The sequence below is a fragment of the Oceanobacillus timonensis genome, from assembly GCF_900166635.1.
Classification (GTDB): domain Bacteria; phylum Bacillota; class Bacilli; order Bacillales; family Amphibacillaceae; genus Oceanobacillus; species Oceanobacillus timonensis.
This window is the reverse complement of the sequence record NZ_LT800497.1, coordinates 3,157,152-3,387,837: the sequence shown is the minus strand read 5'-3', so window position 1 is coordinate 3,387,837 and position 230,686 is coordinate 3,157,152. Positions and strand designations below refer to the sequence as shown.

Sequence of the window (230,686 nt, the reverse complement as noted above, 5' to 3'; positions counted from 1 at the left end):
TTTTGAGTGGATAAAGGAAGTGCTGCTAATACTACTGCAATCAGAATACCTGGATAATCGCCTATAAAATCTGAAAATGGGATAATACCGAATCCATTGGGACCAAAAATCAGCCCTAAAATCCCTGCCAGTATACTTGCTGGCATGAAGGAACGCTGCAATAATCGTATTTTTGCTCTTAAAACCACTGCTAACATGAGTAGCAAAGATATTAAACCGATATCTGTCACGATATTCCACACACTGAGTTCCATTTTATACCTCCCTTTTCACTTTATATATGAATAGCATAGCGAAAAACCATATATATAGATTTCAAAGGATAAAGAATTATTTTAGAAGATGCGTCAATTCTTTTACATGAGTTATATTCTCTAAATGAGCAATTTTGTTAATGATTTCTTCTCTATGCGCATAATCAATAAAATCTTTGGAACATAAATGAAATTTATTTATTAAATCTTCCCATGACAGTGGGTTTTCAGGGTCTCCTTTAATCAACTTCACTTCCTTGGTAAACACACTGTTATTTTTCATTTTAATCTTTACTCGAGCAGGTCTCTTGCTTGGAAACTCTTTTTCCAGGTCATCGACTGATACCATACGTATCTTTGTTGCAAGGTTACATATTATATCATTATTTAAATGCTTTTCAGATATATGATAAGGTTCCACAGTGCCATAATAAAGAGCGGTAGCAACAAGAAATGGAATACTATATTGTGCCGCTTCTGTTGTTTGCGGTTTCGTATGATGAAGCGTGGTTGCCTTTTGAAATGTTTCAATAATGATTTCATCGATTTCTTTCAAATCCGGATTGTATTCCTCTATAACTTGGATTGCTGCAGTTATTGGTGAGTGAGCCCATTTACACGCAGGGTATTGTTTGAAATAAGTATTTTTAATCTCGTATTTTTCTCCCAATGTTTCAAAGATGTTTTCGATATTACAGTTGTACAAATGCTTATCTATTAAAATATTATCAGGACCTGTAAATCCCTGCTCTGCTAAGGATGCACCCATAAGCGCTGTAACAGCTCCCCAACCGACACTTTCTTTTGTCATCGAACCGGCGGCAATAGATTTTCCACATTGTGCTGTCGGCCCGTAAACTTCGCCGATTGTTAATGCATTTTCTAAAGTTTTTCCTGTTAATCTTTTCATTTTTGCTATACCAGATGCGGAACCAAAAAGCGCCCAGCCGCCAGAACCATAAAACAGTTGTTCATGGTTGGAATTCATAACTATGCCACAGCGAATTCCAACTTCATAACCTGTCACCATAGCTGTAATCAAGTCTTTCCCTGTACTCTTTTTAGATAGCTCCATGACAGCTAATACTGGTGGAATAACCATGCAACCGGGATGACCGACTGGTTCTCGATGTCCGTCATCTATATCCATACAACTGGCCAACGTTGCATTAATAAATGTTGCAGCTAATGGAGAAACTGTTTTTTCACTCCCTATTATGGAACAGTATCCTTTGTCACCAAACCAGTCAGCAGATTGAAAAGCAATGGAAGCCGATTTACATTGGTATCCAGCATAGGTTGAAGCCAGGAAATCTAATAAACTTTTTTTGGCCTTCGTAATGACTTCTGATGATAAATGGTCATAGCTTTCATTCTCAATAAAAGGTAAAACTTTTGATAATGCCATTCTTTACCTCCGTTCGATTACTCTATTTAGTTCTTATATCAACGGTTACTTGGGGGTGATCCTCTTAACACATGGATGTTTGTAATAGGACAAACTCTATAAACATCAAAGAAACAAATAGGAAAATAACAGTCCGTTAGTGACCTGAGAGGATGTATTGTTGAACTGGCTAAGTGCTTGGAACGGGCTTTATTTTATCATGAAGTCTTTCAGTTATCTGCTGACTTACCATATCATTCGTATTCAGCGTTTGTTTATAAATAACCGTTCTTTGTACAGGAGCTTTTTAATCATATTGCAAAAGATGCCTTAATAATATACCTATTTCAGAAATCATTTCTATATGCTTTGGCCAGCCTGCAATACATTCTCTTTAAGATAACCAAGGTACGCTTTCTTCTAGATCCATTGCCGGGTATACACTCCATTTGAAATACTCTTGTTTAAATTGGAATTATGTGTAAATATAGAATAATATAAAAAACGGATTAAAGTAAATCATTTTTAAATAAAATGAATAAAAATAATCCTTTTGTATTTTTAACTCCGTTTCCTATGATATACTTTTCCATATACTCTAATGGAAAAGAGAAGGGTGACACGATGAATGACCAACAACAAGAAGTATTAAAGCGTATCTTACATGTTAAAGAAGATTTACCTAAAAGACAGAAACAATTATGTGATTATATGGTTGAACATTTTGAGGAACTTGAAATGTATACTCTATCTGAGCTATCAAAAGAAGCGAATGTGGGTGTATCAACAATCATGCGCGTTATGAAGGAAATTGGAGTTGAAAGCTATAAAGAGCTGAGAAAACAAATTCATGAAGAGGTGACTGCATCTCGGACAACCTGGTGGCATATGCAAAAATCTTTCGAGAATACAAAAGAGAGTCATGTGCTGACTGATGTATGGAAAGAAGTGAATGATTTAGTAGAGAAAACGATTACGAAATCGATGATGAGTGAATTCGACCGTGCAGTTGAATTAATGCTTCAATCGAAGAACATAAATATACTTGGCCTTCGTTCTTCCAAAGCTTCAGCAATTTATTTTGGCCACTTATTAGAAGAATTTTATCCAGATGTAACACAACTTAGTCATGAAAGTGATCTGATTTATGACCGCGTATTTCGACTTACCGAAAATGACGTCCTTATTCTCATCATAAATGCTCCATACACTAAATTAAGTGTAGAAATTGCGAAATTTTGCTATGATTGCCAAATCCCGATTATTTTAATTACGGATTATTTATCAGGACCGGCTGCATCTTATAGTTCTATTATTCTTCATACTAAAAGCAGTGAAAAGCAATATTCGATTATTCCAACAATAGCTATTTTAGAATCCCTTGTGATTGCATTCGGCCGTGAAAAGTCGGATACGTCTATATCGCAATTAGAAGCATTAGGGAATATGTTAAGCAAAAGTAACATCCATTATTTTTAACAACTATAGTATTTGTAACAAAATATTTCCAAATTAATTCGTTTTTACGAACAATAAAGCAAGAGAATTTTGTATATTTATCTGGTAATTTGTTTCTTATACGTGCAATAATAGAAGAATAAAAGAGAGGAGAATCATGAACGTAATATAGTAAGCCAAATCAAAGCAATGATTGCATAAAAGCAGGAAGCTTTTTTTCAAGTAAGTGTCGAATTGGAGAAACAGCAGAAATTAGTATTGAAAAGAAACAGTCTTTTCAATACACCGTTGATTTTTTGACAGCAAAGCTTTCCAGCAGAATATGGTGCGGGAAGCACTCCTGCAATAGGGAGCAATTGCTTTTGTGATTTACCGGAATTACTAGGAAAATAAAGTGTGGAAGCTAGGAGGAAGACAACATGTTGAAACAAATTCCAGAATATTTAAAGGATTGGCGACTCCATGGTCTCGTTCTTTTGATCGTACTGATTGCAGAATCAATTGGTCCGTTTTCATTTGAAGTTGGAGCCGGTATGATTCTTATTTTGCCGATGATTTATGCATTTATTTTAGGTGTTGCGACTGTATTTACCCCCGTAATTAAAGAAAAGCAATTTAAGCATTCGGAAACCTTGACAACGGCACTTATTGGCCTGCTTGTTGCAAAAGTAAGTCTGAATATCGGGCCGGCACTCAGTATGATTATTCAAGTAGGACCGGCGATTCTGCTGCAAGAAATTGGAAATTTAGGCACGGTTTTATTAGGCCTTCCACTTGCCCTTTTATTAGGCGTCAAACGGGAAGCGATTGGAATGACGTTCTCTATTGCCAGAGAGGGAAGTTTGGCTATTATCAATGATAAGTTTGGTTTTAATTCTCCGGAAACAAGAGGTGTCTTTTCAATCTACTTATTCGGTTCGATTTTTGGAGCTGTGTTTTTCGGATTAATGGCCAGTTTCTTGGCAACATTTACACCATTAAATCCGTTAGCGCTTGCGATGGCTTCCGGTGTTGGCAGCGCCAGTATGATGGCCGCATCAAGCGGTTCCTTATCAGCTGTTTACCCGGAGATGGCAGCAGAAATTCAATCTTTAGCTTCAGCCAGTATGATTTTATCTGTAGCCACAGGCTTCTTTGTCTCTATTTTTATTGCGCTTCCTTTGGCGGAAAAAATGTATAACTTACTCACCGGCAGAAAATCCAATAAAGCATTGGAAGCCAAAGAACAGACGGAAGAGCAAAAGGAGGCGAACCAATGAGTAAACAACTATTTCATACTATATTAGCATTAATTTTATCAGGAATTATCGTATTAATTGGCAATTGGATTGGCTATGAGGTCGTTCCTGCAGATGCATCAATGGGGATGCTGATTCTTATATTAATTACTGCTGTCGGGTTCGCGTTGAAAATGATTCTGCCATGGAAGTCTGTACCTGGAATTCTTTATGTTGCGGGAATCTCTATCATCGTTTCTCTGCCAATTACTCCGGGTTCTACACAAATTATTGAGTGGGCAAGTGCCATTGATATTCAAGCATTTACAACACCGCTTTTAGCATATGCCGCTATTGGTATTGGTAATTCCTTAGCTGATTTTACGAAATTAGGCTGGAAGAGTATTGTCATTGGGTCCATCGTATTCTTAGGAACATTTATAGGATCGGCGATTATTGCAGAGATTGTACTTCGACTCCAAGGGGTAATTTGATTCATATGTAATGGTATCAAATAAAAATAAAGGCTCATCACCAAAATCTATGGTTGACGATTAAATAATATCCTGCACGTAAGCCCAATTACATTCAACTAAAATACGGTTCTCATATACATCCCGGTTACGTGTGAAAAAATGCCGGCGCTGTATCGCTTTTATCTTATTGTGACGTCCTTCCACCACAGCGTTTGTAAAGCGCATCCGGTGATAGTTAATCACTTCTGTTTCCCAGTTTTTAATCGTTTGGAGACAGGATTCAACTGCTTTATGCTGGATACGATGTCCTTGTCGATACCATTGTTCCAGCATTTGTTTCGCTTGTTGTGCGTTTAAACTCAAATCATACCAGTCAATAAAAGCTTCTTTCCATTCATAGATGGCTTTTAATTGGTTATCATAGTTTAAAAGGGTTTGAACCGTTGTCTGGTCTTCTTTGGACAGAGCGTCGTAGCGTGTTTCCAGCAGCTGATGATGACGTTTCAGTTGTTTCCTTGCCTGTGTAGAAAGTTTTTGCTGCACCTCTTTTCGCACGGCATGCATTGCATCGGTCACATAACGATTGACATGAAATCGATCGGCAATCCGAATCGCTTGCGGGAAGGTTTCTTTGACAAATTTATGATACGTATAGCTTAAATCCATCACTACAGCGACAGGGTTTAATAGATGCATATAGGAAGATGTTTGTTGAAACGCTTGTAAGTCTTCCTGTTTCCGCCCAGAAATGATATCCAGCATGTTGCCGCCTTTTAAATCATGAATGCCTGTATTGTAGCTGTGTCCTTTCCGCACGGCAAAATCATCGATGCCAAGCACCAATTGATGACGCTGGACCGCATCTTGAATGCAGGTCATTTGGGTATACTTCCTTTCTGCTTGAAGTCCATTTTTAAAATACCTTTCCGCTGTGGAATAAGGGACGGATTGAGAAGCAGACATGGATTGTACCGTTACGCCTTGTCCTTGTTTCATCAACTGATGCTCAAAAGCTTTTGTATATCGCTTTTTCGGCGGAACAAAGGCATATTGCCAAACGAAATGGGCCTTACATTCCTGACATTCCATATTCACTGCTGGAATACAAAGCAGTGTTCGCCAGTTTGCCAATGGCAAATGGCGGACATGACGGTGGTATAATACACCATCCCGATGAACGTCATGGCTGCTGCAATAAGGACACGGTTGAACGTACTGTATCGGCTCAACAGATAGATAAACAACACCTGTTTTGTCATCAAATAATATATTTTTTACGTTTATTTCTGGAAGTTGAATCAATTTATTGATATAGTGAAATTGCACCGGTAACACCTCGCTATTTTGGTTGTTGGTACTTTCACTATAGCAGGGTTACGGGTGTTTTTTCATGTATTTGGATCTATTACCATATTTAACCTAATGTGTCACCCATAGATTTTGGTGTAGACCCAAAATAAATAGCACTTTTTCCAGTTAAATCAAACAAGATGCTTCATTCTTTAAAATATGAAAAATCCAAACATTATACATATTGCTTAGGTTTGCTATAAAATAGAAGATGAACCTATCGTAGAAAGGGATGAATACAAACGATGAGTGAAAATATTGTCAAAGAAGTAGAAGAGATTATTGAACAGAAGCGGGAAGCTTTTTTCCAAGTGAGCGATCAGATTTGGGAAACGCCTGAAATTCGTTATGAAGAAAAGCAATCCTTTCAGTGTTCGGCAGATTTCATGGAAGAACAGGGTTTTCAAGTCGAACGCGGCGTAGCAAATATTCCAACTGCTTTCACCGCAAGTTTTGGAAATGGCGGTCCAGTGATTGCCATTTTGGGGGAATATGATGCTTTACCAGGTCTAAGTCAAAAAGCTGGTGTCACAGAACACGACCCGGTAGAAACAAACGGTCCCGGACACGGATGCGGACATAATTTACTGGGTGTCGGTTCGATGTCTGCAGCTGTTGCTGTCAAAGAATACTTAGAGAAAAATAACTTGGAAGGCACCATCCGATATTATGGCTGTCCAGCAGAAGAAAGTGGATATGCCAAAACGTATATGGTGAAAGCAGGATTGTTTGATGATGTGGCTGCTTCTTTTTCTTGGCATCCGCACTATTCTAACAGCTTATTTCACGGACCATCTTTAGCGGTTATTCACTCTACCTTTACCTTTAAAGGGGTAAGTTCTCATGCAGCAGCTTCGCCGGAATTAGGGCGGAGTGCTCTAGATGCAGTGGAATTAATGAATGTCGGCGCCAACTTTCTGCGTGAGCATATGATTGATGAAGCACGTGTTCACTATGCTATTACGAATACTGGGGGAATGTCTCCGAATGTGGTGCAAAGAGACGCAGAAGTTTCTTATTTTGTACGGGCTCCACATGCAGAGCAAGCACGTGTTTTGTTTAAACGCCTGGTTAAAATTGCAGAAGGTGCGGCATTAATGACGGAAACGTCTATGGATTACCAAATCGAAGGTGCATGCTCTAACCTTGTTCAAAATGCGACATTGGATAAATTGCTTCATAAAAATATGAAAGCTTTAGAAAGCCCGCATTTTTCAGAAGAAGAACTGGAATTAAGCCGAAAATATTATCAAACACTAAATGAAGATGATGTTGCTTTTGCTGCGTCCCTTGTAGGAAAAGAAAAAGCGGAGGAACTTGCAGCGCGTCCATTAATTCATGAAGTATCTCCTTATCGGGAAGCTCCGGAATATGCAAAAGGCGCAGGTTCTACCGATGTTGGCGCAGTAAGCTGGGTAACTCCTACTGCACAGTTGACTGCAGCAACGTGGTCATTTGGCACGCCATTCCATACATGGCAGGTCGTATCCCAAGGGAAAACGTCTTATGCGAAAAAAGGCATGCTCTATGCAGGGAAAGCAATTGCCAGTACCGTTATAGATGTGTTGCAACATCCCGAAGTACTGGAGGATGCTGTAAAAGAGCTTCGTGACCGGGAAGCAGGTCCGGAAAATTATGTTTCATTGCTTCCAGAAAATCAAAATTTACCTTCTATGCTTCGTAAGTAGGCTGGCAAGAACTATTCAGTTGAAATAACACAAAGAATACGAAACATCAAATCAGTTAACATACGATACTCCCTTTATCTGCAGAGAAATACGAAAAATTCTCTGAGCCCGATAAAGGGAGCTATTTTATTCATAATACTTATCCAGCCGCTTGAATTTATTAACTACGAACTTGAAAATAATTGCTATCAAAATATAAGGAAAAAATGAATAAATATGTTTCCAACTATGCAATTCATATATCTGTAACCAAACTAAGAGCGGTTCCAGTATAAATGCAAAAACAAAGGCATTTATGGTTGAGGCAATCAAAAAGGATTTCCATGTATGAAAATACTGGTAGATAAGCATATAAATAATGGGCATTTGTACAGTATGTATTTCAGCAATCTGAGAGACAGGTAATAATGTATTAGGATAATGCCAAAGCAATAAGGAAACACCTATAGCGTCGCCGATAACTCCCACAGCTGTAACAAAAAAACCGTATGTAACAATCTCAAATATTCTCTTTTTATCTAAAAGAATAAACCATACAATAAAAATACCAACAGTTGTAACCAAAAGAATCCACCAACTGAAGGTAAATAAGTTCTCATGTAACCAGTATTCTGTTCTTACCTCTCTATACTGCTGTAATAATTCAACAATTTTATTCCAAGTAGATTCCATGAATGTCCTCTCCTTACTTGATATAAAGCAAAAGTAAAATGGTTAAACTCCTATTTTCATTACTTTACTTTTGCTACGCCTAATGCTAAATGTTCCCATAGAATATTTTCTACTAACGCAGCCATTGTTGTCTCACATTCAATAATAAGAATGACCTCCGGGTGTTTTCCTTTTAAAAGTCTTTTACGTTTCTTAAGAATTTTTTCTGTAAACAGCCTGATTGTGACTCCTATAACAAATCCCATAAGTGAAAAAATCAACCCCCAATAAATCGGTCCCCATGCTAACACAAAACCGATACTGGTTCCGAAGACAGAAAAAGCCGTAGCAAGTGCCACCCCTATATCAATCAGTGATGTACCATCAGAGTTATGTAAGCTATCAAACAATTTACGTTCTTCGCTTCGATTATCAAGAGGCACCGCATAAATGCTTGCTTTTGGAATTCCATTTTTTTCAAGGGTGGTAATGGCCATTTCTACATGAATATTATTTTCCAGCGTCGCGAAAATTTGCATTGTTATTCATTCACTTTCTCTCCCTTTAGAATTTGAAAATTGGGATCCTGGTAATTGTCTTTTAAAAACATCCGTTGTTCTCTTTCAAATAATTTATTATTTTCCACGGTATTCACATACGCATCATAAATCGAAAATCCGTAAATAGAAGGTAACATAAGCAAAAACTCTTCTCTTAAAACGGCGGTTGATTGACTGATGTCTCCTAAAACCAAAAGCGTGATGGCTTCAAGGAAATGTGACAAATACAAAAAGATAACCGTCCAGCTGATAACGAAGAGAGCCGTAACAAGTCTATGTATATAAAGCTGTCCCAAACCCGGCACAAAAGCTGACCAAAATACTGCCATCCTAGGGTTTCTTTTATCTAAGTAGTTGATTTCCATCGATCCGATACTAAATAGATTGAAGTGATGATCTTCACGCTCTGCCAGCATATAAACTTTGTTCATATCTATTGTTGTTCGGTGACTATCCCAAATACCAAAAAAATAGACGGGTAGATAGGCTAAAAGCCAACGAGAGTCCAACACATTTGTAGCCATATCAAACTTTCCTTGAAAGGAATAAATAATAGCTAAATTAATGTTGGCGTTCAAATTAATAAATACTTCCCAAATAAATAGGACAAATCCACGAAGGTATTTTGATAAAAGCAGGTGACCAAATCCTGGATAAGCCGCACTCCACCATGCGATGATCGAGGGGCTTCTTAAATGAAGTTGCGTAGTACCAAGAATGCTGACATGGGCTTTATAACGTCTGGCGGTATTATCGGTTACATGATTATCCATGGAAAGTCTCCTCTTTTTTTTATTTTTTAACAGTTTTTCCTTTTAGCTAATATTTCATACGGATTGTATAATGAATTAGGAAATTTATTGACAGGGCTTTCTCTAAATGAACCTGATTGTTGTATAATGAATTCTCCGTACCCATTAACATTATATATATCGAATCCAGCTATTTATAATTTTGATCTGATTGCTTCAATTTATTCACTACGAACTTGAACACAACTGCTATCAAAATGTAAGGTAGGACTGAATAGATATGTTTCCAATGATAGGTTTCATATATCTGTAACCATACTAAAGTCGGTTCCAGTATAAATGCGAAAATAAATGCATTTATAGTAACGGCAATAGAAAAGGATTTCCAGGATGGAAAATACTGATAGATAAGCATATAAATAACAGGCATCTGCACTCTATGTATTTCAACAATCAGAGGCGTAGGTAATAACGTAATTGGATAATTCCATAACAATAATGCAACACCAATGGCATCGGCCATTGTAGCTGTACCTGTTACAAAAAATCCATATAGCAGAATCTCAATAATCCTTTTTTTATCTAAAAGAAACAGCCAGACAATAAAAATACCAATTGTTGTCACAAAAAGAATCCACCAACTGGAGGTGAATAAGTTATCATTTAACCAATATTCCATTTTCATATCTCTATATTGCTTTGTCAGTTCAATGATGTTTTGCCAAGTAGGCTGCATAACCCGCACGCCCCTAATTTGGATTAACACACAAGGATTAATGATTGCTTAGACATTTATTTAAGCATATATATTGGGAGTCGGTTCTTATCAGAAAAGATAAAATGTTATTCAAATTATAGTAAAATGCATTGCTTGATCAATATCCCAAAGATATTTTTACGGTTCTCATTTCTTTTTCTGCCATAAGCTGTGCGGTAATACGAAAGGCAAAGTTGTTGAGCAGCACTTTTTTAAATTCTGTTGGGACCATCATCTTTACCGTTCTATGATAATTAAAATGTACGCTGCTAAAAAGAAGTGTACATTTCTGTTTTTTATCACGGTGAACCGTCCGTAAAACTCCCGCCTCAAAATAAAGCGTAAAAATAAATTTATTTAGGCGGGAGATAACGGACGTTAACTCCCAGAATCACTTAGGCTAACGCAGTGAGAGAAGAACAGCAGACTAAGTTCGCGACGTCCTGGGACTGGGACTGCGCTTACTCGTCCCATCGTAAAGAATTGTGCGTCGAAAACTCCCATTGAGGGAAGTTTCGTTTTATATAGGAATTACCAATTCTTATCCCTTTTTTGCTAACTTATCCCTGTTCTTTGCTTGCGGAGGTTCTTCCATCCAACCGTTACGAATCATGAGTTTGGCACTCTCTGAAGAGTATTTCATAATTTCAATAGTTAAACGCGAATAATCGGTGATAAGGTCTTTTCGGGCATCCATGCTCATGCTGCTCCCGTAATAACCGATACTAGTAGCAATGAGGCTTCCTGTAAAAAACATCATGAGTTTGTCTGAAAAAGGGGAAACCGTTGAATCTGTAATTCCTGCATCCGAGGTAGCAGAAACTGGAAGATCATCTTGATTGAGTTTGGAACTAAAAACCTCTACATGTTTCTCGGCAATTTCCTTTCCTTTAACCATATGTTTACGGACTTCCGGGTCACTTGCCACCTGACTAAAACCAATTAACAACGACTTTCCCAACAAATTCCGTTGGCTATTAGCGTAAAGGTTCGAGATTTCCAGAGCGGTCAGAGGGCGAGTATCTCCCATCCATTTCCCAAGGAAATTGTTATCAGTCACAAACGCGATACGATCTGGTGGCGTAATTTCAGGTGCACGGACAAATAATCCTTTTTTCAATAAAAGGCTATTGGCCTTTTTATGAAGGTCAACGGTTTCTGCCATACATCCGGAATAATAATCATGGATATCTGAGCGAACCGCTGTGCCAATAGCGACGCTATAAGCGTTCATTTCTAAAATACCCATCATTTGCAAGTAATGTAGCATAAAGCCATCTGTGTATAGTCTTGGAGCACTTAAATTAACGTCTGCTTCTGTAAATCCCTGAGGAACAGGCCAGTTTTCGCCAGTGAAGAATTTTGTCAGCTTAGGAACATGTGACTCAGATAATTCCAAAGCATGTTGAAGCAATGCAGAAATGTCCGGATCTTCGACAGTTTTTAAAAAGGATTTCAGCATACAAATTGAAGCTGTATCTTCTTGATAGGTTGTCCAAATCTGCGAAATTTCTGCTGATGATAAGGGGGCATTATGTGTCGATGTCATGATAGTTTCCTCCAAAAAATGTATTTTGTATATTTTTCCTGTTTTTCAAGAACATATTACTATCTTTCATTGAAGCGGATGTGTATGAAAAGATGCCTTAAAATGACACCTTTTGTACACCCAATTTTGATAGCAAGTACGGTCAGGATTACCATTATTTCTAAAATAAAACTGTCCTCAAGTTGTACAATTATCTAAACGTATTTTTAGACAGTTTCTTTGGCTTCATTACGCATATATATTTTTAATAAAATCCATCTGATAAGTCCACCAGCTGCTAAACCAATTGGTATGGACAGTAGAGGTAGCCATAGTGGACCAATTAAATGACCCGAAATAGCGAAACTGGGCGAAAAAATTAAAGCTACAGTCATAAAATAGGCAGAAAAGGCAATCGGCAGGTATGCAAAAGCTCTTTCTCCACCACCTGCATTTTTATAAGCATCCCAAATCGCATAGAAATATAAACAAGGATAAAACATTAACCATAAATAATTGGTTTGGGCGATTGATTCTTCAATTTTAAAATTAAAGCTCAACACAATGATGGTATTAAGATTGCCCATGACATTAATTAAGAATTCCAATCCAATAAACAGAATACCCTTTACATAATGGCGATGTAATAATTGAGCAAATCCAGGTAAAGCAATGCTCCAAAGTACTGCTTCGAGCTTTTTACTCTTTTGGGCTAACTTTGTCTCTGTTGATTGACCTACCACGATAATACTTTCCGGTCTGTTAATGTTGGAAGTTGTTTTATGAAGCAGCTGCTCAACTCTGTGAATAAGCCGGAACGATAATTACTTAAATCCTGCCTTGGATTCATTAGGGAAGAAACATCATGTCCTTTCATTTTAGAAACAGTAGCTAAATGCTTCATCAGCTGAGCTATCGTTGAGTTAGTACTCTCTGAGTTTATATATGATGCGTTAGCTGATAAATCATTTTCATATAAAGGAAACGAGAATATTTTTTGCATATTTTAACTCCTTTCTGACTTTATTCATTCTTTTATATCAAGTCTTTACCTCCATTTTGCTTACCATATTGGTCAGAGAAAAGCAGGATTATTTCATCCAATGGATATCATTTAAGTTTCGTCTCATATCAATGTTCTTTCCATGTCATTCAAGTAGTAAATGGAATTAGCTTTTTCCTTTGTTCTTCGCTAATAGCTCCCGATCTTTCGTACCAGGTGGCTGTTCAAGCCAATTATTATCAATCATGATATCTGCACCGCTTTTCGCAAGTTTGGCAACTTCCCCGGACAGACGTGCATAATTGACAGCTAAATCCGATCGCTGACTGGACGCTCCCGCTGTGACATAGTTGCCTACTCCAGCTGACATAAGCAAGGACATATGAAACATCATTAATTTATCGGAAAAAGTCTGTGTTGTAGAATCACTTACCGCTACATCTGGTAATTGTGGCGCACCAAGATTATTTTTCATTAATTTGTCCACGAAAATCTTAATATGCTTTTGTGAAATGTCTTTTCCCCTGATCATAAAATCCTGCACGACTTTGGAAGGGGAGGATTGGGCAAATGCCATACACAATTTTGACCCTATTTCATTTGTCTGGATGTTTGTATATAACTGCGCTATTTCAACGGCGTTTAATGGCCGTTTTTCACTTAATGGATTTAGACCATTATAATACTTTTTACTGTCTACATAATCCGATTCCTTAGGTGTCTCAATATGGGGGTGCCTCGCGCTTATTCCTTTTTCAAGACCAATCTGGACAGCATAATCATAAAGATCCGCTGTTTCCTTAAGTCCCTGTATGAAGTACTCCCGAATTTCCTTTTTGACACTCATCGCAACAGACCCACTGTAAGTGACCATCCCAATTCTTGCCATGTGCGTAATATAGGTTAAACAGAATACATCTGTAAAAAGATGGGGAGCATTCATGTTGACATCCTGATCTGTAAATCCGATTGGGGTTGCATAATTTTCTTCTTCAAAAATCTGATGAAGCTGCCCGATATGATTTTCGGATATGTTATAAGCATGCTGAACAACAGGTTTTATTTCAGAGTCCTCGATATGCTTTAGCATGAAACCTAAGATGCATAACGACATGGTATCGTTCAAATACCCTGACCATACAGAAGCAATCTCTGCCGATGTTAGATGAACTTTCTTTTCTGCCATTTTCAATTACTCCTTCCGATATGAAATATAGATTTAGATTCTGCAACTGCATGATATTTATACATAAGTTTGGTCTTATTGGGAAAAAGAAGAGGAGCAACTATTTTAGGATGTTGTTCAAAAGTCACTAATCTAATGTTTTTGATGGGATGAGTAACTTCTCAGGACGTTGCCATTTTAGCCGACTGTTTTTAATAAGCCGACCTTTTGAACACGTATTATTAGATGACTTGAGGGGATATAATTGGTTCGATCTTTATATCGTAAAAATATAAAAAAGAGTAAAGACATTAAAAAGAAGAAAGATGGAGAGGAAAATTTCTCTCTGGAAATTGGAACGAGCCTGACTGAAAATCTGGGGAATATAAAGAAGATGCTAGATAACCCGGATGATCTGGTTATGCGTAAATTCACCATTGGCGATGCAAATCATCGTACAGCGGTTGTCTATATTGATGGCTTAGTTGATAGCACCTACATCCATGATCATATTATGGAAGATATAAAAAATGTTGCAGAATTGCCTAATGACAAACAGGAACTTTTTGATGTGATTCATTGGGAAGTTATTACGGTAACAGACATTGAATTGGGACAGTCATTAGATGATGTGTCCAATGCAATCTTAAGCGGGAATACAGTTTTCTATCTAGATGGAATGGATCAAGTGCTTATCATGGACACGAAAGGCGGGGAAAATCGTGCCATTGAAGAACCACAGTCGGAAACATTAATTCGTGGTGCCAGGGATGGTTTTGTAGAGGATTTACGAGCCAATACGACTCTAATCCGGCGATATATCGCTGATCCGAATCTGCGTTTTAAAAATTATAAGGTTGGCAAACGTTCCAAAAAAGATCTTGTTGTCGTTTATATGGACGGAATTGTAAACCCTGACATGGTGGAAGAAGTAAACCGTAGATTGGATACCATTGATATCGATGAAGCACCGGAGAGCGGTTATATTGAGCAATGGATTGAGGATAGTTTTTTATCTCCTTTTCCACAGGTTTTAAATACGGAAAGACCGGATAAGGTTTCAGCAGCGGTTCTTCAAGGGAAAGTTGCCATCATGCTTGACCGTACGCCATTTGTATTAATCGTGCCGGCCACCTTTGGCAGTTCGCTGCATTCGCCCGAAGATTATTACTGGCGCTGGTCTCTTGCAACGTTGCTTCGATTGCTGCGTTATCTCGCAGCGTTTATTTCGGTGTTTTTGCCGTCTCTCTATATCGCATTGGTTTCCTATCATCCAGGGCTGATTCCATCCGATTTGGCATTTTCCATTGCGGCAAGTAGAGATGAAGTTCCGTTCCCTCCATTTGTAGAAGCATTATTGATGACCGTAACGATGGAATTATTACGGGAAGCGGGAATACGGCTGCCAAACGCGATTGGACAAACGATAGGAATTGTTGGAGGACTCGTTATCGGAGAGGCTGCGGTTTCAGCCGGGTTGGTCAGTCCAATTATGGTCATTGTCGTTGCGCTTAACGCCATTGCATCCTTTGCGCTGCCTTCTTATGCAGTTGCAATATCATTTCGAATTATGCAGTTTGGATTTATGCTTTCAGCTGCTATATTCGGACTTTATGGAATTATTCTCGGCTATATCATGATAAACGTCCATATTGTTAATTTAATGAGTTTTGGCGTTCCGTATTCGACGAATTTTGCACCGAACTTCAAGAGTGATTGGAAAGATCTTGTTTTACGCGCGCCGATTACTATGATAAAAAGACGTCCAGTATTTTTACAGACGAAAGATAGGCAGCTCATGAGTAAAAGAGAAGGAGAAAAACGGCAATGAAAAGGTTTAAATATGCAGATGAAAGAATCAGTGAAAAAGAAATCATGATTGCGATCCCATCCATTGTGATTGGGGTAGGAATTCTTTCGATGCCAAAAGAATTAGCCTCCGTTACGGTAGGATCTGATGGTTGGATTCCCTTACTTATTGTAGGATTATTTGCTACCCTTATAACTTGGGCAATAGCCAAATTCGCATCAGGCTTTCAAGGGCAAACATTCCTTACTTATGCATCCAACATCGTAACGAAACCAGTGGCAATTATTTTGACCAGTATGTTTGCTGTTCTCTCCATTTTTATAACTGCATATCAAATTCGTAAAATTAGTAATATATCGCAACAATATTTATTTGACCAAACGCCAATCGAAGTCATTGCAGTGACCTTTCTGCTGGTTGTTGTCTATGCTGTTTCCGGCTCAAGGGTCGCTTTGTTTCGAATCAATATGATGTTTATGCCGATTATTCTTTTTATCGCACTTACGCTTGTGGTATTTAATGTAGGCTGGCTTGACATAGGGAATTTAATGCCTGTATTTCAGACACCTCTTAATGGTTATGTGGAGGTGCTGAAAAATACAGGTGGAATCTCGTACCTTGGTTTTGGGATTTTATGGTTCTACCTTTCCTTGGTTGATAAACCCAAAAAAGCTCCAAAGGCAGCTGCAATTGGTATGTGCATCCCGATTGGCTTATATATGATTCTTTTTATCATGTGTATTAGCACGTTTGGTAATGCGGTTACTTCCAATTTACTTTATCCAGTCATAGAGCTGGCTAAAGTGGTGGAAATCCCTGGTGGATTTTTTGAACGGTTTGAATCTATTTTCTTTGTTATATGGATCATGGCTATTTTTATTACCGCAACGATGGCCATGGACATTGGTGTTTTGGCATTAAATTTGATTTTCAAAAAATCGGAGAAACTAAAGATTATTTTTATTCTTACTCCCATCATATATCTCGTTGGTATGTTTCCGCAAGATATTGTGGAAGTGGACTTTTTAGGATCCATAATGGGTTGGATGATGATTATTTTAAACATTACAGTTCTTATATTGTTGAGTGTGGTTGCTAAAATCAGAGGGGTGAAGCGCAATGAATAAAACATATCTATTCCTTCTATGTTGTCTTTGTTGTTTACTTTCCGGATGCTGGGATGAGGTTAATATTGAAGAGCGGGGGTTTGTGATCGGTACTGCTCTTGATTTGGCTGAGGAACAACAATCAGAAGGCAGCCCGTTGGTAACAATGACGAATCAGTTTGTGGTTCCTGCAGGGCTAGGTACTCCCAGTGAGGGGGGCAGTGGTAATGAAAAACCTTACAAAAACTTATCTCTCAGCGGGCATAGTTTATTTCAAATAACCCGAGAAATGGCACTCGTTCAAGGCAACTCCCCTTTTTACGAGCATTTAAAATTAATCGTGGTATCTGCAGACTTAGCGAGCGAACCATATTTGTTTGCCAATACAATGGACCTGCTTATCCGGGACCCCGAGATGCGGAGGGAGACAAAGGTAGTGATTTCCGAAGAAGACGCGGAAGATATTTTGGAAATTGAATCCGAAATGGAACCGCTCCCGGCTATGCAAATTGAACTTATTAATGAAAATATGGATAAATCAGGAGCGTTAATTGAGCCGATTCGAATAGGGGATTTGAATGAAAATATGTTAGAAAAAAATAATTATCTGATTCCAAGAGTCCGCTCGGTGGATGGTCGAATGATGTTTAACGGTACAGCTATCTTTCATGGGAAAAGTAATCGATTAATTGGTTTTATCAGCGGCCAGGATACGTTTAGTGTGAATTTAATAACAGGCGATTTAAAAGGGGGTTATGCTCAATTTGAAATCGACAACAACTTGATGGTTTATGAAATAAAGCGGGCAAAAAGTAGTATAAAAATAGACACGGATCAGGCAAATCATGTGACAATTGATGTGACGATTGATTTAGAGGGAAATATTGGGGAATCATTTGGCGGAAAATCCTTGTTAAATAAAGAATATATGGATGACCTAGATAAGAAGGTAAGTAAAAGTCTAGAAAAAAGGGTATCCGATATCATTAAAAAGGGACAAGAGGAAATTGGGGTAGACTTCTTTGGATTCAGTGAAATCATGCAGGAAAAGCATCACCAGGAATGGACAAAAATAAAAGATGATTGGGATGAAGGCGAAGAGTATTTCCAAAATGCAACAATAAATGTTACGGTAGATGCCACTATCCGGGGAATTGGCGTAACGAATCAATCAAAGGATTAGAAAGGGGTAATATATTATGTGGGAACAAATTACAGGAGCTTTACCGAATTATTTAATACTGTTATGTACGCTTTTATCCTTTGTGATTCCGTATGCTATCTATAAAATCAATCAACAATTGCATCAATACGGCGATCCGCCATGGAAACAGCAAAGATATGAAGAAAATGGGAAGAACAAGGAGACTTAAGGTTTGCGGGCTAAATAAGTTGACAGATTTCGTTTAAAAGTAAGACAGAACCAAGCTGGATATGATATCCGGAAGGAAAAGAGGTGTATAGAAGATGCTCGATATAATTATTCTTATTTTGCTTAGCCTGCTTTTAATAAGCTGTCTTTTGATTTTTACAATGAGGCGCCACTTGTTGAAGAAACTGGTAAATAAATATGGGAAGGTTTTGATGGAAGATGATTATCAAGAAAATGTACTTGAAATGCTAACAGGTTTTAGACATATGGGAATCCAAGACACCTTTGAAAATAACTTGCGAGCTGAATATGGGGATGTGCTAAATCGGCCGCTTGGTTCTTCAAAAACATGGCCGGACTTTGAAAAGCTGACCTTTATACCTGCTCAGGTAGCTACGTTTCCAGCGGAATATACCGAACAAGTAGATATGAAAATAACAATCGGCCCAAATGCGAAGAAACCAATGCAATTAGATATACCATTAATGATCAGCGGCATGGCTTACGGGGTTGCATTAAGCAAAGAAGTGAGATTAGCATTGGCAGATGCGGTAAACCAGGTTGGCACCGCGCTTAATTCCGGTGAGGGAGGTGTTCTGGATGAAGAAATTGATGGAACAGATAACTATATATTGCAATTTTCCAAGACAAGCTGGTCAAAGGAAGATGGGCTTATTAAGAAAGCGTCCATGATTGAAATCAAATTTGGACAGGGAGCATTAATGAGTGCGGGCGTAGTTATTCCGGCTGATGAACTGGAGGGCGAAATTAGGGAAGTTTTAAATTTAGATGACGGAGAAGATGCAATTATCCATAATCATTTCTTTGAGAATCAAACATTAGAGGACTTTAAAAAACTTGTTCAGGAATTAAAAGAGGTAACAGGAGGCGTTCCGATTGGTGCAAAGATTGCCGCGGGCGGGAAAATAGAAGAGGACATTGATGCTTTATTAGAAATCGAAGTAGACTATATTGCTGTCGATGGAGGGCAGGCAGCAACACACGGTGGTCCGCCGATATTGGCAGAGGACTTTGGGATTCCTACGATTCATGGATTGCACCGGGCACAGCAGCATTTGCAAAAAAAGAAGGCTAGGGAAGATGTCAGTCTGATTATTTCAGGCGGGCTGTTTACCCCGGGCCAGTTTCTTAAGGCTATCGCATTAGGAGCAGATGCTGTTTATTTAGGATCCGCTGCTTTATTTGCCATCTCTCATAAACAAGTTTTAAATGCGATTCCCTTCGAACCGCCTACTCAAATTGTCTGGTATGACGGCAAATATAAGGACGATTTCAATAGACAAGACGGGTCAGAATCATTAGTCAATTTTATCAATGCTTCTATAAAGGAAATGGAAGAAGGCATTCGAATGATGGGGAAAACAGCCTTGTCAGAAGTGACGAAGGATGACCTTGTTTCTTATGATGAAACCGTTGCCCATGATATGGAAGTTTCTTATAGTATTCATTCTTATAAAGAAGTTTCTAAAAAGAGTAAAGAAGAACCGATGATTGAGCTCTGAACAGACATGCTGGCAAAGAGAACCATTTAACGTATTTTTTCCAGTATTTTATTAGTTATGAACGGGGGAAACAAACATATAAACATGGAGAACTTTTGTAGTTAATTAAACGAAAGGAAGTCAAATAATGATGTTTTATTGGGCAGCTAAATGTGTAATCATACTGTTAATGATCTTTTCCTTTATTTTCTTTCCTCCTGTCATTTCCATAGCCAAAACAGGAAATGATCCGGAAAAACAGGCATTTTTGGATTTTGAAAAAGAGATCTTTGATTTAATCGAATCCAATGAAGAATTATTAAGTGAATTGGCTGGTGAAGCAGGGAATAAGGGAAGCTTCTATAATATTGATTTAAAAGCAGAGCAGAGGTTTGAAAAAATCTCATCAGATTTAATTGAGTTAAAAGTGTCCTCCGTACTGCCGGACGATATAAGGGCATCTTTAGAAGAAGTCAAAAGGAATTATTTATAGGTTTTAAAGCATTAGAAGAATCTATAAATTACTTATCGCAATATTTCACAAACGGTGATCTTTTTGTATACAATGAGTTCATAAATAAACGGGATGAAGGCTTTCTTTATATTGATGGTGGTTTAACCTCGTTAACTACAGTAAGATTAAGGCTATGCGATGGAATTCCAAGACCTACCTTCCAGTCATCATGGGCGATGATGAAAGCAAAAAATCAATATTATATTATTTATTGATATAAAATATTTAACAATAATTGAAAAAGAACACCGGGTAAAATGTGACCAGTTTTACTTGGAATCAGGTACCCAGCCATTTTATTGGAATTGTTTTTTCTAATCATAAACGCTTTCTTCCCGAGCATAATCAAATTGATTTTTTTACTTTAGAACCATTGAATACGCAATCGTCAAGTCCAGACCATATTATGATGTATACGTATATTTTTGTATTTGTCTTTTTGCCACAAAAACACCTTTTTAGATAACCATACCTAGAGGGATGAAAATTCACTGTCTTTTACAAACATCGTAGTTTTGATTTAAATACTTCATCTTTTAGAAACATCGTAGTTTTATTTTAATCATCAATTTCAAATTAATATGGCAGGAACGAAATCTTATAATAAGAAAGATTAATCAATCACATATAAATAAAAACTTTCTTGTTTTTAATATATAAATCGGCTATAATGAGCATACAGTATCCATGTAAAGGGAAAGATTATTTTCCCTTTGTTCCCTGGAGACGATTGGCTATCGCTTTCACAGTGCGATAGTCCTTTTTTTATATTTTTTATTTGACAAACGGATTTAATCAATGTCAAAAAGCAATCTAAAAAGAGATAGAAGTGAGTTTTGTATTAAATATTCAGAAAATTAATCATCTCCTCTATAAAAGATTTTGAAAGCATTTTTACTTCCTTAGAATCCCTTATATTCTGGAGTACAAGCCTTAGGTTGAATAGTCAATTTGCAAAAGTTATTCATTTTTTAAGATATGATTTCTATATCCGAAAATAGGAAAATCTTATCTGTTATTATTGTTTTAATATTTGGTGACACACCATTTTATAAAGGAAAAGTCGGGTTTCAAGTATATAGTTTTGTTTTTGATTAGGGAAAAATAAATAGTGAGGTAAGGTAAATTAACCTGTATGAAAATTTAAAAAGAGAACAAACCCAATTGAATTTAAATTAGAAATCTGTCCTCTCTTAAGTAGATAATTTAATTGTCAGTCTTATTCTGGTGTAAAGGCGGAGTAATCAACCACCCTTTTTCCTTATTAAGTTTAAGAACTTTTGCTCCAAATGTTGCTTTCTGTGTATGGATTTGTCCAAATATCATCGCAATATCTTCACGAATTGATTCACCCATTATCTTACTGCATGCAACTAACCCCCCAGCCGTTTGACTAGCCAGGGCAGCTGCTATTTCCATGTCTTGAACACGTGCTCCCACTGGAATATCTTCCAAGTTAGCTTTAGGACGTTCTGGCGGAGTTGGGGGTAAGCCAATTCCATTTTCTTTTAATAGCTCTTCAAGCTGTTTAACCTCTTGTTGCCCAGATTGTATAGCCTCGTCAAGTAATTTCTGCAGATCTTTATCACCTGCGTGGTTTAAATGAATTTGGTTACCGGCAACCAAACTTTTAGCAGTAGTCAGGAAGCTCCATACTGCAAAAACTTCTCCGTAATGCATCGGTTCATCTTTAGGGTTTCCGCTTAAAATTCCCATTGATATCCTCCCTATTAAGTTCATGTAAGATTATTCTTAGGTAGCATGTCCAACTTTTGAAGTATTATTTATCTTTTCGTTCTTTTTTACTTTTGATCATTTGTGCATCCATTTCCTTTGCAAATTCGGTTTGTAATCGGTTCCCATTTCCAAACCCTTTTTGATGATCATCCGAAAATCGATTTTGTATATAGACATGAATGAAAGGTTCCACACAGGTAATAAAGAAAGCAGCCGTTAAGGAAAGGAGAATTGTAGGCATACCTTCCGCGAGAAATAAATCTCCTAATAACCAAATTGAAACAAATGCTAGTCCGAAATCTGCAATGGTAGCTGTAATATTGCCAAATTTTCGTAATATAAATAAATCACCAATAAGGTAGGAAATACCTGTAACAAGTAAACTGATCCAGAACAAATTCATCAAGTTAGCATTATAAAGAATACCGAATAAGGAATAAACTACAACCGCAATAACAACAAATTTAATACCTAGTGCTTTTAAATGGTCCATAGAATCCCTCTTCTCTTACTTATTTATTATAGTATTTGCCAGTTTATCAAAAATATCATAATTATATTATGGTTTTGTCACGCTGTAACTATCCGTAGAACTTTTGCTTCGTCATATAAAGCGAATCCATCTCATCAATGGAATTGATTGGTAGGTGTCTATCCTGGCTTATCGGAAAGAATCCAGTAAAAAGCTGATAATAAGTTTCCTAATTAAAAAGAATCCTGTTGAACCCCGGAAGTAAGCGCTTTATAAAGGCATTTTTTAACAATCTCATAACAAGACAATCACTCGCCGGAACCATTCTTCTGAGTTTTTCACCTCATAAGTCTGATTGCTTTTGTTCTGCGTATTGTTAGGTATTTATCTATCTCAGGACAAACGTACATCCGTTCATAATTTGAAATTGTAATGATATATCCTTCATGACAGAAATGTCCCCTCATTATCCCTTCTGTAAAAACATCTATTTTTTTATGTTTATTAGTAAACGGAGCATTTGTTAACAGTCTTAAAAGTGTATGCAGCTTTTTTAGACCCCCTTATACGCTGGAAAGCAATTTTTCGAGGGAATGTCTCCGTTGCACTTATGCTCCCAATCTTCTTTTCATCAGTCCAAAAGACAATATATTAGCAATCGTAATCTTCAAAAATTATTGTGTCCTTTTATAAAAAAATCATTTATTATTTTAGAAAATCTATATTTTGTCATATGAAAAAGTGATATATTTAAGTTCTAATCTCTCCAGAATTAATGTAAAAATTATTTCAGTGTAGATTTAAAATAAAGTCGCGGCGTTTGTAAAAAAATGCGATGTTTAAAACAAAGTTGCGAATCTTCACCCCTTTGGATATGATTGTCTAAAGGGTGTTTTTGTGGCGAAAAGAAAAAGAACATCTAATGTAGATAAGTGGATTAAAGAAGGTCAGGGAATTTGTTCTAATATGTTTTAAGATAAGAAAGGAAAGAAAGATGATGGGTAGACAAAATGAACTTGTTCCAAAGTTTGTTCAACAAAAAGCGAAAAACTTGGGTTATGAGGGTGAAAAATGGTTACATAATTTAAAGGATATAATTCATGATTTGGAACAAAGATGGGACATACATATCAAAAAAACACTTGAAGGAGGATCGGAAGCTTTTGTGGCTGAAGTTACAACCCAAGATGGAGATAATGCCATTCTAAAGGTGATGATGCCTCAAATGGAAGGAAACTCAGTGATTGGGCAAGAAGTTGAAGCTTTACGGATTGCAAATGGGGATGGTTATGTACGTTTAATCAAAGAAGATATAAGCCAAAGAGCTATCTTATTGGAACGTTTAGGTCCACCTTTGCATCAACTGGGATACTCAACCCAAGAAGAAATAGAAATCATCTGTTCGTCGATTAAATATTCATGGAAGAACATACAACAACCACATCAATTACGATCGATTTATGATCTTATTGAATGGTTTAGAAATTTTATTCCAAAACTCTGGAAAGACCTTGGAAAGCCATGTTCAAAGGCACTCATCGATCAATCGCTCACCTTTTTAGAATCTCGATTAACCAATATAAACTTCACAACAGCTGTTTTAGTTCATGGTGATGCTCACCATGGAAATGTTCTTCAAGATTCAACTAAGCCTCAACCTTCATTTAAATTGATTGACCCTGACGGTTTAATAGGTGAACCATCCTATGACCTAGGCATTCTCATGCGTGAGTGGCTCGATGATTTAATAGAAGATCCTTTAGAAATTGGTCAAAAACGTTGTGCCTTGCTTAGGGAGTTAACTGGCGTAGACACACAAGGGATATGGGAATGGGGATACATTCAGTTGATCTCTACTGGTTTATTTTTAATCAAAAGTGGTCAGGAGCCATTCGGTTATAAAATGCTTAAGGTAGCAGAAGCTTGGAAGGAGAATAGCTCATAGTAGGTTTACTTATTCAAGAAAATTGCTCGGTTATTGAAAATCAATGCTGAAAAATGGTATTTTTATAAAAAACCGTATTTATTATAGAGGCTGGATTTATGGACAAGTATAATAGACATAAAAAAGAGACATGGATATTCATTGTTCAAAGGGTAAATTCCTGATAAAAAAGTATTAAATAAACGCACCATTATTGAATAAGTTTGGAGTGAAACATAATGGCAACTGTCGATAATATAATTCAAGACATAAAAGAAGAACTAGACGGACTGCCAGGTGTGGTAGGAATCGTGTTAGGTGGATCTCGGGCGAGAGGAACTCATAGTTCGGATTCTGATATAGATATTGGAATTTACTATGATGAATCAAAAGGTTTTAATACCAATGATATCGAAAAATCAGCATTAAATCTTAATGACGAAAAAAAAGAGCATTTAATCACTTCCTTAGGTGAATGGGGTGAATGGATAAATGGTGGGGGTTGGTTAGTTGTACAGGGTTACCATGTAGATCTTATTTTTCGTGATATTAAACGAGTCAGTAAAGTTATTGATGACTGTTTGTCAGGTCTAGTATCCATTCATTATCAAACAGGACACCCTCATGGTTACTTGAATGTCATGTACATGGGGGAATTAGCTATTTGCAATGTTTTATCTGACTCTGAAGACACATTAGGTGAATTAAAAAATAAAACGGAACCCTATCCCGAAAAAATTAAAGAAGCGATGGTTAAATACTTTTCTTTTGAAGCTTCTTTTTCCCTGATGTTTATGGAGAGCAATGCTAATAAAGATGATATTTCATATGTGATGGGCCATTGTTTTCGAAGTATTTCTTGCTTGAATCAAGTTATCTTTGCGAAAAACAAGGTGTACTGCATCAATGAAAAAAAGGCTGTAGCCATGATTCAAGATTTTCCGATAAAACCAATAAACTACAAAAAACGTATTGATGAAATTGTTTCTTTTCTCTCAACAGATAGCGATAAGACAAATAAAGCTGTAGAAAACTTAAAAGGGTTAATTTCTGAAACCGAAGCACTATAAATCTTCCGAAAACGGGCGCTATTGTGGAATATCAAAGGAAGAAAATGATCAAGCTTTTTTATAAAAATTGAACAATACTTCACAAAAAAAAGAATCCATTTTGATCGATCTTTTTTTTCAAAATGAATTCTTCTGTTTACGGTAATATAAGGATTTGTGAGGTATTTTAGATCGAACTTTATTTTAAAGCTACATTCAGCATGAAAGATAAAAGGCACTTATAAGCACTGTTGAATTTCGATGGATGACGTAATCATTGTTAACTAAGATCTAAGAATAAAACATGTGTCTTTAATTCCGGAGGTTGCACTTAAGATTGAAGATGGAATTAGTAATGATGAAACGTGGCTGGATAGAAGAACCGCTATAAGAAGTCAATCACTAAGAATTCGAAAAGAGTTGAAATTATCATTAAATTAATTCTGAATAGTAAAATGTAATGGTGCCGTGCTTTCCCATGCATTTCCTGCCTGAAGTAACAGTTTTTCGGAAAGAGGCTTTCCAATAAATTGCATACCGGATGGGAGGCCTTTGCTGTCCAAGCCCATTGGGACCGACAAACTTGGTGTACCGGTTAAATTAACAGGAACAGTAAAAGGCAAACATCTCCTTATAACTTCTAAATTTTGATCTACCCATTGTTCACTATATGCGGAGGTTATCATAGGAATTGTTGGGCCAAGCAATATATCGACATCCTTAAAGGCTTTCTGAAATCCTTCAACTATTTTTCTTCTTGCTTGTTGGGCTTGGATGTATTGTGGTGTGTTCGTTAATGTCCCGGCTAAAAAGAAGGTTCGTATGTCTGCAGAATAATCCTCTGCATGCGTTTGTAACCATTTGTGATGTAAAGCAGATGCTTCTCCAGTGACAGTTACATAACCTGTTACTGTTGACATGTCTAATTCAGGAATGACAATTTCTTTTATTTCAGCCCCTAAACTTCTAAGTGTTGCAATTGCCTGATGGAATAACTTCTCTACATCTGGGTTTAATCCCTCGAGATAATACGTAGGAATACCTATTTTTACTCCTTTAATTCCTTTATTTAGGTTTTCTGTATAATCGGGTATAGACACCTTAAGACTTACAGGGTCATTTGCGTCATACCCCGCCATATAATGAAGCATGAGGGCCAAATCTGAAATGGATCTTGCCATTGGCCCAGCTGTATCTAGTGACATTGCTGAGGGGAAAACACCATACGTACTAACAAGCCCATAGGTCGGCTTTAATCCGTAAACACCACACATTGCTGCGGGTAAGCGAATGGAGCCAAATGTATCTGTTCCAGTCGCAAGTGTTGCCAGCCCAGCTGCTAAGGAAGCAGTTCCGCCACCGCTTGACCCACCTGGCATGTACCGAATGTCCCATGGATTTCGTGTGTCACCAAAGAATGGATTGGTACCAGTTGAACCAGCGGCAAGTTCGTGTAGATTCTGTTTTCCTAGCATAATTCCTCCTGCACCTAACAATTTTTCTACCGTCGTTGCATTTTTACGAGGGGTAAAATCGGCAAAAAGTTTGGAACCAACTGTAGTTCGTATCCCTTCTGTGTAGTAATTATCCTTGATACCGATTGGAATTCCATGGAGCGGTCCGTTATATTCGCCACGCATAATATTTTCTTCCGCTTCTCTTGCTTGTTTTAAAGCGGAATCATGAAGCGGGGTAATATACGTTCTAAGTGTCAAATCAAATTTATCAATCCGATTTAAAATATTTTTTGTCAATTCTACGGGGGATAGTTGTCGTGATCTGATTAACGGACCAAGTTCTGTAGCAGTTAAGTAGGGTATATCTGTCATAGCAGCAACTCCTTATCAACAATTGTAATTGGTATTTCCATATTTAAATGTGGAAATGCATGAAATGAAGTTTGAGCCTGATACATGGTGTAACGTATTTGTTGAATATATGGAATGTCTGTCTCGTAGAACGGTAATCCCTGCAAATGAAGCCCCTGTCTTATAAAGTTTGCATCATCCATTTAAATTACCTCCCTCTATATACTTTAAATATCCTCCAAATGCTCTTGTTTTACCTTTTATGGACTCCTATACTATATGAAATCACTAAAAGAATGTGCTGGCGCAGCAATAATTTTTGTGATTTTCAAAACAAAAAAAGGATGCGTTTTAAGGCAGTTAATGTTTAGAAATCTTACATTGTAATAAAATGAAGTTCTAATTTAAAAGGAAAAACGTAAGTATAGAAATGGTATGTACATCTTAAACGTTTGAAAGGGTGATTATATGGATGAAAAATCATCAAGAAACCAAAAACCTGATAATAAAGATATCAAACAAGAGCAGTTAGATCAGTTTCGTGTACGAGATTCTGGGGAGCCAATGACAACACAGGAAGGAAAAAAAAGATCACAAGATCAGGACCAATTAAAAGCCGGCATACGTGGTCCTTCCTTACGTCAAGATTATGAGTTTTTGGAAAAAATGTCGCATTTTGTCCATGAAGAGATACCGGAAAGAGTGGTTCACGCGAGAGGTTACAGTGCTTATGGAGAGTTTGAATGTTATCAGTCCATGAAATATGTGACAAAAGCTGGTTTCTTACAAGAGGCAGGTAAAAAGACGCCTATAACGGTCCGTTTTTCTACAGTGCAAGGAGCTAAAGGGTCTTATGATACAGCGAGGGATCTGCGCTGTAAAGGTGTTAAGCTGTATACAGAAGAAGGAAATGTAGATTTAACAACGATTGCAATGCCTGTATTAATTAATCAAGACGCGATGAAGTTTCCAGATGCAATGCATGCGTACCAAGCGAAGCAAGCTGATGATATACCAACAGCTAGCGGAGCCCACGACCGTTTCTGGGATTATGTAGCTAATAACGATGAAGCACTTCATATGGTGCTGTGGATCATGTCTGATCGAGGCATTTTAAGAAGCTATCGGATGATGGAATCATGGTCTATTAATACGTATCTGTTTGTTAACGAACAAGATGTCGCAACCTTTGTAAGATATGTTTGGAAGCCTGTTCTTGGCGTCCACTCTCTGCTACAAGATGAAGCACTGAAAATAGGCGGACTCGACCCTGATTTCCACAGAAGGGATCTCAGGGAGGCCATTGATAATGGAGCTTATCCTGAATATGAGCTAGGCGTTCAATTAATCTCAATGGAGGATGAATTTAAATTTGACTTCGATGTTCTTGATCCTGCAAAGTTTTGGCCAGAAGAGCTTGTTCCTGTTCAAATGATCGGTAAGTTAACATTAAATAGAAATATCGATAATTACTTTACAGAGTCAGAACAAGTTGGATTTAATCCTGCAAATGTCGTTCCGGGAATTGATTTTTCTAATGATCCCGTTTTGCAGGGAAGATTAATGGCGTATCGAGATACACAACAACATCGACTTGGCAGTCCCAATTACGTTGAATTACCGATTAATCGGCCAATATGTCCGTTTCATAATAATCAGCGGCGAGGTGCTATGAGACAACGTATCGATGTTGACAAGGTAAACTATCATCAAAATTCTTTAGCAAATAATACGCCATACACAGTACCTCCAGAAGAAGGCGGCTATAAAGATTATCCTGGGAAAGTAGAAGGCTACAAAATAAGAGCCAGAAGCGAATCGTTCAAGGATTATTATTCGCAGCCCAGAATTTTTTGGAACAGTTTGACCCCTATTGAAAAGCAGCACACAATTGAGGGGCTCAGTTATCAAATTGGAAGTGTAGAAAGCGAATCTGTCCGACAGCAAATGGTTGATAAGCAGCTTGTTCATGTTGATAAAGAGATGGCGTCGATTGTTGCCGATAACATTGGTGTGAATCGCCCAAGCGGGTCCAATGTTTCTGTTTCTACAAGGTATCCTTCTCTCAGCCAATCCAATACACCTCGTTATGCATATACGCAAAAAGTAGGCGTACTGATTGGTGATGGCTTTGGTAATGAGGTAGCAAATACACTTAATATATTAAAGCAAGAAGGAGTTTTTGTTGAAATTATAAGTAAAAATCTTGGTACAGTCACCGGCGCTGATGGCACAAAAATTAAAGTTGACAAAACTTTTCTTACAACAAGTCCTTATCTTATTGACTCCCTTTATGTTGTAGGAGGTAGTTCCAAAAATCAAGCAAAATTCAATTCTGACGTTACAGAATACCTGCATGTAGCTTACAAACATTATAAACCAATTGGTGTTGCCTCTACCGGAGAATCTTATATTCAAGCATCAGAAGGAAATAATTTAGCTGGAGTCATTTTTGCTGCAAATAATCCAAACTTTGAGGAGGAATTTATCTCCGCCATTGCAGAGCAGCGTTTTTGGAATAGAACATAATAGTTGGAAAGAGCATTGTAAGAAGATGCTCTTTTTTATTTTTTAATGGAGTCAATCAAGTAATTATTTGGGCTTTCTGCTGCCGGACAAGGGCGAGGAAAGATTTTGGAAGCAGCATATCTTTCATTTACATTTATTACTAAGTGATTTCATGTCATAAAACTACGTATTCAATAAATTATTACAAGTAGAAAATAAAATAATGCTATGAAAAAATAACCCTCATTAGAGATTACTTTTAAGTAAAGAATACTCTGTTAGAGCTATTAGATTTATTAGATTTTGAGATAGATTTTGCTCTTCGTCCTTTTAACATTGCAGAAAATTAAAAAATGCTTTAGGAATAAATAAGATATGCAATGTAAACTTTTTTATTGATTATTTTAATATTACGTTGACCATTCCCCTGCACATCTAAAACAATATAAGTGTCCTCGTTTGTGTACACCATCTAAAAATCCGTCTTTGCAGTAAACCTCTTTATTGCATTTTACACAGTTGCCTATATATTCTTTCATTCTGATCCCTCAATTCTTTTAATCCGTTCATTCATTTTCGAACATGAAATCCACTACTTTCTTTACGTGGATGTCCAGGGTATTTAAAAGAGGAATATCAGACTCGTCTTCAGAAAAAAGCATTGGTAACTCCGTACAACCAAGAATCAGGCTATCAATCTGATACTGCTCCCTCATTTCATCTACAACTCGTTGAAAATCGTTTATCGTTTCAGGATTCACGATGCCGTTTTCTAATTCGTTTACAATTTTTTCGTGCAGGTATTCCTGTGTGTTTTCATCCGGAACGTAAATGTGTTTCCCATTTTCTTCAAATGGCGTTTTGAAAAAATCTTGTTCCATCGTAAGCTTTGTGCCAAGCAGACCGATATTTTGTACTTCTTTTTTTTTTAGCTTCTTCAACGGTTGCGTCTACGATACTTATCAACGGAACTTTTACCTATTTTTGTACTTCATCAAAAACAATATGGGGTGTATTTGCTGCAATAATGATACCATCTGCTCCCAATTGTTCAAGCTTACGTGCAGCGTTCCCCACATATGCAATTAAATCATCTAATCGCCATTCAGAAATGTATTGAAAAATATTATACATATTAATGTTGTTAATGTATAATTCCGGGAGCACCTGAAGCGTCCCTTTCTTTTCTTGAAACCGCTTAATAATGGATTGGTAATATTCAACCGTTGATTCTGGACCTAGACCACCAACAATACCAATTTGTTTCATAATATTCATCTCCCTACATGCGAACTTTTAATATTCAGAAACAGTTTCCATGTTTCTTAACTGAATTAACGTCCCGTAGTTTTATCTTTATAATATATTGATTTAGAGAAGAATTAATAAACTACAGGAAAGATGTACAAAGCATATTTTATTCCCCTTTATTTCTAACTTATGAAATGAATATAACATAATGCTAAATATGTCTCAATTCCTAAACCTTATAATCCTTATTTATATTATATGGATTAATAACTTAGTTAACAACGTAAAATAAAGTATAGAAATAAATAAACTTATCCAATATAGTATGCTCATATCCCCAATAACATTATATAACTCAATAAGACATTTATAAATCCCATGAATATTCCTTATGGATTTGAGCAAAATATATTAAGAATATAATGGAAAGGAGAGATAATATGACAAACCCTAAACCAGATGATCGTTCCGATAACGTGGAAAAGATAAAAAATACAATCGATCATACGCTACAAAATATGAATGAAGCAGAAGATTATTTGAAAGCTCATTCAAATGAATTAAACTCTGCAGACAAAGAAGATGTAGAAAATAAGAACAAAAGAAGAAGAGAAAGCATTGAAGGTTTGCGTTCAGAAATAAAAGATGAAGCAGCAAATTATAACGAATAATTTTTCTTGTTATAAGCTAATAAGATTGAATATAGACAATATGAGATAATCGATGAATCAAGGAGGCAGTCCATAAAAAACTGCCTCCTTGTGTATTATAGACAGGATTTTTATCACGGTGCTTACTAGCCGTAAAAAAACATCTCAGAATACAAGAAGGCAGGCGCAGACTTATCTAAATGGAGGAGAACGGATGCAAACGTTCTGATAAGTTTCGCTAATAGTCATTAGGGATAAAAGCATTCCTTATTAATGAAATTGCCACTTTATGTCCGTAACTATTCAAGTTTGTTACATTTAGAAAGTATTTTTTGTATCTGACTCTCTAGGCGCTGTCTGCCTATCATATTGCAGGCTGCAGCACCTATGTAGAGTTAACCAAAAACCATTGAATAGCTTCCATATAAGATTATCCTCTAATTAGAGGTTGGTTTTAGGTCTTTTATATTTTGCGATAAATAAATTAAAATATGTATGGAAATTATTTCTACTCATAAAAAATAAATTGAAGGGGTAAAAAATGAAAGATGATTTAAACTAAAATATATCAGTAAAAAAATATTTGGAGGTAATCATGAAAAAAATTCTTTTTTTAATAATGTCTACTGTTTTCCTTAGTGTTTTATCAGCATGCGGAATAGACAACAACAATGAGATGGATGAGCAACCAGAAGATATTAATTATGAACCTGATCGTAACAACAATGATAGAGGACCAGAGATGGATACTTACCTTCGTGATAAAAGGGAGTCTAATGAGACGAATATGCCTTATATTATAGAAGAAAAAGAACTAAATATTGACGAAAATTTCTGAAAAAAGGGTTATTAAGTAAATTACTTGATGTGTGGGAAGAAAAGGATTTTATTTATTATTTCGTAAGGTCTTTTAGAATAGGGTAAGTTTATGGTGAAATGCTGTTTAATGTGTCTATCTTCATGAAACAGATCAATTTATGAAATAAGTTACTAATTTGGTAACAAATATAATAACATTACTGCCGAAACTATTCTAGATTTTTATTGAAAATTTTCCTATGTTAACATACAAAAAAGGACGTTTTCCTTTTATAAGGATAAACGCCTGTTTTGTATTACCATTGTTATAATAATATTATGCCATCCTATTTCCTTTTTATTCACTTTTATTTAGACTTAAACACAAGTCAGAAAATTCAGTAAATAAAATAAGAAGATCCATAGTACAATCAGCAAAGTAAATAAGGATATATTGTAAACGAGCACATTATTTCTTCTAAAAAAGCAATATAATTTTCAAATTTCTCCGGCTTTACTGCTGTACTTCTCTGAAGAAATGTGCTAATTTTTGTTCAAATTCCTTCGGAGGTTTTTGAATGATTCTATCCCATGATTTTCAAATAAGTATAGAGGAATACGTCCAAAGAGGTAAAGAAAATGAATTTCCAGTATTGGATCAATGTCCAAATTGTCATTGTACGGGTGGAGGAAATGTTTATCGTCACGGTTTTTATTGGAGAAATGGAATCACAGAAGATGCCACATTACGTATTCCAATCTGCCGATTGAAATGTCTTTTGTGTGAAATGAGTTTTTCGATCCTGCCGGACTTTCTTCTTCCTTATTTTCAATACACTCTTCACACGATTTTAAAAAGGATAAGAGAAGTTCTGGAAAACAAAAAAGGAAATGGTCCCCGTCAATTATGTACATTCCATGTGCGACGTTTTTTAAAAGGGGTTCCTTGGATACATAGTTATTTCGTAGATGAGGAGAAGAGAAAAAATACAATGGAGAAAGGAAAAAAAGAGCCTCTAAACTATTTGAAAAGGATTATGCATATTGGCGAATCTTCCTTCTTACGAAGGAGCTGGAATCACTTATCGACCTACTTTATGGCGAATTAATCCAGCCGTATTTCAAAACCCAAAAAAATAATTACGATTCCACATACCTTTTGCGTTTTCAAAGGATGTCGTAAAAGATAGAATAAATTTATGGATGACCGGTCGTCCTTCTCATCAAAAAGGAGGAAGATTCCATGACAGAAAAAGAACGTGAACAAGTAGCTTTATTTCGATATGGCTTAATTGCGCCATTATTAAATGAACAGATCGATGCCAAGACTTATTTTGAACAGTTGGAAGGCAAGGTGCATTCGGTTCCTTATTATGGTAAGCGAACTGTGGCAGAAAAAACAATAAAGGAATGGCTGTATCACTATCGACAACGTGGATTCATCGCATTAAAGCCGAAGAAAAGAACAGATCGGGGGAATTCCAGGAGATTAACGCCGGAAGATCAGGATCAAATCCTGTATATAAGAAAAAAATTTCTCCATATGCCTGTGAGTGTTTTCTACGAACAGCTCATCAAACAAGGAGAAATCAACAAAAATAATATATCTTACTCTACTATAAACCGATTATTGAAAAAACACAACCTTGTTGGCAAAAAAATAAGTGCCATCCCGGAGCGAAAAAGGTTTGCACATGAACATGTTAACCATTTATGGCAGGCGGATTTGTCGCATGGTCCTTATATTTCGATAGATGGAAAAAAGAAAAAAACATTTTTGATTCTGTACATTGATGATTGTTCCCGATTGGTGCCATTTGGCCAATTCTTTACTTCGGAAAAATTTGATGGTGTTAGAGTAGTGACTAAGGAAGCACTGCTTCGAAGAGGGAAACCCAATCTCATTTATGCGGATAATGGAAAAATCTATCGTTCGGAAACCCTACAATATGCTTGTGCACAATTAGGGATTACGTTAATACACACACAACCGTATGATCCCCGTGCTAAAGGCAAGGTAGAAAGGATTTTTAAAACGATCCAAACCAGATTTTATCCTCTTCTGCAGGCCGACCCCGTTGACTCTTTGGAGGAATTGAATGAGCGATTCTGGCGCTGGTTAGAAGAGAAATACCATCGCCGGGTTCATGCTTCTTTAGAAGGAAAGACACCACATGAAGTGTATCAAAGTCAATTAGAAAACGTGCATTTCTTGGAGGATACATTGATTCTGGATACGGTTTTCTTGAAAAGAGAGCATCGAAAAGTAAAGGCAGACAGCACGATTACGCTAAACGGAAAGCTTTATGAGGTGCCTCCACGTTTTATCGGACAATCTATCGATGTCCGTTTTGATGAAAAAGGTATTTTTGTGTTCGAGGACGACCAAAAAGTAGCAGAGGCAGTCCCCGTATCAATGAAAGATAATGCCCACGCCAAACGTGTCCGGTCTCCATTTACCAAACGGGAAGAGCTGGAGGAGGATACCCATGTATAAAACATTCTATTCTTTGGCACAAACACCGTTTTCTAAAGATATACGTGCAGAAAATGCGTTTTTATCCACCGATTATCAAGGAGCACTTGGCGCTCTTGATTACTTGAAAGAAACAAAAGGGATGGGACTTCTCGTAGGTGAAGCCGGAACCGGCAAAACATTCACGTTGCGTTCTTTTAAAGAATCGCTCCATCCGTCTCTATATCATATCGTCTACTTCCCTCTTTCCACAGGAGGAGTGATGGACTTTTATCGCGGTTTAGCGTATGGACTTGGAGAAGAACCGAAATTCCGGAAAGTTGATTTATTTCGTCAAATTCAACAAGGAATGGAACAACTGAAACACGAACGAAAAGTGACGCCCGTTTTTATACTGGATGAAATGCACCTGGCGAAAGATTCGTTTCTTCAGGATTTAGCACTACTATTTAACTTTCAAATGGATTCAACGAACCCATTTATCTTAGTTTTATCTGGTCTTCCCTATCTCAAAACACGCTTATCGATAAACCACCATCGCCCCTTAGCGCAGCGACTGATTATGAAGTATGAGATGCAGCCTCTGGAGAAAGAGGAAATCGCAAAGTATATAGAGCATCATCTCAACTTAGCTGGTGCAAACATGCCTATTTTCACGGATACAGCAATAGAGGCTATTGGTTTGCGTTCTCAAGGCTGGCCGAGGGTCGTTAACACATTGACAGTGAATAGTCTTCTGTTTGGAGCCCAGTTAAAGAAAAATCAAATTGATGATGAAGTTGTACGCTTGGCTATCGAGGATAGTAGTTTATGATGACAAAAGGGATCTTGGTTTTTCATTATGATGATAGAGAATGGAGGCTATGGATTGGCCATGAAGCATATTGGTTAGATCAAGGATATACGTTTCATCTTCTTATTCAGCAGCAGTATTTTGAAGCATTTCTGGAGAAGGATACAGATTGGTTTATCACATTAGAGAAAGAAGTGAAAGTCGTGCTTCATCGAGAAGTAGTTTACAAAGTAAGTGTAGATTTAAATCAATATGCGAAAGTTGACGACCCGCTTTAGGGTCTTTTTTCTGGAGTATGGAGCTGAATTATTTTGAAAATAGTTGAGCACATTCCAGAATAGCTTGAAAATCGGAGCACATTATTTCAGATTTTATACCGAATTAATTTGAAAAATGGGAGCTAGGATAATGTGCTCGTTTACAATTATATCAAGGAAGATTATCACTTTATTTCTTCAGAAGGTTTATCAGATAAAATTAAGCTAACACAATTTGAAGTAGACTCATTTTATGGATTATATAATGATGAAAATAATATTGAGGACAAGATAAATTTTTATAAAGATTTATTACCAGCTGATTTAATTCCTATTGCAGGTTTACCAGGAGGAGATTTAGTTTGCATTGGAATACAAGATAACACACAAAATAAAATTTATATTTGGTTTCACGAAATGGATGGAGAGAATATATATTTAGCATCTGACTCTTTCAAAAGTTTTATAATGAACTTTAAAAGAATAAATGTCGAAGGAAATAAATTAGAAAATGTAAATTTAAATATGAGTAATAAGTTAAATGAATTTTTAACTAATGCATCTAAAAAAATGAAATAAACCTAAGTTACCGTGATGCCCTGACTTATGATAATATTAGATGCAAGAAGGATATATATGAAGCAAGGAGTCTACACACCTGAAATAAAAGCAGGACTATTAAATGCGATTAGAAAGAATAGAGAGTTATATCCTGAATTATTTAATAAGTAAGCGGGGTGGAGTATATGAATGTGAAATCAGAATTAAATAAAATCTACACAAATAGACTTTTGCAATCTAAAGAAGAAATAGACGCATTTGAAGAAGCATTAGGTAATCTCATCGGTTTAGAGGATCAATCAGTTATTACCGAATTATGTATGGGATTTGATGATGATACGGAACAATATGAAATAATGTTTGGATTAGTACATAGTATAGAGCATCTTTATAAAGAAAAAATTGAAGAGGGGTTATATTTAATTGCTATAGCTGTCCCAAGTGTTATTGATAGGGCAAGAGAATGGATGGAAGTTTTACATTACAGAATTTTAAATCATGGACAAGTAAGAAAAATATACGGTAGTGTGCTATCTAAGCTAGAAGACAATTCAAAAGAGATAATAATGAACTTATTAAGGGATATAAAAAATGAAGATCCAGATATGTTTAGCAATTCTGTAGATGAAGTATTAAAAGCAATATAATTAAAAAACCATCTTAAAGTGCTAAAGACCTTTAAACTGGCCCCTATAAAACAGACACGGATAAAGAAAACTTGGCGTTCGTTAAAGGGAGCCTTGAAAGCGTGTTTTGCTTTCTTAGAATCCCTTATGCTCTTGAGTGCAAGTCTTTCGGCGAATGCCTTAGTTGCACTTATACTTGGCACCTAAAAATTTTTACTACATTGAAATGCTTCTGCGTTAAAATTTTATACTTTCCTAACGTGTAAAAAACACCCTATCCTTTCTGTTTTATAGGGTTCTTTGTCGTATACTCATTTTATTATGATTATAAGCGGGAGTTGATTACATAGGCGTTCATTATTTTTAGGATGAACAGATAGAAGAACTAAGAAGGAATCCATATGTGGACAAGGTCTCCAACAAAGCAATCACATACTCTGAAGTCTTTAAGCAACATTTTATGGATGAACAGCATCGTGGAAAGTTTCCAACACAAATCTTTAAGGAAGCGGGCTTTGATACGAAGACATTGGGAAAACACAGAATTAATAATTTTTCTCGCAGAATCCGGAAAATGGCGGATAGAATAGAAGGTTTTACGGATTTGCGTGCACAACATTATATCATTCACAACAAAAAGTATTGGACTATTATATGAAGCTTCAACTAGGTACCATAATATCAGTAATACTAAAAGAAATCTACTACATCTTTATAAGGAAAATTAAACCCGTTTTATCCAGTGAATGAGACGACTAGAGAAGCATTTCAAAAAGTAGATTCTATTAGTTATTAGAAAATAATAGGAGAAGAAGCTTTAGGAGGAAAATAATATGAGTGTTTTGCCTAAGAGTTTAGATAAAGTTCTGGAGGAAGAAATATATATACGTGAGGATATTAATCAAGTACAGGATGCTTTAATAAGGCTAGATGTAAACGTATCAGAGACTTTTAAAAATTTTTATATTCAGTACGCAGGACCTTTTTGGGAAGAGTATGTACCATTTGAATTATTAGATATAGCAGAAGAAGAAAAAAATATGGAATCATACACACTCATTTCAAGAAATGAACATGGTTTTCCTAAGCAGTTTCTAGTTTTAAGCGAAATGTCAGCAAATGCTGTATTAGTGTTGGATACTGTAACAGATAAAGTTTATACAGTTAATTTTGAAGGTGGAGATGAACTACTTTTAAAAGGAGAGCTAGAGGAAACTTGGTCATCGTTTTTTGAATTCTTGAAAGCATATTTTAATTGTTAACTGTGGGTCAGTAAAAGATAATTCATAGATATTTAAAATATTGAATGGTAATATGAATTGAAGTGTATAAAATATTTCCATTTTTCAACCTGATATTAGTAGACTAACTGTGTCAGGTTGATTTTGTATGTATAGAAATTTTAAAAGTGAACAAAGGGTTTAATACTCTTTGTGAATAATTATCACACATAAATGAGTGGTGGTGGGCATGGTCAAGATAATATAGAATTTCTTAAAGAAAATGGTATGGAATATAATATTGAAAAAACTTATCCTAATGGGGTCAGGGTTGGTAATGTACCAGACCACAAGATTAAAGGGAAGCGAACAGGTACTGGTCAAGCATGGTTTCCTGAAAATTGGTCTAAAGAAGATATTGGGGAAGCTGGAGCATACGTAATGAATATGCCTGAACACAAGAATATTGCTGATGGTGTAGCAGTATTAGGTGATTACAATGGTGTTGGGATAAGCGTAATCAAAACAAAAGGAGAGATAGGAACGATTTTCCCAGATAGTATGTTACAACCGTAGTTATAAAGGGAGATGTTAACAATGTTTGAGTAGAAAGTTAGAGTAGTCTTAGGTGCACGAGCATTATTAGATGATAATGATCCGATAATTGAGCAAAAATGGGAAGGGCTAATTGTTTTACTTAGTGAAGATGAAAACTTGACTCTGAATATCATTGTGCCTAGATTAATTAAATAAGATGTGTGTTAGTGTCTTCAACCATGTACTCTGATATGCTTTAATCCAAAATGTTTTATGTATTTCACGTATTTTTATCAATAGTAATTGAGGTACATGCTCTTAAAAATTATCAAAAACCACATAACCAGCTTCATTTGCCTGGTAAATGTACGGTGAGTTCAGGCATTAAAAAAATAAGCCCTCACAATTTGTGGGGCTTTAACAATTAAATGTTCTGTTTTTCAATGTTATGAAAATCTGAAGTGTCGCATATGGACCAATTAATTATACCTGGACCAATCACAGGCTCAGAATAGATGATTTTCTTGTTTGAAACCTTTGCAAAGTATTCATTAGCCTCTTTTTGAGAATTAGCGACCACTGTATGGTGTACCCCATCTGTATAGATATCAAATGCTTCCATTTTCAATTCCTCCCAAGTTAAGAAACTTATTTTTCATTTTACAAAGCAGTATGGTCAATCTATCAGTATATTAAACAATCAAGAGAGACATTATTAAAAAAACTCCCGCAATGGTGAGAAATTACTTGAATATTTTTCTTATGATTTCCCAGCAGCACGGATAGTGGTACCCTTTTTGGCTCGTTCATCAACTATCCTTTTCTTTACAGCATCACCATCGTTCCATATTTTTAAAAGTTGATATATGCTTGATTTAAAGAGTTTGATGCTACATCGTAAAGGGAAAGTTAATTTATAGATAAGTAGTCAGGAGGCTAATCGATGGTAAACAGACAAGATATTTTTGATTATGTTAAAGAAAAATATGATGTTAGCCCGGATTATCCATGGAGGAAATTCTCAAACTTTGCTGCTTTAAGGCATAAGGATAATAAAAAATGGTTTGGCTTAATCATGGATATTACAGAAGATAAGTTAGGAATAAAAGGCGATAATCAAATTGATGTATTAAATGTGAAAGCCAGAAAAGAATTTATAGGTTCATTAAGAGAAAATGAGAATATCTTTCCTGCATATCACATGGATAAAAATAATTGGGTTAGTATTGTGTTGGATTATACAAAAGATGTAGATGATATCAGGGATTTAATTGCAGAAAGCTATGAATTGACAATTAAATAATGTCATCTCACCTTTGACAGCGAAAACCGCCAAAAACGCTGTGGATGTAACGTTTTTGGCGGTTTTAAATTGCTACAAAACAGCGTACTATTTTCTTTGTCAGTTTGTTTTAAATATTTGTTTTGAGCTACGATTTCAAAGCCGAATGCATCATGATATTTATTCACAGTGAAGGCTGTTGTATGTGTAAAGATAAAGTTTTATTATTAATGACTTTTCGTAAGCACTCATCCTAAGGCAACAATGAAATAGAAAGACATCTGATATTTAGAGATTATTTAAGGATTCATAAGGGAGAAGCAATTAAATATAACGTATTTAAAGAACAATTAGCACAGAAGTATCAAAATACAAATGAATATAGTAAGAAAAAAGAAGTTGTGTGAGACAACTGGAGCAAAGAGCTCTGGAATGGCATAAAAAAGAGAAAAGATAAATCAATGGATATTCGAGGGGGATTTTAACTAAGTACAGAACGCATAATTTTGTAAATAATACCCTGCTTGAAAATTTTGAAAGTAATATTTGTTTTTCTAGAATATATAGAATTCATTAAATACCCCTTTGCTAACAATGTCGTTAGCAGAGGGGATTATGTGTTAATAATGATTCAATAACTCGATGACTTGTGGAGAGCTTGATAAGATATTTTTGTTTTCTAAATTAATTCAAGTTCTCAACAGCGTAATCTGCCTCTTCCTGAGTAAATTTTTCTCCATACTCAGAAGTTAATTGATCCCTGATTGCTTCAGAAGACATGTCCATATCTTGATAACTTCTGGCTGATTCCAGTGCGTTCTCATTCCAATCTGCTTCTATGTTATCAATTGCGTACTGAGCTGCTTCTTCTGGGAATTGGTCGCCATAATCAGAAGTAAGCTGGTCAAAAATACCATCCTTAGACATATTCATTAAATCAGAATAGTTTTCTGCTGAATTTAATGCAGCTTTGTATTCGGAAGGAACATCATCATCTGTTTTGGTTTCTTCTTCATTTTCAGCAGCGTCCTCTTCAATATCATCTGAAGCATATGCTTCTTCTGGTTGTTTTGAATCTGTATTTTCTTCTTCAGTTGTACTATCATCATTTGAATCATTTTCATTAGCTGAATTGTTTTCGTTTTCTGTTTGAATGGATTCTGTCTCGTTATCTGCAGTAGTATCCTCATCTAGATTAGATCCAATTGCTCCTATAACTAAGACAACGATAATCCAAAACCACCATCTTTTAAAAATAGACTTTTTCTCTTTCTTTTCCACAGTAAACTGCCCTTTATTTAATAGAATATGACTATTTATATATTTAGGATAAATCATATTACATTAGAAAGTCTAGGTAAAATTTAGAAAAACCTAGAAATTATTTCTTCCATTAGAAATGAAAATAGAGTTCATATTTAGTTTATATTCAGTTTTTTTTACTAAGAAAGATTCAATATACTTATAAACTTTCCCGGTAAATCCAGACACAAACTGTTCAAAAAATCAATACAATTCAAAAAAGAAGTATGCTACACTATCAGTAAAGATAGTTACTTCTCCAAAAAGAGATGTAGCTATATATTTTAACACTATTTGTGAATAACTTCACAATATTATTTTTGTTACAATATGTGAAATGATTCACAATACCTCGGAGGGTTGTATTATGAAAAGAAAGCTTGTAATGATTGGAAATGGGATGGCTGGAGTCAGGTGTATAGAGGAAATTATAAAAAGAGATAAAGACACTTTTGATATTACAATTATAGGGGATGAACCTTATCCAAATTACAACCGGATCATGCTTTCACATGTTTTACAGGGAGAAACAGAGGCCGATGAGATTAAAATAAATGATTGGCCATGGTATGAAGAGAATGATATTACCTTGTTTACCGGTGAAAAAGTAACGGAAATGCAGCCGAAAGAGAAGGTAATTAAAACAGATAAAGATAGTGAGATTTCTTATGATGAATTAATTATCGCAACAGGTTCCAGTGCATTTATTTTACCAGTGCCGGGGAGCGAACTGGAAGGTGTCATCGGCTTTCGAAATATTCAGGATACTGAATATATGGTGGACGTATCCAAGCAATATAAGAAAGCAGTTGTTATCGGCGGAGGGCTCCTTGGCTTAGAAGCAGCCAGAGGATTAATGGATAGGGGAATGCAGGTGCAAGTTGTCCACTTGATGCCGTGGTTGATGGAACAGCAGTTAGATAACTCTGCAGCAAAGATGCTGAAGAAAGATTTGGAAGCGCAGGGAATGGAATTTTTAATGGAAAAAATGACAACGGAAATTTACGGAGAAGAACGTGTGGAAGGTATTACTTTTTCAGATGGTACTTCTACAGAATGTGATCTGGTTGTCATGGCGGTTGGAATCAGCCCGAATATAGGTTTAGCAAAACAGGCTGGTTTGGATGTTAATCGGGGAATCATTGTGAATGATCATATGCAGACTTCTGTTTCTTCTGTTTATGCAGTAGGTGAATGTACAGAACATAACGGGGTCACGTATGGACTGGTTGAACCACTTTATGAGCAGGCAGTTGAACTTGCAAAATATATAACGGGCGAGAAAGCAGCAGGGTACCGAGGCAGTATTTTATCTACGCAATTAAAGGTTGCGGGATGTGATCTATTTTCTGGAGGGAAAATGGAAGAAGATGAAAATACCGATGCGATTATTGTACAGGATCAGTTTGCTGGTGTGTATAAGAAAGTGCTTGTTTCTGATAACAAAGTGGTTGGTGTGGTCCTTTATGGGGATGCTTCAGATGGAACGCGGCTGTTCAGTATGCTGAAGAAGGAAACAGATATCAGTGAATTTACAAGTGCAGCGGTGCTGCAAAAAGCAGGAGAAGACGCCGTCGATGAGATGATTGCTGATATGAGTCCGGATGAGACAGTCTGCGGATGTAATGGGGTTACAAAAGGAACGATTGTTCAAGCTATCTTGGAACAGGATTTAAAATCATTTGAGGAAGTAAAGACGTGTACAAAGGCAGGTGCTTCTTGCGGGAAATGTAAGGGCGTTGTTGAAGGGATTTTATCTCATACATTGGGAGACAGCTTTGATCCGGCTGCGGTGAAAACAGGAATGTGTGGATGTACAACATTAACACGGGATGAAGTTGTTGCGGAGATAAAGGAGAAAGGTTTGCAATCGCCTCGAGAAGTACGTAATGTACTTGGATTTGCAAATGAAGAAGGCTGTCATGTCTGCCGGCCGGCTCTCAATTATTATATGCGAATGATCAGACCGGAAGAATACGAAGATGACAAAGCTTCCCGCTTCGTCAATGAACGAATGAACGGAAATATTCAAAATAACGGTACGTTCTCTGTGGTTCCACGGATGTATGGCGGTACTACAACAGGAGATGACTTGATCCGGCTTGGCGAAGTTGCGAATAAATATAATGTGCCTTTAGTAAAAATCACCGGTGCAAGCAGAGTTGGTTTATACGGGGTGAAAAAAGAAGATGTACCGCAAGTATGGGAAGATCTCGGTATGCGCTCCGGATATGCTTACTCTAAATCACTCCGAAATGTAAAATCTTGTGTCGGGGCGCAGTTTTGCCGCTTCGGAACCCAAGACTCTTTAGGACTGGGTATTCGCCTTGAGAAAGAATTGGAGATGGTGGATACACCGCATAAGATGAAAATGGGCGTATCAGGCTGTCCTCGTAACTGTGCAGAGGTACTAACGAAAGATTTTGGGGTTGTCTGTGTGGAGAATGGATTTCAGCTTTACTTTGGAGGAAATGGCGGTACAGAAGTCCGTGAATGTGATTCCTTTACAACGGTGAAGACGGAAGAAGAAGTCATTACAATGGCAACAGCTTATATGCAATATTATCGGGAAACAGGTATTTATAATGAGCGAACTGCACCGTGGGTTGACCGGATTGGTGCGGAGAATATCAAATTAGTGCTTTTAAATGAAAAACAGAATGCGGAATTGGTCGAACGTTTCCATCATGCAAAAAATACGTATGATGAAGCGTGGAGCAGCACGCTTAAAAGTTTAAAAGAAAAAGAAATGTATGAAATTGTGAAAAAGTGAATACTAACGTAATCATTCTTGCGATAAAGAGGAGGTTGTATCATGGAAGCAAATAAAGAAAAAATAAAAATCATCAAACTGGAAGATTTACCAAAGCAAATCGGGAAGGAAGTCCATGTAAACGGCGCATCGATTGCCCTTTTTCATCTAAGTAATGGAGAGGTACAGGCGATTGGAAGCAGATGCCCGCATGCAGGAGGTCCTTTAGCGGAAGGGATTGTTTCTGGGGAATTTGTTTTTTGTCCGCTGCATAATCGGAAAATTTCACTGGTTACCGGGGAAGTGCAAGAGCCGGATGATGGTTGTGTCACAACGTATGAAACAGAAGTTATTGACGGTTATGTACACATCGTGGTGTAGCTTATGGAAACGCAAAAAGGATTTATTTCATTTGTCGGTGCCGGTCCTGGAGATACAGGACTGGTAACAAAAAAAGGGATGCAGCGTATAAACGAGGCGGATGTCATTTTATATGACCGCCTCGCTAATCCAAGGCTCTTGCGTGATGCAAAAGATTCCTGCGTGTTTATCTATTGCGGGAAGCTGCCGGAAAGACATACGATGCGACAGGAGAAAATTAATCAGCTGCTTGTGCAGTATGCAAGGAAAGGCTATCATGTTGTCCGTTTAAAAGGAGGCGATCCTGCTGTGTTTGGCAGAGTCGGTGAAGAAGCGGAGGAACTTGCGGCGCATCATCTGACGTTTGAAATTATTCCAGGCATCACGTCCAGTATTGCAGCAGCAGCCTATGCCGGCATTCCTGTGACGCATCGGGATTACAGTACCAGTTTGACCCTTCGAACAGGGCATACTTGTCAAAGTAATGCTGCGTTGCATGAGGACGGACAGCTTCTGGGGGATACAGTTGCCTATTATATGGGCATGAAGAAAATGCTGACGAATTGCAAGGAATTAATCCGTCAGGGAAAGCCGGCTGATACAAAAGTGGCGATTATCCAATGGGGAACGTTAGGAAAACAAAAAGTAGTGGAGGGGACGTTGGAAACCATTCAAACCAGTATTGAAAAAGAGCATATCAAGAGTCCGGCGATGATGATTGTTGGTAATGTCGTAGGACTGAGAGAGAAACTTACCTGGTTTGATAACAAAACGTTCAGCGGAAGAAAGATTTTGATTGCCAATGCCACAGGAAATTCCTTTGCTTTGGAAGACTATTTTACAGAACGTGGAGCAGAAGCGTATTCCTTTCCCATTCTGAAACAAAATGTGCACACATTCACAAAGCAAGCGTTCCAAACCATAATGGCTGCAGGTCGTCTAATGTTTACGAACGCTGCCAGTGTAGATGTATTCTTTCGACAATGCAAACAAGCGCATTATGATATTCGTGATTTGCCGCGGAGTATCGCATATCAGACGGAAGAGGCAAGAAAAGCATTGGCTGCAAGAGGGATTGTGGCAGAACGTGCACAGGATAGTGATGCGCCTGCAATCGTGCTTGGATCACAAACAGATGCACGTCACGAGCAGGATTGCTATCCAACGCATGAATGGCTGGTGGATGAACGCTTTGATGACATTCATACACGAATGCTGTCTGAAGATGATTGGGAAACGGTTCTTTTTCCGAATAAAGCAGCTGTGGCAAGTTTTATCCAAGAGTTGCAGAAGCGTGATATGGAGCATTTATTGGATCTCCAATTTGCTTATATTGGAGAGAGTGTAAAGGAATATGCGATAGAGCAAGGATTCTGTCATGTTGATGAAGCGGTTCAAGCGGAATTGAAACGAATCAATTGGAGGGATGAACATGTTTGATGCCGTAGTCTATATTGGTCATGGAAGCCGTCGTGAAGAAGGGAATACACAGTTCAAGCGTTTTATAGCATCCGTGATGGAAGAAGTCGACGTGCCGACGCAGGAAATAGCATTTTTGGAATTAACCAATCCAACGATTGCGGAAACACTTGAAAAATTAATAGCGAAAGGAGCAAAACGGTTTTTAATTGTTCCAGTGCTTCTTTTTTCAGCACTGCATCATAAATTGGATATTCCGGAAGAGGTAGCCGCGGTGCAGAAGAAATATCCTTTTATATCGTTTAAAATGACAAATCCTTTTGGGACACATCCTTATATGGTGGACCTGGCAGTAAAACGGATTCAAGCAAAAAATCATGAGCCGGGAACAGCCATTTTGCTTGTCGGCCGAGGAAGCAGCCATATTGAACCGATTCAAGGGTTGCAACAGATTGGAAGAAAAATCGAACAAAGACTGGATATTCCTGTGTACACTGCTTTTCTCAAACTTGGAAAACCAAGTATGGAAGAAGCATTGGCATTTCTTCCCTATCGATATAAAAAAGTCTATGTGATGCCGTATTTGTTATTTACAGGTTTGCTGCTGGAAAAAATAAAACAGATGGTTTTCACTTCTAAGAATACATTTGCAATCTGTCAAAATTTAGAATTTGATCCGTTGATGAAAAAAACGTTGATCAAGCGAATGGAGGAAGCACGTGATGGAGAAGCTGTATCCGGTAATGGTAAACCTGGAACAAAAAAAGGTAGTGATCGTCGGAGGTGGGGAAATAGCTCTGCGTAAAGCAAAAGGACTGGCAGGTACAGGAGCTAAAATAACGGTTATTAGCCCGGGAATACGAGAGGAATTATTTAAGCTCCATGATGTGATATGGAAAAAGAAAAAATTTGAAGAAAAAGATTTAAAGGGAGCACATCTCATCTTTGCAGCTACAGATAACCAACTGGTGAATGCATTTGTTTGCCAATGTGCTGCGGATAATCAGTGGGTCAATGACACAAGCGAAAGCAAACGGTCTGATTTTATCACTCCGGCAGTGGTCAGACAGGAAGAATTCATCGTGGCCATTTCTACATCGGGTGCAAGTCCTGCACTTGCTAAGGCATTGAAAGAAGAGCTGGAAGAACGGTATGACAGCCGGATAGGAAATACGGTAGAAATGTATGCAAAAAGGAGGTACAAAAAATGATGGAGACCATAACCACTTTCAGTAATACGGCTGTTGCCAAGGTGAAACAATTGAATCAGAGTAAGAGTAAATACCTTATGCTGACCATGCTGGCAGGATTTTTTGTTGGACTTGGTATTATTTTGATTTTTACAATCGGTGGTATGCTTGGGCCGACTGGTTTTGCCGGCACATCGATTGTGATGGGCGTATCCTTTGGAATAGCGTTGAGTTTAGTTATTATGGCTGGATCGGATTTATTTACAGGAAATAATATGATTATGACGATTGGTTTGTTAACGAAACAGACAAAGATAGTCGATGTGCTGCGCATTTGGGTATTCAGTTATTTTGGAAACTTTGCAGGAGCGATTCTGGTTGCAGGTTTGTTTTTTTATTCAGGTTTGGCAACGGGAGGAACGGCTGATTTCATTATTTCTTCCGCAGGAGCAAAGATGAATGGACCTTTTATGGAGCTGTTTGTCCGCGGTATCCTATGTAATATTCTTGTCTGTCTGGCGGTCTGGTGTTCTGTGAAACTGAAAGATGAAACGGCAAAGCTTATCATGATTTTCTGGTGTTTATTTGCCTTTATCACTTCCGGATTCGAACATAGCGTGGCTAATATGACGTTGCTTTCCACTGCTTTAATGATTCCCCATCCGGAGACCATTTCGTTTGCAGGTATGGCAGCAAACTTGATTCCAGTATCACTAGGGAATATTGTCGGCGGAGCAGTTTTCATTGGGGCTGCTTATTGGTATGGTATTACAGAGAAAACATCAAATATGCAGTCATCTGTGGAAAAGAAATGGAAGAAAGAAGCATAGCTGAAGGGAAAAAGGTATGGGGCTGTTTTCAGGAAGTGTATGATATTTTTTGGCAGTTGAGAAATTTTCCTATATCTACGTTTCCGGCAGGAAGGAGGGAAGTGTTGTAGAATGTATGACAAAAATCAACAATCATTTCATGGAATAAAAGAACATAACCTATCCGTTGTTTAAAATAGGTTATGTTCTTTTATTGATTCAACGAAGCTTTTTTAATTGGAAAAAGAAGTGTATCCATTATTTCTAACATAGGAGATAAACGTCTCCGTCAACTGCTTTTTTTCATTATTTTTAGCAGTCATTCCTACAAATTGAAGTTCTCCATTAAATGGATAACCCATTGGAACCGCAGCAATGGATTTTGCCTGCAAATGCGGATCATTTCGCAGCATTAGATCAGAAACAATGCTAAAGCCTAATCCTTCAGATACGGAGCGAAATAAGACGCTTGGATTTTTCGTCGTAAATAATATATTTAGTGGACCCCGCTGTGCTTCAAATTTTTCAATATTTACGTTATAAAATTCCCGGTCAAATAAAATAAAAGGTGTATCCTGGATATCTTCTAAGCTTACAGATTCCTGAAATGCAAGTTTAGAATGAATGGGTACAATCGCTTTAAAGCTGCTGGATAAAAATAAGGAATAGACTTCCATATCAGAACTTGTTTCATGCTTATCCATTAAAGAAAATAGGCCGATATCTATTTCTTTTGTTTGTACAAGATGAAAAATCTCATTATTCTCCGCTTCCATAATTTGGACATCAATTTGCGGGTAATCTTTTCTAAAAAGTGAAAGAGCTTGCGGAATAACTGTCATAAATAAGGATGGCGTCGTGGCAATCTTTAATGTTCCTCGTAATGTTGCGGATAAGGAATTGACAGTTTGTCTTAATTTTGATTCGGATTCCAAGATTTCTAATATAAATGGAATAAGCTTGTTGCCATTTTCCGTCGGTAACGTACCGCTTCTTGACCGGGTAAACAGCTTATGTCCTAACTCATTTTCCAGATTTGCAATCGATTGGCTTAGAGCAGATTGACTGATATGAAGCGCCTCAGATGCATGTGTAATAGATTTATATTCTACGACAGCTTTAATATAATGTAATTGTTCAAAATTCAATATTACCACCCTTTGTATAAGTATAGCTAATGTAAACATCATTAATTCTAATTATACAGTAATATTACTGATGTGTATAATATATTTATACTGTTTTTAGAAAGGGCTGTTTATGATGTCAGAGAAACTCTGGACAAAGGATTTTATATCAATTACACTAGTGAATTTTCTTATGTATATTATTCACTATTCTCTTATTGCTACGATTACGGTATTTACCATAGAAGAGTACAAGGCAAGTGAAGGAATGGGCGGTTTAGCTGCCGGTATTTTTATTATCGGTATGTTGGTCGGACGTCTCTATTCCGGGAAGTATATTGATCAATGGCAACCGAAATATATTTTAATGATTGGGTTGATTGTTTCCATTGCAACGATATCGTTATATTTCACTATTCATAGCTTAGTGATTCTAATGATTGTGCGCTTTTTACATGGGATTGCATTTGGTATTTCATCTACCTCCACCGGAGCGATTGCTTCCAAAATTGTTCCTGAGCCTCGTAAGGGGGAAGGAATTGGCTATTATGCATTGAGTACAACGTTAGCATCTGCCATTGGACCATTTGCAGGTATTTTTATTAATCAGCACCTAGGATTTGAAATGAATTTTACTTTCTGTCTGGTGATTATTACATTGGCTTTTCTAATTGGATTGACTACGAAAAAAATCAAAATGGACTCTCTTTCAAAACAAGCGGATCAAAGGCAGCCTGGAGACGTAAAAGGACTGGATAAATACTTACAAAAAGAAGCATTACCAATTGCTTTAGTTGTGGTGTTTGTAGGGTTTGCCTTTGCAAGTGTCCTTTCATTTTTGACAGCTTATGCTCAAGAAATCAATCTTGTTTCAGCTGCAAGTTTCTTCTTTATGGTTTATGCAGTAAGTACGTTGGTGTCACGTCCCTTTACAGGGAAAATATTTGACCGTTTTGGAGAAAACAAAATCATGTATCCATCCTTTCTTTGTTTTGTTATTGGCTTGTTGTTATTAGCAATAACAACAAATAGTTTCATGCTTTTATTAGCAGCTGTTTTTATCGGTCTGGGATATGGAACAATCATACCAAGTTCCCAAGCTATTGCTGTTAAATCTGCTCCCAAGGAAAAAATTGGATTAGCAACATCTACTTTTTATATGTTTACAGACTTAGGAGCGGGCATTGCACCTACTTTGCTGGGTATGTTGATTCCCGTCTTAGGATATCGTAATCTTTATATAGCAATGGGTGTCTTAGTTGTTGGTATTAGCATCTTGTACTATTTTATGCACGGGAAAAAAGCAAACAGGGGGAGAACCGCAAACCAAGTAACAAACAACGAAGAAAGTCTGGTCAATTAAAAATAATAATTTTGGTGTGGAATCTTCATTTTTATAGACCTTTTCATCATTTAGAAAAAATGATGAGAAGGTCTTTTTAGATTATTGTTATATCAGAGACAACGATTCTCATTGAAATGGAAGACTTAAGATTGTTTCACATAGTGAGTCGAATATAATTTCTCCATATGCGGATTGCCGGTTTTGGAAAATCGTAATGTCTTTTTTGGGCCTTTTCCCCATGATTTATAGACTGTGAAAGAAGGTTTTAACTGCTGCTCTTTGCCATATTTTTTTAAGGTCTGCAGAAAATAATTCAATTTTCCCAAATTGAGAGAAATAACCTTTTCCAAATCGGGAATTCGTTTAAAACGCCAATCCTCTACTTGTTTCTTCGACAATTTATCCATTTTCATCAAAATATCAATTGGGCTGACATAACCTTTCTCGGTAAGTAGCTCCGTGGCGTGTTTGTATATATTTTTCTCTAGTTGTTCTTTGTTCATTTAAAATCTTCCTTATTGTATCTTTTTTGATTATATAATATGATTTTATCAAAACATTGTTCGAAATGGTGAGATTTTATATGATAATGTTATTGAAGTTTTAGTAAAGAGAAAGAACATGGTCTTTTTTACTAAAAAAACAGGCGTTGATAATAGAATAATTCAACTATAGATCCTGTTTCTATATCATTTCTCCCAATTGTGGCAATTCCATGGTAAATCTGCAACAACTCTTCTGTTCTCGAAACAAATTTGAAATGAGAATGTAAGTTTACAAAAGGGTTTTAAAAGGAATAATGTAGATAATAGCATGACCTATGTTTAAAAGTTATTAAAATAAATTTTATTTCGATGGAGGGTGTGTATCATGAAAGGAATTATTCTGGCTGGAGGAAGTGGAACACGTCTGTCTCCGAGTACGGATAGTATGAATAAGCACCTGCTGCCCGTTTATGATAAGCCGATGATTTATTATCCGCTATCTGTTTTGATGCTTGGCGGTATTAAAGAAGTGATGATTATTAGTACTCCGGAAGATATGGCTCGTTTTGAGGTTCTGTTAGGAGATGGATCTTCTTTAGGTATTCAAATTACCTATAAAGAACAGGCTGAGCCAAAAGGGATTCCGGAGGCATTTATTCTGGCGGAAGATTTTATTGGCAAAGATGATGTAACGCTGATTCTTGCGGATAATATTTTCTATGGTCAGGGCTTTACCACGTTATTGCGAAATGCCATTAAAAACCATAAACATGCAACAGTTTTCGGCTACCGGGTGAAAGATCCGGAACGTTTCGGAGTGGTTGAATTTGATCATCATCAAAAAGCGATTTCCATCGAAGAAAAGCCGGACGATCCGAAGTCCGATTTTGCGGTGACAGGTTTGTATATCTATGATTCCAGAGCAGTACAGATTGCTAAAAAGCTCAAACCTTCCGATCGTGGTGAATTAGAAATCACCGATTTGAATAAAGCCTATTTAAAATGGAACCAGCTGCATGTGGAACTTTTAGGCAGAGGTTTTGCCTGGATGGATACAGGAACACAGGAGTCCTTGTTTGATGCGGCAGAATTTATTAAAACAACACAGCAGCGTCAAGGGTTTAAAATTGCTTGCCTTGAAGAAATTGCTTTTTATTTAGGTTATATATCACGAGATGTACTGTATGAAAAAGGGAAATCGATGGAAAAAACCGATTATGGTCAATACTTAATGGAAATTGCCAATCGGAAACATAGCCAGCAATACTGGGATTCGATTGATCATCATCCGATGTTGGGACTGGTGGAAAATGAGTAAAGCTATTTTAATTACAGGGGGAGCCGGTTTTATCGGCTCGAATTTCATCCAATATTTTCAGAAGCAATATCCTGAACAGCAGTTGATTAATGTGGATAAGCTGACCTATGCTGGTTCTTTAAGCAATGTAACCGAAGTGGAACAACATAAGAATTATCATTTTATTCATGGTGATATTGCAGATATGAAAACAGTGACAGCGATATTTGCAGACTATGATATTGAAGGCGTCATTCATTTTGCGGCAGAGTCTCATGTAGATCGCTCTATTCAAGATGCCAGCCCATTTATTGATACAAATATCGTGGGTACGCTGAATCTTCTGCAGGCAGCAAGGTCTGATTGGGAGGAAAAAGGAGAGTTGTCTGAGCGCAGGTTTCATCACATTTCAACCGATGAAATCTATGGCTCTTTAGGTGAGTCTGGTAAGTTTACAGAAGAGACACCCTATGATCCAAGGAATCCGTACAGTGCATCGAAAGCCGGTGCAAACTTTTTAGTGAAAAGTTTTGGCCATACGTATGGGATGAATGTGATTATTTCTTCTTGTTCGAATAATTATGGTCCCCGGCAGCATGAAGAGAAATTGCTGCCGACGATTATCCGGCAGGCTTTGGCAAAAGAGAAGATACCTATTTACGGAGATGGGAAGAACATTCGTGATTGGCTGTTTGTCGAGGATCATTGTAAAGCCATTGATTTGATTTATCATCAGGGTAAAACGTTGGAGACTTATAACGTCGGTGGTAATAATGAACAAGAAAATATCCTTATTACGCATACCGTTTGCCGGCTACTGGATGAGCAGAGACCTGATTTACTGCAAACTTATGGATTGCAGCACTTTTCCGATTTGATTACGTTTGTGGAAGATCGGAAAGGGCATGATAAGCGATATGCTATTGATGCAAGTAAAATTCAAAACGAGCTGGGTTGGCAACCGGAAGTAGATTTAGAGAATGGGCTGAGAAAAACAGTGGAATGGTATTTGCAAAAATGGAAAACCAACGTCCCGACTTAATTTCTGTTGTCGTCCCGGTATATGGCTGCGAACGCTGCCTTGTCGAGCTCGCCAATCGCATTATTCAAACAATCCAGTCCATTCCTGCAGATTATGAAATCATTATGGTAAATGATGCGAGCCCGGATCATGCCTGGGGAGCAATACTTCAACTTCATCAGAAAGACAAAAAAATTAAGGGAATAAATCTTTCCCGTAATTTTGGTCAGCACCATGCTATCACTGCCGGGCTTGATTTTACAGCCGGGGATTGGGTGGTCGTGATGGATTGTGACCTGCAAGACCGCCCGGAAGAAATTGCCTCGCTGTATGAGCGGGCACAGGACGGGTATGATGTTGTCTTTGCACAGCGTGTGGAGAGGCAGGACAAAAATTTCAAGAAATGGTCATCTAAAGGTTTCTATAAGGTTTATGATTATTTTACCGGAAAGAAAACAGATGCATCTATTGCCAATTTTAGTATTTCCCGGAAAAAAGTTGTAGAAAGCTTCCGGAAACTACGGGAGCAAAACCGCTACTTTCCTTTTTTTATTCAATGGATGGGATACAAGCAGACAAAAATAGAAGTGCAACATGACGCCAGAAAAGAAGGAAAGTCATCTTATCAGCTGAAAAAGCTATTCGCTTTGGCAACAGATGCGATTGTGTCTCAATCGAATAAACCGTTGCGGCTTTCGATTGGGGTAGGTTTTCTGATGGCATTAGTGTCTTTGGTCTATGCACTATACTTGTTTTCCCGTTATTTCTTTTTGGATGAGACTGTTCAAGGCTGGACCAGTGTCATGGTGTCGATTTTCTTTATCGGCGGTTTATTATTTTTCCAATTAGGTATTATCGGTCTTTATCTCGGGAAGATTTTTAATGAAACAAAAAACAGGCCAATTTATTTAATTAAAGATATAAAAGGAACAATGTATGATGAGAGAGAGGAAGAAGATCATGAGTGAATATTTAAAGCCAACCCCTTGGGACAGCCGTAATTTTCCGCTTGAAACATTTCAATTAACCGAGTACAGTGAAGCGGCATTCGAAGCGACGGCAGGTGTTGAGGGGCATTTTACGGTGAAAGTAGACCCGCTTGCAGATAAAGCCTTGCTGCAAAAATACGGTTTTTATTATGCTGATACATTAATGGAACCGTATTGCTATCGTGATAAGTTTTTAGAAGCTGCAGCAGGAGATGTCACCTTTCATGAGAATTACGATGCGGACGACATATTAACAATTGCAGAAGAAGCATTTCAAGGTGGAAGGTATCACCGAGATTTTCAAGTTCCCAATGAATTAGCTGATTTACGTTATCGGAATTGGGTAAAGGACTTGATTGATCAGAAGTTGATTCTTGCTTATAAGCAGGATGGGCAGGTAAAAGGTTTCTTCGCTTATCAGGAAGAAAATGTGCTGCTTTTAGCGATGCATAAAGATATCCGCGGGCAAGGATTTGCCAGACCTTTTACAGCAGCTTGTGTGAAAGAACAGTTTGAACGAACTGGAAAAGAAGAGCTGATTACATCTATTTCCCCCAGCAACCCGGCATCATTGAATGTCTTTATCGGTTTAGGCTTCCGATTACGGGCGGGGAAGGATATTTATCATAAAGTAAATGGTTCCTTCTAGTCCTCGTGTAAAAATAGTTGGCTTTTAGATAATAGAAATAAAAACATATCAAGCGATGTTAGGGGGAGGAATTTTGGGTTATTTTTATATTGCCGGAACCGTCCTGTTTACAGTCTACGGACAATTAATTATTAAGTGGACAATGGATCGGCAAGGGGAACTGCCGGACGGCTTACTCGATAAATTTATGTTTCTGTTTCAGCTCGTCTGGAACCCTTGGATACTTTCCGGATTTATTGCGGCTTTTTTAGCGGCATTAAGCTGGATGGCAGCTATGACAAAATTTGATATCAGTTATGCTTATCCATTCATGAGTCTTTCTTTTATACTTGTTTTTATTATGTCGGTTCTTTTATTTGGAGAGCCAATCAGTACACAGAAAATCGTCGGCTTTGCTTTTGTCGTGATAGGTATTCTGATAATGAGGTGATACCATGATACCATTTAATATACCATGTTATATAGGAGAAGAAGATACAGCAATACGTGATGCTATCGAAAAAAAGAAATTATCAGGAAACGGTACTTACGGAGAAAAATGTATACAATGGCTGGAAGAAAAGATGCATGTCCAAAAAGCCATGCTTACCCCGTCTTGTACAGCAGCTCTGGAAATGGCAGCGCTGCTCACAGAGGTAGGAGAAGGAGATGAAGTGATTATGCCTTCTTACACCTTTGTTTCGACAGCAAATGCATTTGCCTTGCGGGGCGCGAAAATTGTCTTTGTCGATGTCGAACCGGAGACAATGAACGTTGACCCGGAACAAATTGCAGCAGCAATAACAGAAAAGACAAAAGTGGTTGTGGTTGTTCATTATGCTGGAGTTTCCTGTGATATGGACAGTATTATGGAGCTTGCTGAAAAACATCGTCTATGGGTTGTGGAAGATGCAGCGCAGGGATTAATGAGTTTTTATAAAGGCAAGGCCTTGGGAACAATTGGACATCTGGGAACAATCAGTTTCCATGAAACAAAAAATTATGTTTGCGGGGAAGGAGGGGCATTATATATTAATGATCCTTCTTTCGTCGAGCGTGCAGAAATGATTCAAGAAAAGGGGACAGACCGTTCTCAATTTATTCGCGGAGAAGTGGATAAGTACTCATGGAGAGATATTGGTTCATCGTATCTGCTCAGCGAACTGAATGCAGCTTATCTTTCTGTACAGCTGGAGCATGCGAAAGAAATAAATGAAAATCGTCTTGGAACGTGGGAGATGTATCAAGAGGGGCTGGCTCATCTTGCTGATGCAGGAGAAATAGAGCTTCCTTTTATCCCGGAAAATCGAGCGTTCAATGGACATATTTTCTTTATTAAAACGAGGAATTTGGAAGTTCGGGGACAGTTAATTCAATATTTAAAGCAGCGTGACATTGTAACGGCAACACATTATGTTCCACTGCATTCATCTGTCGCAGGTAAACAATGCGGCGTCTTCTCAGGGGAAGATAGATATACAACGATAGAAAGTGAACGTTTAGTACGACTACCACTTTACTATGGAATAAGTAAAGGGGATGTGGAATATGTCATTCAAAGCATTCAGCAATTTTATGCACAATAAATGGATATGGGTGGGCTGCCTGGTTTTGCTTGCTTACTTATCTCCTTATGTGATTTACGGTGAAGATGTACATATTAGAGTCCATGATAACATGGACTCTAATATTGTCTGGTATAAAGTACTCGCAGAAAGCGGGTCTATTTTTACGTTAACAGATGTGCCGTTGCCGTATGCGATTGACGGGCTGCCAAGAAGTGCTTTACCATCTGCGTTCGATGCGGCTCTTTGGCTGTATGTTTTATTTGAACCAATAACAGCTTATACCATCAGTCAGGCTATTATGCGGTTTGCAGCATTCTTTGGGATGTATTTATTATTAACTCGCTTTGTTGTAAAAAAAGAGACAACACCTTGGATAACGGTTGGTGTTTCTCTTGCTTTTGCCATGCTTCCTTACTGGCCGTCCGGTGTCCTTTCCATCGCTGGAATACCATTGGCGCTGTATGTTTTTTTAATGATTCGAAAATATAGAACAGAAGCACCGAAGCATACGTGGATACTGCTGTGTCTGATTCCATTTTTTGCAAACTTTGTCATCAGTTTTGTTTTCTTTATGGCGATCATTGGTTTACTGTGGTTGATTGACTGGATACGTACAAAAAAATGGAATGGTCCTTTTTTTGCAGCGATTGCCATTATGGCAGCCATCTTTGTGATGAAGGATTATTTATTGATTACATCGATGTTTTTTGATGATAGCTTTACTTCTCATCGGGAGGAACTGGAGTTAAGCGGTAATACCTTTGAACGGAGCTATGAATTAGCCTGGGAGAACTTTTTATATGGGCATACGCATGATGAAGCAGTGCAGGCTTATATTATTATTCCGGTTATTTTATTAGCTGTTTTGCTCGCTCTATTTAAAAACAGGCAACCAAAATGGTTGTTTAGTTTGTTTTTGATTAATTTAGCTTTATCCTTTTGGTATGCTTTCTGGTACTGGGAAGGCTGGCATCCGCTGAAAGAGAATATTTCTGTATTAAATACATTCAATTTTGCACGGATTCATTTTATGGATCCACCGATTTGGTATATAGCGTTCGCACTCGCTTTATTGATTCTTTGGCAATGGAGAAAAATCGGGAAAGTGCTTGTTGCTGTACTGATTCTTTGGCAAAGTCTGTTGCTATTCGGGCAGGCGGAAGAGTTCAAATACCGGGAAGTAAACACACCAACCTTTAAAGAGTTTTATTCAGAGGACTTGTTTACATCTATTCAAGAGTATATTGGTGAAGATCCAAGTGATTACCGCGTGGTCAGTATTGGATTACATCCGGCCATCGCTCAATTTAATGGTTTTTACACGTTGGATACGTATAACAATAGTTTTCCATTGGATTATAAGCATGATTTCCGTGAAGTCATTGCTGGTGAGTTAGATAAGAGCCCCAAATTACAAAACTATTTTGATACGTGGGGTGGAAGACTGTACATGTATGTTGCCGAACATGGAAAAAATTATATGTATACAAAGGACAAAAATGAACCAATTAAAGATTTGGCCATTGATACAGACGCTCTAAAGGACTTGGGAGGAGACTATATTTTATCAGCTGTCCCAATTGAAAATGCAGATGATATCGGTCTGACTCTGGAAGAAACCTTTACAGACCCGGATTCTCCTTGGGAAATTTATTTATATTCTGTTTTGTAATTGGAATGTAATATTACGACTGGATGCACTTGTGTGACAGGCTTTAAAGAGGAATTCCCCCTGTTAAGATACAAAAATGTAATATTTCTATAATCTCTTTGCAATCTGTAGATGTTACACTGCATTAGAAATTTATTTTGTGTTAAATTTATCCTATGATTCACAAAGCTGCATAATAGCTAAGGGACGAATGTCCTTTTACAGAGAGAGAGCTATGTAGTAGTGATGCAGGAACAGGGGGAATAGAATTGAAGAAATCATTTTTGCTAGCGATAGTAATGATAGTTGGTTTCATGAGTTCAAGTATTATACCAGTTCAAGCAGAAACTGCTGATGATCTTGAAGAAATTCGCGATCAGCGTTCAGACGTTAAAACAGAATTATCTGATTCTGAACAACAAGTTGCTTCCGTGTTAGAAGAGTTGGAGCAGTTAAAGAGTGAGATTGCAAGCAAAGAAAATGAATTAGAAGAGAAGCAGCAGGATATTGATGAGACAGATCAACAGATTGATGCTTTATTAGACGATATTGTTGTTTTAGAAGACGAAATGGAAGAGCTTGAAGAGAAGATAGAGGAACGTTTTGAGATATTACAAGATCGGATGGTAGCTGTGCAGCAATCCGGCGGAGACATCAATTATCTGGAAGTTCTCTTCGGTGCACAGAGCTTTGAAGACTTTATTTCACGCGCCAATGCAGTGAATAAAATAGCTGATTCCGATGCGAAATTAATTGAGCAGCAAGAAACGGACATCGCTTCTTTAGAAGACAAGCAGAAAGAAGAAACTGAGAAAATGAGTGCTTTGAATGATTTAAAAGATGATCAAAGCACAGCAAAAGAAAATATGGAAGTTGCACTTGCTGACAGCAATGCTCAAAAAGATGACCTGGAAACAAAGCAATCTGATTTAGAAGCGCTTGTAGAAGATCTGGAAATCACAGATTCACAATTAGCCTCTTTAGAAGCGGATACGCAAGCAGAATTGGCTGCTGCGGAAGAAAAAGCAAAAGAAGAGGAAGCAGCTAAGCTTGCAGCAGAGGAAGAAAAAGCTGCAGAAAAAGAAGAAGCAGAGAACGAGGAAGAAACGAAGATTCATCAGGAAAAAGAAACCAGTGTGGCATCTAAGACAATAACCAATGAACCGGAAGAAGAAGAGAAAGAAGAAAAAGAAGAAAAAGAAGAGGCTTCTGCCGAAAATAATACATCTGAGAAGAAAGAAGAACCTAAAGAAGAAACGAAAGATAACGATAAAGAAAAATCTTCTGAGCCAAAAGAACAATCAACCGAAAAAGAAGAAAAGAGCTCTAGTAAAGAAGAAGAAAGCTCTAATAAAGAAGAAAGTTCCGGAAAAACATTTACCGTTTCATCAACAGCTTATACAGCTGACTGTAGCGGATGTACCGGCCTTACAACAACTGGTTTTGATTTAAATAAAAACGCAGGTGCAAAAGTAATTGCGGTTGATTCAAGCGTTATTCCGCTTGGCAGTGTTGTAGAAGTAGAAGGCTATGGCGTAGCTGTAGCACGTGATACGGGCGGAGCAATTAACGGTAATAAAATTGATGTGTTTTATTCAGATGAATCGCAAGCACACAGTTGGGGAAGAAAAGACGTAAAAGTAACGATACTAAGATAATGAAAAGCATGTGTTCCGAATGTAGTTGGAACACATGCTTTTTTCTAAGATGAATGATTTTTGGCATGAAAAAAGTCTCAAAATGCAATTTTATCCATTTTGAGACTTTTTCTGTCTGGATTTTCTTGTTATGAAAAAGACATTTAGTTAATGACAATACTTTGAATAAAAGCAAAGTACCCCATGACAACAAAAACCAGAGAAGCCAGCCAAGAAAGAGCCGGATGTTTTTTTGTTTTAAATATATAGATACTGCCGGCGAGACAGGCAAGTGCTAAGGCAATAAAGAAGAAAACAGATCCTTCTAATGCTAAACCAATACGAACGCCATCCATGGTCCCGTTATAAAACATATTGAGTATGGGAGCGTAGCCGCTATGTTCGATTAGACTGTCCATATAAAGAGGTGGTGACTGCTCATTCATAATACCTGTCAGCAACAGGATAAATAGAATAATAAAGAACTCTACACGTATCCAAGGTCTTGCCTGGAAGCTTGCATCAGCCTGTAAACGCCGCTTCATCCAGATTCCATTAAAAATGGCATATACGAATAACGGAATGATAAATAATTGTTTTAAGAATAAACTTTGTCCATAAGAAACAAGTAAAGCTTCGTCATACTGTCTGAGATCAACGGTGAATTGTGCTAGTAAAATACCGCTGATGACAACAATAACAAAACAGGTTAGTGCAAAAGGGTGATACTTATTGATGAAACGCAGCCAATCTATATTTTTTGGTACAAACCAAGAGACCATTATCAATGTTCCAATCCAGGCACTTACTGTCAGCATATGCACACCGTGTATGAATACACCGAGAAATCCCTCAAAAGAACCGGCATGACTCGCCCAGCCAACACCAAATGCTGCAAAGCCGGTAAAAATCATTCCGACCCATGCTGTTTGTTTACTGCTTGAGTCTTTGACAGAGGCAATATAAACACTGAAAAGTATACAAATAATAAATAGAAATAACCACGCATTTCCAATTCGGAAGGATAATAAAACATCTTCAAATGCTGAGCCTAAGGAAGAGCGGCCAGCAATGTGGCTAATTAGCTGGATAAGAGGAACAAATGCAAACAAAGCAATCCCCCATACAGCTGCAAGCTGCAGATTGGAAGATATTTTAACCTTGATATGGGAAGTGGCAGGAAGCAATCGAATGAGAAAGCTCCCTGCTAAAAAGGCAAGACAAAGATATAAGAACGTTTCTGTAAAAATCGTTACAAAAAACATACATTATTTCTTCCTTTTGAGTAATACAATAGCAATGATAGCGACAATAGCGATAACCAGAACAGTAATCAGCAAGGTATTGGAGCTCGTATCATCTGCTGTTTCTTCCTGTACATCGCTTTCTTGGGCTGATTCACTTTCATTTGTCTGTTCATCGGTTGCATCTTCTCCATTTTCAGCAGCTTCCGTGTCTTCCTCTTCTTCCACTGCTGTTTCCTCTGCATCCACTTCAAATGAAATAGAATCTTCCATTGGATGACCATCTACGCCAATAATATCCCAGCTGAGGGTATATGTTCCATTTTCTAATGGCTCTGTGACATCCGCTGAAAATTCATCGTCATTGACGGTCTGATTGTCAAGCGCAATTTCTGTACCATCTTCAGCCTGCAACTCCATCACAGCACTATCTTCAATCACTGTTTCAAAATACAATGTTATATTGTCTAACGGCTCGGTGACCGTGGAACCTTCCTCTGGATCAGACGTATCGAGATGTGTATGAGCAAAGGCAGGGCTTGCACTGAATGCGAAAAGCAAGGCAGCGAATGCCAGTACTCCTGTAAATTTCTTCATCATTTTCCTCCTTTATCTAATGAATTCAGTATAATTTCTTCAGCCTTAAGCTTATAGGAGAATACTACTTGCGACAAGTTTCATGAAAATAAAAAAGTAACATTTCTTTGAACTATGAACAATTAATGACAATGGTTTTTCTGGGGAAAATAAAAGTATAGGATTTTTCTTTTGTATCCGTACCATTCGATATTCCACTAAAGGATAATGCTTAGAGTGTTCTAAGAAATCGAAATATGCGTCAGGACTTTCTTTAACGAATGTTCTGTTTTCTGGTAAACTGTATAATAGACTGATTTGGAGTCATATCCAATTTTGAAGGAGGCCATATAATGTGTAGTTTTCCCAATATAGAAGAAACAAAAACATTAATCAAAGATTTGGTGAACATACCAAGTCCAAGCGGCTATACAAAAGATGCGATTCAATTTATTGAAGAAAGACTATCAGCAAGTAACGTTCAAACCAAGCGAAATCGGAAAGGCGGTTTGATTGCAACGCTCCCAGGTAAAGATACTTCTAAACATCGTTTTTTGACAGCGCATGTAGACACATTAGGAGCCATTGTCAAAGAAATAAAAGCAGACGGCCGCCTGAAAATACAGGTTATCGGAGGGTTTCCGCTTAATTATGTGGAAGGAGAATACTGTACCATTCACACGGTAGGCGGAGAAAAAATTACCGGTACGATTTTAATGCATCAGACAGCTGTTCATGTGTATCGAAAATCCGGCGAATTACAAAGAGATACAGAAAATATGGAAGTACGAGTGGATGAAGTGGTAAAAAACGAAGAAGACACCCGTCAATTGGGTATTGAAGTTGGCGATTTTATTTCCTTTGACCCCCGAGTAGAAATAACAGAATCCGGCTTTATTAAATCACGTCATTTAGATGATAAAGCAAGTGCAGCTATCTTGATCAAAGTAATTGAAAAACTTGCTGCAGATCAGACGGAATTGCCATATACAACGCATTTTCTTTTTTCCAATAACGAAGAAATCGGTTATGGCGGCAACTCCAATATCCCGCCGGAAACCGTCGAATACTTAGCAGTGGATATGGGGGCAATCGGAGACGGACAAAGAACCGATGAATATACGGTATCCATTTGTGTAAAGGATGCTTCTGGTCCGTACCATTACGGTCTTCGCAATCATCTCACAGAAATTGCAAAAGCAAACGACATCGAATATAAATTAGATATTTATCCTTATTATCAATCGGATGCATCAGCAGCGATTCATTCCGGACACGATGTGGTTCATGGACTGATTGGGCCGGGGATTGATGCTTCCCATGCGTTTGAACGCACACATGAATTATCTCTGAAACATACGGAGAATTTGGTTTATCATTATGTGCAGTCGGAAATGGTTGAGGAATAATGGAGTAGAGAATAAGACTGGGTACCTTACCTGGTCTTATTTTTTTGCGTGAAAAATAGACCTCTCTAAATAAAAGCTGTACGATTCAAAATAAAAAATAAAAGTACGTAAATCCCTTTGTACATAAGGTTTCACCACGAATATAAGCTGATTATTTTTAAATAACAAGTTGACTTTATATCGATTATGTTATATGGTTAGTTACATAAGTAATTAACCAATTAAGGGATGAGGCTAATGAAAAAAGAATTAGATGAAAACAAACCGATTTTCCTGCAGATAAAAGAACAAATTGAAGATTCGATTATCGATGGCTCATTGAATGGCGGCGAACGTGCACCTTCCACCAATGAATTTGCGAAATTTTATCAGATTAATCCAGCCACTGCCGGCAAGGGGATCAATGAGCTTGTCTCAGAAGGTATTTTGATTAAAAAACGGGGTGTGGGCATGTTTGTTACAGAGGAAGCAAAAGGGATTGTGATCGAAAAAAGAAAGCAGACATTTTATGAGAATTATTTACTCCCAATGAAAAGGGAATCGGAGAAATTGGAAATGGATAGACAGGAACTCATTAATATGCTTAATCGAGAGGATGAGGAACATGGAAATTAAAGTGAATCAATTAAGTAAAACCTATGGGGAAAGTCATGCTTTAGACCAGGTTTCCTTTACGCTGGAGGGGAATAAAATTTATGGACTGCTTGGGAGAAATGGTGCAGGTAAGACGACATTTATGGATATTCTAAGCGGTCAAACATTAGCGTCTTCAGGAGATATCACCATTGATGGAGAAAACCCATTTGAAAATCAGCGGCTGACAGAATCCATCTGTTTGATCAAAGAAGCGAATAATTTCAGTCCAGAGTTAAAGATAAAGCAAGTATTGAAGATTTTTGCTTATTTTTACCCAAGCTGGGACCAGGAAATGGCGGAAGAATTATTAGAGACGTTTCATTTGAAACAATCTGCAAAAGTAAAAACGTTATCGAAAGGAATGGAGTCTGCGTTAGGAATTACAGTCGGTTTGGCAAGCAGAGCACCTATTACTGTATTTGATGAGCCCTATATCGGTATGGATGCGCCTTCCCGTAAGCTGTTTTATGACATTTTATTGGATGATTATCAGGAAAATCCGCGGACAATTATTTTTTCTACGCATTTGATTGATGAAGTCAGTTTAATGTTTGAAGAAGTAATTATTCTAAGAGAAGGTTCTGTTATTCTTCAGGAAAGCTCAGAAGATTTGCGGGCAAAGACAGTTGCTGTTTCTGGACCAAAGGACAAGGTGAATGCTTATTTATCGGATAAGGATATTATCCAGCGTACGGATTTAGCAGGCAGCTCCATGGCATATGCTTTCGGCAGCAGGAAAGAAGCAGAAGAAGCCGGTCTGAAAGTGGAAGGTGTGCCAGTGCAGGAGCTGATGATTCATTTAACAGAGAAGAAGAAAGGGGCATAATCCATGAACAATCAAATAAAAGGCATGTTTTATTATTATACGGTTGATGTGGTTCGAACCGCTAAAATATTTTTTTCGATATTAATAGGTATCATCATTGCATCAGCTATTATTTGTTATTTATTATTGGGAGTCGATGAATTTAAAATGTATTTCGCCATCCCGTTTGCAACATACTTTAACGTTGGTATTGTCGGATTTCAATTAGTGAAAGGCAATGTTCCGTTCGGATTAAAAATGGGAGCGACCCGTAAAAATATGTATGTTATGCAGCTCTATTTTATGTTTGTATACTCCTTGGCGATAGCTTTTATTGGAAGCACCCTGCAGCAGATAACGGAATGGATATTTCAAGCGGCTGGTGTGACGAATTATATTTATGTTCATCCGGCAATGCTTTTGACAGATAACTGGATCATGCGAATTGTCGTGGATACCCTTGTTATGTTCTTGATTATGGCTGTATTGTATTTCATTGCATTATTATTTTACCGGACGGGATTAGCCGGTGGAGGAACTGTACTGGGAGTTCTAATGGTTGTTATCCTATATGGTGCTTTTGAAGGTTGGCTGGTTGATGCCGTTGTCAATCTGTTCTCTGATGTGACTATAATGACCTTTATAAGCATGTTTTTCATCGGTATCGTGTTTTACTTGATAGGTTTTCCGTTTATGCGGAAAATCACCATTATAAATAGACGTTAAAAAAATAGGAAGGGGCTGTTGCATAATCCATAATCGATTATGCAACAGCCCCTTTTCAAAGTTTTACATAATATTGTTAATCAACACCAAAATCAGTGATGGTTAAGCTATATCGTGGTATTAGACAACCGATAGGCAAACATTGTGTTAATTAGCCGATTCACCATAGATTTTGGAACATATTTATCCTTTAAAAGGTAATTATTTTAAATTAGGGTTTTCGGATTTTGCCTCATTAACTTGGGGTTTCCGAAAGCCACCAGCAATATCTGCCTGCTTAAATTCTTTAGAGTAGTGGACCTCTTGCGCGTCAGCAATGTCTCTCTTTTTTGCTGGCTGATATTGTATATTTCTCATGAATAACCATCCTTTCGATTAATGTTCGTTCTAATATATATTTTCCCGATTTAAATGAATTAAAACATCCTTGTTATCGACTGATATTTTCGCAACCTTTAACATTTTATCAATCCCTTTTTATAAAAAGTGCAAATTGAATAGTGTTCTTTCAATGAAGACATGTATTTAAAGAATAAATGTTTACCTACGTTGCTATTTAATTATTATAAGGCGCGATGCTTAAAATAAAGTCGTGAAACTTTACCCCTTTGGATTTTTATCTAAAAGGGGGTTTCTTATAGTAAAAGTAATATAAGGTTATACAGCAAACGATCCATTTGTCACCCATAATTTTTGGTGAGAGCCAACACGTATTTAAGGATTTTATAAGATAAATGTGATTGTAGTTTAAGGATGAAGGGATATAGTAAAGACAACATATGAAATAGGTAAAGGATGAGTTTATGATGAAACAACGTATTGATACTTTAGATTTTTTGCGAGGATTTGCTTTATTAGGCATCATATTTGCGAATATCACACTAATAATATTACCTTCCTCCCTTCAAACAGACTATTTTTGGAGCCAAATCTTAAATTATGCGGTATACGAGCGATTTTTTATTATCTTTTCTTTTTTATTTGGAATTGGTTTCTATATTTTCATGACACGAGCAGTAAATCGAGGTGATAAAAGTACTGCATTGTTTATAAAAAGATTGATTGTATTATCCATTTTTGGATTGATCCATCAATTTTTCCAATTAGGAGAAGCTTTGCTCCCTTATTCGATTTTCGGATTCATTCTTATTCCTTTTTACAGGTTTAAACCGAAAATTAACTTTATTATCGCTGTCATACTATTAATCCTTGCCGTATTTCTTGGCGGAAGTTATTTTATGATCTTGCCTATGTTTCTACTAGGTTTATGCATGGGGCAATGGGGGATTTTTGAAAATATTAGAGCATATCAAAAAGCATTTCGTATCGTGCAAATTTCATCTCTTTGTCTCTTGCCTGCAGTACTTTTTATTCAATATTTCTTAACGGAGGAAAATGGCCAAATCGATCTAGCTGGTGCCATTGCTGCGCCCTTTGTAAGTGCGTTCTATGTGACTACTTTAACACTCTTGCTCCGGCACAATATAATTCAAAAGTTATTAACACCTCTTAAGTATGTTGGAAGAATGGCGTTAACGAACTATCTCGTTCAAACCGCTCTGATTTTAACAGCTAGTGGTCTATTCGATTTAAAAGGTCATGTGCATCAAACAACATTAATGAACATAGCCATCGTAATTTTAATCATCCAAATGATATACAGCACTATTTGGTTTCAATATTTTAAGATTGGTCCCATGGAATTTATATGGAGAATAGCAACGTACGGAAAGCTGCCCAATCGTTATAAAATGAATGCTAATCATCCAAGATTACTCCAATAATGCGAAAAGGAGTGACTCAGGGGAGGAGGTGGTCTCAATGTAAAAAAACAGAGAGGTTTATAAGTGAGCACTTTATTATTCTCTGAAAGGGGTATCTGGATAACAACCAAATTTTTCAAGGAGGGAATTATATTGAAGAAGAAATGGTTAGCGGTAGTTCCTGCGGTTACAGTTGCGCTTGCAGGTGCACCCCATATTAATCAAACAGTAGATGCAGCTCCAGAAAATGAATCGGTTCAACAAGCAGAATCAGAAGTACCAGCAGGATATGAAGCAATATTAAATTGGCCGCCTGAACAACAGCCTACCGTCAAACATGGGAGCCAAAAAAGTTTTGAAGTCGAATTTATTCAAGTGATGTTAAATCACTTTGGGTTTGAAACAGAAGTGGATGGGGTTTTTGGTTCGCACACAGACCAACAAGTTCATCAATTGCAAGCTGAGAATGGATTAGTACAGGACGGAATTATCGGCGTTGGTACATGGGCTGTATTACTTGAAGAATATCAAGCGGAGTTGTTTACAGTAGAAACAGCGATTGCTTACGCAGAGAAAAACTTAGATAATGAGGATCTAGTGTTTAGCAGCAATGGTGAACTTCATAGAGACTTAGATGGAAAAGTATTTTATTCCTTGAAAGCACAAAGTCAAGATTTAATTGATAACGGAGGTACTGGCACGGTCGGATTCTATGATGTGTATCAAAATGGAGATGTTATAGAATCAAAGCCAAGATAAGCACAAAAAGGGTGGCTTGAGGGAACAAGTTTAGCAGGAGGGATAACTTATGACATCTAAAAAATCAGCATCTAAAGTAACTGCCGCTCTATTACTTACAGGTTCAGTTTTGGATAAGTCCCTCCTATACAGTATAATTTCATGCCCCATTACAGGTGTGTTAAATGGTTTGGGTTTTCTGACAATGCCTTTTGAACTGCTTTCTTTTTAGTGGATTTTTTCGGATTAGTTATTAAATAAAGATATTGGTAATGGATATATAAGGAATTTTAAAATATATGTTTTTACAAAAATCAGGTGCGTTTGTGACACGAAATGATTACATTTTTTGATAAAAAAGGTATAGTACTTCATAAAGAATGAATCCGTTTTGATTAATTTTTTTCAAAACGGTTTTTTCATGAAACATAAAATGTGGGGTAGCGAGATGTTTGTCATCAAAATTTATTTTAAACCAACTTCATAGGAGTATAAAATAGAACAGATAGTAACGTTGAACACGTTAATACCTGCTCGCTATTATTATATAAATAAGATAAGATTTTCTAAAATACCATATAATTCATCTTTACTAGCATGAATTAATCATTCGTGTTAAAATTTGATTAGTTAATCAAAAAGTAATTCAGTTATAAATATATCCAGAGGAGAATATAAACGATGCAAAATGAAACCGTACTTGGTTTAACAAAACTTGATAAAGGGATTATTATTATAGGCGGTCCGCTTCTTGGAGCGATTATTGGCTGGTTTATCCAAATTATTTCGAGCTGGCTGATCAAGATTCCTTTTGTGCCGTTTGGCCCGTTCTTTGAATGGATTGTATCCTGGAATAGCTCTTGGGTATCGATTATTGGAGTAATCGTCGGTTTGATTGCCGGAATCCTTTTTGCACTGTATGCGTTTAGTGAATCATTAAAAATGACGATTACCGATCAAGAAGTTACAATGAAAAGGAATGATAAAGAAGTAAATTTGCAAAAAAGAGATATTTCCGCCATTTATATGGATAGAAAAGAGATTGTTGTTTTAGGTCAAAAAGGCGAGGAACGGTATCGTTCGCAAACGGATGTAAAGCAGCCGAAAATAGAAGCTGCTTTTTTGGAACATCGGTTTCCATGGAAAAATCAAGATCCTCACCATGCAGAATATCAGCGCTGGGTTCCGGATCAACCTGATTTCCCTGATTCTGTTAACAGGCTGCTTGCTGCGAGAGAACAGGCGCTGAAGGAAGAGGATGAAAAAGAAGCCATGATATTGCGAAAAGACATAGCAGCCGAGGGAGCTATTATCCGTGATGAGGACAAACGGCAGTATGTAAGGATGATAAGAGGGTGATACGAAGTGACGAAAGAAAAAACATTTATCTCAGAAGCGCGGAGAGAACAAATTTTAAAGGCAACCATTGACGTATTGAATGATATTGGCTATGTAAAATTAAGTCTTGCTAAAATAGCAAAACATGCAAAAATTAGCACTGGGTTAATTTCCTATCATTTTGCGGATAAAGAAGAGTTGATTCACCATACGTTAAATTACTTAATTGGGGCACAGCTGGAATTTATTGATGACTGGGTAAAGCGGGAGACAGATATTTATCAACAGCTGCTTGGTTACATAAAAGCCACCCTCACGTATCAATATGAATATGTTAAAAATAATGTAGCACTGGTTGAAATTATTTTTAATGCCCGGACAGAAGATAATATCCCGTACTACAAATTAAATGAAGGAGAAGAGGATCCGCTTTATCTGCGATTAGAATCTATTTTATCTGAGGGGCAGGAGCAGAAAGTATTTTCATCTGATTTCCAGCCAAAAGCGACAGCTATCCTTATTAATGGCGCAGCAAATGAAAGCATGCTGCTGCAAAGTGACAGTTTTGATAACCAAAATTATCAGCAGGAATTAATCAAAATGGTAACGAAAATAGTTCAATAAAAGAAGAGCCTCCGCATTTTTGCAAGGCTCTTCTTTTATTGAACTTCTTAGATAACATACAGATAAATACATAAGAAGTGGCCGAGGCTTCCCAACAGGATAAAAATATGGAATATTTCATGGTAACCGAAATAACGGGAACGCAAGAATTCCGGTTTCAGCCAGTAAATCACTGCACCGATGGTATAAAGGATTCCCCCAGCGATTAAGTAGACCATTCCTCCAGTGCCGATAACTGGAGCAAGTGCCCCGCTATAGAAAACAGCTATCCATCCCATTAATACATAGAGCAGCGTGGAAAGCCATCTGGGGGAATGGAACCAGATTAATTTAAAAAGAACACCGAGAACCGCAAGGACGGTAACGACCCAAAACAGAACCCATCCAGTTGTTCCTTGCAGCGCAATCAGGCATAGCGGGATATATGTACCAGCAATTAATACATAAATCATGGCATGGTCCATTCTTCTGAAAAAAGCAATCGTTTTGGGACCTGCGATGACAGAATGGTAAACTGTTGAAGCGGTATATAACAAAATTAAACTAATGCCAAATGCAGCCACAGCACCAACATCTAAAGGTACACCAACCCGGGCTGCTTTGACAACAAGTAATATTAATCCAGCAATAGATAAAACAATTCCGATAAAGTGAGTAAAAGCATTCATTGGTTCACGTATAAATTTATGCAACTATTAACCTCTCCGATCTGTTATGTAGTTTTCAATACTATGTAATAAATATATACCTATTTCATGAAGTAGTCAACATTTGAATTTTGTATGATTATGTCTATAATGATACGTAGATATGTTAATTGATTCCATTCCCGCTTCTTTTATTAACAAATAATCCTATTAAAGAAGAAAGGAAAGACATGTTATGGATATAAAAAAACAATTAGAAGGTCTTCATTTAGAAAACCAATTAAAACCAGAAGAAATACCTGACTTAGATTTATATATGGACCAGGTCATTCAACTGTTTGAAAACAAATATGCTTCTTCCAAACGTTATGAGGAAGATAAGGTATTAACGAAAACGATGATAAATAATTATGCAAAAGCTAAATTATTTTTCCCAATAGAAAATAAAAAGTACTCGAAAGATCATCTTTTTCTAATCAGTATGATTTATCAAATGAAAAGTGTTTTATCGATTAAAGATATCGGGAAAACATTCGCAAAGGCTAATCAGCGTATAGCGGATGAAGATTTTGATTTGGAGAAATTTTACGCTAATTATATGTATTTAATGGATAAAAATGTGGCTGGTTTTGAAGAATATATAGCGGAGCAGGAAAAAATATTCGAGACGGAATTAGATAAAGATATTGTCAATGATACATACTTACAACAAGTATTACTCATTACGAGCTTGACAGGGATGAGTAATTTTTACCGACGAGCAGCAGAAAAGCTGGTTGATCAATTAAAATGGAAAGGGGAGCAAGAAGAATGAAATTAAGTATTTTAGACCAATCTCCATTATTTGCAGATGCCGATGCAAAGCAGGCGCTGGAGGCCAGTATGGAATTAGCAGTCTTGGCGGACCAGTCCGGATATGAACGTTATTGGGTCGCGGAGCATCATGGGATGCAAGGATTAGCCAGTCCTGCACCGGATATATTACTGGGGATTATTGGCAGCAAAACCGAAAATATTCGAATTGGTTCGGGTGCGGTGCTATTACCTAATTATCGTCCCTATAATATTGCGGAACGTTACCGGATGCTTGCTACTCTATATCCAGGACGGGTAGACTTAGGACTTGGCAGAGCACCGGGCGGTTCAGCAGAAGCTTCGATTGCACTTGCAGGGAACTTTTTAGAAAAGGTGAAAGAAATGCCTGCGTATATGGACGAATTACTTCATTTTCTTCAAGATGATTTTTCGCCGGAACATCTTTATTCACGGGTGACAGCTGCACCAGTACCGCCTGTTCAGCCTGAACCTTGGCTTCTGGGAACCAGCGAGCGTAGTGCAAAACTTGCGGCAACAAAGAAATTACCTTATGTTTTTGGGCATTTTATGGGTGCTGATAATGGTCCGGAAATTGTAGCCAGTTATAAAAGACAAACGGAGAATCTGCCCACTATCGTTGCTGTATCTGTTCTTTGCGCTGCAACTGAACAGGAAGCGCTGGAATTGGCAGAAGAAGCAAAACGCAAAAGGGAAGAGCAGGACCCTTCTCCACAGGCAGATCCGGAAGAGCAATCGAAAATTGCAGATAAACAAATCATTGGGGATAAAGCTCTTGTTCAAGAAAAACTTACGGCACTGCAAGAAGCCTATCAATGTGATGAAATCATGGTTCTTACAATGGCGCCTACCTATGAAGCAAGAGCATTTTCTTATCGCCAATTAGCAGAAATAATGAATCAAACAAAGTAGAAAACATATGGATGGAAATAGGAAATTTATTTTTTAAAAGAAAATCATAGACTGCAGCATGAAAGAATATATTCTAATTAAATAGGACAAGCGTAAATGGAGGATATTATGGGACAATGGGTTACAACCATGATGGAGCAATTTGGTTATCTGGGTATTTTCCTAATGATGACATTGGAGAACTTATTTCCGCCGATACCATCTGAGATTATTCTTCCTTTTGGAGGATTTATGACCACTTACAGCGTCTTAACCTATTTGGGGGTATTAGCTGCATCTACACTGGGAGCGCTTATTGGAGCCATGCTTTTGTACTGTGCAGGGATGTTACTGGATATCGCTTGGCTTGAGAAAATGATTGATCGATACGGTAAAGTACTGCGTTTAAAAAGAGCCGATATTTATAAGGCGGATGCATGGTTTGAAAAATATGGCTATTGGACCGTTTTCTTTTGCAGAATGGTTCCGCTTTTAAGAAGTTTAATCTCTATCCCCGCTGGGATGGCAAGAATGAATTTTGGTATATTTATTTTGTTAACAGCTGTCGGTTCTATTATTTGGAATAGCATTCTTATTGGTGTCGGTGCAGTTCTGGGGAATAATTGGTATCGTGTTGCAGCGTTTATGGATGTTTATTCAAATTTTGTCTATGTTTTTATTATGGTTGGAATTTTGTTTTTCTGCATTTGGTATATAAAAAAACGGAAGAAAGAGAATCTGTAGGAGGCTAAAAAAGTCCTTTTGCAGATTTTTTTATTTATTCATTGACAAAGGAACGTACGTTTGGTTAACTGTATTTAGACCTTCATCATAGTAAGTCCTCGACTAAACAAAAGGATGTGTTTCCATGATTCACTCTTGGAAAATAAAGGAATTCCCTTCTCGAATTGGCGAAAATGGAGAAGTGTATCGAAATTCCATTCCAAAAAAAGAATTTCATCAGCTGATGGATTTAAAAATTGATGTTGCCTTTAAAAAATTATTCGGGGATGAAAGATATAAGAAGATAACAATCGCCTTCTTGAACGCATTTTTTATACAATCCAAACGAGCGCCAATTAAAGATATGACATTTCAAGAAGAAAAGATGACAGGAAGTGAACTGCCTCATTTGAGCTTGGTTGTAGAAACAGAAAATAAAGAATCCATTTATGTAGAAATACTTTTTCCGGATCAGGATGCTCCTGAAAATCAGTCCTTCTATTTCTGGTCTGATGTATACCGCCGGCAATTTGCAACAAGTTCTGCGTTCGGTGAATATGATGGAGTTATTACAATCAGCATCATGCATTTTGAGATATTTCATGAAAGTGATAAATATCATTCTATATTTCGGTTAACGGACAAAGAAGAACCGATGATGCTAACTAATTTGCAGGAAAGCCATTTTATTGAAGTTCCGAAATTGATCCACCGTTGGAATGAAGGCAGCTTGAACTGGAAAGAAGACGCTTTAACTGGATGGTTACTATTACTGGCGGTCGTTGACAGCACAAAGCATTATTTTCATCTGAATATGTATCAAGCATTAGAAAAAATAGCAGCAACAGATAAGCATATGGCAGCGGCTATGAAAGCATGGAGCGATATCAGCTGTATAGATGAAAATCAACTGATTTATAAAGATAGACAGAAGCAGATAATAGAACAGCAATTTTTAAAAGAGATCGAAATAACCGAAGAAAAAAGAAAAGTTGTTCAGGAAAGAACGGAACAGTTAGAACAGAAGTATCAGCAGATAAAAAAACAATATGAACAGCAAAAATTAGAACTCGTGGAAGAAAAAGAGAAAAGAATGGAAGCAGAATAAAATGCAGCACTTGCTAACCGTGACGCAGCCAAAGTAATTATGCGTTATGGAAAAATAGTTGCTCGTAATTTATTGAAGCAGGGAATGGATTATTTGTCGGTAAAAAATATTACAGGAATGTCTGATAAGGAATTGGCTGCGCTGCAGGAAGAAGTAGAAGAGAAATAAAGGTGACATGGCTGCAAATAGTAAAAAAAGGGGCTGGCTGTACAGGCAGTAAATGGATGTTGCAACCAGCCCAATCTTAAAAGCTCGAAACACGGGATTACTGTTTTTTTAGGCGGGAGTTCTTCCCTTTTGGTTCGAGTTGTTCAAATTCCATTGTATAGTGGTCTTCAATAATTTCGACAATAGAAATTAATTCATAAATCGCAACCAGCTCTATCGGCAATTTTTCCGCTTCACTCATTTGTGCTGTTTTTAACGTCTCCTGAAATATCTGATGTAATTGCTCACGTCTATCTTCCCATTCATTTTTATTAAATTCGATTTTATCTGCCAATACATTAGCAAAATAACATACAGTATCAAATACATGTTTTTGCTTCTCCACTTCCCATTCCATTTTAACCGCAGGCTGTTCTGCTATATTCGTTACGTGATATTGAATCATACGGAGATGATGAAGCTGATGCCTGAATTGTTTTAATTCATCTTCATGTTTTTCTAAGACGTGATGGTACTTTAAATCTTTCTTCTGATAGAGTGAAAGTAATGTCGCACTTTCAAGCTCCTTGTAGATATTTCCCACCTTTTCATTCATACCAAAATCCAACGGTGTTTTTGCAAAAATTAATTCATAATAACAGCGTTTCATATGATTACTTAATTGTGTACGGATAGATGTCATTTTTTTATAAAGGGAGCGATAGTAATTTGGCGGAAAAACGAACATATTAACTAGTGTAGAAACAGACAGCCCAATTGTTGTTGTTGCCAGCCGAATAAGAAAACTGATAAAATAACTATCTTCAACAATTTCAATCATTGCAATGGCTGTTAACGTTGCAACCAGTAATCCGGCGTGAAGACGCAGCCGGAAACAGGTGAAAATCGTTAATATAGCAGCAAGCATATAAGTAAGTGGTGAATTACCAAATAGAGCAAGAAATATAACTGCATAGGCTGCACCGATTGCTGAAGCTGGAAAACGGACAAGCCCTTTTTTTATAGAGTCTGTTACGGTTGGTTCAATCGTAACAATGGCAGTAATCACAGCAAACGTCGGCGGGAAATTCAACCACTTACAAATAAGCGCCGTGAAAAAGACAGCAATCCCCGTTTTGATAACTCTATTTCCAATAATCGTTTGAACTTTCACGTCCATCCCTACTTTTTATGTTAATCATCTATGTTTGCTATATTTTCTTCCGTTACAATATGTATTGTATCATATCTGTATAAAGAGAATGAAATAAGGAAAATAATATTTGGTAAATTTGTCTTGGGGTGGCACTACAAAAATACTAGAATAAAAAACATTGCCATACCAGGGATTAAGACATACTTTATGACGAAGTTTAACGATTATTGTCGTTAATGAAATATAAATGTAACATTTCTATAATATGCATGACATTTTCTTATGTTAAGATTTACAAAGTTACAAATTAGAAGAAATGAAAATAATATAAATAAATAATCGCAAATGTACGGTGCCAGCTAAATACATAGATAAAATATTTGCGGTGTAAAATTCGAAAGCGGGGAATATAAGTTGAAAAAGACAGTAGTGACATTAACTGCGGCTTCCGTAGTAGGCTTGAGCAGTGTTTTTTTTGCGGGGCCGGTAAAAGCAGAATCAGTTGAAGAATTGGAAACGGAACAATCTCAGGTACAGGACGATCGTGATTCTGTACAATCTAATCTATCAGATGCAGAAAATGAAGTAGCAGATGTTTTAGTAGAATTACAAGATTTACAAACAGAAATTGACGATTTAAATGCTGCTCTTGAAAAAAATGAGCAAAAATTAGATGAAACAGAAGAAGGTATTTCGACAAGAGAAGATGAAGTTAGTGAACTGAAAGAAGAGATTGAAGAATTAGAGGAAGCAATCGACAAACGAACAGATATTTTAAAAGAACGTGCAGTAGCTTTGCAACAAAATGGCGGAGATATCAGCTATCTTGAAGTAGTATTCGGAGCACAGGATTTTAGTGATTTTGTCAGCCGTGTTTCTGCAGTAAACAAGATTTCTGATTCTGATTTAGCTTTGCTGGAACAACAAGAAGAAGATAAAAACGATGTTGCTGAAAAACAAGAATCCGTTGAGTCAAAACTTGATGAATTAAACCAATTACAAACAGATTTAACAGGTATTAATAATACGATTACTGATCAAAAAGATGCTGCTGAGGATAAAGAAACTTCTTTAAAAGATAAAGAAGGTGAGTTAACAGCACTTATTGATGATTTAGAAATTAAAGATTCCCGTTTAGCTGCTATCGAGCAGGATGTAGCTGATCGTCTGGAAGTAGCAACTGCTCCAGCACCGGAAACATTGGTAGCAAGTGCGAGCGTCGGTTCTGAGGAAGATAACAGCGATGAAGAAGCCGAAGCTGAAGAAGAAGCTGCAAGTGATTCTGAAGACGAAGCAAATGAACCGGAACAAGAAGAAACTGCTTCAAACGGTGCGCAAGAAGATACATCTTCAAATACAGAAAGCAGTAATAACAGTGACTCTTCTGATACAGAGGAATCAAGCTCTGATAACAATGAATCAAGTTCAAATAGTGAATCTAGCGAATCCGACGATTCAAGTAATTCAAGCGATTCAAGCAGCTCTAGTAATTCTAGCGGTACAAGCAATACGAGTGGATCTAGCAATTCAAGCGGTTCAAGTAGTTCTGGCGGCTCTAGCAACTCTGATGATAGTACAAGCGGATCCAGTGGTTCGAACAATAATGACTCCGGTAATTCAGGTAGCACCGGCGGATCAGAAGGGTCAAATAATTCTGGTCAAGGTGATAACGGCAATGGTTCAGGAGGAAATACAGGTTCTGGAATCAGCGGAGTAATTAGCGCTGCACAGAGTCAAACATATCAAAACACATATGTTTGGGGAGGAAAAAGCCCTAGCTCCGGTTTTGATTGCTCCGGATTTGTTTCTTGGGCATTTGCGCAGGCAGGATATTCTATCCCGTCTTACACTGGTGCATTGGTGAGTACAGGTACGTCTGTTTCTGAGAGTGATATGCAAAAAGGAGATTTAGTCTTCTTTAATACAAATGGTACGAATGGCCATGTCGGTATTTATCTTGGCGGCGGGAAATTCATTGGTTCTCAAAGCAGTACCGGTGTTGCTGTTGCAGATATGAACAGCGGTTACTGGGCTGATAACTTCAGCGGAACAGTACGTCGTGTACAATAATAACTCTATCAAAAAGGCCTTACATGAAGAAATACTTCGTGTGAGGTCTTTTTTTGTGCAAAAAATCGCCCTTTTTTTATAAAGTTTCCATTTCTCACGATAAAATTAATATAGTTTACCATATCAGCTAATGGGAATAGTAGTATATATCCCATTTTTGCAGCAAATAAACATAGAAAGGATGGATGTATGAGAAAAAAGAATAAAAGCTTCTTAAATCCGGTTTTCTTTATATCAGCATCTGTGGTTTTAGCTTTGGTTGTTGTCGGTGCTGTTAACCCAACCGGGTTTCAAAGCGTAGCAACAAGACTATTTGGTTTCACAACACATAATTTCGGGTGGCTATATCTTATAGCTGTCTTTGTATTTGTCGTATTTTTGATTGGGATATGCATTAGTAAATACGGGAAAATAAAGTTAGGTAGTAAAAATTCAAAACCTGAATTTGGTTTTTTCCCTTGGATTGGAATGCTGTTTTCTACAGGTTTCGGATCCGGCCTTGTGTTCTGGGGAGTAGCAGAACCAATGAGTCATTTTTTTGATACGCCATTTCCGGGTCTGGAACCGCAAACAGAAGAAGCTGCAAGAGTAGCAATGGGATACGCTTTTTTTAATTGGGGCATTAGCCAGTGGGCTGTTTTTGCATTAGTTGGACTAGTTATCGCCTATTTACAATTTCGAAAAGGAAAAGACGGTTTAATTTCCACAGCTGTTAAACCGGTTGTTGGTAATAATCCAGTAACAACTACTTCTATTAATTCACTTGCAGTTATTGCTACGGTTATGGGTGTAGCTACTTCACTAGGGTTAGGAATTATGCAAATGAGTGGTGGTTTATCCTCTGTCTTTGAGCTGCCTGATGGTGTTTGGATGCAAGTTTCCATTGCTTTGGCAATGCTGCTTATATATCTGCTTTCGTCTGTCAGCGGTTTAAATCGCGGGATGAAATGGCTTAGTTCGATTAATTTATCTTTTTGTCTTATCCTGCTTGTTTTTGTATTTGTCACAGGACCAACTGTATTTGTCTTAGAATCGTTTGTTTTAGGTTTGGGTGATTACTTCACCAACTTTGTAGCGTATAGCTTGCGTTTAACACCGTATACAGGAGATGATTGGGTAGTAGACTGGACTATTTTCTATTGGGCGTGGGCGATTTCTTGGTCACCATTTGTTGGTGCATTTGTAGCCCGTGTATCCAGGGGACGCACCATACGCCAGTATATTTTTGGTGTTCTGGTAGCATCTCCTGCTATTGCTTGTGTATGGATTGCTGTTTTTGGCGGCACCAGCTTATATAGTGATTTAAATAATGGAACAATGATTGCGGAAGCAGTGGACCATGATTTAGCGGTAGCATTATTTGAAACATTTGGTACTTTACCGCTTAGTACCATTACTTCTTTCATGGCAATTGTTCTGATTTTTACTTTTCTTGTAACTTCAGCGGACTCTGCAACTTATATCTTAGGAAGTATGACTTCCAAGGGGAGCATGAATCCGACGCTGATTACAAAATTCATCTGGGGCGGTTTGATTACTGCGATTGCAGTTGTATTATTAGTCGCCGGCGGATTAGAAGCATTACAGACGGCCTCTCTTACATCTGCATTGCCGTTTGTGGTTATTATTATAATTTTGATGATTTCTTTTATAAAGATGTTGCAAAGAGACGAAAAAGACAGGGTGAAAAATTAATAAGAGAAACCAGCAAATAAACCAGTATTTAAAATCAGCTGGCTTGTATGCTGGTTTCTCTTTTGTGTATGTTTCCATAGTCAAGTAGACATATAATACCTTTATCCATTATAATGAAGAGTAAGAGAGAAGGTGATTCGATGGGAAGGTAATATGGTGTTTTAAATATAATTATTCTGCAGCAATATCCATGGACCCTGCTCATTTGGATCATTTGCGTGCGGAAGAGCTTATAATATGATTTTATTTTTATAATTTCAGGAGGTGAAATCCTTGTGCGAATTTGCACAAGGATCTTAATTGGACATATCGATTATGATTAATTTACTTGCGGTTGCTGTTTTAATCGCATTAACTGCTTTTTTTGTTATGTCAGAGTTTGCTATTGTAAAAATTCGAAGTACACAACTGGAGCCACATATTGCAGCAGGGAAAAAATCAGCTGCTATGGCAAAAAACGTTGTCACGCATCTGGATGAGTATCTATCCGCTTGTCAATTAGGGATTACCATTACAGCACTTGGAATTGGACGTTTAGCAGAGCCGACATTTGAAAGAATGCTGCATCCGCTTTTGGAAACTGTTCATATAGGACCGGGCTTTGTGACGACGCTCTCTATTATTATTTCCATTCTCATTGCTACATTCTTGCATGTTGTTATTGGAGAACTTGCTCCTAAAACATTAGCAATTCAAAAAGCAGAGAAGGTCACGTTAATGACAGCAAGACCTTTAACGTGGTTTTATCGACTAATGTTTCCATTTATCTGGTTTTTAAATGGATCAGCTAGGTTATTAACGAAAGCAATCGGTTTAAAACCAATGAGTGGACATGAAGAGACGCATACAGAAGAAGAGTTGCGTTTAATTTTGGCTGACAGCTACAAAAGTGGTGAAATCAACCAATCTGAAATGATGTATGTAAACAATATTTTTGACTTTGACGAACGGGTAGCCAGAGAAATTATGACGCCAAGAACAGAAATGATTTATTTTTCTCTGGAGGATAGTTTTGAGGAAAATATGGAGATCATTCGTGAAGGACAATTTACACGTTATCCTGTTGCCGATGAAGATAAGGACAATATTGTCGGGTTAGTCAATTTAAAAGAGGTATTTACCGGGAAATTAAATAATGATGAACCTGCGACGATTGAAGATTATATCCGGCCAATCATCCATATTTCTGAAGCAACACCAATTCGACAACTTCTCTTAAGAATGCAAAAAGACCGTATTCACATGGCAATTGTGAATGATGAATATGGTGGTACGGCAGGGTTGGTTACTGTCGAGGATATATTAGAAGAAATTGTTGGGGATATCCGTGATGAGTTTGATGAAGACGAAGTACCTGATTTTGAAACCATCGATGATACGACTTATTTGGTAGCTGGCAGAGTCAGTTTAGATGATATCAATCAAAAATTAGACATTCATTTGGAAGACGATGAAGTAGATACGATAGGCGGATGGTTCTTCACACACAACCTTGAAGCCGAAGTAGGAACCGTGATGGAATTTGAGGGGTATACATTTATGCTTGCTGAAAAAGATGGATATCAAATAAAAAGAGTGAAAATCACGAAGGCCTCGTCGGAAGAACCGTCTGAACAAGAATAGATAGGAAGAACAAAAAAGGAAAGCGATTCGACCGCTTCCTTTTTTTGTGTGTAAAAATGTATATTGTCTTTCTTTTTAGATTCAAAAGTTTAATCTCCTTCTATTTCGGTTACATATTAAATAGATATCGATTTGGAGGAGGCTTACCATGAAAAATATACAAGATGTTGTAAAAGAATTAGAAAATGTAAGAGGTACTGGAGCAAATAAAATATTTACGATGTACTTGAATACTGATTTAAGCGATCCAGATCAGCAAAGTGGAGAGTGGAAAATTCATCTGAAGAATGGATTAAATAATTTTGAGCATTATTTAAAAGAAGCAGATGACCAAGAAGAACTTAAAAATTACCAAAAAGTGAAAAAGTACGTAAAAGATTTTATAGGGGAAATAGAAAGAAATCTGATGCGCGGAGTTATTATCATTGCTTCTGCCGATGGGGAAGTATGGTTTGCTGAACGTGTCCAGATGCATTTGGAAAATGAATTTCAATGGCAAGAAACCCCTGTTTTAGAGCAATTAAAAGCTCTATCCGAAAAATATCCGCGGACAGGTATTATTCTTGTGCAGCAAAACCAGGTGAAATTAATTGATACGAATTTAAATCAAGTAAAAGATACAGCAGAATATGAATTAGATGTGGAAGAAGACACATGGAAAATAAAACAAGGCCCTCGTCAAGGAAGGTCTGCAACAGGACTCGGTTCAGGGAACTTACAAAAAGATTTGTTTAATGACCGCTATGAAGCCAATCAATACCGCTGGTATAAAAGCATTGCCCCAAAGCTGGATAAGCAGGCAAAAGACCGGGATTGGAAGCGAATCTTTATTGTTGGCGAAGCACCAGCTTCCAAAACAATAGAAACGGAAATGAATAAAGAAATAGAAGAGGTCATTTTAAAGAATATGCTGGATCATGAAGAAAGTAAGATTTTAGAAACGGTGCTTGATTAACAGCGAACCCCAAGCGTGCTATTTTTAGAAGAAGACAATTAAAAACCGAACTGTTTCTCCCGCTCATCTATCCGATGAAAGGGGAAAACAGTTCGGTTTTTCCGGAAGAATATAAAATAGAAATGATATTTATCATGTCATTAATCAGGCATGTTCCTCCAATTATTCAACAGGTTCCAAGTACCCGGCGTTTACATAACCGGTGACATCTTCATAAGCGACTTCTATCCACTCATACTCATCTTGTTCCCCGATAACCTGAACGCTATCATTTGTACCCAAGGTTGCTAAAACTTGGCTGTCTGTACTGGGATTGCTGTAGATATTTAATTGATCTGCTGTTACCTGATGATTCTCTCCATCTTCATTGTTCGTGTCTTCTTCGGAGTCTTCCGCTTCCTCCGTATCTTCTGACTCTTCATCAGATTCAGAAGCGTTTGTTGTTTCATCATCTGCATCTGTTTCCTCTGCTTCATCATCGTTTTCCGTCGAGCTGACTGCTGCTGTTTCATTTTGATAATCAAAATCTGGATTGTTGAATTGCCGCTGCATAATCAAAACAAACGCAATAAATACGACTCCCGCGATAAACAATAATGATAATCGAAATTTACTACTTTTACGCATACTACTCTGCTCCTAATATAATTATTCTAAAAGTAGTATACAAAACTTTTGGGGATAAAGAAATAGGAATGTCGAAAAAAGTTTGTTAAAAGTAAGAAAAACGATGGATTCACTCGTTATTTGGCGAATCCATCGTTTTTCTTAAGCATGAAGGCAAGCAGGACATTTGCCATAAATTTCGAATTTATGATCATCTATTTCATAATCTTTCAATTCAGAAGTAGCAGAGTCCATTGGGCAGACTTCAATTTCTTTTGTTTTACCGCAGTCTGTACAGATAAAATGATGGTGATGATGGTGACTGCAGCTCAGCCGGAAGTTTTTTTCTCCTTCCAAATCTGTTTTTTCCAGTATCCCTAAATCATTATATAAGTGCAGGTTACGATAGATGGTATCAAAACTGACTGCACCATATTTTTTTTCGAGATGAGCAATCAAATCTTTAGCAGAACGATATCCATCTTCTGAAGAGAAGAATTCCAAGATATCTTTCCGTTTTCCTGTTGTTTTATATCCTTTTTCTTTTAACACAGTAATTGCTTCTTGAAGATTCATAAAAAAACCTCCGTTTATTTTCGTAACTTTTTCAATCCTATCGCGATGAATAAAATAACGAGCGATGTCATGACAATGGTTCCTCCTGGTGGGATATCTAAATAATAACCCGAGATAATCCCGAATACAACCGCAATCTCACCAAAAAGAATCGATAGAAAAATCATTTGTTTAAAACCTTTAGCCAGCCGCATACTTGCTGCAACGGGCAAAGTCATCAGTGCAGAAACCAATAATACGCCGACAATTCGGATAGATGCTGCGATGACAAGAGCTGTCAGTACAATAAACAGCAAATTAATCCACTTTACATGTAATCCGCCAATAGTAGCTTGTTCTTCATCAAAAGACATCGTAAATAATTCTTTATAGAAGAGCCAGATAACAAAAAGAACAAAGACGGTTACGCCGGAAATAACATAAAAATCATTTACAGTGACAGCAGACACAGATCCGAACAGATAGTTGAACAAGTCTGTATTGAACCCATCTGCAACGGAAATGAAAATGACACTTAATCCGACACCGGCAGATAGAATAATCGGTATAGAAATTTCCTGATAGGCTTTGTAGACCGTACGCAGTTTCTCAATGAAAATAGAACCTAAAACAGAGAAAAACATCCCGCTGTATATTGGTGAAACAACCCATCCATATTTTTTTTCAGCCATTAGACCAAATGATATACCGGCTAAGGTAACGTGTGAGAGTGCGTCCGCAATCAATGATTGACGTCTCACAACAATAAAAGTGCCGAGTAGTGGTGCGATAATTCCAATTAAGATACCGGTAAGAAACGTATATCTTAGAAAAGGGTAAGTTAAAAAATCCAAAAGCATTGTCTTTCCTCCAACGATGAATTAGTGCGTAACAAGGCTGACTGGGTGACCGTAAATTTGAGAAAAGTCTGCTTCTGTAAGGGATGCATACTCATCCGGATTGCCGTGAAAATGCATGCTTTTATTTAAACAAACAATATCTGTCGCATACTCAGTCATTGTGCCTGTATCATGTGTTACCAGTAGTAATGTTTTTTTGAATTCGGTATTCAGCTTATAGAGCAGTTCATAAAATATTTTTACATTTTCATAGTCAATTCCTACAGTCGGTTCGTCCAGAATAATTAATTCAGGATCGCTGACCAGGGCACGTGCTATAAAGATTCGCTGCTGCTGACCGCCGGATAAGTTCCCGATATTTTGCTTCGTGTACTCTGTCATGCCGACCTGGGCAATGGCATCATGAATTTTTTGCTTATCCTTTTTCTTTAAGAATTTCAAGTAGCCAAGCTGTGCAGTGAGTCCAGAAGCAACTACTTCATAGACAGTTGCAGGAAATCCTTTATTAAAAGCACCAGCTTTTTGAGAAACAAAACCGATTTGTGCTTTGTCTTTCAGTTTTTGAATAGGTTGTCCAAAAACCATTATTTCACCCGTTTCCGGTTTTTCTAAGCCTAGAATCAACCGGACTAATGTTGTTTTACCGCCGCCATTCGGACCGACTAATCCCATGAAAGCCCCTTTGGGGATTTCAAAATTTATATTATCCAAAACTTTACGAGATTCATAATGGAAGTTAATATTAGACATGGACACAACAGGTGCTGTCATCGTACTCCTCCATTCGTATTAAATTGCAATTGAACGTACTCACTCGAGTACTTTATCTATCATATCGCAAGGATTGGTTTTTGTAAATAGGAATGATTACGATATTTGAGAACTCCCTGGGAAGAAGCGTATTATAGATGAAGGAAAACTGATTTTTTAAAACAGTATGATGACATAGAAATGAAAAGGAATATACCAGGTTCATAGATGTTAAAGTATGTGCTAACCAATTTGAAAGGAATGAATGAGGTATATGTTTGAGAGGGATGTGATCCATTTCTTGCGAGTGGAGCAAATGAAATAACTCCTTTTGAAACCCTTTACAAAAATATTGGCAAATATATTGCGGAATAATAAATAATCCGTTATAGTATATATAATAAGAGATATGCAAATTGCCAATATCTTTATTTTTTGGCTTAAAAATGAATGAGTATTCATTCAAGAGAGGCTGGAGGATTGTGACATGACATATGCCATTAAACAAGTAGCTGTAATCGGTTCGGGAGTGATGGGTTCGGGTATTGCTGCGCATTTAGCCAATGTGGGGTTAACAGTAACGATGCTGGAGAGAGTGCCGGATGCTTTAACAGACAAAGAAGAAAAACAGGGGCTCTCGTTGGAAGACAAACAGGTCAGGAATCGACTCGTCAACGATAGTAAAAAGAAACTGTTGAAACAAAAGCCATTACCGATTACGTCTAAAAAAAGCTTAGACTTGATTCGTACTGCCAATTTAGAGGATGATCTAGCGTTATTGTCAGAAGCGGACTGGATCATTGAAGTTATTGTGGAGGATCTGGAAGCAAAAAAAGAGCTGTTTAAAAAGGTGGACACACATCGCCGTGAAGGAACGATTGTCAGTTCTAATACATCCGGCATTTCCGTAGAGGCGATGATTGCAGTTACATCAGAAGATATGCAGGCGCATTTTTTAGGGACACACTTTTTTAACCCGCCGCGCTATTTGAAATTATTAGAAGTTGTTCCGACAAGTCATACCAAACAAGACGTACTTTCCTTTATGAAAACATTCGGGGAGGATGTGCTAGGGAAAGGAGTTGTCGAAGCAAAGGATACACCCAATTTTATTGCGAATAGAATTGGAACTTATGGACTTCTGGTTACTGTACAGGAAATGGAAAAACAGGGACTTAGCGTCGGGGAAGTAGATTCGATTACCGGCCCGTTTATCGGCAGACCAAAAAGTGCGACATTTCGTACCTTGGATGTCGTGGGGATTGATACATTCTATCACGTAGCAGATAATGTTTACCACCAAGTATCTCATTCAAAAGAAAAAGAAATTTTTACAGTGCCGGACTTTTTAAAACAAATGGTTGAAAAGGGCTGGATTGGTGCCAAGAGCGGAAAAGGGTTCTACGAGAAAAAGAAGGATAAAACGATTGTAGAAATAAATCCACGTACACTCGAATATCAGGAAAGAAAAAAGCTGAAAACAGCAGCGACTGAATTAGCTAAACAGGAAAAGGGATTAAACAGAAAAATGAAAGCGCTTGTACGACAAAAAGGAGATAAAGCTTCTGAATTTATCTGGTCGATTATAAAGCCGGTGTTGTTATACGCTGCTGATTTAGTCGGAGAAATCGCTGATGATATTGTATCCATTGACGATGCAATGAAATGGGGGTTCGGATGGGAATTAGGTCCATTTGAGATTTGGGATGCGATTGGCGTATGCACTTCTGTGGAGCGTATGCAGAAAGAAAATGAATCTGTGCCAAACTGGGTGTTGGATATGCTGGAGAAGGGAAATAAAACCTTTTATAAACAGGAAAAGGGGAATAGTTACTTTTTCCATGAGCACGCCTACCAGCTAAAAGAAGTAAATCAGAAAGAAATCTCCTTGGCAGCTATCAAGGAACAAAAGGATGTTATCAAGAAAAATACTGGTGCCAGTTTGATAGATATGGGGGATGATGTTGCTTTATTAGAATTTCATTCCAAAAGTAATGCGATCGGGCTTGATATTATTCAGATGGTCAATGAATCTATTGAAGAAGTGAATAAAAATTACAAAGGACTTGTTATCGGTAATCAGGCGAAGAACTTTTGTGTTGGTGCTAATTTAGCCATGATGCTGATGGAAGCGCAGGATGATAATATATTTGAATTAGACTTGGTGGTCCGCCAGTTTCAGAATATGACGATGCAGATTAAATATGCGGATAAACCAGTCGTTGTTGCCCCATTTAATATGACATTAGGCGGAGGTGCAGAAGTATCTTTGCCGGCTGCAGCGATTCAGGCTTCTCCGGAAACGTATATGGGACTGGTAGAGTTTGGCGTCGGTCTGATTCCTGGTGGAGGAGGTACAAAAGAGCTTTATTTAAAAGAATTGCGTCATCTCCCTGAAGGAGTAGACATGGACTTGTCCAAAGTTGCGAACGATGTGTTTGAAAAGGTAGCAACGGCTAAAGTGTCCACTTCTGCTAGAGAAGCAATGGAAAATGGCTATTTGAATAAAAATGACCGTATCAGCAAAAATCCGGATCATGTTCTTTATGATGCGAAAAAGCGTGTATTGTCTTTATATCATGCAGGTTATGAAAAACCTGTCCGGGAAAAAATCCCTGTTGTCGGCGAACCTGGCTATGCAGCGATGGTGATGGGAGCGAAATCATTGTATTATGGCGGCTATGCTTCTGAGCATGATTTGAAAATTGCTGAAAAATTAGCTTACGTCTTATCTGGCGGAAGAATTAGTGAAGGTGCAGTGATTGATGAACAAGTCATGCTTGATTTGGAAAGAGAGGCATTCTTAAGCCTGATTGCAGAACCGCTGACACAGCAGAGAATGCAGCATATGCTCGTTAAAGGGAAGCCGTTGCGTAATTAATCTTTGAAAGAGGATGTTTAAAAGGAACATGCATTTAAAGGAGGCTACGTCCGTGAAAGAAGCAGTGATTGTAGCTGGTGCAAGAACACCAGTAGGAAAAGCGAATAAAGGTTCATTACGTAATGCCAGGCCGGATGACTTGGCGGCGTTAACGATAAAAGAAACGTTAAAAAGGGCCGGCAGCTATCAGGGACAGGTGGATGATGTGATGATTGGCTGTGCAATGCCGGAAGCAGAACAGGGAATGAATATGGCGCGAAATATTGCGGGTCTCGCCGGATTAAGCCACGATGTTCCGGGAATTACGATCAACCGTTACTGTGCGTCGGGATTACAGACCATTGCGACCGGTGCAGAACGGATTATGCTGGGTGCTGCAGATACGATTATTGCTGGCGGTGCGGAATCGATGACAATGATTCCGATGGGCGGCCATGTGATTAAACCCAATCCAGACTTGGTTGAACATGCGCCGGAATACTATATGAACATGGGGCATACAGCCGAAGAAGTCGCCAATCGTTTTGACATTTCCAGAGCGGATCAGGATGCTTTTGCAGTACAAAGTCATGCACGTGCCGCCCAAGCCATAGAGAACGGATTTTTTACAGAGGAAATTGTTCCGGTAGAAGTGAAGGAGCGTTTTGTCGGGAAGAACAATAAGATAGAAGAAAAAGCTTTTACTTTTAAAATGGATGAGGGAGTGCGTGCAGACACGAATATAGAAACATTGCGCACATTGCGGCCGGCATTTCATGTAAAAGGAAGTGTGACGGCAGGAAATGCCTCGCAAATGAGTGATGGGGCAGCCTCTGTGTTAGTCATGGATAGAGAAAAGGCAGAAGCGGAAGGATTAACACCTCTCGTCAAATTCCGTTCCTTTGCCGTAGCTGGTGTAGCACCGGAAATAATGGGCGTAGGCCCGGTAGAAGCAATTCCGAAAGCGGTCAAAATGGCCGGACTGGAATTATCGGATATTGGTTTGTTCGAATTAAATGAAGCTTTTGCATCACAGGCTTTAAGCGTTATCCGCACGTTAGATCTGGATATGGATAAAGTAAATGTCAACGGCGGTGCGATTGCATTAGGGCATCCACTTGGCTGTACTGGAACGAAGTTGACGGTCAGTTTAATACATGAAATGAAGCGAAGAAAGGAACAATTTGGCATTGTTACGATGTGTATTGGCGGCGGTATGGGAGCTGCGGGTGTATTTGAACTTCTATAATCTAATTGAAGAGGGGTAATTAAGATGAGTGAAACAAAAGAGAAGTTATTCAAAGGCGGCGGATTTTTAGTCGAGGATATTACGGCAGAAGATATCATTACACCAGAAGATTTTACTGATGAGCATAAAATGATTGCGAAAACGACGGAAGATTTCGTATTGGGAGAAGTTGTTCCTAAAATTGATAATCTGGAAAATCAAGAATTTGAACATTCTGTTGAGCTGCTGAAAAAAGCCGGAGAATTAGGTCTGTTAGGTGCGGATGTACCGGAAGCATATGGTGGTTTGGCATTAGATAAGATTAGTTCTTCTTTAATTGCAGAAAAGTTTTCTCGTGCGGGCGGTTTCTCGATTACACATGGGGCGCATGTTGGGATTGGCTCACTGCCAATTGTTTTCTTCGGAAATGAAGCACAAAAAGAAAAATATCTTCCGAAGTTAGCAACGGGAGAGTTGATTGCTGCTTATGCACTGACCGAGCCAAGCTCGGGATCGGATGCACTTGGTGCAAAAGCCACTGCCAAACTAAACGACGCCGGCACCCATTATATTTTAAATGGCGAAAAGCAATGGATTACCAACTCTGCTTTTGCAGATGTCTTTATTGTTTACGCTAAAATTGATGGGGAGCATTTCAGTGCTTTTATAGTGGAAAGGGAATATCCTGGTGTATCAACGGGACCGGAAGAGAAGAAAATGGGAATTAAGAGTTCTTCCACTAGAACGCTTGTCTTAGAAGACGCAGAAGTCCCTGTGGAAAATCTGCTCGGTGAAAAAGGACGGGGACACATTATTGCTTTTAATATTTTAAATGTCGGGCGTTATAAACTTGCTGTCGGCGGCATCGGAGCATCCAAACGCAGTCTGGAATTAGCAGTGAAATATGCTAATGAACGTAAACAATTCCAAACACCGATTGCAAGCTTTTCACTCACACAAGAAAAATTAGCAACCATTGCTTCGAAACTGTATGCCAATGAAAGTGCTGTATATCGTATCGTAGGTTTATTTGAACAGCGGATGGGTGCTTTAACCGATGAACAATTGCAGGATGGACGGGAAGTGGCCAGAGCAATTGCGGAATACCAAATAGAATGTTCCATGTCGAAATTTAGTGTGTCTGAATTACTGGATTACGCAGTGGATGAAGCTGTTCAGCTCCATGGCGGATATGGTTTTATGCAGGAATATGAAGTAGAACGGATATACCGTGATTCCCGTATTAACCGTATTTTTGAAGGAACCAATGAAATTAACCGTCTGCTTGTACCGGGAACATTATTGAAAAAAGCAATGAAGGGTGAATTGCCATTATTGGAAAAGGCGCAGGGACTGCAAGAAGAGTTAATGATGATGATGCCAGAGGAAGCGGGTACAGAAGCATTGGATCAAGAAAAATATTTATTAAAGAATGCGAAAAAGTTGATTTTATTGGGAGCCGGCTTAGCAGCACAGAAATATGGCAAAAAATTAGATAATGAACAGGAAATTCTTGTGAAGTTAGCAGATATGACAGCGGAAGTATTTAATATGGAATCGGCCATTCTCCGTACGGAAAAAGCGATTTCTAAGGACGGATTGGAAAAGGCACAGCAAAAATTATTATATACAGAAGTCTACGTACAGGAAGCTTTTAACAGAATGGAAGCAGCTGCAAAGGAAATTCTGATTACGGTGGAAGAAGGAGACAGTCTGCGTGTGATGCTATCCTCCTTACGTAAGCTGACCAGACACACTCCGATTAATGTGGTTAAGAAGAAACGTGAAATTGCAGCAAAACTGATTGAAGAAGAAAAGTATATTGTCTGAATCCCTTGAAAAGAGGCTGAGCGTCCAGCCGTCCAGCCTCTTTTCAACGGTTTATTCCTTTCTAGTTTTTTCTTTTAATAATGCTTTGATTTCTTTCAGCTCTTGATCCATCGCTTCCAACTTTAAGTCTGTCGGTGTAGGTTGGTTTTCCCTATTTGCTTCTTCTACATTATTGACGATGACCCCGACAAATAAATTAATAATAACAAATGCACCGATAAGGATAAACGAAATAAAGTAGACCAAGGCGAAGCTGGTTTCCTCCAGAATAGGATACATAACGCCCGTCGCCCAAGAATCAAGCGTGAGAATCTGGAACAAAGTCAGTAAGGTTCGATGAAGTGATCCAAAATGTTCTGGAGCAATTGATTGAAACAACATGGTACCTACAACAGCATACATATAAAAGAAAATCGTCAGCAAAATCATGATATTTCCCATAGAAGGTATAGTTAACAATAGTGCATTCACCATTTTTCGCAACGATGGAATAATGGAAATAGCACGAAGTACCCGGAGTATTCTGAAAATACGCAGGACAATGACATAATTAGAACCGACAAATAGAATGCTGGCCGCTACAATCACAAAATCAAAGATATTCCACGGGTTTTTAAAAAATTGGACAAGCGAGGAGCTGCCAATCATTCGGATGATGATTTCAATGGTGAAAATGGAGAGCAATATAGTATCTATCCAATAAAGGTAATCACCATAAAGCTGATTCATCACTGGGTATGTTTCTAAACCAACAATGACCGCATTTAATACAATCAGGGCAATAATGATATTTGTAAATGTTTTATTCTCTGCGATGGCGGCGCATCTACTTTGGAACGTTTTAAATGTCATGCGTATGTATCCTTTCTCTCGGTTACGTTTTACAGCGAAATCCATTATACATTGTACCTAATAATGGATTGTCTTGTCATTTTAAACTATTCAATTTTTTAGCGGATATAATTCAATATATTGGATGAAAGATAAAGTTTCATGGTACGCTAAATAATAGGGAAACAAACTTTAGGAGGGACAAATATGTATCGAAATTTAAATGATTTTTTAACAGAATGGTCTGAGTCAGCTGACGGTACAAAAGCTGTATTAAACGCTTTGGAAGATGATAAATTGGATCAGTCCATTGTAGAAGGACATAATAGTCTCGGCTGGCTGGGCTGGCATTTGGTAAATACGCCTGTTTTCTTTATGAACTTGGTCGGGGTTGATTTGGAATCTCCTTATGATCCGGATGATGTTCCGACAAAAGCAAGTGATATTCAGAAAGCCTATGCCGATATTTCCAATCGTATTGTAGAGAAATCCAAAGAAGTGCTTTCGGACGATGCTTTAGTAAATGAATTTGTAGACTTTGGCGGATCCGCTCCAAAAGGAAGCGTTTTGCGTATGGCAATCAGCCATCAAATCCATCATCGCGGTCAAATGACAGTTCTGCTGAGACAAGCCGGATTAGAGGTTCCAGGTGTGATGGGACCGACCAAAGAGGATCAACAGTAGAAGCGGAGGAATAACCATGACTTTATCTTTTTATTGGTACCCGAAATGTGGTACTTGCCGAAATGCAAAAAAATGGTTGGACGAAAACCAAATCGATTATCAGGCCATTTCTATTGTAGATAATCCCCCAAGTGTGAATGAGCTATTGTCTTGGATGGAGACAAGTGATTTGCCGCCCAAGAAATTCTTTAATACAAGCGGGAAAAAATATCGTGAATTGCATTTAAAAGAAAGAATAAATGATTTATCTCCCCGGGAAATGGCGGAAATTTTAGCTTCTGACGGGATGCTGATTAAAAGACCGGTCTTAACCGATGGCAATCAAGTGACTGTCGGGTTTAACGAAGAGACATATGAATCTTTCTGGAAATAGTGCTAGAAATAGACCGGACTTCCATGTATAGTTGAAGAGAAAAGAAGAATGGTTGGAGGGATACGAAATGAGCTTGCCAAATGATTATTTGTATTCAAAAGAACATGAATGGGTGAAAAAAGAAGATGGTAAAGTCCGTATCGGGGTTACAGACTTTGCGCAAGACGAGCTTGGCGATATTGTCTTTGTAGAATTACCGGAAGTCGGTGATTCTTTAGAGTTGGATGAGCCATTCGGAAGTGTAGAATCTGTTAAAACGGTATCTGAACTGTATGCTCCAGTAAGCGGAAAAGTGGTAGAAGTGAATGAAGAACTGGAGGATAGTCCAGAACTTGTGAATGAATCACCGCATGAAAAAGCATGGATGGTTGTTGTTGAAGTTGAGAAGGAAGGCCAGCTAAACGAATTATTAGATGCAGATGCATACCGAGAATTTATAGAAGGATAATTTAATCATACTTGCACCTATTTTAGAAATACTGAAAATGACAGGGACCACGACACCTGCATTTTTCAAAAGGCTCTAAAAAACGGTGAAAAAAAGAGCTGACTTTTCCACATTTGTGTATAGTTAGCTCTTTTCTTTTCATATACTATAGAAACAGCATGTTGAGGAATGGTCAACCTATTAGCTACGATAAGGAGTGCAAAACGATGATGGAAGATGATTACAATAAAGTCATGATCGTTGAGGGGTTATCTGATAAAAAACATATTGAAAAAATTCTTGACGATAATACCATCACCATTGTTTGTACAAATGGAACCATTGGCGTAGAAAAATTGGAAGAACTGTTAGAATGTTATCATTTAGATGATACAGAAGTGTTTATCCTGGTGGATGAGGATGAATCCGGGATGAAGCTCCGAAAGCAATTAGCCGGTGAACTTCCACATGCCGAACATATTTATGTGAGCAGTGAATTCCGTGAAGTTGCCGCTACACCAAAGAAAAAATTGGCAAGTATTCTGGCAGGAAAGCGAATTGGAATAGATCTCAATTATCTTGCCAAATGGTAGTTCACGCGTTAAGATGAGAAAGAATTTATTCCTCAGGATAAAAAAATATAAAGAAGGTGGTTATCTTTTTTATGAAACAACAGCGGACCTGTTAGAAGCATATAGCATTTGCTGGAAACAAAAGATTGAGGAGAATAAACTTGAAACATTTTAATGAAGCAGAAATGAACCATCATCGGCTCATATTATATATTTATACACCATTTTGCGGGACATGCAGCGTTGCGCGTGCCATGCTGGAAAACGTAGAAAGATTGCATGAAGAAGATATTTTCACCGAGATGAATGCTTCAATGCATCCTGATTTTATGCAGAACCATAAAATTGAGAGTGTACCGTGTCTTGCTTTTGTGGAAGACGGAAAAATCGTGGAAAAAGTGTACACATTTCAATCAACAGCAAATATTTATCAATATCTGATGAAGTATAAACCGGAATTATTCCAGACGATAAATAATTGAACATGTATATGAAGCGAAGCAGGCTGAAATACCAAGTGATTAACTGCGGATTTGGTTGACAAAGGTGTAAATAGCGTGCTACGATAGCAACAATTCATAAATAAGTTGAAAACTCTTATCAAGAGCGGTGGAGGGACTGGCCCGTAGAAACCGCGGCAACCTTCAATCATTGGAAAGGTGCCAACTCCTGCAAGCATTTGAAAGATAAGAGAACAATGGACGATACAACAAATATTTGAGCGTCTTTCTGTTCTCTTACAGAAAGGCGTTTTTTGATGGTTGAATAAATAATAAACAAGAATACATGATAAACAGGATTGTTTACATATAGGAGTGAAATAAAGTGATATCCATTGAAGGGCTGAAGAAAGTATTCTCTTTAAATAATAAAGATGTTGTCGCCGTGGATAATTTAAATCTTCAAGTAGAAGATGGCGATATTTATGGCGTAGTTGGCTACAGTGGTGCAGGGAAGAGTACTTTTGTCCGTTTAATCAACAGACTGGAAGAGCCGTCAGCTGGTACAGTGAAAATCGGCGATCAGGTGATTACTTCTTTATCGAAATCGGATTTACGTATTGCCAGGCAGGATATTGGTATGGTGTTCCAGCATTTTAACCTGTTATGGTCCCGCACCGTTGCTGATAACATTGCGTTTCCGCTTGAAATTTCAGGAGTGGAGAAAAGGGAGCGGAAAAAACGTGTACTGGAATTAGTTGAACTAGTCGGTTTGTCAGGAAAAGAAGATGCTTATCCTGCACAGTTAAGCGGTGGTCAAAAACAAAGAGTTGGTATTGCCAGAGCGTTAGCAAACTCTCCTAAAGTTTTGCTCTGTGATGAGGCAACTTCTGCGCTGGATCCGGAGACAACCAATCAAATTCTGCGCTTATTGCAGGGCATTAATGAAAAATTAGGATTAACGATTATTTTAATCACTCATGAAATGCATGTAATCCGTAAAATATGTAATCGGGTTGCTGTGATGGAATATGGGAAAGTGGTAGAAGAAGGAAATGTTATCGATGTATTTACGAAGCCGCAGCAGCAAGTTACACAAAACTTTGTTGAACAGCTGACCGGTTCGAATGAAGAAGAGGATGACATGACGGAATTGACAGAAAAATTCCGGGAAGGTATGCTATTGCGCATTCAATTTTTAGGGGAAAGTGCGAACCAGACAATCATAAGCCAACTTGTGAAGCAGTTTGATATCCATGTGAACATCTTGCAAGGGAAAATCACGCAAACACAAGGCGGAAGCTATGGAACGTTAATTGTTCAGCTGCTGGGAAGTCAGCAGGACGAGGCAATGAAATATTTGAAAGAACAAGATGTTATAGAAGTGGAGGTAATTCAGCATGCTTGAGGAATTATTTCCGAACATAGTAGCGGAAGATTTAATAGAGGCATCACAGGAAACCGTATATATGACTGCTATTGCAATGGTTGGAACGACCGTGCTTGGTTTGATGTTAGGATTATTATTATTTTTAACATCAAAAGGGAATTTTTGGGCGAATAAACCGGTTAATGTCATCGTAGCTGCATTCGTTAATATTTTCCGGGCCATTCCTTTCATTATTTTAATTCTGTTATTGTTCCCATTTACAGATCTATTAGTGGGAACCATACGTGGACCTACTGCCGCTTTACCAGCGCTGATTTTAGGAAGTGCTCCATTCTATGCAAGGCTGGTTGAAATTGCCTTGAAGGAAGTGGACAAAGGTGTAGTGGAAGCTGCAAAAGCAATGGGAGCAAAAGCAAGTACCATTATCTTTAAAGTACTGCTTCCCGAATCCAAACCAGCCCTCGTATCCGGACTGACAGTTACAGCCATTGCGTTAATCGGCTATACAGCTATGGCCGGCGCAATCGGTGCAGGCGGATTAGGAAACTATGCTTTTTATTTTGGATTTCAGCGTAGAAGCTGGGATGTTGTATTTGTATGTACGGTGATTATTGTTGTGATTGTATTTATTTTCCAATTTATTGGAGATGCTATTACAAGGAAATTGGATAAACGTTAATTGTGATAAAAGATGGTATTCAAGTTTGACTTGATTCACATAATAAAAAAGTAAAAGGGGCGTACAAAATGAAGAAATGGATGTTTTTAATCGCAGCTGGTCTCGTTCTGCTTTTAGCTGCATGTGGAGGTAATGATGAATCTTCTGATAGCGATACGGATTCTGATACAGAAATTACAGTAGGAGCTGTTAGTGTTCCACATGCTGAGATTCTTGAAGAAGCCCGGCCGATGTTAGAAGAAGAAGGTATTACATTAAATATTGAGGAGTACCAGGATTATGTTTTCCCCAATGATGATTTAGCAGATGGTACTTTAGATGCGAACTACTTTCAACACCAGCCTTACCTTGATCAGACAGTAGAAGATACTGGTTATGAAATAGAATCGATTGGTAATGTGCATGTGGAGCCAATTGGTATTTACTCACAAAATATTACAGATATCGATGACATTCCTGAGGGAACGGAAGTCGTTTTAAGTAACTCGATTGCAGATCAAGGCAGAATTTTAACTTTATTTGAGAATAATGGATTGATTACTTTAGATGAGGACGTGGAAAAGTCAGCGGCTACAATTGATGATATTGTGGACAACCCTTTAAATTTATCTTTCCATCCGGATGTGGACCCAGCATTCTTGCCGGAGAATTACGAAAGTGAAGAAGATGCGTTGGTTGTTATTAACACAAACTATGCGATTGAAGCAGGATTAAATCCTTTAGACGATGCTTTGTTTATGGAGGATGAAGATTCCGAGTACTTGAATCTTGTTGCTGTTCGTTCAGAAGATGTTGATAATGAAGCTTTGAACAAATTAGTGGAAGTATTGCAATCGCAGGAAATTCAGGATTTCATGCTGGAAAACTATGACGGTGCAGTTATTCCAACACCAACGGATGCAGAATAAAGAGTAATAAGGAAGAATTTTAAGTATATGGGTTTTATTCTCCCTATACCAGATATTTTTCATAAATTATCCGAAAATATACGTTTAAATCAATTTTGAGCGGGAATGATTCCTGTGTTAGCATATAGAATGTGCTAAACAAACCGAAAGGATGATTTATTATTACCACTGAGAATGGTTTAAGCTACACTTCGGAAATGGAAAAAGGTATGGGGCAATCAAGGAGAGTCAACTACGAAGAGTACGATCGAAGCTTGAATAAAAAATTAAAAGTGGAACAAGAAAGAGAACAGGAATACCAGAATGCGAAGATGATTTCATCAGAAGCAAATTCTGGAATCATGAGATAAAAATAACAGAAGCTGATGTCGAGGGGCATCAGCTTTTTAAATGGAAAGAGCTTTTAAATCAATCTTAAAAGCATCATTGAAAGCTTATAAAAGACGGATAATAACAGTTGCGAATTAATTTGAAATGATTTAAGATTGTAATGAGAATAAATTGAGAATGGATATCTTATTCATTTCATTTAAAATATAGTTTTGGAGGTATGAGTTATGTCAGGTTCAGTATTAGAAATCAAGAATCTTCATGTATCTATTGAAGAAAAAGAGATATTAAAAGGAGTAGACCTAACGATTAAAGGTGGAGAATTCCATGCTGTCATGGGGCCGAATGGTACAGGTAAATCCACATTGGCGTCTGCCATTATGGGTCATCCTAAATATGAAGTAACAGAAGGAACCATCACACTTGACGGGGAAGATGTTTTAGAAATGGAAGTAGATGAACGTGCCCGTGCAGGTCTGTTTTTAGCAATGCAGTACCCAAGTGAAATCAGCGGAGTAACAACTTCTGACTTCTTGCGCTCTGCAATCAATGCAAAACGTGAAGAAGGCGATGAAATTCCATTAATGAAATTCATCAAAAAATTGGATCAGGACTTAGACTACCTTGATATTGATCAAAATATGGCAACACGTTACTTGAATGAAGGTTTCTCCGGCGGGGAGAAAAAACGTAACGAAATTCTGCAATTAATGCAATTACAGCCGGACATCGCTATTCTTGATGAAATTGATTCCGGACTGGATATTGATGCGTTGAAAGTCGTATCAAAAGGAATCAACCAAATGCGTTCGGATGCCTTTGGATGCTTAATTATTACACACTATCAACGTCTCTTAAACTACATTACTCCTGACTTCGTACATGTTATGATGCAAGGCCGTATTGTAAAATCAGGCGGACCTGAGCTTGCTAAACGCCTAGAATCAGAAGGTTACGAATGGATTAGAGAAGAATTAGGAATTGAAGACGAAGAAACTGCAGAACAAAACGCGTAAGGTAAGGAGGGGTAATCATGACTGTAGAAACAAAGCTTCCATTCAATCAAGATTATATTCAAGCATTTTCCAAAGATCGCAATGAACCAGGCTGGATGGCTACGCTTCGTTCCAAAGCTTTGGAAATGGTTGATTCATTAGAAATGCCAAAACCGGATAAAACAAAAATATCAAACTGGAATTTAACGGATTTTCAACATGTCGATAAAGAAGCAGCTACCATTGCTTCTCTTGATGAGCTTCCTGAAGATTTAAAAGCATACTTTGATAAAGATGCCAACATGGAAAATCTATATATTCAGCGTAATCAAACAGCTGCATATAATAGCCTTGCTCAGGAGCTTCAAGATAAAGGCGTTATTTTCACAGATATTTTCACAGCAATCAGGGAGCATAGCGACCTGGTAGAAAAATATTATATGAATGATGCCGTTGCCGTTGATCAGAACCGTTTAACAGCACTTCATGCAGCACTTATGAACGGCGGCGTATTCGTTTATGTACCTAAAAATGTACAAATAGAAGAACCGCTTCAAGCCGTATTCTGGCAGGAAGATGCAGATAGTGCGTTATTAAACCACGTGCTTGTTGTAGCAGAAGAAGGCAGCTCTGTTACGTATGTAGAAAACTATATTTCTCAAAATGATACAGATGAAACAGTTGCTAATCTTGTAACAGAAGTATTTGCACATGATAATGCACAAGTTGCTTATGGTGCAGTAGATAACTTTGCTGCCGGCACAACCACTTATGTGAACCGCCGTGGCGTTGCCAAGCGTGATGCTAGAATTGATTGGGCGCTTGGGCAAATGAACGATGGAAATACGGTTTCTGAAAACATTACCTACCTGATGGGAGAAAATGCTGCATCGGACGCAAAAGCAGTATCTGTCGGACGTGGGAAGCAGACACAAAACTTTACCTCCAGCATTCGCCAATTTGGTAAAGCAACAGAAGGGTATATTTTACAACGTGGTGTTATGAAGGGTGCTGCATCGACTATTTTTAATGCCATCGGTAAAATTGAACATGGTGGAACAAAAGCGAATTCCGAGCAAGAGTCCCGTGTATTGATGTTAAGTGAAAAATCCCGTGGCGATGCCAACCCGATCCTTCTTATTGATGAAGATGACGTAACAGCAGGTCACGCAGCTTCTGTAGGCCGTGTGGATCCGCTGCAAATGTACTATCTAATGAGTAGAGGACTTGAGCGTGAAGAAGCAGAACGTCTGGTGATTCATGGTTTCTTAGCTCCAGTGGTTGCACAGCTTCCAATTGAGTCTGTACGGAAACAATTAATCCAAGTCATTGAAAGGAAAGTTTATTAATGGATGTAAAAGCCGTTAAGGAACAATTTCCAATTCTTCAACAGGAAGTAAACGGGCATCCGTTAGTGTACCTGGATTCTTCTGCAACGTCGCAAAAACCGGTGCAGGTGATCGAAGCGGTGAATGATTATTATAAATATAATAATTCCAATGTTCATCGCGGCGTGCATACGCTCGGCTCAAGAGCAACCGATCAATATGAAGGGGCACGTGAAAAGGTTCGGGAGTTTATCAATGCAAAACATGCAAGAGAAATTATCTTTAACCGGGGAACAACAGCGGGTCTGAATCTGGTGGCATCCAGTTATGCCAGAGATAATGTCGGCCCGGATGATGAAATAGTTATTACACCAATGGAGCATCACAGTAATTTGATACCTTGGCAGCAGGCTGCAAAAGCAACAGGAGCCCGTCTGGTGTATCTGCCATTACAAGAAGATGGTACTATTTCATTAGATGATGTAAAGAATACAGTAAATGATAAAACAAAAATCGTTGCCGTAACGCATGTTTCTAATGTGCTGGGAACGATTAATCCAATAAAAGAAATAACAGCAATTGCACATCAACACGGTGCTGTAATGGTTGTTGATGGTGCACAAGGAGCTCCACATGTTAAAGTAGATGTACAGGATATCGATTGCGATTTTTATGCATTCTCCGGTCATAAAATGTGTGGACCGACTGGTATTGGTGTTCTGTATGGAAAACAGGAACTATTAGAAAATATGGAGCCGATAGAATTTGGCGGGGAAATGATTGATTTTGTAGATTTATATGATTCTACATGGAAAGAGCTGCCTTGGAAATTTGAAGGTGGTACTCCTGTTATTGCCGGAGCGATAGGGCTTGCGGCAGCAATCGACTTCCTGAATGAAATCGGCCAAGATGATATACTGGCTCATGAGAAAGAACTGGCAACCTACGCTTTAGGTCAGATGCAAACAATAGATGGTATCCAAATCTATGGACCTCAGAATCGGGCTGGACTGATTACATTTAATTTGGATGAAGTTCATCCCCATGATGCAGCAACCGTTCTGGACATGGAAGGAATCGCTGTACGGGCAGGGCATCATTGTGCACAGCCTTTAATGAAGTGGTTAGATGTAGTAGCTACTGCAAGAGCCAGTTTCTATCTCTATAATACGAAAGAGGATATTGATCTTTTAGTATCCGGGCTGGTAAAGACAAAGGAGTATTTTGGGAATGGCTTTGAATAACCTCGATACACTTTATAGACAAGTTATTATGGACCATTACAAAAATCCGCGTAACAAAGGAGCTCTAGATGAAGAATCTGTTACGGTGGATATGAATAACCCGACCTGCGGAGATCGTATTCAATTACAGTTAGACGTTGAAGATGGAATTGTAAAGGATGCGAAGTTCCAAGGAGAAGGATGTTCGATTAGTATGGCATCCGCATCAATGATGACACAGGCAATTAAAGGAATGGAAGTGGAAGCAGCGTTAAAAATGTCCGAAAACTTTTCTGAAATGATGTTAGGACACGATGTTGACTCAGAAGAGATGGGTGATATTGAAGCACTTCAGGGAGTTTCCAAATTTCCTGCACGTATAAAATGTGCTACCCTTGCTTGGAAAGCCATGGAAAAGGGCGTGCACGATGAATAAGACAGAATTTTTTATTCTGTCAGAGGGAGGTTATCAACAATGGCAAAAAATATGCCGGAAATAGATGAGTATAAATATGGATTTCACGACAAAGATGTATCCATTTTCCGTACCGAAAAAGGGTTAACGTCAAATGTGGTAAAAGAAATTTCAAAAATGAAGGAAGAGCCGGAGTGGATGCTCGACTATCGTTTGAAAGCACTGGAACATTTTTATAACCGTCCAATGCCGCAATGGGGTGGAGACCTTACCGGATTAGACTTCGATGAGATTGTTTATTATGTAAAACCTTCTGAGAAACAAGGTAGAACATGGGATGAAGTACCTGAAGAAATCAAGCAGACGTTTGATAAATTAGGTATCCCGGAAGCGGAGCAAAAATATCTTGCTGGTGTTTCTGCACAGTATGAATCAGAAGTTGTTTACCACAGCCTAAAAGAAGATCTTCAAGAGCTCGGTATCGTGTTTAAAGATACGGATACAGCATTGAAAGAAAATGAAGAACTGTTTAAAGAGTATTTTGGGACCGTTATTCCATATGCAGACAATAAATTTGCTGCATTAAACTCTGCAGTATGGTCCGGTGGTTCCTTTATCTACGTACCAAAAGGCGTAGAGGCAACCACGCCGTTACAAGCTTACTTCCGTATCAATTCTGAAAATATGGGACAGTTTGAACGTACGTTGATTATTGTAGATGAAGGCGCATCTGTACACTATGTAGAGGGTTGTACAGCACCGGTTTATACAACAAACTCTCTTCACAGTGCAGTAGTAGAAATTATTGTGAAGAAAGATGGCTATTGCCGTTATACAACCATCCAAAACTGGGCAAACAATGTGTATAACCTTGTTACCAAACGTGCAGTATGTGATGCGAATGCAACGATGGAATGGATTGACGGAAATATTGGTTCTAAATTAACCATGAAATATCCTTCTATCCTTCTTAAAGGAGAAGGCGCACGTGGAAACACGCTTTCTATTGCTTTAGCAGGAAGAGGACAATTGCAGGATGCTGGTGCGAAAATGCATCATTTAGCTCCAAATACGTCTTCTACCATTGTTTCCAAGTCAATCTCTAAACAAGGCGGGAAAGTTTCTTATCGTGGTTTAGTACACTTTGGACGTAAAGCAGAGGGAGCTCGCTCCAACATTGAGTGTGATACACTGATTATGGATAATGAATCCACATCGGATACCATTCCATACAATGAAATCTTGAACGACAACATTTCCTTAGAGCACGAAGCAAAAGTTTCGAAAGTGTCTGAGGAACAGCTTTTCTATTTGATGAGCCGCGGCTTATCAGAAGAAGAAGCAACAGAAATGATTGTAATGGGCTTCATTGAGCCATTTACGAAAGAACTTCCAATGGAATATGCTGTTGAGATGAATCGTCTTATCAGCTTTGAAATGGAAGGATCTATTGGTTAAACACTTGTATAAAAAAAGTGACTTCTACGGAGGTCACTTTTTTTATTACATAAAAACTTTTTTAAACGTTTTCACAATAACTGTTTTATTCTGTTAGAATGTATTTATTGCGTATTAATTTTATACAAGAATGAGGAAGTAAAGTATGGGGGGATTGCTTGCATGAAAAAATTATTGTTAGCGTTATCTATTTTTCTATTAGTTGGCTTGCTTGGCGCGTGCAGTGGAGACGAGGATGCATCTGAAACTGAAAAGGAAGAGGAAGAATCTGTAACTGAAGAGGACCAGACTTCAGAAGAAGCAGCGGAAGAAGAGGGAAGCGGCGAAGGAAACGGCGGATTCTTATGGAAAGTGGAATCGGAATCCGGTGATACGGAAATGTATTTACAAGGAACAATCCATTTAGGAAATGATGATTTTTATCCATTAGATCCTGCTATTGAAGATGCATATGATAGCGCAGATGTTGTTTTGCCGGAATTTAATTTGCTGGAAGAAACGCCTTCACAGGAGGAAATGTTAGAATATGCTACATATGAGGATGATACGACATTGGAAGAGGAACTTCCAGAAGACACATACGCAGATCTCGCCTCTATTTTTGAAGAAAACGGGTTGGATTTAGAATCGATGAATGAGTTTCAGCCTTGGTTTGTGGAGACAATGCTGCTGGAATTAGTTACGACGACGAGTGATGTTGATTCACAATCAGCTGTCGATTTATATTTCTTGGAAAAAGCAACAGAAGATGAAAAAGAAATTGTTTCATTAGAAAGCGCAGAAGAACAATTTGAAATACTCAGCGGTTATTCCATGGAAACACAAATACAAACATTGGAAGCAGCAGTGGATGGCTATGAAGATGGCCCTGAAGAAATGGAAGCACTTGCTGAAGCTTGGCTTGAAGGAGATATGGAAACAATGGAAAATATGTCTAATGATGAGGAAGAAGCCGAAATAAATGATGAGTATATGGAAGAGTTAAATGATAAGCGGAATATCAATATGGCGAACAGTCTGGATGATATTTTACAGGAAGACAGCGGGCAGAACTATTTTGTTTTTGTAGGAACTGCACACTTTACAGTTGAACCAAGTATTGTGACAGAGTTGGAAGATAAGGGATATCAGGTAGAACATATTTATTAATACATGTGCCTGCATTGAATCGATTTCCAGGCACGAAGTATTGACTTTTAGCAATAGCGTACTAAAAGTCAATAACTTTGTGTCTTTTTCAGGACATAAACCATATCATTAAGATAGGAATACTTTTGAAGGATGACGGCGGGATAACAAGAAGTATTTCGGATAGTGTTTCGGATTTTTCATTTCATTGAAAAAATTTTTAACGGGTGATTGACAAAAGGTAAAAATATGGATAGAATACTATTAAACTAATAAATCTTATCAAATTACAGGGAATTAAACTTCCTCAAGCAACAAATATAAACTGGGAGGAAGATAACATGTCAAAAGAACATGAAGTCGATGATTTTTATTTGAAATTAAAGGAATTATTAAATGATTTGGATTTTGGAACAATTACGATTGTTGTTCAAGACGGAAAAGTCATTCAATTGGAGAAAAATGAAAAGGTAAGGTTAAAGTAACTAAAATAAAACAACACTGCTGACTAGACAACTAGAGGCGGCGTTCTTTCAAGAAGAAATTCTGGAGGAGCGGCGTCTTTTTTAATAGTCAAGTATTCATTTTAGAAAGAAGGTTGAGGCATGCAATTAACCTATCAAAAAGCAGCGGCAGATGATTATGACATCCTGAATCAAAAGCTGGAAAAGAAGGACAGTCTGGAGATATTGAAATGGGCTTATCAAACCTATGGTGATGAACTTGTTTATGCCTGCAGTTTTGGGGCGGAAGGTATCGTCCTGATTGACATGATTTATAAGGTGAAAAAAGATGCTGCCATTGTTTTTCTGGATACGGATTTTCATTTTAAAGAAACGTATGAATTGATTGAACGTGTAAAAGAGCGTTATCCCAGTTTAAAGATTCAAATGACGAAACCGGATTTGGCACCGGAAGAGCAAGCAGAAACCCATGGCCCGGAATTATGGAAAGTAAACCCGGACCTATGCTGCAGTATTCGTAAGCTGATTCCTTTGGAGCGGCAATTAAATAAATATACAGCATGGATATCCGGTTTACGTCGGGAGCAGTCTCCAACAAGAGCGAATACGCAATTTGTGAATCAAGACAGAAGATTTGAATCGATTAAAGTCTGCCCTTTGATTCATTGGACGGAAGAAGAAATCTGGATGTATATCCGTTTACATCAACTGCCTTATAATGAGCTTCATGATAAGAATTACCCGAGTATCGGCTGTGAGCATTGCACAAAAGCAGTTTTGAACGGGGAAGATGCAAGAAGCGGCAGATGGGCAAATACAAATAAAACAGAATGCGGCTTGCATCAGCAAAAATAAGAAGCAATATAGACAGAATGACATTGAAAATTATTGGAGGTAAACGTTATGACAACCATTACTCCACATGGAGGAACCTTAATTCAACAATATGATCCGGATTATGACACGCAGGGAATTACGCAGGAAATAAAGCTGGATTCCTTTGCGCTTTCCGATTTAGAATTGATTGGTATTGGCGGATTCAGCCCTTTGACAGGATTTCTGGGGAAAGCAGATTATGAGTCGGTAGTCAGCGATATGCGTTTAGCTGATGGAACAGTTTGGAGTATTCCAATCACATTACCGGTTACAGAGCAAGATGCCAATACACTAGAAGTTGGCAAGCGCGCAAAGCTTACTTTTAATAATGAAGTGTATGGGGTCATAGATATCGCAGAAATATATGAACCGAATAAATGGAAAGAAGCAAAACTGGTATATCAAACAGAGGATCAAGCGCATCCAGGAGTAAAAAAATTATTTGAACGGCCGGATTATTACGTAGCCGGACCGATTACGTTAACAAAACGGTTACAGCGGGATGGTTTTCAAGCATATTATCTGGATCCAAAAGAAACCAGAGCGCATTTCGAAAAACAAGGCTGGAAAAAGGTTGTCGGTTTTCAAACAAGAAATCCGGTTCACCGGGCTCATGAATATATACAGAAGGCAGCTTTGGAAATCGTTGATGGATTATTTTTAAATCCGCTAGTAGGAGATACCAAAGCAGATGATATCCCGGCGGATGTAAGAATGGAAAGTTATGAAGTGCTATTGTCTAAATATTATCCGCGTGATCGGGTATTTCTCGCCGTATTTCCAGCGGCAATGCGCTATGCGGGTCCGAGAGAAGCCATTTTTCACGCGTTAGTGCGTAAAAATTATGGCTGCACACATTTTATTGTCGGCCGAGATCATGCAGGAGTGGGTGACTACTATGGAACGTACGATGCGCAAACTATTTTTCAAAACTTTACAGAAGAAGATTTGGAAATCACACCGTTATTTTTTGAACACAGTTTTTACTGCAAAGCATGCGGCAATATGGCATCAACGAAAACCTGCCCGCATGATAAAGAAAATCACGTTATTTTGTCCGGAACCAAAGTACGGGAGATGTTAACGGGTGGCGTAACACCGCCTCCTGAATTTAGCCGGAAAGAAGTGGTGGAAGTCCTGATTCGCGGGATGCAGCAGCAAGCAAGTGTGTAAGTAAGATAGAGAGAGGTGTTTTGGAATTATGCTGGTTGCTGTTGCATTTATAATTGCTTTATTTTTTGCGATGAACATTGGAGCCAGTGGAACAGCTGCTTCCATGGGGCCGGCTTACGGGAGTGGTGCAATTCCTAACAAGCGAACTGCAATGATCGTTGTCGGTATTTTTGCTTTATTAGGCGCATTATCCGGTGGTGAAGTTGTTCGAACGATTGGGAATGGCATTATTCCCCCAGGAGTGCTGGATGTAGAAGTTGTTATTATTGTTTTGGCAGCTGCTTGTCTCAGCTTATTCCTTGCTAATATGTTAGGGATTCCATTGTCTACGAGTGAAGTTGTTGTCGGTGCAATCATTGGGGCAGGAATTGCCTACCAGGCGTTATTATTTGATCAATTGCTCATTATCATTGCATTTTGGCTGATTACACCTTTTACCGCCTTTTTACTGGGATTGCTTTTTGGGAAATGGATACGCTATGCGGAAAATCGCTGGAAAGAGCTGACCGAGTTAGGGAAATGGCGGAGACCACTGGCTTTTTTACTTATCGCTGCCGGTTGTATAGAGGCATATGCCGCTGGAATGAATAACGTAGCCAATGCGGTTGGCCCTTTAGTAGGTGTTGGACTGCTCGATGTGACGATGGCTGTTTTGATTGGCGGATTTTTCGTATCCCTTGGAGCCGTATTAATAGGCGGAAGGGTATTGGAAACAAACGGTAAAAAAATTACACGGCTGTCTTTATTGCAGGGAAGTGCGGTTTCCTTAACCGGAGGCAGCTTGGTCATAACGGCATCTATTTTTGGTTTACCAGTGCCGCTGACACAAGTAACAACCTCTGCCATTGTTGGTGTTGGTACAGCAGATAAAGGGTTTAAAATGTGGCGGCAGAGTATTGTGAAACAAATTATCAAAGTCTGGGTGGTTTCACCGGTTATTTCTTTAGTTTTATCGTATGGACTTATTCTTTTATTTAAAACAACCGATTACTATACACTTTTTGTTATTCTTTCCGTTTTTATTGCCACGGCAGGAGTTTACAGCCTTTATTTGTCTACACGTGCAGAGCGTCGTTCGACGTATGATGAAGGCGGGGGAATTTAACGGGTTAAATACGAGTAAGTTTATCAGAAAAAAGGGTTAAACGAAGGGGGCTGTTTATTTGAAACAAGAAACAAAAGATATTATTTGGCATGATACAGCCGTACAGAAAAAAGAACGGCAGCAGAGAAATCAGCACGGAAGCTGTATTTTATGGTTTACAGGACTTTCTGGAGCAGGGAAGTCAACATTAGCTAATGCTTTAGAAAACCGCTTATTTGAACAAGGTTTAAACAGTTATGTGCTGGATGGGGATAATGTCCGGCATGGTTTAAATAAAGGGCTTGGCTTTGATGAAGAGGACCGCAAAGAGAATATTCGCCGGATTGGCGAAGTCGCGAAGCTGTTTGTAGATGCAGGTCTTATTGTCTGCACAGCCTTTATTTCGCCTTTTACAGAAGATCGTCATCGGGTGAGAGCTTTGGTGCAAGAAGATGAATTCGTTGAGATTTATGTACGCTGTTCCTTGGAAGCTTGTGAAAGCCGTGATCCCAAAGGGCTTTATAAAAAAGCACGTGCAGGGGAAATCGATCATTTCACCGGCATTAGTTCTCCTTATGAGGAACCGCTGCATCCGGAATTAGTTGTTGACTCCGATCAATACTCCATTGAAGCGTGTGTCGATAAAATTATTGCATTCTTACAAGAAAGAAAGCAATTACCTGAAAAATCGATCAGTTAAGTGCGTATTGCATCGTAAAAGAAAGGAAGTTAGTTAGTCATACATTGAAAGACATAGGCAGTGAAATAATCAGGTAAGTTATATAAATTTAATTTTGTGAGGTTGATAGCGTTGCAATTTCAAGTAAATAATAGTCCATTTAATCAAGAGCAAGTTGATTTGCTCAATCGTCTTTTCCCAACATTGACAGAAACACAACAAATATGGCTGGGCGGTTATCTGTCCGCTTTACAAAATGCAGCTCCGGCTACTACTTCTGCAGATGCTGCGGTACCGCTTGATTTACCAGCTGCAGTTGTAACAGAAGCAACACCTGTAGAGGTTACCGTTCTTTTTGGCTCACAGACAGGGAATTGTCAAGAGGTGGCAACAGAAGTATCTGGAAAACTAGAAGAAAAAGGAATGAAAGTAACGCTTGTCTCTACGGCCGATTTTAAACCGAATAAACTAAAAAACATTCAAAACCTGCTAATTGTTATCAGTACACAAGGAGAGGGAGACCCGCCGGATACGGCCATCCAATTTCATGAATTTCTGCATGGACGCCGGGCGCCGAAGCTGGAAGAGCTAAATTATTCGGTGTTGGCACTAGGAGACAGCTCTTATGAACAATTCTGTGAAACAGGAAGACAATTTGATGAGAGATTAGCAGAATTGGGAGGAAAACGAATCATAGACCGTATGGATTGCGATTTGGATTATGATGAAGCTGCGGAAGAATGGCTTGAAAATGTATTAAACAAACTGGCTGAATCCCAAGAGACGACGCAAGTTCCAACTGTAGCGGAAGCAGCTGCTACTGTGGAAGCAAAAGCGTCTGCCTTTTCCAGAACAAATCCATATGAAGCTGAAATCTATGAAAATCTTAACATGAACGGCCGTGGTTCCAATAAAGAAACGTACCATATGGAATTGTCGCTGGAAGGGTCGAATCTCGAGTATGAACCAGGAGACAGTATTGGAATTTATCCTGAAAATGATCCGGTAATCGTTGACGAGTTAATAAAAGAAACAGGTTGGGCACCTGATGAGCTGATTCCTGTTAATAAAAAAGGGGATGAAGTTCCTTTACTGGAAGCATTACGAAAGACTTATGAAATTACTGTACTGACGAAGCCATTACTGAAAAAGGTAGCTGAATTTACGCAACATCCGGAATTACAACAGTTACTGGAACAAGGAAATGAAGAAGCAGTAAAAGAATATGTGTATGGGCGAGATTTATTAGATTTGATTCGTGATTATCAGCTGAAGGATCTTCCGGCGAAAGCATTTATAGCGTTACTACGCAAAATGCCGCCTCGGCTTTATTCCGTGGCAAGCAGTTATAAAGCGAATCCGGAAGAAGTCCACTTAACGGTTGGGGCTGTACGTTACCAAACATATGGAAGAGAACGGAATGGTGTCTGCTCTGTCCAATGTGCTGACCGGAGAGAGGCTGGGCAATCGTTGTCTATTTATGTTCATAAAAATCCGAATTTCAAGCTTCCTGCTGATCCGGATAAACCAATTATTATGATTGGTCCGGGAACAGGCATTGCCCCGTTTCGATCTTTTGTAGAAGAGCGCGAAATGATGGAAGCAAAAGGGAAATCATGGCTTTTCTTCGGAGACCAGCACTTTGTAACAGATTTTCTTTACCAGACAGACTGGCAGCGCTGGTTAAAAGACGGTACGTTAACAAAAATGGATGTTGCTTTCTCACGAGATAAAACAGAGAAAGTTTATGTGCAGCATCGCATGCTGGCGCAAAGCAAAGAGCTCTATGAGTGGCTGCAAGAAGGAGCAATTGTTTACGTGTGCGGTGATGAGAAAAACATGGCAAGTGATGTCCATGATACGTTAGCGACCATCCTGGAACGTGAAGGAAATCTGAATAAAGAAGAAGCGCATCAATATTTAGTAGAGATGCAGCAAGAGAAACGTTACCAGCGAGATGTCTATTAAGTTAGCAGCGAAAGGAGAATAAAGAATGACAGATAATCAAACAGTGAATCAATCTGTTCATATACAAGATGGACCGCCAAGTGATGTGGAAAGAATTAAAAAAGACAGTAATTATTTACGCGGGTCATTGGTAGAAACCTTAAATAATCCATTAAGTGCAGGTATCCCGGACGATGACAACCGGTTAATGAAATTCCACGGAAGTTATTTACAGGATGACCGGGATTTACGTACGGAACGGCAGCGCCAGAAGCTTGAGCCTGCTTATCAATTTATGGTGCGGGTTCGTGTACCTGGAGGAGTGGCAACGCCGGAACAGTGGCTGGTTATCGACAACCTGGCCAACACCTACGGGAATCAGACAATTAAATTGACGACGAGACAGGCGTTTCAAATGCATGGTATTTTAAAGTGGAATATGAAAGCAAGTATGAAAGGGATTAATGATGCATTGATGGATACGCTCGCTGCCTGCGGGGACGTGAACAGGAATGTGATGTGTAATCCGAATCCGGATCAATCGGAGGTACATGCAGAAGTTCATAAGTGGTCCCGGACATTGAGTGATTATTTATCTCCGCGTACCAATGCGTACCATGAAATTTGGCTTGATGGAGAAAAAGTGGTTGATTCGAAAGAAAATGATGAAGTAGAGCCAATGTATGGATCTGTATATCTGCCAAGAAAGTTTAAGATTGGAATTGCAGTTCCGCCCTCCAATGATGTTGATATCTTTTCACAGGATTTAGGTTTTATTGCTGTTCTGGAGGATGGGCATCTGCAAGGATTCAATATATCGGTAGGCGGCGGCATGGGGATGACACATGGTGATACTAATACGTATCCGCAGCTGGGGAGAGTTATCGGCTTTTGCGAGCCGGATCAAATCACAGATGTTGCTGAAAAGATCATTACCATTCAGCGGGATTATGGAAATCGTTCCGAAAGAAAATATGCACGCTTCAAATATACGATTGATGCCCGTGGGATTGATTGGCTGAAAAAGGAGTTAACGGAACGTTTAGGATGGCAGCTGGAAGAAGCACGTGATTATCATTTTGATCATAATGGCGATCGCTACGGCTGGGTGAAAAGTACACAGAATCGCTGGAATTTCACGCTGTTTATCCAAAATGGACGAATTCAGGATAAAGAAGATTATCAGCTGATGACTGGATTGCGGGAAATTGCCAAGATTCATACTGGAGATTTCCGCTTAACAGCGAATCAAAATCTGGTTATCGGAAATGTGACCAGCCAGAAGAAAAAGCAAATCATGGAACTTATTGAGGAGTATGGATTGACTGATGGAAAACAACAATCTGCATTGCGACGGAACTCCATGGCCTGTGTCGCTTTTCCAACCTGTGGTTTGGCAATGGCTGAATCAGAACGTTATTTGCCTTCCTTGATTGAGAAATTGGAAACATTACTTGAGGAAGAAGGGCTTCGCGATGAAGAAATTGTTATCCGGATGTCCGGCTGTCCGAATGGCTGTTCACGAGCAGCGTTAGGGGAGATTGGTTTTATTGGCAAAGCACCTGGGAAATATAATATGTACTTAGGAGCAGGATTTGCGGGCCAGCGTTTAAGTAAGCTGTATCGGGAGAGCATTGGGGAAAAAGAAATTTTAGAAACCCTGCAGCCGATTATTCAGCATTATGCCAAAGAGCGTCTGGATGGAGAACACTTCGGTGATTTTGCCGTTCGACAAGCGTATGTGAAAGCTGTTACTTCCGGAACGAACTTCCATGATTAATTCGTTTTGGTATACGACTTTTTAAGAAAAGGCAGGGTTGCGGTACCGCCCTGCTTTTCTGTTACTTTCTTACAATAGGAAAGTTTATTTAACGGTTGTAATGATAAAAAGTGTTAAAATGAGGGGGACAAAACGATGGGGAAACAAGGATGTGTTTATCTGGTCGGAGCTGGACCGGGAGATATCGGGTTAGTGACAGCAAAAGGATATCAATATTTACAGCAGGCAGAAGTCGTTTTATACGATCGGCTTGTTAATCCGCTCTTGCTGGAATATGCTTCTCCGCAAGCAGAATATATTTATTGTGGCAAGATGCCTAAGAAACATATACTGCGTCAGGAAGCGATTAATAATTTATTGGTGCAGCGCGGCTTGGAGGGGAAAAAGGTTGTACGCTTGAAAGGCGGTGACCCAAGTGTTTTTGGCCGTGTCGGGGAGGAAGCGGGAGCACTTGAACAGGCTGGTGTTCCCTTTGAAATTGTTCCAGGGATAACAGCAGGAATCGGAGCTGCTGCTTACGCAGGTGTGCCTGTTACCCATCGTGAACATAGTCTTTCTTTTGCCGTTATTACAGGCCATGATAAGTCATCTTCAGGAGAACCGCTGATTGATTGGAACGCTTTAGCAAATGGAATCGATACAATTGCGTTTTATATGGGAATCGGAAATTTGCCGCATATTGCAAGCCAGCTTATCTCCCATGGACGACCATCTGATACACCAGTCTTATTAATACAGTGGGGAACGACGGGAAAACAGAGAACGCTGCAGGGGAGTTTAGCAAACATTGTAGAAAAAGCTAAAGCAGCAAAGTTTCAAAATCCTGCGATTATTTTAGTAGGAGAGGTAAGTGCAATCAAGAAAGGAGCAAGCTGGTTTGAAAGCAAGCTGTTGTTCGGTCAGCATTTGTTGTTCGGCCGGGCAAGTGATGAGCCGAGTGGGATAGGACAGCATTTAAGAGACCAGGGAGCAGAAGTGTTTGAATTTCCGCGTATGCAGCTGCAAAAGAATCTGTTGAAGGCAACCGATATTCCGACAGATAAAGATCTTCTTTTCCTTTCACCAGCAAGTGTGGATGTTTTCTTTGCATCCTTGCAGGCAAATAAAATAGATATCCGCCATATACAAGGGGAATTCTATGGCGTATCTTCAAAAACAATAAAAGCTTTAGCGTCTTATCATTGTGTCGGAAAAGAAGTGACAGAAAGGGATTCGCATGCTTCTTCATTGGTTATATTGGGAGATTCAGAAGGGATAGACCGGGAAAAGCAGCGTTATGCTTTCGGATTTGGTGATGATTTTATTGCTACACACACTTATAGCCGCGTGCCGCAAACGCTTGAAACTTTCAACCGCCTGCAAGAAGAAGAACGGATTGAAACCATTATTTTTCCTAATGCACGTTCTGTTCAGACCGTGACGGAGGGGTTTCAAGCCTGTGGAGGATCGCCGGAAAGCATCAGCGCATATGCACATGTGATTTGCTTTGGAGAAAAATCGAAGCAAGCTGCTGTTAGCGCTGGTTATTCTGTTGACAAGGTATTATCGGAGTCGACGAAAGAAGCGCTGTTTGAAGCGCTTTTGCAAAAAGACGTTCCGCTTGTTGCGGCGTTTTCTTAAAGGTCTGCACCGGTTTTAACATTAGTCTCGTTCATCGAACAGAAATTTGATAGACTGGAAATAGAAATTAGGAAGAAGGTGAATATAGGATGCAGGCCATTTTATATATCGGGCATGGAAGCCGGGTGCAACGAGGCAATGAAGAACTCTTGGCTTTTGTGGATAAAGCGAAGAAGAAAAATCCGCAAGTAGCCATTCAGGAAACCTGTTTTATTGAACTTGCTTCGCCGCCTATCCAAACAGGGATTGACAACTGTGTGCGGCAAGGGGCCACGCAAATTGCGGTAGTACCGGTGCTGCTGCTTTCTGCCGGACATGCAAAACTGGATATCCCAAACGAGATTGCAGAAGCGGAGGAACGCTATCCGGAAGTGACATTTTCTTATGGAAATGTCATGGGGGTGGATCCGGCAATGATTGATTTACTTACCAAGCGTCTGGAAATGGGCGGATTAGAGCAAACAGGCCAAAAGCCTGTTTATGAAGAACGTGAATCAGCTTCCGTGCTGCTGGTAGGCAGAGGCAGCAGCGACCCTGATGCGAATAGTGACCTTGCCAAAATTGCCCGTTTACTGTGGGAAGCGGCTCCGGTAAGCGAAGTAAATACGTGTTATCTGGCTGCCACACATCCGAAACTGAATGAAGGGCTGGAGCGAGAAGTGAACAGTTCTTATGACCGTGTATTTGTTGTTCCGTATTTGTTATTCTCCGGTATATTAATGAGGGAATTGCGCCAGAAACTGGATGAATTATCGGAACGGACTGATAAACAATTTATTTTGTGTCCGTATCTGGGTTTTGATGATCAGTTGGTAGATGTCCTGGTTGACCGGGTTCATGCGCTACAAGGGAGGCAGTCTGCTGATGCGAATTCCGATTTTGTTTGAGATAAAAAATAAAACCGTGATTGCTGTAGGCGGAGGAGCGATTGCAGTAAAAAAAATCAAGCCTTTGTTCGAAGCCGGCGCGGACATAACGCTTATCGCACCTGAACTTCATCCTGATTTGCAGGTATTGTATGAAAATGGAGAAATAAAGTGGCAGGAAAGAATGGTGCAGGAAGGAGAGCGGTTTGACAGTTCCATACTCCTATTAATGACGGAAAAAGCGGAACTGAATCAGTCTCTTTATGAAAATAAGCAGCCGAATCAGCTGGTCTATATAGTAAATAATGCAGAGAAAAGTGATTTTCATTTTCCTGCTGTTTTGAAGAAGGGGCAGTTAACGATTGCGCTGTCCACAAACGGTGCCAGCCCGATATATGCAAAGCGGCTCAAAAAGCAGCTGGAGGAGCATCTTCCTCGAGACGTGGAAGAAGATCTTGCTTTTCTTGATCAGGCTCGAAAACGGATTCTGGCTTATCCATTGACGGCAAAGCAAAAGAAGGAGCTGCTGCAGCAAATCACATTGGAAGAATTCTTACGTGAGGAGAACCGGCAACAATTGTTTGAAACGATGCTTGAAACGATTCAATCTACATAATACGAATTCGGAAAGACAATAGAAGCAGAGATCGGGATAAAAATGGGGGAAAGCATAAAGCTTTCTCCTGTTTTGCTATGTAAAGAAGGTAAAAGATATGACGATTTTGTAAAGAATACTTTTTCTGTCAATAATGCGTTTTAATCGCTTGAAAAAAGGTAATAGCTCACAAAAGAGAACAATGTTTAATAAGCAGAAAAACGTTAAGCATAACAAGTATAATCGGCATTTTCTTGATTATGTCAAATTCAGACAGTATCATGTAACTGAAAAAAGAACAGCAGGGAGATTCGGACATGGAAATATATCAAAAAAAGGCAGAAGAAGTTTTGGAAGAAGCAGACACTTCCCAACAGGGCTTATCGACGCAAGAAGCAGCATCCAGACTGGATAAATACGGGTTTAATGAAATAGAGGATAAAGAAAAAGTACCGACTTGGAAATTATTCCTGGAGACCTTCAAAGATCCCATGGTTATTGTTCTGTTGGCAGCTGCTGCAGTACAAATATTAATTGGAGAATGGGTCGAGTCTATTATTATTTTCCTTGTCCTGTTAATCAATGCAGTCATCAGTGTTGTCCAGACTAGAAAAGCGGAAAGCTCTCTGGAGGCATTACAGGATATGTCTGCACCAGATGCGAATGTGATGCGGGATGGAACAGAAAAGACCATTGCTGCAAAAGAGCTTGTTCCTGGAGACATTGTCTACTTAGAGGCTGGGGACTATGTTCCGGCGGATGGGCGTCTGCTGGAAAGCGGTTCATTACGGGTGAATGAAGGCATGCTGACTGGCGAGTCGGAAGCTGTTGAAAAGAACATAGATGTTATTGAAGAAGAAGTTGCTTTAGGCGATCGGCTGAATATGCTATACAGCAGCTCACTTGTTGTTTATGGCCGGGGGGTCTTTTGTTGTTACTGGTACCGGGAGTCAAACAGAAGTCGGTAAAATTGCCGATATGCTTTCTACGGCAGAACAAAAAGAAACGCCATTACAGCAAAAATTAAATAGCTTCAGCAAGAAACTCGGAGTAGGCATTCTGATTTTATGTATTGCTATTTTTGCTGTGCAGGCAACACGTATCGGCTTTGGCGGCAGCGAAGCAGATACAACAACCGCATTATTAAATGCACTGATGTTCTCCGTAGCTATTGCTGTTGCAGCTATTCCGGAGGCGTTACAATCGATTGTTACGATTGTTCTATCTGTCGGTACGAATAAAATGGCGAAGCAGCATGCAATTATTCGTAAGTTGCCGGCTGTAGAGACGTTAGGGTCGACAAGTATTATCTGTACAGACAAAACAGGAACGCTGACACAAAATAAGATGACAGTCACGGATGAATTTTTACCTTTTCATGCAAATGAACGTTTACCGAAAAATCCAGATGATTGGGACAAGTCCGAGAAATTCCTTGTGTATATCGCAGCGCTTTGTAATGATTCGTATGTGAACCAGGAGAACCAAGAAATTGGGGACCCGACAGAGGTTGCTTTAATACAATTTGCAAATAATCAAGCACATGACTATCAGGCGTTACGAGAAAAGTATCCGAGAGAGACGGAGCTGCCTTTTGATTCAGACCGTAAACTTATGTCAACGGTTCATCATATTGACGGGGAGCATCTGTTATTTGCCAAAGGCGGCCCGGACGTGATGTTTCACCGTGCGAGTCAGGTGCTCTTAGATGGGGTAGAACAGCCATTGAGCGATGATTTACTGGAACGGTTTGAAGGAGCTAATGAAGATTTCTCTAACCAGGCTTTACGTGTGTTAGCCTATGGTTATAAACGTCTGCCAGATAAACAGACAGAAATAACCTATGAGGATGAACATGATTTTGTGTTAGTTGGTCTGACAGCTATGATGGATCCGCCAAGAGAAGCGGTATATGGCTCGATTGAAGAAGCAAAGGCAGCAGGAATCCGGACCATTATGATTACCGGAGATCATAAAACAACCGCCCAAGCAATCGGACGGGATATCGGCTTAATGGGTGATGACGATATTGCGATTACTGGAAGAGATTTGGATAAAATGTCGGATGAAGCATTAGAGGAAAAGATTGAACAAATCTCCGTGTACGCCCGCGTATCTCCTGAAAATAAAATCAGAATTGTGCGCGCCTGGCAGCAAAGAAGTGCTGTAACGGCTATGACAGGCGATGGCGTGAATGATGCGCCTGCTTTAAAACAGGCGGATATTGGCATTGCGATGGGAAGTGGTACGGATGTTTCGAAAGATTCCTCGGCAATGATACTGACCGATGATAATTTTGTATCGATTGTCAATGCGGTACAGGTTGGCAGAACGGTATTTGACAATATTAAAAAAGCTATCGGCTACTTATTTGCTGGAAACCTTGGAGCCATTCTCGCGATTCTGTATGCGGTTATCTTCAATCTGCCGAATCCATTTACAGCCTTACAGCTCTTGTTTATTAACCTGGTCAATGATTCGCTGCCTGCGATTGCGTTAGGTGTGGAGAAGTCAGAGGCTGGTGTGATGAAGCGGAAACCGCGTCCGGTTAACGAAGGCATATTTGCGGGTGGCACGCTGCGGACGGTTTTAACACGTGGAATTTTAATTGCTGTCGTTGTGATTATTTCTTTTTATATCGGCTTGGCTGATTCCAATGAGATGGGGGTAGCAATGGCATTTACTACGCTGATTATGTCACGGACGCTGCAGACTTTTGCAGCACGTTCAAATACACAGACATCTTTTAAACTGGGTTTCTTCGGCAATAAATATGTGATTGGAGCGGTTGTTCTCGGATTTGCGTTATATGGAATTACATTACTGCCATTTGCCAGAGACGTATTTAATATCCCTGCAGCGTTTGGTTTGGCAGAGTGGGGAATTGCAACAGGATTAGCTGTTGCTGCTGTCATTTGTATGGAAATCGCTAAAATGATGTTGAAATATTTTTCAAAAACGGAATAAATGATAAAGGCCTTTTATGCTTTGTTAGTTGCTGCAATGTGTAGAAGGTCTTTATTATTGTCTATAAAAGTATTTAAAAATAAACAAAATAAATGTATAGTAAATCATATTGATCATCATCTGAAAAAATAGATAGAAGAAGGAAAGGTGATTACCGGATAGTACGAATACAGAGCAATCGTTATAAGGAAGGAGTATACATAAAGAATGGCTTTTATCAGTGATTTAATTATTTATATGATTATGGCATGTGCAGTGGCAGGTGCATTTGCCGCAATAAAAAATGCAGAAACAGGGCTTGGCAGAGAGTTTATGGAAGGCTTTTATGTGATTGGTCAGGTTTTTATACCTTGCGCAGGGATTATGGCATCTATTCCGTATTTATCACAGTTTATATCTTCTGTTATTGGTCCTTTTCTTAACCAATTTGGAATCGACTCTGCCATTGCCGCAACGTCGATGATAGCGGTCGATATGGGAGGTTATCAATTAGCGGATGCGCTGGCAGACACAAGAGAATCATGGATTATCGCGATGGTGGTCGGCTATTTTCTGGGGCCGACGCTGACATTTTTGATTCCGGTTGGACTGGCGCTTATTACTAAAAAAGATTATAAATATATGGCTTTAGGCGTTATGGCAGGAATATTAACCATCCCGGTAGGAATCCTTGTTTCTTGTCTATTTATTGCGATTTCCAAACCGGAAATCAGAGAAGCTGTTTCGACGAATGCACAGTCTTTATACCCGTTAATGTTAAGTTTTTCGGAAATTTTCATCACCATGATTCCGCTGCTTCTTTTTGTGATTTTGCTGGCTATTGGGTTAAAACTGTATCCGAATAAGATGATTAAAGGCTTTTTATTTTACGGTAAGTTTTTAGATGTTGGTATTAAATTAGTCTTGGTGTTTTCTATTGTGGAATACTTTACAGGCTTTTTCAGCTTTGTGTTTGGCGGCTGGGGATTTGACCCCATCATTGCTGATGAAGCGGATACGTATAGAGCTCTGGAAGTTGCTGGATTTATCGGAATTATGCTGGCAGGTTCTTTTCCCTTTATTTATATATTCCGGAATGTATTTGCAAAGCCGCTTCAAAAACTGGCAGGAGCTTTGGGAATGCAGGAAGCGGGAAGCATGGGGCTGGTAGCATCCGTAGCCAATACACTGGCGATGTTTCGCATGGTGAAAGATATGCCGGCCAAGGATAAGGTCATTAATATTGCCTTTTCTGTGTGTATTGCGACGGTATTTGGTGATCATTTATCCTTCACTGCTAACTTTCAGCCTAATTTAATTTTACCAATTATGCTTGGAAAGATTGTAGCGGCTTTCCTTTCTATTTATTTAGCGTTTAAATTATCTGTTCCCAAAGCTGTTCAGCTGGAGAAGGAGGATCAGCTAAAAGCGCAGAGAGAATAAGATATATGGCGTTTAAAATGTAAAGATTCGGTTAAGTTTTTGCTTCTGGAATCATTGTTTGCCCTGTTTCATGATATACTTAATTACTTAACAAAACATGAAGGACGGAACAGGCCGATGGAAAAAGAATATTTTCAGGCGAAACAAAAGCAGGCAAAAGCATATTTTCACACGCTGCAAGCCCAGATACAACAAGATAACTTTGCGTCTACATTGACGGAGACACTATCCCAATATCAGCAGAACAAAAAGAAAACGTGGGTTCATTTCGATAAAGGGGGAAATCCTCCAAGCCGGTCTTTTCTTTCTTATTTAGCAAAGACAGGTCAGCTTGATTCTTATTTACACCGCAGTATATCTTATATCTATTTTCGTGACCTTGGCAGAGATATTACTTCGCACACAATGCAAAATAGAATCGCTGAGGTTACCGAAAGTGTAAAGAACTATTTGAATAAGAAAGACCAGATCGTTCCTTTTCACATGACGGAGTTATATCAAATGGCCAAGAAAGAATCGCTGGAAGAGGCTTTTTTTTGGGTGATGGATAAGTTGCAATATATTTCTTCCATCCTTCCTGAACAAGTGAATAAGCAGGAAGCCAGGAGAAAAATCATGAAGATTATTGCTGGTGTTATTATGCATGAATTAGAAGAGTTAGATGGAGAGCCTTCGAAAAGCTTGAGAAGGCAGCTGCTGGATCAGGCAATCCGCACCGGCTACTATTACGGGTTAACCTATCCATTCATTGATGATATTCTGGATGCAGACTTATTAACAGTCTCGGAGAAGAAGACGTTTGCTTATTTTATCAAACAAACATTATTAACCGGGGAAGTACTTCCAGTAAAAGCCTCCGATTGGCAAGATAATCACTGGCAGTTCATTTCCGCTGTCCACCAAGAACTGTCTGAGGCATTTCAATATTTACAATCATGCCAGCCGGCGGAGAATAGACAGTTGTTCCTGGAAAATGCGTATTTATTTTTTGAAGCGCAAGAGCTGGACCGAGAAAAACAATTGGATAACCCCGATTATACGAATGAAGACTTGTATACTTCTGTGATATTAAAATCAGCTTCTTCCCGACTGATTATTCGTTCTTTTAAACCATTTTCTGAAGGGGACCATATTGAGTCAAACATGTTTCATTACGGTTTATATAATCAGCTTGCAGATGATTTAACCGATTTGGAAGAAGACCTTGTTAATAAAAATGTCACGCCATATACGTACTTTATAACGTATCAGCATCAACGGAACGACTTCATCAATCCTTTTGCCATGTATTGGTCGGTCATTTATTATTTTATCCATCAGGTTTATCCGGGGAAACCGGAGATAAGAGATATGATTCTGGACCGGGCAGTCAACGGGCTCAAACGGTTGAAAGAAAGATTAGGAAAAGAACGCTACCAGGAGCTGATGCAGCAATTTTCTTTTGATACGGATTTTGAGAAAGCTCTGGAAAAAGTCGTCAACCGGAATCAACACGTCGCTTTTTTTGATAAATGGATACGGGATCAGTTTTTAACGACATTAAAACAAAAAGAGGAATCCAAGAAGCAGTTCAGGACGAAAATGAAGGAAGTCAAGGATCAGATAGAAGAGCATCTCCGTTTTGAATCAGGGATGGGTACTTTAGAAGAAGCGGCTGATTATAGTTTGTTAGGCAATGCCAAGCGATTGCGTCCGATAATGACGTGGATAATGGCCAAAGAAGGTTATAATTTGCCAGATCATTTCGTATTGCCATTAGTGAAATCGATAGAGTATATGCATACAGCCTCGCTTATTTTTGATGATTTGCCATCGCAGGATAATGCGCCGGAGCGAAGAGGCAAGCAGACGCTGCATGAGAAATATAATCATGCGACTGCAGAACTTACAGGGCTTTGGCTAACACAACGTGCTGTTGAGGAGCAAGCTAATATCGAACATCAAGACCCAAGCAGCCTGCTGGAATTGATTGCTTATTCGACCAGAACAACGCAACATATGTGTCAGGGGCAATACGTTGATTTACATGCTAAAGGGAAATCATTAACGCTTGAGGAACTGGAAGAATTATCGATGTATAAAACGGCCCTTGGATTTGAAGCAGCTTGGATGATGCCGCTGATTGCTGCCGGTGCATCGGAAGAGCGGAAACAGACCGTCAAACGTTTCGCTCGTCACGCAGGGATTGCTTTTCAAATTAAAGATGATTTATTGGATATAACCGGCGATTCGAAATTGTTAGGGAAGCAACCGGGAAGCGACTATCGGAATCAAAATACGACTTTTGTGTCCATTCTCGGCAGGGAAGCGGCGCAAAAGGAGATGTGGGAGCATTATTTGGCAGCCCGACAAGAATTAGCACAGCTTCCGGAGATTCCTTTCTTTGATCAGCTGTTGGATTATCTGATATTGCGCGACCGTTAAAGGCAAAGCTGGTCTTATCAACCGGATAAATGCGGCATTCTGATGCAGGATGTAACGTTTATCCGGTGTTTTTGCATAGCAAAGAAAGCCCGGAGTCTTGATTTCTCAACACCGAGCGTTTTTACCATATAAAATGATGCGTATTCTAATCTAAGAACGATTTCTGCGATGTCTTTCTTTCCCGCCTTTCATGGCATTCAATTCTTCTTTATTTTTCTTCTTTTTCTTTTTCCCTTTATCGACACTCATGAGAACACCCCCTTTTTGATTAGTATGAGCTGCGTTGTAGAAAAGATGTAAATAAGCTATATTATGTCTTGGGAAGAAGTGTTTTTAAAATAATAAAAATCGATTCGCTTTTACATAGAGAGAGGAGAGAGGCGATATGAAGAAGAAAGGCATGCCGTTCATGTTTCAAATGATGTTATTCACAAGTGGATTAATTTGTTTAACGCTGCTTGTGACTGGTTTGTTGATTGGTTATAATCAAGCATCGGAAACAAAAGAAGCCCTTTCTGACAAAGCTGCTTTAAGTGCCAGTCATTTTGCTCGTATGCCGCTGGTAATGGATGCGCTTGAAAATGGAGAAGCTGATGAAACGCTTCATACGCTTACGACAGAAATTCGAGAAAATAATCATTTACAATATATCGTAATCATGGATATGGAAGGAATCCGGCTGACACACCCTGTTCCAGACCGGATAGGAGAAAATTTTGCAGGAGGAGATGTAGATGATGTATTTGAAGGCAAGCATTATACTTCCGAGGCTGTTGGCACATTAGGTCCCTCGATGCGCGCTTTTGAACCGGTATATAATCAAGCAGGGACTCAAATAGGAGCGGTTTCAATTGGAATTACCACAGAAGTACTCCATCAGGCTGTGTGGGATAGCGTCAAAGTAACGATCTTAGGAACCATGGTAAGCCTCGGCCTTGGGTTAATCGGATCTTATTTTTTAGCTAGAAGGTTGAAAAAAACCCTGTTTGATTTAGAACCTCCGGAGATTGCGCATATGATAGAGGAACGGGAAGCAATGCTTAACAGTGTCAGTGAAGGAGTTATTGCCATCAATACAGACCATGAAATTATTATTGCCAATCCATCAGCAAAAGGGATGATGGAACGCGCCGGCTGTTACAGAGATGTGATTGGTCAACAAATCGTTGACGTTTGGCCGGAACTTAACATGGGGAATTTATTAAACGGGCAAAAAACCGTCTATGATAAAGTAGTTCACTTAGGAAATTTAGAAATGATTACGAACAGTGTGTCTTTTGAAGTAGATAAAGGACATGTTGGCGCACTTGTCACGTTTCGGGACCGGAATGAGCTGGATGCGATGATGAAAAAGCTGTCTGGAGTAGAATCTTATGCACATACACTGCGGATGCAGACACATGAGTTTATGAATAAACTTCATATTATCGGCGCAATGGTTCATACTGAATCCTATGAAGAGCTGACGGAATATGTGGACAGCCTGTCAAAAATCTATCAGCGGGAAACAGGAATCATTTCTGCACATATGGATGATGCAGCTATTGCCGGTTATTTATTGACTAAATTAGAACGTTTAGAGCAACTGCAAATTGATGTAGAGATTCAAGGGGAAAATAAATGGCCGAGTCTTTCTGATCCAATCATGGTGGACCGCTGGATTACGATTATTGGAAACAGCCTGGAAAATGCCGTCGACGCAATGGTAGGGCAAGAAGAAAAAAAGATTACCCTTCTATTTGATAGGAAAGATGGCCAGCTACTTTACGAAATTTGCGATAATGGCGTAGGATTTGATGTGGAAGAATTGCCTTCTATATTAGAAACCGGCTATTCCACAAAGGGATTAAACCGTGGATATGGAATGACGATTATGCTGCGTGCTATAAAAGCGGGGAATGGCAGTTACCATATTCAATCAGATATCGGTGCAGGTGTTTGTTTACAAATAAAAATGCCATATGAACAGCATGAGGAAGAGGGGAATAATACACGATGATACATGTAGCAATCATTGAAGATGAGCCGTTGATTTCTAAGTTTCATCAGAAATATATTGAAAAAGTAGATGGGTTTTGCTGTGCCGGAAGCGTAGAAACGGTAGAGACTGGTTTGGAGCTAGCAAAACAGCCGGATATAGATTTAATCTTACTGGATGTCTATTTACAGCAACAAAATGGGTTGGATTTATTAAAACAAATTCGTGCAGAAGAAATTAATGTGGACGTCATTTTAATTACTTCTGCTAATAATCAACAATCATTGCAAACGGGGTATCGTTATGGCGTAGTGGATTATCTTTTAAAACCATTTACCTTCGAGCGTTTCCAAGAGTCACTTTTACGTTATCGCCAGACGGTAAGAACAACGGAAGGAAAGGTGCAGCAAGCGGAAGTCGATCGTTTATTTCACCCGAGAGAACAGCCAGTGTTAAAACCGGATGACTTACCTAAAGGAATTACAAAAGAGACATGCCGTAATATATTAACGGTTATGAAGGAACACGAAGATTGGCTGTCTGCAGCAGAATTAAGCGCTTATGCACAGATTTCCCATGTTTCATTACGAAAATATTTACGCTTTTTTGAGGAACAAAAGCTGCTTGAAAAGAACGTGATTTATCACAGTTTTGGACGCCCGCTGCAGCAATATAAACTCTCACAGGCAGGAAAAGACAATCTTCGACAATTTTAGTTTCGATTAGTTAAAAAATATATACAAACAAAATAAAATCGACGAAAATAGAGAATAACCACTTTTGGGAAGCGTTTTCAATATAAAAAGGAGTGGAATGAATGAACTATTTAACGTCGACATGGCAGGAACTTTGGAAACAGCATAGACGTACGAAAAGTGTATTAAATGTTTTTGCCATACATAAAAAGGAAGCTGCGAAAAAGGAAGATATAAAGAAGCGGCAAGAAACGGCAGTGAAGGATAATGCCAACCAGGAACAGGGACAGCCTGAAAATTCCGGGAATGAGCCTCCAAAGAAACCTTATTCCCGCGCGCAAATCATTGGTTTTATCTTAGGTCCATTACTGTTTGCTTTAACGATGCTGTTATTTCAGCCGGAAGGATTATCCACAGAAGGAAAAGCTGTACTTGCTATTACGCTGTGGGTTGCAACGTGGTGGATTACAGAGGCGCTGCCTATACCTGCTACCTCCTTGTTACCGCTAATTCTCTTGCCAATTACTGGAGCAATGGAAGGGGAGGACGTAGCTTCTTCCTATGGAAATGATATTATCTTTCTATTTTTAGGCGGTTTCTTTATTGCGACAGCGATGGAAAAATGGAATTTACATAAACGTATTGCCCTTTTTATCATTTCTGTCATTGGAACAAGTATACAACGCATTTTATTAGGGTTTATGGTAGCAACCGGATTCTTATCCATGTGGGTTTCCAATACAGCTGCCGTTATGATGATGATCCCGATGGGGCTGGCAATTACGGCACAAGTAGCAAGTGTCTTAAAAGGAAAACCGGAAGAAAAAGAATTGCCAAAGTTTGAGAAGTCGCTTATTTTTGGGATAGGATATGCTGGAACAATTGGCGGTCTGGGAACATTGATTGGAACCCCTCCAAATATTATTCTGGCAGGGCAGCTGGATGAGTTATTCGGTGTAAATATTTCGTTTGCAACATGGATGCTATTCGCTGTTCCGGTTGTGGTATTCATGATTTTCTTCGCATGGATATATATAGATAAACTTGCATTCAAAACGGAAATAAAACAATTGCCGGGCGGAAAAGAATTAATTCAACAAGAAAGAAGCAAATTAGGCAAGACAAGTTATGAAGAGAAAATGGTATCTGTTGTATTTCTATTTGCAGCATTTATGTGGATTACAAGGGATTTTTTCTGGACAGAAGATGGTGTAATGGTTACTATTCCAGGAATTTCTGACGGGATGATTGCCGTAGTTGCAGCAATATTATTATTTGCGATTCCGGGTAAAAAAGAAACACGTATCCTGTCCTGGAAAGATTCTCGTGATATCCCCTGGGGCGTGCTTTTACTGTTTGGCGGCGGTTTAGCGATTGCAGCAGGGTTTACACAGACAGGTCTATCTGATTGGCTGGGACAACAGTTGACCGTTTTAGACGGCTTACATTTATTCGTCATTATCTCCGCTGCTACCCTGATGATTATGGCGCTGACAGAAATTACGTCTAATACAGCAACAGCGACCATGATTCTGCCAGTCGTCGGTGCATTGGCAGTAGCTTTAAATATACATCCATTTGCACTGATGATTCCATGTGCATTAGCAGCAAACTGTGCCTTTATGCTGCCGGTCGGGACACCACCTAATGCGATTATTTTTGGTACAGGAAAATTGAAGATTATCGAGATGATAAAAACCGGATTCTGGGTGAATATTGTAGCAACAATCGTTATCGTTCTATGTGTTTATTATCTTGTCCCTGTAGTATGGGGAATCGATTTGAATACGATTCCTGATGTGTTTTTGAAAGGGAATTGATTCATAACGCTACAAAGGAGAAACAATAAAGCTTGTCAGGAACTTCTACATTTCTGGCAAGCTTTATTATTGTTGTAGGTCTATTAAAAGTGTACAGGAAGTAATAGCTTCGCATCCAAATATTGTTCAAATGGGTTTGAAATCTTTTGTATACGGTAATATGAAAGGAGAACTGAAATTCATTTCATTCTTTTAGAAGGAGGAAAAGTCATGAGACTGGCATTTGTATCTGATATACATGGCAATGCAGAAGCGCTTGATGCAGTATTGCAAGATATCAAAGGAAGAAATATTGATAAAACGTATATTCTCGGTGATCTCTGCTTTAGAGGACCAGAACCGAAACGCGCACTTGATTTAGTAAGGGAAACAAATACAGAAGTGATTAAGGGAAATGCAGATGAATGGGTTGTTCGCGGTATACGTACAGGAGAAGTTCCAGATGAAGCTTATTCCATCATGAACAAGGAATGTGACTGGTCTTATGCAAAATTAGCTGAGGAAGACCTGGATTATTTAAAAAATTTACCGGAAGAATTAAATCTGGCATTTGGGAAAGTGAGTATACATGCATTTCATGCCACACCGGAAAGCTTATTTGAAGTAGTGCAGCCAACGGAAAGTGATGAAGTGTTAAGTGAGAAATTAATGGCGAGGGAAGCGGATATCCATATTTATGCGCATATCCATAAATCATATATTCGGTATATAGATGGAAAGTGTCTTATCAATACCGGCAGTGTCGGTTTACCTTTTTACAGGCTGAATATGGCCTCTTATGCTATCGTGGATATAAAAGAGAATAGCTATGAATGTTCGATTGTCAGGGTGAAATATAATACGGAAAAAGTGATCGAACAGTTAAACAGCTTCGATTATCCAAATACCGAATTTATTGCCAATGTTTTAACGTAACGGCTTCAAGGCGGGTTTAGAAAGATGATGACAGCATCCTGTTTTTGGAGTCTTTGCTTTTACCGCAGAACCATTGGCAGTAAATAGATTCGTCCCATTCAGCATGATGTATGCTAGAAAATCGTAATCGCAGCCGATATCTGCGGCACATCCTGAGGGCGCGATTACGATTACTGGCTCCAAGTTTAATGACGTGAAAAATAATATTAGGATATAGACATTAATGAATCATTTCGTTGAGAGACTATGATAGAATAGCTTCAGATGATTAGATATATATTTGGCATATACCAAATGATATAAGGAGAATGACATGGATCAACTTGTAGAGCTAAAGGATATCAACAAAACATATGGGAAGAAAAATGTGTTATACGATATTTCATTACAGATAAGGGAAAAACAGATTATTGCTATATTAGGAGGAAACGGCAGCGGTAAAAGTACATTTTTGCGCATAGCGGCAGGAATCGAACGGCCGAATGCAGGGCGGGTCATATATACGGATAAAAATATTCGGATAGGCTATGTACCAGAACGGTTTCCGAAATATCTTCGTTTTACTCCGGACGAATATTTGTACTATATTGGGAAGATAAGCGGTGTTCCAGATGCTGTGCTCAAACAGCGTATTTCATCATTACTGCATCGGTTCCAATTAGATACATGGCGTGACCGTCGAATAAACGAATTATCTAAAGGAAATGTCCAAAAGGTAGGTATTGTTCAAGCTATCCTTCACCGGCCAGATGTATTGATTTTAGATGAACCTTTATCCGGATTGGATTTTACTGCGCAGCAGGAATTAGTTTCCATTTTAAGTGAGTTAAAAGAGCAGGGGACAACCACGTTATTAACCTATCATGAATCATCCATTTTTGAAAAAGTGGTTGACCAAACTTATTACATCAAAGATAGACATTTAAGAGAAGAACCATTCACAGAAAAAGAGACGATCAAACAGATTGAAGTGAAGGGTTTAAACGTTACCGATGTACAGGAATGGAAGGAAATACTGGATACAGTAAAGAGGGAAGACCATTTATTGTTATATGTCCGCTCCGAAAACAGTAATCAGATTCTGACCAGAATTCTTGCATTACAGGGAAGTGTGGAGTACGTCGGCAATATCGATTTAAAAAAGAATGAAGAATAAGGAATGTACGTTGTTGTTTTACATAGAAGGAGATGTTTGTTTGAAAGAAGTTATTACATACAGCTTGCATGATTATATCCGTTCCCATAAATATTTTCCGCCGATTTCCACGTTTTTTGTGCTAATCGTCGTTTTTTACACATATAAGCCAAATCCAATTGTCGATAGTTATGCGATTACGGCATTATTTTTGTTTGTGGTATCCGCCTGGTTATGTATGAGTGTCTTGTCCCAGGATGCACAGGTACAAAGGCAGCTGATGATTTTACACTTGAGAAGCAGCTATCGGTATTACATAGCAAAATTATGCACTGTTTGGCTGATTGCATTGTTATTGGCAGTGTTTGCATTTTTTTACCCGATTATTTTTAATTTGTTTTCTGATTCCGTATCTTTCGCTGTTGGTTTCGTATCGTTTATGAATCATATTCTTTTAGCTATGCTCGGGATTTGTATTGCCGCCTTTTTTAGTAAAGTAATGATGGAAAGTGCTATCAATGCCTATGGTGGTTTGGCACTGACGATGATTCTTTCTATTGCTTCAATTGGTATCGAGAATGCTTTACCGGCATCTATTCGATATATCACGTGGATTATACCGCCGGCAACGGCTATGCAACAGCCGTTGTTCCAATGGGAAGAAGAAAATTTGTCCAGTTTATCCTATTTTCCATTTTTATGGATTGCGATTTATACTGGCATTCTTATGCTGTTGTTTCTTATCGTGGCAAATAGAAGACGTTGATATATATTGGTATGATGGGTGAACGATGATTTAGTGGATATAATAGAAATAGAGGTGGAGGTTCTTGGCTGGTGTACTTTCTGTTTTAAGTGGTATTATATTGGTCGCTGTTTTTTGGAAAAACAGAAAAGAACTGAAAGAAACGTATTCAAAGCTTGATTATGTGCAAATAATAGGTGTTATTCTTTCGTATTTAATCACGATTGCTTTTGTATTTGTACTGATATATTATGTTGGCAATTGGCTAGTCAGCTTTATTCCGTTTACTTTTCTCCGCTATGCTGCATTTTCGGTCATTGTCATTATTGTGCTCTTTTTTAGTTTGAACTTGCTTCATAAAGTATTAGGGAAGGTAACAAAAGGTGTTTTATAAGATTCGTTGCTATCTAATGTAGTGAAAAAAGACAGGTCTGCTTCAAAACAAGACCTGTCTTTGACATTAAGATACACTATAATGCTGCTGCTCCCATTCCTCACGCAGTATCCCCATACGGATGGAGTCATAGTATTCTCCGTTATAATACCGGACTTTGCGAATCCGTGCTTCCATCTGCATACCGAGCTTCTCTGCTACTCGAATCATGCGCCTGTTGCCGGACCAAGTCGTTAAACCGAGACGAACGAGCGGTAACTGAGTAAAAAGGTGATTCATCCATAATTTCAAAGCCCGGGTGCCGATGCCTTTTCCCCATGAACCCGCTTCATGCAAGACAATGCCCATCTCCAGCCAGTAGGAAGGCTCATGTTCCCAATAATAAGAAACAGTACCTCTAATATGGCCATCCACTTCAATCACACGGTGTTTTTCAGAAGCTACCCACTGCGCTTGCTCTAATAAAAAGGTTTCGTATGATTTTGCCTGATGTGGAAAATAAGGAGCATCCCATTTTTTCCATTCCGGTTTCTCTTCTTTAAAAATTAGTTCCCACAGACGAGGCAGGTCGTTTTCTTCGATTGGTCGAATGGTTAGGTTATTATCTGTATATATCAATTGAGTAAATCTCCTCTTCATTTCATTTTTAGTTCCTATCGTTTTTCTGAAAAAATGATTGAAAAGGGAAAAATAATATATGCTACTTTCCAATCACCTGGATAACCTGTTTCATTTTATCAGCTCCTTTAAATAACATGATGCTTATTATAACAAAAATGGCATGAAAGACAAGATTGGAAAAATTATGAATTAAGCAATATCTCTTTTATTTGATTTTCTTTTATTCAACGGTATTCTTGACCAGATAGATGCAAGAATCGAACCGCTGATTACGTGCATCACAACTGCGATGGCACCAGGCAAAGCAGTCAATGGCTGTGCTGCAAAGTGAGCGCTCGCTAAGGTGGTACCTAATCCGGCATTTTGAATGCCGACCTCGATGGATATCGCTCTTCTTGTTTCTTCATTGAGCCGCAGTAGGGTAGCGACTAAAAAGCCAAGAAGCAGCCCGGACCAATTATGCAAGAGAACCGTAACAAAAATGAGCAGCCCTGAAGATGCAATGTTTTCTGTATTTCCAGAAACGACGGCTGCCACAACACCTGAAATAGCTATAACCGAAATCAGCGGCAATACTTCGATGCTTTTTCCAACCGCTGTTGGGAAAAATCTTTGAAAGATAATTCCTAAAACGATAGGAACAATAATTACTTGAATGATGGATAAAAACATCGCAAACGGATCTACTGGAATCCATTGCCCGGCTAGAAGATACAAAAGTACCGGTGTCATTATCGGTGCCAGCATGGTGGATACAGATGTCATTGTAATGGATAATGCAACATTTCCTTTTGCGAGATATACCATCACATTCGATGCGGTACCACCGGGAACAGAACCTACTAAAATAATTCCAGCTGCTAGAGCAGGCGGTAAATTCAAAAGTTTTGCAATTCCAAATGCAAGTAATGGCATGATGGTAAATTGCAAAATAACGCCAATAATGACAGGCACTGGTTTGGTTAACACCAGTTTAAAATCGTTTGGTGTCATAGTGAGACCCATTCCAAACATGACGATACCAAGCAAAATAGTCATATAGTTATTTAACCAATTAAAACCATCTGGCAGAAAGAATGCGGCCACAGCGACTAAAATGGTGATGAATGCAAAATACTTATTCGAAAAATTACTGAGACGGATTAATGCTTTCATATTCTATAAAATACTCCCTTACGCTAATATAAAATAGAATAGGATTCCGTAATTCGTTTTGGTATATCCTTTTGCTTTTGCAGCTGTCTGTTTATAGACTGCTAGTCATCTATTCATATGGATAAACAAACTGGCAGGGAAGAAACGATATGACAAAAATATAATATTTTATTAATCTGAAAATTCACTATGTAAAATCAATCGTTATCCTCTTTTACGGAAACCCTTCTAAGAAATTGTTGACAAGTATATCGCAAAAAAAATAAAAAGTCTATATTAAATTTTGTATTTCAAAAATGATAGAAAAGTAGATATAAAAAAACAAGCGCGATGATTTGCGCTTGTTTTTTACAATGATTAATTGAAAGATTTAGCTCCAAGATAGTGTTGTTGCCAATAGTCAACGCTCATATCAGCTACAACCATTGCACCGCTGCCGCTGCTTGCGTGAATCATTTGGTTATTACCAATATAGATTCCGCTGTGGGATGCACCAGCAGTATCATACGTTCCTTCAAAGAAAACGACATCGCCAACACTTGGAGAATCTACTTGTACGCCGTCATTTGCCCACATTTCACTGTGTGTACGGGAAACATCAATGCCTACTTGATCAAAAGTATAGTTGATTAATCCGCTGCTGTCTAATGCAGAAGGATTTGATTCTCCTGGAGTATATGCTCCAAATTGATATGGAATGCCTAATGCACTTTCAGCTGCGTCAGCGATAGCTTGTCCGCTTACTGAACCTGACTGTGGTCCTACGTCAGAGCCATCGTCTCCATCGTTGGAAACTTCCTCAATAATAATATCATCTTGAGATTCTTCTTCTGTTGCTTCATCCTCATTTGTTTCTGGTTCTGACGCTTCTTCAGAATCAGAATTGGATTCACCAGAACCTCCTAATGCACTGGAAGTATCCGGTCCAACAATTCCGTCTTCTTGTAACCCTTGATCAGCTTGGAAATCTCTTACGTCTTGCTCCGTAAGGTCTCCGAAAATACCGTCGACATTACTGGAAGCGTAACCTTGATTTTGCAGATTGCTTTGAACGTTTTCTACTTCTTCTCCTGAGTCACCTTGCTGAACAAGAGAAGAATTAACAGACGCTGAAGGTGTTTGTTCCTCAGAAGATTGTTCCTCTTGTATTTCAGGGAGGTTACTTTCTTCGTAGGTGATATCTCCTTCTGTTGATCCTTCACCCGCATTTGCAAAGACACTGGAAGCTACTACTGGAGTAAGTGCAAGCGTGGTTGCAAATGCAGTAGAAATAACATATTTTTTTGCGCTAAGATTCGATGGTGCCAAAAGAATTCCTCCTTAAGAATTTTAATTTATTGTTTTGAAAAAACGAAACCTATGTAGAAGATTTCACTTCACCATGGTGCCGTTGCCCGTAAATCTACCATTTTAACTATATGGGGAGTACAAATTGAATGGAATGATAGATTATACGAACACGACACCCTTAATACTTGTTCAGCAAATACTCGACTGAACTTGTAAACTTTCACTATGTATAACATAACATAGTGACATCACAGGAAAATAACCAAACTTTTAAAGGATGGTAACAAATTATTAAAATATATTACATGAATCGACATACACGAAGTGTCATATATCAACATTTTTCGAAGGTTTGGGGGATTTTTCATTTCATTTTCATTTCTAAAAGCCATAATTATTACAAGAATGTAAAAGAAAACACAATTTTTAAAAAAGTAATTAGAAATCTACGGGAAAATAAGGTATCCTTTTAGGTGACGAGTCTTTTTCCGATAGCATACTTCCAAAAAGAGGTATTGAAACCTTTCAGGATGTTTCATCGTACAAATATATAAGCAGTCAAGGAAGGGATGATAGGGAATGCGTTTTTTTAAAGGATTTGATTCATCTGAACGGGAAACGAAGCAGGGCAAACAAAACTTCCAAAAACGTAAAAAAGAAATGGATAAAATGATGCGGGAGATGCAAGCCAAAATAGATACGATTCAATTAAACATAACAAGAATAGATGAAAAGTTATTGGAGCAACAAGGACTTGCGGAAAAGTTTGCTAGGTATGAAGAAAAAACTACGCAGCCGCATGAAAAAAGCCGGTTTCAAAAACAAAAAGAAACAGCACAAATAGAAGTTGAAAAATTACAAAATCAAAAATATGATTTAGAAACGCAGTTCATTCCTTTTCAGCAAAGTTATGATCGAATGAATCAGACTTTTTCGGAAACCTTTGCTCGGATGGATGCACTGGAAAGAGAAGCATCGGCGAAACAAAATAAAGTAGAGATAGAGAAATACACTGCAGCAGAAGAAGAGAAGATCCAGTTTGAGCTTGCTGAGGCAGAGGCTTTGCTTGAATTACGGTCAGAAAAATGAGGTGAAGATGGATGCTAGTACATTATAAATGTCCCAACTGCGGAGCGGATATGGAGTTTGATAGTGGTTCCGGACACTTGGCTTGTGACAGTTGCGGTCATGAGGAACATATTGATACGTATGATGACGTGAATATCTCCCAATCCTTTGAAGAAGATGAAGCCAAAGAATACCATTGTGAAAATTGCGGGGCGATTGTTTTGACAGATGCAGATACAACCGCAACATCTTGCAGTTTTTGCGGAGCAGGGGTAGTTCTTGCTGATCGTTTATCAGGGGATTTAGCTCCGGCTAAAGTGATTCCTTTTACCATTAGTAAAGAGGAAGCGATGCAAGCATTTAAAAAATGGTGTAAAAATGGCCGTTTAACGCCAAAGGGTTTTATGACAGCCAATCGGGTGAAAAATATCACTGGAATGTATGTCCCGTTTTGGATGTATGATTTAGATAACGATGTCGATGTTAAAGCAACAGGAACCAAGGTGCGTACGTATCGGCGCGGAGATTATCGTTATAAAGAAACCAAATACTATCGTGTCTATCGTGATATCGATGTCAGCTATTTAAAAGTTCCTGTCGATGCGTCGGAGAAAATGAATGATGAGCTGATGGATAAGTTAGAGCCCTATGATTATAACAAGCTGGAAAGCTTTAAAACACCTTATTTAGCAGGATACTTAGCTGAAAAATATAATTACACGGATGAGGAATTATTTGATCGGGTCAAGGCAAAGATGAAAGGTTTTTTAGATACGTATATTGCTTCAACCATCCGGGGTTACAGTTCCGTCAGCTATCAACAGAAAAATATTCGTACGAAGAAAGCAAATAGCTATTATGTTCTTTTGCCTGTCTGGATGGTATATTATGATTTTGATCAGCAGGAGCATACTTTTGCGATGAATGGGCAGACTGGAAAAATTGTCGGCAAGCCGCCGTTGAGCTATTCGAAGGCAGCAATATGGTTTTCTAGCATTGCCGGCGGATCATTTATTTTGATGAAAGCAATCGCGGTGATGCTGGGCGGTGATATTTTATGAGAAAGTATTTAATTAGTGCTAGTATTCTTTTACTTATATCTTTCTTTATAATGCCTGCTGCTTTTGCAGAGAAGCAATATATTTATGATGATGCGGACATATTTACAGAAAATGAACGTGCAGATTTGGAGCAGCGAGCGGCGGAGTATAGTGAAGAAAACGAGATTGATATTCTTATTTTGACGAAGGATGATTCAAGTAGGAAGGATATTGAACCATATATTGGTGATTTTTATGATGACCAAGGCCCAGGATATGATGGAGACCATGGAGATACAGTTATTTTAGGTCTTGATTTTTCTGGAGGTTCTGGAGAACGTGATTTATATGTTGCTGGTTTTTATGAAGGAGAAAAATATATAGATAACGATCGGGGCGCACAAATTGTTGACCAGATTATTCCAGATTTATCAGCAGATGATTATTATGATGCAAGTTTATTATATTTTGAAAAAGTAGATCAATATATGGGAGTTAGCCCATTAGTAAATCCAGATGGTTTTTTACTTCAGACATGGTTTCATTTATTAGTAGCTGTTATAATTGGAGCAATTATTGTCGGATCAATGATTTTTAATATGGGCGGCCGTGTAACAACAAATGCCAGTACGTATCTGGATGCAAATAATTCACGTGTAAAAAGTAAATCTGACAGGTATTTACGCAAATCTGTAACGAAAACGAAAATTCAAAAAAGCTCTGGAGGTGGCCGCGGTGGCGGTGGAGGTGGAATGACAAGAGGAGGTCATTCACATTCTGGAGCGCGTGGGAAATTTTAACTTACAGAAAGTTATATAGAAAGGATGAAAAGCATGATGGGTTTTTTTAGAGGGCAATTAGCAAATGTTATCGAATGGGAGTCATTCCGGGATGATATGATTTTCTGGAAATGGAATAACAGCGAGATCAAAAAAGGAAGTAAATTAATTATCCGTCCCGGGCAGGATGCAATCTTTTTTAATCAAGGGAAAATAGAAGGTGTTTTTAAAGAAGAGGGCGAGTATGAAATTGAATCGGATATTATTCCTTTCTTGTCCACGTTAAAAGGATTTAAATTTGGATTTAACAGTGGGATGCGTGTAGAAGTACTGTTTGTAAATACAAAACAGTTTACCGTGAAATGGGGAACAAAAAATGCCATAAATATTCCGTCCCAACAACTTCCTGGAGGCATCCCAATCCGTGCAAATGGCACTTTTCAATTCACGGTGAAAGATTACGTAAAGCTGATTGATAACATTGCTGGCGTAAGAGACAGTTTTCTGGTAGAAGACATCCGGCTGCGGATCACTGCCATTTTAGACCAGTTATTAATGAAGTGGATTACAAAAGAAGGAAAGGATATGTTTAATCTGCAGGCCAATTCCTTTGAAATCGGTGAGGGAATCAAAGAAGATTTGGATATGCAGGTCAATCAGGATGGTTTTGAAATTACTGGTTTTCAAATTATGAGCTTTAATTATCCAAAAGAAATTCAAGATATGATTACCAAAACTGCGTCACATGGCATGATTGGCGATATGGGACGCTATAAAGATGTTGCTATGACGGATGCGATTGCTTCCGGCAATTCAGAAGGCGGTAATTCGGCAACGGATATGGCCGGAATGATGATGGGAATGAATATGGCGAAAGAAATGATGAGCGGTGCGAACGAGCAAAATACTGGGAATCAACAACAGCAGTCTAACCAAAGCGGACAGCAAAATCAAAATGGACAACAGAATCAGAATCAGCAGCAAAATCAGCAGAACGATAATCAACAACCCGCTTCGGGCAACGAAGGCGGATCGATTCCCAATTTCTGTCCGAACTGTGGCAGTAAAACACAGGGAATGAATTTCTGTGGAAATTGCGGACATAAGCTGGTCTAAATACAATATTAGATAGAAAATAAGGGTGCTATCCAAATAGGAGGTATCCTTATTTTTTACATAATAGGAAAAAGCCTCTTTCCTTTCATCTCTTCAACAATATGATATGATAATTTAGAGAAACACAGAAAGAAGGTGGGCACAGGTTGGTAGTGGTTATTCTTATTTGTTTTACAGTTGCTATGCTGGCCGCTTTTGTTGGAAGTCTGGCCGGTTTAGGAGGTGGAGTTGTTTTAATTCCATTGCTTTTTCTGGCAAACGGAAATATCGAAGGTTTTGAATGGATTACTCCCCAAACGGTAGTAGCAATGTCTTTATTCGTTATGTGCTTTACAGGTATTTCCTCCGCACTATCCTTTGCAAAAACAGAACGGATTGACTATAAAGCTGGGGCTTTGTTTTTGATTGGCAGTATTCCGGGTAGTATGTGCGGGGCTTGGCTGAATCAATTTGTGCAAGCCAATACCTTTTATATTTATTTCGGCAGTTTAATTATATTGATTGCAGCAATTCTTTTTTATCGTCAATTAAAAGGAATGCAGCCGAGAAGCGTGGATACATCAGAAAAAGGATCCCGTCAAGCGAAATTAGGAACGCAAATATATACATATAAAATTCGGGCGCTACCTGCTATTATGATTGCTTTCTTTGTCGGGATGCTGTCAGGCTTTTTTGGCATCGGCGGGGGCGCTATTATGGTACCAGTAATGCTGCTTGTTTTTGGATTTCCTGCCCATATCGCCACGGCGACATCGATGTTTATGATTATTTTTGTCAGCCTATTTGGAAGTATCACGCATGTAATACTGGGCAATGTAGCATGGGCGTATGTCCTTTTCTTTATACCGGGTGCATGGATTGGCGGCAAGATTGGTGCATTGATAAATCAAAAGATTTCCAGCTCCTTATTAGAGCTGTTTTTGCGGATTTTATTAATTATCATGGGAATTCGTATGATTTTACAAGGAATCGGTTAGGGGCGTTGGAATATGTCAGAAGAAAAAATTTATCTTTACTATACCAATGATTTGCATAGTAATTTTGAACAGTGGCCAAGAGTAGCGGCTTTTTTAAAAGAGAAACGGGGATTAAGAGAAGAAAATAAAGAAGCTTATTTTACGGTGGACATAGGGGATCATGTTGACCGTTCGCATCCTGTTACAGAAGCCTCTGACGGTTTAGCAAACGTGGAGTTACTCAACGAAGCAGGTTATGATGTTGTCACATTGGGAAATAACGAAGGAATTACACTGTCTCATCAAGAATTATATCAATTGTACGATGAAGCGGATTTCCAGGTTGTTTGCAGTAATTTATTCAGCAGGGATCAATTTACGCCATTTTGGTTAAAACGCACGCTTTCATTAACGACAGAAAGTGGTGTCCGGATAGGTTTTTTTGGATTGACAGCGCCATTTAATGCTTTTTACGAGCTGCTTGATTGGCATGTGGAAAATGAATTTGATATGATAGACCGCTATTTAGAGGAATTAAAAAAAGAATCGGATGTTATTGTTCTGCTCTCCCATTTAGGAATTTCTGTTGATCAGGAAATTTCCCGGCGCTATCCGGATATTGATGTCATTATCGGCGGACATACACACCATCTGTTAGAAGAAGGAGAAACAGTGAATCGGACCTTGATAACAGCAGCGGGGAAACACTGTTACTATGCTGGTGAAGTAGAGCTTGTCTGGAATCATGAGAAGAAGAAAGTTGTTTTTAAAAAAGCAAATGCGATCCGTTTGCAAGATAGCGCCAAGGATCTGGAAACAGAGGCTCATTTACAACAGTTATCGGAACAGGCCAATCATTATTTGAATCAAGTTGTAGCGAATGTGGATCAGCCTCTGGAGGTGAAATGGTTTGCAGAAACACCGATTATCCAGTCTTTAACGAAAGTGCTGGGAAGGTGGACTAATGCAGATATTTCCATGCTGAATGCCGGTGTATTATTACATTCTTTGCCGGCCGGTCCTATTACCAAAGGAGATATCCACCGAATCTGTCCACATCCAATTAATCCTGTTCTGGTTGATTTAAGAGGAGATCAAATTGTGGAAACTGTCAGAGCTGCCTTATCTCCTGCTTTCACCGAATTGAAATTAAAAGGTTTTGGTTTCCGGGGAGAGATTTTAGGAAAAATGATTTTCTCAGGGATTCAAGTGGAGACTGCTTTTCATCGCAATGGAGGGGAATATGTGAAGCAGGTTTATACAGAAGACGGATATCCAATTCACCCGGATAAGGTATATTATGTGGCCACTGCGGATACGTTTACCTTTGGTCAGCTACTGCCGGAAATTGCCCGTTCTGCGAAAAAACAGTATTTTGTCCCGGAATTTTTACGTGACCTGCTGACGTATGCTGTCAAACAGCATTAAGATATTTCTGGCTTTACCTGTGACGTTCTGCTCTCCCTCTGCATACACTTATCACGAGAGAAAAACAGAGGGGGCTTTTTTTATGATTACAGTAGAACCTCTTGAGGTGGATGGCGTTATTTTTACAGCAGTGAGTGTGGAGTTGCCGCAAACAACCTTATTAACCATTAGCAATGATGTCGGGTATATTATGTGCGCAGCACTTGATGTGGATATTTTTAATGAAATACCTAAGTTGAAAGAAAGAAATGTCATCGCTGGCCGGGCAATGGGAGTACGCTCCATTGACCAGCTGTTGCAAGCACCGTTGCAAAAAATAACGGATGCATCCAAAGAACATGGATGGGAAGTTGGGATGACAGGCAAAGAAGCATTGCTTAAAATATCATAATAGTCCTTTAAGGCACTTCTTTTGTTCATACTATTTTGTATGGAACGAAAGAAGTGTTTTTTACACGTTAGGAAAGTATAAAATTTTAACGCAGAAGAATTTCGACGTAGTAAAAATTTTTAGGTACCAAGTATAAGTGCAGCGGTTTTGATGGGGCGAGTAACCGCAAATGTCTCCGGTGGGACGAGTAAGCGCAGTCCCAGTCCCAACTTAGGCATTCGTCGAAAGGCTTGCACTCAAGAGCATAAGGGATTCTAAGAAAGCAAAACACGCTTTTAAGGCTCCCTTTAACGAATGCCAAGTTTTCTTTATGTAAATTTTTATGGAAGTATATGATACCCGTCTGTAAGCGTATCATATAGCAATTGAAATAAGAGTGAAAAGACTTCAGTTCTAATCCCCTTCAATCATTGCATAAATTATGGAGAAGGGGGTAGTTGCGTTGAAATTTAAAAAGCGATACCGCTATCGAAAAAGCAGGAAAAGAAGAATACCTCCATCCCGGCGCTCTGTTTTAGTGCTGACCTTTATTTTATTTTTTGCTGCAGTTGGTTTCAGTTTTTATATAATTAACGTAAAGATTGAACCAATTGTGATCGATATTGCGGAGAGAAGAGCAGATGAATTTGCTACAAGAGCGATTAATACAGCTGTATATTATGTAGAGGAATATGGATTTGAGGATATTCTTAACATCACATATGATAATGAAGGCAATTTAGTAACATATAACAGGGACCCGGCAATAATCAGTGAAATTAATCGGGTTGCTACCGATCGGGTGGAGGAGTTTTTTGCTCATGTGAACCGGGGGGAGCAGCTTGAATTTGATCACAATCTGCAAGAACCATATGAATACGAGGGTGGTGCAGAAGGAAAAGCTGAAATCGATCCAACATTGATTGAGATTCCATTGGGGCAAGTAACCGGAAATTCTGTACTGGCTAATTTAGGTCCTAGAATACCGATTAATATGGAAGTAATCGGGGCTGTCCGAACGAACGTTGTCAGTGAGGAAGAAGAGTTTGGCATTAATGGGGCCTGGGTGTCTTTATATATAAATGTAGAAGCTGATGTACAAATTATTGTGCCATTTACATCAGAAGTAAGAACGGTACATACCGAATTATATTTAGATGGAGGAGCCATTATGGGAAAAGTCCCTGATTTTTACGGAGGAGACGGAAACACGCCAGATATTGCTGTCCCTAAAGATGATTTGCAGAACGAATAAATATGTAGTATAGTACAAATTAGTGAAGAAGCTATTAACATTTACATTTGAATAAAACCTTAACAGATCGGTGAGGTAGAGGTGCAAATCAGATGAGTACCCGGCAGGAGAATGACAACGATGATAGCTGGGAAAAGGTTGGTTTGCCGAAGCGTATAAAGGGGTCATGCTTTATACTGCTGGCATGTTACTGAAAAAGTTACATGCTGTCATGTATGTATTTTTTACATGGAGAACTATTGATCGAAATGGAGGATAACGTGAGTTGTTAAAACAATGGTAGGTTATTTTCTATCATTGTTTTTTTGCGTTTACAGGGGAATTTGTATGATATTACGGACAGTGCAGAGATGCGAAGATCCCTGTCTACCTTCTTTTTTCGAATCAGTTGCGCATGTGTAGGGAGGAAAAGAGATAATAGTCATGATTTCGTGTTGTATTATCCGCCTTATACATGGTTTTTAAGATACAGGAAATAAATAGACGGGGGTTTTAACATGGAAGCTACATATTGGTCGCTGTTACCTGCAATTGTCATGTTGATATTAGTGATCGTAACAAGAAAAGTGCTTATTTCGATTGGTACAGGAATTGTGGTAGGCGCATTATTATTAAATGATTTTCATATATGGGGAACAATAAAAGAAATATGGACTGTATTTTACACGATTTTTTATGTGGATGGCGCACTTGAAATTGGAAATATACTATTAATTCTTTTCCTTCTTTTCTTAGGAGTACTTACGGCATTTTTACAAGCTTCAGGAGGAGCAAAAGCATTTGGAGATTGGATGCTGAGACGGGTGAAAACACGTACTGGCGCGGAAATAATGACTGTAATTACTGGATTGGTTATTTTTATTGATGACTATTTTAATAGCTTAGCAGTTGGGCAGATTGCCAGACCGGTTACCGATCGGCAAAAAATATCCCGTGCGAAACTGGCTTACTATATTGATTCCAGTTCGGCGCCGGTTACGGTAATCGCACCAATATCAAGCTGGGGAGCATATATTATCGGTCTTTTGGGCGGTTTATTTGTAGCCAATGGGATTACAGATGTACAGCCGATGGAAGCATTTATACAAATGATTCCACTTAATTTTTATGCGATTGCTTCGATTATACTTGTGTTTATTGTCGCCTATTTCCATTTTGATATTGGTTCCATGTATACACACGAAAAAAGAGCAAAAGAAGATGGAGGCCTGCTGGACCCAAAAAGAAACCAGGTTTCGGGAGATTTAAGTGATGTATTTGACCCGCATAAAGAGGGGAAAATCTTTCATCTGATTGTTCCGATTATCGTACTGTTTGTAGTTACAGTTATCGCAATGGTTGGAACAGGTATCATGGAGACAGAAGGCAGTGCATCTATTATAGATGCTTTTGCAAATACAAATGTCAACCTTTCCTTAATTATCGGCGGGATTGCAGCAGTGCTGACTTCTGTTATTTTTCATATGCAGCAAAGCCATCCGCGTTCAAGATTAAAGCAGATTTTTATAGAGGGCTTTAAGACGATGATTCCGGCTATTAACATTTTAATACTTGCCTGGATGATTGGTGCGATTATCGGGGAATTGGAAACAGGAAGTTATTTAGCTGGTGTAGTTAATAACGCATCCGTATCATCTGATTTTCTTCCGGCGATTTTATTCCTGATTGCAGGGTTGATGGCTTTAGCAACAGGATCTTCTTGGGGAACGTTCGGTATCATGCTGCCGATTGCTGTAGAAATCATGGCAAATACAGATATGACGTTATTGTTGCCTGCATTAGCAGCTGTACTTGCTGGAGCAGTATTTGGGGATCATTGTACGCCGATTTCTGATACGACTGTTTTATCTGCAACGGGGGCAGGGGCACATCATATTGACCATGTTCTTACACAGCTGCCGTATGCTTTAATAGCAGCTTTTACAGCTTTTATCGGTTTTTGTGTTATTGGATTCACTCATTCTGTTTGGATTGCATTAGCTGTGACCATTCTTCTGTTAGCAGGAATTGTCTGGCTGACACATTTATTATTCATAAGAGGAAAAAAGAAGGCATCTTAATAGGAAGCTTGGAATACATTTTAGTATTCCAAGCTTTTGTCATAAAACAAACGCAGTAAGATAGGACAAATCCAAATAATAACATTTGACAAAACGACTAGAAAGGATATAATACAATTAAAATAGTCTGAAAGTAATGATTTTTTCTATTATTTTTAAAATATGTATTCGAAAAATTCAAATTTTATTTTTGGATCATTTTTGAATCCATTTTGTAACGCGCTTTCATGCTATTGCTATTTATTAAAAGGGGGTATGATGAATGGAAACTCGTTCGCAGTGGGGGACAAGAGCAGGGTTTATTTTAGCGGCTGTCGGTTCAGCAGTTGGTTTAGGAAATATATGGCGTTTTCCATCTGTTGCTTATGAAAATGGCGGTGGAGCATTTTTTATTCCTTATTTATTTGCGCTATTGACTGCCGGTATTCCCATTTTAATTATGGAGTTTACCATGGGGCAGAAGTATCGCGGTTCTGCACCTTTAACATTCCGGAGAATGAATAAGAAAACAGAGTTTATCGGGTGGTGGGCTGTACTTGTTGCGTTTGTGATTTCAACGTATTATTCCGTGATTATTGCCTGGGCAATATCTTATTCGATTTTCTCTTTCAATCAATCTTGGGGAGAAGATACAGAAGCATTTTTATTTGGAGAGCACTTGCAGTTAGCAGAAATTCCCGGGCAAATCGGCGGACTCGTTCCTGGTGTACTTATCCCGTTGATTATTGTTTGGGTGTTGGTGCTGGGTATTTTATTTCGAGGCGTTAAAAAAGGAATCGAGATGGCAAACCGTATTTTTATTCCTTTACTTCTGATCTTATTTTTAATTATCGTTATCAGGGCAGTTACGTTACCAGGGGCGCTGGATGGACTGAACGCATTCTTCACGCCTGATTTCAGTCAAATTCTGTCACCTGGAGTATGGATAGCTGCCTATGGCCAGATTTTCTTCAGTTTATCGATTGCATTTGCTATTATGATTACTTATTCCAGTTATTTACCTAAGAAATCAGATATTACTAATAATGCATTTATTGTTGGTTTTGGTAATTCCGGTTTTGAATTGTTAGCGGGAATTGGTGTGTTTGGAATATTGGGATTCATGGCTTCCTCTGCTGGGGTAAGTATTGAAGAAGTAGTAGCCGGAGGGGTTGGGCTTGCCTTTGTTGTCTTTCCGGCAATTATCAATGAATTACCGGCTTTTAATGGATTGTTCGGCGCGCTTTTCTTTATATCGCTGACGCTTGCAGGGATCACCTCTTTGATGTCTATTACCGAGGCGTACGTAGCTGCATTAGTAGATAAATTTAAAATTACGCGTGCCAAAGCAGTTCTTATTGGCGGGGGTCTCGCGGCACTGGTTTCCTTACTCTATGCTTCCCGGGGCGGCATGTATTTCTTAGATAATGTCGATTATTTCATTAATCAGTTCGGAGTAGCGATGATAGGCCTGGTAGAAGTCGTGTTGATTGCCTGGATTCTGCGCCGGACCAATGTCCTTAAAAATCATGCCAATGAGATTTCTGATATCCGTCTGGGAGCTTGGTGGACGATCAGTATAGCCGTTATTACACCAATTGTTATGGGCTATATGATGTTTGGACTCTTTAAACTGAATTTATTAAGAGAATTTGATACGGAATCCGGTAACTATGAAAATTATCCCGATGCTTTTATTAACTATTCAGGCTGGGCAGTTGTAGTCGGTGTGCTGGTACTTGGGATTATCCTGGCATTAACAAAGTGGAAATCAGATGATTCATTATCTGATTATAACGACAATTAGGAGGAGATAGAGATGAGCGTTTCAGCAATTATTGTCATGATTATCGGGATTCTTGTTATATGGGGCGGTTTAGTGGTTAGTATCTGGAATGCCATTCGGAAAGGGAAAGAAAAAGTGTAACTATTTACGTTCTATTTGAAAAAGGTGTGCATCCTGTATCTGGCTGGGATGCACACCTTTTTGTATAAAAAGCGGATGTTTGTTTTACTTCATCCGTTCCCATTTTTTAATATAAGGATACGGATCAAATGAAAATTCACTGTATCCATTATCTTTATACATTCCATAATGCAGGTGGGGAGGGAATTTACCGGAAGTTCCTGGCGGGCCGTAACCGGTAGAGCCGACACTGCCCAGTACGTCTCCTGGTTTTACAACTTGGCCTACTTTTATTTCATCTTCATAACCGCTCATATGCGCATAGTAGTGATAAATATTATAAATATCACGAATACCAATACGCCATCCTCCATATAAGTTCCAACCCATCATTTCCACGACACCATAAGTTGTCGAATGAACCGGTACGCCGTAAGAAGCAAAAATATCTGTACCTTCATGAATCCGTAATCCGCCAAAGCCGCGGCGGTCTCCCCATGTACTGCGATAGCTGTAATTATATCCCGTATCCAATGGAAAAGACCGATCTGTCAGATGAATAACTCCAAATTGTTCAAATACTTTTGCTGTATTCATGATTGTTTGTACAGTCAGGTCACGTTTATAATGCTCCCAAAGTGCAATTTTTACGTCATCCTTATCTAAACCATATGTTAATATATGGTTGGCCATCGTATAAAGGATATCTTCCGGATCATCGGGATCAGCCTGGTTATCATCGTTTCCGTCTTTACCAACTCCACCAAACTGCTGGATGACCTCCTGTTCGGTAGATTGAGCTGCATTGCCCAAACCAAACCACTCTGTTTCATCAAATTGAATGGAGATGACTTTCTCATCTTCTGAGGAAGGAAGTGTATTCCGTTCGTAATTATCCATTGCCGCAAAATAATACCATGGTACTTGTGTGAGGCTCTCTACTTTTTTAAATAGTGCCATTCTGTCTTCATATATTTGATTTTCTGATTCCGCATGTACGAAAGAGGCTGGTTGACAAAAGAGAAAAAAACAGAATACAAGCCATATAACCGTGCGAATGCTTGCCAGTTGAATCACCCCCTTATGAAATAAGTGTTGTTTTAATCATCTTTTTTCATGGTATCAACGATTTCCTGTACAAGCGGATTAATATCTGTATCCTCATTTTCCATCACAGAATAATGGAGGGTTTCGATATTATGAATTAGACTCCTGTTGTTTGAAGCATGAATCGTATAATAACCGGGAAGGATAGACATTGCTGTTTTTTCAGCATTATCAATAGCGGTTTCCTTTGATATATTATCCGAGGCTTCAAATGCAATTAAAGCTTCTTCATCCGTTACAAGCGTTGCTACTTCTTTAAAATCCGGATTCTGTAACAAGATGCTGGTGATCATTTCAGCTGTCTCGTTTCTGTCTATATGGATTTCTTTTGGTTTAGACGTATTATTTTGCTCAAATTCATCCTGCGTGTAACGTACAAAACCAATCTGATCGCGCGATGGTCCGTTAGTATCTGTTTCCATTTCCGGATTTCTATTTTTTGGATCTAACGGGTCCGGTTCGCTGTTATTTTGATTAGGTGCACAAGCTGAAAGGGTTATAACAAAACTTAATAAAATAATTCCTAATCCTTTTTTCATATTTATATGGCTCCTTTCCAAGGTCTATTTCTTATATCTTAGTTTTGGAAAACAGGCGCAAATCATGCAGGTAATTTTTTCTGGTTTTTCTAACTGTTTCTGTGATAAAATAAGGATAATGGATAAGGAGTGGATGTCCTCTCATGATTGAATTAAATGGGAAAACATATGAACTGATTGAAGAAAATAAAAATGGCTTCGAAGCAGAAACGGTTAAAGAGCGTTATTCCGAAGTTTTATCCAAATACGATTTTATCGTAGGCGATTGGGCATATGAACAGCTTCGTTTAAAGGGGTTTTATCATGATAGCCATGCCAAGGCGCCAATAGACGCTAAAATCAGCTGCTTTGAGGATTATATTTACGAATATTGTAATTTTGGCTGCGCCTATTTCGTATTGGAAAAGGTGCAGAAATAAAGAAGTTCAAAATATCTTCTCCGGATAAGAAGGCATTTTGAACTTCTTTTATTGGCTCAGAAAACGTTTATCAATTGTCTTTTTCCCCTAAAGGATGTGCGCCGGGAGCTCTTCGTTGCAGTTTTTTGTGCTGTTCTTTATCCGCATACGTGAAGGCACTTGCACGTTGCTGTCCTTCCTCCCAATCGGTTGATTTTCCGGAAACCGGATCATTTTCACGTATATCTGATCCATAGGATCCTTCTGGAAATTCTTCTGGAATGATGGTGTCATGCTGTTTCTGAACAGTGGAAAGTTCCTGGTAATCTTTTTTAGGCATACAATCTCCCTCCTTCTGGTTCAGTTTGTGCAAAAGGAAGGGGAATAACGCGTTCTAATAATTACCTTTCTAAAATCTGTAGAAACGTCTTTAATAATAAGATGGGAAATAAAAGTCCTTCATTTCATTTGATATTTCTTCATATTCAATCGCATTCAGTGCACTTTTTCAATTATTTTCTATATTTAAAGGACTCTTTATAACTATATTCGTTTCTCAATTGGAAATAGATGCAATTAAAAAGCCCTCACTTAAGAGCGAGAGCCTTGATTTTATGTTACTCAGGTGATATTTCAAATGTAGTTGAATCCGAATCTAAAGAGAAAGTTGGTTCATAAACAATCGTATAATTAGATTCTTCAGGAACATCGTATAGAATTGTTCCAGTTATGTTGTTTCCAGCTCCAATGTTTTCATTCATAAATCCATCTCCACTGAAGTATTCATCATACTGAGTACCTTCTTCTGAAGAAATAGTGAACTCATCAGATCCAAGATATACTTGTTCATCTCCGTTGTTAACAGCTTCAAATTCAACAGCTAGAACAGAATCGTTATCTGGTTCCATGAATTCATCCGGTTCTGTAAAAGAAGCGCTCGTGAGAGTTACTTCTAAATCACCTAGATTAACTGTATCTCCAACACCATAAACTTGGTCGCCTGCGTCTTCTGATTCTTCAGTACCTTCATCTTCGTTGTTATCTTCTGATGCTTCTGCATTTTCCTCTGAAGAATTGTCTGTTGAAGCATCCGATTCTTCATCTCCGCATGCTGCAAGAAATCCTATCAATAGAATAGCCATTAATACCATAAAGCAGTAATTAAGGGAATATGTTTTCGTAAAAAACTAAGAAAATAAACCTAGGCAAATTCATTTTTTCGTAACTTTTTGCTTCTTTCTATTATGCCAATATAACGAGTCGATAAATTCCACATTTCTAAAGTCTTTAAAAAATGTAAATTATAACGGCTAGGATTTTTGAAGAGAGTTCTTTACACCTGTTCGTATGGAAAATAATAGGGAAGAATTAATCGGGCAAATAAAAATAAAAACGAAATAAATGATTAATTTACAGATGAACCGAACAGTATAGTAAACAACATTTTTAAGTAAAGGTTAAGAAAAACAGCAGATGGTTTTGAGAGTTGTTAAAGCTACCTGCCACTGAAATATTTTGTTCTGTCTGATTTAACTTTTATTTGTTTAGCTGTTTCAATCGTATAGAATATCCTACTAGCGGAGGCGGACCGTTTTGACTCCTGAGGGATTAGCACCATCTGAAGATCCACTTTTGCCAAGTGTTCTTCTTGGCAAAAGTTAGCTGAAGAGCGTGCCCCTAGGAAAGCAAAACGGTCCGCCGCAGCGGTCGCCTTACATTTAACCTTCTAATCTTTGTCAACAGATGTATGAAAGAAACAAGCAACCCTTGTTCTTATAGAAAGGAAGTTCTTTTTAAAGGGCGAAAGTGGAGTTACAAATCTGCTGAAACGCATTTATTTTTCTTTATTCTATTGCAAAATAATTTTTAGCAAAAATAAGCTGAACTTTTGATAAAAATAATTACCTTTCACCCATCTCTGCTAATTTATATCCCCGGAACCGTTTCGTAAGCAATTTACCCAGCCGGAAAATAGCATCTTCATTGCCATTTCCGCTGATAATTTGAATCCCGATTGGCAAATGGTTTTCATCCTCTCCTACAGGTATGGTAAGAGAAGGGAGTCCCCATACATTGGCATAGGCAGTATAAGGCATGTATTGCAGATAGGTTTTACGGATAGAAAAAATTTCTTTGAAAACCTGGCCATGATTGGATGCAGTTTGATAATAAACAGGCAGAATCAGCAGCCGGTTAACTAAATAGGTTTTAAGCAGTTCATCACCTTGCTGCAGAATACCGGCAATTTCGCGGACTCTTTTTTGAGAAGGTTTAAACATTTTCGCCCCCATAATAGCCCAGGATAAATAAGGATGGACGTTAGTACGTTGGCTCAGTTTTTCTTTTAAGAAAGAGCGTACCAGCCCGGAGCGGTCATTATTAAAAGCTTCATCTTCTACCAGTTTGCTTCCGTTGATGGACATGATTTCCTGCCAGATTAATGCGCTGTCTCTAAAATATGGCGGCATAATTTGCTGGACACTGTAAATCCGCTCCAGGAAATTTTCCAAATCACCTAACAATTGCCCTGTTCTGGTAGAGAGCGGGTAGCCCGGGTTTATTGGTAATATCTCCATTTTAAATGCATGTAATGTTTGGGGCTCTATAGCTGCTGGAGCTAGGATGTCGTAAATCAGCTGCATATCTTCTATTGTTTTCCCCATTGGTCCGACCGCGAGCATTCGCTGTTGCAGTTCATGCTGCACTGCTGGAAAATGCCCTTCTGTGGAGACTGTGTTTTCCCCGGGTTTGAAACCAATAACGCCATTAAAATGAGATGGGAAACGAATGGAACCGCCAATATCAGAACCAATTCCGACAGGTGCACCGCCGGCAGCAAGCAAGGCACCTTCACCGCCGCTGGATCCGCCGGCTGTTTTCGTGATATCCCACGGGTTATTGGTTCTGCCATACAGTTTATTATCCGTTTCCTGGCAGAAACAAAGTGCAGGAGTGTTTGTTTTCCCGAGAATAATGGCCCCTTCCTGTTTTAAGCGGCGAACCACTTCGGCATCTTCTTGATAAATAAGGTCCTGCCGATGCTTTAAACCGCCGGTTGTTTTCATCCCTTTCACGTGGAAGCATTCTTTGATACTGATTGGCACACCATGTAATTTACCTGAAGACACATGATTTTGAAGCAACTTATCTGCTTCCTGTGCTTCTTGCAGCGCTTCGGAAAACCGGTCTTCTACAACAGCATTGATGGAAGGATTAACCGTTTTAATCTGTTCGATAAAAGCTGTTACAGCTTCCACGGAGGTTAATTGCTTCTTTTTAATTGCAGACGCAATACTCGTTGCATCCATTTTTAAAATATGTCTTTTTTCCATCCGCATTTATTCCCTTCATACTTATTAGATTTACTATATCATGTTTTTTGAAAAAGAAAGCACGATTCGCTTTGATAAGGAAAGTCCAGTGAAATAACGTTAAAAAATATGGTATGATAATAGTAGTAATTTGAATATCCTTTAGTATAGACGTTTTTGGGGGAATCATGATGTATTTTGTAGATCAGCAAAAAATAAGTCACACGCTTACATTTATGAATGATATTTTAAAAACCTTTAAAAGTTATTCATACAATAGCCAATTAGATTATTTTGCCTTGGAACGCATGGCTCATGTCTTTATAGAGGGCGTGCTGGATACCGGCAATATGATGATTGATGGTTTTATTATGAGAGATCCGGGAAGTTATGAGGATATCATCGATATTTTGGTGGATGAAAAAGTACTTCCTGCAGAGGAAGAAGATGTGTATAAAAACCTTATTCGTTGGCGTAAATCTTTCGTACATGATTATCAGAACATAGATCATCAGAAATTAGCACAGTTTATGCAAGAAAACATCGGTGTGCTCACCCATTTTTCGGAACGGATTCACACGTATTTACAGAATGAACTGGGTGTTGCAAATGCTTTTACTAATAAATAAAAAGCGCGTTTAAATGGGAGGTTAAGCGGATGGGGAAACGTGTCTCGACAAAAGATAAGATTATCCAATTGTTAAAAAAGCAAGGAGATTTAACAATGGACGCGATGATGGAGCACTTTACGATTTCGGAGACCGCTGTCCGGAAGCAGCTCCATACACTTGTACAAAAAGAATTTATTGAAGTGAAGCAGCATAAAAAAGAGATCGGCCGACCTTATCACACCTACCGTTTAACAGAAAAGAGCCAGGAAAGTTTTCCTGACCGCTATAAAGAACTCTCTTTAGATTTGCTTCATGATTTAGAAGAATTGCAGGGAAACCAGCTTATCAAAGACTTGCTTCAAAAGCAGTCCATGAAAGAAACAGAACAGGTAAGGAAGTATATAGAGCCCTTTTCCACGACAGAAGATAAAATTGCTGCGTTAAAAGATATGCAAAATCGGAGCGGTTATATGTTTCAAGTGGAGGATAAAGGAAAAGAAGGGGTTCAATTAAATAATTTCCATTGTCCTTTTTTAGCAGTGGCAAAGGATTATCCGGTCATGTGTCAGCATGAAAAAGAAATGTATGAAGCTTTATTTCCGGATCAAAAAGTAAAGACAAAATCGCTGCTGGTGGACGGGGAAAAATGTTGCCAGTGGTATATTACCGAGACGTCGGATAAGTAAATGCGTAACTGGTGTATGTTGAAATCATGCAGCGAGGTTGTTATCAAAATAGAGGTGTACGATTGTGAGAAAATATAAAGGATACTTGATTGATTTAGATGGAACGATGTACAGAGGGAATGAAGTTATTCCAGAAGCGGCTCCTTTTGTCAATCAATTAGCAGAAAGAAATATACCATATGTATTTGTTACGAATAATTCCACTAAAAGTACGCATGATGTAGCCGAAAAACTGAACCATTTGGGAATTCAGGCTAATCATAATCAAGTGGTTACAAGCAGCATGGCTACAGCGAACTATTTAAAAGATCAATTCATGGAAACATGCTATTGCATTGGCCAGAGTGGTCTGAAGAATGCGTTGGAAAAGCAAGGAATTCAGTTAGTGGATGATATCCATGCTGATGCTGTTGTCGTTGGTATGGACAAAGATATTACGTATGATAAACTTGCCAAAGCATGCATTGCTATTCGAAATGGGGCAGCCTTTATTTCCACCAATCGGGATCATGCCATTCCTACAGAAAATGGGATGGGACCGGGAAATGGGGCTTTTACAGCTTTGGTCCAGACAAGCACGCAACAGGACCCTATTTTTATCGGAAAACCGGATACCATCATTATGAAAGAGGCGCTGGAGGTACTTGGTTTACCGAAGGAAGAGGTTCTGATGGTAGGGGATAATTATCAAACGGATATCCAATCCGGGTTCAATGCACAAGTGGATACATTATTTGTCCATACTGGAGTTACTTCAAAAGCGGAGCTGGCAACCTTGGAAAAACAGCCGACGTATATTATTGAGAATTTATCAGAATGGACTTTTGAGTAATCAAAAGCATTCATCTCCTTGCAGGCAGTCATAGGGAGATGAATGCTTTTTTGTGTAGGCGGTTAAACCAGACACATCATATATACTAAAGGGGACACGAAGAAAGTATATTTTTTTTTCGTGTCCCCTTTATGCGCACCGGGTTTATCCATCGAGCTCTTCATGTTCATTTTCTGCATCCCCATGGGCCAGACGACTGGATGCTGCGGCTGCCACAGCACCAACAATATCATCTAAAAATGTATGAATTTCCCCGCTGCTTTTATCGTTTAATTTTTCTAAAATACCTGGTTTTTGTTTATCAATGTAACCAAAGTTTGTAAAGCCGATAGAACCATAGACATTGACAATAGATAAGGCAATGACTTCATCAATTCCGTATAATCCTTCATCAATTTCAATCGTTCCTTGCAAAGGTTCGCTTAATTGTTTTTTCTCAGCCAGCATGTCTAATTCAATACCTGTTATTACGGCGTTTTGTACTTCTCTTTTCGTTAATACACGATTGACGTTATAACGGCATGTATCCATCGATAACCCTTGATGATACTTCGATTGCAGATAATACACTAACTCTGCAATATCTTCTATTTTCACGCCGCGTTCTTTTAAAAGTTGTCTTGCTCTTACTTCAAGTTCTGTTTTGCTTGTATATTTTGTCATTTTAAAACACACCTTTTTTCGATTTAATAGGATTGTATAGCCCTTTCCTTCATATAGTTAATATATACGATAAGGGGGAGTTTGTTGATGCCTATGTCAGAAATGCTCCGCAGCCAATATGCCATCCAGGTGGAAGGGAAGCAATTCATCGAAGAGCGTGAAGCATATCAAAAAGAGCATTATCATTATTTTACCATTCCTGCGGGAAACAAGGAAATGATATTGATGGAACAGGCAACATTAGCTTATTTTCTAAGAGAAAACGGCATATATCATGTTGCTTATCCTATAAGGAATATAAATGGGGAGTGGTTTACTAATCATGGTAATGAGCTGTGGATGGTACTTGTATTAGAAGAAGATGTACAGATGTTTAGGAATGAAAGTCCGGGAAAGATGCTTGGAGATATTCACCGTATTGGAAGCGGATTTCAATATGAGCCGAAGACAATTTCGAGTTATGGTCTATGGAAAAAACTTTGGGAAGAAAAAATAACCTTTTTTGAAAACGAATTAACCAGGCAGGCAAAGGAAGAAACGTCAAGTAAGTATTTATCGGAAGTCATGGATGTTTTGCCGTATATTGTTGGAGTCAGCGAAAATGCGATTCAGTATTTGCGGGAAAGTGAAAAGGAGCAGCGTATTTTACAGACAGATCAGAGTACCATCAGTTTCTCCAGGTGGAGCAGTTCTGAAAAAAAGATTATTTGGACAGATGAACTGGTATATGATCATCCGACACGCGATATTGCGGAGTATATCCGGTATGCATACTTACAAAATAAATCAGATGCAGAAATAAATCAGTTTTTAAATGATTACCAGGACTACCAACCATTATCCGTATTTGCTTGGAGACTGATTTTTGCCAGGTTATCTTTCCCGATACATTTGTATGATTTTTTGGAGGGGGCTTTTCAATATCCGGATTTTCGGGCGCTGCAGCAATTATTAAACCATCAAGAAACATATGAACGAAGACTGGCACGTTTTTATGAAACTGTAGGTGTTGATGTTTCCGATTGGCGGATTCCTATGATAAGCTGGTTATGAGATAAATGGGAATAGAATAAAAAATAGAAATATTTATCTTGTCACAGGAAGGAGAATACCAGGATATGTCCAAGCCAAAAGTTTATATTACCCGTAAAATCGATGCCAAATATCTCGAACCTTATCAGGATCAGTTAGAGGTTCGTATGTGGGAAAAAGAGGAAGAACCAGTGCCAAAAGAAACGCTTTATCAAGAAGTTGCCGAGGCAGATGCTTTATTTTCCGTATTAAGTGATGCTATTGATGAGGATTTGCTGGCAAAAGCACCCCATTTAAAGGTGGTGGCAAATATGGCTGTCGGCTACGATAATATCGATCTCGAGGCATGTAAACAGCATGATGTTGTTGCAACAAACACGCCGGATGTTTTATCGGAAACAACGGCAGATTTAGGTTTTTCGCTGCTGATGGCTGCTGCCAGAAGGATAACAGAAGCGGCTGACTGGGTGAAGCAGGATAAATGGCAATCATGGGCGCCGTTTTTCTTTGCCGGTTCCGATATCTATGGCAAGACACTTGGAATTGTCGGCATGGGCAGAATCGGAGAAGGAATAGCAAAGCGAGCAACTGGTTTTGACATGAATATCCAGTACCATAACCGTTCTCGTAAAAAAGATGCCGAAGAACGACTTCAGGCAACATATGTCAGCTTGGATGAATTGCTAGAGACTTCTGATTTTGTTGTAACGGTTGTCCCACATACGGAGGAAACGGATAAAATGTTTAATCAGGCTGCTTTTGAAAAAATGAAATCAAGCGCTGTCTTTGTCAATATCTCGCGTGGAAAAGTAGTGGATGAAGAAGCGTTGGTCCATGCGCTCCAAGCGGGAGAAATCCAGGCTGCAGGGCTGGATGTCTTTGAGGAAGAGCCGATTGAGGCAGATCATCCATTAGTCGGTTTAAAAAATGCTGTGTGTCTTCCGCACATTGGATCAGCCAGTGTAGAAACAAGAACAAAAATGATTCAGCTGTGTATGGATAATATCGCGGCAGTTGTCAGCGGAAAGGAAGCAATAACACCGGTTTCCTAATTGAAGATAGCTTCTGAGGGAGATTTGATTTTCTCCCTTGGAGGTTGAAAAGGATAGTTGATAAATAAAAACGGAGAGTCTCTGTCAAACATCAGAACACACTCCGTTTTATATGAATAAATATTAAAATACCTGTTCGATTTCTGATACGCCAGGAACTTCCGCCATCAATGCGCGTTCAATTCCTGCTTTTAAGGTAATGGTTGAACTCGGGCAGTTGCCGCATGCTCCCATAAGGCGCAATAAAACAACACCGTCATCATCAACGTCAATTAACTCTACGTCTCCACCATCACGCAATAAAAATGGACGAAGCTTGCTTAATACTTCTTGTACTTGCTCTTGCATATTAACCTACTCCTTTCCCGCAATTTTATTATAACGCAGTTAAGCGTAAAAATCTAGTTGAAAATGATTTTCAATTAGTTGATTAATTTTATTTTATCTTTTTCTTCTTATTTTGTAAAATGATTTGTATAGCGGATGACAGCACCACGTAGAAAGGAAGTGTGTCAAATACCTGCCATAACATTAACGGTCTATGGAAGTGAACAAATTTGTGCGAGTTGTGTCGGAGCACCAGGCTCAAAAGATACCTATGAATGGCTCCAGGCAGCAATTGGCAGAAAGTATGTTACAGACGATGTTCAATATCGTTATATTGATATCAACCAACCGCAATCAGATTTTGAGGAACAGGCATATGTGGATAAAATAATAGAAGAGGATCTTTTTTATCCGGTTGTATGGATAAATGATACAATGGTTGCGGAAGGTATCCCGCGTTTGAAACCGATTTATCAAGCGTTGGAAGAACAGGGGTTACCCGTAAAAGAGGGCGAAGCAGAAGGAGAATAGCACATGAAAATACCTTTTACCAAAATGCATGGACTGGGAAATAATTATATCTATATCGATCTTTTCCATACCGAACTGCCAGAGGACAAATTATCTGAACTAGCTGTTAAGATGTCGAACCAGAATACCGGCATCGGTTCAGACGGGATGATTTTAATTCATCCGGCAGAAACAGCAGATGTTGGCATGCGTATTTTTAATAAGGACGGTTCTGAGGGAATGAATTGCGGAAACGGCCTGCGTTGCACGGCAAAATACGCTTATGAAACAGGCATTGTAAGAAAATCAGAATTTACAATCCAGACGAAAGCAAATATTGTGCAAGCTATTGTTAAAAAAAATAGGGAACAAGAAGTAGAAGAAGTAACCATTGATATGGGAGAACCTATTTTACAAAGAGAACAGATTCCGATGCTCGGTGAAGCAGGTACAACAGTTATTGACGAACCTTTCCCAGTGGCAGACACGACCTTACAAGTGACAGCTGTTTCCATGGGAAATCCGCATGTGATAACAGTGGTGGATGCGATTGATGAAGCGCCGCTGACAACACTTGGACCGATTATTGAAAAGGATGAACGCTTTCCTGAGGGCGTCAATACAGAGTTTATAGAAATTGTATCAGATGAGGAAATCCATTTTCGTGTCTGGGAGCGCGGATCAGGCGTTACCGAAGCCTGCGGAACAGGGGCATGTGCAGCGGTTGTCGCAGCAACGCTGAATGATAAAGTAACCAAAGGGAAAAAGATTGTTGTTCATTTAGCCGGCGGCGATTTACTAATTGAATGGAAAGAAGACGGACATATCTGGATGACCGGCGGCGCAGAAACAATTGCTTCAGGAATTTTTAATGCATAAAATGAATTACTTGATTCTGACAAGTACAGGTGTATACTGAAATTAGAGTATGTGTTCAAAGAGGGTGGATAAAAGAACTGGATATTTCTCAAAGAATTCTTTTATGTACATTTTGAACTTTTTATAGGATTTACAAAGAAAAGGAGGTTCAGAAGATGATTATTGAACTGACTGATCGTGCGAGTGCACAGATTAAAGAAATGATGAAGGATGAACCAGGAGAGGCATTGCTCCGTTTTGGTATAAAAGGCGGCGGATGCAGCGGTCTGTCTTATTCATTAGGTTTTGCCGATGAAGTGAATGAAGAATTGGATGTTGTTGAAACAATTAATGATATCCCAATTGTCTTTTTCAATCAGGATATCCCAATTATTGAAGGTACAAAGATTGATTATAAAGAAAATATGATGGGCGGCGGGTTCAGCATCGATAATCCGAACGCCATCGTATCCTGCGGCTGTGGTTCTTCCTTCCGTACGGCACAGAATGCTGGCGCACCGGGAGATTGTTAATAAGTACCATCTATTCTTTGTGTAAGCATGAAAAGAAAATAAATCGTAACAAATGTAGAAACAAAAAATCAAGGTTGTAAATGATAAGCCTTCCCAAGCAGTTTATGTTGATAATATAAATTTTTGGGAAGGCTTTTTTTCTTTAGAACTGCTTGGTTTGTACACAGGGGATGAATGTGAATAAGAACATAATCTGGTTTTTATTTGAGTATGTTATAATAATGGTAAAGGATGATGATAAGTGTCAGAAGGTATAGCATATCAGAACAAGGATATTTTGTTTAAATATTTAAGTGATTTGTATCAAAATTCGACACTGGACGTTTTAGGAGTTAAAAATTTACCAAGAATCAAAAGATTATTGCCAAACGAATTTCCGGAGGTTACAGCGAACGAAAAGCGTTCTGATACGGTTTTTCAATTGGAAGATGATTCTGTATTGATGTTAGAGTATGAAAGTGATAATAATTATATGGAAAATCATCTAAAGTATATACGGTATGTGCACAGAATCTCTCAAAGATATTTTCAAAAAGAAAAGCAGGTAAAAAGGATACGGATTGTTGTCGTATATACGAGTGAAGTTACCAATACAAAAAATGAATTAAGTGTAGGGGATTTAAAAATCCATTCCAATCCCGTTTTATTATACCAATTTAATGGAGATGAAACATTAGAAAGCATAAAGAATAAAATAAGGAATGAGCAGCAATTAACACAAGAAGATTTATTCAAGCTCAGCATCCTTCCATTGATGAAAAGTGAAAGAAGTCGTGATGATGTCATCCATGATTCTATTGAGACAGCTAAAGAAATAGAAGATGATAACCAGCAGGTACAAGCTATAGCAGGAATTCTGACATCTACGGATAAGTTTATTGATGAAGAATATGCTAAACAAGTAAAGGAGTGGTTAAAAATGACAAAAGTAGGCAGAGCCTTTGAGGAAGAGAAAAAAGAAGCAGTGGAAAAAGCGGTAGAAAAAGCGGTAGAAAAAGCGCAACAGAGTGCTCAACAAAAAGAAAGAATTAAAATTGCCAAAGACCTATTAGATGTTCTTTCTCCGGAACTTATAGCTAAAAAAACAGGCTTAGATGTGGAAGAGATTAAGAAATTGAAACATGAAAATAAATGAAGGGTGAATCTGGGTGAATCTGGGTGACTTTTCTATGCGGAATATGCTAAGCAAGTAAAGGAGCTGTTAGTAATGACAAAAGTAGGCAGAGCCTTTGAGGAAGAGAAAAAAGAAGCAGTGGAAAGTGCCCAGCAAAAAGAAAGAATTAAAATTGCCAAAGACCTATTAGACGTTCTTTCTCCGGAACTTATAGCTAAAAAAACAGGCTTAGATGTGGAAGAGATTAAGAAATTGAAACATGAAAATGAATGAAGAGCGAAATTGCGTGACTTTTTCTGTGCGGATAGATAAAAAGCTGGAAGCTCTCTCTTTTACCTGAGAGCTTCCAGTTGCAGAGAGCAGGTTTTGGCCTCTGCAGTTCCTGCTTGTTTGGAAAGTGGTATTTAGGTATAATTCAAATAATAGCTTGCATTATTCAATGGATATGTAATGAGCATTTAAAAAAGTTCACGAAAAAAGATTGGCAAAGACATATTGCCAATCTTTTGTTAAAGTCTTCTTAAAACATCGCAGTGGAATGCTTCGGCTGTATTCTTGCTTTTGGATCCATGTAATTTTTCGCATTATTAATCGCTGTCGGTCCTTCGCCAAATCCTGTTGCAATCAGCTTCACCTTTCCATCATACGTACAAACATCTCCTGCTGCGTATATCCCTGGAATATTGGTCTCCATTTTTGAGTTAACAACGATACTATTTTTTTCAATTTCCAATCCCCAGTCTTTAATTGGGCCGAGACTGGATATAAACCCATAGCTGCAAATGACGTCATCCACTTCTAATTCAATCAGTTCATCTTCTTTTATTTTCTGCAGGATGAGCTTTTCAATCTTGGCGTCTGCGACAACAGCTGTAGGAGCATAAGGGGTCAATCTTTCTACTGTAGATGCTTCCAATTGTTCTACACTATGTTCATGGGCACGGAATTGATCGCGCCGATGAATCAATGACACTTTCGAAGCAACTTGCTCTAGCATCAATGCCCAGTCGACAGCTGAATCTCCTCCGCCTAAAATGGCAACATGCTTATTCTTATATTTGCTCATATCCGTCACATAATAATGTAAGTTGGTTCCCTCGAATGCTTCACTATCACCCACATTCAATCTTCTCGGCTGAAATGCGCCATTACCGGCAGTGATAATGATTGTTTTTGTCAAATGTTCTTCTCCGGTATTGGACACGAGGCGGAAACTATCATCTTCCAAGCGTTCCACTGTTTCAATAGCCTGTCCAAGCACAATTTCAGGGTCAAACAAATTTGCCTGTTCTTCCAACTGATCGATAAGCTCCTGTGCACGCACTTTAGGAAATCCTGCAACATCATATATATATTTCTCTGGGTATAATGCCGTTAATTGCCCTCCAATATGAGGCAGGCTTTCAATTATCTTAACACTGGCTTGACGCATGCCGCCGTAAAAGGCTGTGAATAAGCCAGTAGGTCCAGCTCCAATGATGGTTACATCAAAAACTTTCTCCATATAATACCTCTTTTCTGTCTAAACGTTTACCATTCCTATCGTATCATAAACTCGTTTTGGTTTGAATTATATCGTTTTAGAAGGATAGGTAAGGATACGTATTTTTATATTCTTTCCATCATTATAGATAAAGGAATGATTGCTGAACATTTTACCATGCACCACAAAAACTGGTTCTGTCTGATCGAATTTTTATTTGTTCAGCTATTACAACCGCATAGAATATCCTACTAGCGGAGGTGGGCCGTTTTGACTCCTGAGGGATCAGCACCATCTGAAGATCCACTTTTGCGAAGCGCTTTTCTTGGCAAAAGTTAGCTGAAGAGCGTGCCCCTAGGCAGACTAAAGTCGCAACGTCCTGGGGTTGCGCTTACTCACCCCACCGAAAATATTTGTACGTCGGAAAGCAAAACAGTCCGCCGTAGCGGTTGCCTTACACTTTACCTCTAAACTTTATCAATAGATGTATGGAAGAAACGGTCAACTCCTGTTTCGATGGAAAGGAAGTTACTTTTTAAAGGGCAAAAGTTGAGATAATGACTTTTAAACTTGCTATTTTGGGCGGCAGCATTTAAGATAGGTTAGTATTATTACAGTTTGATTACAAAATGAAGTTATTTATATGACAAAATTCGTTTGTTTCGTATATTGATAATAATGAATAGGAGTCGTGGAAAACCATGAATAAACCGCATATTGTAATATTAGGAGCGGGTTATGGAGGTATAATGACAGCAGTAAAACTTCAGAAGCAGCTGCGGCAGAATGAAGCGGAGATTACGTTAGTTCATAAATATGATTATCATTTCCAAGCAAGCTGTCTGCACGAAAATGCTGCCGGTACGCTGCATCAGGATCGCTCCAAAATAAAAATCAAAGATATCATTAATCGTTCAAAAATAAATTTTATAATAGATGACGTTGTTTCAATCAAAAAAGATGCTAAAAAGGTCCGATTAAAAAATAGAGACCTGCACTATGATTTGCTTGTTATCGGTCTTGGTTTTGAGCCGAGGGCTGAGGGAATTCCGGGGCTGTATGAGCATGCTTATTCTATTACAGATATTAATAGTGCCCGTTTTGTCCGTGAACATATAGAGTACAATTTTGCCAGCTATGTAAATGCTGATAAGAAGGATGACAGCAAATTAAATATCGTAATTAGCGGCGGAGGCATTCTTGGAGTAGAGTTTGCAGGAGAATTGATTCATCAAATACCAGAGATATGCAGGGAATTTGATATTGAAAAAACGCAGGTTCATGTGTATATGCTTGCGGAAAATAAGTCTCTATTGCCGGGATTCGATGAGGAATTAGAGCATTATGCAGCTACTTCTTTACAATCTAGGGGAGTAGAAATTATCCATTTAGATCAGTTGAAAGCATACCAGGATAATAGAGTCATTTATGAAGCAGGTGGAATTGAGCGCAAAATCGCTACGCATACATTCATTTGGACGGGAGGCGTACAGGTGAATCCGGTATTTGAAAAAGCAGGACTGGCTTTGAAAAATAAAAAAATAGAAGTGCATTCCAATATGCTTTCTACAATAGATGATTCCATATTTGTCGTAGGGGAGTGTGCTTATGTCACAGATGAAAATGGAGAAGAAATTTCTCCGACAGCTAAAAAAGCAATCGAAGAGGCAGCTGTTGTTGCGAAAAATATCGCTTCAAGACTGAGAAATAAAGAACTTACATCCTGCCGCCCTGTTAAACAAGGCACATTTGCAACGTTAGGAAGAGATGACGGCGTCGCAACCATACAGAATCGAAGGATATTTGGCTGGAAAGCGGTGTTAGTAAAACGAATATATGATAACCATTATTTATACCAGTTAGGTGGATGGCAGTTATTGCTGAAGAAGGGACATTTCCATTTATTATAGAAGTGTCTACAAAGATAATATAAACACAAACAATATGCTGTTGATTCAAATATTTTCAAAAATAAATTGACAAAAAAGCAAAGGTTAGCAAATGCTACTTTGCTTTTTTACGATTTTAAGATAAAATGACCTTTGTATGCATCCTTAGTAGGGACGGAGGGAAGAGAATGGTTCAACTGGTTGTGTCTGTGGTATTATATTTTGTTATCTTTTTTGGTGTTGCTTTTATATTAAATATGTTATTAAGAAAAACATGGTTGATGGCGTGCCTTTATCCAATTGTTATGGTTTTTATAATAGATAATGTTTCTTTTTTCAGTTATTTCACAACTCCGGGGGAATCTTTTTCAGCACTTGGAGATCGTATTGTCGGTTTAACTGTTGCTGATATTGTGATTTTATTAGCCGGTATTATCGGAACAATTGTATCCGGTTTTGTGATCCGGTTTTTACGAAAAAGCGGTTATCAGATGTTTTAAAATGTTGGCTTTTCATCAAAAGCGATGGGTGACCAGTTATATTTTAAAAGAGCGACCGCTCCGGAAAAACACGACGCTTTCTCATGGGAGCCTTCGTGTTTCTGGATATTGAGACCATATTCAGTCAGTTATTTCAACTATTGATTTGGTGTAGACTCAAGAAGTTATTACATAAAAAGAAGACCAGTGCTTAAACTCCAAGCATTGGTCTTCTTTATGGATTAATAAGAAAAGAGCGGTGCAAGAGAGAAAGCAATGATAATCCCTGTGATTGCACCGAAAAATACTTCTATCGGCTGATGACCCAGTAATTCTTTCAGTTCCTGCTTTTTTTCATTTTCTTTCTTTTTGCTCCAGTCTTTCGCGCTGCTTGTGATTAATTGGAAATCACGGACGAGCTGATTAATAACAATAGCTTGTTCCCCCGCCTGTCTGCGAACTCCCGAAGCATCAAACATGGTAATGACACTGAATATACAAGCAAGTGCAAATACACTGGATGATACACCTTCTGCTATACCGACAGCAGTAGCCAAGGAGGTAACTGCTGCGGAATGGCTGCTGGGCATTCCTCCTGTACTGAAGGCAAGTCCAGGCTGAAATTCTTTGGTGAAAATCAGTTTAATCGGTATCTTTATAACTTGTGCAAACACGATGGCAGCGAGTGCAGCCCATAATGGAAAATTCGTTAATAAGGTCATGGATGAGGGTACTTCCTTCCTGAGTAACGCATCAATTTTCTGTTATTTTACCATAGTCTGTAATGTATGAAAAGAAAGCTTATCCCAGCAGTTATTGACCGTAAGATATCCTGCCGGTAGTTATTTAATAATCGTATCCAGAGCGATTTCCATCATTTCGTGGAATGTCGTCTGCCGTTCTTCCGCTGTGGTTTCTTCTCCGGTAATAAGGTGGTCAGATACTGTGAGAACGGATAATGCCTGCCGACCGTATTTTGCAGCTAATGTATATAATGCAGTGGACTCCATTTCAATGGCAAGAACTTGATATTTAGCAAGCAATTCATTTACTTCCTGTGCATTATCGCGATAAAATGTATCACTTGTAAACACATTTCCGACACGTAACTGTAGTCCTTTTTCGGTCCCAGCTTCGTAGGCATTCTTTAATAATTCAAAGTCAGAAATAGGGGAATAATCAATTCCATTAAAGACGAGCTGGTTCATTTGAGAATCTGTTGTCGCCGCTTGTGCCAGGATGACATCACGGACGTTGACATCTTTTTGGATTGCTCCACATGTACCGACACGGATAAGTTTTTTGACGTCATAACTCTGAATCAGTTCATTGACATAGATGGAAATTGAAGGTACTCCCATGCCGGTTCCTTGTACAGAGACACGCTCTCCTTTGTAAGTTCCTGTATAGCCATACATTCCTCTGACTTCATTATAAAGTTTTGGATCCTCCAAATAATTTTCAGCGATATATTTTGCTCGTAACGGGTCTCCGGGTAATAGAATTTTATCTGCTATTTCTCCTTGCTTTGCGCCAATATGTACACTCATCTCGCATACCTCCATTATTGATTTTATCTTTAAGATAAAGGTATCATAAAGATTTTGGAAAAACAAATGAATCCATTTTCATAAAAAAAGTGTATTATTATTTCATATTTCTTGTTTTTTGTATATAATAGGACGTAGGTTTATGTGAAATAATTAATAAGTACATAAACAATAGAGATTTTCAAAAATGGAAAGGATGTTGTATATAATGAAAGCACAAACATTTAAAATTACTGCAGAAACTGGAGTACATGCACGTCCAGCTACATTGCTGGTAAATAAAGCCGGTCAATTTGATTCTGAAATTGAAGTAAGTTACAAAGGCAAAAACGTTAACCTTAAATCAATTATGGGCGTTATGTCTTTAGGAATTCCAAAAGGTGCTGAAATTGAAGTAAGCGCAAATGGAAACGACGAAGAGGAAGCACTGCAAGGAGTTGCAGACGTTATCAAAGAACATTTGGGTGAATAAGCTTGGGTTATTTATAAAAGCGTCCTGTTTCCAGGACGCTTTTATAAATAAATGGTTTTCTGAAATTGTCTTCAGAAAGGTGTGAATGTTTTTTATGATGCCATTCCTTTATTTTCCGGAAGATAAAATGGAATATATTCCTGCTGTGATAACATTAATTATTTTTATCGTATTGGCTGTTTTCGTCATGCGGTGGATGATGAAAAAATCAAAGAAAGATCAAGAACGTTTTGAGCAGGAATACCATGATGTTTTAGAGCAGAAAAAGAAAAATAATCATGTAACAAATACCTCCTCCAATCAATAAAATTTGGGGGAGGTATTTTTATGTTTAAAAATGGGTTCTTTGCTAAAACTATAGAAAAAAGCAAAGGAGCTTATCGATGCGAAGATGGAATAAAAGGTTCTTCATCCTATCATTATTGATACTGGTTCTTTTATCAGGATGTCTGCTGCCGCATGAAAACTCGGAAACAGTGGAGATGTACAATACAGATGGCGATCGGGTAGGGACAGCCAGATTGAATGAAACAGATGGTGGTGTAGCTGTCAATGTTGAAGTGGAAGGGCTGAGTCCCGGTTTCCATGCGATACATGTTCATGAATATGGAAAATGTGAAGAGCCTGACTTCTCTTCCAGCGGGAATCATTTTAATCCGGATGGGAAAAACCATGGCCTTTTACGGACGGATGGACCACATATCGGTGACCTTCCCAATATAGAAGCGAATGGAGATGGATTTGTTCAAGAGGAACTAATGATTGAAGAGGCGACGTTGAAGCAAGGGAAAAATAGTTTAATTGCCGATAATGGAACCTCTTTAATTATTCATGATGGCGTAGATGACGGAATGAGTCAGCCAGCTGGTGATTCTGGAGAACGGATTGTTTGTGGAGTTATCAGTAAAAGTTCCCAGAGCGGGGAAGAGGAGGATGCCCCGACGGATCCGACAGAAAATAATGATAAAGAGGAAACGGAAGAAAATGGATAGAAATAGCTGGTGATTTTACCGATTAACGGAAAAGATTGCTATTTACGTTCACATCATACAAAACAGCATCCCATTACGTATGGCAGGATGCTGTTTTACATGTCTCTTATTAATTTTTTGATTCTCTCCATGCTTCAACTGCATGAATGATTCGCTTGACGCCTTCTTCGATCGTTGCCCGCGGACAAGCAACATTAATTCGCATAAATGCGTCTCCTTCTTCGCCGTAATCCTGCCCGGAATTTAAGCCGACGCGTCCTTGGTCAATCATAAATCTGTGTAATTCTTTTTTATCCATCTGCAATGCAGAGCAATCGACCCAGACAAGGTACGTTCCTTCTGAATTTGTTACTTTCAGTTCCGGTGCATAAGTAGCGAACATTTCCTTAATATACGCGATATGACCTTCCACCACATCTAATAGCTCATTTAACCAAGGTTCCCCGTGACGGTAGGCAGCTTCCATTGCAGGAACAGCCATCCCGTTTAAGTTATTATTTAAACCTTGGCGGCGAAAAGCTTTTTCTAATTCTTGTTTATTTTCTTTATTTGGTGTTATAGCGTAGGATGCCTGTAAACCAGCTAAATTAAATGTTTTAGATGGCGCCATGCATGTAATGGTTTTATCAGCGATTTCTTCTGATAAGCTGGCGATTGGCAGGTGTTTATGGTCTTTAAAGACTAAATCAGCATGAATTTCATCTGAGAAAATCATTGCATCATATTGTAAACACAGTTCTGCCATTTTACGTAATTCTTCTTCTGTCCAGACGCGTCCTACCGGATTATGCGGAGAGCATAAAATAAATGCTTTGACACCACTAGCTAATTTCTTTTCCATATCCTCAAAATCAATGGTGTAATAATTATCTTGATGAATTAACGGATTTTTAACAACTTCGCGCTCCAGCACGTTGATAATATTATAAAAAGGAGTATAAACAGGTGTTTGAATCATTACTTTATCACCTGGTTCTGTAAATGCCTGTAACGCCATATGTAGCGTATTAATCACGCCTGGGCTATAATTCAGCCAATCAGCTTGAATATGCCAGCCATGGCGGTTTTTAACCCAATCTGTAATCGAGGATGTTACATCTTCATCAATGACGGTATATCCATAAATGCCGTGCTCAGCACGATTGATTAATGCCTGGTTCACTGCTTCGGGAGCTTTAAAATCCATATCAGCTACCCACATTGGCAGGACATCTTCGGATTGGAATTTCATTTGCAGCATGTCCCACTTCATCGATTTGGTTTGTTTGCGGTCAGGTACTTCTTCAAAAATACTCATTCTTTCCTTTGCCTCCTTACATCGTTTCATTTTTCTATTATAACAAATATTTTTTAGAAAGATAGAAAGGGAACTTAAAACTTATATAAAGGTTTCCCTATTTTGGACAAAAAAAAGCAAAGCGTAAATACGCTCTGCCTACAGGGGGAATACGAGAAAGCCTTACAATTATAGTTATACCCGCTGTAAAAAAGAATAAACCGGAAATTTAAAAAAGTTTTTAGAATGTCTCCATTTATATATATAGCTTCATGTGAAAAAGCTTCTTTTTATAGAAGGCGCCCTCTATAAAAAGAAGCTTTTTCACAGATTTCCTTTATAATCTTTTTTCAAGTTCTTCTTTTTCAGCTTCAAAACCAGGTTTGCCTAATAATGCAAACATATTTTTCTTATATGCTTCTACGCCGGGTTGATCAAATGGATTAACGCCGAGCAAATAGCCGCTGACAGCACAAGCTTTTTCAAAGAAGTATACTAAATAGCCGAATGTATAAGCGTCCAGCTTTGGAACTTCGAGGACCAAGTTTGGAACGTCTCCATCTGTATGTGCTAATAATGTCCCCTGGAATGCTTTATCATTAATTTCATGGATGGTTTTGCCGGCAAGGTAGTTTAAACCGTCTAAATCATTTTCTTCTTCTTCCACGGATACGTCTTTCTTCGCTTCGTTTACATGAAGGATGGTTTCGAAAATATTTCTTCTTCCTTCCTGGATATATTGTCCAAGCGAATGTAAATCCGTTGTGAAGTTTGCAGATGACGGATAAATACCTTTTTGGTCTTTTCCTTCACTTTCGCCAAACAGCTGTTTCCACCATTCAGAGAAATATTGAAGGGACGGTTCATAATTAATAAGCAATTCCGTTACTTTTCCTTTTTGATACAGAACGTTCCGTACAGTTGCGTATTGATAAGCCGGATTTCTGTTTAAATCAGGTACAGCCAGGTCTTCCATCGCTGCCTGCGCACCTTTCATGATAGCATCAATATCGATATTGCTTGCTGCAATCGGGAGTAAACCTACTGCAGTTAAGACAGAATAACGGCCACCGACATCATCAGGAATAACAAATGTTTCGTAACCAGCTTCGTCAGCAGTTGTTTTTAAAGCCCCGCGCTGCCGGTCTGTTGTTGCGTAGATACGTTTTTTCGCTTCTTCTTCTCCGTATTTTTCTTCCAACAGCTTTTTAAAGAAACGGAAAGCAATGGCAGGTTCTGTAGTTGTCCCGCTTTTGGAAATAACATTAATCGAGAAATCTTTATCTTTTAGTATGTCGGTTAATTCACTCATATAAGTAGAACTTAAATGATTGCCGGCAAAAATAATTTGAGGCGCTTTTCTTTCTTCTGAAGAAAGAAGGTTTTGAAAGGAGTGGTTTAGCATTTCTACCGCTGCTTTCGCTCCAAGGTAAGAACCGCCAATACCAATAACAAGGAGAATGTCGGAATCATTTTTAATTTTTTCTGCACTTTTTTTAATACGTGCATATTCTTCCTGGTCATAATTCTTCGGAAGGTCCACCCAACCTAAAAAGTCGTTGCCTGCACCAATTTTTTCATGAATCATCTGATGAGCACGTAAAACAAATGGAGACAAGTTTTTCATTTCATCTTTATTAAAAAATGAAAGTGCTTTATCATATTTAAAAGTTACATGTGTCATTTATATTTCCTCCTCTAAGATTGCTTCCATATCTGTTTCTACTTTAAGCCATTAATATGATGAAATCAAGGAGGAAGACCTGAAGCACATCATGAACAGAGGCACTTAAATGTGGTATAACTAACGTTACATTGTGATGAAATAAAGTGAATATGTTGGACGGAAAAGCGGAAAAGGTACATTAAAAAACATCCAAGTACACATTTGGAATGTGGTACTTGGATGTCTGTTTACTTACTTATTTTTTGTTTGGTCAATCCAGTCTTGCAGTTTGTCTTTAAGAATATTAAAACCGCCAGTATCATTAGTGGAATCATTTCCTTTAGCGACATATTCTTGTTTTGCTGTTTCTTCCGGCGCTTCTTCTGTCGCGCGGATAGATAGAGAAATTTTTCCTTTTTCTTCATCAATCTGGATGACTTTTACATTTACTGTGTCACCAACACTTAAATAATCGTTAATATCTTTTACATAACCGTGGGTGATTTCAGAAATATGAACTAACCCTTGCGTATCTCCATCAATTGCAACAAAGGCACCATAAGGCTGGATACCAGTTACTTTTCCTTCTATTACTTGGCCGTTTTCTACGTTTGCAGTCATATGAAACATCTCCTATATCTTTTTCAATTCTGTTATGAGTTATCCAAAGCGGATGGAAAAAGAAAAGGCAGCTTTTGGGAGCTCTTTACTAACCTCAGCAAGAAGCCAGTAAATTCATTAAAAATCTTTTTCTGCATCTTTTGAACATGTGCTTTTTTCACAATACACTATTTTACCATAAATAGCAGACAATAGCTACTCTAATCCTTTAAACCTGGCAGCTTATCGATTCACCATACAGATAACGATATCTTTTTCTTCTAGGACACATGTTATTTTAGGATGCAGCATATAGTCTTTCCCGCGAAGAATACCAATCACCATATATCCTTTTTCCAAAAAAGGGGTAACAGCCTCTACATAAGTTTTCCCAATTAGTGAATCAGGAAGGGGCTGATGGATAAATTTTTGTTGTGTCAAAAGATGATAAATATCTTCAAACGGGGTTGCTTGCACTTCCGGATCGAGTTCATGAAAAAACAGACTGCTCATAAAATCATTGGAGCGAATAATCGTAGTAGCTCCGGCACGGGCAGCATTATCGATTTGCTTTTCAGATAAAATCTCGGAAACAACAGGGACGTCCGGGTTATTGCCACGGATAGCGATGGTAGTCAGAATAGCCTGCGTGTCTGATTCATAATCTGTTTTTTGATTATCCGCTGCAACAAATACGCAAGCTGCATCCTCTATCTTCGCCATATGTAAAATGTCATCCTCTGTTGCATTTCCTTTGATGTAATGCACGGGTAATTTTGTATAGGATAAGTTATCTAAACTGCGGTCGATAATAACGATTTTTTTATTGGAATAATGACGAATGATTAAGTCAACAAGCCGGCGGGTCCGTTCATTAAAACCGACAAATATATAATGATTTTCCCCGTGAAAAGCCAGTTTTCCTTCCTGTGATTGCTTTTCCCGTTTACTGACAGTCGTAGATAAGGAGGCAATATAAAATGCGATTAACCCGCCGCCGCTCAGAATTAAAAAGGCAGCAAGCAGCTTCCCCAGTATTGTTCCAGGGATATAGTCTCCGTAACCGACAGTTGCTCCGGTGATAAGCGCCCACCACGCACCTTCAAAAACGGTAGGAAAACGTTCGGGTTCCATTACATGGATAAGGTACCCGAAAATTGGTATGGTAATCAGGACAAGCAAAAGGAGTTTTAAAATATTAGGAACACGGTGATAAAGCAGTTTAAGAAAACGATCATTCATCGGGAAACCCTCCAATTTATCTTGATTAGGCGATAGGACTCCCAACCTCAAGGCAAGCTGACGTCACAACGTTCTGGGACTAGGGGCTGGGGCTACGCTTACTCGCCCCGCTGAAAACATTTGCACGTCGGAATGTGCAGGGTGAACCCAATGAGTAGGAGGGAGGTGAATCGCCTTTTTGTATTTACGTGAGAAATCCACACTTTAAATTTCTTTAGAAATGAAGTGGCGGGAGTATTCATATAGGTTAGTATGACTGATAAGAGAGGGACTTATTCGTGGCTGGGAGATGTTTTCAGGAGATTGACGGGGTGGAGAGATAACTTACATGAAAAACACTGATTCATATAGTTGAATCAGTGTTAAAAATCAGATTGCCTGTAATGTTTTTTTGATACTCTCATAAACAATCGACCAATTATCTGGATTGTCACGATACGATTTGGAAATAAAGCGATGCATCTGCTTTTGCTTTTCTCCGAAGTCTTCGGCGTCTTTTGACGGCAATTGCGCCCGGGATTCATCTATATAGGATTGGATTTTTTCTGCTCTCGGCCCCCATTTTCCAACTTCATTTCCATCTGTATCAATAAAGATGATGATAGGAATGGATCTGGCTGTACCATTGGTAAGATATTGGTCCATTAATTCGAGGTTATTATCCCGAAGCAATGCTTTAACAGGCATATTGACAGCCTCTGATATTTTGAGAAGAACTGGCATGTTCAACATGGCATCTCCGCACCAGTCTTCTGTAAGAATTATGGCTCTTAAATTCTTATTTCTTGTCTCCTTAAAAAAATCTTCATCTGCAGGTAATGAAAAGTTATCATAAATGTATAATAAATCCTCTTTATTTACTTTCATCGCTTCAATATATTCATCTGGATCAAGTCCTTTTTCATACCACGCGTTTAATGCCATTTGTATCCCTCATTTCAATTATTTGATATAGTAAGTGTACCCCTTTCTGTGAATTTGGTAAACAAAAGATGCACATGATATATAGGTAAAAGGGGGAAGTAACTAGGAGGTTAAATAATATGACGGACACACAATATGATGTATTAATGGATCTGCTTCATACCCCTTCTCCATCAAGTATGGAAATGGCGATTCAAAAGAAATGGATAAATTATATTCAGGAGTATGCGGATGAAATCAGAACAGATCACGTTGGCAATGCGATAGCTGTATTAAATCCGGACGCTCCGTTTAAAGTCCTTTTAGCAGGCCACTGTGATGAAATTGGCCTAGTGATTCAGCGTATCGATGAACGCGGCTTTATATTTTTTGAAAAAATGGGCGGTATCAATCCGAAAGCAGCTATTGGTATGCGAGTGACCGTGCTGGGATATAAGGAAACAATTACAGGTGTTATTGGTGTCAATGCACAACATCAAGGTGGCATAAAAGGAGACTTTGATGTGCAGGACTTGTATATGGACTGTGGTTTCCAATCAAAGCAAGAAGCACTTAACAAGGTACAGGTTGGTGACCTTTGCGTGTTTAAAACAGAACCGGAAATCTTACAGGATCGATATATTTCAGCAAGAGGATTAGATAACCGTACCGGCGCTTTTATGGTTGCGGAAGTGATTCGCAAGCTTTCGGAAAAGAATATTCCAATCGGCGTTTACGGTGCGAGCACGGTGAATGAAGAAACCAATATGGGCGGCGCCTATTTTGCAGCTGCTGGGATAGAGCCGGACTTTGCTATCGGTATTGATGTCACCTTTGCCACCGATTACCCAAATGTAGATACGAAAAAGCTGGTAGAGGTCCATTTAGAAGGCGGGCCTGTTTTAGCCAAAGGGGCACCCATTCATCGCAAAGTGAATCAGTGGCTGGAAGAAGCAGCCGAAGAAAAATCCATCCCTTTACAATATGAATTGACACCTGCAGCGACAAGAACAGATGCAGATAAAATGCGTTATACTGGGAAAGGCGTCCCGGTAGCGCTGGTATCTTTACCGTTACGATACATGCATTCACCTGTAGAAACAGTAAGTAAGAAAGATATGGAACAGGAAATTGAACTACTGGTTACGATGCTTGCGAAGCTGACTGGGGAAGAGAACCTGGATCCATTACGAGATGATGGATAATGGAAAAATAAAGTATATTGAATTCAACATTTTTCGCTTGCCAAATAAATTTAATGTGGTATACTATGATTAAATTTAATATTCGATTCCAATCTTCGGGGCAGGGTGCAATTCCCGACCGGCGGATATAGTCCGCGAGCTGCATTTTTTGCAGTTGATCTGGTGAAATTCCAGAACCGACAGTAACAGTCTGGATGGGAGAAGATGTCGAGCTTGTTTTATTTAACAATGCGTATGTATATTAGCGTATTTATTTAGCGATGACTCCAAACCCTAAAGCCTCAAGAGCTTTAGGGTTTTTTAGCGGCAATAGAAAAATTTTTCTGCTTCTATGAATTGCTTGGGTGATAAAAAAGTATCGAACCTTCATCACGAGTTGGAATCGAAAAAATGATGGAGGAGGAAAGCTGATGCAAAAAAAGAAGAAAAATCAGCTGTTAAAGTTAATTATTATCGCATTATTAAGTACGGTTTCGCTTGTTTTATTTTTTATTAATTTTCCATTACCCTTTTTACCAACACCGTATTTAAAAGTGGATTTCAGTGATGTTCCCGCGTTAATCGCGTCATTGATATTCTCGCCAATTGCCGGAGTGCTGGTAGTCGGATTTAAAAATTTGTTATATCTGGCTATATCCGGGTCTGGTGAACCAATTGGGGTTTTATCCAATTTTGTGGCAGGACTTATACTTGTTTTACCGGTTTCTCTTATTTATCATCGTATAAAAGGGCTAAAAGGTCTTATTACGGGACTTGCGACAGGTACAGTGATTATGGCTGTCGGGATGAGTGTGCTCAATTATTACTTTATTTTACCGGCATACGGCTGGTTTATGGGCTGGGAAATGTCAGACCAAGTGAAGTGGATTACCGTTGTAGGCGGCGTATTGCCATTTAATATGATTAAAGGAATTATTATCGCGATCTTGTTTATCCCGCTATTTAAAAAAATGCAAAGCTGGATTCAGCAACAGCGAACCAGATTTATATAGGAATAAGAAAAGAAGCTGTCGTAAAATGCATACCATGTATTTTACGACAGCTTCTTTTTGGAAATTCTGTTTTTGTTTTCAAGTAACTAGTTCGTATCTGATGCCTCTTCCACTAGCATTCTTGCGGTAGGTAAGGCTTCTAGTCTTTCTTTAGGAATGGGCTTGCCGGATTTTTCACTTAATCCGTACGTGCCTTCTTCTATTTTTTGCAGGGCATGGTCAATTTCATGCAAATCATCTTGCCGCATATACTCCAGACTTGCATCCCGTTCCTGTTCAAATTGTTCTGTGCCTAAATCAGCCGGATGATTATTAACCGTTACTGCAGCGAGTTCATCTTCCTGGTTGTCAGCTGACTCGGTATACGATTCGGCTTCTTTTTTCATTTCCAACAGTTGTTTCTTGAAAAAAGTAATATCTTTTTCAGTTAAATGTTTCGCTTGCATGATTACCATCCTTTCCATTGAGTTGCACCCATTGCTTACAGAAAACCGGAAATCAATAAAGAGACACCTAAGAGCAGACCATATATGGTATTGGTTTTCCCAGTGTTTTTCATAGCCAGCATCATGTCAATAGCCTGTGTTTTCCCCTTAAATCCTTTAATCACACCGATAGCCGGAAGAGCACTTAATAAAGTAAGGAATGACCATACAGGGAGAATACCGATTAAAATCAGTATGATGGTTATTGCGAAAGCTGCAATAAATAAAACAGCAAGCAGTTTAATGGATTTTGGTCTGCCGAGAAGTACCGCTATGGTTTTTCTTCCGCCTCTTTTATCTCCGTCCCGATCCCGGATATTGTTGGCAAAGTTAATGCACCCGATAAATATTGTTACTGGGATAGAAATCCAAATCATTTCCATCGTAACAGCAGAGGTCTGAATATAATAGGTAATTCCGATAATCACTGAACCCATCAGGACTCCGGAGAATAATTCTCCAAACGGGGTATAGGAAATCGGAATAGGACCCCCAGTATATAAATAACCGATTGCCATACAAAATAAACCAATAATTGCAATCCACCAGCTGGAAACAATACATATGTAGACGCCGATGCCAATGGATATAGCATAAAAAATAAGGGCAATATTACGAATCCGCTCCGGGTGCATCCCGTCACGCACAATGGAACCGCCGATGCCGACGGACTGATCGTTATCTAATCCGCGCACGAAATCATAGTATTCATTAAACATATTGGTAGCTGCCTGAATAAGTAACGAAGCAATCATCATAGCCAAAAACAGCAGCCAATCGATGGTTCCTTCATTAAAAGCAATCATTGTCCCGACAAAAACGGGAACAAAGGAAGCAGTCAGTGTATGGGGGCGCATTAATCGCCACCATTTATGAAAACCTTCCCGTTCGTTCAATAATTCTTTTATATCAGCTGTATCGTTTGTCGTCATTATGGGCTTCCTCCTAAAAAACTATATCGTATTTATTTTAGTGAAGTGGGGGGAGCGTGTCAAACCCATCATTAGGATATTTTGATTTTCAATACACAAATCATTTTACGATTTCTATAAGCAGTAAAAAAGAGTAGCCCTAAGCTACTCTTAAAATAGGTGAATTAATAATAATAAGTTGACTCAATCCCTAATAAAACTCCAAAAATTCCGCACGCAATGGCTGATATAATAATAATCGTCCCGTGTGTTTTATTAACTTTTCTATGTAAATATCCAAAAATTGCTGCACCGCCAGCAAATAAAATGGGAAAGAACAGAATGGAAAGACCAGCAAAAACCCAACCTAAAATGGCATATACATTTCCGCCGCTATTCGCATTCTGATTCTTAACGGGTTCAGAAGAATCATTTACTGACGCAACATTTAATGGGTTGCCACATGAATTACAAAATTTAGCACTTTCATCGTTTTCTTTACCACATTGAGAACAAAAAGGCATTAGGTGTCCCCCTTTTTTCAAGTTATTCAAAATCATTAAAATGAATATAAATATCTAGATTATTATAAAAGTAATGCCATTTTATAATAATCAGTAAAATGGTTTATGTCAAGTTCTCTTGAGGAGATAAATAGGTCTTTATCGACTGTAAAACAGGGAAGAATAACTGATTTTTATGAACTAGTAGGCTTTTCTTGAGAAAGTAACAAAAAGGGCATAAAATAAGAGGGGATAATAAAAAATACCTGTCTCATAAACGAGAGGATATTCAAACACTGCGCTAACAGCGTGTTATTTTTAGCGCAGTGTTTGAACACGTATGATTACGGAGGTTTATCATCATGATGGAAGTAAAAGAAAAACAGTTTACAGCTGATTTGGAGGCTGCTATGCAATCTGTTCAGACAGATCAGCACGAAAGACTGTTTAGCTACACGGAAAAAATAAATCAGGCTTCTTTATATAGATTTTTAGAAAAAGCAGGTGAGTTGAAATTTCCGCGCACATTTTGGTCGAGCGCAGACGAAGATTTTCAAATGGCGGGAGCAGGGCATGCAGTGGAGCTGTCTGTAGATGCTTCTAAAAATCGCTACCAGCAAGTAGAGGAGGATTGGAATGCATTATTAAAAAATGCTGTTATTTCTAATCCGTACCACACGTCAGGAACTGGCGTTGTGGCGATGGGAGGTTTTTCATTTGATCCGTTAAAACCGCAGACCAAACTATGGGAGAATTTCCCGAGTAACCATTTCTCTATTCCAAATTATATTTTAACGCAAACAGATGGTAATTATTACCTTACTACAAATCGTCTCCTTATTCCAGGGGAGGAGGATGAAACGGTACGGGAAGAATTGCAAAAGCATCGTCAGACGTTATTGGATCAAACGGTTTACCAAGAAAGTACGCATGTATTGCGTGTGCAAAGTAAAAAGGAAATAGCACCGGAACAATGGAAAGAAACCATACAAAAAGCAACGAACGTCATGAAACATACAACAATTGATAAAATTGTTCTTGCTAGAGAAGTGCGCCTTCGTTTTCACCAGTCAGCAAACATTCCAGACATTCTGAACCGTCTTGTAGACACCCAATCCAATTCCTATGTATTTGCCTATGAAATGGGAGAGGATTGTTTTCTTGGAGCTACGCCAGAACGTCTTGTGAAAGTAAAAGGGGAGGACGTATTGTCTACCTGTTTGGCTGGCACGGCACCGCGCGGTAACACGATGGAAGAAGATGAGGCAATAGCGAACCATCTTTTTGAAGATCCGAAGAACCGGGAAGAGCATGATTACGTTGTGCAGATGATCCGAAGTACCATGGAAGCATATTGTACAGATGTTACCGTTCCGGATGAACCGGCTGTGCATCAATATAAAACGTTGCAGCATTTATATACGCCGGTACGTGCAAAGCTGAAAAAGAATCATCACATTTTTTCTATTATCAGCGGGCTTCATCCGACACCGGCATTAGGAGGAACGCCGAGAGAGGATGCGTTGGCATTTATCCGTGACAATGAACTGTTGGACCGGGGCTGGTATGGAGCGCCCATCGGCTGGGTGGACAGTAATAAGCACGGTGAGTTTGCAGTTGCTTTACGTTCTGCGTTGGTACAACAAGATGAGGCTTCCTTGTTTGCGGGCTGTGGAATTGTGGAAGATTCCATTCCTGAGAGTGAATATGAAGAAACAAAAATTAAGTTAATGCCGATGTTATCTGTTTTAGGAGTGGATTAGAAAAATGAATTACACAGAGAGTTTAACACGTTATACTGCCAATTTTATTGATGAGCTGGAAGGGAACGGAATGACAGATGTTGTCATTTCGCCTGGTTCCAGATCTACTCCCTTAGCACTGACATTCCGAGAGCATCCTTCTATCAAGGATTGGATTGTGATTGATGAACGTTCAGCCGGTTTTTTTGCTTTGGGATTAGCGAAAAAAACCAATCGGCCGGTTGCCTTAGTATGTACATCTGGTACAGCTGCAGCGAATTATTATCCTGCGGTTGTGGAAGCTTTTTACAGCAGGGTGCCGCTTTTGGTTTTGACAGCGGATCGTCCGCATGAATTGCGTCAAGTTGGCGCCCCTCAAGCTATTGAGCAAATCAAAATGTATGGGGATTACGTCAAATGGTTTCATGAAATGGCGGTCCCAGAAGCAACACCGCAGATGCTTGGGTATGCGCGCCGAAAAGCAGCACAGGCATTTGCATACACAGAACAAACGAACAAAGGCCCTGTCCAAGTGAATTTCCCATTTAGGGAACCACTTGCTCCGGATTTCACGCTTCCGGATATATGGAATACAGAAGCAGATACCAAGCGTACGGGGATGAACAGAATAGAAGGCATCAAACATTTGGCCGATGAACAGATAGAAGAACTAGCAGCCCTTTTCAACTCTTCCCAAAAAGGACTCCTTGTCTGCGGTCCGGAGATGAATGGGGATTTTGCTGCGTCTGTATGTCAATTAGCTCAAAGCTGGAATATTCCTGTTTTGGCAGATCCGTTATCCCAGCTGCGGACAGGCAGCCATGAAAAAAGCCATGTCATCGAAGCGTATGATGCTTTTTTGCGTGATGCGGAAATACGAGCACAATTGCAGCCGGATTATATCATTCGTTTTGGAGCCATGCCTGTATCAAAAGCGTATTTATTTTTTGTGAAAGAACATCATGCTATTCCGCAGTTTGTGGTAGAGGAGGACGAAGGTTTTCGTGATCCTACCGGGAATGATACAGCCTACATCTATACTGATCCAAAGCAGTTATGTCAGCAATTAATCGCAAAAGCGCCAGGTGAACAACATCATGGATCATGGTTACAAGAATGGCAAACATACAATAACATCGCGAAGCATCATTTGTTATCAGGAGAAGAAATGCAAATAACAGAAGGGGAAGCTGTCCGCGGAATCGCGGAGGTTATTCCTGATAATACAACACTCTATGTCGGAAACAGTATGGCTGTCCGTGATGTTGACAGCTTTTTTATGGCGTCTTCTAAACCAGTTTCCATTCTCTGCAACAGAGGAGCGAATGGGATTGACGGTGTGATTTCCAGCGCCATTGGAGCATCTGCTGCCGGAACAAGCGTAACCCTCCTGATTGGGGACCTATCCTTTTTCCATGATATGAACGGACTGCTGGCAGCAAAACAATATCAGCTGCCGATTACGATTGTACTTGTCAATAATAATGGGGGCGGCATTTTTTCCTATCTGCCGCAAGCAAATGATAAAAAGCATTTTGAAGCCATTTTTGGTACACCGGCTGATTTACCCTTTGAAAAGGCAGGCGATTTATATGGCGCTGATTACACTGTTGCTTCAACGGAAAGTGCATTAAAAACACAGCTGCAGCACAGCTATCAGCAGTCAGGTTTATCTATCATTGAAATAAAAACGGACCGTGATGAAAATACGCGCTGGCATCGGGATAAATGGGACCGTATTATGACAGAGATAAAAGAGGGTTGGCAATGAGTGCAGATGGCTTGCAGTATGAAATCATCGGCAAGGGAGAACCTATCCTGTTTCTGCATGGTTTTACCGGGACACGTGAGACATGGCGAGAGGTCAGTTCCTGCTTCCACAATTATCAATGTATTCTTGTTGATTTACCAGGGCATGGGGAAACGGGCAGTCCTATTACGTCCATGAAAGATTGCTGTTCCTTGCTGGCAGCGCTGGTGGACCAATTAGGAATAAGTCAAACCCATGTGGTCGGTTATTCGATGGGGGGAAGAACGGCGTTAAGCTTTGCCATGTATTATCCGGAGTATATTGCTTCGCTGGTATTAGAGAGTGCTTCGCCGGGATTAGGGGAGGAATCTGCCCGGCAGGAACGAAAAGAAAAAGATGAGCAATTGGCTAGGCGTATTCTAGAAAAAGGCGTCGAGGAATTTGTGAATAATTGGCAGGAACTTCCTTTATTTGCTACCCAAAAGCAATTGCCGGACAAGGCGCAAAGAAAAATCCGGAAAGAGCGCCTTTCTCAGAATGCGGAAGGTTTGGCGATGTCTCTCCATACGATGGGAACAGGAGCTCAGGCCTGCTGGTGGGATGATTTGTCACAGCTCCCGCATCCTACGTTACTTATTGCTGGAGAAGAAGATGAAAAATTTGTAGCTATGAATCAAAAAATGCAGGCTGCAATTCCACAGGCTACCTTTCTTATTTGTCCCGACGCGGGTCATGCTGTTCATGTGGAAAAATCGCGAAACTTTGGTAAAATGGTAAATGGGTTCTTGAGTAAAAATCATATTGATATTACGAGATAAACCATTAGTTCGAAAGGAGTCATAAAACATGACAGTAGAATGGAAAAAAGTAAAGAACTTTGAAGAAATTATCTATGAAAAATATAACGGTATTGCAAAAGTAACGATTAATCGTCCGGAAAAACGGAATGCTTTTACGCCAAATACCGTAAATGAAATGATTGCTGCTTTTACGGATGCACGGGACGATTCGTCTATCGGTGTCATCGTGTTGGCAGGAGAAGGAGAGAAAGCATTTTGTTCCGGCGGAGATCAGTCCGTCCGCGGTCACGGCGGTTATGTCGGCGGCGATGAAGTTCCACGTTTGAATGTTCTTGATCTCCAGCGTCTAATCCGTACGATTCCAAAACCAGTGATTGCCATGGTATCCGGATACGCTATCGGCGGCGGACACGTCCTTCATGTTGTTTGTGATTTAACAATTGCAGCAGATAATGCGATTTTCGGGCAAACCGGACCAAAAGTGGGCAGCTTTGATGCTGGCTACGGTGCTGGCTATTTAGCTCGTATGGTAGGGCATAAACGTGCTCGTGAAATTTGGTATTTATGCCGTCAGTATAATGCTGAAGAAGCGTATGACATGGGCTTGGTAAATACGGTAGTGCCTTTAGATAAATTAGAAGAAGAAACATTGCAATGGTGCGAAGAAATCTTAGAAAAATCACCGATGGCTTTACGTTTCTTGAAAGCATCTTTCAATGCAGATACCGATGGCTTAGCCGGTCTGCAACAGCTTGGCGGAGATGCGACACTGCTTTATTATACAACCGATGAAGCAAAAGAAGGCAGAGATGCCTTTAAAGAAAAAAGAAAACCGAACTTCAAACAGTTCCCAAGATTCCCTTAAGATAATGTTTGATTAAATATATTTTAAGTGGACAGTGAAGAAACCTTTGCCAATCGTGCAAAGGTTTCTTTTCGCAAAGAAAGGAATATACAAAAGAAACTAACAACGATGGAGGAAGCAAAATGTGTACAGTAATTCCCCATTGGCTTGATAAACAAGCTGATTTATCGCCGAATGACATCGCGGTGGAGTTAAAAGATGGAACAACGGTCACCTTTAGCCGGCTGGCTGAAAAAAGCAGAGAAAAAGCAAGAAAGCTTGCTGCTGCTGATGTGAAAAAAGGAGATCATGTTGCGATTCTTTCAGGCAACAGTATAGAAATGATGGAGACTATCCATGCATGCAGTTACCTGGGAGCTGTCGTTGTGCTGTTGAACATGCGCTTAACTGCCTTTGAAATGGAGCAGCAGATGCAGGATGCAGAAGTGATGCTTCTTATTACAGAAACAGAAACAAGGGAACTGAGCACTTGCAGGCAGTTGACGTTTGAACAGCTGCAGGAATTGGAAATTTCCCGGGAGGTCCAACTTATAGAAGAAATGGACCTGTCCCAGGTATTTACGATGATGTATACATCCGGCACATCCGGTTTTCCGAAAGCAGTTCAGCATACGTATGGAAATCACTGGTGGAGTGCAACAAGTTCCAGTTTAAATTTCGGGCAGCATCATGATGATAAATGGCTGATTCCTTTGCCACTGTTTCATGTGAGCGGTTTGTCTACCATGTTAAAAGGTATCATATACGGCATGCCGATTTATTTACTGGAAAAATTCGAGGTAGAAGAGGTGCATCATGCGATGATGCATAAGCAAGTAACCATGGCCTCGGTCGTAACAGTGATGTTGCAGCGTCTTGTAAATTATCTCGGAGATGCAAGTTATCCGGAAGCTTTCCGCTGCATGCTGCTTGGGGGAGGACCTGCTCCGGAAACGTTATTGCAGCAAACGAAAGAAAAACAAATCCCGGTGTTTCAATCCTATGGCATGACGGAAACAGCTTCCCAAATTGTTACTTTAAGCCCAAAAGATGCACTCCGTAAAGTTGGCTCAGCAGGAAAACCGCTTTTTCCGGCGCAATTAACCATACGCGGAAAACAGGCGGGCGAAGTGGGAGAGATTCTTGTCAAAGGTCCAATGGTAACAACGGGCTATTTTAACCGGCCCAAGGCGAATGAACAAACATTTTCAAATGGCTGGCTGGCAACTGGAGATATGGGGTACCTTGATGAGGAAGGTTTTTTATATGTGGTTGACCGCCGCAGTGATCTGATTATTTCCGGCGGTGAAAATGTGTACCCATCTGAAATTGAAAATGTCCTGCTGCAGATGGAAGGAATCCTTGAAGCGGGAGTAACCGGTAAAAAAGACCCGGAATGGGGAGAAGTGCCGGTTGCATTTGTAGTCGCGGATGATAGTCTAACCACGGATGCCATGCTTTCCTTTTTAAGAGACAGACTGGCACGATATAAACAGCCGAAGGAAATCTATATAACAGACGAATTGCCGAGGAATGCAGCGAATAAATTAGTCCGGCATGCGTTAAAGAAGTACGTTTAAGTGCTTGTTCTGCACGATGAAAAATAACGGATTTTAATAAAGAAATAGGGTTCAACACTAAAATTCATGGTTGCTACTATCAAAATGTAGCTCATTTGTGCCCCTTAAATTTTGGTGAAGGCCCAGAAATGTTTCAGGAAAAAATAGGTTTAGCTCTTTTTTATGACGGGTAGCCCTATACTATACCGTATAGAGAGGAGCAAAAATCAATGGAAAACTTTATGAATGATTATTTTTCAGCTAGTTTTTGGACAGGGGTTCAAAATGTCATTATAGCTCTTGTTGTCCTTCTTATCGTTTGGCTTATCGCAAAATGGATCAGTAATATGGTAGCTAAAGCATTAAAAAATACAAAATGGGACGATAAATTATTTAATCGGTTCCGATTAAAAGAAGAACCGGTTCAATCGGATAAGATTATCTCCAAAGCAGTTTATTACATATTGCTGCTTGTAGGTTTCATCTTATTCTTTAATATCCTTAACATGTCGATGATTGCGAATCCTTTATCGGATTTGATCTCTACATTCTTAAATTTTATCCCGGCAGTCATTAAGGCAGCTTTAATTTTATTACTGGCTTGGATTATTGCGACCATTGCGCAATGGCTGATTGTAGAAGGAAGTAAGAAATTACGCATTCAGCGCCTGTTTTCCAAGGCAGGCATTGCGGATTCCGAAGAAGGGATTCGTAAAACAATTGAATCAGCAGGTAAATTCGCTTTTTACCTTATCTTGCTGTTATTTATTCCTGGAATCCTGCAGGCTTTAAATATCCAAGGGGTTGCCGAACCATTCAGCGGTTTGCTGTCGACGATATTGAACTTTATTCCTAAACTTGCTGCTGCTGTACTTATTTTTGCAGTAGGCTGGTTTGTCGGCAAAATTGTCCGTAGTATCGTAACGAATTTATTAGAAGCAGCAGGAACAGAAAAATGGATTCAGAAATTAAAATTATCCAATGTGTTTGAAGGGACATCTTTTGCAAAATTTGTCGGAAACATTGTATTTATCCTTATTCTGATTCCGATTACGATCTCTGCTCTGGAACAATTGGAGCTGGCAGGAATTACAGAACCGGCAGTCGGCATGTTGCACAATGTCGTGCAAATGATTCCGAATATCTTGATTGCTATCGGTTTAATCCTGGTTGGAATCTGGTTAGGTAAGCTGATTGGCGAATTTACAGGAGATTATCTTGGTAAATTAGGATTCAATCGTTTTGTATCTACCATCAGCAACAATAAAATGCTTGATCAATCAAAATGGACACCGTCTTATATTGCCGGATATATTGTACAGATTTTAATTGTGTTTTTCTTAACCGTACAAGCGCTGTATATTATCCAGCTGGATTTCCTTGTAGGTATTGCTACGGCAATTACTGCGTATCTGCCGAATGTGTTGGCAGCTGTGCTGATTTTAGGTGTTGCCCTGCTACTTGCTTCGATGGTGCAAAAAGTACTGTTGCATTTGTTAAACGGGCCTGCTTCAGCTGCACTTGCAGGTTTTGCAAAGTATAGTATTTTAATTCTTGCAGCCTTTATGGCCGTATCGCAGTTAGGTATTGCTTCCACCATTGTGAACAGCGCATTTATCCTGCTACTGGCAGCATTGGCATTAGCGTTTGGCCTTGCATTTGGTTTGGGAGGAAAAGATTTTGCAGGAAAATACTTGCAGAAATTTGATAAAACAATTGATAATACGTCCATTAATCAGGAACAGCAATCACAAGATGATAACGATTATCAAGAATAAAAGCGAAAAAAAGCGTGTACGCCGTGTTTGGTGTACATGCTTTTTTGTGTTGGATGAATCGGACTACTAACAGCCCGTTTGCACTGTTTTAAAACACGTCAGCGGTGTTTATTTTCTGTTTTTGAGGAGAATATAAGCGGGAGGTGATGATATTGGATAAACAAAAATATTTTATCAGTGTCGGACAAGGGGAGATTTCCCGGATTCCGTATCAAGGGAATGACGATTTTGTAATTTACGCAACTGCCGAAGAGATATTAATGCTGCGCAGAAAATTTGAAGGATTGCATGAAGCCAGTTTTGACAGTTATAAGCGTACTCATATTCCTTTTGTGCCGTATCATCTGGATACTGCCAACGACGTATATGATGATACGATGGCCGGTGTATATCAAACATTATATGATTTGGGTGATGAAAATACGAAAGACCATATCCGGACAATGGGAATATTAGGGGAAGAATAAGAAGCGGGCTTATTCGCCCTGCTAAAATGCTTGTTGGTTGAATGTATCAGGTTGTTACTCGCTGTAAGGTTCCCGCTAAGAAATGTTATGGGTCGTTATTTCTTAACGTGGGAATCTTGCAGTTAGTTATATGGTGGAAAAATAGTACTTTCATAAAACAAGGTTTAAGTAATAATCTAAAAAGGTATAGTAATATAAAGAAAAATCAGAAATATCATACGTTTCATTGACTGAAATCGATTTTTAAAATGGGAAACAGAGATTCAGAAAGGGAGTGCTGTATATGAGAAAGCTCGCTTTAGTTCTTTGTTTTATGGTGATGATAGCAATGATTTTTTCCATTACTGTATCGGAAGAACCCCCTGTACAGAACGATAATCAAATGGACGCCTCCGCTATGGATGGAGAAGCGATGCAGCCGGATAAAGAAGAGGTTATTCGTGTAATGATTGGATTAGAAAACACACTAAAGCAAGATGCAGATGATTCGTATAAGCTGAAAGATTACGCTACAGAACAAGAACTGATAGATGCTTTTGAAGCATACACCACACCAGAATTGGCCAAGGAATTTGTGGATTACTACTTCCAGGCAGAGGCAGATGGTGTATATGTTATTCCAACACAAACAGAGCCATGGTTTCAAGAAGAAAATGAATATGATATGATAAATATATCGAAACACTCCGTACAAATTGTACAGGAGAATGAAAATGACATGGTTGGAAGTTACACTCTTGCAGTGGAGATGACACTTCAAAACGGCTGGAAAATTCAAGATATCAGTTATAAATGATGACAGCCCCGTGGGAAAGTAGTGGAAGAAGTGAACGTTTTTAAAGATTATTATAATAATACCGTACAATTATCTTTTTTAGATCATCCATTTTCAAAAAATCCGAAGCACGTATGGGTTATCTGCAGATATAAAGATAAGTGGCTGTTAACGGATCATAAGGAAAGAGGAATCGAGTTTCCTGGCGGGAAGGTAGAAACAGGAGAAACAGCAGATCAGGCTGCAGTCCGGGAAGTCATGGAGGAAACCGGGGCAACGGTGAAAAAGCTTCATTATATTGGCCAATATAAAGTGGACGGGCGTTATGAAACAGTGATTAAAAATGTCTACTTTGCTGAAATCGAAGAACTTATTCCCCAGCCTACTTACTATGAAACGAACGGTCCGGTACTCCTGAAAAAAATACCGGGGAATATAAAACGAAAAACAGATTTCAGTTTTATTATGAAGGATGCCGTATTGGAATCGTGCTTGCTCCGGATAAAAAAATCATATGTATGAAAATAGCAGACAGGCCGAACGCTGTCTGCTATTTACGTATTAACATCTTTTCAATTTTTTCTACCGTTTTATACATAATCGCTGCCAAGATAGCAATGATTACCAGACTCGACATCACAAGTGTGAAATCAAATACTTGGAAGCCGTAAATAATTAAATAACCCAACCCTTGCTTGGAAACTAAATATTCTCCGACAATAACGCCTACCCAGGAAAGCCCGACATTCACCTTTAAAGTGGAAATAATCGCTGGTAACGAGGCTGGAAAGACAGCTTCTTTAAAGCATTGCCACTTGGATGCATCGAAACTTTGCAGTACTTTTAAATAATTCTGGTCGACTTCGTTAAAGGATGCAAATACAACAAGCGTTGTCACAATCACAGAGATAATAAAACCCATCGCAATAATCGATAAATAACCGGGCCCGAGAGCTACGATAAGTATAGGTCCGAGAGCCACTTTGGGCATGGCATTAAAAACCACGAGATAAGGGTCCATGACTTTTGCAAAACGATGGAAGCTCCAGAGTAAGGAAGCGATGATAATCCCGGCGATGGTGCCAATCAAAAAGCCAAGGATGGTTTCAAACAGCGTAATTTGGATATGACCGAGTAAGGAGCCTTCCAGAATTCTGCTCCATATAGACGCGAAGACACGGCTGGGAGAACTGAACAGCAGCGGGTCTATCCAATAAAATCTGCTTGCAACCTCCCACAGTGTAAAAAACAGAATCAGAATAGATAACTGCCAGGTCAGAACGATCTTTGCTTCTCTTTTTAATTTTTGCTGATAGATGGCAAATAACTTAGGACCGTTCATAAGCATCCTCCTCTTGAGGGATCATGCTGTGTTTTTCCTGATCCAAGTCTGCCCAGATTTTATCAAAGAGACGACTGTATTTTGGATGCTTTCTTGCAAGAAAAGGTGATTCATCGCGTAATTCTACAGGCACATCATAAATCTTTTGGATAGCACCTGGATGAGAGGACATCAGAATAATCCGGTCACTCATCGAGATGGCTTCTCCAATATCATGCGTTACCAGTACTGCTGTTTTTTGATAAGCTTTCAGTAAATCAGATACTAATACCTCCAATTTTAATTTTGTCTGAAAATCCAAGGCGGAAAATGGTTCATCCAATAAAAGAATTTCCGGCTCGGTAATGAGTGTTCTGATTAATGCTGCACGCTGCCGCATTCCACCCGATAATTCCCCTGGATACTTATCAGCAACATTCTCTAAACCAACCTCTTCCAGCAATGCAATAGCGTGCTGCTTGATGTTCGCTGCTTGCTTTTTCCTGACTTTCGGTCCAATCAGTACATTATCAATAATGCTTTTCCAAGGGAATAGATAATCCTGCTGCAGCATATAACCGATTTCTACCTCACTGATCTCCATTTTTTCTCCTTTTATTAGAATATTACCTTCTGCCGGCTGAAGCATTCCGGAGATAAGCGAAAGCAACGTTGATTTTCCGCAGCCGCTTGGTCCAAGTAAAGAAACAAATTCATTTTTTTGTACAGAGAAAGAAATATGGTGTAATGCTTCCGTATACTGCTTCTTGGAAAAGTAATAATGCGATACGCCGTCTAACGTAAGATAAGACATGATTCCCCTCCTTTATTCCCCGATAATCTGCTCAGCGTATTCGGTATTGACCAATTCTTCATAAGGGGCATCTCCAGGGAGTTCGCCGGCTTCATCCATAATATCTTTTAGATTTTCCCATGCTTCTTCTTCCAGTACTGGGGAGGTTGCAAAGGATCCTTGCTGTTTATAGCGGTCAATCGCATTGGCAAGCATTTCGACATCTGTATCTTCAAAATACGGTTCTACGACTTTAGCAATTTCTAAGGAATCTGTTTCCTCTACCCATTGCTGTGCTTTATAAATAGCTCTGGTAAATGCTGCAACCGTTTCTTCTTCTTCATCGAGGAAACTTTGCTTTGCCATGAAGACCGTGTATGGTACTTTGCCGGATTCTTCTCCGAAAGAGGCAACAATCTCTCCTTGGCCATTTGCTTCAAAAATGCTGGCTGTCGGTTCAAATAGCTGGACATATTGATAATCCCCGCTGGCAAAAGCACCTGGTATGTTCGCAAAATCAATATTCTGAACGAGATTTAAATCTTGATGCGGATCAATATCATGCTGTTTTAGCACATATTCCCCGACCATCTGCGGCATCCCGCCAACACGCTGACCGAGAAATTCACTATCACGTAAATCATTCCATTCAAAGTCTTCATCCGTTTCTTTGGCTACTAAAAAGGTACCGTCCGTTTGCGTTAACTGTGCAAAATTGACAGCGTAATCCCGGGAGTCCTGGGCATAAACATAGATGGACGTTTCGGAACCGACCAGGGCGATATCTGCGCTGTCGGATAACAGTGTGGTCATGGTCGTATCTCCACCCCATGTGGTCTGTAAATTCACTTCGAGCCCTTCTTCTTCAAAGAAACCTTTTTCTAAAGCAACATATTGCGGTGCGTAAAAAATAGAACGAGTGACTTCTGCAAGATCTATTTGAGTCACTTTATTTTGACCACAGGCACTGATGAGAAGCAGTGAACTAATGAGTAAAATGACACAGGAAAGCTTTCTCATGCTAATCTTCCTTTCTCAAATACTGTTCTTGAATATCTTTTATAAATATATGTGCAGGAGAGTGATTGTGTGAATGCCTAGAAAAAGAGAGGGGGTTATGTGCATGTGGCATATAAAAAAGGATAAACTCAAAAATGATGAGTTTATCCTTAAGGAGTAAAGCATATGATTTTATTCCGGACGGTACACTGGTCCAGCTTGGCGAATGGCTTCACTGGCTTCCGTGAATTTCTCAAAATTCATATGGAATTTACCGGCTAATTTTTTAGCTTCTGATTCATAGCTTTCTTTATCGCCCCAAGCATTTTTCGGGACGAGCACTTCATCAGGAACGCCGGGGATGGATGTAGGGATTGCCAATCCGAAAATGTCATCCGTCGTTGTTTCCACATCATTCAATTCACCGATCAAAGCGGAGTGAACCATTGCACGGGTATAAGAAAGTTTCATTCTGCTTCCGACCCCATAGGCGCCGCCAGTCCAGCCTGTGTTAATAAGAAATACATTCACATCAAATGTATCAATTTTTTCACCAAGCATTTCTGCGTATACTGACGGATTTAACGGTAAGAAAGGAGAACCAAAGCACGCTGAAAATGTTGCGACAGGCTGTGTTACACCACGTTCTGTACCAGCCAGTTTACTTGTGTATCCGCTTAAAAAGTGATACATGGCCTGCTCTTTTGACAATTTACTGATTGGCGGCAATGTACCGGAAGCATCCGCTGTCAAAAAGATAATCGTGTTTGGATGACCGGCTACACTTGGTTCTAAGCTGTTATCGATATTTGCTAATGGATAAGCAGCGCGTGTATTTTCTGTTAACGACGTATCGTCATAATCCGGTACGCGTGTATCTTCATTCAATGCCACATTTTCTAGAACAGATCCATAACGGATAGCGTCAAAAATTTGCGGCTCTTTTTCGGCAGATAAGTTGATGCATTTCGCATAACAGCCGCCCTCAATATTGAATACGCCATCTTCGCTCCAGCCATGCTCATCATCCCCGATTAATTGTCTATCCACATCTGCTGATAGTGTCGTTTTCCCAGTTCCGGATAAACCGAAGAATAAAGCGACATCGCCTTCTTCTCCAACATTGGAAGAACAATGCATGGACAGGACATTCTGTTCCGGGAGCAGGAAGTTGGTTATAGAGAAGATGGATTTTTTAATCTCTCCAGCATACTCCGTACCTCCAATAAGCACAATGCGTTGTTCAAAAGAAATGAAAACAAATGCTTCTGAATTTGTGCCGTCCACTTCTGGGTCTGCTTTAAAACCGGGAGCAGAGATAACCGTAAAATCTGCTTCGTGTAATGGTTCCATTTCTTTTTCAGCCGGAATAAATAATTGTCTTGCAAATAAATTATGCCAAGCATACTCGTTAATAACTTGAATAGGCAGCTTATATTTTTCATCTGCGCCAGCGTAGGCTTGAAGATGAAAAATCTCTTCTTTGGTATCTAAATAGGCAATTACTTTGTCAAGCAGCTGGTTGAATACGTTTTCTTCAATGGGCTGGTTAACATTTCCCCAATCTACCTTATCTGCTGATAAAGCATCTTTTACAATAAACTTATCCTTCGGTGAACGGCCTGTGTATTTACCGGTAGTAGCACGGACAGCGCCGGTTGATGTTAATTGTGCTTCATCCCGATGGATAATTTTTTCGATAAGCTGGCCAACAGAATAGTTGCTGTAAATATTTGTTGAAGTGAACTCCTCCAAAAGACTTCTCCGCAATATTTTCATAAAACAATGATTCACTCCTTCTTATAGTGTAAAATGGTTTTATCCTTGAAATTATGTTTATTAGTATAACACATTAAACAGAATAGTCCATACTAATTTATGAAAAATTATTTTTTGTGCTACAAACTGCTGTTTGGAGCTTTATTTCGTTTTTAAGTTATTTGTTGCAAGGGCTTTTTAAAACCGCTGTACAGGGGTTAAGACGTGATTTTATTGGAAGGATTTTATTTGGAATTTTCCATACTACAAATAACAATTAACTTGACACCAGCAGCTTGTTTCGTTAATCTAATTATTGAACGGATACTCTTATTCAGAGATGGCGGAGGGACAGACCCGATGAAGCCCGGCAACCTCACTCAAAGTGAAAGGTGCTAACCTGATGCAAGGATGATTCCTTGAACAATAAGAGCGAAAGGCCGATAATTTTCCTTTCCTCATGTATTTTGTAGGAGAGGTTTTTTTGTTTTTAAGGGAAAGTTCAAAAAGTCCAATAAAAATGACACGGCAGGAAAAGGAACTTCTACTAAGTACGCCCACGTCGTGTGGGCAACGCAGAAGCCACCGCATCCTGCGAAAGTGCGTTGACGAGATTTTTTCGATACTCACGTATTATAAAGCATACGCTCCGTTCGAAAAAATCTCGTCGCCTTGAACTTTCGACGCACACGACGTGCTAGTGTCGGCGTAGCGACACGGACGTCGCGAACTTAGCCGACTTGGCCCTATTTATCGGACTTTTTGAACACACACTTTAAGGAGATTTTTTCAGATAATCGCTTAAAAGTTTGTTTAAAAAAGGAAAGCCCATTGGGTGGAATGATACGTTTACGTTGAACTTCATCTTGAAGCAGAGTTCCGTAATATATAAGGAAAAGGGGAGTTAGCCTTATGGCTGCAAATCGTCGTTTATTTACTTCTGAGTCAGTTACGGAAGGGCATCCGGACAAGATGTCTGACCAAATTTCAGATGCGATTCTGGACAATATTCTCTCAAAGGATCCGAATGCCAGAGTAGCATGTGAAACGACTGTTACAACAGGAATTGTTTTAGTTGCTGGAGAGATTTCTACAAGTACATATGTAGATATTCCCGCCATTGTCCGTGAAACGGTAAAGGGGATAGGCTATACACGAGCAAAATATGGTTTTGACTCAGAAACCTGTGCTGTTTTAACTGCCATCGATGAACAGTCTCCGGATATTGCCGGGGGCGTGGATGTTGCGCTGGAAGCAAGACAAGGGCAGGAGAGCGAAGAAGAAATTGAAGCAATCGGAGCTGGAGACCAGGGATTAATGTTTGGCTATGCATGCAATGAGACGGATGAACTTATGCCGTTGCCGATTGCTTTAGCTCACCGTTTATCGAAAAGATTAGCAGATGTCCGAAAACAAGAGATTGTTGGCTATCTTCGTCCGGATGGTAAAACACAGGTAACTGTTGAATATGATGAAAATAATCAGCCGCTGCGTGTAGATACGATAGTGGTTTCCGCACAGCATCATCAAGATATTACAAATGAACAAATTGAAGCGGATATTATCAAACATGTTGTAGAAGCGGTTGTACCGAGTGAATTACTGGATGATAAAACCAAATACTTTATTAATCCGACGGGACGTTTTGTCTTGGGTGGTCCACAAGGAGACGTCGGTCTGACAGGAAGAAAAATTATTGTGGACACGTATGGAGGCTATGCACGACACGGCGGCGGTGCTTTCAGCGGGAAAGATGCAACGAAAGTGGATCGTTCTGCTGCGTATGCTTCTCGTTATGTTGCCAAAAATATTGTCGCAGCAGGCCTGGCTGATTCATGTGAAGTGCAATTAGCATATGCGATTGGTGTGGCGCAACCGGTCTCTATTTCTATTAATACATTCGGTACAGGAGAGGTCAGCGAGGAAAAATTAGTCGAAGCAGTGCGGGAGTTATTTGATTTACGTCCGGCTGGAATTATCCTGATGCTTGATTTAAGAAGACCTATTTTCCAAAATACAGCTGCTTACGGTCATTTTGGACGCACGGATATTACATTTCCATGGGAAAAAACAGATAAAGTGGAAGAACTAAAAGCACTAACTGCACAATAAGAAAAACGTCAGGTATCTCTGTAGATGTCTGACGTTTTTCTTATCGTGTTATTTATCCATTCCCATTGTTGTTTCCTTTAAATAATATTGCCCTTTGTCCACATAGGATGTACGGATGCGTTCCATTTCCTGAAAATCCTTATCTGTCAATTCACGTACTACTTTAGCCGGTCTCCCCATAACCAATGTTCTCGGCGGTACTTTCTTCCCTGGAGGTACAAGGCTGCCGGCGCCGACAAAGGCATGCTCTCCGACTTCTGCACCATCTAAGATAATAGAACCCATGCCAATAAGTGCGTGATGACGTATGGTTGCGGAATGCAGCGTGACCTGATGTCCGACGGTTACATCATCTTCAAGGATTAACGGCATATCAGGGCTTTGATGTAACATGGAAAGGTCCTGTACATTGGTGCGTTTGCCGATTTTTGTAGGAGCAACATCGCCGCGTATCACTGTGTGAAACCAGATACTTGCTTCTTCTTCAATCGTTACATCCCCGTTAATAACAGCATTTTTAGCAATGAATGCAGAAGCAGAAATGGATGGGGTATTTCCTTTATAAGGTTCAATCATTCCGTATTCCTCCAATAAAGTTGTAATAATTAAAGTATAGCAAAGGAAGCAGAATTCGAAAAGACGGATACGTACTAGATGATTTCATTCTGGTTTAGAGCAGCGATATTAAAAAAAGTTGTTATTCCCTAGGCAATTATTCTAACTCGTCTTTCAAGGTGAATAATAAGTTTGAATGTATATTTATTTCTTTTTAACCTCTACAGGTGTACATCTTTTTATGGTAGAATAAATAAGCTAGTTGCTTCCTGATAGCAAAATATAAATAGATACATGCTATTTGAAGTGATTCTATATTCTTAAATGAAGTAGGAGGAGTAACAGTTGTTCCAGTCATTTCTGGAATAAGCAGTGGTATAAATCTGTTTTAATAGATGGATGATGAACCCACCTATACATACAAGCGAACTTTTATATAGAGAGCATGTTAAAAAAATGAAGTTTTGCATGTAATGAAGAAAACTGATTTATCGTTAAAAATGGGGTTGTACTTTTATGTTGATTCAAATGGTAATAGGGATTTTATTTTTTATCGGTGTCTATATACTGATAAGTGATGAGCAAAAATGGCTGCGTCTGACAACGTTTGGTTATTTTGTGCTTCTAACCATTATTTTTGTGACTGGATATATGAATCAGTTGAATGATTTGCAAAGTCCAGAACTGGGCGATCTTTCTGCACTGCGTCAATGGGTTTATGTATTTGGCTACTTCTATTCGGTTCCACTCATGATTGTATCAGCGTATATTTGGGTTCCTTATCCAAAAAAATATAAGACATTACGATCCCGCGTACTCATGATTTCACTTATTATATTTGTTATCATGACAGCCGGGCATTTCCTGAATTTATTTTTTCGGTTATTATTCTTGGGGATTACGTAACAAATATAAGAAACGTCCTGTCCAAATTCAGGAACGTTTCTTTTTTTCGATGGCAATTAAAAATGGAGCCTGGTTTTGCTGATTGATAAATTGGTACCTGAGCACCTGGTATTCTTTTTGATCCAATTGTGACGTGTAAGCAAGAATCGCTTCTTTTTCTTCCTCGCCTCCCGGATGACCATAATAAATGACTAAGATCAGCCGTCCGTTTGGTTTTAGTTTTTCTAATATAGCCTGGATAGCAGTTATAGTGGAAGGGGCTTTGGTGATAATAGACTTATCACTTTGAGGTAAATAACCGAGATTGAAAATAGCTCCGCCCAAAATAACTTCTTTCATATAGGTAGATATCTTTTCGTGGCTGTCCTGAATCAGGGATACATTGTGACAGTCATTTTCCTGTAATTTCTCGTTTGTTTTTTGGATAGCTTGCGCTTGGATATCAAATCCATACACTTTCCCAGAGTTGCCTACAGCCTGGCTCAAAAATAATGTGTCATGCCCATTCCCGCAGGTGGCGTCAATGGCAATATCTCCTTCTTGAAGGCTCTCCTTTAATAGAGAGTGCGCACAAGTTAAAACGTTTAGTAACATGTTGTTGTCTCCTTATGTATGATATTGAAAAATGTATTTCTAATTATAACAAGAAAAACACGCTCATGTTTACTACGGATGATAGGATGGTATGAAATTTTCTCTAATATCCTGTTTCCAATTGAAAAAATATGTGTATACTAAGGGTAGGATTCATTTAGGTCAACTTGACAGGGTATGTTTATTTCATTATAATTCCAATATCTATGATAAAATGAAAAAACGATGAAAAAGGAATAGTAATAGGTTGTGTCAGTTTTAGAGAAGCAGTGGGTGGTGTGAACTGCTACTGATAGGCGTATGAACTCACCTTTTTAGGTTGCGGCAATGAAAAAGTAGTTGCTGCCGTTTCATCCACGTTATCGATGTCAAGCGAACGCTTTAAGCGTTAATTTGGGTGGTACCGCGGGAATAATCACAGCTTCTCGTCCCTTTCTTGGGATGAGTGGCTTTTTTTATACCTGTTTTTAGTAATTTTAGGATATAAATGTTAATTTCATCTAGAGATGGAATGATACAAGAGTGTTGAAGGAGGAAGAAAGACGATGAGTTTTCCACATCAGGAAATCGAGAAAAAATGGCAAAAGTATTGGGATCATAATCACACATTTAAAACAAATACATTTTCCAATAAAGAAAAATTTTATGCGCTGGATATGTTTCCTTATCCGTCCGGTCAAGGTTTGCATGTTGGACATCCGGAAGGTTATACAGCGACAGATATTTTAGCGAGAATGAAAAGAATGCAAGGATATGAGGTCATGCATCCAATGGGCTGGGATGCTTTTGGGCTCCCGGCGGAGCAATATGCTATTGATACAGGGAATAGTCCCAAGGAATTTACAGAAGCAAATATCCAAATCTTTAAAAGGCAGATTAAAGAGCTCGGTTTTTCTTATGATTGGGATAGAGAAGTAAACACTACAGATCCTGATTACTATAAGTGGACACAATGGATTTTTAAAAAACTGTATGAAAATGATTTGGCTTATATGGATGAAGTGGCTGTTAACTGGTGTCCAGCTCTCGGAACCGTTTTGGCAAATGAAGAAGTCATTGATGGAAAAAGTGAACGCGGCGGACATCCGGTTGTTCGTAAACCGATGAAACAATGGATGCTTAAAATAACAGCATACGCTGATCGGCTGCTTTCTGATTTGGAAGATCTGGATTGGCCGGAGAGCTTAAAAGAAATGCAACGTAATTGGATTGGACGTTCGGAAGGTGCTGAGGTGACTTTTTCCATTGAAGGACATGAGGAAACATTCACCGTATTTACAACACGTCCAGATACTTTGTTCGGGGCAACGTATGCCGTGATGGCGCCAGAACATGAATTTGTGGAAAAGATTACAACGGCAGAGCAAAAAGCAGCTGTGGAAAAATATTTGCATGAAATACAAACAAAATCAGATTTAGAGCGTACTGACCTTGCTAAAGAAAAAACAGGCGTATTTACAGGAGCTTATGCGATCAACCCTGCTAATGGTGAAAAAATGCCAATTTGGGTAGCGGACTATGTATTGATGAGCTATGGAAGCGGAGCAATCATGGCCGTACCTGCCCACGATGAGCGTGACTATGAATTTGCCAGCGTATTTGAACTGCCAATTAAAGAAGTTGTCGCTGGCGGGAATATAGAAGAGGAAGCTTATGTAGGAGACGGTCCGCACGTTAATTCGGAATTCCTGAATGGTCTGGATCAGGATGAAGCTATTTCGAAAATGATTGCATGGCTGGAAGAAAACAAAAAAGGCACAAAGAAAATTACGTACCGTTTGCGTGACTGGCTTTTTGCAAGACAGCGCTATTGGGGAGAACCGATTCCGATTATTCACTGGGAAGACGGCAGCATGTCAACTGTTCCGGAAGAAGAGCTTCCACTGGAACTTCCGGAAATGACAGAGATTAAACCATCTGGAACAGGAGAATCTCCGCTTGCTAACAACGAAGCATGGGTAAGTGTGGTCGATCTGGAAACAGGAATGAAAGGCCGAAGAGAAACGAATACGATGCCGCAATGGGCCGGCAGCTGCTGGTACTTCCTGCGTTATGTGGATCCGCATAATGCGGAACAGCTTGCTGATCCGGAAGCATTGAAAGAATGGTTCCCGATTGACATTTATATCGGAGGAGCAGAACACGCTGTGCTTCATCTGCTGTATGCACGCTTCTGGCATAAATTCCTTTATGATATCGGTGTGGTTTCTACAAAAGAACCTTTCCAGAGATTATATAACCAAGGAATGATTCTTGGAGAAGGTAACGAGAAGATGAGTAAATCAAAAGGAAATGTGGTTAATCCGGATGATATTATTTCTTCTCATGGTGCAGATACATTGCGTTTGTATGAAATGTTCATGGGGCCGCTGGATGCTTCTGTCGCCTGGTCCACAAACGGTTTGGACGGCTCCCGTCGTTTCTTAGATCGTGTTTGGAGATTGTATATGAATGATGATCAATCATTAACAGACCGAATTACAGATGATGCGGCAACAGAGTTGGATAAAGTGTACCATGAAACAGTCAAGAAGGTGACAGAGGACTTTGAGAATCTTCATTTTAATACAGGTATCTCCCAAATGATGGTATTTGTAAATGAATGTTATAAAGTAGATTCGATTCCTAAAAATTATGCGGAAGGTTTTGTGAAGCTTCTTTCTCCAGTTGCGCCACATATGTGTGAAGAAATCTGGCAAAAGCTTGGCAAGGAGGATTCCATCAGTTTAGCAGGCTGGCCAGCCTATGACGAATCGAAACTTGTGCAAGAAGAAGTTGAGGTTGTATTGCAGGTGATGGGGAAAGTTCGCGCAAAACTGAGTGTTCCTGTAGGTACAGAAAAAGAGGAACTTGAAAAAATGGCTTTAAATGAAGAAAGTGTAAAAAAATGGGTAGAAGGGAAAACGATCCGAAAAGTGATTGTTGTTCCAGACAAACTGGTTAATGTTGTAGCTAATTAATACTGTTCATGAATGGCGCGGAACGCAAGAAAGCGCGGTGCTGCTGCGTGAACGCCTCTTTGCTTAAGTGAGAAAACCGGACTTATCCATGTTCTATCAGTAGAACGGGATTTAGTCCGGTTTCTTTTCGTTTTTATATAATAGCTCGTTTTAGCTGGAAGGTTCCTCTTCACGAGGGAGATCGGTTTGTAATGTCGTATCCAGAAGAATCCATTTGTCCTTCTTATCATAAACCCATACCGATTCCACCGTTCCAATTTGATCAGCATGGTATGCGCCGCTGATTTGTTGAAAGCTTTTCAGACCTTCCTGTTGTTCACTTTCTATTTCCGTAACTTCGAAAAAAGCAACTGGATCAATCATAAGCGTAGTCGGTTCCAAAAGTTTTCCCTGATCATCATATAATTTTAAGCGAATATATTCTTCTTTTTGTCCGGAGACATCTAAAATGATGGGGTCTTCCTTTGGCAGCAACTGTACAGATACTTTGAAATGATCCATGAACTCTCCTTTTACCGGCTGTTCTGTTGGCAGCGGCAGTTCGATAAAATCATCTTTTTCCCATTGATTTAACTGCGAAGTATACAACCCGCCGCTTCCGCCTGTTGGACTCTGATATAGAATATCCGCTACGCCGTTATGTGTTAAATCAGCAAATTGTAATTCTGGATCGTATCCTCCACCATAGTTAATTTGCCATGTTTTATCAGAGGTAGGACTTGAAATATCAACCCAAATGTCCTGATAGTACACACCATCCGGAGCAAATAATTTTCCTTTCAGCTCTAATAACTCTTTCTCCCCATCTCCAGTGACATCTTCTTCATAGGTTTGGATAAGGTGCGCATCACTTTGCGCTGTTGTTTCTGCCGGAGCGAAGAAAAGCGTCAATAATAATAAACTGATATAAGTCATTGCATCACCTCCTATTCGTAAAGGGATTTATTTTGCCTTAGTTTAAACAAACAATTTGAAACCTATGCATTCTCCATTTATTATGATAAGAAAGAATGAAATAAAAGGAGTTGAGAGGGAATGGAAGATATGAAGAAATATTCCCCGAAAGAAGTAGATTCTATAAAAGAAAAGGATCATATTCAGCTGATTGATGTCAGAGAAGATGAAGAAGTTGCTCAAGGAATGATTGAAAATGCACTGCATATTCCTTTAGGAGAAATACAAGACGCTTATACGGATTTAGATAAGGATAAAGAATATATTATGATTTGCCGCTCCGGAAGAAGAAGCTACAATGCAGCAGCCTTTTTACAGGAACAAGGGTTTAACGTAGCGAATATGAGCGGCGGTATGCTGGAATGGCCAGGAGAAATTATTATTAAATAGCACATTCATGAAAAGTTTTTGTGATGAAAGCAAACGGAATTAGTAATAAAAAGATATTCCACCGGAGAATAAACAATCCGGCGGAATATCTTTTTGCTTGTCAGGGTAGTCTTTCATTTTTCAAATGCTTTTCGTTCACTTGTATATTGGTATTCTCTATATAAAATTCGACATAGCAGAAGAGTGAATAATACAGGCATAACAATACTGCTGGCAGGTAATTTCAGTGACTGTTTTGTCATCTATAGAACAGGGGACAAAGTGTGAAATGCCGGTTCAGACTATTTCTTAATGAAGTAAAAAGAAATTTGCCGAATAGATGTTGACTTAATTTGTCGGTAATGCTATAATGAATATCCAATATCGAGTTGAGGCTTTTAAAAAAATTAATGAATAAAAAAGTTATTGACGAGATATTGGTTATGTGGTATATTAATAAAGTCGCTTTTTTTAAGGCGATGTTATACAAATTGCTCTTTGAAAACTGAACAAAACAACCAGTACGAAAGAAGAAAGACAACCTCGTTTTTCTTAAAAAATAAGTCAGAAGTTGACTTCTGAAAGCTAACGTTTCAAACACTTTTATGGAGAGTTTGATCTTGGCTCAGGACGAACGCTGGCGGCGTGCCTAATACATGCAAGTCGAGCGCGGGAAGCGAACGGAACTCTTCGGAGGGAAGTTCGTGGAACGAGCGGCGGACGGGTGAGTAACACGTAGGCAACCTGCCTGTAAGACTGGGATAACTCGCGGAAACGCGAGCTAATACCGGATAACACTTCCCATCACCTGATGAGGAGTTAAAAGACGGCTTTTGCTGTCACTTACAGATGGGCCTGCGGCGCATTAGCTAGTTGGTAAGGTAATGGCTTACCAAGGCGACGATGCGTAGCCGACCTGAGAGGGTGATCGGCCACACTGGGACTGAGACACGGCCCAGACTCCTACGGGAGGCAGCAGTAGGGAATCTTCCGCAATGGACGAAAGTCTGACGGAGCAACGCCGCGTGAGTGATGAAGGTTTTCGGATCGTAAAACTCTGTTGTCGGGGAAGAACAAGTACGATAGTAACTGATCGTACCTTGACGGTACCCGACCAGAAAGCCACGGCTAACTACGTGCCAGCAGCCGCGGTAATACGTAGGTGGCAAGCGTTGTCCGGAATTATTGGGCGTAAAGCGCTCGCAGGCGGTTTTTTAAGTCTGATGTGAAATCTTGCAGCTCAACTGCAAACGTGCATTGGAAACTGGAGGACTTGAGTGCAGAAGAGGAGAGTGGAATTCCACGTGTAGCGGTGAAATGCGTAGAGATGTGGAGGAACACCAGTGGCGAAGGCGACTCTCTGGTCTGTAACTGACGCTGAGGAGCGAAAGCGTGGGGAGCGAACAGGATTAGATACCCTGGTAGTCCACGCCGTAAACGATGAGTGCTAGGTGTTAGGGGGTTTCCGCCCCTTAGTGCTGAAGTTAACGCATTAAGCACTCCGCCTGGGGAGTACGGCCGCAAGGCTGAAACTCAAAAGAATTGACGGGGACCCGCACAAGCGGTGGAGCATGTGGTTTAATTCGAAGCAACGCGAAGAACCTTACCAGGTCTTGACATCCTTTGACCGCTCTAGAGATAGAGTTTTCCCTTCGGGGACAAAGTGACAGGTGGTGCATGGTTGTCGTCAGCTCGTGTCGTGAGATGTTGGGTTAAGTCCCGCAACGAGCGCAACCCTTAATCTTAGTTGCCAGCATTTAGTTGGGCACTCTAAGGTGACTGCCGGTGACAAACCGGAGGAAGGTGGGGATGACGTCAAATCATCATGCCCCTTATGACCTGGGCTACACACGTGCTACAATGGACGGAACAAAGGGAAGCGAAGCGGTGACGTTTTAGCAAATCCCAGAAAACCGTTCTCAGTTCGGATTGCAGGCTGCAACTCGCCTGCATGAAGCCGGAATCGCTAGTAATCGCGGATCAGCATGCCGCGGTGAATACGTTCCCGGGTCTTGTACACACCGCCCGTCACACCACGAGAGTTCGTAACACCCGAAGTCGGTGGGGTAACCTTTTTAGGAGCCAGCCGCCGAAGGTGGGACGAATGATTGGGGTGAAGTCGTAACAAGGTAGCCGTATCGGAAGGTGCGGCTGGATCACCTCCTTTCTAAGGATATATTACGGAATTTTGTACTGTGTTGTTTGGTTCAGTTTTGAGAGAGCAATCTCTCAAAAGGAACTTCTGTTAAAACCGTCACATCCGTGGGACTGCGATTACTCGCCCCATCGAAGACATTTGTGACAATACAGAAGTCACCACATCCGTGTGGAAGTTTGTACCTTGAAAACTAAATAAGAGTAACAACGACATCAAACTTTAGAAATAAGGCAAAAAGCTATGGATATAGCAACACAAATGATTACATTCCGTAATCAGCCATCTTATTCAAAAACTTTAGTTAAGTGAATAAGGGCGCACGGTGGATGCCTTGGCACTAGGAGCCGATGAAGGACGGGACTAACACCGATATGCCTCGGGGAGTTGTAAGTAAATGTTATTATCCGAGGATTTCCGAATGGGGAAACCCACTGTTCGTAATGGAACAGGACATCTATCTGAATACATAGGGTAGGTGAGGCATACCCGGGGAACTGAAACATCTCAGTACCTGGAGGAATAGAAAGAAACATCGATTTCCTGAGTAGCGGCGAGCGAAACGGAAAGAGCCCAAACCAAGGAGCTTGCTTCTTGGGGTTGTAGGACATTCCATTGGAGTTACAAAGAAATGCTTTAGATGAATCGACCTGGAAAGGTCAGCCAAAGAAGGTAACAGCCCTGTAATCGAAAAAGCGTTTCCTCCGGAGTGTATCCTGAGTACGGCGGAACACGTGGAATTCCGTCGGAATCCGGGAGGACCATCTCCCAAGGCTAAATACTCCCTAGTGACCGATAGTGAACCAGTACCGTGAGGGAAAGGTGAAAAGCACCCCGGGAGGGGAGTGAAATAGAACCTGAAACCGTGTGCCTACAAGTAGTCGAAGCCCGTTTATGGGTGACGGCGTACCTTTTGTAGAATGGACCGGCGAGTTACGATCGTATGCAAGGTTAAGTGGAAGACACGGAGCCGCAGCGAAAGCGAGTCTGAACAGGGCGAGTGAGTATACGGTCGTAGACCCGAAACTGTGTGATCTACCCATGTCCAGGGTGAAGGTCAGGTAACACTGACTGGAGGCCCGAACCCACGTATGTTGAAAAATGCGGGGATGAGGTGTGGGTAGCGGTGAAATTCCAATCGAACACAGAGATAGCTGGTTCTCTCCGAAATAGCTTTAGGGCTAGCCTCAAGCAATAGAGTACTGGAGGTAGAGCACTGATTGGACTAGGGGCCCCTACCGGGTTACCGAATTCAGTCAAACTCCGAATGCCAGTTACTTCCGCTTGGGAGTCAGACTATGGGTGATAAGGTTCATAGTCGAAAGGGAAACAGCCCAGACCGCCAGCTAAGGTCCCTAAGTATACGTTAAGTGGAAAAGGATGTGGCGTTGCACAGACAACCAGGATGTTGGCTTAGAAGCAGCCATCATTGAAAGAGTGCGTAATAGCTCACTGGTCGAGTGACGCTGCGCCGAAAATGTACCGGGGCTAAACGTATCACCGAAGCTGCGGATTGTTCTTACGAACAATGGTAGGAGAGCGTTCAAAGGGCAGAGAAGTCAGACCGTGAGGACTGGTGGAGCGCTTTGAAGTGAGAATGCCGGTATGAGTAGCGAAAAAAGAGTGAGAATCTCTTTCACCGAAAGCCTAAGGTTTCCTGAGGAAGGCTCGTCCTCTCAGGGTTAGTCGGGACCTAAGCCGAGGCCGACAGGCATAGGCGATGGATAACAGGTTGATATTCCTGTACCACCTCATGATTGTTTGAGCAATGGGGGGACGCAGGAGGATAAGGAGTGCGCACCGATGGATGTGCGTCCAAGCATGCGAGGAAGTCAGATAGGCAAATCCGTCTGACACATTTCTGAGCTGTGACGGGGAGGGAAATAAAGTACCGAAGTTCCGGATTTCACACTGCCAAGAAAAGCCTCTAGTTAGATCATAGGTGCCCGTACCGCAAACCGACACAGGTAGGCGAGGAGAGAATCCTAAGGTGAGCGGGAGAACTCTCGTTAAGGAACTCGGCAAAATGACCCCGTAACTTCGGGAGAAGGGGTGCTCAGGCTGAGTCTGAGCCGCAGTGAATAGGCCCAAGCGACTGTTTAGCAAAAACACAGGTCTCTGCGAAGCCGAAAGGCGAAGTATAGGGGCTGACACCTGCCCGGTGCTGGAAGGTTAAGAGGAAGAGTTAGCTTTCGGGCGAAGCTCTGAATCGAAGCCCCAGTAAACGGCGGCCGTAACTATAACGGTCCTAAGGTAGCGAAATTCCTTGTCGGGTAAGTTCCGACCCGCACGAAAGGTGCAACGACTTGGGCACTGTCTCAACGAGAGACCCGGTGAAATTATACTATGCGTGAAGATGCGCATTACCCGCGACAGGACGGAAAGACCCCGTGGAGCTTTACTGTAGCCTGATATGGAATGTTTGTGCAGTTTGTACAGGATAGGTGGGAGCCTTTGAAACGTGAGCGCTAGCTTACGTGGAGGCATCCGTGGGATACCACCCTAACTGTATGACCATTCTAACCCAGGACCGTGATCCGGTTCGGAGACAGTGTCAGGCGGGCAGTTTGACTGGGGCGGTCGCCTCCTAAAAGGTAACGGAGGCGCCCAAAGGTTCCCTCAGAATGGTTGGAAATCATTCGAAGAGTGTAAAGGCAGAAGGGAGCTTGACTGCGAGACCTACAAGTCGAGCAGGGACGAAAGTCGGGCTTAGTGATCCGGTGGTTCCGCATGGAAGGGCCATCGCTCAACGGATAAAAGCTACCCCGGGGATAACAGGCTTATCTCCCCCAAGAGTTCACATCGACGGGGAGGTTTGGCACCTCGATGTCGGCTCATCGCATCCTGGGGCTGTAGTCGGTCCCAAGGGTTGGGCTGTTCGCCCATTAAAGCGGTACGCGAGCTGGGTTCAGAACGTCGTGAGACAGTTCGGTCCCTATCCGTCGTGGGCATCGGAAGTTTGAGAGGAGCTGTCCTTAGTACGAGAGGACCGGGATGGACACACCGCTGGTGTACCAGTTGTTCCGCCAGGAGCATAGCTGGGTAGCTACGTGTGGTAAGGATAAGTGCTGAAAGCATCTAAGCATGAAGCCCCCCTCAAGATGAAACTTCCCATCACTTCAAGTGAGTAAAATCCCTCAAAGACGATGAGGTTGATAGGTCCGAGGTGGAAGCGTGGCGACACGTGCAGCTGACGGATACTAATCGATTGAGGACTTATCTAAGTTTTTGTTTGTCACGTTACTCTTATTTAGTTTTCAGGGTGCAAATCCTAATTGAAAATATTGAAGGATGTTCGATTAAAACCGTCCACGTCCTTGTGGACAACATCGAACGACCTACATCGTGTAGGTCTGGTAGCGATAGCGAAGAGGTCACACCTGTTCTCATGCCGAACACAGAAGTTAAGTTCTTCAGCGCCGATGGTAGTTGGGGGCTTCCCCCTGCGAGAGTAGGACGTTGCCAGGCACACTGATAAGAGTAAAGCATTATGCTTTGCTCTTTTTTTATGTTTCGAAAATATATGTTTGGTAGAGGAAGAATTGAAACAATGAAAAACGGTTGTACAATATTGAGTACACGGTAAACACTCGTTACGTCTATCTGCAATATGAGAATTGACTTATTAAATATCCTCATAAAAGAACGAGAAGTGTTCACGTTTCGCGTCACTTCTCGTTCTTGACTAATTCATTATTATTTGGTTATGCCCCATCGATTGTTAATAGAATTTGTGATACTTGAAATCGCACCGTCTCCTGTCACGTTACAGGCTGTTCCTAAACTGTCTTGAGCAAGGTATAGTGCAATCATTAATGATACCATTGTCGGTCCGAATCCTAACATAGATTCTAACAAGCCGATGGATGCCATTACGGCTCCTCCAGGTACTCCTGGCGCTGCAATCATGGTAACTCCTAAAACAAGGAGGAAAGGAAAAATATCTCCAAATGCAATCGGCTCTCCTTGTAAAAATAAAACAGCAGTTGCACAACTTAAAAGTGTAATGGTGCTTCCGGATAAATGTACGTTCGCAAGTAAAGGTATGGTGAAATCAGCAACGTTTCCCTTGACCTTTATTTTTTTAGTATGATCTAACGTAACCGGGATTGTCGCAGCAGAAGACTGTGTTCCGAGTGCTGTGAAATAAGCAGGTAACATGGTTTTTAACATCCGGAAAGGATTTTGTTTACTTAATGTCCCTGCTATTGTGTACTGCACAATCAAATATAGAATATGTAAGAGAATAATCATTACAAAGACAACAGCAAATACTTTTAAAATAGAAGCAACTTGACCTGCGTGTGTCATATTCGCAAAAATTCCAAAGATATGGAATGGCAATAAAGGAATAATCATTTTATTAATCACGAGTTCAACAATGGAACGAAAGTCATGAAATATATTTAATAAGGCATCACTCTTGAGAGCTGCCATCCCGATTCCTAAAACAAAAGCGAGGATGAGTGCAGTAATTACTTCAAAAGGTGGATGTAATTCAAAATCTAAAAATCCTTCGAGCAGGGCACCGCTGGGATCATCGAACATAGTTAGTGACTGTCCGCTCAGGATAGTCGGATAAAGATTGCTTGCTGCTATGAATGCAACGATACCAGCACAAATAGTTGATACATAAGCAATCAGCGCAGTAATCGATAATAACTTCCCGGCTCCTTTTCCCATATAACCGATTCCGGGCGCGATAAATCCTAAGATAATAAGCGGAATGATAAAGCTGAGGAATCCGCCAAATATATCATTAAACGTGGCGAACAATCGAATGAACCAATCATTTGCAATTATTCCGACAATAATACCGAGTGCAATGGCAATAATTATACGAAATAATAAACCAAAGCGTTTCATAAAAAACTCTCCAATCTGGTTTGTAAATAATATATACCGAACATAGTATAACTTAAAATTAAGATGATAGCTAGACTTTATTATATATGAAGGGAATTTGGGATTGAGTTTTTGTACAAAAAAGTATTGATTTATTGATTAGTATGTTGAGGATAAATGATATAAAATGAAAAAATCCGAACGCATCTGAATTCTATTACAGAATTCTAAATGATTGTTCGGACCTTTAATGGTTAAAACCCTTCTATTTTAATCGTTAGTTCATCTTCTCAGGAATGGAAATAGCGTAAATGGATTCAATTAACTGATTCAGTTTTCCTTCTACCCGGTGTAATAAGTAGAAGGTTACCGCCGCAGGAAATCCGATATCGGTTATAAGAGAAATCCATGCTTCCATAAGATTCACCACCTTTGATCGAATAAACAAATTTCAAGCGAGTATGTTTTCCATAACATTTTGTATGAAGGACAATGCCGTGAGGAGAGCTTCCTCACGGCATTGTCCTATATGAAAGAAACATTATAATTCAATGTCTTCCACAATACGTTCCACAATGCGGGCACTGTGTATTTCAGTCAGTTCACCGCCTGTTGAATAAAGTGCATTTTCTTGAAGAATGGTATCCATTGCCTCCTGGACGGTTTCCGAATCGACTGGTTCTACAGGATGATCCAACGTATAAGTTACGATACGGCCTTCTTCATTTAAAAACTTCAATTCCAGTTTTCGCATGTTTTTTCACCTCCTTTCTTCGCAAGCTTCAACGATTAAGCTTCTTCATCATAAATGTCTGAAGCATCTCGACGCGTGATAGCGTAGAGGTCATGCTGCTGAACAGATGCGAATGCGTGGGCTATCTGGAAGAGCTGTTCAGCAGTAGCTTCTGGTTTGACGTTGTTGAATCGTTTTTGCTTCAGGATATCCTCTCCAGACGTTGGATCGGTACCTTCGTTTAGCGTAAGCTGCAAAACGGATTCTGTTAATTCAGCGACTGCCATTGTTCATCACCTCCTCTCATCCCTATAGTCGTTTCCGGTCTTTAAAAGGGGGCAACTTTCAAAATAAATGTCATTTTGTTTAAAAAAATAATGTAAAAAAAGAATATAGGCATTTTAAATGGACTCTGTAAAGCGATTTATTTAAATATTTACGGAATTTGTTGATATTTTTCTATAAAAAAGTAAAAATTCAAAAATCAACTTAGTAAAAGACATTAAAATTGAAAAATAGGGTGAAAATCGTAGGGAAACTTGACGAAATTACGCTTTTTTCACTCTAAAATTCCATTTTGTCGATATGACAAAACTTTTCTATTCTGCTAGATTTAAAACAATCTATTAGAAAGGGGAGTTTACCCATGACAAAGAAAAAATGGGAATTAGAAGATTTTATCGAACAGAACCAACGCAGAGTATATTATCAAATGGCGAGACTGCAAATTAATGGGGAAAAAGAGGAGCATTTTCAAGAAGGATTAGTTGCGATGTGGAGGGCATATGAGAACTATCAACCGGATAAAGGTCCATTAGCTACCTATATGAATTTTCAAATTCGTAATCGGTTAGTGGATGTTTTTCGGAAATCCATGGTGGAAAAAAAGTATTTTGAGCAATTAGATTATGAGAAAAATGTGGAAACAAAATCCGGAAACTATAGCCGTGCCAACGGCAAGAAAGTTTCCATAGAAGTTCAAGGGGGAGGGGACCCACAAGAGACAGTAAATCATAAAAATGAAAGCGATTTCCATGAGTTCACATCACTGTTGACAGAAAAACAAAAAATATGGTTTCGCTGTGCCATTATAGAAGGGCTGTCCAATCCGGAAATTGCGGATAGAGAAAAGGTGAGCATCGAGGCGGTAAAGAGTTGGGCGAAAAGTGCAAAGAAGAAGCTGCGTCAAATAGATTGGGATAAAGGTTCAAACGCATAACCTAATATAAAAAAAGGGGGGATTTATAGTGGTACAAGTGAAAGAACAATTCATTCATGGCACATCATTTAAGTACGGTAAAAATAATAAAAAACGGTATATCACCATTCATGAAACAGATAATCCAACAAATGGTGCAGGAGCGCAAAATCATGCCAATTTACAATCAAACGGAAATTCTCGTGAAGCTGCGTGGCATTGGCAAGTGGATGACAAGGTTGCGATTCAATCTTTTAACCATCGTTTTCAATTGTGGGGCGCAGGGGACGGTAGGGGTAATGGAAACCTTCATTCCATTCAAATAGAGGTTTGTGTCAATGCAGATAGTGACTATAAAAAAGCCATTGAAAATACGGCTGATTTAGTGAAAAACATTATGAGAGAGGAAGGTATTTCATCATCCAATGTGACTCAGCATCATACGTGGAGCGGAAAACATTGTCCTAGAAAATTAAGGGATGGAATGCATGGCGTAACATGGAATCAATTTAAAAAGATGATCGAGCAATCATCTGGCAATCATTCTATATCAAAATCGGCTAAAAACAATAACAATAGTAATTGGGTGAAGGTGACTGGAAACTGGACTGGCCAAACATTAGGTAATGGGGAATATGGCGAGCCAGTGAAGCAGTTGCAAATAAAGCTGGCAAATAATCAGCCGCCATTTTACCCTAATAAAGGTGCTGAAAATCATGGTATAGATAGTTATTATGGGAATGATACAGAGGACGCGGTAACACGTTTTCAATCGTATTATGGGTTAGTCACAGATGGTTTAGCAGGGAAGCAAGTTTATACACAGCTGAATAGCTCCTCCACAGATATTAAATCATCTGGTAGTGGGAACTCTATTTCTAAATTAGTAGAAGAAACAATAGCAGGAAAGCATGGAAATGGGGAAGCACGTAAAAAGTCTCTTGGAAGGAATTATCAAGCCGTGATGGATGTGATAAACGGTAAATCTTCATCTAATAACTCAAAATCGAATTCTATAAGCAAAGGCAGCGAAGTAACTGCGAATCGTTTATATACCACATCCAGCAGTACGGAAAATGTACGACGTTCCAGTATTTCCGGTATCGTGGATACTGTTAATAATTCCTGGCGTAATGAGATTCGTTTAAAAGATGGTAGTGGTCATTATATTGGGTTTACACGCAGGCAGGATTTAGAATAATTAAGGAGCTGTTGCACAAATTAGTTATCTGATTGTGCAGCAGCTCCTTTTTGTTGATTTTAACATTTTAATCTCCATTTAATGAATAACCATAACCTCATCAATGGTTTCTTTAATATCTTCCTCTTCGCCAACTTCAACTAGTTCTGTGTTTTCTACTGCTTTTTCATATTCTTTCTGCAATAGTTCTTTATCTACATTATTACCCATTTCCCATCGTGCTGGAACATTGTACACATTGATTGTTCCATCTCCATTGCTGCTATATGTCACAGCGCCGTCTATTAACTTACCGCCTCGCAATTCTATCACGTCTTCAGGATACTCAGCGCTTTCTTCATCTAATCTATTAACAGGTTCACCAGCCGAGATATGTCGAACATTTAACTCTTCTAAATCATCATCTACTTGTAGTTCACCAAGTTGTAACCATACGCGAGCGTATTCAATCTCTTCAGAAGAATAGTTTGATAATATATCTCCCGAACTTTCATTTGAGTTATTTTCTTCAGAAACCGCATCTTCTTCATGAGAAGAATCGTTGTTTTTCGATTCCGTTTCACTGGAAGAAGTATTATCTTCAGAGTTTGAATTATTTTCATTGTTATCTTCAATATTACTGTCATTGGAAGAAGCATTATCTCCAGAATCTGTCTTTGAATCCGTATCCGAATTATCAGATGAAGTTTCATCATCGTCATTATTATCATTAGTATCTAGTGAAGCATCTTCATTGGATGAACTATGATTTGTTTCGTTGTTAGCTTCTTTATCTGTTTCGTCATTATTATCTGAACACCCAATCAGAAATAAAGTAAGTAACAGCGCTAATAGGCTGCGAAAAATAATGTGGTGTTTTTTATTCATTTTTATCCTTCCTTTTTTAATGTGGCAGATATACTTTCCACTTTTTATTTAATACCCTCAAAACTATATTTTTAAAACACTTTAGGCTATAAATGCAAAATACAATACTTCCATAATATAAAGTTTATATAAATTCTAATAATGCGATAACATATTATATATCACTAGCGTTGCATAAATATAATAAGAATATTCTGTAAAATATCTTTAAGTAATTTTCGCCAAAAAATCAACAACCTAATAAAGGTGATTCTATCCATTTGGAAAATATATACATTTGTGCCAAAATTCCAGTGATTACCCGCTCCTATTTCTTTATCAAGGTATGGTTTTCTTTTCAAAACGACGTAGCCATAGATAAGCTGGTTTCCATAAAACTGCTTTTAACCAGCGGACAATACGGAGTAGTTTCTTATCGCTCTGTGTTTCTAATTGAATAAGTACATGTAAACAAAAGGTGATGAGTGCCAGATAGATTTGGTTTTGTAAAGCTGTTTCACTCGTCCCATAAAAATGCTTGATTTTGACGTGCTGTTTCAGCCATTTGAAAAATAATTCGATCGCCCAACGTGACCGATAAATGTTGCTTATTTCCTCGGAGTCTAAATCAAATCGATTGGTAATTAATCGTAATCGATTTCCTTTTGTATCTATTACCTCGAGGAGACGAAACACGTTTTCACAGCGTTTTTGCGTGGATCCAATATAAACCATCTTGTCAGATAGCACGCCCGATTCAGGGAGTACAGAAAAATCGTAAACCTCCCTAGTGACCGAATTTTTCTTGAGTCTGGATACGAAAAAGTATCCATCGTCTGTCATTCGGTCAAAACGTTCATAATCCATATAGCCACGATCAAAGACATACATGGCCTCCTTATCATCCACGAGCACTTCCAGTTGATTGCGGTCATGTTCCTTCGCCGGTGTTATCGTAGCTTTTTCCGGATATACCGTATCTTTTCCCATAAAAACCAGCCGCAAGTGTAACTTGACGCCAGCTTTGGTTTTGCGGAACTTCGCCCACTTGTAACGGGTCAAGTTAAGAGGCAGCGTACTGGAATCAATAATCTTTAAAAGAAGTCCTTTAAAGGCTTTGTTTTCATAGGTTTTGATATGGTATACCAGATCTAAAAATAGGGTAGCCAGGATAGATGGATTGATTTCATTATTTTTGCGTGAAAGCTGGGAAGCGCTAATGCTTTCTAGTCCACTGGCTTTTTGGAAATCAGCATCCAAAAGCGCATCACTTAGAGCCTGAAGCCCTTCTGTTTCATGTACTTGTGCATAAAGCATTACCTTTAAATAGGATTCTGTCGTCAGTTTTTTTGTATAGGCATCTTGTTTATAAGTTGTCACTTGTTCCGAAATTTTTTTGAAATTTATTGGTGCCATCCATTTACCAAATGCAGTTTTTCGTGTATTCTTGTCCATAAGTTGTGTTCCTTTATATTGGATTTGGACAGAAATTCACCTGACCTATTCATTATAAAGGATTTTTTTATGGCTTTAAACAGTAAAAACCGAAAATTGGGATTATTTTGTATTATTAGACATAATTAATGCAACGCTAGTGATTATATATAATGTTATTTAAAGAAATAAAGAGAATATAGTCAATATATTATATATTTACCTATTTTTTGCATAAATACTATGTATTACGAATTTGTTTAAACTTTGTAACAATATTAATTTCAGCTTACAATTTAATTGCAACTTAGCTGAGTTAATAGGTGGATCTATATTTGCCATTTTAATTAACTTAAAAACAGGTTTTTATACTGGGCTAAATATAACTGTCTTAATCTCTTTTATCACTGGAACTATGCTCGTTATTTTCTTAAATAAATTTAAAAGTCGTAATGCTTAAATCTCTGTTAAAAACAAAAGCATAAGTCTATCTCATCTTAAAACTTACCGGTTTTAATAGCGTTGAAAATATAAAGGAGATTTAGCATAAAAAGCAATGTCTTCTTTTCTTTTTGTTATCACATAACTTCCAAGTCATTTTCTATAGATAACAAAAAAGGAAAGCACCATCACCGATGCTTCCCCAGCCTAAGCTATTAACTCATTCCAAATGGTCCTAATGTTTCCGAATCCTTTTTTCCTGAGGCAGCGTTTTGTTTCGAACTGAAAAAAGGGGCTGCCTGCTGCAGTGCTTGGCCTACATTTTGCTGCTGACTGGTCATAGAGTAAAATGTAGCTGCTCCAATACCGACAGAGGCAACCAATGGCAGCCAAATGGCGTTTTTTTCCATGTTCACCCGTCCCTTCAAATAAGTGTGAAAAGGATGTTATTAGCTGCTGGACAATCATATAGATGGCCAGCTTAGACAAACTTATTCTTTCCATAAGAAAATAAATTATGAAAGGGATTAATTGGCAGTGTGTGCTGTTGCGTCTAATGCTGCATTCATGCCGGCGATTCTTCCGGTAACAAGGGCAGAGGTGATGTTATATCCGCCGGTGTAGCCGTGGATATCTAAAACTTCTCCGCAAAAATATAATCCATGCATGATTTTGGATTTCATCGTGTTAGGAACAATTTCTTTAATCGAAATACCTCCACCGGTCACAAATGCCTTTTCCATTGGAAGGCTGCCATGTACCAGGAAGGAAAAGTTTTTGATATCTTTCACGAAGGAAAGGGTGGTGCTTTTCGAGATATTAGCGCATTTTTGTTCGGCACCGATAGCATGTTTCTCCATGAAATAGTCAAGCAGGCGTTCGGGAATAATTCCTTTGACGGCGTTTTTAAACGCTTTTTTAGGATTGTCTGCAAGAATATCCTTAATTTGTGTTAATAAATCGTCTTCTGTTATTTCCGGTAAAATATCAAGGTGCATTTCAACGGCATCTCTGCCACGCATCAGCTCTTTAACAACGAACTGGGAACAGCGTAAAACAGCAGGTCCGGAAATACCGAAATGCGTGAAAATCATATCCATCTGGTGGGTGATAATTGGTTTCCCGCGTTTGTTCAGAACGCTTAAACGAATATCCCGTAAAGACAGACCTTGAAGCTTCTTATCCTTAATAAAAGCTTCCTTCGAAGTAAGCGCCACTTCGGTTGGATACAGTGTCGTTACCGTATGGCCGGCTGTTTTAGCCCATGGATAAGCATCCCCTGTTGAGCCGGTATGCGGTACAGCTTTTCCGCCGGCAGCAATAACAATGGACGCTGCTGTCACCGGGGCTTCTTCTTCTATGTGTACCGTGTGCATCTCTTCTCCGTATTCTAAAGCGGCTACGCGCGTGTTCATTTTAACGGTAACGCCTTGTTCTTCTAATTGCTGAATCAACGCATTGACCACGTCCATGGATTTATTGGACGCAGGAAACATTCTGCCGTGATCTTCTTCTTTCAAAGCAATGCCAAGGCCTTCAAAATAATCAATAATGTCATAATTATTAAATACTGAAAACGGACTATATAAAAATTTACCATTACCGGGAATGTGTTTGATTACTTCCTCTTGCGGTAAACGGTTCGTAACATTACAGCGGCCGCCACCGGAGATGGCTAATTTCTTGCCAAGCTTCTTTCCTTTTTCAACAAGCAGCGTTTTACCTCCGTGCTCCGCCGCAGATATGGCTGCCATTAATCCAGAAGGTCCTCCGCCAATAACGATAACATCATAATTCAAGAATTCTCATTCCTTTCTATTCCTTCCGTATCGTAGCATGTTCTAAAAAAATGTACAATCTTGATAAAAAGCAACCTTATCTATTTTTTCTTTATCTAAAAAGGGAAATAACGGGCATTTATGCTATAGGAAATGATTTGTCGAAATTCAGCAAATGAAATCAAAGAAAGCAGACAAAAAGTATGCTAAAATTAAAAGGAAGTGCTAAAATAAAGCAATCTATTTTATTAATCTAATTGTAGGTGAGTAAGTTACAATGTCAAATATGCTACGAGGAACGATGCTGCTATCAGGGGCGTCGTTCCTGTCCAGGTTTTTAGGAATGATTTTTGTTATACCGTTTTTTGCTATCGTTGGTACGGCTGGGAATGCGCTGTTTGTATATGCGTATACACCCTATAGTATTTTTATCAGCTTATCCACTGTTGGAATCCCTGCAGCCGTGTCGAAGTTTGTGTCTAAATATAATGCTTTAGGGGATTATCAAGTTGGCATGCGGATGTTTCGTGCCGGCAGTGCATTAATGCTTGTTACGGGTACGGTTGCTTTTCTTGTTATGTTTTTATCTGCTGATTTGATTGGGTCACAGCAAATTAAAGGAGAAAGTGGATCGATTACCTCTGATGATATTGCTTTTGTGATCCGGATGGTCAGCTTTGCGTTAATTGTCATTCCGGCAATGAGTATTGTCCGGGGCTTTTTTCAAGGGAATCAATCCATGGGGCCGACTGCTATCTCACAAACAATTGAACAAATTGTACGTGTTATCGCTATTTTAGCCGGTTCCTATATTATTGTTAATTATTTCAATGGATCAATTACATTAGCAGTTGGTTTTGCTGCGTTTGCCGCTTTAATCGGTGCTTTGGCATCCTGTTTGGTTCTTTTCTGGTATTGGAGAAAACGAAAGCCGTTTATTGATAAGAAAATTGCTATGCAGCAATCAACACATGATTTACGTACAATCGATTTATTTAAGGAATTATTCCGTTATGCTGGTCCGTTCGTTATCGTCGGTTTAGCGATTCCGTTATACCAGTTTGTCGACCAGTTTACCTTTCAACCGGCCATGGTTGCCAGTGGCAGAGAAGCTTTATGGGAGACCGAAATAGCGGTTATTAATAACTTAGGACATAAAATCATCATTATCCCGATGACCATCGCTACAGGATTATCCATGGCGATGCTGCCATCCTTAACGAATGCTTTTACACAGAACGATCAAACGACTTATACAAAACTGATCAATCAGGCTCTGCAAGTTATCATGGTATTTGTCATCCCAGCATCTGCGGGAATTGCCATCCTTTCTGATGAAATTTTCGGTTCATTGTTTACGTTGGAAGACATTGAGGTTACAGGGACGTTAATGGCCTTATATGCTCCAGTGGCCTTGTTGTTTGGGTTGATTACCGTGACAGCAGGAATGCTGCAGGGACTCGATCAGCAAAATTATGCGGTTATCAGTTTATTAGCGGGCTTGTTGGTCAAAATATTATTTAACAGCCAGTTTATTCATATGTTCGGTGGAAAAGGGGCTATTTTAGGTACGGCGCTGGCAGCAGGGATTGCTGTGTTGCTTAATTTAATCCGCATAAGAAGAAGTGCTGATTTTTCTTATAAACAAACGGTGAAGCGAACAATTCTCATCCTCATTTTCACAGGAATGATGTGTTTTGTAATTGCTGTATTAAAATTTGGGTTCAGTTTCTTCCTGCCATTTCAGGAAGAGCGCTGGGCAACCATTATTATGCTTATAACCGGTGTATCTGCAGGTGGACTGTTCTATCTGTTTTTAGCGTATAAATCAACCTTGTTAGATCATATTTTCCAAGGAAATATACCGGGATTAAATCGGTTAAAACGCAGAGGATAAGGAGTATTACATGCGACTGGATAAATTATTAGCCAATATGGGTGTTGGCAGCCGGAAAGAAGTGAAGGCATTATTAAAGGCTAAAAAAGTGACGTTGAATGGAGAAATCATCAAAGACAGTTCTGTAAAGGTCAACCCGGATACGGATAGCGTGCGCGTGGACGGGGAACCTGTTATTTATCAAAAATATATTTACGTCATGCTTCATAAGCCGCAGGGAGTTGTGTCAGCTACAACGGATGCGAAAGATAAAACGGTGATTGACTTATTGTCGGAACAGGATCGGCATTTCCAGCCTTTTCCGGTAGGACGGCTGGATAAAGATACAGAAGGGTTATTATTAATTACCAATGATGGGGACTTAGCCCATCAGCTGACTTCGCCGAATAAGGAAGTACCGAAAGTATACCGTGCTAACGTGCAGGGAGAGTTACCGGCAGATGTTATTCAGCAATTTGCGGAGGGTGTGACGTTGGACGATGGTTACTTGACTAAACCTGCTAAGCTGGAGGTATTAACTGCAGAAGAAGAGCCTGGTGTGTCGGAAGTGCAAATTGAAATCACTGAAGGAAAGTTTCATCAGGTTAAACGGATGTTTGAAGCGGTTCACTGTAAAGTAACCTATTTAAAACGATACCAAATGGGAGGGCTGACGTTGGACAGTCAATTGCCCCGGGGAGCTTACCGGCCGTTAACAGAGGAAGAGATCACAGCTTGTTTCCATTTGACAAATAAGGAGATTTAATGATGTCCCATTATTTTATAGGTATTCCAGTGCAGCCGGAGTTAGCAAAGCAACTGGCAGCATGGCAGACAATATTAAAAAAGTATCTGCCATATAAACAGTGGACACATAGGTACGATTTTCATATAACACTGGTTTTCCTGGGAGAGGTGGATGAACAATCCATTGAAATGCTTCAGAGAAAACTTTCATCCATCACAGCCTGCCCATCGTTTGCTTTAAAAAGAACGGAACTAAAAACGTTTGGCAATAAAAAGCAGCCAAGAGTGATATGGCTGGGGATGGAGCATCATCCGCTATTACATGACATGCAGGAACAAGTCGTGCAAATCTGTGAAACAATCGGCTACAAACGAGAAAAGAGAGGGTACACCCCACATATTACGATTGCTAAAAAATGGGCAGATCAGCGGAAAGAGCTATCTGAACATTGTTGGAATGACATTCTAGCAGATATGTCTGCCTTAGATGAATCATTCGATGTGGATGCGATTCAACTATATAAAGTACACCCTGCCTCCAATCCAAAATATGAGGTTGTTCAACGTTTTCCTTTACGGGAAAAGGAATAAGCTGGGGTTGTACATTTTTTAGGGGAAAGAGGAGAGAAAAGGGCTGATGGCACAATTAATCAAGCTACAGGATTATATTTCAAGGTATGAATGGGATACATATCGCTACCCTACACAATATATCCGACAAAAGAAAGAACAATGGGAACAGTTTTATGCGGAGTGGAAAGACCCGTCTCTGCAGGCAGATCTGCAAGAAGAAAAAGAAGAGACGGAAGCAGTAGAGGAGAAGGAAAAGAACACGCTTTTTCAAAAGTGGAAACAACGCTTTATCAAGTCTCCGGTTGTGGTGGAAGACCTGACACCGGATGAGCATGTCGTCAAACGAAACAAACCGCTGGCAACGCTCCCTGGTACCGAAGAAGATTTAAAAAAAGTGTTTCTGGATCGTTTATTGGAAATACAGATGAAATGGGCGTCCTCCACGGTTTCACAAGTCTCTGTCGTGGATTCCAAGTATTATAAGGATCCTTTATTACGTTTTTTGCTGCAACGTTTTCCAGACACATTTCTGATTATGTACCGTCCCATCTTTGAAGTGAAACAAGCTGCGGTTGAAACGGATATTATCGTTATTACACCAATTGGCATAGAGATTTTGTCGTTTGTTGAATTAGATACGGATGAAGTTATTATGGCCGGAGATGAACGTACGTGGACGATCACGACCCGAGAGGATGAAGCACCGGACCGGATGATTAATCCCTTACTTTCTTTAAAGCGTTCGGAAAAATGGATTAGGAGCTTTTTGAAAGAAGAAAATATCGATATTCCTATAAAAAAAACGGTCATCTCCAGAACGAATCGGATACTCTATGCTACTGCACCATATCAAACGGAAATTATTGATAAACTTGCTTTTCCGGATTGGTTTAAAGAAAAGCGTTCCGTTCATTTACCACTGAAAAAAAGGCAGCTTACTGTGTCGGAATCATTGTTAAGAAACAGCTTATCCTATTCTTTTCCAAGACCGGAATGGGAACAGGAATAAACGGATAGGTTCCTATTCCATGCCTATCCCGCTATCCACTGGCTTTTCAAGGATATTCGACGCTTTCAAGCTGAGAAGCAAAAAAATCATTTATCCTGCAATACATGTAAAAAAACAGATTGATTGAGATTTCATTTTACATTAATATAGAATGGACCATTCACGTAGATATTGTAATTTTAATCATTTCTCGTTACAATAAAGACTTAACATATTAAAAGAATCATATTACTTATCGAAAAAAGAATAGGACTGCTTGGCTGTCTGATTATTGTTGTTGCAATACAGATGAAAAGCAGGAACGGCCTATTCGTTGAACGAATAGGGTCGTTACTGGCTGCCCCATCTCCTGCTTAGAATTTTTGATGTTCCTTTATTCTTGAAGTGGGAGTTTTACAGCCAGTTACACTGCGATAAATAAAGATTTTTCGGATGATCCTTGAATGCTAATTTTGAAAGATGGGAAGACATTATGATTAACTGGCTCGAACATGCTTTAGGTACAGGATGGCTTGTCAGACCTGCCGGTGGTTTGACAGGCGAGGCGTTTATAGCTGAAAAAAATGGAAAGCGGCTGTTTTTGAAACGGAATACGTCCCCTTTCTTAGCGGTACTTTCTGCAGAAGGAATTGTACCAAAGCTAATTTGGACAAAGCGGATAGAAAATGGTGATGTGATTACCGCTCAAGAATGGCTGGAAGGACGTTCCTTGAATGAAGAAGAAATGAAGCAGCAAGCTGTAGCTGATTTGTTATATAAAATACATCATTCCTCGGAATTAATGCACATGCTGCTGAAAATGGGGAAAAAACCGACAACTTCGGATGAGAGTTTTTCTGCGCTTTGTTTACAGTTAGAAGATAACGGGTTGATGTATGACCAAGAAGCAGTAGAGGAAGCACTCGGTTTATTGGAACTTATGCTTCCTTATACCAGAAATCAAAACCTGGCAGTATGTCATTGCGATATGAATCATAACAATTTAATTTTAACAAATGAAAACATCATTTATTTAATTGATTGGGATAATGCAACCATTGCTGATCCTGCAACGGATATTGGTATGCTCTTAAAATGGTATATTCCAAAGGAAGACTGGAAAGAGTGGCTTATCAATTACGGAATAGAGCCGGACAGACAATGGTTTATTCGTATGTACTGGTATCTTCTGCAAGATAACCTGCAATTCTTATGCTGGCACTTTGACCGCAATGAACGTGGGAAAGTCCAGCAAAGATTAAATGAATTGCAGGAAATTAACCGGTCTATTAAAGATTTTATCGTATCTTGAAACACGGAGATATCCGTTACAGGTTTTGCTGGACGGTGTTAATCCAATGCGAAAACTGTTCCTGGTGGTTATCAATATGCATGGATAAATCAGATGCAGCGGTCCCGTCCTTACCATATTGTTGAATATTTGTCAGGACGTTTTGGATATCTTGACCAGATAAATTTTCATGCGCTAATAGGGAAGCAGCGAGACGTTCCAATTGGGCATGTTCATTAAGTGACACGCAGGAACCGGATTGATGTTCGTCCAAAATGTCACAGAGTAATTGCAGCTTGTTTTGTAAAGATAGTTGCACTTGCATTCACCTCATTCCTGAGGATAGTTTAAACGGATAAGCAATTATTATTCACATCATCATAACGTCATAAAAGTGAGGAAATAGACATGAGACAAAGACATAAACCTTGGGCAGACGATTATTTAAAGGAAAAAGATCATATTGTGTTAGAAAATCCAACGATACATAAAGGCAAGTGGAAAGAAGTATTTGGCAATGACAATCCTGTGCACGTCGAAATCGGATCAGGAAAAGGACAATTTATTACCGGAATGGCACAACAGTATCCGGATGTTAACTTTATCGGTATCGAAGTTGCCAAAAGCATTATTGTCTCCGCTGTTCAAAAAGTAGATGCAGCAGAAGTCAATAATGTACGTCTGTTGAATGTGGACGCCAATGATATTCGCACATTATTTGCAGAAAATGAAATTGGAGAAATTTATTTGAATTTCTCTGACCCTTGGCCAAAAAATCGTCATGAGAAGCGCCGATTAACGTTCAAGCATTTTTTGGAACAGTATCAGGATATTTTATCTGATAAGGGACAAATCGTTCTTAAAACGGATAATCGCGGATTGTTTGAGTATTCGCTGGTTAGCTTTTCTGAATATGGGATGAAGCTGAAAGAAGTAAATTTAGATTTGCACGCTATAGAGGATGCAGCCAATGTGAAGACAGAATATGAAGAAAAGTTTGCTTCGCTGGGACACGTTATCTATCGTTGTAAAGCCACCTTTTAAATATGTTCGTTGTTTGTTAAAGGGGGACAATTCCGGTTTATTCTAAAATAAGCGATTGACAGTTCCTATCTTTTTTTGTCATAATATAAAAGAATGTGAACGTATGTAATGAACCTTTAATCTGGTCCTGTGAGGCTGGTAAGGTCACTCGGATAAAACAAAAATAAACATGTCTTTTCAAAAAGGTATTTGAAAAAGGGAGAGAAGAAAGAAGCATCGGCATGCATCCTCCTTTCATCCATTTTTGAATCCACCCTGTTTGAAAAGACTTGGTTCCTTTGTATATTCTGACACCTTACCTTTCCCGCCGGGACTGGTAAGGTGTTTTTTGATGAAACAAAAATCATATATGCATAGAAGGGAACAGGTATCCATGAAATCAAGAGAAATTCAAGTACATGAACGGCCGCCACTATTACAAAGCTTGCCTTTAAGCTTGCAGCATTTATTTGCGATGTTCGGCTCCACGGTTTTAGTACCGCTTTTATTTGATGTAGACCCGGCTACTATTTTAATGATGAATGGTTTCGGAACGCTATTATATATCTTTATTACAAAAGGGAAAATTCCGGGATATTTAGGGTCTAGTTTTGCGTTTATTTCGCCTGTTACAATGGTTCTGACAGAAGGAGGAGGCTACGGTGCTGCGTTAGGTGGTTTCTTCGTTGTTGGTTTTGTTTTAACGCTCATTGGCGTGATTGTCAAATTTGCTGGTACAAGCTGGATTGATGTGATTTTTCCGCCTGCAGCCATGGGAGCCATTGTTGCCGTTATCGGCCTTGAGCTGGTACCAACAGCTGCGGATATGGCTGGATTATTGCCGACAGCTGATGCCCCGAGAGATATGACGGCAATAATCATCTCTTTACTGACATTAGGCGCAACGATTATTTATTGGGTGACTTTAAGAGGATTTTTAAAAATTATTCCGATACTGCTTGGAATTGTGACTGGTTATATCATTGCGGCATTGTTTGGCATTGTTGAATTTGACGCAGTTCGTGAAGCAGCCTGGATTCAGCTGCCTACTTATTATCAAATTGAATTTAACTGGTCTGATATTTTGATTATCCTGCCGGCAGCCCTTGTCCTTGTGCCGGAGCATATTGGCCACTTAGTAGTGACAGGGAATATCGCAAAGAAAGACATGATAAAGGATCCTGGTTTGGATCGTTCCTTATTCGGTAATGGTATCTCCACGATGCTTTCCAGCTTTTTCGGATCGACACCAAACACGACATATGGTGAAAATATTGGTGTTCTTGCGATTACCAAAGTATATTCTACATGGGTTATCGGCGGTGCTGCGATATTAGCGGTTCTTCTTTCCTTCTGTGGGAAGTTGGCTGCATTAATTTCTTCCATACCGACGCCAGTTATGGGCGGTATCTCTTTACTGCTGTTTGGTATTATCGCGGTAAGCGGTTTGCGTATGCTTGTAGAGCAGCAGGTTGATTACAATAAATCACAAAATTTAATTCTGACCTGTGTTGTATTAGCCATCGGCGTCAGCGGAGCCAGCATCGAACTGGGGTCCGTAGAGCTGACAGGAATGGGATTGGCAACGATTGTAGCCATTATCATCAGCTTGTTCTTTAAACTATTGGATATATTACATTTATCCAATGAAGAAGACTAAATAAATAAAACACTCAACTTTTGTACCTAAAGAATAAGCATATAACCCTGGCTGTTGTTCTAGGATGAACATAATCTCTATTATCCTGCTTACTTTTCGTTAAAATCACCCTTGGATTTGTTGAACAGGATAGGCTGTATAGCTCCGCTCCGGCCAACCACTCCGCTTTCCATGGGGACGGCTTCAGCTAACTTGAAAAGAAAACCGCTTTTCAAGTGGATCTTCAGCTCGCCCTGTTCCCATAGGAGTCTCCGTGGTTGGCCTGCGCTCTGATAGAATTCTCCAGCGAATGAAAAAAATAACATTTTAATAGGCTGAAGGAAATAGCATCTTTCGTCTGAACAACCCAATCATGACAGTATGGATGTGAAATACAGGGAATCGCTTCTATGTACAGAAAGTAATCTTGGCGGAACATTTTACCATGCAGCTCGAAAATATATTCTATTTGATTAAACATCTATTTGGTGAGTTGTTTTTTCATGTATAGAATAACTTACTAGCGGAGGCGGACCGTTTTGACTCCTGAGGGATTAGCACCATCTGAAGATCCACTTTTGCCAAGTGCTCTTCTTGGCAAAAGTTAGCTGAAGAGCGTACCCCTAGGCAGACTAAAGTCGCAACGTCCTGTTGCAACGTCTGCACTAGTACGTCCTGTACGTCGGAAAGCAAAACGGTCCGCCGTAGCGGTCGCCTTACACTTTACCTTCGAATCTTTGTCAACAGCTGTAAGGAAGAAACAATCAACCCCTGTTCTTATGGAAGGAAGTCACTTTTTAAAGAACGAAAGAGGAGTAAAAATAAAAATTAAGATAAAAAAAGAAAACTGTGCTTGGAAAGTTGTCCTTGAGAGGGAAAGCTAAAGAAGAGCAGCAGTTTTCTTTTTTTATTCATCTTTCACTAATATATGGAAAGCGATATCATACGCAGTGCAGTCGTTTTTGATAGACGACATGATGATAAAAGTGCGCCATATCAAGCAGGGAGCGAGTTAAAATTATATTGACGCGCTGTCTGTTTGGTGATAACATGTCGATTATCTCCAAAATAATATATTTATTTTTGTATACCCGTAGCAAACAAGCTCATGATTCGACAATGACTTATTCATTACATGTTTTGAAACGAAGTCTGTGCTATAGCTAAATGATTATCTTTTTTTACTGCGAGCATGAATTTTTTTCAAAATTGTAATGAATATATTAAAAAAATTGATATTTTATGGATAACCACCGTTCCAAGTAAGCAACAATAAATAATCTGAAAAATGCGGGAATAAAAAATAAATAACAAATATCATATCTGCAGAAATTTTTGATTATTTCATCTGGTTTTGATTGTCTTTAATGGTAAGAATGTTCATTACCTTTTAGCTTGCTGACATCAGGAATAACACAACTTTATTAAGAAAGGATGAATGAACATGGCGCAGATGCTTGCATTAGTTCTTATTGTATTAATTTTATATATTGGAGATGTCGTTGCTGCGAAAACAAAAGCTTGGGTGCCCTCGATTTTTGTCTGTGCAGTACTATTTTTAGCGGGATATTGGACTTTTTTCCCGCAAGATATTGTTGAAATTGCAGGAATTCCTCCTGTCGTTGCTACGGCACTTATGTACTTATTAATTGTCAATATGGGCACACTCTTATCTTTACAGGAGTTGAAGCAGCAATGGCGTACCATATTAATTGCTATTGGCGGTATTTTAGGCGTAGTGGTCTTTTTGCTTAGCTTTGGTACGTTGATTTTTGGTTTTCAATCAATGGTTGTTGCTATTCCTCCATTAGTGGGTGGGTTGGTATCTTCTTTGATAATGTCAGAAGGTGCGGCAGACGCAGGGCTTGCCAGCTTATCTGTTTTTGCAATTGTGATTTATGTGATGCAAGGTTTTGCTGGTTATCCGTTAACTTCCATCATGTTGAAAAAAGAAGGGAAACAGCTATTGGGTAAAATGCGCAGCGGCGAATTAAAAGCAGCAGAAACACCAGCCCAAACAACAATGAAAGAAGATGAGGGTGCGAAATTATTTAGAAACCTTCCAGAACAATATAACACCAGTTATTTCATCTTTTTCCGATTGGCAGTAGCGGGTTTTCTTGCTTACCAGGTTTCTGCCTGGCTCGAACCAATCGTATCTGTCAGTCCGATGGTGCTTTGTCTCGTGTTCGGTGTTATTGGCAGAAGCGTCGGATTTTTGGAAAAACAGGCACTGCAAAAAGCAAATGGTTTTGGCTTTGCGATGTTAGGGTTAATGCTATATATTCTAGATGGATTGCGAAATGCAACACCAACGATGATGCTTGATATTGTATACTTATTAATAGGGAGTATTCTGTTGGCTGTTATCGGGATGTATATTTTCTCATTTATTGTTGGAAAGCTGTTCAAAGTCAGCAAAACAATGGCATATGCGATTTCATTAACTGCTTTTTACGGTTTCCCGGCAGACTATGTAATTACCAATGAGGTAATCAACTCCTTAACAAAGGATCCAGAGGAAAGAGAAGTATTAACGAGTCATATGCTACCGCCGATGCTGGTCGGAGGGTTTGTGACCGTCACGATTGTATCGGTCGTATTGGCAGGACTATTCGTTAACTTATTATAAAAAGGGGAGGCATGACAGGATGAAATCGAATCAGGAAAGAATTGAAAAACATATTAAAACGTTAAGTGAATATACCGCGACACCGAATGAGGGGACAACCCGGTTAACTTACAGCAAAGAAGATTTACAAGCCCGTAATTATATCAAATCCCAGATGAAAGCTTATGGATTAGAAGTACGGGAGGATGGTCTCGGTAATATTTTTGGAAAATTGGAAGGTGAGAAAAAAGGGGCACCGAGTGTGATTGTAGGTTCCCATTTTGATAGTGTTCCGCATGGTGGAGATTATGATGGACCAGCCGGTGTGATAGCCGGTTTAGAAATTGCTGCCTTATTTCAGGAAAACAAAGTGAAACCTGCTTATCCATTAGAGATTATTGCGATGATTGAGGAGGAAGGTTCCAGATTTGGCGGCGGTTTGATGGGTTCCAGAGGAATTGTCGGCTATCTTCACAAGGAGGATCTCGAGCAGTTGAAAGATAAGGACGGTATTTCGGTTCCGGAAGCGATGAAACAAATTGGTTTAGATCCTTCCTTAGAAGTGAAACGGGATCCGGAAACCATCAAAGCATTTTTAGAAATGCATATTGAACAGGGTCCTATCTTAGAAGAGGAGCAACTTTCTGTTGGCGTTGTCGAATCGATTGTCGGGCTGACACAGCTGGAAGTAACGATTAGCGGGAAAGCAGGACATGCTGGTACAACTCCGATGGACCGGCGCTCGGATGCTTTAGTGGCAGCTGCGAATATCATCGGAAAACTTCCGCAGATTGCCATAGAAGAAGGCGAAGGAACGGTGACAACAGTAGGAAGACATCAGGTATTTCCGAATGGAGCGAATGTTATTCCGGATAAAGTTGTTTTCTCTGTTGATATTCGTTCCAGTAAAGAAACACATATCAAAAATGTCGTACAAAAAGTAAAAGATGTCATTCGTGCTTATGAATCGGATGGGGTGCAGGCTACCGTAGAACAATCCTTGTACATGCAGCCTAAGGAGCTGGATCAGGATATTCGGTCGCTGCTGAAAACATCTGCTGAACAGCTTGGAACTTCGTACACCAATATGCACAGCGGAGCAGGCCATGATGCGATGGTTCTTTCTGACATCACGGATGTCGGCTTAATTTTTGTTCCTAGTAAAGACGGGCTCAGTCATTGTCCGGAAGAATGGACAGCAATACATGAACTTGCTGCTGGTATCGATGTATTATATGAAACGGCATTAAAACTAACAGAGGAATCCTAGTGCTCATTTAGCACTGGGATTTTTTTGTTTTAACGATTTTCACGGGGCAAGTGCAGCAGGAAGCTCTTTACAGAAAGAACCGTATTATAATTGGGTTCCTCGTGTTCATGTGTCATTAACTCCAAACTAAATATAGCTAGTATTCATTATTCACTACATGATAAAATATGGATAGTATAACAGATGAAATCACGTTGTTGCTGTATATCAAGAATGAAATGGAGGGGGAAAAATGGCTTGTACAGTGAAAGAAATAGTGAATCTCCACATTTTTAATATTGCTAACATAAAAGCTGGTAAGGCGTTTTTAGACAAAAGACAAGTTGACTGGACGGCTGTCATCGAAAGCCCCGTAGAAAATTTTGTCCGGAAACAGGAGTTTGTTCTAACAACTGGTATGGGCTGTGCAGGGGATCCTACATTACTTTTCCAATTTGTTAAAGATGTATATGAATCAGGTGCATCGGCATTAGCAATAGCTATTGGTCGATACATTTTTGATATACCAGCAGAAATCATCCGTTTTGCAGAAGAAAATGAATTTATTTTAATTGAATTGCCCTGGGAATTAAGGTTTGCTGATATTCAAAGGGAAACCATGAAAGAAATCAATTTGAGGCAGGAGCAGTTTTCTCAAAATGCCATACACATTCAAAAGATGTTGATTGATTTTGTGATTCAAGGTAAAGACTTAAAGGATATTCTCCTGTATGTGGAACGTGAATTGCATTGTGTTATTATTTTTGCAGATAGAAAAGGACGCCTGAAATCTTCTAAAGAAAATCCAGAAGAAATCATTCAATTATGGAATGATTTCGAAGTGAAAGAAGAAATGGACATCGATGAATCTGTCTACCGTCAAGTTCAAAAAATGCCTTATAAAGATGGTTATTTACTGAAGAAAGACATTGCGGCTCAATCGGATGATTTAGTGGACGGTTATTTTATTATTCTCGTAGAAGATCATACGTTTCTGAATCATCATATGTTACAAGTGCTGGAAAGTCTTTCGGCAGCTGTAGCTTTATGGATTTCCCGGGAAGATGCTATTGTCAGGACAGAGATTCGATTGCGCAATGAGTTTATTTGGGGGTTAGCTAAAACCCCGGACAAAAGTTTGGATAAAAATGTTCAATCACGCGCGACATTATTTGGGTACAATTTACATGTTCCCTATATATGTATGGTTGGTTATTCAGAAAATTTGGGTGACTTAACAAGAGAGCAATTTAATGGAACAGACTTTGGTTTTAAAAGTATTATTTATTATATTGAAGAGGAAGTTAGATATGCTGCATCGATTGTCAATAAACAAGTTGCGTTTACTTTTGACAATGATCAGCTTATTATTTTCTTGGAAGCGCAAGGTGATACACAGAGCACCGTTCATCAATTTTTAAATGTAGTAGATAAACGATTGAATATGTTAATATCCGGGATGCTTTTTACTTGGGGAATCGGCATGCACAAAGATGGAAGGATGGAATTTTATCAAAGCTATAAAAAAGCGCATTCTGCATTAGATATCGGTTTAAAGCTAAACAGTCCGGGCGAGAGAATTAATTTTGAAGATACACAGCTGAACCGTTTATTATTGCATCTTGCCAACAATGCTGAAGTAAAGGATATTACATTATCGACCATAGCGCCGCTGATAGAATATCAAGAAAAAAGAGAGATGAACTTAATCGATACGTTTATAGCGTATGACAATCAAAATGGGAATGTGAGCCAAGCTTCCCGAGTCCTGAATTTACACCGTCAGTCTTTACTGTATCGATTACGAAAAATTGAAAGCCTGACCAATTTGTCTCTGGATAATCCGGATGATGTTTTTTTATTGAAAATCAGTATCAAAGTATGGTTGACTGGCACCTTAAAAAAAGATAGAGAAAGAAATTCTTTACAAAACCTTGGTGAATAGCTGAGGTTTTTTGTATGCGCTGCAAGTGCCAAATGGTGAAGGAAATGAAGGGAAGGGAAACAATAGACGAGGTTCAAAAATGATGTAAAAAATAAGGATTCATACAATTTGTATAGAAAGATTACGGAAAAGTTCATACAATATCGCAATTGTTTCTTTTGCAGAGGAAATCGTATAATGAGATGAAAGTTAGTTTTTATGATTATTAATGGAGGAAATAAAGATATGCGGTTTCTGAAAAGAAAATAAAAAGCCACTTTCATAATGAATAAAAATGTTTGCGCTTTCAATGAAATTAGAAATGTTCAGGAAATACGATGGAATTGCAGGAAATGTGTCAAATCTGCATTTCATACAAATAAAGCGTCTTTAGAGAAAAAGGGGGATGTGCTATGGACATAAAAGCTGCATCTTTGTTTGAAAAGTTAATCTTATGGCGTAGACACTTACACGAACATCCGGAATTGAGCTTTGAAGAAACGGAGACAGCACAGTTTGTTGCTGCAGAACTATTCAAGATAGAAAATGTTTTGGTGGAAAGAAAAATAGGAGGTAACGGTGTTGTAGCAACATTAACGACAGGAGAGGGGCCGACGATTGCGCTCAGAGCGGATATGGATGCATTGCCAATTCAAGAGAAGAACCATCATTCCTTTGTGTCTAAGCACGATGGCGTCATGCATGCATGTGGACACGATGCCCATACAGCAATGCTCTTAGGTGCTGTTCATATATTAGCGGAACAATTCCGGGAAGGGCAATTAACCGGCACGGTGAAATTTATCTTTCAGCCTGCGGAGGAGAGTACAGACAAACATGGACTTTCCGGTGCGCCTTATATGATTCAAGCCGGGGCGATCCAAGATGTGGATGCAATTATTGCGCTTCATGTTTGCCCGTGGCATCCTGTTGGCACCGTTCAAATGAATAATGGTTTTAGCATGGCAAATGTAGATGTCTTTGAAGCGACAATCCGAGGAACAGGAGGGCATGGCGGTTATCCGCATTTGGCTAAGGATCCATTATGGATGCTTGGTTTTGTTTTACAATCATTTTATGGAACGGTAGGAAGAAGGATTTCTCCTCTGGATGTTGTTGCCGCAAGTATTGGGAAAATAGAGGCTGGCAGCGTCAGCAATGTCATTCCTTCTGAAGTTCATATAGAAGGTACGTTGCGATCTTATGCACCAGAAACAAGGGAAAAACTGGCGACAGAAGTAAAAAATATTTTCAGGGTAGTGGAAACATTCGGCGGCTCTTTTGAATTTGAATTAAAAGAGGGAGAGCCGGCTTTAAATAATCATATAGAAATCAATACGCTGATTGAAGGGGCCATTCGTAAACTATATCCAAATATGCAGATTCATTGGGGCCCATTTGGAATGGGCGGAGAAGACTTTGGTTATATGACGGAACAAATACCGGGGGCAATGTTTTTTCTCGGCTGTTCCTTAGCGGATGGTTTGCATCGGGATTTGCATACACCCATTTTTGATTTGGATGAAAGATGTTTGCCGCTTGGCACAGATATTTTGGTGGCAACGGTTAATAAGTTCTTCAATCATGAAGAATTACATCAACCTTTAAAAAGACATTCTATAGAGAAAGGTGCGTGAGAACATGATGCTAACCGAAAAAAGAAAAAAGATGTTTCTTGGAGGAAGGTGGGTAGAAAAGGATGAAGTAATCCATGTGTATGATCCACAGGATAATGCAGTCATTACTACCGTACCAAAAGCTTCTGAAGCGGATATATTGATAGCCATTGAAGCAGCAGAAGAAGGTGCAAAAATTGCTGAAAATATGCCTGTCCACGAACGCATATCCATTATTAACAAAGCGGCAGACTATGTGGAAGAACATCAGGCTATGTTTGCGGAAACAATTGCGAGGGAAGGAAGTAAAACCATCACGGAAGCAAGAGGGGAAGTTGTTCGGTGTATCAATACCCTCAGACTGTCAGCAGAAGAAGCTAGAAGAATTATTGGAGAAACGATTTCATTTGACCAAATGCCCGGCCATGAGAACCGCGTTGGCTATTATTATCGTTTTCCCATTGGCATAGTTGCTGCTATTACGCCATTTAATGATCCACTTAATTTAGTGGCTCATAAAGTGGGACCTGCGATTGCGTCCGGGAATGCAATCATCGTAAAACCTGCATCGCTGACACCATTAAGCGGGCTTTTATTGGCTGAAGCATTTGAAGCTGCTGGTTTACCGGAGAAAGTACTTTCTGTTGTAACGGGCAGTGGCAGTGAAATCGGCGATATCCTCGTGACTCATCCTTCTATTCGCATGGTGTCTTTTACTGGCGGAGTGGAAACGGGAGAGAAAATTGCTAAAAAAGCTGGGCTGAAAAAATTGAGTATGGAATTAGGATCTAATTCCCCCGCCATTGTTTTGCAAGATGCCCATATAGATGATGCAGTAAGCAGCTGCGTGGCGGGGGCTTTTGGAGCAGTTGGTCAAAATTGCATCGGAGTTCAACGTATATTTATTGAAACTTCTGTATTCGATGAATTTGTTCGCAAATTTGTGAAGGAGACTAAGAAATATAAAACAGGTAATAAAAAAGATGAAACGACAGATATGGGACCATTGATTTCAGAAAGAGAAGCGATTCGCGTTGAGGAGTGGGTTCATGAGGAGCTGGAGGAAAATGCCATTTTACTCACTGGCGGAAAAAGGAACGGTGCATTTTATACCCCAACGGTATTAATGAATGTAGCGGCGGATGCAAAAATGGCAACAGAAGAGATTTTTGGTCCGGTAGTGCTTCTTTTTGAAGTAGAAAATTTGACGGAAGCCATTGAAAAAGCCAATCAAGTAAACTATGGGCTGCAAGCAGGCATTTTCACAAAAGATATTCATCTCGCTTTTCAAGCCATTCAACAATTGGAAGTAGGAGGCGTCATGGTTAATGATACCAGTGATTATCGAATAGATAGCATGCCTTTTGGCGGTGTGAAAGGATCTGGTTTAGGGCGTGAAGGGGTGAAATACACCATTCAAGAAATGACAGAACCCAAAGTAGTTCATTTTAAATTAGGATGAATGTTTGCATGAACTGAAAATGTGATTTGCAGGATAACCAATTATCAACTGGACTAAAGTGACACGTGCTTGCTTATTTTGAGAAATATTTTGCTTATTATATCGATTGAGGAGTAAGAATAACATGTTTCCAAGGAGGAATTTAAAATGAAACAAATGATAAAAAAGAATCCATTACAAGAAGAATTGACGGAACTGGATAAAAAGCATTTTATCCATCCCACGTCTAACATGAAACAGTTGCAGGAGGAAGGGCCGTCCTTTATTTTTACGGAAGGCGATGGCATTTATTTAAAAGATATTGAAGGCAGAACACTCATGGATAGTTTATCATCCCTGTGGAATGTGAACATCGGGCATGGCAGAAAGGAACTTGGAGAGGCTGCGAAAGCACAGATAGAAAAACTGGCGTTCACATCGACGTTCAGCAACTGGAGCCACGAGCCGGCTATTCGGCTTGCAGCCGAGATTGCCAAATGGACGCCAGGTGACTTAAACGCAACGTTTTTTACTTCTGGTGGATCGGAAGCAAATGACACAGCCTTTAAAACAGTACGTCATTATTGGAAAATAAAAGGGCATCCTGAAAAGAAAAAAATTATTTCTAGAAAAAACTCCTATCATGGAGTGGCGATGGGTTCTACAAGTGCTACTGGAATCCCGGAGTTCCATACATTTACAGAATCGATTGCTCCTGATTTTTATTATGTAGACAGTACAATCGAATCATTAACAGAGCTTATTGAAAAAGAAGGGGCAGATTCCATTGCTGCGTTTATCTCCGAACCAGTTCAGGGATCAGGCGGGGTCAATTTACCAAGTGACGGATATTTTGAAGAAGTTCGTAAAATCTGTGATGAACATCATATTTTGCTTATTTCTGATGAAGTAATTTGTGGGTTTGGCAGAACAGGAACCCATTTCGGGATGGAGAATTTCGGAATTATACCGGATATTATTACAATGGCTAAAGGAGTAACAAGTGGCTATGCTCCGCTTGGCGGAATGATTATTTCCGAGAAACTGCATCAAGAAATTTATGAAAAGGCAGAGGGGAACTTTTGGCATGGGTACACGTACAGTGGTCATCCAACAGCTGCTGCAGTAGCATTAAAAAACTTAGAGACTATAAAAAATGAAAACTTAATTGATAACGTAAATAGAATGGGAGATGAAATGTTAAAAGGATTCAAATGGATCCAGGAACAAAATAAGCAAGTGATTGATGTTAGAGGGATTGGTTTATTAGGTGCCATTAGTATCGATAGAAAATCAGCGGATGTGGCTCCAATTGGACCTAAAATCGTTGCCGAAGCATTAAAAAGAGGTTTAATTTGCCGTTCGGTCGTATATGATGGGCAAGATACGTTGGCATTTGCTCCACCATTTGTCATCAATAAAAAACAAATGGATGAGATGATTACCATTGTTGATGAATCTATTCGGGCCGTGAATTAGAATGAAAAACACAGGTGGAGTTCCTTTATGCTCCCCTGTTTTTTCTCATATAGAATAACATTTTCTAATGAACTATTTTCAT

221 protein-coding genes, 3 rRNA genes, 1 pseudogene, 4 riboswitches and 1 other annotated feature (1 of these 230 running past the window's edge) are annotated in these 230,686 nt (G+C 39.1%); of the genes and pseudogenes, 157 read left to right on the top strand and 68 right to left on the bottom strand.

Features of this window, described 5'->3' with window-relative positions; genetic code table 11:
- Together B7E05_RS16540 and B7E05_RS16535 are read right to left on the bottom strand one after the other, a co-directional pair.
- A protein-coding gene (locus B7E05_RS16540) for a sodium/glutamate symporter (RefSeq protein WP_080875245.1) crosses the window boundary here: on the bottom strand, positions 1–254 show its beginning. 1,090 nt of this gene lie to the left of the window's left edge; only the first 254 of its 1,344 coding nucleotides appear in the window; it begins with the start codon at positions 252–254; the stop codon falls past the left edge of the window.
- A 76-nt stretch (positions 255–330) separates the two neighbouring features.
- Positions 331–1,662: an MmgE/PrpD family protein gene (locus B7E05_RS16535; protein ID WP_080875244.1), complete on the bottom strand. Its 1,332-nt coding sequence runs from the start codon at positions 1,660–1,662 to the stop codon at positions 331–333.
- A 603-nt stretch (positions 1,663–2,265) separates the two neighbouring features.
- Here B7E05_RS16535 and B7E05_RS16530 point away from each other — a divergent pair.
- The 3 genes from B7E05_RS16530 to B7E05_RS16520 all read left to right on the top strand — a co-directional run bounded on the left by B7E05_RS16530 (position 2,266) and on the right by B7E05_RS16520 (position 4,810).
- Entirely contained in the window at positions 2,266–3,120 is an 855-nt protein-coding gene (locus B7E05_RS16530; RefSeq protein ID WP_179134562.1) for a MurR/RpiR family transcriptional regulator, read from the top strand.
- Positions 3,121–3,518: 398 nt separating this feature from the next.
- Entirely contained in the window at positions 3,519–4,358 is an 840-nt protein-coding gene (locus tag B7E05_RS16525) for a DUF3100 domain-containing protein (RefSeq protein WP_080875242.1), read from the top strand.
- A complete protein-coding gene (locus tag B7E05_RS16520) occupies positions 4,355–4,810 on the top strand; it encodes a hypothetical protein (RefSeq protein ID WP_080875241.1) in 456 nt (151 codons plus the stop codon). The genes B7E05_RS16525 and B7E05_RS16520 overlap by 4 nt, the downstream gene beginning before the upstream one ends.
- Positions 4,811–4,870: 60 nt before the next feature.
- Here the strand turns inward: B7E05_RS16520 and B7E05_RS16515 are convergent, their stop codons facing one another.
- Positions 4,871–6,118: an ISL3 family transposase gene (locus tag B7E05_RS16515; RefSeq protein WP_080875240.1), complete on the bottom strand. Its 1,248-nt coding sequence runs from the start codon at positions 6,116–6,118 to the stop codon at positions 4,871–4,873.
- A gap of 269 nt (positions 6,119–6,387) precedes the next feature.
- Here B7E05_RS16515 and B7E05_RS16510 point away from each other — a divergent pair, with 269 nt between their 5' ends.
- Positions 6,388–7,830 carry a M20 family metallopeptidase gene (locus tag B7E05_RS16510; protein ID WP_080875239.1) on the top strand — a complete coding sequence of 481 codons (1,443 nt, stop codon included), beginning with the start codon at positions 6,388–6,390 and terminating at the stop codon, positions 7,828–7,830.
- A gap of 126 nt (positions 7,831–7,956) precedes the next feature.
- On the opposite strand, the gene B7E05_RS16505 is transcribed toward B7E05_RS16510, so the two are convergent.
- From B7E05_RS16505 to B7E05_RS16470, 8 genes are all read right to left on the bottom strand, one after another.
- Positions 7,957–8,502, bottom strand: a complete 546-nt coding sequence (locus B7E05_RS16505) for a CBO0543 family protein (RefSeq protein WP_080875238.1) — start codon at positions 8,500–8,502, stop codon at positions 7,957–7,959.
- 59 nt (positions 8,503–8,561) lie between these two features.
- Entirely contained in the window at positions 8,562–9,020 is a 459-nt protein-coding gene (locus B7E05_RS16500; protein WP_080875237.1) for a hypothetical protein, read from the bottom strand.
- 2 nt (positions 9,021–9,022) lie between these two features.
- Positions 9,023–9,814, bottom strand: a complete 792-nt coding sequence (locus tag B7E05_RS16495; protein ID WP_080875236.1) for a DUF5683 domain-containing protein — start codon at positions 9,812–9,814, stop codon at positions 9,023–9,025.
- 169 nt (positions 9,815–9,983) lie between these two features.
- Positions 9,984–10,529: a CBO0543 family protein gene (locus B7E05_RS16490; protein ID WP_080875235.1), complete on the bottom strand. Its 546-nt coding sequence runs from the start codon at positions 10,527–10,529 to the stop codon at positions 9,984–9,986.
- A gap of 562 nt (positions 10,530–11,091) precedes the next feature.
- Positions 11,092–12,099: a DUF3231 family protein gene (locus tag B7E05_RS16485; RefSeq protein WP_080875234.1), complete on the bottom strand. Its 1,008-nt coding sequence runs from the start codon at positions 12,097–12,099 to the stop codon at positions 11,092–11,094.
- A 206-nt stretch (positions 12,100–12,305) separates the two neighbouring features.
- The gene (locus B7E05_RS16480; protein WP_080875233.1) at positions 12,306–12,821 is read right to left on the bottom strand and encodes a hypothetical protein; all 516 of its coding nucleotides are present in this window, start codon (positions 12,819–12,821) and stop codon (positions 12,306–12,308) included.
- Complete coding sequence (locus B7E05_RS16475) at positions 12,815–13,081, bottom strand: hypothetical protein (protein WP_080875232.1); 267 nt, start codon at positions 13,079–13,081, stop codon at positions 12,815–12,817. Before B7E05_RS16475 ends, B7E05_RS16480 begins: the two co-directional genes overlap by 7 nt.
- Positions 13,082–13,247: 166 nt before the next feature.
- The gene (locus tag B7E05_RS16470) at positions 13,248–14,267 is read right to left on the bottom strand and encodes a DUF3231 family protein (RefSeq protein WP_080875231.1); all 1,020 of its coding nucleotides are present in this window, start codon (positions 14,265–14,267) and stop codon (positions 13,248–13,250) included.
- A 244-nt stretch (positions 14,268–14,511) separates the two neighbouring features.
- On the opposite strand from B7E05_RS16470, the gene B7E05_RS16465 reads away from it, so the two are divergent.
- From B7E05_RS16465 to B7E05_RS16445, 6 genes are all read left to right on the top strand, one after another.
- On the top strand, positions 14,512–16,077 hold the full coding sequence (locus tag B7E05_RS16465; protein WP_080875230.1) for a spore germination protein: 1,566 nt from the start codon (positions 14,512–14,514) through the stop codon (positions 16,075–16,077).
- Positions 16,074–17,183, top strand: a complete 1,110-nt coding sequence (locus tag B7E05_RS16460) for a GerAB/ArcD/ProY family transporter (protein WP_080875229.1) — start codon at positions 16,074–16,076, stop codon at positions 17,181–17,183. Before B7E05_RS16465 ends, B7E05_RS16460 begins: the two co-directional genes overlap by 4 nt.
- Positions 17,176–18,345 (top strand): Ger(x)C family spore germination protein, encoded by a 1,170-nt coding sequence (locus B7E05_RS16455; RefSeq protein ID WP_080875228.1) that lies wholly within the window; start codon positions 17,176–17,178, stop codon positions 18,343–18,345. Before B7E05_RS16460 ends, B7E05_RS16455 begins: the two co-directional genes overlap by 8 nt.
- A gap of 16 nt (positions 18,346–18,361) precedes the next feature.
- Positions 18,362–18,535, top strand: coding sequence for a hypothetical protein (locus B7E05_RS22205; RefSeq protein ID WP_179134561.1), 174 nt, complete (start codon positions 18,362–18,364; stop codon positions 18,533–18,535).
- Positions 18,536–18,710: 175 nt separating this feature from the next.
- Complete coding sequence (locus tag B7E05_RS16450) at positions 18,711–20,057, top strand: FMN-binding glutamate synthase family protein (RefSeq protein WP_245833129.1); 1,347 nt, start codon at positions 18,711–18,713, stop codon at positions 20,055–20,057.
- A gap of 127 nt (positions 20,058–20,184) precedes the next feature.
- Positions 20,185–20,529: a hypothetical protein gene (locus tag B7E05_RS16445; protein ID WP_080875226.1), complete on the top strand. Its 345-nt coding sequence runs from the start codon at positions 20,185–20,187 to the stop codon at positions 20,527–20,529.
- A 1,227-nt stretch (positions 20,530–21,756) separates the two neighbouring features.
- Here the strand turns inward: B7E05_RS16445 and B7E05_RS16440 are convergent.
- Together B7E05_RS16440 and B7E05_RS16435 are read right to left on the bottom strand one after the other, a co-directional pair.
- Entirely contained in the window at positions 21,757–22,266 is a 510-nt protein-coding gene (locus B7E05_RS16440; protein WP_080875225.1) for a DUF3231 family protein, read from the bottom strand.
- 64 nt (positions 22,267–22,330) lie between these two features.
- The gene (locus B7E05_RS16435) at positions 22,331–22,780 is read right to left on the bottom strand and encodes a YndM family protein (protein ID WP_080875224.1); all 450 of its coding nucleotides are present in this window, start codon (positions 22,778–22,780) and stop codon (positions 22,331–22,333) included.
- A gap of 976 nt (positions 22,781–23,756) precedes the next feature.
- Between B7E05_RS16435 and B7E05_RS16430 the strand changes: the two genes are divergently transcribed.
- Together B7E05_RS16430 and B7E05_RS16425 are read left to right on the top strand one after the other, a co-directional pair.
- Complete coding sequence (locus tag B7E05_RS16430) at positions 23,757–24,704, top strand: aminoglycoside phosphotransferase family protein (protein ID WP_179134560.1); 948 nt, start codon at positions 23,757–23,759, stop codon at positions 24,702–24,704.
- Between the two features lie 218 nt (positions 24,705–24,922).
- The gene (locus B7E05_RS16425) at positions 24,923–25,753 is read left to right on the top strand and encodes a nucleotidyltransferase domain-containing protein (RefSeq protein WP_080875222.1); all 831 of its coding nucleotides are present in this window, start codon (positions 24,923–24,925) and stop codon (positions 25,751–25,753) included.
- A 416-nt stretch (positions 25,754–26,169) separates the two neighbouring features.
- On the opposite strand, the gene B7E05_RS16420 is transcribed toward B7E05_RS16425, so the two are convergent.
- Positions 26,170–27,561: an Asp-tRNA(Asn)/Glu-tRNA(Gln) amidotransferase GatCAB subunit A gene (locus B7E05_RS16420; protein ID WP_080875221.1), complete on the bottom strand. Its 1,392-nt coding sequence runs from the start codon at positions 27,559–27,561 to the stop codon at positions 26,170–26,172.
- Positions 27,558–27,743, bottom strand: a complete 186-nt coding sequence (locus B7E05_RS16415) for a hypothetical protein (protein ID WP_080875220.1) — start codon at positions 27,741–27,743, stop codon at positions 27,558–27,560. The genes B7E05_RS16420 and B7E05_RS16415 overlap by 4 nt, the downstream gene beginning before the upstream one ends.
- A gap of 265 nt (positions 27,744–28,008) precedes the next feature.
- On the opposite strand from B7E05_RS16415, the gene B7E05_RS16410 reads away from it, so the two are divergent.
- Positions 28,009–30,069 (top strand): catalase, encoded by a 2,061-nt coding sequence (locus tag B7E05_RS16410; RefSeq protein ID WP_080875219.1) that lies wholly within the window; start codon positions 28,009–28,011, stop codon positions 30,067–30,069.
- A 545-nt stretch (positions 30,070–30,614) separates the two neighbouring features.
- Here the strand turns inward: B7E05_RS16410 and B7E05_RS22550 are convergent.
- Positions 30,615–30,989: an aspartate/glutamate racemase family protein gene (locus B7E05_RS22550; protein ID WP_281252479.1), complete on the bottom strand. Its 375-nt coding sequence runs from the start codon at positions 30,987–30,989 to the stop codon at positions 30,615–30,617.
- Between the two features lie 37 nt (positions 30,990–31,026).
- Entirely contained in the window at positions 31,027–31,317 is a 291-nt protein-coding gene (locus tag B7E05_RS22545) for an aspartate/glutamate racemase family protein (protein WP_281252478.1), read from the bottom strand.
- 422 nt (positions 31,318–31,739) lie between these two features.
- Between B7E05_RS22545 and tlp the strand changes: the two genes are divergently transcribed.
- From tlp to B7E05_RS16350, 11 genes are all read left to right on the top strand, one after another.
- On the top strand, positions 31,740–31,970 hold the full coding sequence (gene tlp, locus B7E05_RS16400; protein WP_080875218.1) for a small acid-soluble spore protein Tlp: 231 nt from the start codon (positions 31,740–31,742) through the stop codon (positions 31,968–31,970).
- 574 nt (positions 31,971–32,544) lie between these two features.
- The gene (locus B7E05_RS16395) at positions 32,545–32,787 is read left to right on the top strand and encodes a hypothetical protein (RefSeq protein WP_080875217.1); all 243 of its coding nucleotides are present in this window, start codon (positions 32,545–32,547) and stop codon (positions 32,785–32,787) included.
- Positions 32,788–33,325: 538 nt separating this feature from the next.
- A complete protein-coding gene (locus B7E05_RS16390; protein ID WP_080873405.1) occupies positions 33,326–33,856 on the top strand; it encodes a DUF6431 domain-containing protein in 531 nt (176 codons plus the stop codon).
- A 134-nt stretch (positions 33,857–33,990) separates the two neighbouring features.
- Positions 33,991–35,244 carry an IS481 family transposase gene (locus B7E05_RS16385; RefSeq protein WP_080875216.1) on the top strand — a complete coding sequence of 418 codons (1,254 nt, stop codon included), beginning with the start codon at positions 33,991–33,993 and terminating at the stop codon, positions 35,242–35,244.
- Entirely contained in the window at positions 35,237–36,037 is an 801-nt protein-coding gene (locus tag B7E05_RS16380; RefSeq protein WP_080873407.1) for an ExeA family protein, read from the top strand. Before B7E05_RS16385 ends, B7E05_RS16380 begins: the two co-directional genes overlap by 8 nt.
- The gene (locus B7E05_RS16375; protein WP_080873408.1) at positions 36,034–36,294 is read left to right on the top strand and encodes a hypothetical protein; all 261 of its coding nucleotides are present in this window, start codon (positions 36,034–36,036) and stop codon (positions 36,292–36,294) included. The genes B7E05_RS16380 and B7E05_RS16375 overlap by 4 nt, the downstream gene beginning before the upstream one ends.
- Positions 36,295–36,426: 132 nt before the next feature.
- Positions 36,427–36,852, top strand: coding sequence for an SMI1/KNR4 family protein (locus tag B7E05_RS16370; RefSeq protein ID WP_080875215.1), 426 nt, complete (start codon positions 36,427–36,429; stop codon positions 36,850–36,852).
- Positions 36,853–37,019: 167 nt separating this feature from the next.
- On the top strand, positions 37,020–37,481 hold the full coding sequence (locus tag B7E05_RS16365; protein ID WP_080875214.1) for an Imm30 family immunity protein: 462 nt from the start codon (positions 37,020–37,022) through the stop codon (positions 37,479–37,481).
- A gap of 382 nt (positions 37,482–37,863) precedes the next feature.
- Positions 37,864–38,118: an HTH domain-containing protein gene (locus B7E05_RS22700; protein WP_080875213.1), complete on the top strand. Its 255-nt coding sequence runs from the start codon at positions 37,864–37,866 to the stop codon at positions 38,116–38,118.
- Positions 38,119–38,293: 175 nt separating this feature from the next.
- Complete coding sequence (locus tag B7E05_RS16355; RefSeq protein ID WP_080875212.1) at positions 38,294–38,722, top strand: SMI1/KNR4 family protein; 429 nt, start codon at positions 38,294–38,296, stop codon at positions 38,720–38,722.
- 192 nt (positions 38,723–38,914) lie between these two features.
- Positions 38,915–39,256, top strand: coding sequence for an EndoU domain-containing protein (locus tag B7E05_RS16350; RefSeq protein WP_080875211.1), 342 nt, complete (start codon positions 38,915–38,917; stop codon positions 39,254–39,256).
- Between the two features lie 385 nt (positions 39,257–39,641).
- On the opposite strand, the gene B7E05_RS16345 is transcribed toward B7E05_RS16350, so the two are convergent.
- Positions 39,642–39,839 carry a hypothetical protein gene (locus tag B7E05_RS16345; RefSeq protein ID WP_080875210.1) on the bottom strand — a complete coding sequence of 66 codons (198 nt, stop codon included), beginning with the start codon at positions 39,837–39,839 and terminating at the stop codon, positions 39,642–39,644.
- A gap of 321 nt (positions 39,840–40,160) precedes the next feature.
- Between B7E05_RS16345 and B7E05_RS16340 the strand changes: the two genes are divergently transcribed.
- Both B7E05_RS16340 and B7E05_RS22695 read left to right on the top strand, forming a co-directional pair.
- On the top strand, positions 40,161–40,520 hold the full coding sequence (locus tag B7E05_RS16340) for an MmcQ/YjbR family DNA-binding protein (RefSeq protein WP_080875209.1): 360 nt from the start codon (positions 40,161–40,163) through the stop codon (positions 40,518–40,520).
- 248 nt (positions 40,521–40,768) lie between these two features.
- On the top strand, positions 40,769–40,906 hold the full coding sequence (locus B7E05_RS22695) for a GrpB family protein (protein WP_080876343.1): 138 nt from the start codon (positions 40,769–40,771) through the stop codon (positions 40,904–40,906).
- Between the two features lie 277 nt (positions 40,907–41,183).
- Here the strand turns inward: B7E05_RS22695 and B7E05_RS16330 are convergent, their stop codons facing one another.
- Positions 41,184–41,780, bottom strand: coding sequence for an Ltp family lipoprotein (locus B7E05_RS16330; protein ID WP_245833126.1), 597 nt, complete (start codon positions 41,778–41,780; stop codon positions 41,184–41,186).
- Between the two features lie 388 nt (positions 41,781–42,168).
- Here B7E05_RS16330 and nirB point away from each other — a divergent pair, with 388 nt between their 5' ends.
- From nirB to B7E05_RS16300, 6 genes are read left to right on the top strand one after another with little or no spacing between them, the layout of a single operon-like run.
- Positions 42,169–44,574 (top strand): nitrite reductase large subunit NirB, encoded by a 2,406-nt coding sequence (gene nirB / locus B7E05_RS16325; protein ID WP_080875207.1) that lies wholly within the window; start codon positions 42,169–42,171, stop codon positions 44,572–44,574.
- Between the two features lie 42 nt (positions 44,575–44,616).
- Entirely contained in the window at positions 44,617–44,934 is a 318-nt protein-coding gene (gene nirD, locus B7E05_RS16320) for a nitrite reductase small subunit NirD (protein ID WP_080875206.1), read from the top strand.
- Positions 44,935–44,937: 3 nt separating this feature from the next.
- Positions 44,938–46,353 (top strand): uroporphyrinogen-III C-methyltransferase, encoded by a 1,416-nt coding sequence (gene cobA, locus B7E05_RS16315; RefSeq protein WP_080875205.1) that lies wholly within the window; start codon positions 44,938–44,940, stop codon positions 46,351–46,353.
- Positions 46,346–47,137, top strand: coding sequence for a sirohydrochlorin chelatase (locus B7E05_RS16310; protein ID WP_080875204.1), 792 nt, complete (start codon positions 46,346–46,348; stop codon positions 47,135–47,137). The genes cobA (B7E05_RS16315) and B7E05_RS16310 overlap by 8 nt, the downstream gene beginning before the upstream one ends.
- Positions 47,055–47,543 carry a precorrin-2 dehydrogenase/sirohydrochlorin ferrochelatase family protein gene (locus B7E05_RS16305; RefSeq protein WP_080875203.1) on the top strand — a complete coding sequence of 163 codons (489 nt, stop codon included), beginning with the start codon at positions 47,055–47,057 and terminating at the stop codon, positions 47,541–47,543. Before B7E05_RS16310 ends, B7E05_RS16305 begins: the two co-directional genes overlap by 83 nt.
- Entirely contained in the window at positions 47,540–48,352 is an 813-nt protein-coding gene (locus tag B7E05_RS16300) for a formate/nitrite transporter family protein (protein ID WP_080875202.1), read from the top strand. Before B7E05_RS16305 ends, B7E05_RS16300 begins: the two co-directional genes overlap by 4 nt.
- Before the next feature lie 212 nt (positions 48,353–48,564).
- Here B7E05_RS16300 and B7E05_RS16295 read toward each other — a convergent pair whose 3' ends face one another.
- A complete protein-coding gene (locus B7E05_RS16295) occupies positions 48,565–49,479 on the bottom strand; it encodes a LysR family transcriptional regulator (protein WP_080875201.1) in 915 nt (304 codons plus the stop codon).
- Between the two features lie 115 nt (positions 49,480–49,594).
- On the opposite strand from B7E05_RS16295, the gene B7E05_RS16290 reads away from it, so the two are divergent.
- Complete coding sequence (locus B7E05_RS16290) at positions 49,595–50,821, top strand: MFS transporter (protein WP_080876342.1); 1,227 nt, start codon at positions 49,595–49,597, stop codon at positions 50,819–50,821.
- A gap of 125 nt (positions 50,822–50,946) precedes the next feature.
- Here B7E05_RS16290 and B7E05_RS16285 read toward each other — a convergent pair whose 3' ends face one another.
- On the bottom strand, positions 50,947–51,306 hold the full coding sequence (locus B7E05_RS16285; RefSeq protein ID WP_080875200.1) for a hypothetical protein: 360 nt from the start codon (positions 51,304–51,306) through the stop codon (positions 50,947–50,949).
- Positions 51,307–51,673: 367 nt separating this feature from the next.
- Between B7E05_RS16285 and rfbA the strand changes: the two genes are divergently transcribed.
- From rfbA to B7E05_RS22540, 8 genes are all read left to right on the top strand, one after another.
- A complete protein-coding gene (rfbA, locus tag B7E05_RS16280; RefSeq protein WP_080875199.1) occupies positions 51,674–52,606 on the top strand; it encodes a glucose-1-phosphate thymidylyltransferase RfbA in 933 nt (310 codons plus the stop codon).
- Positions 52,599–53,627 (top strand): dTDP-glucose 4,6-dehydratase, encoded by a 1,029-nt coding sequence (gene rfbB / locus B7E05_RS16275; RefSeq protein ID WP_080875198.1) that lies wholly within the window; start codon positions 52,599–52,601, stop codon positions 53,625–53,627. Before rfbA ends, rfbB begins: the two co-directional genes overlap by 8 nt.
- The gene (locus B7E05_RS16270; RefSeq protein ID WP_218672703.1) at positions 53,588–54,574 is read left to right on the top strand and encodes a glycosyltransferase family 2 protein; all 987 of its coding nucleotides are present in this window, start codon (positions 53,588–53,590) and stop codon (positions 54,572–54,574) included. Before rfbB ends, B7E05_RS16270 begins: the two co-directional genes overlap by 40 nt.
- Entirely contained in the window at positions 54,567–55,244 is a 678-nt protein-coding gene (locus B7E05_RS16265; protein ID WP_245833123.1) for a GNAT family N-acetyltransferase, read from the top strand. The genes B7E05_RS16270 and B7E05_RS16265 overlap by 8 nt, the downstream gene beginning before the upstream one ends.
- A 73-nt stretch (positions 55,245–55,317) precedes the next feature.
- Positions 55,318–55,674, top strand: coding sequence for an EamA family transporter (locus tag B7E05_RS16260; protein WP_080875197.1), 357 nt, complete (start codon positions 55,318–55,320; stop codon positions 55,672–55,674).
- 4 nt (positions 55,675–55,678) lie between these two features.
- Positions 55,679–56,809: a dTDP-4-amino-4,6-dideoxygalactose transaminase gene (gene rffA, locus B7E05_RS16255; RefSeq protein WP_080875196.1), complete on the top strand. Its 1,131-nt coding sequence runs from the start codon at positions 55,679–55,681 to the stop codon at positions 56,807–56,809.
- Complete coding sequence (locus B7E05_RS16250; protein ID WP_080875195.1) at positions 56,772–58,463, top strand: DUF6044 family protein; 1,692 nt, start codon at positions 56,772–56,774, stop codon at positions 58,461–58,463. The genes rffA and B7E05_RS16250 overlap by 38 nt, the downstream gene beginning before the upstream one ends.
- Positions 58,464–58,711: 248 nt before the next feature.
- Positions 58,712–60,100, top strand: coding sequence for a PcsB-like coiled-coil domain-containing protein (locus B7E05_RS22540; protein ID WP_080875194.1), 1,389 nt, complete (start codon positions 58,712–58,714; stop codon positions 60,098–60,100).
- A gap of 143 nt (positions 60,101–60,243) precedes the next feature.
- Here B7E05_RS22540 and B7E05_RS16240 read toward each other — a convergent pair whose 3' ends face one another.
- Positions 60,244–61,344, bottom strand: coding sequence for a copper resistance D family protein (locus B7E05_RS16240; RefSeq protein ID WP_080875193.1), 1,101 nt, complete (start codon positions 61,342–61,344; stop codon positions 60,244–60,246).
- Positions 61,345–61,347: 3 nt separating this feature from the next.
- Entirely contained in the window at positions 61,348–61,920 is a 573-nt protein-coding gene (locus B7E05_RS16235) for a copper resistance CopC family protein (protein WP_080875192.1), read from the bottom strand.
- Between the two features lie 332 nt (positions 61,921–62,252).
- Here B7E05_RS16235 and B7E05_RS16230 point away from each other — a divergent pair, with 332 nt between their 5' ends.
- From B7E05_RS16230 to B7E05_RS16215, 4 genes are all read left to right on the top strand, one after another.
- Positions 62,253–63,308, top strand: coding sequence for a M42 family metallopeptidase (locus tag B7E05_RS16230; RefSeq protein ID WP_080875191.1), 1,056 nt, complete (start codon positions 62,253–62,255; stop codon positions 63,306–63,308).
- 237 nt (positions 63,309–63,545) lie between these two features.
- Positions 63,546–63,923 (top strand): GntR family transcriptional regulator, encoded by a 378-nt coding sequence (locus tag B7E05_RS16225; protein ID WP_080875190.1) that lies wholly within the window; start codon positions 63,546–63,548, stop codon positions 63,921–63,923.
- Positions 63,913–64,770, top strand: coding sequence for an ABC transporter ATP-binding protein (locus B7E05_RS16220; protein WP_080875189.1), 858 nt, complete (start codon positions 63,913–63,915; stop codon positions 64,768–64,770). Before B7E05_RS16225 ends, B7E05_RS16220 begins: the two co-directional genes overlap by 11 nt.
- Positions 64,771–64,773: 3 nt before the next feature.
- Positions 64,774–65,475, top strand: coding sequence for a hypothetical protein (locus B7E05_RS16215; RefSeq protein WP_080875188.1), 702 nt, complete (start codon positions 64,774–64,776; stop codon positions 65,473–65,475).
- A gap of 201 nt (positions 65,476–65,676) precedes the next feature.
- Here the strand turns inward: B7E05_RS16215 and B7E05_RS21945 are convergent, their stop codons facing one another.
- Positions 65,677–65,832, bottom strand: a complete 156-nt coding sequence (locus B7E05_RS21945) for a YfhE family protein (protein WP_143833244.1) — start codon at positions 65,830–65,832, stop codon at positions 65,677–65,679.
- 449 nt (positions 65,833–66,281) lie between these two features.
- On the opposite strand from B7E05_RS21945, the gene B7E05_RS16210 reads away from it, so the two are divergent.
- The 5 genes from B7E05_RS16210 to B7E05_RS16195 all read left to right on the top strand — a co-directional run bounded on the left by B7E05_RS16210 (position 66,282) and on the right by B7E05_RS16195 (position 69,938).
- Positions 66,282–67,259, top strand: coding sequence for a DUF418 domain-containing protein (locus B7E05_RS16210; RefSeq protein ID WP_179134559.1), 978 nt, complete (start codon positions 66,282–66,284; stop codon positions 67,257–67,259).
- 132 nt (positions 67,260–67,391) lie between these two features.
- Complete coding sequence (locus B7E05_RS16205) at positions 67,392–67,997, top strand: peptidoglycan-binding domain-containing protein (protein WP_080875186.1); 606 nt, start codon at positions 67,392–67,394, stop codon at positions 67,995–67,997.
- Between the two features lie 49 nt (positions 67,998–68,046).
- Positions 68,047–68,208 carry a hypothetical protein gene (locus tag B7E05_RS22195; protein WP_179134558.1) on the top strand — a complete coding sequence of 54 codons (162 nt, stop codon included), beginning with the start codon at positions 68,047–68,049 and terminating at the stop codon, positions 68,206–68,208.
- 449 nt (positions 68,209–68,657) lie between these two features.
- On the top strand, positions 68,658–69,335 hold the full coding sequence (locus B7E05_RS16200; RefSeq protein WP_080875185.1) for a YqeB family protein: 678 nt from the start codon (positions 68,658–68,660) through the stop codon (positions 69,333–69,335).
- A 6-nt stretch (positions 69,336–69,341) separates the two neighbouring features.
- Positions 69,342–69,938 carry a TetR/AcrR family transcriptional regulator gene (locus B7E05_RS16195; protein ID WP_080875184.1) on the top strand — a complete coding sequence of 199 codons (597 nt, stop codon included), beginning with the start codon at positions 69,342–69,344 and terminating at the stop codon, positions 69,936–69,938.
- A 47-nt stretch (positions 69,939–69,985) separates the two neighbouring features.
- On the opposite strand, the gene trhA is transcribed toward B7E05_RS16195, so the two are convergent.
- Entirely contained in the window at positions 69,986–70,630 is a 645-nt protein-coding gene (gene trhA, locus B7E05_RS16190; protein ID WP_080875183.1) for a PAQR family membrane homeostasis protein TrhA, read from the bottom strand.
- A gap of 190 nt (positions 70,631–70,820) precedes the next feature.
- Between trhA and B7E05_RS16185 the strand changes: the two genes are divergently transcribed.
- The 5 genes from B7E05_RS16185 (at position 70,821) to B7E05_RS22535 (ending at position 74,309) form a co-directional block, all read left to right on the top strand.
- A complete protein-coding gene (locus B7E05_RS16185; protein WP_080875182.1) occupies positions 70,821–71,399 on the top strand; it encodes a DUF1836 domain-containing protein in 579 nt (192 codons plus the stop codon).
- Complete coding sequence (locus B7E05_RS16180) at positions 71,396–72,331, top strand: MsnO8 family LLM class oxidoreductase (protein ID WP_080875181.1); 936 nt, start codon at positions 71,396–71,398, stop codon at positions 72,329–72,331. The genes B7E05_RS16185 and B7E05_RS16180 overlap by 4 nt, the downstream gene beginning before the upstream one ends.
- Before the next feature lie 108 nt (positions 72,332–72,439).
- A complete protein-coding gene (locus B7E05_RS16175; protein WP_080875180.1) occupies positions 72,440–73,054 on the top strand; it encodes a DedA family protein in 615 nt (204 codons plus the stop codon).
- A gap of 124 nt (positions 73,055–73,178) precedes the next feature.
- On the top strand, positions 73,179–74,141 hold the full coding sequence (locus B7E05_RS16170; protein WP_080875179.1) for an Rpn family recombination-promoting nuclease/putative transposase: 963 nt from the start codon (positions 73,179–73,181) through the stop codon (positions 74,139–74,141).
- 39 nt (positions 74,142–74,180) lie between these two features.
- Positions 74,181–74,309 carry a hypothetical protein gene (locus B7E05_RS22535; RefSeq protein ID WP_281252477.1) on the top strand — a complete coding sequence of 43 codons (129 nt, stop codon included), beginning with the start codon at positions 74,181–74,183 and terminating at the stop codon, positions 74,307–74,309.
- Positions 74,310–74,406: 97 nt separating this feature from the next.
- On the opposite strand, the gene B7E05_RS16165 is transcribed toward B7E05_RS22535, so the two are convergent.
- A complete protein-coding gene (locus B7E05_RS16165; protein ID WP_080875178.1) occupies positions 74,407–75,462 on the bottom strand; it encodes an aromatic acid exporter family protein in 1,056 nt (351 codons plus the stop codon).
- A gap of 396 nt (positions 75,463–75,858) precedes the next feature.
- Here B7E05_RS16165 and B7E05_RS16160 point away from each other — a divergent pair, with 396 nt between their 5' ends.
- The 4 genes from B7E05_RS16160 (at position 75,859) to B7E05_RS16145 (ending at position 81,787) form a co-directional block, all read left to right on the top strand.
- Positions 75,859–77,514, top strand: coding sequence for a C40 family peptidase (locus B7E05_RS16160; RefSeq protein WP_080875177.1), 1,656 nt, complete (start codon positions 75,859–75,861; stop codon positions 77,512–77,514).
- A gap of 189 nt (positions 77,515–77,703) precedes the next feature.
- Complete coding sequence (locus tag B7E05_RS16155; protein ID WP_080875176.1) at positions 77,704–79,209, top strand: BCCT family transporter; 1,506 nt, start codon at positions 77,704–77,706, stop codon at positions 79,207–79,209.
- Between the two features lie 315 nt (positions 79,210–79,524).
- Positions 79,525–80,832: a hemolysin family protein gene (locus B7E05_RS16150; protein WP_179134629.1), complete on the top strand. Its 1,308-nt coding sequence runs from the start codon at positions 79,525–79,527 to the stop codon at positions 80,830–80,832.
- Between the two features lie 148 nt (positions 80,833–80,980).
- Positions 80,981–81,787 (top strand): VLRF1 family aeRF1-type release factor, encoded by an 807-nt coding sequence (locus B7E05_RS16145; protein WP_080875174.1) that lies wholly within the window; start codon positions 80,981–80,983, stop codon positions 81,785–81,787.
- Positions 81,788–81,949: 162 nt separating this feature from the next.
- Here the strand turns inward: B7E05_RS16145 and B7E05_RS16140 are convergent, their stop codons facing one another.
- From B7E05_RS16140 to B7E05_RS16125, 4 genes are all read right to left on the bottom strand, one after another.
- A complete protein-coding gene (locus tag B7E05_RS16140; RefSeq protein ID WP_080875173.1) occupies positions 81,950–82,414 on the bottom strand; it encodes an SH3 domain-containing protein in 465 nt (154 codons plus the stop codon).
- Positions 82,415–82,555: 141 nt separating this feature from the next.
- Positions 82,556–82,969 carry a Fur family transcriptional regulator gene (locus B7E05_RS16135; RefSeq protein ID WP_080875172.1) on the bottom strand — a complete coding sequence of 138 codons (414 nt, stop codon included), beginning with the start codon at positions 82,967–82,969 and terminating at the stop codon, positions 82,556–82,558.
- Between the two features lie 14 nt (positions 82,970–82,983).
- The gene (locus B7E05_RS16130) at positions 82,984–83,808 is read right to left on the bottom strand and encodes a metal ABC transporter permease (RefSeq protein ID WP_080875171.1); all 825 of its coding nucleotides are present in this window, start codon (positions 83,806–83,808) and stop codon (positions 82,984–82,986) included.
- A gap of 21 nt (positions 83,809–83,829) precedes the next feature.
- The gene (locus tag B7E05_RS16125) at positions 83,830–84,579 is read right to left on the bottom strand and encodes a metal ABC transporter ATP-binding protein (RefSeq protein WP_080875170.1); all 750 of its coding nucleotides are present in this window, start codon (positions 84,577–84,579) and stop codon (positions 83,830–83,832) included.
- Positions 84,580–85,045: 466 nt separating this feature from the next.
- Between B7E05_RS16125 and B7E05_RS16120 the strand changes: the two genes are divergently transcribed.
- From B7E05_RS16120 to B7E05_RS16110, 3 genes are read left to right on the top strand one after another with little or no spacing between them, the layout of a single operon-like run.
- Positions 85,046–87,439, top strand: a complete 2,394-nt coding sequence (locus B7E05_RS16120) for a 3-hydroxyacyl-CoA dehydrogenase/enoyl-CoA hydratase family protein (RefSeq protein ID WP_080875169.1) — start codon at positions 85,046–85,048, stop codon at positions 87,437–87,439.
- A gap of 52 nt (positions 87,440–87,491) precedes the next feature.
- Entirely contained in the window at positions 87,492–88,667 is a 1,176-nt protein-coding gene (locus B7E05_RS16115; RefSeq protein ID WP_080875168.1) for an acetyl-CoA C-acetyltransferase, read from the top strand.
- Between the two features lie 24 nt (positions 88,668–88,691).
- Positions 88,692–90,476, top strand: a complete 1,785-nt coding sequence (locus tag B7E05_RS16110; RefSeq protein ID WP_080875167.1) for an acyl-CoA dehydrogenase family protein — start codon at positions 88,692–88,694, stop codon at positions 90,474–90,476.
- A gap of 51 nt (positions 90,477–90,527) precedes the next feature.
- On the opposite strand, the gene B7E05_RS16105 is transcribed toward B7E05_RS16110, so the two are convergent.
- A complete protein-coding gene (locus B7E05_RS16105; RefSeq protein WP_080875166.1) occupies positions 90,528–91,328 on the bottom strand; it encodes an ion transporter in 801 nt (266 codons plus the stop codon).
- A gap of 186 nt (positions 91,329–91,514) precedes the next feature.
- On the opposite strand from B7E05_RS16105, the gene B7E05_RS16100 reads away from it, so the two are divergent.
- From B7E05_RS16100 to B7E05_RS15935, 35 genes and pseudogenes are all read left to right on the top strand, one after another.
- Complete coding sequence (locus B7E05_RS16100) at positions 91,515–91,991, top strand: DinB family protein (protein ID WP_080875165.1); 477 nt, start codon at positions 91,515–91,517, stop codon at positions 91,989–91,991.
- 16 nt (positions 91,992–92,007) lie between these two features.
- Complete coding sequence (locus B7E05_RS16095; RefSeq protein WP_080875164.1) at positions 92,008–92,364, top strand: arsenate reductase family protein; 357 nt, start codon at positions 92,008–92,010, stop codon at positions 92,362–92,364.
- A gap of 67 nt (positions 92,365–92,431) precedes the next feature.
- Positions 92,432–92,812 carry a glycine cleavage system protein GcvH gene (gene gcvH / locus B7E05_RS16090; protein WP_080875163.1) on the top strand — a complete coding sequence of 127 codons (381 nt, stop codon included), beginning with the start codon at positions 92,432–92,434 and terminating at the stop codon, positions 92,810–92,812.
- 206 nt (positions 92,813–93,018) lie between these two features.
- The gene (locus B7E05_RS16085) at positions 93,019–93,384 is read left to right on the top strand and encodes a toprim domain-containing protein (protein ID WP_080875162.1); all 366 of its coding nucleotides are present in this window, start codon (positions 93,019–93,021) and stop codon (positions 93,382–93,384) included.
- 140 nt (positions 93,385–93,524) lie between these two features.
- Positions 93,525–93,845, top strand: a complete 321-nt coding sequence (locus B7E05_RS16080; RefSeq protein WP_080875161.1) for a thioredoxin family protein — start codon at positions 93,525–93,527, stop codon at positions 93,843–93,845.
- Between the two features lie 112 nt (positions 93,846–93,957).
- Positions 93,958–94,056, top strand: a riboswitch (SAM riboswitch).
- 132 nt (positions 94,057–94,188) lie between these two features.
- The gene (locus tag B7E05_RS16075) at positions 94,189–95,211 is read left to right on the top strand and encodes a methionine ABC transporter ATP-binding protein (RefSeq protein ID WP_080875160.1); all 1,023 of its coding nucleotides are present in this window, start codon (positions 94,189–94,191) and stop codon (positions 95,209–95,211) included.
- Positions 95,204–95,872 (top strand): methionine ABC transporter permease, encoded by a 669-nt coding sequence (locus tag B7E05_RS16070; protein WP_080875159.1) that lies wholly within the window; start codon positions 95,204–95,206, stop codon positions 95,870–95,872. Before B7E05_RS16075 ends, B7E05_RS16070 begins: the two co-directional genes overlap by 8 nt.
- Before the next feature lie 68 nt (positions 95,873–95,940).
- A complete protein-coding gene (locus tag B7E05_RS16065; protein WP_080875158.1) occupies positions 95,941–96,780 on the top strand; it encodes a MetQ/NlpA family ABC transporter substrate-binding protein in 840 nt (279 codons plus the stop codon).
- Between the two features lie 197 nt (positions 96,781–96,977).
- Complete coding sequence (locus B7E05_RS22730; RefSeq protein WP_483869926.1) at positions 96,978–97,130, top strand: YuzK family famiily protein; 153 nt, start codon at positions 96,978–96,980, stop codon at positions 97,128–97,130.
- Positions 97,131–97,337: 207 nt separating this feature from the next.
- Positions 97,338–98,126, top strand: a complete 789-nt coding sequence (sufC, locus tag B7E05_RS16060) for a Fe-S cluster assembly ATPase SufC (protein WP_080875157.1) — start codon at positions 97,338–97,340, stop codon at positions 98,124–98,126.
- A 17-nt stretch (positions 98,127–98,143) separates the two neighbouring features.
- On the top strand, positions 98,144–99,454 hold the full coding sequence (gene sufD / locus B7E05_RS16055; RefSeq protein ID WP_080875156.1) for a Fe-S cluster assembly protein SufD: 1,311 nt from the start codon (positions 98,144–98,146) through the stop codon (positions 99,452–99,454).
- Positions 99,454–100,677 carry a cysteine desulfurase gene (locus tag B7E05_RS16050; protein ID WP_080875155.1) on the top strand — a complete coding sequence of 408 codons (1,224 nt, stop codon included), beginning with the start codon at positions 99,454–99,456 and terminating at the stop codon, positions 100,675–100,677. The genes sufD and B7E05_RS16050 overlap by 1 nt, the downstream gene beginning before the upstream one ends.
- On the top strand, positions 100,664–101,092 hold the full coding sequence (gene sufU / locus B7E05_RS16045; protein WP_080875154.1) for a Fe-S cluster assembly sulfur transfer protein SufU: 429 nt from the start codon (positions 100,664–100,666) through the stop codon (positions 101,090–101,092). Before B7E05_RS16050 ends, sufU begins: the two co-directional genes overlap by 14 nt.
- Before the next feature lie 39 nt (positions 101,093–101,131).
- The gene (gene sufB / locus B7E05_RS16040) at positions 101,132–102,529 is read left to right on the top strand and encodes a Fe-S cluster assembly protein SufB (protein ID WP_080875153.1); all 1,398 of its coding nucleotides are present in this window, start codon (positions 101,132–101,134) and stop codon (positions 102,527–102,529) included.
- 162 nt (positions 102,530–102,691) lie between these two features.
- Positions 102,692–103,678, top strand: coding sequence for a TraB/GumN family protein (locus tag B7E05_RS16035; protein ID WP_080875152.1), 987 nt, complete (start codon positions 102,692–102,694; stop codon positions 103,676–103,678).
- A 320-nt stretch (positions 103,679–103,998) separates the two neighbouring features.
- Complete coding sequence (locus B7E05_RS16030) at positions 103,999–104,142, top strand: YezD family protein (RefSeq protein WP_080875151.1); 144 nt, start codon at positions 103,999–104,001, stop codon at positions 104,140–104,142.
- 120 nt (positions 104,143–104,262) lie between these two features.
- Entirely contained in the window at positions 104,263–104,976 is a 714-nt protein-coding gene (locus tag B7E05_RS16025; protein ID WP_080875150.1) for a phosphoadenylyl-sulfate reductase, read from the top strand.
- Between the two features lie 48 nt (positions 104,977–105,024).
- Positions 105,025–106,170: a sulfate adenylyltransferase gene (sat, locus tag B7E05_RS16020; protein WP_080875149.1), complete on the top strand. Its 1,146-nt coding sequence runs from the start codon at positions 105,025–105,027 to the stop codon at positions 106,168–106,170.
- A gap of 28 nt (positions 106,171–106,198) precedes the next feature.
- Positions 106,199–107,275 carry a sulfate permease gene (locus B7E05_RS16015; protein WP_080875148.1) on the top strand — a complete coding sequence of 359 codons (1,077 nt, stop codon included), beginning with the start codon at positions 106,199–106,201 and terminating at the stop codon, positions 107,273–107,275.
- Positions 107,276–107,333: 58 nt separating this feature from the next.
- Positions 107,334–107,954 (top strand): adenylyl-sulfate kinase, encoded by a 621-nt coding sequence (gene cysC / locus B7E05_RS16010; RefSeq protein WP_080875147.1) that lies wholly within the window; start codon positions 107,334–107,336, stop codon positions 107,952–107,954.
- Positions 107,955–108,065: 111 nt separating this feature from the next.
- Positions 108,066–109,901 (top strand): assimilatory sulfite reductase (NADPH) flavoprotein subunit, encoded by a 1,836-nt coding sequence (locus B7E05_RS16005; RefSeq protein WP_080875146.1) that lies wholly within the window; start codon positions 108,066–108,068, stop codon positions 109,899–109,901.
- 25 nt (positions 109,902–109,926) lie between these two features.
- Positions 109,927–111,660 carry an assimilatory sulfite reductase (NADPH) hemoprotein subunit gene (cysI, locus tag B7E05_RS16000; protein WP_080875145.1) on the top strand — a complete coding sequence of 578 codons (1,734 nt, stop codon included), beginning with the start codon at positions 109,927–109,929 and terminating at the stop codon, positions 111,658–111,660.
- Between the two features lie 135 nt (positions 111,661–111,795).
- The gene (gene cobA / locus B7E05_RS15995) at positions 111,796–113,280 is read left to right on the top strand and encodes a uroporphyrinogen-III C-methyltransferase (protein ID WP_080875144.1); all 1,485 of its coding nucleotides are present in this window, start codon (positions 111,796–111,798) and stop codon (positions 113,278–113,280) included.
- Positions 113,281–113,369: 89 nt separating this feature from the next.
- The gene (locus B7E05_RS15990; RefSeq protein WP_080875143.1) at positions 113,370–114,167 is read left to right on the top strand and encodes a sirohydrochlorin chelatase; all 798 of its coding nucleotides are present in this window, start codon (positions 113,370–113,372) and stop codon (positions 114,165–114,167) included.
- A complete protein-coding gene (locus B7E05_RS15985; protein ID WP_179134557.1) occupies positions 114,145–114,762 on the top strand; it encodes a precorrin-2 dehydrogenase/sirohydrochlorin ferrochelatase family protein in 618 nt (205 codons plus the stop codon). Before B7E05_RS15990 ends, B7E05_RS15985 begins: the two co-directional genes overlap by 23 nt.
- Before the next feature lie 296 nt (positions 114,763–115,058).
- Positions 115,059–117,708: pseudogene (locus B7E05_RS15980) on the top strand (cation-translocating P-type ATPase).
- A 207-nt stretch (positions 117,709–117,915) separates the two neighbouring features.
- Positions 117,916–119,130 carry an ethanolamine utilization protein EutH gene (gene eutH, locus B7E05_RS15975; protein ID WP_080875141.1) on the top strand — a complete coding sequence of 405 codons (1,215 nt, stop codon included), beginning with the start codon at positions 117,916–117,918 and terminating at the stop codon, positions 119,128–119,130.
- A gap of 117 nt (positions 119,131–119,247) precedes the next feature.
- Positions 119,248–121,554 (top strand): polyprenyl synthetase family protein, encoded by a 2,307-nt coding sequence (locus B7E05_RS15970; RefSeq protein ID WP_080875140.1) that lies wholly within the window; start codon positions 119,248–119,250, stop codon positions 121,552–121,554.
- Positions 121,555–121,939: 385 nt separating this feature from the next.
- Complete coding sequence (locus tag B7E05_RS15965; RefSeq protein ID WP_080875139.1) at positions 121,940–123,553, top strand: ATP-binding protein; 1,614 nt, start codon at positions 121,940–121,942, stop codon at positions 123,551–123,553.
- A complete protein-coding gene (locus B7E05_RS15960) occupies positions 123,550–124,248 on the top strand; it encodes a response regulator (protein WP_080875138.1) in 699 nt (232 codons plus the stop codon). Before B7E05_RS15965 ends, B7E05_RS15960 begins: the two co-directional genes overlap by 4 nt.
- A 101-nt stretch (positions 124,249–124,349) precedes the next feature.
- Positions 124,350–126,047, top strand: a complete 1,698-nt coding sequence (locus B7E05_RS15955; protein WP_080875137.1) for an SLC13 family permease — start codon at positions 124,350–124,352, stop codon at positions 126,045–126,047.
- A gap of 210 nt (positions 126,048–126,257) precedes the next feature.
- Positions 126,258–126,962, top strand: a complete 705-nt coding sequence (locus tag B7E05_RS15950) for a metallophosphoesterase family protein (RefSeq protein WP_080875136.1) — start codon at positions 126,258–126,260, stop codon at positions 126,960–126,962.
- A gap of 313 nt (positions 126,963–127,275) precedes the next feature.
- Entirely contained in the window at positions 127,276–128,118 is an 843-nt protein-coding gene (locus tag B7E05_RS15945) for an ABC transporter ATP-binding protein (protein WP_080875135.1), read from the top strand.
- A 40-nt stretch (positions 128,119–128,158) separates the two neighbouring features.
- Entirely contained in the window at positions 128,159–128,863 is a 705-nt protein-coding gene (locus B7E05_RS15940) for an ABC transporter permease (RefSeq protein ID WP_080875134.1), read from the top strand.
- 64 nt (positions 128,864–128,927) lie between these two features.
- A complete protein-coding gene (locus B7E05_RS15935; RefSeq protein WP_080875133.1) occupies positions 128,928–129,236 on the top strand; it encodes a hypothetical protein in 309 nt (102 codons plus the stop codon).
- A 66-nt stretch (positions 129,237–129,302) separates the two neighbouring features.
- Here the strand turns inward: B7E05_RS15935 and B7E05_RS15930 are convergent, their stop codons facing one another.
- From B7E05_RS15930 to B7E05_RS15920, 3 genes are all read right to left on the bottom strand, one after another.
- A complete protein-coding gene (locus tag B7E05_RS15930) occupies positions 129,303–129,851 on the bottom strand; it encodes a GNAT family N-acetyltransferase (RefSeq protein ID WP_080876339.1) in 549 nt (182 codons plus the stop codon).
- Between the two features lie 195 nt (positions 129,852–130,046).
- Positions 130,047–131,012: a bile acid:sodium symporter family protein gene (locus tag B7E05_RS15925; protein ID WP_080875132.1), complete on the bottom strand. Its 966-nt coding sequence runs from the start codon at positions 131,010–131,012 to the stop codon at positions 130,047–130,049.
- A gap of 357 nt (positions 131,013–131,369) precedes the next feature.
- A complete protein-coding gene (locus tag B7E05_RS15920) occupies positions 131,370–132,320 on the bottom strand; it encodes a C40 family peptidase (protein WP_080875131.1) in 951 nt (316 codons plus the stop codon).
- 561 nt (positions 132,321–132,881) lie between these two features.
- Here B7E05_RS15920 and B7E05_RS15915 point away from each other — a divergent pair.
- The 11 genes from B7E05_RS15915 to B7E05_RS15865 all read left to right on the top strand — a co-directional run bounded on the left by B7E05_RS15915 (position 132,882) and on the right by B7E05_RS15865 (position 144,280).
- Entirely contained in the window at positions 132,882–133,391 is a 510-nt protein-coding gene (locus tag B7E05_RS15915) for a hypothetical protein (RefSeq protein ID WP_080875130.1), read from the top strand.
- Positions 133,392–133,402: 11 nt separating this feature from the next.
- Positions 133,403–134,431, top strand: coding sequence for a TFIIB-type zinc ribbon-containing protein (locus B7E05_RS15910; protein ID WP_080875129.1), 1,029 nt, complete (start codon positions 133,403–133,405; stop codon positions 134,429–134,431).
- Positions 134,428–135,210, top strand: a complete 783-nt coding sequence (locus B7E05_RS15905; protein WP_080875128.1) for a TPM domain-containing protein — start codon at positions 134,428–134,430, stop codon at positions 135,208–135,210. The genes B7E05_RS15910 and B7E05_RS15905 overlap by 4 nt, the downstream gene beginning before the upstream one ends.
- 36 nt (positions 135,211–135,246) lie before the next feature.
- Positions 135,247–136,305, top strand: a complete 1,059-nt coding sequence (locus B7E05_RS15900; protein ID WP_080875127.1) for an SPFH domain-containing protein — start codon at positions 135,247–135,249, stop codon at positions 136,303–136,305.
- 152 nt (positions 136,306–136,457) lie between these two features.
- A complete protein-coding gene (locus B7E05_RS15895) occupies positions 136,458–137,282 on the top strand; it encodes a sulfite exporter TauE/SafE family protein (RefSeq protein ID WP_245833279.1) in 825 nt (274 codons plus the stop codon).
- A gap of 12 nt (positions 137,283–137,294) precedes the next feature.
- Entirely contained in the window at positions 137,295–138,689 is a 1,395-nt protein-coding gene (locus B7E05_RS15890) for a bifunctional metallophosphatase/5'-nucleotidase (RefSeq protein WP_080875126.1), read from the top strand.
- Between the two features lie 82 nt (positions 138,690–138,771).
- Positions 138,772–139,080: a YunC family protein gene (locus tag B7E05_RS15885; RefSeq protein WP_080875125.1), complete on the top strand. Its 309-nt coding sequence runs from the start codon at positions 138,772–138,774 to the stop codon at positions 139,078–139,080.
- A gap of 442 nt (positions 139,081–139,522) precedes the next feature.
- On the top strand, positions 139,523–140,314 hold the full coding sequence (yunB, locus tag B7E05_RS15880; RefSeq protein WP_245833120.1) for a sporulation protein YunB: 792 nt from the start codon (positions 139,523–139,525) through the stop codon (positions 140,312–140,314).
- 68 nt (positions 140,315–140,382) lie between these two features.
- Positions 140,383–140,561, top strand: a riboswitch (Lysine riboswitch).
- Between the two features lie 250 nt (positions 140,562–140,811).
- The gene (locus B7E05_RS15875; RefSeq protein WP_080875123.1) at positions 140,812–142,374 is read left to right on the top strand and encodes a Na+/H+ antiporter NhaC family protein; all 1,563 of its coding nucleotides are present in this window, start codon (positions 140,812–140,814) and stop codon (positions 142,372–142,374) included.
- 262 nt (positions 142,375–142,636) lie between these two features.
- A complete protein-coding gene (locus B7E05_RS15870; RefSeq protein ID WP_080875122.1) occupies positions 142,637–144,160 on the top strand; it encodes a sodium-dependent transporter in 1,524 nt (507 codons plus the stop codon).
- Positions 144,161–144,172: 12 nt separating this feature from the next.
- Entirely contained in the window at positions 144,173–144,280 is a 108-nt protein-coding gene (locus B7E05_RS15865) for a methionine/alanine import family NSS transporter small subunit (protein ID WP_080875121.1), read from the top strand.
- A gap of 84 nt (positions 144,281–144,364) precedes the next feature.
- On the opposite strand, the gene B7E05_RS15860 is transcribed toward B7E05_RS15865, so the two are convergent.
- On the bottom strand, positions 144,365–145,306 hold the full coding sequence (locus tag B7E05_RS15860) for a M23 family metallopeptidase (RefSeq protein WP_245833277.1): 942 nt from the start codon (positions 145,304–145,306) through the stop codon (positions 144,365–144,367).
- A gap of 53 nt (positions 145,307–145,359) precedes the next feature.
- The gene (locus B7E05_RS15855) at positions 145,360–145,905 is read right to left on the bottom strand and encodes a YhcN/YlaJ family sporulation lipoprotein (protein ID WP_080875120.1); all 546 of its coding nucleotides are present in this window, start codon (positions 145,903–145,905) and stop codon (positions 145,360–145,362) included.
- Between the two features lie 143 nt (positions 145,906–146,048).
- Between B7E05_RS15855 and B7E05_RS15850 the strand changes: the two genes are divergently transcribed.
- Positions 146,049–146,324, top strand: a complete 276-nt coding sequence (locus B7E05_RS15850; RefSeq protein ID WP_080875119.1) for a YutD family protein — start codon at positions 146,049–146,051, stop codon at positions 146,322–146,324.
- Positions 146,325–146,394: 70 nt separating this feature from the next.
- On the opposite strand, the gene B7E05_RS15845 is transcribed toward B7E05_RS15850, so the two are convergent.
- From B7E05_RS15845 to B7E05_RS15835, 3 genes are all read right to left on the bottom strand, one after another.
- Positions 146,395–146,643, bottom strand: coding sequence for a hypothetical protein (locus B7E05_RS15845; RefSeq protein WP_080875118.1), 249 nt, complete (start codon positions 146,641–146,643; stop codon positions 146,395–146,397).
- A gap of 277 nt (positions 146,644–146,920) precedes the next feature.
- Positions 146,921–147,445, bottom strand: coding sequence for a DUF4352 domain-containing protein (locus tag B7E05_RS15840; protein WP_179134556.1), 525 nt, complete (start codon positions 147,443–147,445; stop codon positions 146,921–146,923).
- A gap of 759 nt (positions 147,446–148,204) precedes the next feature.
- Positions 148,205–149,635: an amidase gene (locus B7E05_RS15835; RefSeq protein ID WP_080876336.1), complete on the bottom strand. Its 1,431-nt coding sequence runs from the start codon at positions 149,633–149,635 to the stop codon at positions 148,205–148,207.
- Positions 149,636–149,805: 170 nt separating this feature from the next.
- Between B7E05_RS15835 and B7E05_RS15830 the strand changes: the two genes are divergently transcribed.
- From B7E05_RS15830 to B7E05_RS15820, 3 genes are all read left to right on the top strand, one after another.
- The gene (locus tag B7E05_RS15830) at positions 149,806–150,243 is read left to right on the top strand and encodes a DUF86 domain-containing protein (RefSeq protein WP_080875116.1); all 438 of its coding nucleotides are present in this window, start codon (positions 149,806–149,808) and stop codon (positions 150,241–150,243) included.
- 29 nt (positions 150,244–150,272) lie between these two features.
- Positions 150,273–150,911, top strand: a complete 639-nt coding sequence (locus B7E05_RS15825) for a helix-turn-helix transcriptional regulator (protein ID WP_080875115.1) — start codon at positions 150,273–150,275, stop codon at positions 150,909–150,911.
- Between the two features lie 64 nt (positions 150,912–150,975).
- A complete protein-coding gene (locus tag B7E05_RS15820) occupies positions 150,976–151,743 on the top strand; it encodes a TIGR01457 family HAD-type hydrolase (protein WP_080875114.1) in 768 nt (255 codons plus the stop codon).
- 144 nt (positions 151,744–151,887) lie between these two features.
- Here the strand turns inward: B7E05_RS15820 and B7E05_RS15815 are convergent, their stop codons facing one another.
- A complete protein-coding gene (locus tag B7E05_RS15815; RefSeq protein WP_080875113.1) occupies positions 151,888–152,406 on the bottom strand; it encodes a phosphatidylglycerophosphatase A family protein in 519 nt (172 codons plus the stop codon).
- Between the two features lie 87 nt (positions 152,407–152,493).
- On the opposite strand from B7E05_RS15815, the gene B7E05_RS15810 reads away from it, so the two are divergent.
- Both B7E05_RS15810 and B7E05_RS15805 read left to right on the top strand, forming a co-directional pair.
- A complete protein-coding gene (locus B7E05_RS15810; protein WP_080875112.1) occupies positions 152,494–153,459 on the top strand; it encodes a hypothetical protein in 966 nt (321 codons plus the stop codon).
- A 65-nt stretch (positions 153,460–153,524) separates the two neighbouring features.
- Positions 153,525–154,490: a 2-hydroxyacid dehydrogenase gene (locus tag B7E05_RS15805; protein ID WP_080875111.1), complete on the top strand. Its 966-nt coding sequence runs from the start codon at positions 153,525–153,527 to the stop codon at positions 154,488–154,490.
- A gap of 123 nt (positions 154,491–154,613) precedes the next feature.
- Here B7E05_RS15805 and B7E05_RS15800 read toward each other — a convergent pair whose 3' ends face one another.
- Positions 154,614–154,838, bottom strand: a complete 225-nt coding sequence (locus tag B7E05_RS15800; protein ID WP_080875110.1) for a NifU family protein — start codon at positions 154,836–154,838, stop codon at positions 154,614–154,616.
- A 135-nt stretch (positions 154,839–154,973) separates the two neighbouring features.
- On the opposite strand from B7E05_RS15800, the gene B7E05_RS15795 reads away from it, so the two are divergent.
- The 5 genes from B7E05_RS15795 to B7E05_RS15775 all read left to right on the top strand — a co-directional run bounded on the left by B7E05_RS15795 (position 154,974) and on the right by B7E05_RS15775 (position 158,105).
- Complete coding sequence (locus B7E05_RS15795) at positions 154,974–155,348, top strand: YuzD family protein (protein WP_080875109.1); 375 nt, start codon at positions 154,974–154,976, stop codon at positions 155,346–155,348.
- A 3-nt stretch (positions 155,349–155,351) separates the two neighbouring features.
- A complete protein-coding gene (gene dapF / locus B7E05_RS15790) occupies positions 155,352–156,206 on the top strand; it encodes a diaminopimelate epimerase (RefSeq protein WP_080875108.1) in 855 nt (284 codons plus the stop codon).
- 155 nt (positions 156,207–156,361) lie between these two features.
- Entirely contained in the window at positions 156,362–156,718 is a 357-nt protein-coding gene (locus B7E05_RS15785) for a HesB/IscA family protein (RefSeq protein ID WP_080875107.1), read from the top strand.
- Positions 156,719–156,959: 241 nt separating this feature from the next.
- Positions 156,960–157,853 carry an RpnC/YadD family protein gene (locus B7E05_RS15780; RefSeq protein ID WP_080875106.1) on the top strand — a complete coding sequence of 298 codons (894 nt, stop codon included), beginning with the start codon at positions 156,960–156,962 and terminating at the stop codon, positions 157,851–157,853.
- A gap of 72 nt (positions 157,854–157,925) precedes the next feature.
- Positions 157,926–158,105 carry a hypothetical protein gene (locus B7E05_RS15775; protein WP_080875105.1) on the top strand — a complete coding sequence of 60 codons (180 nt, stop codon included), beginning with the start codon at positions 157,926–157,928 and terminating at the stop codon, positions 158,103–158,105.
- Positions 158,106–158,352: 247 nt separating this feature from the next.
- Here B7E05_RS15775 and B7E05_RS15770 read toward each other — a convergent pair whose 3' ends face one another.
- Positions 158,353–159,336 (bottom strand): NAD(P)/FAD-dependent oxidoreductase, encoded by a 984-nt coding sequence (locus B7E05_RS15770; RefSeq protein WP_080875104.1) that lies wholly within the window; start codon positions 159,334–159,336, stop codon positions 158,353–158,355.
- Between the two features lie 680 nt (positions 159,337–160,016).
- On the opposite strand from B7E05_RS15770, the gene B7E05_RS15765 reads away from it, so the two are divergent.
- A complete protein-coding gene (locus B7E05_RS15765) occupies positions 160,017–161,225 on the top strand; it encodes an NAD(P)/FAD-dependent oxidoreductase (protein WP_080875103.1) in 1,209 nt (402 codons plus the stop codon).
- A 167-nt stretch (positions 161,226–161,392) separates the two neighbouring features.
- Entirely contained in the window at positions 161,393–161,704 is a 312-nt protein-coding gene (locus B7E05_RS15760) for a YuiB family protein (RefSeq protein ID WP_080875102.1), read from the top strand.
- Between the two features lie 221 nt (positions 161,705–161,925).
- Here the strand turns inward: B7E05_RS15760 and B7E05_RS15755 are convergent, their stop codons facing one another.
- Positions 161,926–162,405: a divergent PAP2 family protein gene (locus B7E05_RS15755; protein WP_080875101.1), complete on the bottom strand. Its 480-nt coding sequence runs from the start codon at positions 162,403–162,405 to the stop codon at positions 161,926–161,928.
- Positions 162,406–162,525: 120 nt separating this feature from the next.
- The gene (gene deoD / locus B7E05_RS15750; RefSeq protein WP_080875100.1) at positions 162,526–163,233 is read right to left on the bottom strand and encodes a purine-nucleoside phosphorylase; all 708 of its coding nucleotides are present in this window, start codon (positions 163,231–163,233) and stop codon (positions 162,526–162,528) included.
- A 208-nt stretch (positions 163,234–163,441) separates the two neighbouring features.
- Here deoD and B7E05_RS15745 point away from each other — a divergent pair, with 208 nt between their 5' ends.
- The 3 genes from B7E05_RS15745 (at position 163,442) to B7E05_RS15735 (ending at position 164,697) form a co-directional block, all read left to right on the top strand.
- On the top strand, positions 163,442–163,705 hold the full coding sequence (locus B7E05_RS15745; protein ID WP_080875099.1) for a phosphocarrier protein HPr: 264 nt from the start codon (positions 163,442–163,444) through the stop codon (positions 163,703–163,705).
- An 85-nt stretch (positions 163,706–163,790) separates the two neighbouring features.
- Positions 163,791–164,012, top strand: coding sequence for a hypothetical protein (locus B7E05_RS15740; protein WP_342745003.1), 222 nt, complete (start codon positions 163,791–163,793; stop codon positions 164,010–164,012).
- 76 nt (positions 164,013–164,088) lie between these two features.
- Entirely contained in the window at positions 164,089–164,697 is a 609-nt protein-coding gene (locus B7E05_RS15735; protein ID WP_245833117.1) for a superoxide dismutase family protein, read from the top strand.
- A 109-nt stretch (positions 164,698–164,806) separates the two neighbouring features.
- Here the strand turns inward: B7E05_RS15735 and B7E05_RS15730 are convergent, their stop codons facing one another.
- The 5 genes from B7E05_RS15730 to B7E05_RS15710 all read right to left on the bottom strand — a co-directional run bounded on the left by B7E05_RS15730 (position 164,807) and on the right by B7E05_RS15710 (position 170,405).
- A complete protein-coding gene (locus B7E05_RS15730; RefSeq protein ID WP_080875098.1) occupies positions 164,807–165,994 on the bottom strand; it encodes a MalY/PatB family protein in 1,188 nt (395 codons plus the stop codon).
- 316 nt (positions 165,995–166,310) lie between these two features.
- Positions 166,311–167,657, bottom strand: a complete 1,347-nt coding sequence (locus B7E05_RS15725; protein ID WP_080875097.1) for a glucose-6-phosphate isomerase — start codon at positions 167,655–167,657, stop codon at positions 166,311–166,313.
- A 234-nt stretch (positions 167,658–167,891) separates the two neighbouring features.
- Complete coding sequence (gene yugI / locus B7E05_RS15720) at positions 167,892–168,260, bottom strand: S1 domain-containing post-transcriptional regulator GSP13 (protein ID WP_080875096.1); 369 nt, start codon at positions 168,258–168,260, stop codon at positions 167,892–167,894.
- Between the two features lie 222 nt (positions 168,261–168,482).
- Positions 168,483–169,481 carry a potassium channel family protein gene (locus tag B7E05_RS15715; RefSeq protein WP_080875095.1) on the bottom strand — a complete coding sequence of 333 codons (999 nt, stop codon included), beginning with the start codon at positions 169,479–169,481 and terminating at the stop codon, positions 168,483–168,485.
- Positions 169,482–169,850: 369 nt separating this feature from the next.
- On the bottom strand, positions 169,851–170,405 hold the full coding sequence (locus tag B7E05_RS15710; protein ID WP_080875094.1) for a thioredoxin family protein: 555 nt from the start codon (positions 170,403–170,405) through the stop codon (positions 169,851–169,853).
- Positions 170,406–170,524: 119 nt separating this feature from the next.
- Between B7E05_RS15710 and B7E05_RS15705 the strand changes: the two genes are divergently transcribed.
- Positions 170,525–171,589, top strand: coding sequence for a M20/M25/M40 family metallo-hydrolase (locus B7E05_RS15705; RefSeq protein ID WP_080875093.1), 1,065 nt, complete (start codon positions 170,525–170,527; stop codon positions 171,587–171,589).
- An 87-nt stretch (positions 171,590–171,676) separates the two neighbouring features.
- Positions 171,677–171,799, top strand: a riboswitch (FMN riboswitch).
- A gap of 200 nt (positions 171,800–171,999) precedes the next feature.
- Positions 172,000–172,581 carry an ECF transporter S component gene (locus B7E05_RS15700; protein ID WP_080875092.1) on the top strand — a complete coding sequence of 194 codons (582 nt, stop codon included), beginning with the start codon at positions 172,000–172,002 and terminating at the stop codon, positions 172,579–172,581.
- A gap of 86 nt (positions 172,582–172,667) precedes the next feature.
- Here the strand turns inward: B7E05_RS15700 and B7E05_RS15695 are convergent, their stop codons facing one another.
- The 3 genes from B7E05_RS15695 to B7E05_RS15685 form a co-directional block, all read right to left on the bottom strand.
- The gene (locus B7E05_RS15695; protein ID WP_080875091.1) at positions 172,668–173,027 is read right to left on the bottom strand and encodes a TraR/DksA C4-type zinc finger protein; all 360 of its coding nucleotides are present in this window, start codon (positions 173,025–173,027) and stop codon (positions 172,668–172,670) included.
- A 35-nt stretch (positions 173,028–173,062) separates the two neighbouring features.
- Positions 173,063–173,998, bottom strand: a complete 936-nt coding sequence (locus B7E05_RS15690) for a 1,4-dihydroxy-2-naphthoate polyprenyltransferase (protein ID WP_080875090.1) — start codon at positions 173,996–173,998, stop codon at positions 173,063–173,065.
- A gap of 164 nt (positions 173,999–174,162) precedes the next feature.
- On the bottom strand, positions 174,163–174,501 hold the full coding sequence (locus B7E05_RS15685) for a zinc ribbon domain-containing protein (RefSeq protein ID WP_179134555.1): 339 nt from the start codon (positions 174,499–174,501) through the stop codon (positions 174,163–174,165).
- 341 nt (positions 174,502–174,842) lie between these two features.
- Here B7E05_RS15685 and B7E05_RS15680 point away from each other — a divergent pair, with 341 nt between their 5' ends.
- The 9 genes from B7E05_RS15680 (at position 174,843) to ytkD (ending at position 184,717) form a co-directional block, all read left to right on the top strand.
- Entirely contained in the window at positions 174,843–176,243 is a 1,401-nt protein-coding gene (locus tag B7E05_RS15680) for an isochorismate synthase (RefSeq protein ID WP_080875088.1), read from the top strand.
- A 4-nt stretch (positions 176,244–176,247) separates the two neighbouring features.
- Entirely contained in the window at positions 176,248–177,993 is a 1,746-nt protein-coding gene (gene menD, locus B7E05_RS15675; protein WP_080875087.1) for a 2-succinyl-5-enolpyruvyl-6-hydroxy-3-cyclohexene-1-carboxylic-acid synthase, read from the top strand.
- Positions 177,990–178,790: a 2-succinyl-6-hydroxy-2,4-cyclohexadiene-1-carboxylate synthase gene (menH, locus tag B7E05_RS15670; RefSeq protein WP_080875086.1), complete on the top strand. Its 801-nt coding sequence runs from the start codon at positions 177,990–177,992 to the stop codon at positions 178,788–178,790. The genes menD and menH overlap by 4 nt, the downstream gene beginning before the upstream one ends.
- Before the next feature lie 28 nt (positions 178,791–178,818).
- Positions 178,819–179,637 carry a 1,4-dihydroxy-2-naphthoyl-CoA synthase gene (menB, locus tag B7E05_RS15665; protein WP_080875085.1) on the top strand — a complete coding sequence of 273 codons (819 nt, stop codon included), beginning with the start codon at positions 178,819–178,821 and terminating at the stop codon, positions 179,635–179,637.
- Positions 179,638–179,759: 122 nt separating this feature from the next.
- Positions 179,760–181,196, top strand: a complete 1,437-nt coding sequence (locus B7E05_RS15660) for an o-succinylbenzoate--CoA ligase (RefSeq protein ID WP_080875084.1) — start codon at positions 179,760–179,762, stop codon at positions 181,194–181,196.
- 209 nt (positions 181,197–181,405) lie between these two features.
- Positions 181,406–182,953: a mechanosensitive ion channel gene (locus B7E05_RS15655; protein WP_080875083.1), complete on the top strand. Its 1,548-nt coding sequence runs from the start codon at positions 181,406–181,408 to the stop codon at positions 182,951–182,953.
- Between the two features lie 146 nt (positions 182,954–183,099).
- Complete coding sequence (locus tag B7E05_RS15650; protein ID WP_245833114.1) at positions 183,100–183,420, top strand: hydrolase; 321 nt, start codon at positions 183,100–183,102, stop codon at positions 183,418–183,420.
- Positions 183,421–183,703: 283 nt separating this feature from the next.
- The gene (locus B7E05_RS15645; protein ID WP_080875081.1) at positions 183,704–184,216 is read left to right on the top strand and encodes a hypothetical protein; all 513 of its coding nucleotides are present in this window, start codon (positions 183,704–183,706) and stop codon (positions 184,214–184,216) included.
- A gap of 30 nt (positions 184,217–184,246) precedes the next feature.
- A complete protein-coding gene (gene ytkD, locus B7E05_RS15640; protein WP_080876333.1) occupies positions 184,247–184,717 on the top strand; it encodes an RNA deprotection pyrophosphohydrolase in 471 nt (156 codons plus the stop codon).
- A 28-nt stretch (positions 184,718–184,745) separates the two neighbouring features.
- Here the strand turns inward: ytkD and B7E05_RS15635 are convergent, their stop codons facing one another.
- The 4 genes from B7E05_RS15635 to pckA all read right to left on the bottom strand — a co-directional run bounded on the left by B7E05_RS15635 (position 184,746) and on the right by pckA (position 189,087).
- Positions 184,746–185,537 (bottom strand): ABC transporter permease, encoded by a 792-nt coding sequence (locus B7E05_RS15635; RefSeq protein WP_080875080.1) that lies wholly within the window; start codon positions 185,535–185,537, stop codon positions 184,746–184,748.
- A complete protein-coding gene (locus tag B7E05_RS15630; protein WP_080875079.1) occupies positions 185,524–186,330 on the bottom strand; it encodes an ABC transporter ATP-binding protein in 807 nt (268 codons plus the stop codon). Before B7E05_RS15630 ends, B7E05_RS15635 begins: the two co-directional genes overlap by 14 nt.
- A 12-nt stretch (positions 186,331–186,342) precedes the next feature.
- Positions 186,343–187,329, bottom strand: a complete 987-nt coding sequence (locus tag B7E05_RS15625; RefSeq protein ID WP_080875078.1) for an ABC transporter substrate-binding protein — start codon at positions 187,327–187,329, stop codon at positions 186,343–186,345.
- Between the two features lie 171 nt (positions 187,330–187,500).
- Positions 187,501–189,087, bottom strand: a complete 1,587-nt coding sequence (gene pckA, locus B7E05_RS15620; RefSeq protein ID WP_080875077.1) for a phosphoenolpyruvate carboxykinase (ATP) — start codon at positions 189,085–189,087, stop codon at positions 187,501–187,503.
- A gap of 306 nt (positions 189,088–189,393) precedes the next feature.
- A riboswitch (SAM riboswitch) is annotated at positions 189,394–189,499 on the top strand.
- A 479-nt stretch (positions 189,500–189,978) separates the two neighbouring features.
- Between pckA and metK the strand changes: the two genes are divergently transcribed.
- Positions 189,979–191,178, top strand: a complete 1,200-nt coding sequence (metK, locus tag B7E05_RS15615) for a methionine adenosyltransferase (protein WP_080875076.1) — start codon at positions 189,979–189,981, stop codon at positions 191,176–191,178.
- Positions 191,179–191,226: 48 nt separating this feature from the next.
- On the opposite strand, the gene B7E05_RS15610 is transcribed toward metK, so the two are convergent.
- Positions 191,227–191,754 (bottom strand): gamma carbonic anhydrase, encoded by a 528-nt coding sequence (locus tag B7E05_RS15610; protein ID WP_080875075.1) that lies wholly within the window; start codon positions 191,752–191,754, stop codon positions 191,227–191,229.
- Positions 191,755–192,249: 495 nt separating this feature from the next.
- Between B7E05_RS15610 and B7E05_RS15605 the strand changes: the two genes are divergently transcribed.
- Entirely contained in the window at positions 192,250–192,639 is a 390-nt protein-coding gene (locus B7E05_RS15605; protein ID WP_080875074.1) for a hypothetical protein, read from the top strand.
- A 27-nt stretch (positions 192,640–192,666) separates the two neighbouring features.
- Here B7E05_RS15605 and mnmM read toward each other — a convergent pair whose 3' ends face one another.
- The gene (gene mnmM, locus B7E05_RS15600; protein WP_080875073.1) at positions 192,667–193,233 is read right to left on the bottom strand and encodes a tRNA 5-(aminomethyl)-2-thiouridylate-methyltransferase MnmM; all 567 of its coding nucleotides are present in this window, start codon (positions 193,231–193,233) and stop codon (positions 192,667–192,669) included.
- A gap of 216 nt (positions 193,234–193,449) precedes the next feature.
- Positions 193,450–193,669: a binding site (T-box leader), on the top strand.
- Between the two features lie 109 nt (positions 193,670–193,778).
- On the opposite strand from mnmM, the gene leuS reads away from it, so the two are divergent.
- Positions 193,779–196,193 carry a leucine--tRNA ligase gene (leuS, locus tag B7E05_RS15595; protein ID WP_080875072.1) on the top strand — a complete coding sequence of 805 codons (2,415 nt, stop codon included), beginning with the start codon at positions 193,779–193,781 and terminating at the stop codon, positions 196,191–196,193.
- A 150-nt stretch (positions 196,194–196,343) separates the two neighbouring features.
- On the opposite strand, the gene B7E05_RS15590 is transcribed toward leuS, so the two are convergent.
- Positions 196,344–197,108, bottom strand: a complete 765-nt coding sequence (locus B7E05_RS15590; RefSeq protein ID WP_080875071.1) for a hypothetical protein — start codon at positions 197,106–197,108, stop codon at positions 196,344–196,346.
- Between the two features lie 120 nt (positions 197,109–197,228).
- Here B7E05_RS15590 and B7E05_RS15585 point away from each other — a divergent pair, with 120 nt between their 5' ends.
- The 4 genes from B7E05_RS15585 to rrf all read left to right on the top strand — a co-directional run bounded on the left by B7E05_RS15585 (position 197,229) and on the right by rrf (position 203,139).
- Positions 197,229–197,537: a rhodanese-like domain-containing protein gene (locus B7E05_RS15585; RefSeq protein ID WP_080875070.1), complete on the top strand. Its 309-nt coding sequence runs from the start codon at positions 197,229–197,231 to the stop codon at positions 197,535–197,537.
- 581 nt (positions 197,538–198,118) lie between these two features.
- Positions 198,119–199,683: ribosomal RNA gene (locus tag B7E05_RS15580) — 16S ribosomal RNA — on the top strand.
- Positions 199,684–199,973: 290 nt separating this feature from the next.
- Positions 199,974–202,895, top strand: a 23S ribosomal RNA gene (locus tag B7E05_RS15575).
- A 128-nt stretch (positions 202,896–203,023) separates the two neighbouring features.
- Positions 203,024–203,139, top strand: a 5S ribosomal RNA gene (gene rrf, locus B7E05_RS15570).
- The 16S, 23S and 5S rRNA genes sit together here, the layout of an rRNA operon.
- 228 nt (positions 203,140–203,367) lie before the next feature.
- Here rrf and B7E05_RS15565 read toward each other — a convergent pair.
- The 4 genes from B7E05_RS15565 to B7E05_RS15550 all read right to left on the bottom strand — a co-directional run bounded on the left by B7E05_RS15565 (position 203,368) and on the right by B7E05_RS15550 (position 205,536).
- Positions 203,368–204,537, bottom strand: a complete 1,170-nt coding sequence (locus B7E05_RS15565; protein ID WP_080875069.1) for a dicarboxylate/amino acid:cation symporter — start codon at positions 204,535–204,537, stop codon at positions 203,368–203,370.
- 256 nt (positions 204,538–204,793) lie between these two features.
- Positions 204,794–204,934, bottom strand: a complete 141-nt coding sequence (locus tag B7E05_RS15560; RefSeq protein WP_080875068.1) for a YvrJ family protein — start codon at positions 204,932–204,934, stop codon at positions 204,794–204,796.
- 123 nt (positions 204,935–205,057) lie between these two features.
- Positions 205,058–205,270 (bottom strand): DUF2922 domain-containing protein, encoded by a 213-nt coding sequence (locus B7E05_RS15555; protein WP_080875067.1) that lies wholly within the window; start codon positions 205,268–205,270, stop codon positions 205,058–205,060.
- A gap of 35 nt (positions 205,271–205,305) precedes the next feature.
- Complete coding sequence (locus tag B7E05_RS15550) at positions 205,306–205,536, bottom strand: DUF1659 domain-containing protein (protein ID WP_080875066.1); 231 nt, start codon at positions 205,534–205,536, stop codon at positions 205,306–205,308.
- Between the two features lie 359 nt (positions 205,537–205,895).
- Here B7E05_RS15550 and B7E05_RS15545 point away from each other — a divergent pair, with 359 nt between their 5' ends.
- Entirely contained in the window at positions 205,896–206,468 is a 573-nt protein-coding gene (locus tag B7E05_RS15545; RefSeq protein WP_080875065.1) for a sigma-70 family RNA polymerase sigma factor, read from the top strand.
- A gap of 28 nt (positions 206,469–206,496) precedes the next feature.
- On the top strand, positions 206,497–207,648 hold the full coding sequence (locus B7E05_RS15540; RefSeq protein ID WP_080875064.1) for an N-acetylmuramoyl-L-alanine amidase: 1,152 nt from the start codon (positions 206,497–206,499) through the stop codon (positions 207,646–207,648).
- A gap of 78 nt (positions 207,649–207,726) precedes the next feature.
- On the opposite strand, the gene B7E05_RS15535 is transcribed toward B7E05_RS15540, so the two are convergent.
- The 4 genes from B7E05_RS15535 to B7E05_RS15520 all read right to left on the bottom strand — a co-directional run bounded on the left by B7E05_RS15535 (position 207,727) and on the right by B7E05_RS15520 (position 212,168).
- Positions 207,727–208,515, bottom strand: coding sequence for a hypothetical protein (locus tag B7E05_RS15535; RefSeq protein ID WP_080875063.1), 789 nt, complete (start codon positions 208,513–208,515; stop codon positions 207,727–207,729).
- Between the two features lie 318 nt (positions 208,516–208,833).
- Positions 208,834–209,949 carry an IS4 family transposase gene (locus B7E05_RS15530; RefSeq protein WP_080875062.1) on the bottom strand — a complete coding sequence of 372 codons (1,116 nt, stop codon included), beginning with the start codon at positions 209,947–209,949 and terminating at the stop codon, positions 208,834–208,836.
- Positions 209,950–210,584: 635 nt separating this feature from the next.
- On the bottom strand, positions 210,585–210,779 hold the full coding sequence (locus B7E05_RS15525) for a hypothetical protein (RefSeq protein WP_080875061.1): 195 nt from the start codon (positions 210,777–210,779) through the stop codon (positions 210,585–210,587).
- A gap of 117 nt (positions 210,780–210,896) precedes the next feature.
- Complete coding sequence (locus B7E05_RS15520) at positions 210,897–212,168, bottom strand: BaiN/RdsA family NAD(P)/FAD-dependent oxidoreductase (protein ID WP_080875060.1); 1,272 nt, start codon at positions 212,166–212,168, stop codon at positions 210,897–210,899.
- 256 nt (positions 212,169–212,424) lie between these two features.
- Here B7E05_RS15520 and B7E05_RS15515 point away from each other — a divergent pair, with 256 nt between their 5' ends.
- The 5 genes from B7E05_RS15515 to B7E05_RS15495 all read left to right on the top strand — a co-directional run bounded on the left by B7E05_RS15515 (position 212,425) and on the right by B7E05_RS15495 (position 217,643).
- Positions 212,425–214,044 carry a putative polysaccharide biosynthesis protein gene (locus tag B7E05_RS15515; RefSeq protein ID WP_080875059.1) on the top strand — a complete coding sequence of 540 codons (1,620 nt, stop codon included), beginning with the start codon at positions 212,425–212,427 and terminating at the stop codon, positions 214,042–214,044.
- Positions 214,045–214,054: 10 nt separating this feature from the next.
- Positions 214,055–214,789 carry a pseudouridine synthase gene (locus tag B7E05_RS15510; protein ID WP_080875058.1) on the top strand — a complete coding sequence of 245 codons (735 nt, stop codon included), beginning with the start codon at positions 214,055–214,057 and terminating at the stop codon, positions 214,787–214,789.
- 2 nt (positions 214,790–214,791) lie between these two features.
- Positions 214,792–215,361: an RNA 2',3'-cyclic phosphodiesterase gene (gene thpR, locus B7E05_RS15505; protein WP_179134554.1), complete on the top strand. Its 570-nt coding sequence runs from the start codon at positions 214,792–214,794 to the stop codon at positions 215,359–215,361.
- 46 nt (positions 215,362–215,407) lie between these two features.
- Positions 215,408–216,352: a nuclease-related domain-containing protein gene (locus B7E05_RS15500; protein ID WP_080875056.1), complete on the top strand. Its 945-nt coding sequence runs from the start codon at positions 215,408–215,410 to the stop codon at positions 216,350–216,352.
- A gap of 472 nt (positions 216,353–216,824) precedes the next feature.
- Positions 216,825–217,643, top strand: a complete 819-nt coding sequence (locus B7E05_RS15495) for a phosphotransferase family protein (protein ID WP_080875055.1) — start codon at positions 216,825–216,827, stop codon at positions 217,641–217,643.
- Positions 217,644–217,659: 16 nt separating this feature from the next.
- Here the strand turns inward: B7E05_RS15495 and B7E05_RS15490 are convergent, their stop codons facing one another.
- Positions 217,660–217,947, bottom strand: coding sequence for a YtzH-like family protein (locus tag B7E05_RS15490; RefSeq protein ID WP_080875054.1), 288 nt, complete (start codon positions 217,945–217,947; stop codon positions 217,660–217,662).
- A gap of 83 nt (positions 217,948–218,030) precedes the next feature.
- Between B7E05_RS15490 and trmB the strand changes: the two genes are divergently transcribed.
- The 8 genes from trmB to B7E05_RS15440 all read left to right on the top strand — a co-directional run bounded on the left by trmB (position 218,031) and on the right by B7E05_RS15440 (position 230,604).
- A complete protein-coding gene (gene trmB / locus B7E05_RS15485) occupies positions 218,031–218,666 on the top strand; it encodes a tRNA (guanosine(46)-N7)-methyltransferase TrmB (protein WP_080875053.1) in 636 nt (211 codons plus the stop codon).
- Positions 218,667–219,039: 373 nt separating this feature from the next.
- Positions 219,040–220,305, top strand: a complete 1,266-nt coding sequence (gene uraA / locus B7E05_RS15475; protein WP_080876332.1) for a uracil permease — start codon at positions 219,040–219,042, stop codon at positions 220,303–220,305.
- Positions 220,306–221,728: 1,423 nt separating this feature from the next.
- A complete protein-coding gene (locus B7E05_RS15465; protein ID WP_080875050.1) occupies positions 221,729–222,916 on the top strand; it encodes a hypothetical protein in 1,188 nt (395 codons plus the stop codon).
- Positions 222,917–222,935: 19 nt separating this feature from the next.
- Entirely contained in the window at positions 222,936–224,165 is a 1,230-nt protein-coding gene (locus B7E05_RS15460; protein WP_080875049.1) for a Zn-dependent hydrolase, read from the top strand.
- 232 nt (positions 224,166–224,397) lie between these two features.
- Positions 224,398–226,089 (top strand): PucR family transcriptional regulator, encoded by a 1,692-nt coding sequence (locus tag B7E05_RS15455; protein WP_080875048.1) that lies wholly within the window; start codon positions 224,398–224,400, stop codon positions 226,087–226,089.
- A 392-nt stretch (positions 226,090–226,481) separates the two neighbouring features.
- On the top strand, positions 226,482–227,705 hold the full coding sequence (locus B7E05_RS15450) for a M20 metallopeptidase family protein (RefSeq protein WP_080875047.1): 1,224 nt from the start codon (positions 226,482–226,484) through the stop codon (positions 227,703–227,705).
- A 4-nt stretch (positions 227,706–227,709) separates the two neighbouring features.
- Positions 227,710–229,146 (top strand): aldehyde dehydrogenase family protein, encoded by a 1,437-nt coding sequence (locus B7E05_RS15445; RefSeq protein WP_425435098.1) that lies wholly within the window; start codon positions 227,710–227,712, stop codon positions 229,144–229,146.
- A gap of 156 nt (positions 229,147–229,302) precedes the next feature.
- On the top strand, positions 229,303–230,604 hold the full coding sequence (locus B7E05_RS15440; RefSeq protein WP_080876330.1) for an aminotransferase family protein: 1,302 nt from the start codon (positions 229,303–229,305) through the stop codon (positions 230,602–230,604).
- Positions 230,605–230,686 lie beyond the last annotated feature (82 nt).

What these genes read in the sequence shown, in the direction of transcription:
- B7E05_RS16535 (WP_080875244.1), bottom strand. Translation starts at nt 1,662, where the DNA reads ATGGCATTATCAAAAGTTTTACCTTTTATTGAGAATGAAAGCTATGAC.
- B7E05_RS16530 (WP_179134562.1), top strand. Translation starts at nt 2,266, where the DNA reads ATGAATGACCAACAACAAGAAGTATTAAAGCGTATCTTACATGTTAAA.
- B7E05_RS16525 (WP_080875242.1), top strand. Translation starts at nt 3,519, where the DNA reads ATGTTGAAACAAATTCCAGAATATTTAAAGGATTGGCGACTCCATGGT.
- B7E05_RS16520 (WP_080875241.1), top strand. Translation starts at nt 4,355, where the DNA reads ATGAGTAAACAACTATTTCATACTATATTAGCATTAATTTTATCAGGA.
- B7E05_RS16510 (WP_080875239.1), top strand. Translation starts at nt 6,388, where the DNA reads ATGAGTGAAAATATTGTCAAAGAAGTAGAAGAGATTATTGAACAGAAG.
- B7E05_RS16505 (WP_080875238.1), bottom strand. Translation starts at nt 8,502, where the DNA reads ATGGAATCTACTTGGAATAAAATTGTTGAATTATTACAGCAGTATAGA.
- B7E05_RS16500 (WP_080875237.1), bottom strand. Translation starts at nt 9,020, where the DNA reads ATGCAAATTTTCGCGACGCTGGAAAATAATATTCATGTAGAAATGGCC.
- B7E05_RS16495 (WP_080875236.1), bottom strand. Translation starts at nt 9,814, where the DNA reads ATGGATAATCATGTAACCGATAATACCGCCAGACGTTATAAAGCCCAT.
- B7E05_RS16490 (WP_080875235.1), bottom strand. Translation starts at nt 10,529, where the DNA reads ATGCAGCCTACTTGGCAAAACATCATTGAACTGACAAAGCAATATAGA.
- B7E05_RS16485 (WP_080875234.1), bottom strand. Translation starts at nt 12,099, where the DNA reads ATGACATCGACACATAATGCCCCCTTATCATCAGCAGAAATTTCGCAG.
- B7E05_RS16475 (WP_080875232.1), bottom strand. Translation starts at nt 13,081, where the DNA reads ATGCAAAAAATATTCTCGTTTCCTTTATATGAAAATGATTTATCAGCT.
- B7E05_RS16470 (WP_080875231.1), bottom strand. Translation starts at nt 14,267, where the DNA reads ATGGCAGAAAAGAAAGTTCATCTAACATCGGCAGAGATTGCTTCTGTA.
- B7E05_RS16460 (WP_080875229.1), top strand. Translation starts at nt 16,074, where the DNA reads ATGAAAAGGTTTAAATATGCAGATGAAAGAATCAGTGAAAAAGAAATC.
- B7E05_RS16455 (WP_080875228.1), top strand. Translation starts at nt 17,176, where the DNA reads ATGAATAAAACATATCTATTCCTTCTATGTTGTCTTTGTTGTTTACTT.
- B7E05_RS22205 (WP_179134561.1), top strand. Translation starts at nt 18,362, where the DNA reads ATGTGGGAACAAATTACAGGAGCTTTACCGAATTATTTAATACTGTTA.
- B7E05_RS16445 (WP_080875226.1), top strand. Translation starts at nt 20,185, where the DNA reads ATGATGTTTTATTGGGCAGCTAAATGTGTAATCATACTGTTAATGATC.
- B7E05_RS16440 (WP_080875225.1), bottom strand. Translation starts at nt 22,266, where the DNA reads ATGGGAATTTTAAGCGGAAACCCTAAAGATGAACCGATGCATTACGGA.
- B7E05_RS16435 (WP_080875224.1), bottom strand. Translation starts at nt 22,780, where the DNA reads ATGGACCATTTAAAAGCACTAGGTATTAAATTTGTTGTTATTGCGGTT.
- B7E05_RS16430 (WP_179134560.1), top strand. Translation starts at nt 23,757, where the DNA reads ATGGGTAGACAAAATGAACTTGTTCCAAAGTTTGTTCAACAAAAAGCG.
- B7E05_RS16425 (WP_080875222.1), top strand. Translation starts at nt 24,923, where the DNA reads ATGGCAACTGTCGATAATATAATTCAAGACATAAAAGAAGAACTAGAC.
- B7E05_RS16420 (WP_080875221.1), bottom strand. Translation starts at nt 27,561, where the DNA reads ATGACAGATATACCCTACTTAACTGCTACAGAACTTGGTCCGTTAATC.
- B7E05_RS16415 (WP_080875220.1), bottom strand. Translation starts at nt 27,743, where the DNA reads ATGGATGATGCAAACTTTATAAGACAGGGGCTTCATTTGCAGGGATTA.
- B7E05_RS16410 (WP_080875219.1), top strand. Translation starts at nt 28,009, where the DNA reads ATGGATGAAAAATCATCAAGAAACCAAAAACCTGATAATAAAGATATC.
- B7E05_RS22545 (WP_281252478.1), bottom strand. Translation starts at nt 31,317, where the DNA reads ATGAAACAAATTGGTATTGTTGGTGGTCTAGGTCCAGAATCAACGGTT.
- tlp (WP_080875218.1), top strand. Translation starts at nt 31,740, where the DNA reads ATGACAAACCCTAAACCAGATGATCGTTCCGATAACGTGGAAAAGATA.
- B7E05_RS16395 (WP_080875217.1), top strand. Translation starts at nt 32,545, where the DNA reads ATGAAAAAAATTCTTTTTTTAATAATGTCTACTGTTTTCCTTAGTGTT.
- B7E05_RS16390 (WP_080873405.1), top strand. Translation starts at nt 33,326, where the DNA reads ATGATTCTATCCCATGATTTTCAAATAAGTATAGAGGAATACGTCCAA.
- B7E05_RS16385 (WP_080875216.1), top strand. Translation starts at nt 33,991, where the DNA reads ATGACAGAAAAAGAACGTGAACAAGTAGCTTTATTTCGATATGGCTTA.
- B7E05_RS16380 (WP_080873407.1), top strand. Translation starts at nt 35,237, where the DNA reads ATGTATAAAACATTCTATTCTTTGGCACAAACACCGTTTTCTAAAGAT.
- B7E05_RS16375 (WP_080873408.1), top strand. Translation starts at nt 36,034, where the DNA reads ATGATGACAAAAGGGATCTTGGTTTTTCATTATGATGATAGAGAATGG.
- B7E05_RS16365 (WP_080875214.1), top strand. Translation starts at nt 37,020, where the DNA reads ATGAATGTGAAATCAGAATTAAATAAAATCTACACAAATAGACTTTTG.
- B7E05_RS16355 (WP_080875212.1), top strand. Translation starts at nt 38,294, where the DNA reads ATGAGTGTTTTGCCTAAGAGTTTAGATAAAGTTCTGGAGGAAGAAATA.
- B7E05_RS16350 (WP_080875211.1), top strand. Translation starts at nt 38,915, where the DNA reads ATGAGTGGTGGTGGGCATGGTCAAGATAATATAGAATTTCTTAAAGAA.
- B7E05_RS16345 (WP_080875210.1), bottom strand. Translation starts at nt 39,839, where the DNA reads ATGGAAGCATTTGATATCTATACAGATGGGGTACACCATACAGTGGTC.
- B7E05_RS16340 (WP_080875209.1), top strand. Translation starts at nt 40,161, where the DNA reads ATGGTAAACAGACAAGATATTTTTGATTATGTTAAAGAAAAATATGAT.
- nirB (WP_080875207.1), top strand. Translation starts at nt 42,169, where the DNA reads ATGAAAAGAAAGCTTGTAATGATTGGAAATGGGATGGCTGGAGTCAGG.
- nirD (WP_080875206.1), top strand. Translation starts at nt 44,617, where the DNA reads ATGGAAGCAAATAAAGAAAAAATAAAAATCATCAAACTGGAAGATTTA.
- cobA (WP_080875205.1), top strand. Translation starts at nt 44,938, where the DNA reads ATGGAAACGCAAAAAGGATTTATTTCATTTGTCGGTGCCGGTCCTGGA.
- B7E05_RS16310 (WP_080875204.1), top strand. Translation starts at nt 46,346, where the DNA reads ATGTTTGATGCCGTAGTCTATATTGGTCATGGAAGCCGTCGTGAAGAA.
- B7E05_RS16305 (WP_080875203.1), top strand. Translation starts at nt 47,055, where the DNA reads ATGGAGAAGCTGTATCCGGTAATGGTAAACCTGGAACAAAAAAAGGTA.
- B7E05_RS16300 (WP_080875202.1), top strand. Translation starts at nt 47,540, where the DNA reads ATGATGGAGACCATAACCACTTTCAGTAATACGGCTGTTGCCAAGGTG.
- B7E05_RS16290 (WP_080876342.1), top strand. Translation starts at nt 49,595, where the DNA reads ATGTCAGAGAAACTCTGGACAAAGGATTTTATATCAATTACACTAGTG.
- B7E05_RS16285 (WP_080875200.1), bottom strand. Translation starts at nt 51,306, where the DNA reads ATGAACAAAGAACAACTAGAGAAAAATATATACAAACACGCCACGGAG.
- rfbA (WP_080875199.1), top strand. Translation starts at nt 51,674, where the DNA reads ATGAAAGGAATTATTCTGGCTGGAGGAAGTGGAACACGTCTGTCTCCG.
- rfbB (WP_080875198.1), top strand. Translation starts at nt 52,599, where the DNA reads ATGAGTAAAGCTATTTTAATTACAGGGGGAGCCGGTTTTATCGGCTCG.
- B7E05_RS16270 (WP_218672703.1), top strand. Translation starts at nt 53,588, where the DNA reads ATGGTATTTGCAAAAATGGAAAACCAACGTCCCGACTTAATTTCTGTT.
- B7E05_RS16265 (WP_245833123.1), top strand. Translation starts at nt 54,567, where the DNA reads ATGAGTGAATATTTAAAGCCAACCCCTTGGGACAGCCGTAATTTTCCG.
- rffA (WP_080875196.1), top strand. Translation starts at nt 55,679, where the DNA reads ATGATACCATTTAATATACCATGTTATATAGGAGAAGAAGATACAGCA.
- B7E05_RS16250 (WP_080875195.1), top strand. Translation starts at nt 56,772, where the DNA reads ATGTCATTCAAAGCATTCAGCAATTTTATGCACAATAAATGGATATGG.
- B7E05_RS16240 (WP_080875193.1), bottom strand. Translation starts at nt 61,344, where the DNA reads ATGTTTTTTGTAACGATTTTTACAGAAACGTTCTTATATCTTTGTCTT.
- B7E05_RS16235 (WP_080875192.1), bottom strand. Translation starts at nt 61,920, where the DNA reads ATGAAGAAATTTACAGGAGTACTGGCATTCGCTGCCTTGCTTTTCGCA.
- B7E05_RS16230 (WP_080875191.1), top strand. Translation starts at nt 62,253, where the DNA reads ATGTGTAGTTTTCCCAATATAGAAGAAACAAAAACATTAATCAAAGAT.
- B7E05_RS16225 (WP_080875190.1), top strand. Translation starts at nt 63,546, where the DNA reads ATGAAAAAAGAATTAGATGAAAACAAACCGATTTTCCTGCAGATAAAA.
- B7E05_RS16220 (WP_080875189.1), top strand. Translation starts at nt 63,913, where the DNA reads ATGGAAATTAAAGTGAATCAATTAAGTAAAACCTATGGGGAAAGTCAT.
- B7E05_RS16215 (WP_080875188.1), top strand. Translation starts at nt 64,774, where the DNA reads ATGAACAATCAAATAAAAGGCATGTTTTATTATTATACGGTTGATGTG.
- B7E05_RS21945 (WP_143833244.1), bottom strand. Translation starts at nt 65,832, where the DNA reads ATGAGAAATATACAATATCAGCCAGCAAAAAAGAGAGACATTGCTGAC.
- B7E05_RS16210 (WP_179134559.1), top strand. Translation starts at nt 66,282, where the DNA reads ATGAAACAACGTATTGATACTTTAGATTTTTTGCGAGGATTTGCTTTA.
- B7E05_RS22195 (WP_179134558.1), top strand. Translation starts at nt 68,047, where the DNA reads ATGACATCTAAAAAATCAGCATCTAAAGTAACTGCCGCTCTATTACTT.
- B7E05_RS16200 (WP_080875185.1), top strand. Translation starts at nt 68,658, where the DNA reads ATGCAAAATGAAACCGTACTTGGTTTAACAAAACTTGATAAAGGGATT.
- B7E05_RS16185 (WP_080875182.1), top strand. Translation starts at nt 70,821, where the DNA reads ATGGATATAAAAAAACAATTAGAAGGTCTTCATTTAGAAAACCAATTA.
- B7E05_RS16180 (WP_080875181.1), top strand. Translation starts at nt 71,396, where the DNA reads ATGAAATTAAGTATTTTAGACCAATCTCCATTATTTGCAGATGCCGAT.
- B7E05_RS16175 (WP_080875180.1), top strand. Translation starts at nt 72,440, where the DNA reads ATGGGACAATGGGTTACAACCATGATGGAGCAATTTGGTTATCTGGGT.
- B7E05_RS16170 (WP_080875179.1), top strand. Translation starts at nt 73,179, where the DNA reads ATGATTCACTCTTGGAAAATAAAGGAATTCCCTTCTCGAATTGGCGAA.
- B7E05_RS22535 (WP_281252477.1), top strand. Translation starts at nt 74,181, where the DNA reads ATGCGTTATGGAAAAATAGTTGCTCGTAATTTATTGAAGCAGGGAATG.
- B7E05_RS16155 (WP_080875176.1), top strand. Translation starts at nt 77,704, where the DNA reads ATGAGAAAAAAGAATAAAAGCTTCTTAAATCCGGTTTTCTTTATATCA.
- B7E05_RS16150 (WP_179134629.1), top strand. Translation starts at nt 79,525, where the DNA reads ATGATTAATTTACTTGCGGTTGCTGTTTTAATCGCATTAACTGCTTTT.
- B7E05_RS16145 (WP_080875174.1), top strand. Translation starts at nt 80,981, where the DNA reads ATGAAAAATATACAAGATGTTGTAAAAGAATTAGAAAATGTAAGAGGT.
- B7E05_RS16140 (WP_080875173.1), bottom strand. Translation starts at nt 82,414, where the DNA reads ATGCGTAAAAGTAGTAAATTTCGATTATCATTATTGTTTATCGCGGGA.
- B7E05_RS16135 (WP_080875172.1), bottom strand. Translation starts at nt 82,969, where the DNA reads ATGAATCTTCAAGAAGCAATTACTGTGTTAAAAGAAAAAGGATATAAA.
- B7E05_RS16130 (WP_080875171.1), bottom strand. Translation starts at nt 83,808, where the DNA reads ATGCTTTTGGATTTTTTAACTTACCCTTTTCTAAGATATACGTTTCTT.
- B7E05_RS16125 (WP_080875170.1), bottom strand. Translation starts at nt 84,579, where the DNA reads ATGACAGCACCTGTTGTGTCCATGTCTAATATTAACTTCCATTATGAA.
- B7E05_RS16120 (WP_080875169.1), top strand. Translation starts at nt 85,046, where the DNA reads ATGACATATGCCATTAAACAAGTAGCTGTAATCGGTTCGGGAGTGATG.
- B7E05_RS16110 (WP_080875167.1), top strand. Translation starts at nt 88,692, where the DNA reads ATGAGTGAAACAAAAGAGAAGTTATTCAAAGGCGGCGGATTTTTAGTC.
- B7E05_RS16105 (WP_080875166.1), bottom strand. Translation starts at nt 91,328, where the DNA reads ATGACATTTAAAACGTTCCAAAGTAGATGCGCCGCCATCGCAGAGAAT.
- B7E05_RS16100 (WP_080875165.1), top strand. Translation starts at nt 91,515, where the DNA reads ATGTATCGAAATTTAAATGATTTTTTAACAGAATGGTCTGAGTCAGCT.
- B7E05_RS16095 (WP_080875164.1), top strand. Translation starts at nt 92,008, where the DNA reads ATGACTTTATCTTTTTATTGGTACCCGAAATGTGGTACTTGCCGAAAT.
- gcvH (WP_080875163.1), top strand. Translation starts at nt 92,432, where the DNA reads ATGAGCTTGCCAAATGATTATTTGTATTCAAAAGAACATGAATGGGTG.
- B7E05_RS16085 (WP_080875162.1), top strand. Translation starts at nt 93,019, where the DNA reads ATGATGGAAGATGATTACAATAAAGTCATGATCGTTGAGGGGTTATCT.
- B7E05_RS16070 (WP_080875159.1), top strand. Translation starts at nt 95,204, where the DNA reads ATGCTTGAGGAATTATTTCCGAACATAGTAGCGGAAGATTTAATAGAG.
- B7E05_RS16065 (WP_080875158.1), top strand. Translation starts at nt 95,941, where the DNA reads ATGAAGAAATGGATGTTTTTAATCGCAGCTGGTCTCGTTCTGCTTTTA.
- B7E05_RS22730 (WP_483869926.1), top strand. Translation starts at nt 96,978, where the DNA reads ATGGAAAAAGGTATGGGGCAATCAAGGAGAGTCAACTACGAAGAGTAC.
- sufC (WP_080875157.1), top strand. Translation starts at nt 97,338, where the DNA reads ATGTCAGGTTCAGTATTAGAAATCAAGAATCTTCATGTATCTATTGAA.
- sufD (WP_080875156.1), top strand. Translation starts at nt 98,144, where the DNA reads ATGACTGTAGAAACAAAGCTTCCATTCAATCAAGATTATATTCAAGCA.
- B7E05_RS16050 (WP_080875155.1), top strand. Translation starts at nt 99,454, where the DNA reads ATGGATGTAAAAGCCGTTAAGGAACAATTTCCAATTCTTCAACAGGAA.
- sufU (WP_080875154.1), top strand. Translation starts at nt 100,664, where the DNA reads ATGGCTTTGAATAACCTCGATACACTTTATAGACAAGTTATTATGGAC.
- sufB (WP_080875153.1), top strand. Translation starts at nt 101,132, where the DNA reads ATGGCAAAAAATATGCCGGAAATAGATGAGTATAAATATGGATTTCAC.
- B7E05_RS16035 (WP_080875152.1), top strand. Translation starts at nt 102,692, where the DNA reads ATGAAAAAATTATTGTTAGCGTTATCTATTTTTCTATTAGTTGGCTTG.
- B7E05_RS16030 (WP_080875151.1), top strand. Translation starts at nt 103,999, where the DNA reads ATGTCAAAAGAACATGAAGTCGATGATTTTTATTTGAAATTAAAGGAA.
- B7E05_RS16025 (WP_080875150.1), top strand. Translation starts at nt 104,263, where the DNA reads ATGCAATTAACCTATCAAAAAGCAGCGGCAGATGATTATGACATCCTG.
- sat (WP_080875149.1), top strand. Translation starts at nt 105,025, where the DNA reads ATGACAACCATTACTCCACATGGAGGAACCTTAATTCAACAATATGAT.
- B7E05_RS16015 (WP_080875148.1), top strand. Translation starts at nt 106,199, where the DNA reads ATGCTGGTTGCTGTTGCATTTATAATTGCTTTATTTTTTGCGATGAAC.
- cysI (WP_080875145.1), top strand. Translation starts at nt 109,927, where the DNA reads ATGACAGATAATCAAACAGTGAATCAATCTGTTCATATACAAGATGGA.
- cobA (WP_080875144.1), top strand. Translation starts at nt 111,796, where the DNA reads ATGGGGAAACAAGGATGTGTTTATCTGGTCGGAGCTGGACCGGGAGAT.
- B7E05_RS15990 (WP_080875143.1), top strand. Translation starts at nt 113,370, where the DNA reads ATGCAGGCCATTTTATATATCGGGCATGGAAGCCGGGTGCAACGAGGC.
- B7E05_RS15985 (WP_179134557.1), top strand. Translation starts at nt 114,145, where the DNA reads ATGCGAATTCCGATTTTGTTTGAGATAAAAAATAAAACCGTGATTGCT.
- eutH (WP_080875141.1), top strand. Translation starts at nt 117,916, where the DNA reads ATGGCTTTTATCAGTGATTTAATTATTTATATGATTATGGCATGTGCA.
- B7E05_RS15970 (WP_080875140.1), top strand. Translation starts at nt 119,248, where the DNA reads ATGGAAAAAGAATATTTTCAGGCGAAACAAAAGCAGGCAAAAGCATAT.
- B7E05_RS15965 (WP_080875139.1), top strand. Translation starts at nt 121,940, where the DNA reads ATGAAGAAGAAAGGCATGCCGTTCATGTTTCAAATGATGTTATTCACA.
- B7E05_RS15960 (WP_080875138.1), top strand. Translation starts at nt 123,550, where the DNA reads ATGATACATGTAGCAATCATTGAAGATGAGCCGTTGATTTCTAAGTTT.
- B7E05_RS15955 (WP_080875137.1), top strand. Translation starts at nt 124,350, where the DNA reads ATGAACTATTTAACGTCGACATGGCAGGAACTTTGGAAACAGCATAGA.
- B7E05_RS15950 (WP_080875136.1), top strand. Translation starts at nt 126,258, where the DNA reads ATGAGACTGGCATTTGTATCTGATATACATGGCAATGCAGAAGCGCTT.
- B7E05_RS15945 (WP_080875135.1), top strand. Translation starts at nt 127,276, where the DNA reads ATGGATCAACTTGTAGAGCTAAAGGATATCAACAAAACATATGGGAAG.
- B7E05_RS15925 (WP_080875132.1), bottom strand. Translation starts at nt 131,012, where the DNA reads ATGAAAGCATTAATCCGTCTCAGTAATTTTTCGAATAAGTATTTTGCA.
- B7E05_RS15915 (WP_080875130.1), top strand. Translation starts at nt 132,882, where the DNA reads ATGCGTTTTTTTAAAGGATTTGATTCATCTGAACGGGAAACGAAGCAG.
- B7E05_RS15910 (WP_080875129.1), top strand. Translation starts at nt 133,403, where the DNA reads ATGCTAGTACATTATAAATGTCCCAACTGCGGAGCGGATATGGAGTTT.
- B7E05_RS15905 (WP_080875128.1), top strand. Translation starts at nt 134,428, where the DNA reads ATGAGAAAGTATTTAATTAGTGCTAGTATTCTTTTACTTATATCTTTC.
- B7E05_RS15900 (WP_080875127.1), top strand. Translation starts at nt 135,247, where the DNA reads ATGGGTTTTTTTAGAGGGCAATTAGCAAATGTTATCGAATGGGAGTCA.
- B7E05_RS15890 (WP_080875126.1), top strand. Translation starts at nt 137,295, where the DNA reads ATGTCAGAAGAAAAAATTTATCTTTACTATACCAATGATTTGCATAGT.
- B7E05_RS15885 (WP_080875125.1), top strand. Translation starts at nt 138,772, where the DNA reads ATGATTACAGTAGAACCTCTTGAGGTGGATGGCGTTATTTTTACAGCA.
- B7E05_RS15875 (WP_080875123.1), top strand. Translation starts at nt 140,812, where the DNA reads ATGGAAGCTACATATTGGTCGCTGTTACCTGCAATTGTCATGTTGATA.
- B7E05_RS15870 (WP_080875122.1), top strand. Translation starts at nt 142,637, where the DNA reads ATGGAAACTCGTTCGCAGTGGGGGACAAGAGCAGGGTTTATTTTAGCG.
- B7E05_RS15865 (WP_080875121.1), top strand. Translation starts at nt 144,173, where the DNA reads ATGAGCGTTTCAGCAATTATTGTCATGATTATCGGGATTCTTGTTATA.
- B7E05_RS15855 (WP_080875120.1), bottom strand. Translation starts at nt 145,905, where the DNA reads ATGAAAAAAGGATTAGGAATTATTTTATTAAGTTTTGTTATAACCCTT.
- B7E05_RS15850 (WP_080875119.1), top strand. Translation starts at nt 146,049, where the DNA reads ATGATTGAATTAAATGGGAAAACATATGAACTGATTGAAGAAAATAAA.
- B7E05_RS15845 (WP_080875118.1), bottom strand. Translation starts at nt 146,643, where the DNA reads ATGCCTAAAAAAGATTACCAGGAACTTTCCACTGTTCAGAAACAGCAT.
- B7E05_RS15840 (WP_179134556.1), bottom strand. Translation starts at nt 147,445, where the DNA reads ATGGCTATTCTATTGATAGGATTTCTTGCAGCATGCGGAGATGAAGAA.
- B7E05_RS15835 (WP_080876336.1), bottom strand. Translation starts at nt 149,635, where the DNA reads ATGGAAAAAAGACATATTTTAAAAATGGATGCAACGAGTATTGCGTCT.
- B7E05_RS15830 (WP_080875116.1), top strand. Translation starts at nt 149,806, where the DNA reads ATGTATTTTGTAGATCAGCAAAAAATAAGTCACACGCTTACATTTATG.
- B7E05_RS15825 (WP_080875115.1), top strand. Translation starts at nt 150,273, where the DNA reads ATGGGGAAACGTGTCTCGACAAAAGATAAGATTATCCAATTGTTAAAA.
- B7E05_RS15815 (WP_080875113.1), bottom strand. Translation starts at nt 152,406, where the DNA reads ATGACAAAATATACAAGCAAAACAGAACTTGAAGTAAGAGCAAGACAA.
- B7E05_RS15810 (WP_080875112.1), top strand. Translation starts at nt 152,494, where the DNA reads ATGCCTATGTCAGAAATGCTCCGCAGCCAATATGCCATCCAGGTGGAA.
- B7E05_RS15805 (WP_080875111.1), top strand. Translation starts at nt 153,525, where the DNA reads ATGTCCAAGCCAAAAGTTTATATTACCCGTAAAATCGATGCCAAATAT.
- B7E05_RS15800 (WP_080875110.1), bottom strand. Translation starts at nt 154,838, where the DNA reads ATGCAAGAGCAAGTACAAGAAGTATTAAGCAAGCTTCGTCCATTTTTA.
- B7E05_RS15795 (WP_080875109.1), top strand. Translation starts at nt 154,974, where the DNA reads ATGACAGCACCACGTAGAAAGGAAGTGTGTCAAATACCTGCCATAACA.
- dapF (WP_080875108.1), top strand. Translation starts at nt 155,352, where the DNA reads ATGAAAATACCTTTTACCAAAATGCATGGACTGGGAAATAATTATATC.
- B7E05_RS15785 (WP_080875107.1), top strand. Translation starts at nt 156,362, where the DNA reads ATGATTATTGAACTGACTGATCGTGCGAGTGCACAGATTAAAGAAATG.
- B7E05_RS15775 (WP_080875105.1), top strand. Translation starts at nt 157,926, where the DNA reads ATGACAAAAGTAGGCAGAGCCTTTGAGGAAGAGAAAAAAGAAGCAGTG.
- B7E05_RS15770 (WP_080875104.1), bottom strand. Translation starts at nt 159,336, where the DNA reads ATGGAGAAAGTTTTTGATGTAACCATCATTGGAGCTGGACCTACTGGC.
- B7E05_RS15765 (WP_080875103.1), top strand. Translation starts at nt 160,017, where the DNA reads ATGAATAAACCGCATATTGTAATATTAGGAGCGGGTTATGGAGGTATA.
- B7E05_RS15760 (WP_080875102.1), top strand. Translation starts at nt 161,393, where the DNA reads ATGGTTCAACTGGTTGTGTCTGTGGTATTATATTTTGTTATCTTTTTT.
- B7E05_RS15755 (WP_080875101.1), bottom strand. Translation starts at nt 162,405, where the DNA reads ATGACCTTATTAACGAATTTTCCATTATGGGCTGCACTCGCTGCCATC.
- deoD (WP_080875100.1), bottom strand. Translation starts at nt 163,233, where the DNA reads ATGAGTGTACATATTGGCGCAAAGCAAGGAGAAATAGCAGATAAAATT.
- B7E05_RS15745 (WP_080875099.1), top strand. Translation starts at nt 163,442, where the DNA reads ATGAAAGCACAAACATTTAAAATTACTGCAGAAACTGGAGTACATGCA.
- B7E05_RS15740 (WP_342745003.1), top strand. Translation starts at nt 163,791, where the DNA reads ATGTTTTTTATGATGCCATTCCTTTATTTTCCGGAAGATAAAATGGAA.
- B7E05_RS15735 (WP_245833117.1), top strand. Translation starts at nt 164,089, where the DNA reads ATGCGAAGATGGAATAAAAGGTTCTTCATCCTATCATTATTGATACTG.
- B7E05_RS15730 (WP_080875098.1), bottom strand. Translation starts at nt 165,994, where the DNA reads ATGAGTATTTTTGAAGAAGTACCTGACCGCAAACAAACCAAATCGATG.
- B7E05_RS15725 (WP_080875097.1), bottom strand. Translation starts at nt 167,657, where the DNA reads ATGACACATGTAACTTTTAAATATGATAAAGCACTTTCATTTTTTAAT.
- yugI (WP_080875096.1), bottom strand. Translation starts at nt 168,260, where the DNA reads ATGACTGCAAACGTAGAAAACGGCCAAGTAATAGAAGGAAAAGTAACT.
- B7E05_RS15715 (WP_080875095.1), bottom strand. Translation starts at nt 169,481, where the DNA reads ATGAATGATCGTTTTCTTAAACTGCTTTATCACCGTGTTCCTAATATT.
- B7E05_RS15710 (WP_080875094.1), bottom strand. Translation starts at nt 170,405, where the DNA reads ATGGCATTAAACGCGTGGTATGAAAAAGGACTTGATCCAGATGAATAT.
- B7E05_RS15705 (WP_080875093.1), top strand. Translation starts at nt 170,525, where the DNA reads ATGACGGACACACAATATGATGTATTAATGGATCTGCTTCATACCCCT.
- B7E05_RS15700 (WP_080875092.1), top strand. Translation starts at nt 172,000, where the DNA reads ATGCAAAAAAAGAAGAAAAATCAGCTGTTAAAGTTAATTATTATCGCA.
- B7E05_RS15695 (WP_080875091.1), bottom strand. Translation starts at nt 173,027, where the DNA reads ATGCAAGCGAAACATTTAACTGAAAAAGATATTACTTTTTTCAAGAAA.
- B7E05_RS15690 (WP_080875090.1), bottom strand. Translation starts at nt 173,998, where the DNA reads ATGACGACAAACGATACAGCTGATATAAAAGAATTATTGAACGAACGG.
- B7E05_RS15685 (WP_179134555.1), bottom strand. Translation starts at nt 174,501, where the DNA reads ATGCCTTTTTGTTCTCAATGTGGTAAAGAAAACGATGAAAGTGCTAAA.
- B7E05_RS15680 (WP_080875088.1), top strand. Translation starts at nt 174,843, where the DNA reads ATGATGGAAGTAAAAGAAAAACAGTTTACAGCTGATTTGGAGGCTGCT.
- menD (WP_080875087.1), top strand. Translation starts at nt 176,248, where the DNA reads ATGAATTACACAGAGAGTTTAACACGTTATACTGCCAATTTTATTGAT.
- menH (WP_080875086.1), top strand. Translation starts at nt 177,990, where the DNA reads ATGAGTGCAGATGGCTTGCAGTATGAAATCATCGGCAAGGGAGAACCT.
- menB (WP_080875085.1), top strand. Translation starts at nt 178,819, where the DNA reads ATGACAGTAGAATGGAAAAAAGTAAAGAACTTTGAAGAAATTATCTAT.
- B7E05_RS15660 (WP_080875084.1), top strand. Translation starts at nt 179,760, where the DNA reads ATGTGTACAGTAATTCCCCATTGGCTTGATAAACAAGCTGATTTATCG.
- B7E05_RS15655 (WP_080875083.1), top strand. Translation starts at nt 181,406, where the DNA reads ATGGAAAACTTTATGAATGATTATTTTTCAGCTAGTTTTTGGACAGGG.
- B7E05_RS15650 (WP_245833114.1), top strand. Translation starts at nt 183,100, where the DNA reads ATGATATTGGATAAACAAAAATATTTTATCAGTGTCGGACAAGGGGAG.
- B7E05_RS15645 (WP_080875081.1), top strand. Translation starts at nt 183,704, where the DNA reads ATGAGAAAGCTCGCTTTAGTTCTTTGTTTTATGGTGATGATAGCAATG.
- B7E05_RS15635 (WP_080875080.1), bottom strand. Translation starts at nt 185,537, where the DNA reads ATGAACGGTCCTAAGTTATTTGCCATCTATCAGCAAAAATTAAAAAGA.
- B7E05_RS15630 (WP_080875079.1), bottom strand. Translation starts at nt 186,330, where the DNA reads ATGTCTTATCTTACGTTAGACGGCGTATCGCATTATTACTTTTCCAAG.
- B7E05_RS15625 (WP_080875078.1), bottom strand. Translation starts at nt 187,329, where the DNA reads ATGAGAAAGCTTTCCTGTGTCATTTTACTCATTAGTTCACTGCTTCTC.
- pckA (WP_080875077.1), bottom strand. Translation starts at nt 189,087, where the DNA reads ATGAAAATATTGCGGAGAAGTCTTTTGGAGGAGTTCACTTCAACAAAT.
- metK (WP_080875076.1), top strand. Translation starts at nt 189,979, where the DNA reads ATGGCTGCAAATCGTCGTTTATTTACTTCTGAGTCAGTTACGGAAGGG.
- B7E05_RS15610 (WP_080875075.1), bottom strand. Translation starts at nt 191,754, where the DNA reads ATGATTGAACCTTATAAAGGAAATACCCCATCCATTTCTGCTTCTGCA.
- B7E05_RS15605 (WP_080875074.1), top strand. Translation starts at nt 192,250, where the DNA reads ATGTTGATTCAAATGGTAATAGGGATTTTATTTTTTATCGGTGTCTAT.
- mnmM (WP_080875073.1), bottom strand. Translation starts at nt 193,233, where the DNA reads ATGTTACTAAACGTTTTAACTTGTGCGCACTCTCTATTAAAGGAGAGC.
- leuS (WP_080875072.1), top strand. Translation starts at nt 193,779, where the DNA reads ATGAGTTTTCCACATCAGGAAATCGAGAAAAAATGGCAAAAGTATTGG.
- B7E05_RS15590 (WP_080875071.1), bottom strand. Translation starts at nt 197,108, where the DNA reads ATGACTTATATCAGTTTATTATTATTGACGCTTTTCTTCGCTCCGGCA.
- B7E05_RS15585 (WP_080875070.1), top strand. Translation starts at nt 197,229, where the DNA reads ATGGAAGATATGAAGAAATATTCCCCGAAAGAAGTAGATTCTATAAAA.
- B7E05_RS15565 (WP_080875069.1), bottom strand. Translation starts at nt 204,537, where the DNA reads ATGAAACGCTTTGGTTTATTATTTCGTATAATTATTGCCATTGCACTC.
- B7E05_RS15560 (WP_080875068.1), bottom strand. Translation starts at nt 204,934, where the DNA reads ATGGAAGCATGGATTTCTCTTATAACCGATATCGGATTTCCTGCGGCG.
- B7E05_RS15555 (WP_080875067.1), bottom strand. Translation starts at nt 205,270, where the DNA reads ATGCGAAAACTGGAATTGAAGTTTTTAAATGAAGAAGGCCGTATCGTA.
- B7E05_RS15550 (WP_080875066.1), bottom strand. Translation starts at nt 205,536, where the DNA reads ATGGCAGTCGCTGAATTAACAGAATCCGTTTTGCAGCTTACGCTAAAC.
- B7E05_RS15545 (WP_080875065.1), top strand. Translation starts at nt 205,896, where the DNA reads ATGACAAAGAAAAAATGGGAATTAGAAGATTTTATCGAACAGAACCAA.
- B7E05_RS15535 (WP_080875063.1), bottom strand. Translation starts at nt 208,515, where the DNA reads ATGAATAAAAAACACCACATTATTTTTCGCAGCCTATTAGCGCTGTTA.
- B7E05_RS15530 (WP_080875062.1), bottom strand. Translation starts at nt 209,949, where the DNA reads ATGGACAAGAATACACGAAAAACTGCATTTGGTAAATGGATGGCACCA.
- B7E05_RS15525 (WP_080875061.1), bottom strand. Translation starts at nt 210,779, where the DNA reads ATGGAAAAAAACGCCATTTGGCTGCCATTGGTTGCCTCTGTCGGTATT.
- B7E05_RS15515 (WP_080875059.1), top strand. Translation starts at nt 212,425, where the DNA reads ATGTCAAATATGCTACGAGGAACGATGCTGCTATCAGGGGCGTCGTTC.
- B7E05_RS15510 (WP_080875058.1), top strand. Translation starts at nt 214,055, where the DNA reads ATGCGACTGGATAAATTATTAGCCAATATGGGTGTTGGCAGCCGGAAA.
- thpR (WP_179134554.1), top strand. Translation starts at nt 214,792, where the DNA reads ATGTCCCATTATTTTATAGGTATTCCAGTGCAGCCGGAGTTAGCAAAG.
- B7E05_RS15500 (WP_080875056.1), top strand. Translation starts at nt 215,408, where the DNA reads ATGGCACAATTAATCAAGCTACAGGATTATATTTCAAGGTATGAATGG.
- B7E05_RS15495 (WP_080875055.1), top strand. Translation starts at nt 216,825, where the DNA reads ATGATTAACTGGCTCGAACATGCTTTAGGTACAGGATGGCTTGTCAGA.
- B7E05_RS15490 (WP_080875054.1), bottom strand. Translation starts at nt 217,947, where the DNA reads ATGCAAGTGCAACTATCTTTACAAAACAAGCTGCAATTACTCTGTGAC.
- trmB (WP_080875053.1), top strand. Translation starts at nt 218,031, where the DNA reads ATGAGACAAAGACATAAACCTTGGGCAGACGATTATTTAAAGGAAAAA.
- uraA (WP_080876332.1), top strand. Translation starts at nt 219,040, where the DNA reads ATGAAATCAAGAGAAATTCAAGTACATGAACGGCCGCCACTATTACAA.
- B7E05_RS15465 (WP_080875050.1), top strand. Translation starts at nt 221,729, where the DNA reads ATGGCGCAGATGCTTGCATTAGTTCTTATTGTATTAATTTTATATATT.
- B7E05_RS15460 (WP_080875049.1), top strand. Translation starts at nt 222,936, where the DNA reads ATGAAATCGAATCAGGAAAGAATTGAAAAACATATTAAAACGTTAAGT.
- B7E05_RS15455 (WP_080875048.1), top strand. Translation starts at nt 224,398, where the DNA reads ATGGCTTGTACAGTGAAAGAAATAGTGAATCTCCACATTTTTAATATT.
- B7E05_RS15450 (WP_080875047.1), top strand. Translation starts at nt 226,482, where the DNA reads ATGGACATAAAAGCTGCATCTTTGTTTGAAAAGTTAATCTTATGGCGT.
- B7E05_RS15445 (WP_425435098.1), top strand. Translation starts at nt 227,710, where the DNA reads ATGATGCTAACCGAAAAAAGAAAAAAGATGTTTCTTGGAGGAAGGTGG.
- B7E05_RS15440 (WP_080876330.1), top strand. Translation starts at nt 229,303, where the DNA reads ATGATAAAAAAGAATCCATTACAAGAAGAATTGACGGAACTGGATAAA.